Origin of the sequence: Mesorhizobium sp. WSM4311 (genome assembly GCF_002295115.1) — a bacterium.
GTDB lineage: Bacteria > Pseudomonadota > Alphaproteobacteria > Rhizobiales > Rhizobiaceae > Mesorhizobium.
The window spans coordinates 330529-557017 of the sequence record NZ_NSFV01000003.1; the positions used below are offsets into that span (position 1 = coordinate 330529).

Here is a 226489-nt window from a genome sequence, read left to right on the forward strand (position 1 = left end):
GCTCGCGCCAGCCCGAGAGATTAAGCACGGTTTCGCGCAGCGTCTTCGAGGGGATGGTGCCGGTGTGTACGGAGACCCCGCCGAGGCGCCGGCCGCGGTCGACCACCAGCACCGATTTGCCGAGCTTGGCCGATTGCACGGCGGCGCGGCGGCCGGAGGGGCCGCTGCCGATGACCAGCATGTCATAGTCCATAGTGCCCCGTCCCTCTGCCCCTGAGCGCATTTGTTGCGCCGCAGCAAGCTAATGCCATCCGCCCGGCAAATTCAACCGATTCGGATCGTGTCCTGTGTCGCTCGCGCCTTGCGCCCCCCGACGGGATCCCGACCTTGATTCCTACACAGGCCTTCACCATTTCATTGGCGTGCGGCCCGCACCCTATGTTGGGCCTTGTTACGAGGAAATGACATGAACGCGCGCGTTCTTGACGGCGAAATCATCAACACCCGGCTTGACGATGTCCGGGCCTATGAAGGCGTGCGCACACGGCGCATCCTGGCCTTCGTGCTCGACTACATCATCGTTGCTCTGCTCACCATTCCCTTCGCCATACTGGTGTTCTTCCTCGGGCTTTTGACCCTCGGTCTCGGCTGGATGCTGTTCGGCGTCCTGGTGCCGGCCGTCGCCATCCTCTACATCTGGAACACGCTGGGCAGCGCCGACCAGGCGACCACGGGCATGAAGATGATGGGTATCCGCCTCGATCGTCTCGACGGGCGGCCGATCGACGGCCTGACCGCGGTCGTCCATTCCGTGCTGTTCTGGGCGGGCAACGTCATCCTGTCGCCGCTGGTCCTGCTGGTGACCTTGTTCTCCGACCGCAAGCGCACGCTGCACGACCTTTTGCTTGGCACGGTGGTCAGCCGCACCGACCGTTAAGGGCGTTTTTCGGGAGCGCTTCCGCCTTGTCGGCGCAAATGTGAAGGCGTTCGCATGCCTGCGCCTTCACAATCCTGTTGAATTTTTCGCTTTCCGCGCCAAAGGTAGAGCGACTCGAAGGAGCGTTTCCAAGACGTATATGACGCAGCATCCGACCCAGTCGCCGCAGTTCTTCCTGACAGCGCCGTCGCCGTGCCCCTATCTCGACGGCCAGTTCGAGCGCAAGGTGTTCACGCACCTGGTCGGCGACAAGGCGTCGGAGATGAACGACCTGTTGACGCAAGGCGGCTTCCGGCGCTCGCAGAACATCGCCTACCGGCCGGCCTGCGAGACCTGCCGCGCCTGCGTTTCGGTGCGCATCCTCGCCCAGGAATTCACCGCCAGCCGCAACATGAAGCGTGTGCTGCAGCACAATTCCGACCTCGTCGGCGCCATGCACAATGCCGAGCCCTCGACGGAACAATATTCGCTGTTCCGCAGCTATCTCGATGCCCGCCACCGTCGCGGCGGCATGTCCGACATGACGGTGCTCGACTATGCCATGATGGTCGAGGATACCCACGTCGACACCAAGGTGATCGAGTACCGGCGGCGTGGGCCCGACACCTTCATCACCGGCAAGGGTCAGGGCGAACTCATCGCGGTGGCGCTCACCGACAAAATGGCCGACGGCCTGTCGATGGTCTATTCCTACTTCAATCCCGATTTCGAGGAGCGTTCGCTCGGCACGTTCATGATCCTCGATCACATCGCCCGCGCCAGGGCGATGGGCCTGCCCCATGTCTACCTCGGCTACTGGGTCAACGGCTCGCGCAAGATGAATTATAAGATGCGCTTCATGCCGCAGGAGCATCTCGGCCCCAAGGGCTGGGAGCGCTACACCAACGAAGCGGTTTCACGCTGAGTTTTTCCACGATCAGCGCTTAAACAGTTTCAAGGCAGGGGATGCTGGTCTTTCAGCCGGTCGGCTAGAGAGAGTGCGCCATTGCACCGCTCAGCCCTCGGCCTGCATTTCATTACGAAAGTTCCTGCATGTCCTCTCACAGCGACCACCAGAAGGGCCTCTTGATAACCGCCATTGGCGGCCTGACACTGACCGTCGACATTCCGTTGATCCGCCTCGCCGATGGCGGCGCATGGACGATCCTCATGTTGCGCACCGGCACCACTTTCATGGCTGCCCTGGTCATCTGGGCAGTCTGGCGCTCGCTGCGCAAGAACGCGCCGCAACTCATTCCAGGCTGGACAGGACTCGTCGTCGCCGCGTTCTACGGGCTTGGCTCGATCGCCTTCATCACCGGCGTCTTCAATACCTCGACGGCCAATCTCGTCTTCATCCTGGCTTTCACCACCATGTTCTCCGCGCTGCTGTCATGGCTGTTCCTGAAGGAGCGGCCGCGGCCTGCGACGCTCGCCGCGCTGGCGCTGATGATCTTCGGCGTGGCCATCATCGTCGGCGATTCGATCGGCGCGGGACATCTCTTCGGCGACCTGATGGCGCTGTGTTCGGCCTTCTGCATCGCTTCGGCCATCACCATCTCGCACGCCAGCGGCAAGGACATGGGTTTCACGGCTCTGATCGGCGTCATCCTGCCGCTTATCGTTGCGGTGTTCATGGTCTCGAAGACCGGCTTTCACGTGAACGCGCCCTGGTGGATCATCTTCAACGGCGCCGTCATCATGCCGATCTCGTTCTTCTGCCTCGCCGCCGGGCCGAAATACATTTCGGGGCCGGAAGTGGCGATGTTCTATCTGCTCGAAACCGTGCTGGCGCCGGTCTGGGTGTGGATGATCTTTGCCGAGACACCGACCCGCAACAGTCTGATCGGTGGCGCGATCCTGATCGTCACGCTGGTCGCCCATTCGCTCTGGCAACTGCATGACGGCCGTAGGCAGCGGGGTGACCTTGCGGTGCACCATCCGGTCTGACTTGTAATTGATGTGCCGGCGCAAGTCGCGTTTCGGGATCAGGCGCTGGCTTTCTTCGCCACGCCGGGTTCCGGCAGGATTTCGATCTGCGGCGGCCCGCCTTCGATTTCGGCCGCCGAGTCGGCGGTCAACTCGTCGACCAGTTCCACCTCGCGCAGCCACTCGCGCCAGATGGCGACCAGCAGCGCCATCAGCACCGGGCCGATGAACAGGCCGAGGAACCCCATCGTCTTGACGCCGCCGATCAGGCCGAAAAAGGTCGGCAGGAAGGGCAGCTTTATCGGCCCGCCGACGAGCTTCGGGCGCAGTGTCTTGTCGACGATGAACAGTTCGACCGCGCCCCACAGGAACAGCGCCAGACCGGCCATGGGCGAGCCGCTGGCGGCCAGATAAATCGAGACAAGGGTGAAGGACAAAGGCGCCCCGCCGGGGATGAGCGCCATGACGCCGGTCAGGGCGCCAAGCGTCACCGGCGACGGCACGCCAGCCAGCCAGTAGGCGATGCCCAGCACCAGCCCCTCGCCGATGGCGATCACGGTCATGCCGGTCACCGTCGAGGAAATGGTCGCCGGGACGACTCGCGAAATCCGCTCCCATCGCGTCGGCAGGATGCGTTCGCCCAGGCGATCGACCTGGCCGGCAAAATGCTCGCCGTCGCGATAGGCGAAGAACAGGGCGATCATCATGAACAGCAGCGTCAGGAGCAGCCCAAACGCACTGCCGCCGGCGGCGAGCGCGCCGCGATAGATGCTGCCTATGTTTGCGCCGCTGATCAGCTGGATCAGTTCACCAATGCCGCCGGGATGACCAAAATTGGTCGTCCATTGCTCGTTCAGCCAGTCGCCTACGACAGGCATGGTCGCGATCCAGTGCGGCGTCACGGCCCCATGCCGATTGGTCTCGATCGCCCAGCCGACCCACTCGCGCACCTCGTTGATGGCGTAGGTGCCGGCGAGCGCGATCGGTATCACCAGGAAGGCGAGGATGAACAGGATGGCCAGAGTGGCGGCGATAGTGCGGTTGCCGCCGACACCAGCCAGCAGCCGCTGGTAAAGCGGCCAGCTGGCGAAAGCGATGACAAGTGCCGCCAGCACCGGGAACAGGAAACCGTGGAAGAAATAGACGCCGGCGGCGACGATCAGCACCAGCAGCCAGCGCGCCGCCGACAGCGGCGGAATGACGGCCGACCGCAGCGGCGTCGACAGGCCGAACAGGCGCTGCTGCCGTTCCGGTTTCTGGATCCTGGATTCTTTCAAACGCCCGTCTCTCCCAAACACCTTTCCCCGTTATGCACTGATATAGTGCAGCAATCGTGACGATACTCCAAATGCCCTAGAATCGGCCCCCTTGAGGGAGGTGGCCGGCAGGCCAGAGGGGTTGCCGCGCGTAAAGCGCCAGCGTTCTCTGCTCAAAGTATTAGGTCGCGTCCGGTCGAAGCCGGAGGCCGGTCCGGTCGAACCGACCCCTCTGTCGCCTTTGGCGACGTCTCCCCTCGAGGGGGAGAGCAAGCTACCCGAACTTGCCCGTCCTCGGGAAACCCTTCGGCACCATGCGGCCGGCCGATGCCCGGGCGCCGATCCATTCGGCCAGTTCCTCGCGCGACCTCGTGAAGGTGCGGTCGGCCGAATCCTGCCAGGACAGGCCCGTCTCCAAGCTGAACGGCTTGAGATCGAGCAGGCCGCCATCCTTGTATTTCTGCAGCCGCACGCCCTTGCCGCGGCCCATCTCGGGAATTTCCGAAAGCGCGAACACCAGCATTTTCCGGTTCTCGCCGACGATGGCGAGGTGATCGCCGGTGACCGGCACGCAACGCTTGGCCTCGTCCGGCGCCTTGACGTTCATCACTTGCTTGCCCTTGCGGGTGTTGGCGACCACTTCCTCCTCCGGCACGATGAAGCCATTGGCGTCATATGAGGCCAGCAGCAGCTTGCGCTTCGGATCGTGGACGAAGGCGGTGACGATGTCCTGGTCATTGTCCATGTCGACGATGATGCGGATCGGCTCGCCATGGCCGCGCCCGCCGGGCAGCCGGTCGGCGCCGATTGTGTAGAACTTGCCGCCGGTGGTGAAGACCAGCACCTTGTCGGTGGTCTGCGCGTGGAAGGCGAGCTTGAGGCTGTCGCCTTCCTTGAAGGTCAGCGTCGAAAGGTCGGCCAGATGCCCCTTCATCGCCCGCAGCCAGCCTTTTTCCGAAACCACCACGGTGACCGGCTCGCGCTCGATCATGGCGTGCGCGATGTCGGTCAGGTCGTGCTCGGGTGCATCGGCGAACTGGGTGCGGCGCTTGCCGAGTTCGGTCTCCGGGCCGAACTTGTCACGGATGTTGGTGACTTCCCACTTGATCGTCGACCATTGCTTGGCATCGGACGCCAGCAGCGCCTCGATCTGCTTCTTCTCGGCGCTCAGGCCATCGAATTCCTTGCGGATCTCGAATTCTTCCAGCTTGCGCAAGGCGCGCAGGCGCATGTTGAGGATGGCCTCGGCCTGGTTGTCGGTGAGCGACCAGCGGGCCATCATCACCTGCTTGGGCTCATCCTCCTCGCGGATGATCTTGATCACCTCGTCGATGTTGAGATAGGCGATCAGGTAGCCGGCAAGGATCTCCAGCCGTCTTTCGATCTCGCCCAGGCGATGTTTCGAGCGGCGGATCAGAACGTCGCGGCGGTGGTCGAGCCATTCCTGCAGCACGCCCTTCAGCGACAGCACGTTGGGCACCTTGCCGCGCGACAGCACATTCATGTTGAGGGGGAAACGGCTTTCAAGCTCGGTGAGTTTGAACAGCGATTCCATCAGGATGCCCGGATCGACGGAACGGCTCTTCGGTACCAGCACGACGCGGATATCCTCGGCGCTTTCGTCCCTGATGTCCTCGAGCAGCGGCAGTTTGCGGGCCATCAGCAGTTCGGCGATCTTCTCGATCAGTCGCGCCTTCTGCACGCCATAGGGGATTTCGGTGACGACAATGCTCCAGGTGCCCCTGCCCTGGTCCTCCTGGCTCCATTTCGAGCGCACACGAAAACCGCCGCGGCCGGTCTCGTAGGCCTCGAGAATGGAGGCGCGGCTGTCGATGATGATGCCGCCGGTCGGGAAATCCGGACCCTGGACGAAATCCATCAGCTTCGACACCGGCGCATCGCGATGCTCGATCAGGTGCAATGCGGCGTCGCAAAGCTCGGCCGCATTGTGCGGCGGGATCGATGTCGCCATGCCGACCGCGATGCCGGACGAGCCGTTTGCCAAGAGGTTCGGGAAGGCGCCGGGAAGCACCACCGGCTCCTCGTCCTCTTCATTGTAGGTCGGCCGATAGTCGACGGCATCCTCGGTGATGCCGGACAACAGTTCGGTCGCCACATCGGTCATGCGCGCTTCGGTGTAGCGCATGGCGGCGGCGTTATCGCCGTCGATGTTGCCGAAATTACCCTGCCCGTCGACCAAGGGATAGCGCATCGAAAAATCCTGCGCCAACCGCACCAGCGCGTCGTAGATCGACTGGTCGCCATGCGGGTGGAACTTACCCATCACCTCGCCGACGATACGTGCGCATTTGGCAAAACCCTGGTCGGGGTTGAGCCTGAGCAGCCGCATGGCGTGCATGATGCGGCGATGGACCGGCTTCAGCCCGTCGCGGACGTCGGGCAGCGCCCGGTGCATGATGGTCGACAGCGCATAGGCCAGATAGCGCTCTTCCAGCGCCTTCTTCAGATCGACCGGTTCAATGTGATCGCCACCGCCATCTTGAGGCGGCAAAAGCCTTTTTCCCATGGGCTGGAACTAGCCGAGCGGGCGATTCGCGGCAAGAGGCCGACAGATATACCCGCCATTCTGCAACATGAAACCGCATGCCTGGGGATGTCGACCAACATCAGCCTGTTACATCAGGCCTTTATGGCCAAGCGTGATGATATCGGGCAACCGGCTCTTCATGACAAATTCACCGGTTTGCGCCAAGACGGTGGGATCGAGTTTGCCTTTCACCGTGATTTTCGACCATGGTACCGGGACACGCCTTTTTCCCGTCCAGTTCGTCACGGAATGGTGATGGCGCGAAGAATTGAAAAACAATTTCAGGACACTCTCAGGGACCTTGCGATGACAATCAAACGCTCAACTCTCCGGAAATTCGCTCTTTCGACCTTCTTGTTCACACTGCCGCTGAATGCGGCCCTTGCCCAGGATGCCGCAGTTGCCGACCGGCTGAAGGCCGCGCTGGCTGCCCAGGGCGTCAACATCTCCTGGACTGGGGTGACCGGCGACAACACCAGCATGGTGCTGCAGGGCGTTGCGATCAAGCCGGCGGCGGAAAAGGAAGCCCTCACCATCGGCGACGTCAAACTCGAGAACGTGACCGCGGCCAACGGTGGCTTCGATATCGGCACCGTCTCGACCTCAGCCTTCGAGCACGCCAAGGACGGCGTCACCCTCAACCTCAGCCCCTTCGTCATCCATGACATGGTGGTTCCGGCCGATGGCGCCACCGGCCCGCTGGGCTCGCTGATGATGTACAAATCCGCCGAACTTGCCAACATGACGGTCAAGGTCGCCGACAAGACCGCCTTCTCGATGGACGGGCTTGCCATCCAGATCACGCCGCCCGCGGACGGCAAGGCGATGGAATTCACCGGCAATACGGAAAAATTCACGGCCGATCTCTCTTTGGTCGACGACCCCAAGTCCAAGGAAGTCATCGATGCGCTGGGCTACCAGAACATTTCGGGCAATCTCGCAATGGCTGGCACCTGGCAGCCCTCGGACGGCAAGATGGAACTGTCGAAATACGACATCTCCGTCGAGAATGCCGGCACGCTCGGCATGACCTTCGACCTCGGCGGCTACACGATCGACTTCATCAAGTCGCTGCAGGAAATGCAGAAGAAGATGGCCGCGCAGCCTGAAGGCGCTGACAATTCGGCGCAAGGTATGGCCATGCTCGGCCTGTTGCAGCAGCTGTCGTTCAACGGCGCCTCGATCCGTTTCGACGACGATTCGCTGACCGGCAAGGTGCTGGAATATGTCGGCAAGCAGCAAGGCATGTCGGCCAAGGACATCGCCAACCAGGCCAAGGCGATCGTGCCCTTCGGCATGGCGCAGCTCAACAATCCGGAACTGACGGCGCAGGTGACCGCGGCGGTCAGCAAATATCTCGACGACCCGAAGAGCCTCGAAATCTCGGCCGAGCCGCCGGCCTCGGTGCCGTTCGCGCTGATCATGGCCGGCGCCATGTCCAACCCGCTCGACCTGCCGAAGACGCTCGGCATCAGCGTCAAGGCGAACGAAGACTGATCGAACGGCCTCAGAATACAAAAATAGCCCGGCATCGCTGCCGGGCTATTTTTTTGGATTATCGAGTCGAAAGAATCGGTTCTGGCGGGTTTTTAAAGTACTGCCCGAACCTCGCCATCAGGCGTCCTTCCTGGTCGGGGCGACACGCAGTGCCAGTTCGCGAAGCTGCTGCGGGCTTGCTTCCGACGGCGCGCTCATCAACAGGTCGTAGGCCTGCTGGTTCATCGGGAACATGGTGATCTCGCGCAGGTTCTTGGCACCGACCAGCAGCATGACGACGCGGTCGACGCCGGCCGCCATGCCGCCATGCGGCGGCGCGCCATACTGGAAGGCGCGGTAGAGGCCGCCGAAGCGCTCCTCGACGGTGGCACGGTCCAGTCCGACCGTCTCGAAAGCCTTGACCATGGTTTCGGGCAGATGGTTACGGATGCCGCCTGATGCAATCTCGAAACCGTTGCAGACCATGTCGTACTGGAAGGCCTTGATGCCGAGCAGGTCCTCGCCGTTCAGCGCATCGATACCGCCCTGCGGCATCGAGAACGGGTTGTGGGCGAAGTCGATCTTCTTCTCCTCCTCGTTCCATTCGAAGAACGGGAAGTCGACGATCCAGCACAATTCGAAGCGCTCGCGGTCGACGAGATTCAGTTCCTCACCGGCGCGCGTGCGGGCCGCACCAGCGAAAGAAACGAACTTCTTGGGATCACCGGCAACGAAGAAGGCGGCATCGCCGTCGGCAAGGCCGAGCTGCTGGCGGATCGCCTCGGTGCGCTCCTCGCCGATGTTCTTGGCAAGCGGACCGGCGCCTTCGAGCTTGTCGCCCTCCTTGCGCCAGAAGATGTAGCCCAGCCCCGGCTGGCCCTCGCCTTGCGCCCAGGAGTTCATGCGGTCGCAGAAGGCGCGGCTGCCGCCGGTCTTGGCCGGAATGCCCCACACCTCGGCCTTCGGGTCGTTGGCCAGGATGTTGGCGAACACCTTGAAGCCGGAATCGCGGAAATGATCGGAGACGGCCCGCATTTCGATCGGGTTGCGCAGGTCTGGCTTGTCGGAGCCGTATTTGCGCATAGCGACATCGTAGGGAATGCGCTGGAACTTCTGCGTCACCGGCTTGCCGTTGGCGAAGGTCTCGAAGACGCCCCGCATCACTGGTTCCATGGTCGACAGCACGTCGTCCTGTTCGACAAAGCTCATTTCCAGGTCGAGCTGGTAGAATTCGCCCGGCAGACGGTCGGCGCGCGGGTCCTCGTCGCGGAAGCACGGCGCGATCTGGAAATAGCGGTCGAAGCCCGACACCATGATCAGCTGCTTGTACTGCTGCGGCGCCTGCGGCAGCGCGTAGAACGTGCCAGGATGGATGCGCGACGGCACCAGGAAGTCGCGCGCCCCCTCGGGCGATGAAGCCGTCAGGATCGGCGTCGAGAATTCGGTGAAGCCGACATCGTTCATGCGCTTGCGCATCTCGGCGATGATTTTTGTGCGCGCCACGATGTTCTTGTGCAGCGTGTCGCGGCGCAGGTCGAGGAAGCGGTACTTCAGCCTGATGTCCTCGGGATAGTCCGGCTCGCCGAACACCGGCAGCGGCAATTCCTTGGCCGCCGACAGCACCTCGATCTCGCGGGCGAAGATTTCGATCTCGCCGGTCGGCAGGTTGGCGTTGGTGGTCTCGGGCAAGCGCGCCTTGACCTCGCCGTCGACGCGGATGACCCACTCGCCGCGCACGGTCTCGGCGACCTTGAAGGCCGGCGAATCGGGATCGGCGACGATCTGGGTCAGGCCATAGTGGTCGCGCAGGTCGATGAACAGCAGGCCGCCATGGTCGCGCACGCGATGCACCCAGCCCGACAGGCGAACGGAAGAGCCGACGTCGCTCTTTCTCAACTGGGCACAGGTATGGCTGCGGTAACGGTGCATTGTCATTGGTAAAGTCCGGGGTGCTGGGTGGCAGGCCAAAGCATCGAAGCCCGGCCCAAAATTTGCGCGAAAAGCGCATGGGAGGCCGGATTTGTCAAGGCAAGGAGACGTTGGGCCGTATCCAGGTTCGACCGTCAGGGCTCAAGTCTTTGCCGGCCTCCACGCATTGCCGCTGGACGTGTTTCCTGAGACAACGCCTCTATCAAGCGATCTGGTATGAAGCGACCTGGAGACGCCCAGTGCCAAAACGCACTCTCCCGCCGGGCATTGGGCCACACAATGGCCGCGAGCTGGAACTGATGCTTCAGGGCGACAAGCCAATGGCTCTGTTCGCGGCGGAACCGGGCATGGACGCCGAAGATGTTGGTGAGGCCGTCGCACATGCTGCATCGCAGAAACTGCTGAATTCCAGCATGGATTGAACGACTGCGTCCCAAGCCGGGATGAATTCGCCATGGAATGCAACGGCCTGCCCCCTCAATGCCGGCCTAGATTTGCCGCTGGCATTGACGAGGGTAATGGTTCAAGAAGGGATCACCGATACGTGATCGCCTTTTCATGTCCTCCATCCGCCCGCTGATCCCGCTTCTTCTCGCCGCAGCCATCCTGCTCGGCGGCAATGGGCTGCAAAGCACGCTGATCGCACTGCGCGGCGCGCAGGAGGGGTTTTCCGCTTCCTCCATCGGCCTGATGGGCACCTTCTATTTCGCCGGCTTCCTGCTCGGCTGCCTGGCCATTACCCGCATCATGAAGGCGGTCGGCCATATCAGGGCGTTTTCGGCACTGGCCGCCATTGCATCGGTCGGCACTCTGCTGCTGGTTCTGGTGCTCGATCCTGTGATGTGGTGCGCCGTGCGCTTTGCCGGCGGCTTCTGCTTCGCCGGACTGTTCACGATCGTCGAAAGCTGGCTGAATTCCGGCGTCACCAACAAGGATCGCGCGCGGGTGCTGGCGATCTACCGGATGGTCGACACCGGCTCGGTGACATCGGCCCAGTTCCTGATCCCGGTCTTCGGCGCCGGCGGCTTCACCATCTTCGCCATCATGTCGATCATGATAACGCTGTCGCTGGTGCCGGTCTCGCTCGGCGACCGCTCCAACCCGACACCGCCGGAGGAGGTCAAGCTCGACCTGGCGCGCGTCTGGCGCATTTCGCCGCTCGGCTGCTTCGGCTGCATCGCCGTCGGCGTCACCAACAGCGCATTTCGCACGCTGTCGCCGGTCTATGCCGAACAGATCGGCATGTCGGTCGCCGATGTCGTCACCTTCGTCAGCGTCGGCATTTTCGGCGGCGCCATCATCCAGTATCCGCTCGGCTACCTCTCCGACCGCTGGGACCGGCGCCGGGTGCTGTTGCTGACGACCTGCTGCGCGATGCTTTCAGCCCTGGCGCTGGTGTTCATCGCCGGCAGCAATCCCCTGCTCAACTTCATCATCATCTTCATCTTCGGCTGTTTCGCCATGCCACTCTATTCGCTGTCGGCGGCGCATTCCAACGACCGCGCCGGCACGGGCGAGTTCGTGCTGATCAATGCGGCGCTGATGCTGTTCTACTCGTTCGGCGCCATCGGCGGCCCTTTCGCCGCCTCGACAGTGATGCAGCATTTCGGGCCGAGCGCGCTGTTCGTGTTCAGCGCCACCGTCTATGCGATCTTCATCGCCGTCATCCTCTACCGCATGCAGGCACGCTCCGGCGTGCCCGTGGGCAAGCGCAGCCGCTTCATCGCGCTGTTGCGCACGTCGACCGTTTTCGCGCGGCTGGCCAGGCGCAATGGCGATGCCGATGGCCCGGGAAGCGCATGATGGCGGCGCCAAAGCTTGACGAAAGCCTTCCCGGCTGAAATCTAGGATGACCTTACTCCTGCCAAAAGCGATTTGATGCACGTCATCACCACACAGAAAGAACTCGAGACCGTTCTCGCCGCTTTCGAAAAGTCGGATTTCGTTACCGTCGACACCGAGTTCATCCGCGAAACGACCTTCTGGCCGATCCTGTGCCTGATCCAGATGGCGGCGCCCGGCGTCACCGCGCTGATCGACCCGCTGTCGCCCGACATCAACCTCGCCCCGTTCTTCCGGCTGATGGCCAACGAGGCCGTGGTCAAGGTCTTCCATGCGGCGCGCCAGGACATCGAAATCATCGTCCATCTCGGCGATCTCGTGCCGCACCCGGTGTTCGACACGCAGGTCGCGGCCATGGTCTGCGGCTTCGGCGACAGCGTTTCCTACGATCAGCTCGTGCAGCGCATCACCGGCGCGCGGCTCGACAAGTCGTCGCGCTTCACCGACTGGCGCCACCGGCCGCTGTCCGAGAAGCAGCTCGATTACGCGCTCGCCGACGTCACCCATCTGATCGAGGTCTATCAGCATTTGAGCGCCGAACTGGCGCGGGAGAACCGTGCCCACTGGCTGAACGAAGAGATGGACGTCCTGACCTCGCGCGAGACCTACGATCCGCATCCCGAAGACGCCTGGAAGCGGCTGAAGATGCGGCTGCGCAAGCCGCAGGAACTGGCGATCGTGCAAGCCGTGGCGGCATGGCGCGAACGTGAGGCGCGCGAGCGCGACGTGCCGCGCGGCCGCGTGCTCAAGGACGACGCTATCTACGAGGTGGCGCAGCAGGCGCCGCGCGACACGGCCGCCCTCGCCAAGCTGCGCACGACGCCCAAGGGCTGGGAGCGCTCCTCGACGGCGACGGCCCTGCTTGGGGCGGTCAATACCGCGCTGGCCTTGCCCAAGGAGCAGATGCCGAAACTGCCGAAGAATTTCCAGCCGCCGGAAGGCTCGAGCGCCGCCGCGGAATTGTTGAAAGTGCTGCTCAGGATCGTCGCCGAAAAGCAGGGCGTGGCCTCGAAGGTGCTGGCCTCCAGCGACGACATCGACCGCATCGCCGCCGAAGGCGAGGACGCCGATGTGCCGGCACTGCAGGGCTGGCGGCGCGCCGTGTTCGGCGAAGCGGCGCTGAAGCTGGTGCGCGGCGAGATCGGGATAAAGTTCGACAAGCGTAAAATAGCGGTGTTCGACCTCTAGAGGCTTTCTAGCCGATGCGTTCGGATCAGGACGAGAACCGGCGATACGAAGCGATCGACGCATTGCGTGCGATTGCCGTGATGCTGGTTCTGATCTTCCACTATACGTCCCGCTTTCCCGCCGACTACATCGGGTTCGACCACCAGATGACGCTGCCATGGCAAGGGATAGTTGGCGTCTTTCTCTTTTTCATTATCAGCGGCTACTGCATCGCGATGACAGCAGAGCGGTCTGGAACCGTGTGGATGTTCTGGCTGCAGAGATTTACGCGGCTGGAGCCCGCGCTCATCGCCTGTATCTCGATCACGCTTGTCGTGGTTGCGGCTCTGGGTCTTCCGGGTAGGGAGGTTTCAGCGCTCGACGGACTGAAAAACGCAAGCTGGGTAACCCTGTTCGCTCCAACGCCGCTTGTCGACGGCGCCTACTGGTCACTGCTTGCGGAAGCAAAATTCTACTTCGTGTTCGGCCTCATCTTCTATCTCTGGCCAAATCGCGTTCTCGTCCTTTTCACCGGCTTTACCGTTCTGGGCGCAATTGCACAGTTTTCAGGGTTGTGGAGAGACCATCAGGCTCTGATTTACCCCTTCAAGGGCGTCGCCATGCCGTATTTTCTGTTCCCCTACAGCCTCTTCTTCTTGATGGGCATCGCGGCGAGGCGATCGACCCGAACTGTGCAGACGGTCGTGACAGCCGGATGCCTGGTGGTTGTTGTCAAGCTGTGGGGCGGTTCAGCATTCAGTGCCTGGGTGATCGCGCTTTCAATTCTTGGGGTCATCGGCGTCCAGCTGCGCGATATCAAGATCTGGCGAAGCGTGAGTTACATCGGCTTGATCAGCTATCCTCTGTATCTTCTGCACCAGAATGTCGGTGTCGCGATCATACGATGGCTGGCTCCGTGGATCGCCTCCCCGTATCTTCGGATCGGCATAGCGTTCTGCACCGTGGTCGCCCTTGCAGCATTCGTCGCGTGGGCGGTCGAGCATAGATTTCGGCGGAGGATCGAAATCCATGCGGCGCGCTTGATGTCGAGGGCCGCAACCCCCGCATGACCCTGCCTCAGACGATGTCGAGCAAATGCAGCGCAAACCAGATCCAGGCCAGCGCCAACACCACCGCACCGGCGAAGAAAGAGCGGCTGCGCAGCCGCAGATTGTTGCTGGTCAGGTGAACCCAGGCATGAAAATAACGCGTCAGGACGAAAATCCACGCCAGCGCCAAGGTCAGATAGTTGACCCCGTTGGTGACGTGGAGCGTCAGGCACAGCACATAGAAAAGCACCGGCAGTTCGAACTGATTGCAGAGATTGGCGGCAACGGTGATGCTGGACGCCGGCTCGGTCGAGCGGGCCTTGTACTGTCCGACCTCGGCCTCACCTGATCTGATTGCGCCATTTCTGCGGCGCCCCAATACGCCGTAGACGATGTAGACCAGAGCCACATGCGCCAGAACGGGCCAGAAGATCGTCGTCTGGTTCATGGATATTTCCCCTGCTCTGTCCGGCTTCAGGCCTGGCGTCTTTGGCCCACCAGCCAGAAAGCGGCGATGACGACCACCGGGATGGCGAGAAGCGCGAATTTGGTGACGATCAGAGCAGAAGCGAAAGACAGTGAATCCGGGTTGGCCGACAGGAAATCGGACAGAAGCCGCGCCACGGCGATGTTCTGGGCATAGTCGGCCAGCGTGTAGGGCAGCACCAGAACCAGGGCGAAGATCGACTGCACCTGCCCGGGAAGCTCGCGGAAGTTCTGCAGGCGCCGGCCGCTGGCCAGGACCAGGCTCACCAAGGTCAGCGACAGCAGCGCCGGGAACAACAGATCGAAGGTCAGATAGTGCCAGACCAGAATGATCTCGCCGCCGCGCCGTCCGAGCGCCGTCAGCCAGGCCATGCCTTCGTCGGGCGTGAAGCCGAAATAGCGCATGTCGAGCGACGGCAGGCCGCCGCTCAACTGGCGGAAATAGAAGAATTCCATCACCGTCATGGCGATGAAAACCGCCGCCGACAGGAAACACAGTGCGGCCGCGTGGCGTGGCAGCCGCAGGACCGTCGCGGTCAGGCTCCGCCCGAGCCCGTATTGTTCAGGCTCCGCCGGGATAGTTCGGGCTTTCGCGGGTAATCGTGACGTCATGGGCGTGGCTTTCACGAAGTCCGGCGTTGGATATGCGCACAAAAGTGGCGCGCTCGCGGAAATCGGCAAGGTCGCGGCCACCGACATAACCCATAGCGGCTTTTAGCCCGCCCGCAAGCTGGTGCAGCACGCCAGACACAGGTCCTTTGTATGGAACCTGGCCCTCAATGCCTTCCGGGACCAGTTTGAGGGTATCGCGCACCTCGGCCTGGAAGTAGCGATCGGCCGAGCCGCGCGCCATGGCGCCGACCGAACCCATGCCGCGATAGGCCTTGAAGGAGCGACCCTGGTGCAGATAGACCTCGCCCGGGCTCTCATCGGTTCCGGCCAGCAGCGAGCCGATCATGGCGGCACTGGCGCCGGCGGCGAGCGCCTTGGCGAGATCGCCGGAATATTTGATGCCGCCGTCGGCAATCACCGAGACGCCCGACTTATGCGCCGTCTCGACGGCGGACATGATGGCTGAAAGCTGCGGCACGCCGACACCGGCGACAATGCGGGTGGTGCAGATGGAGCCCGGGCCGATGCCGACCTTGACGGCGTCGGCGCCGGCGTCGATCAGCGCCTGCGTGCCTTCGGCGGTGGCGACGTTGCCGGCCAGGATGCGCACCGAGTTGGAGAGTTTCTTGGCGCGCGTGACCGCGTCGAGTACGCGCTGCGAATGGCCATGCGCGGTGTCGATGACCAGAAGATCGACCCCGGCGTCGATCAGGCGCTCGGCGCGCTCGAAGCCATCGTCGCCGACGCTGGTGGCGGCCGCCGCGCGCAGGCGGCCCTGCGCATCCTTGGTGGCGTGCGGGTTGAGCTGCGACTTCTCGATGTCCTTGACGGTGATCAGGCCGACGCAATTGCCCTGCTTGTCGACGACGACGAGTTTTTCGATGCGGTGCTGGTGCAGAAGCCGCTTTGCTTCGTCCGAGTCGACATTCTCCTTGACCGTGATCAGGTTCTCGCGGGTCATCAACTCATAGACCTTCTGCGCCGGGTCGGAGGCAAAGCGCACGTCGCGGTTGGTCAGGATGCCGACCAGCCTGCCGGTCTTGTGGCCGCCAGTGCCGCCATTCTCGACCACCGGAATGCCCGAGATCGAATAGGTTCGCATCAGCGACAGCGCATCGGCGAGCGTGGCGTCCGGACCGATGGTGACCGGATTGACCACCATGCCGGATTCGAATTTCTTCACCTGCCGCACCTGCTCGGCCTGTTCGGCCGGCGAGAAATTGCGGTGGATGACGCCGATGCCGCCGGCCTGGGCCATGGCGATGGCAAGACGCGCCTCGGTGACGGTGTCCATCGCGGCGGAGAGGATCGGCACGTTGAGATCGATGTCGCCCGCGATGCGGGTGCGGACATCGGTTTCGCCGGGCATGACCTCGGAGTGACCCGGCTGCAAAAGCACGTCGTCAAAGGTCAGCGCCAGTGCGCCTGTGGACGTTTCGATGATTTTTGCCATGGCCAGCCCTTTAGAATGCGGAAAAAGCGCTGGACCGGAATGGACAGCGCCGACTCTCATCTTCCCTTTCAGGATTGGCGCTGGCTGGTAACACGTCGCGACGCGGATGAAAAGCCGATCGTTGCATTGCACAACAGCCACCCACGGTTGCGGTCGCACAAAAGTGACAGCAATTTAACACGACATGGGTGTCTAGCCATGATAACCGCCCCCTGTATCGGTTCGCCCCCGGCCGAAGAGAAAATTTGAAACGGTCACGCTCGTGAATCGCACCATTCCGCTGATCCTGGCGGTCGCACTTTTCATGGAAAACATGGATTCGACCGTCATAGCGACATCGCTGCCGGCGATCGCCGTCGACATCCACACCAGCCCGATCGCGCTCAAGCTGGCACTGACGGCCTATCTGGTGTCGCTGGCGATCTTCATTCCCATCAGCGGCTGGATGGCCGACCGCTTCAGCGCCAAGAACATTTTTCGCGCCGCGATTGCGGTGTTTATCGTCGGTTCGGTCGCCTGCGCCTTGTCCGGTTCGCTGCCGGCCTTCGTGGTGTCGCGCTTCCTGCAAGGCATTGGCGGCGCCATGATGACGCCGGTCGGGCGCCTGGTGCTGGTGCGGGCCACGCCCAAGAGCGACCTGGTCGCCGCCATGTCGTGGCTGACCGTTCCCGCGCTGGTCGGACCGCTTGTCGGCCCGCCGATCGGCGGCTTCATCACCACCTACTTCACCTGGCACTGGATCTTCCTGATCAATGTGCCGATCGGCCTGGTCGGCATCTGGCTGGCGACGCGCTTCCTGCCGGAAACCGAATCGATGGAGACGCCGCCGCTCGATTTCATCGGCTTCGTGCTGAGCGGGCTTGCGGCATCCGGCGTGGTCTTCGGCCTGTCGGTGGTCAGCCTGCCCTATCTGCCGCCTGCGACCGGATTCATCACCGTGGGGGTCGGGCTGCTGTCGGGCGCACTCTACCTCATGCATGCGCGGCACGCCAAAAATCCACTGCTGGCGCTCGAACTGTTCCGCAACCAGGTGTTCCGCTCATCGGTGCTTGGCGGCTCGCTGTTTCGCATCGGCATCGGAGCAGTGCCGTTCCTGCTGCCGCTGATGTTCCAGATCGGTTTCGGGCTGACGCCGTTCCAGTCCGGCATGATCACCTTTGTCTCGGCGGTCGGCGCCATCGGCATGAAATTCGTCACCGCACTGATTTTTCGCCTCGCCGGATTCCGCCGCGTGCTGATCGTCGGCTCGCTGGTCGCCGCCGCATCGATCGCCATCTACGGCCTTTTCACCCCGGAAACGCCTTACGCACTGATGTTGGCCATATTGCTGGTCGGCGGCTTCATCCGCTCGATGTTTTTCACCGGGGTCAACGCGCTCTCCTATGCCGAAGTGTCGGCCGAAGACACCAGCAAGGCAACGCCGATTACGGCGGTGTTCCAGCAGCTGTCGATCGCGCTTGGCGTGGCGCTGGCCGGCGGCATCCTGGAAGTCTCGACCTCGATCCATGGCGGCCCGCTGACGCTGGGCGATTTCCACATCGCCTTCTTCATCGTGGCGGCCGTATCGGCGGCGGCGTCGCTGTTATTCATGCGGCTGGCGCCCGATGCCGGCAATGCCGTCTCCGGCCATGGCCGGCTGACGACGCCCAAGACGCTGGAACCGGCGAGATCGTCGGGCGAGTGAGGGCCAGCTCAGCGGTCAGCGTCCCCCGGCCCTTCGCTATGGCTCCGGGCGCTCGAGTCCTTCGGAACGTCCACTGGACGTTCCGATCCGCCTGATGGCGGAACGGACTCTCGCCCTTTGAAGTCCTTTGCCAACAGATAAAGCTCGACCGATTCATCGCGCGAGGCCGGCGGCTTGACGTGGTGGACGGAGCGGAAATTCTTCTTGAGCATGGACAGCAGTTCGTTCTCGGCGCCGCCCTGAAAAGTCTTGGCGAGGAAATGGCCGCCCGGCTTCAGGACGGACAGCGCGAAATCGGCCGCCACTTCGCACAGATGCATGGTGCGGATGTGGTCGGTGCGCTTGTGGCCGGTGGTTGGTGCCGCCATGTCGGACAGCACGACATCCGGGTTCCCACCCAACGCCTCGGCGAGCTTGCGCGGCGCATCCGCATCCAGGAAATCCATCAAAAGCACCGGTGCGCCGGGCACGGCATCCATTTCCAGATAGTCGATGCCGACGACATGCGGATTTTCCGCCGTCGATTTCGTGCGCGCGGCCGCGACCTGGCACCAGCCGCCGGGGGCGGCACCGAGGTCGATCACCTTCATGCCGGGCTTCAGCAAATGGTGCTTGTCGTCGATCTCGATCAGCTTGTAGGCCGCGCGCGAGCGATAGCCGTCAGCCTTCGAGCGCTGGACATAGGGATCGTTGATGTGGCGCTGCAGCCAGCGCCGCGACGATTCCTTCAGGCCGCTCTTTTTCTTGATCCGCGTCTTCAGCACGCGAATGCCGGCCGATCCTGGATTTTCCGGTTTCTTGGTCATTGACGGCCACGCCCATCGTTGCGCCAGACGCCGTCATCGGCCATCAGCTCGCTCAATATGCCTTCGCGCAGGCCGCGGTCAGCGACGCGCAGACGCTCCGAAGGCCAGACGGCGCGGATCGCTTCGAGAATGGCACAGCCGGCCAGCACCAGATCGGCGCGGTCGGCGCCAATGCAAGGGTTGGCGCAGCGCTGCTGGAAATCCCAGCCGACCAGTCGCTCCACCATGCGGTCGACGCTGTCGCGGTCCATCCACAGCCCGTCAACCCGACGACGGTCGTAACGCTCGAGATCGAGGTGGACGCCGGCCAACGTCGTCACCGTGCCGGACGTGCCCAGCAGATGGAAATTCGGGTTGGCCTTGAGGTGGCTCAGCCGGTCGCGGCCGTCGAAGCTCGCCAAACGGCCGGCGACGTCGTCGACCATCGCGTCGAAGATCTCGCGCGTCACGGTACGGCCACCAAAGCGCTCGGCCAGTGAGACGACGCCGACCGGCAGCGACGTCCACGAGACGATATGATTGGCGAGCCGCGGCGAACGGCGGCCAGTGAGATCGATCAGCGCGATCTCCGAAGAGCCGCCGCCGATGTCGAACAGGACGACGCCCTGCGTGTCGCGCTCGACCAGCGAGCCGCAGCCGGAAACCGCCAGCCGCGCCTCGGTCTGGCGGTCGATGATCTCGAGCTTCAGGCCGGCCTCGCGCTCGACGCGTTCGAGGAATTCGACGCCGTTCTCCGCCGAGCGGCAGGCTTCGGTGGCAATCAGCCTAGCCTTCCTGATCTTGCGGCCGCGCAATTTGTCGCCGCAGATCTTCAGCGCCTCGACGGCGCGATCCATCGCCGGCTGGCCGAGGCGGCCATTGGCGGTGAGCCCCTCGCCCAGCCTGACGATGCGTGAGAAGGCGTCGATGACGCGGAACTGGCCATGCCGTGTGGGAACGGCGACCAGCAGCCGGCAATTGTTGGTGCCGAGGTCAAGGGCCGCGAAGACCGGCAGCTCATGCACCGGCGGCCGGCGCGTGCCCTGTTCGGGGCGTGGCGCGGGAGCGGTGGGGGAGACTGCCGGCGCCGTCGGCAGCTTCGCTTCCAAAGCCGGAACAGCCTGGCCTGGCACCGGCGCTCGATTGCCCTGCGTTTCGTCGCGCGCAAAAACCTTGCGCCCGCGCCTTCGCTTGCGCCGCTTCTTGGGCTTGCCCTTCTGGTGATGGGTCGCGTCACCCGCCTGCCCACCGGCGGAGCGCGGTTCCGTCGGGCGGCGTTTCTGCCAACCGGCTGTCCCCGAGCCCGATGGCCCTGGGGAAGCGCTGGACGCGCCCACCTCCGACGCGCCTGCGCCGGTGTCGCGGTCTTCCACTGTCGTTCCTTCCGGCGCCGCGCGAACCGGTGAAGGACGCAGCAGGCGCTTTGGCATGTTTCAAGTTGCCGCCAGACTAACAGTGCCGTGGCCGATCACCAAGAGCCGCATGCCGAATTTTGCCGGCTGGGCGCGGACGGCCTTTTTAAGCTACCGCGTAATGTACCGGCAAGGCTGGATTGGTAGCGCGGATGCCGGCGAGGACAATGCTGGTCGAAGCCGATGCGTTATCCCCGCCGTTTGCGCCGCCTCGGTGCGAGCAGATCTTGCCGGCGGCCAGCGCGACGAGTGTTCGCGGTTGAATAGCCGGCTTCGATGAGGCATTTCTGAAATGAATGGAAGTCACCGGGCAGCCGGCCTCCCACCATCAAGCGAAAAGGACGCGGGCACGCAGCGCATGGCAGTCAGGCAATGAACTGGAAACGCTATTTCTGGCCGGTCGTCGGCATCGCCGCGGTGATCTTCTCGCTGCTGCTGCTCTGGCATGAACTGCGCGGTATTTCGCTCGACGATGTCTGGGATGGGCTCGCCGCCATCCCAACCCGCGGCTGGGTGCTGGCGGCGCTGAGTTCCGTCATCGCCTATGCCGCGCTCGCCGGCTACGACCACATCGCACTGCTGCATATCGGCAAGCGTGTGTCGTGGCTGTTCGTGACCCTTTGCTCCTTCACCACCTATGCGCTGTCGCACAATATCGGCGGATCGGTGTTTTCGGGCGCCGTCATCCGCTACCGCGCCTATGGCACCAGGGGGCTGACCGGTCAGGATGTCGGCGTGCTGGTGGCGATCTGCTGGATCACCTTCGTGCTGTCGACGATTCTCGCCTCCGGCCTCGTGCTGGTGTTCGAGCCTCAGATCATCGATCGCTTCTCTGGCATCGCCCATCATGGCCTGTCGGAAGCGGCGGGCATCGCGATGCTGCTCCTCGTCGCCGCCTACATCTTCGGCAGCTGGCTGCATTTGCGCCCGTTGAAGATCGCCAGATTCCAACTGCACTATCCGGCACTGCCGATCGTCGCCAGGCAATTGCTGATCGGCCCGATCGAACTGATTGCCGCCGCGGCGATCATCTTCTTCGCCCTGCCCGAGGCGCACAATCCCGGCTATTTCGTCGTGCTCGGCGTCTTCCTCGTCTCCTTCTCGGTCGCCCAGATCTCGCACGCGCCGGGCGGCCTTGGCGTGTTCGAGGTGGTGTTCCTCACCGGGCTTTCCGACATGGAGCCGGTCGGCGTGCTGGCGGCGCTGCTGGTGTTCCGGCTGTTTTACCTGATCATCCCGCTGATTCTGGGCCTGGGCGTGGTGCTGTTCTTCGAGCGTTCGCAGTTCAGCCGGACGGAGAGCTGAGGCGCGGATTGGATTTTGTGCCCGCCCCCGCGCACCTGAACCCCGGCGTATGAAACCCAGCTGTCAAAACGTAGCGATTGAACCGCAGAGCAGGCTTGACTATTTTCCGCTGGTGGCTACAAGGCAGCGCTCAAGCGGCTCAGCCGTTCGGCCCGCGCGGTTCATACCGCGCCTGCTGGGGAATAGGTTAACGGTAGACCCACGGACTCTGACTCCGTTAGTCCTGGTTCGAATCCAGGTTCCCCAGCCATATATCTTTAGGTCCGTTCCTGGCACGTGGATTACGGTTTTTACCGGAGGCATGGGTAACACTCTTGGCCCGAACGGGTTTGGAGTGGTTCGAGCCTGCATGCATCATCATCGAAGCCAGATACGGTCCTCAACCTGTTTGATGCCGATCTCGAAGCCGATCGTTCGCGGAAGTGCTTCGCCAGCACGCCTTTGATGCGCTCTGCCGACCAGGTCCATGGCGCGCGCCGCCACGATCAGCGCCTTCGTGGAATCGAAGCCGCCCGACGCGCCCATGATTGCGTGCTCGAGGTTGGTGGCCGAAAGCCGCGTCGCCAGACCCTGGACTTGGATGTGATTGGCTTTGTCCCAATCTTCCTGGCCCCGTTTAGCTGGTTTCCTGGCACTTTGGTACGTTTCCTAGGCTTTGCCGCCTTCATATTCGTAACTTGCTGACAGAACCGTCTGCGCGCCTGCCAACTACTTTTGACACAGATCAACGTCCGGTCGCCGCATTCGGGCGAAGTTAAGTCTGGCTGATTGGATCGACGAATGCAAAACACCGATTTCATTGACGCAGGCAGTACCGAGTTGATCCCCCCGAAGGACCGTTCGGTGAGCCGAATGCTCGTGCCGAGTTTACCCGAGCCTACTCCTCTGCAACCTGTCGCTTCCGCCGTGAGACCGCGCCGCCGGCTTTGGCTTGGGTTGGCGCTGGGTTTAGCCGCGGCCGCGGCCGCGGCAGGCGGATATTGGTGGCAGCATGCCGAGCCTGGACTTCCAGCAGGCATCGCCTTCGGCAACGGCCGGGTCGAGGCCGACGAGATCGACATCGCAGCCAAGTTCGGCGGCCGCATCGCCGCGCTCCTTGCCGACGAGGGCGACGGCGTCCGCGCCGGCCAGGTAGTCGCTCGGATGGATACGCAAGACCTCGAAACGTCGCTCCACAAGGCCGAGGCACAGATGCTCGGAGCGAGCCGCATGCTCGACGAGGCGAGCGCCAGCGTCGAGCAGCAGAAGGCACAGGTGAAGCTCGCTGAGCAGCAGCTCGCCCGCGCAATCTACCTTGCCGACAAAGGCTATGCGACGACCGAGATCCTCGACCAGCGCCACCAACAGATGGACGCCGCCAACGCTGCATTTACGGCAGCCAACGCGCGTGTCGGCGAGGCCGAACAGACACTGGCTGCGGCCAACCACGATGTCGACCTCTATCACATCAACATCGCTGACAATTCGCTCGTCGCGCCGCGCGCTGGTCGCATCCAATATCGCCTCGCGAATGTCGGCGAGGTGATCGGCGCCGGCGGCAAGGTCTTGACCATGCTCGACACCGGCTATGTCTATATGGATGTCTTCTTGCCCACGGCAGAAGCCGGTCGCGCGATGATGGGCAGCGACGCCCGTGTGGTGCTCGACGCCAGGCCTGATGCACCAATCCCGGCCAAGGTAGTCTTCGTCTCCGACCAAGCACAATTCACGCCGAAGGCGGTAGAGACCAAGGCGGAACGCGACAAGTTGATGTTTCGGGTCCGCGTGCGGGTGGACGCCGACTATCTGCGCGCCCACTCGGCAGAGGTGGGCTCCGGTCTTCCAGGCTTGGCTTATGTTCGACTCGATCCGGGCACGGAATGGCCGATTTCGCTTGCAGGCCGGACCGATGAACAGTCCCGATGATCCCGTCATAGCCGTCGACGGGCTATCGCACCGCTATGGCCGGACACTGGCGCTTGACAATGTGACGCTCGTCCTTTCGGCCGGCGCACTCGTCGGGCTGATCGGCCCGGACGGCGTCGGGAAATCGACGCTGCTCGGCCTCATCGCCGGTGCAAAGCGCATCCAGAGCGGCTGTGTGGCGGTGCTTGGCGGCGATATGGCGGACCGCGGCCACCGCGTCGCCGCTTGCCCGCGCATCGCGTATATGCCGCAAGGCCTCGGCAAGAATCTTTATCCCGATCTCAGCGTGCGGGAGAACATCGACTTTTTCGGCCGCCTATTCAGCCAGCCGGCACTCGAGCGCCATCGACGTATCGACGCCCTTCTCGAAGCGACCGGCCTCGCCCCTTTTCCCAACCGTCCGGCCAAGAAGCTCTCCGGCGGCATGCGGCAAAAGCTCGGCCTCTGCTGCGCCCTCGTCCACGACCCAGATCTCCTCATCCTCGATGAGCCGACCACCGGCGTCGACCCTTTGTCGCGCAGGCAGTTCTGGGAACTGATCGAGCGCATGCGCACCGCACGCCCTGGCATGAGCGTGGTTGTCGCCACCGCATATATGGAGGAGGCAGAGCGCTTCGACGAAATCATCGCCATGAATGCCGGCCGCATCCTCGCGATAGGCTCGCCGGCCGAGTTGAAGGCGCGCACAGGACAGCCTAACCTGGAAGAAAGCTTCATCGCGCTCCTGCCCGAGGCAGTCCGCGCCAGGCGGCGGACGCTCTCCGTCCCACCGCGTCCCTCCGGCGAGCGCGAGGCGGCGATAGTCGCCCGCAACCTGACCCGGCGCTTCAGCGACTTCGTCGCTGTCGACGGCGTGAACTTCACCATCGAGCGCGGCGAGATTTTCGGCTTCCTCGGTTCGAACGGCTGCGGCAAGACCACGACGATGAAGATGCTGACCGGGCTGCTGCCAGCTTCCAGTGGCACGGCTTGGCTGTTCGGGCAACCGATCGACGGCACCGACATGCGCCTGCGCGGACGCGTCGGATACATGTCGCAATCCTTCTCGCTCTACACGGAGCTCACCGTGCGGCAGAACCTCGACCTGCACGCACGGCTCTTCCACCTGCCCGCCAACAAGGCGCGTGTCCGCATTGCGGAACTGGTCGAGCGCTTCGGCCTAGGACCCCATATCGATCAGCGGGCAGCGCAGTTGCCTCTTGGCATCCGCCAGAGACTCTCGCTTGCTGTCGCAGTGGTTCATGAGCCGGAACTCCTTATTCTCGACGAGCCAACCTCGGGGGTCGACCCACTCGCTCGTGACGGCTTCTGGGAACTTCTCGTCGATCTGTCGCGCCGTCACGGTGTCACCATCTTCGTCTCCACCCATTTCATGAACGAAGCGGCGCGCTGCGATCGTCTCGCGCTCATGCAAGCGGGGCGTGTGCTGGCCACCGGAACGCCTGCCGAACTGGTCACCGCCACGAGTGCGGCCAATCTCGAGGACGCCTTCGTCGCCTATCTTGAAGCCGGTGAAAGAGAAACGCCCCGGCCCTCGCCGGCCCGCCAGGCAGTCGCCCCCACCGTTGGCCCGGTGCGCGCTACGCCACGGCGGGGCTTCAGCCTCGGGCGGCTCCTCGCCTATTCGCTACGCGAAGCGCTGGAGGTGTGGCGGGATCCTGTCCGGCTCGGCTTCGCACTCCTCGGCACGGCCTTCCTCATGATTGTGTTTGGGCTCGGCATCAACACCGACGTCAACCAACTGAGCTTCGCCGCGCTAGATCGCGACAACACGCCGGAGAGCCGCACCTATCTGCAAGAGTTCCGCGGCTCGCCTTATTTCACCGAGAAATCGGTGCTCGCCGACTACAGCGACCTGGAAAATCGCCTGAGGAGCGGCATTGTGACGGTGGCCATCGAAGTGCCACCCGGTTTCGGCCGCGACGTGCGGCGAGGGACTTCCGCCGAGATTGGCGCCTGGGTGGACGGCGCGATGCCGTTCCGAGCCGAGACCGCGCGGGCCTATGTGAGCGGCGTACATCAGCAATACCTGACCGATCTGGCGCGTCTGCAGCCGAACGGCCCGTCAGCGGCGGCTCCGGCCAGCATCGAGACGCGCTTCCGCTATAACCAGGACTTCGACAGCATCTACGCGATGGTTCCCGGCACCATCGCCATGCTGCTTGCCTTCATCCCGGCTATCCTCATGGCCGTGGGCGTGGTGCGCGAGAAGGAGCTCGGCTCGATCACCAACCTCTATGTAACGCCGGTCCGTCGCCTGGAATTCCTGCTCGGCAAGCAACTCCCCTATGTGGTGGTCGCCTTCGTCAGCTTCTTGAGTCTGCTTGCCATGGCGATCTTCCTGTTCGGCGTGCCGCTCAAGGGCAGCCTGCTCGCGTTGCTGGTCGGCGCGGTCCTCTATGTGACCGCCATGACCGGGTACGGATTGGTGATCTCGACCTTCACCAACACCCAGATCGCTGCCATCTTCGCCACCGGCATCATGACTTCTCTACCGGCCGTGCAGTTCTCAGGCATGCTGACGCCCGTCTCCTCCCTGGCGGGTTTTCCGGCCTTCATGGCCCACACGTTCCCGGCGATGTATTTCCTGCGCATCTCGGTTGGCACCTTCACCAAGGCGCTGGGCTTCCAAGAGCTTGCCGGAAACCTGCTGGCACTTGCGGTCTTCATCCCGCTTCTCACCTTGATCAGCCTGGCATTCCTCCGCCAGCAGGAGAGGTGACGTGACCCAGCACATGGCGAACATCTTCTGGCTCGGCGTCAAGGAGTTGCGGAGCTTCTCGCGCGATTTCGTACTCTTCGGCTTCGTCGTCTACTCCTTCTCGTTGGCGGTCTATACGCAGGCTGAGAGTCCCGCACAGGAGATCCACAACACTGCCGTCGCTATCGTCGACGAGGACCACTCGGTCCTCTCGCGCTCGATCGCCACGGCTCTGCTGCCGCCCTATTTCAGCCGTCCAACCGAGGTAGCAGCCGGCAAGGTTGACGAGCTGATGGGCGCCGCCCGCAGTACGTTTGTCCTCGACATCCCGCCCTATTTCGAGCGCGACGTCATGGCAGGGCGCCGGCCGGCTATCCAGGTCAACGTCGACGCCACCGCTATGATGCAAGCCGGCATCGGCGCTGGTTATCTGCAGCAGATCATCGCCGGCGAAATCGCTCATGCCAAACCGTTACGATACGACCCGGCAAATCTCGCTGTCCGCGTCGCCTTCAATCCCAACCTCACCACGCAACTTTTCAATGCCGTCATGGCCATCATCGGCAATGTCAACATGCTAGCCATCATACTTGCGGGCGCTGCAATCATCCGCGAGCGTGAACACGGCACCCTGGAGCATCTGCTGATCATGCCGCTTACGCCTCTCGAGATCGCAGCTGCCAAGGTGTGGGCGAACGGCCTGGTAATCACCGTCGCGGTCGGCCTGTCGCTTTGGCTGGTGATAGAGACATTGCTCGGAATTCGGATCGTCGGATCCATTCCGCTATTCATGGCAGGCGTCATGCTCTATTTGTTCTTTGCTACCGCCATCGGTATCTTCCTGGGCACGGTCGCCCGCTCAATGCCGCAGCTAGGGCTCCTGTTCATCCTGATCGCCCTGCCGATGAACATCCTCTCCGGTGGCAATACGCCGCTCGACAGCATGCCAGCATTCCTGCGGGCGGTGATGCAGTTGTCACCATCGACCCATTTCGTCAGCTTCGCCCAGGCAATCCTCTATCGCGGTGCTGGTTTTGACGTCGTGTGGCCGCAATTTGCCGTTGTTGGCCTGGTCGGCGGCGGATTCTTTGCCCTGTCCGTCATGCGTTTCCGCAAGATCAGTGCCATGGTGATGTGAGTAACCGCGCAGTCTCCATGCCATACTCCTCAGTTGAGGTCAGTTGAGGGACGGGCACGTGCGGACGTGCTGATCAAGCTTGCCCCATAGCGCCTCCTGATATCCCGATCTCAGCCATGAGCACGCGCAATTCGGCCGGAGGTGCAAGGCAGAAAGTTCGAAAAGCTTCCAAGAACCCCAGCCAAGTTTATTCATAATTTCAATCAGCAGCTTACACAGAACTTTATGTCCTGATGCAGGCCATTCCAGGTCACCCGTTCAGGTGGTGAGCGCGGCTGTGGTCGACCTTCGCGATATATAAAAGCAATTGCTAATATATTGAAAAGGTGACAGCATCGGGCTCCGCGTCGCGTATGGGAGGATGCCATGGCCGATGGTGGAATAAATGTCACCAAACTTGAATCCAAATCTCACGACAACCCGGATGAGGTTCGCTCGCCCGACAAGACACGTGTCGAGGTGGTGCGGCTTCCAGGCTTTACGCTCGGGCGGCTCAACATGGAGCCGGGATGGAAATGGTCCGAATGCGTGAAGCCGGTCGTCAAGACGGATAGCTGTCAGGTATCGCATGTCGGCTACGTCGTTTCCGGAACCATCACCGTCAAGATGAACGACGGGACCCAGAAGACGTTAACGAAGGGTACTTCCTATACGATCCCGCCCGGCCACGACGCCTGGGTGGAAGGCAACGAACGCTTCGTCTGCATCGAGGTCATGAGCGCCGAGCAATACGCCAAGCCGGCGTAGGGCAAACTGCTGGGCTGCTGGCTAAAAGGTTTCTCGTCGGGCGGCGAGGCTGCTGTCGCGACATGAATATGGTTGCAGCTCCGCCCGTCGGCCGCAGGCAGAAGACAAATCCTTTCGTTTCTCGAAAACGGAAGGATTTGGCGAACCTCCCTTGCCGGATACTGTCGTGGTTGCACGCCGGTCGCCTCATGCCTTCCACATGGTCGATCGAAGAACAGCCTGCATATGCTCTGCGAGGTCGAGTTCGCCGCGCGCCTCTATCTCCAAAAGATATCGGGCCTTGGCCAGGCGATCGCCTTCCTCAACCGCGGCATGGCCGCAGATGGCGAGCAGCGCCCTCTCCTCCTCCCGGCTGGCCCTGTCGGAGTCGCCGCCTAAGTCGTGCAGCGCCTTGCCGAACGCCGCGTATGCCGCCCTGTGCGCCTCGATCAGCTCTCGCAGTCTATCGGACGGTTCCTGGTCTTGGCCCGGCGACCCTGTGCCGCGTGCGGTTGCCGCAACCGTCGAGGCGACGACTGCGCTGCCGGAGTGGAAAAGCAAGGCGCGGCGGTTGATCCTGGACGTGGCGAACTCTCCCATTTGCTTCGATCGCCATGCGATCGATGACATGACACCATCTGACTGTAACACGACGGTTTGCATATTCTTGTCAGGATGGAAGGTTCGAGGCAGCCGACAGCAAGCGGCGCGTCACTCTTTAGGCGGCTCGAGGAAGGTGATATTTCCCGAGTGAAAAAGATTGATGGTGGCAGGTGCGTTCCAATGGCTAAGCTGCCTGAAGTTCTGCACGAGGCCGGATAATGGTCCCCGACACCGAGTTCATTCACGAAAGCATCAGCCAAGGCTGCGTGACGCTTGCCAATGGCGAATTCCTCATCGACAGGCTGGTGAAATATGTCGGCAACGGAAGGATCCGTTGGCATGTCGAGTTTCGTGGGCATCGCGTCGAGTTCACGACCGGCCAGCTCAAGAAGCAACCGACCTTCCGAAGGAAGATACTCGAACAGGCCGGCGTACTGCCGCCCCAGCGTGCCGGGGCGGATTACAGGCGATGGGCCATCGAGTTGAGGAAGAAGGCCGTCGAACTGCCTTGGCGGGACAGGCCGGTCGATGCCGGTTTCTCCATCGACAGCCTTGTCAGTCTTGGAGGCGATCGCTGGACGATCGACTATCAAGGCAAGGTCATCAAGTTCACGACGACCAAACTGCGCAGGCAAACCAGTTTCCGCAAACGCATGCTGGCCAAGGCCAAGGTGCTGCCGCCGCAACTGGATCCGGTCGCCTATCGGAAGTGGGTGGACTGGCTGATTCGAAACGCCATGGAGGCCGCACCGCAGGCCCGAGATACTTTGATGAGCGAGAAAAGTTGGCTCGACGACCTGCCGGAGCTGGCCGGCTGGCAAAACGAAGGGCCGCACGACGGGACCAATTAAGGGCGGCGCGCCACCTACAGTCCCCGTATCGTCACCCAAACCGCGCAGGGGCACGCCGACAGAACAGGTTGACGCGTGTTGGTGGGGCGGCCTTAAGACCAGCACGGTCTGAGGGCGGTACGGTGACGCATCGGTCTGCAAAACCGACGTAATGGGTTCAATTCCCATTCAGAGCTCCATTTTTAACAGCCGCCCACGCTGGCACTAGCAGGGCGGCTTTTTTGTCAGAGACGCCAGCCCTACCCCTCTTAAACAGCGGCGGTGCAACCATGGCGTTTGCAATGCTTGGAGGCACACATTGATGGCGAAGGAATCCAGGCGCGGCTGGCTCACCGTGGCGACGCGGGTCCTCCGCGAACTCGAAGATCGGAGCGACAATCGTTCGGAAACAGGCCAAACGCCCCTCCAAAACACCCTTTTGTTGCGCCGTCGCAACATACTTTGGGAAAAGTGTGCGCCTCGACCCTGCAATTGCCTTCCGTAAGGGAACTCCTGTGATACTGATACACAGAGCTAGGATTAGGCATAGCTCCATGCGGGGACAGGCCATGAAATACCTTTTGGCAGCAGCATTTTTGGGCGCCACCCTTACTTCGGCCATGGCGGCAGATGTTGTGAACGAGCTTCCGGTCGCTTCCACGTACGATTGGACAGGCGCCTATATCGGCGGCCAGATCGGTTACGCGTGGGGCAAGGACCATATCCAGGACGAGAACATCGCCAGCGGCGATTCAGATTATTCGGATAGCTTCAGGCTCCGTGGGGTCACCGGCGGTATTTTTGCCGGCTACAATATGCAATGGGGCAATATCGTCGGCGGCGTCGAAGGCGATATCGAGGCCTCCGGAATTGTCGGCCACAACCCGGACTGGCCGTTCGGAAGTGACGACAATACCCATGTCGATGCCCAGGGTTCGTTGCGCGGGCGCCTGGGCTATGCCTTTGACAACTGGCTACCCTATGTCACCGGCGGTTTGGCGCTGGGAGACATTCATACGAAGTTCGAAGACGGGCCGGCAACGGATTCCAAGTCTACCATCAAGGCCGGCTGGACGGTCGGCGCGGGTCTCGCTTACGCTTTCAACAAGAACTGGGTCGGCCAGGCCGAATATCGCTATACAGATTTCGGCAAGGTTACGACTGCAACCGATAACACTGACTCGGGTTGGGAAGAGCACGAACACCTCAAGACCAACGAGGTCCGAATCGGGATCGCCTATAAATTCTGATTTGCAGATCCTGTTTTTCAGGTCACCCGCTCAGCAGTTCCAAATATCGGTGCGTGTTCCGTACAGTGGTGCCACGATATATAGTGGTGCCATATAGGGTGATGCGGATATGCGGGTTAAAATAGCCAAACTGCAAGTTAGTCTGGATTGTGCTGAAGGTCAGAAAGCATTGGGCACACCGACTGCGCTTGTCTGACGAAGACAATGAGTCAGACGAGCCGGGAAATGGACCGCTTCAACCTTGGCACCTATCGCCGCCCGATCTCCACCCGCTCGACTGAGACCCAGCGCTGGTTCGATATCGGGCTGAACTGGTGCTACGGCTTCAACCATGAGGAAGGCATCAAGTGCTTTGAGAAGGCCTTGGAGACCGATCCCGGCTGCGCGATGGTGCATTGGGGCATCGCCTATGCCGCCGGGCCTTTCTACAATCTGACCTGGAAGGAACATGGTGAGGTCGAGGTCAACAGCGCGACCAGGCGCTGCTTCCAGCATGTCCGGCTTGCGCGTGCACACGCGGCCGGCGCCAGCGATGTCGAACGGCGATTGATCGAGGCGCTGGCCTCTCGCTTCCAGAAGCCGCACGAGGTCAGCCCGCAGGAATTCGAACGATGGGATGATGCCTATGCCGCCGCGATGCGGCGGGTCTACCAGGATTTTCCCGACGACCATGATGTGATGGCGCTGCTGGTCGAGGCGCTGATGATGCGCACGGTGCGGCGGCTGTGGAACCTCAAGACCGGCGAGCCGGCGCCGAATTCGGACGTGCTTGAAGCGCTGGAGGTTTGCGAGCGGTCGATCCGGCTTGCCGACGAGGCAGGCGCGGCGCAACATCCGGCGATCCTGCACCTGCACATCCATCTCCTGGAAATGTCCACCATGCCGGAGCGCGGCCTGCGCTCGGCCGGCCGGCTCGGCGAAATGTGTCCCGATGCCGGGCACATGAACCACATGCCGGGGCATATCTACGTGCTGTGCGGCGACTATGAGAAGGCGAGGATCGCCAGCGAAAAGGCGGTCCGCGCCAATGACCTCTATCTCGCCTATGCGGACGAGCCGACCTATTACCTGCTCGGCTGCTGCCACGACCTGCATCTGATGATGTTCACCTGCATGTTCCTTGGCCAGTACCGGCCGGCGCTGTGGGCCGCCGACAAGGTGCGCAGCCTGGTGACGCGAGACGTGGTCGCCATCCTGGACCGGCCCAAACTGACGCAAACGGTGGAGGGCTACCATGCGATGAAATCGCACGTGCAGGTGCGCTTCGGCCGCTGGCAGGAGATCATCGACGAACCGGCGGTCGAAGAGCCCGGCCTCTATGTGCTGACTGCGGCCATGCAGCATTACGCCAAGGGCGTCGCGCATGCGACGCTGAGGCAATTCACGGAAGCCGAGCGCGAGCGCGACCGGTTCCACCGGCATATGGAGACCATTCCGGTCGAACGGCGTTTCCTCAGCAACCCGACCCGCGCCTCGCTCGCTGTCGGTGTCGCCTTGCTCGACGGCGAGCTTGCCTACCACAAGGGCCGACACGAGGAGGCCTACGCCCATTTGCGCCAGGCGGTCGAGCTGGATGACAACCTCTCCTACACCGAGCCGTGGGCGTGGATGCACCCTCCCCGCCATGCGCTGGCGGCCTTGCTTCTCGACCGGGGCCACATGCAAGAGGCCGAGCGGGTCTATCGCGACGATCTCGGCATCAGCGGCAAGGTGCAGCGCTGCGCCCAGCACCCGGACAATGTCTGGGCGCTGCATGGGTTGGTTGAATGTTTGAGGCGGCGTGGCGAGAGCGAGGAGCTGCCGGCCCTGCAGGCAAGGCTCGCCACGGCGCTGGCCAAGGCGGATGTGGCGATCAGCTCGTCATGCCTGTGCCGGACGAGCGTGCAGCGCGGTTGTTGTCACTGAGATTCCGATCTGAGGATGTTTCTTCAGAAGATCTTCAGGCGATGGAAGCCCGAGCCGCCACAGCACGGACCGGGCAGCGCGGCGGCATCAGCCGATCAGGTCAGGCTGAAGGAACGGCTTTCCTCAATTAGTGCGGAGCAGTCGATCTCATCATGAAATTGGGCGCATGCATCAGGTGCAAGCCAGGAAGCGTAAGACCGAAGCCGTTTGAGCCTGGCTGTTTTCTCGAGCCGCGCCAGGCGCTCATCTTCGGCTGGTAGGGTATGAGGCGGCCTTTTGTTCCTCTCGGCGGGATCTTGCATATCGACTGTCCTCGGTCGGAGCCTACAAAGAGGCCCGCTTAATGAGGGAGTTGGCCCACTCACCGGAAGATAGGATCACCTGTTGCTCGGGGGGCCGCTCTCCACCTGGGCTCGATGCCACCACAGGCGCGGACGAAAGTCGCCATCCATTTTGATGACGCTGCCGCGAAGGTGTCGGACTCGGCAGCTGTAGCCCTCATGTGATGGCGCCGTCCGCTACGAGAATATCCGCGCCAGTTCGTCGATGCTTGCGCCTTCCTTGACCTGGCGCAGCTCGACATAGCTGACCGCGGCGGCGATCGACAGCACCATGGAGACCACGGTCTGCACCAGCGCGGCGCCCAGCTGCGCGAGAATCCCGCCAAACAGGACGAAAACCAGCAATATCCCCCACTGGATGACCATCGCGATGATCATCAATATGAGAAACAGGCCAAACAGCGACCAGCGGTTGCCCTTGGTCAGGGCACGGCTGCGCGACATCGAGCCGAAAACGCCCCGCCGCTCCTGAATCAGGACCGGCACCGACATCGACCATCCGAGCCACAAGATGATGCCGGGCACAATCAGGGCCAGCATGGCAAGGACCGAGCCAAAGGCGACGAGGAAGCCAATCGCCAGCGTCGGCAGCAGGAAGCGGATCGCAATCTGAATGCAGTCGCCGAAGGAGGGCCGCCTGCCGTTCAGGTCCTCGATCGTCGCCCGGACCAGTGACGACTGAAGCAGCATGGTGAAAACGAAGGAAACCAGCCCGGCGACGAGGCTGAGGTAGGAATTGCGAAACATCGCATGGGGATCCGCCATCGCGCCCGGATCGCCATGCAACATCGCGTCGACCTGAGGCTGGGTCCACAACCGGACAAGCAGCGTCGGCGCGCCGGCGAACAACGCGGCAAGGCCAAGGCAAAGCCCGATGTTGCGGCCGATGACGGCAAAGGTGTTGTTGAACACCCTGCCGATCTCGAATCGGCCGGGTTGTCCCAATGTCGCAGTGGTCATGATATTCCCCCGAGCCGCCGCAACATCCAAACAACCAACCTCGAAAGTAAATCTGGCAAGATTAAAAGGCTTCGTCCAGTGGCCTTGCAATTGTCCAGGCGTATTGCCAGTGTCGGCACCAAACCGCAGGTGCAGAGGGGCGAGCGGGTGACAGTCGCACAGCCGCAGGACGCCGAATGGCTGGCAAAGATACACAAGCAGTTGCTTGCGGACGATTCCATCCAGTTTGACCTGCCGACGCTGGTGCAGCCCGAGCCGCCGGAATGGCTGCGGCCTTTCCTGGAAGCATTGGCGAAGATCGGCCCTTACATGATCTACCTGTTCTGGGGCGCGGTGATCGTCGGCGTCGCGGTCATCGCGCTTCTCGTTGCCCTGGAGGCCAAGGGCGTGGCATGGCGCCTGCCGTGGCGGCGCGCCCGCAAGCAGGCAGAGGCGGAAGAGGCATGGCGCCCGGATGTTGGTGCCGCGCAGATCCTGCTGTCCGAGGCCGACGCGCTCGCCGCGCGCGGCGACTATGACGAAGCGGTGCATCTTCTGCTTCGCCGCAGCGTCGCCGACATTGCAGGGCGGCTGCCCGACTTTCTGCGCCCGTCGCTCACCTCGCGCGACATCGCCAGCGCCACATCGTTGCCGGCGCGGGCACGCAGCCCCTTCAGCGAGATCGCGCGCATCGTCGAGGCAGCGCTGTTTGCCCGCCGGCCGGTCGGAGCCGATGGCTGGCAGCAGGCGCGCGGCGCCTATGAACGCTTCGCCTTCAGGGATGCCTGGACATGAGCGCGCCGGCGGTCGAGGCCGCGCAGGAACCGTTCAACCGCAAAACCCTGTTCTGGGGCATTTTTGCCAGCCTGCTGGCGGCGGCGGGATTTTTCCTGCTGTCGACCTACGCGCCGGACTTTCGCCAGCCGGAAGGGGGCGGCACGCCGCTGTCCAAGGGCGGCTCCGGCTATGCCGGGCTCGTCGAATGGCTGAAACTCGCCAATGGACAGGCGCCACCGATGGCGCGCAGCGAGGAAGCGCTCAGCTTCGGCTTGGCGTCCGAATTCCTGCTGATCGTCACCATCGCGCCAAACAGCGACCCGGGCGCGCTGGCAAGAATCATCAAGCTTCGCTCGGGCAAGGCCACGCTGTTCGTGTTGCCCAAATGGATCACCTTGCCGTTGCAGGACCATGAAGGCTGGGAGATGAAGCTCGAACGACTGCCCGATACCGTCGTCAATGACTGGCTCGGGCGCATCGCCAAGGCCAAGCTTGGCGAAGGCAAGAGTTCGGTCGGGCAGATCGACGTCGCCGGCCGCATGGTCGCCGCGCCGGAAGACCTGCAATGGGTCGCGGACGATCACCCCTTGATCGCGGCGGGCAATGGCAAGGCCGTTCTCACGGAGCTCGACGAAGGGCCGTTCTACATCCTGACCGACCCCGATCTTATCAACAACGCGGCGTTGAAGGATCCGCAAAAGGCGGCGGCGGCACTCGACATCATCGCCATGCTGGAGCCCGGCAAGGGCGCGGTGATGTTCGACCTGACGCTGCATGGCGTCGGGCAGAAATACGATCTTGCCAAGCTTTTGGTCGAGCCGCCCTTCCTGGCGCTGACGCTGTCGGTGCTGGCGGCGGCGGCCCTCGCCTTCCTGCATGGGCTCGGCCGGTTCGGGCCGCCGCGCACCGAGGCCCGGGCGATTGCCTTCGGCAAGCGGGCGCTGGTCGACAGCACGGCGATGCTCTTGAAGCGCGCCGGGCGGCTCGGGGAGCTCGGCGATCGGTATGCGGCGCTGATGCGGGCGCGTGCCGGCGCATTGCTCGGCGCGCCGCAAGGCTTGCCGGGCGAAGCGCTCGACCGCTGGCTCGATTCTCGCGACCGAAGCGAAACGCAGGGCTTCAGCCGTCGCTTCAAGGCCGCGAGCGAAGCCGGGAATCTGGCGCAAATGCATCAAGCAGCGGAAGCGCTGCATGACTGGACGACAAGGAGGCTCGGTGAACGTCGATGATGTGAAGGCCCTGGCGACCGCGATCAGGGAAGAAGTGGCGAAAGCAATCACCGGGCAGCGCGACACGGTCGATCTGATGCTGACGGCATTGTTCGCCGGCGGTCACATATTGCTCGAAGGCCCGCCGGGAACCGCCAAGACCATGACCGCGCGATGCTTCGCGCAAGCGCTTGGCGTCGCCTATGGCCGCATCCAGTTCACGCCCGACCTGATGCCTGGCGATATCGTCGGCTCCAACATCTACAATTTCCAGAGCGGGCAGTTCACGCTGACGCGCGGGCCGATCTTCTGCGACCTTTTGCTTGCCGACGAGATCAACCGCACGCCGCCGAAGACGCAGGCCGCCCTTCTGGAGGCCATGCAGGAACACGCCGTCACTTTCGACGGCACCACGCATGCGCTCAGCCAGAACTTCATGGTGGTGGCCACGCAGAACCCGATCGAGCATCAGGGCGTCTACCCCCTGCCCGAGGCACAGCTCGACCGCTTCCTGTTCAAGCATCGGGTGAGCTATCCCGATCTCAAGGAGGAACGGGCCATCATCGTCCATCATGGCGGCGGCACCGCCTCGCACGATATTGCGCAATACGGCATCAACGCGCAGACGGACCGCAAGACGCTGGAAACAGCACTTGCCACGGTTGGTGACGTGACGCTGGTCGACGATGTCGTCGGCTATATAGCGGCCCTGGTGCGCCGCACGCGCGAAAGCCCGGACCTTGAGGTCGGCGCCAGCCCGCGGGCGGGCGCCATGTTAGCCCGGGCCGCACGCGCCAGGGCGGCACTCGACGGCCGCGCCTATGTCATCCCCGACGACGTCAAGGCGCTCGCCATACCAGCGCTGCGCCACCGCGTCATCCTGTCGCCGGCGGCGCAGATCGATGGGCGGCTGGTCGAGCAGATCGTTTCCGACCTGGTCGACCAGACGGAGGCGCCGCGTTGATCTACCCGACCGGCAGAGCGGTGTGGGCTGCGGCGGCGGGGGCGATCCCTGCCTTCCTCATCGCGCTTGCGCTGCCACATGTCTGGTACCTGGGCCTGCTGTGGATCTGTGTGCTGCTTGCATTTCTCGCGGTCGACGCGGCGGCCGGGCGTGGGCGTGCCTCGCTCAGCGCCAGTCTCTCGGCGCCACCGCAGGTCGGCGTCGGCGGGCGCTTTACCGTGCATGTCGCGGCCAGCCTCGGCCAGCAGGCGCGCGTGCTGCAAGCGCGTGTCGGCCACGATCAGCGTGTGGAGCCGGTCGGCCACACAGGCGGCGCGTTGCCGGCGAACGGCGGCACGCTCGATCTCGAATTCACGGCGCGCAGGCGCGGCATTGCCAGTTTCGACCGGGTCTGGCTGCGCTGGAACGGCCCGTTCGGGCTGACCTGGAACCAGGTCGTGCTGCCGATGGACCGCAAGGTGGCGGTACTGCCCGACGTCAGCAGCGCGCGCGACGAGGCGATCACCTTGCTGCAGCGCTCCGCGCTGGCCGACGGCCACGCGCAGAGGCGAGCCGGCCAGGGCCGCGAGTTCGAGGCGCTGAAGGACTATCAGCCAGGCATGGGCCGGCGGATGATCGACTGGAAGCGCAGCGCCCGCCACGGCAAGCTTCTGGCGCGTGAGTTCAGGATCGAGGAGAACAACAACATCGTGCTGGCGATCGACAGCGGCCGGCTGATGTGCGAGCCGGTCGACGGCGTGCCGAAAGTCGACCGGGCGGTGACGGCGGCACTTCTGTCGGCCTTCATTGCGCTCAAGGGCGGCGACCTCGTCAGCCTGTTCTCCTTCGATGCCACGCCCCGCGTCTCGAGCGGCGCGGTGCGCGGCTCGCCGAGTTTCACGATGATCCAGAAGCGAGCGGCCGAGATCGACTATTCCGGCGCGGAGACCAATTTCACGCTGGCGCTGACGACATTGGCGGCAAAGCTCGACCGGCGCTCGCTGGTCATCGTCTTCACCGATTTCGTCGATCCTATCAGCGCCGATCTGATGCTGCGCACCGTCGGCCGGCTGACCGAGCGGCATCTGGTGCTGTTCATGCTGATGAAGGATGTCGAACTGGAGACGCTGGCCGACATGCCGCCCGCGAAACCCGAGGATGTGGCCCGCGCGGTCACTGCGGGCGGCCTGCTTCGGGAGCGCCAAGTGGTGATCGGGCGGCTGCGGCTGCTGGGCGCCCATGTGATCGAGGCCGACCATCAGCGGCTCGGTCCGGCCTTGGTCGAGCGCTATATCCAGCTCAAGGAGGAGAACCTCCTATGACGCTGCCCGCCGGCACCGATGCCGTACGCCAGTCGCTGGCAAGCTTCCGCCAGGAGCGCGAGGCCGACTGGAAGGCGTTCGAGGCGCTGCTGGCCCGCGTCGAAAGACGCGCGCCGCGCACGCTTTCGGAAGACGAGTTGCTGTCGCTGCCCCTGCTCTACCGTTCGGCGCTGTCCTCGCTCTCGGTGGCCCGCGCGACGTCGCTCGACAGCGCGCTGATCGCCTATCTGGAGGCGCTCAGCCTGCGCGGCTATTTCTATCTCTATGGCGCGCGACGAAGTTTGAGGGAGCGCGTCGGCGATTTCTTCCTGCGTGACTGGCCGGCGGCGATCCGCGATCTGTGGCGCGAGACCTGGGTGTCGGTCGCACTGACGGTGATCGGCGCCATTGCCGGCTACTGGCTGGTGGCCTCCGACAAACGCTGGTACGACGCCATCATCGCACCCAGCCTTGCCGGCGGGCGCAATCCGGATTCGTCGACCGAAGTGCTGCGCAGCGTGCTCTACGATGGCGGGAGCAGCCATTTCCTGTCCGGCTTTGCCGCCTATCTGTTCACCCACAACACGCAGGTGGCGATCCTGGCCTTTGCTCTCGGCTTCGCCTTCGCGGTGCCGAGCGTTCTGATCATCCTGATGAACGGATGCATGCTGGGCGCGCTGTTCCAGGTCTATGCGGCCAAGGGGCTGGGCTTGGAGCTTGGCGGTTGGCTGTCGATCCACGGCACGACGGAGCTGTTCGCCATTGCGCTGGCGGGCGCGGCCGGCATGCGCATCGGCACGCGCATCGCCTTCCCCGGCGAACTGACCCGGATGGCTGCCGCCGCCCAGGCCGGGCGGGTGGCGGCGACCGTGATGGTCGGCGTGATGATGATGCTTCTGTTTGCCGGCCTGCTCGAAGGCATCGGCCGGCAGACGATCACCAGCGATGCGACGCGCTACGCCATTGGCGGCGGCATGCTGACGTTGTGGATCGCCTATTTCTACCTGTTCCGGATGGTGCGACATGGCAACGGCTAGGAACCCTGCCGAGCTGACAAGGCCACTGATCACGCCGGAAGGCGTCGACCTCAGGATCAAGCTGGCGGACGCCGGTACGCGGGCTTCGGCCTTCCTGCTCGATGTGGTGATCATCGTCGCGGCCGCTGTTGCGGTCACCCTCGTCGTCATCTTCGGCCTCGGCGGCCTTGGCGTGAAGGAGGCGGAGCCGCTCTTCATCGTCTGGATCATCTTCATCTTCCTGCTGCGCAACGTCTATTTCATCACCTTCGAGGCGGGCCGGCGGGCCGCGACGCCCGGCAAGCGGATCGTCGGCGTGCGGGTCGCCTCGCGCAGCGGCGCGGGTTTCACCATCGACCAGGTGATCGCGCGCAACCTGATGCGCGAGATCGAGGTTTTCCTGCCGCTGTCGATCATCGCCGCGCGCGGCGGCGCCGGCGTAGCCGACACGCTGTCGACGATTTTCGGCCTGGTGTGGTCGCTGCTGTTCTCGCTGTTTCTACTGTTCAACCACGACCGGCTGCGCATTGGCGACCTGCTTGCCGGAACCTGGGTGGTGGAGACGCCGAAATTCAAGCTGGTCGAGGACCTTTCGCAGCGAAAGGATCCGGTCGCCAGGCGCTTCCCTTTCAGCCCGGCGCAGCTCGACGCCTATGGCATCGCCGAATTGCACAAGCTGGAAGAAGTGCTGCGCCGCGACGATTATTCTGCAATGAAAGCTGTGGCGGAAACGATCGGCCGCAAGATCGGCGCGAGGATCGAGCCGATCGATTCGAAGGCCTTTTTGACCGCCTACTACGGTGATCTGAGGGCGCATCTCGAGCGCAAGCTGCTGCTCGGCAACCGCAAGGCGGACAAGTATGCGCGGTAGCAACCTACAGCCTGCGGGACTGCCATGAACACATCGCCATCCGACCTCGAACTCCAGGAAATGGAGGCCCGGGCGGCCATGGCCCAGCCCGGACCGTGGAAGTCATGGATCGAAGGCCGGGATTTTCTAAGCGGATCGAATTTCATTCAAATCGGGGCAGGAGCTGGCCGAGGCGAAGATATCGAGCTGAGCGGCGCTACTGTCGCCGACCAGGATTTCATAGCAGCCGCACGCCAGGACATCCCTCGCCTTGTGGCCGAAGTCCGCAGACTTCGCGGAATCCTCGATCGTCAGGAATAAGGAGGCAGCGAGGCCTGCCCTACCTCAGCCACTTCTCATAGTCGGCCACCAGCAGGTGCACCGGGGCGACATCTTCGTCGATGTTGGAGAAGCGGCCGATCGGCTCGCGGAAAACATTGTCGGTGAGATCGTCGTTGACGGTCGACACCTCACCGATCAGCACATCCTTGCCCTCGGCCCAGAAGGCATGCCAGACGCCCGGCAGCAGCGTGACGCTCTGGCCCGGGTCGAGCTTCAGCAGGCCGCCAGCCGGCAGCCGGTGGATGGTTCCATCGACGGGCACCGACACCTCGGCCTTGAGATCAATGCCGCCGTCGCGGTCGTGCATGAACAGTTCCAGCACCAGCTTGCCGCCGCCACGGTTGATGATGTCCTCGGCCTTGATGTTGTGGCGGTGCATGGGCGACAGCTGGTCCTTGCGCGAGATCATGATCTTCTCGGCATAGAGCATGCCCATGCCCTTCTTCATGTCCTCGTAGCGGCCGTTGCGCACGGTGAACAGGAACAGGCCGAGCTCGTTGAATTTTTCCTGGCCGTAATCCGTGATGTCCCAGCCGAGTCGCGAGGTATAGATCGCCGAGGAATCGACCTGGCGCGCCTTCATCTCCTCGGGCGACCAATAGGCGAAGGGCGGCATGATATAGCCGAACGAGCGGATGAAGGCGTCGGCTTCGCGGATGACGTCGTTGATGGCGGAGCGTTTCATGATCGTGACCCTTCGTGTGGATTTTTTAGACAAATCGCATAGCCGAACGCCGCTGCGGTGTCGATCCATCTCGCCGTGCCCGCGCCTGCGCTACTCGCGGATGGCCCAGCGGTCCGGTCCGCTGGCCGCATGACATCAAGCACTTTCAGGCTCATAAACCCTGCGAATTCTCACAGGGATAGAAGATGCCGACCGTCCACGATCTCGATACGCCGTCGATCCTGATCGACGCCGCTCGCGCCGAAGCCAACATTGCCCGCGCACAGGCCCACGCCGACAGGAACGGACTGAAGCTGCGGCCGCATATCAAGACGCACAAGCTGCCCTATTGGGCGAAGAAGCAGGTCGCGGCGGGTGCCGTCGGCATAACCTGCCAGAAGATCGGCGAGGCCGAGGTGATGGCCGATGCCGGGCTGTCCGATATTTTTCTACCCTACAACATCCTCGGCCGCGCCAAGCTGGAACGGCTGAAGGCGCTGCACGGCCGCGTAACTCTGTCGGTCACTTCCGACAGCATGGAAACGCTGGAAGGGCTGGCGGCCACTTTCACCGATTCCGGCCATCCTCTCCAGGTTCTGGTCGAATGCGACACCGGCATGGGCCGCTGCGGCGTGCAAACGGCTGATGGGGCGGTTGCGCTGGCAAGGCTGATCGACAAGGCCGATGGCCTCGCCTTCGGCGGGCTGATGACCTATCCAGCCGCTGGCCGCGCGGCCGAGGCCGAAGCCTGGCTTGCGAAAGCCAAGCAGGTGCTGGCCGCTTCAGGCCTCGCTTGCGAACGCATCTCCAGCGGCGGCACCCCGGACATGTGGCGCTCCAGCGATGCATCGGTCGTCACCGAATATCGTCCTGGCACCTACATCTATCTCGACCGCTACCAGGTCGCCAAAGGCGTGGGCACCTTGAGCGATTGCGCGCTGACGGTGCTGTCGACAGTGGTCAGCCACCCGACGGCAACCCGCGCCATCCTCGATGCCGGCAGCAAGGCGCTGTCCAGTGACACGCTGGGGCTGAAAGATTTTGGCGAGCTCCTCGGCGCTCCCGACGCAAGGGTCACCGGGCTCAGCGAAGAACATGGCACCGTCACGCTTTCCGGCGACGCGAAGCTGCGCATCGGCGAGCGTGTGCGCGTGGTGCCCGACCATTGCTGCGTCGTCACCAATCTGTTCAACGAGGTCAACCTGATCGACGGCGAGCAGGTGCTCGAAACGTTGCCGGTGGCAGCGCGCGGGCTGATGGCCTGACCGCCTACGGTCCAGTGACAGGTGGGTTTCAGGCCGGTTGCCGCTCCGCCTGCCGAGCCGCTACCCGCCGCATGGCGATCACCCGGCGGCGGCGGATTTCGGTGCGCATCGCCATCAGGTGCAGCGTGAAGAACAACGCCGTGAACCCGACGGCCATGACCAGCAGCGGCCAGAGCAGGCTGGGGTCGATGGTCGGGCCGCCGAGGCGGAACACCGAGGCCGGCTGGTGCAGCGTGTTCCACCAGTCGACCGAGAATTTGATGATCGGGATGTTGATGAAGCCGACCAGCGTGATGATGGCAGCGGCCCACGCGGCGCGGCTGGCGTCGTCGAGCGCACGGGTCAGCGCGATGATGCCGAGATACATCAGGAACAGCACGAAGACCGAGGTCAGGCGCGCGTCCCAGACCCACCAGGTGCCCCACATCGGCTTGCCCCAGATCGAACCGGTAATCAGCGCCAGTGCGGTGAAGACGGCGCCGATGGGGGCCGCCGATTTCAGCGCGACATCGGCCAGCGGATGCCGCCAGACCAGCGTGCCAAGGGCTGAGACCGCCATCAGCGAGTAACACATCATGGCGAGCCAGGCGAAGGGCACATGGATGTACATGATGCGCACGGTAATGCCTTGCTGGAAGTCCTCGGGCGCGGCGAAACTCATATAAAGCCCGACGGCAAGGATGAGCGCGGCGATCGTCGCCAGCCATGGCACGACCTTGTCGGCCAGCCCAACGAAGCGCGTCGGGTTGGCAAGGCCCATCCAGCCGCTCAGGCGTGAAGTCGTGTCGCTCATGCGGCTTTACATAAACCGCCGGCGCGATTGGGGCAATCGAGCGGCGGTGTCGCAGGCTTGGTTACCCCCTTGTTGGGAGGGTCGCTGCGAAGCAGTGGGGCGGCACTGCCCCACCGGGACCTTCGGTCCGACCTCCCCACAAGGGGAGGTAAAGAACAATGATCACGCTGCCTCGCCCTGCACTGAGCGGCTGAGGCGGCGGACTTCCTCGTCGTTGAGCAGGCCGCCGGCGCGCAGCAGGCTGGCAAAGCGGCCGTTGCGCAGCGACAGTTCGGCGAAGCCACCCATTTCGACCACCCTGCCCTTGTCCATGAACACGACCAGATCGGCGTCGCGAACAGTGGTCAGGCGGTGGGCGATGATGAAGGTGGTGCGGTCGCGCCGCAATTCGTCGATCGCTTCCTTGACGCGGTCCTCGGTCTCGACGTCGAGCGCGCTGGTCGCCTCGTCGAGCACCAGGATCGGGGCGTCCTTCAGCACGGCGCGAGCGATGGCGATGCGCTGGCGCTCACCGCCCGACAGCTGGCCGCCACGTTCGCCGACCACCGTGTCGTAGCCATTGCTCTTGGCCAGGATGAAGTCCTGCGCGGCAGCCGCGACGGCCGCGGCATGGATCTCGTCATTGCTGGCTTCGGCACGGCCGACGCGAATGTTGTCCTCGATCGAGCGGTTGAGCAGTCCGGCATCCTGGAACACGGTGGCGATCGAATGGCGCAGCGACTTGCGGGTCACGGTGCGGGTATCGATGCCGTCGATCAGGATGCGGCCGCTGGACGGCGAGAAGACGCGCTGCAGCAAATTGATCAGCGTGGTCTTGCCGGCACCCGTCGGTCCGACAATGGCGACGGTCTGGCCGGCCTGAACCTCGAAGGATACGTCGCTGACGCCCTGTCCCGAATTGGCGAACTCGAAGCAGACATCCTCGAAGCGGACATGGCCGGTGACATTGGTGAGATCGCGCAGGCCATCCGGCTCGGCGGCATCGGCGGCCGAGTCCTCGAGCTTGTAGAACTCCTCGAGTTTGGCGCGAGCCTCCGAAATCTGGTTGGCGAAAGCCGACATCTGGTCGAGCCGCGAGATCAGCAGCGTGGCGAAGCCGGTGAAGGCGATGACATCACCGACGCGCAGCTGGCCATGGGTCACCAGATAGGCGCCGATCAGAAGCACCACCATCATCGAGATGGTCGACGAGAGGCGATTGAGCGCATTGGCGATGGCCCACCAGTCGAGCACTGGGTTCTGGGCGTCGAGCAGGTTCTTGACATAGCGGCGCAGAGTCTCGGCCTCATGGCCAAGGCGGTTGTAGCTCTGGAGAACGGCGACGTTGCTCACGGAGTCCGTCACATGGGCGAACACCTTGTGATAATGGCGCTCCACGGCGGCCTGGCCCCCCTTGGTGCGCTTCATCACCAGACGGCCGATGCCGACATAGAGCACGCCAAGCGCGAGCAGCACCATCGACATACGCACATCCATGCTGAGCGCCGTCGGCACGAGCAGGACGAGCGCGACAGCCGTGGACAGATGCTGGCGCATGAATTCGAGCCACAGGCTGAACAGCGTCTCAACGGCACGCAGCAACGTGTGCAGGGCGTTGGACGTGCCGCGCTGATGATGCCAGGCGAGCGGCATGGTGATGACGCGCTCGAACGACTGGCACAGCACTTCGCTACGCCGGGCGTGAGCAAAGCGGTCGGCGCCGCGCGCCACCAGGACGAAAGCGATGACGTTGAAGGCGCCCAAACCGGCCCATACGGCAAGCGTGGAGAATACCGACCCATGCGCGGAGATGGCATCGATCACCCGGCCAAACATGATCGGCTCCAGGATGGCGATGGCGGCAAGTGCGACATTGGCGCCGCAAATCAGCGCGACGCGCCTCTTGTCGGCGGCCAGATAGCCCAGCGCTCTCCAATAGATCTGCAGAAGTGACACTTCAGCTACTCCGCCAATTCTCTACTGTGCTCAATGCGGTATTGTGCACTGCACCATTGCTTGACACGTAACGGTTGACGCGTCGCAAAACAATGCCCGTCTATCGCTTCCGTTCCCATTTAGCGAACAAAAGATGACGACGATGCGAAATCTGACGTGATCACCTAACGGTTTGAGATAAAAGGTGAAATGTCAGCCTTGCGGCAAAATCATGGCAGTGGCCGAGCGCTGCCACATTTTTAATCACGGCAGGCTTGCATGAAGTGTCAGGCGACGCCTGGCGGACCCTGGCGGACGCCGTCAGCGACCGCACGCAAGTAAACATTCGCGGCATCGCGCGTCCCGAAGGACGCGCGATCTATCGACCTAAGACGTTGATTTTACGCCGGTATCTTGACCACGACCTCAGTCTGGGTGCCGGCTTTCGGTTCGAAGGAGGCGGACTTTGTTTTCGAACCATCGACTTCGAGCGAGATCGTCTTGGTTTTTTTGTCGCGAACGACGTGAACCTTGATCTCGGCGCCCAGCATCTTGAGGGAAGCCTGGTAGCCATCCCAATGGCTGGGCAGTTTCGGCCGAAACGTGATCTGCTTGCCGCGCCGTTCGATGCCGAGGATGCCTTCGACCGCTGCCCGATAGAGCCAGCCCGCCGAGCCGGTGTACCAGGTCCAGCCGCCGCGCCCGCCCTTGTCGTCTCCGGCATAGATATCGGCGGCCACCACGTAGGGTTCGACGCGGTATTGCTCGGCCGAGGCCTCGTCGGAGGCGTGGTTGACCGGATTCAGCATCGAGAAGCAGCGATAGGCTTCGTCGGTTTGCCCCATCTCGGCCAGCGCGATGACGAACCACGTCGCCGCATGCGTGTACTGGCCGCCATTCTCGCGCACGCCGGGCGGATAGCTCTTGATGTAGCCGGGGTCCTTCTGCGTCTTCGAGAAGGGTGGCGTGAACAGTTTGACGATCTTGAGCTTGTCGTCGACGAGCAGGCTGGTCGCCTGCTGCATCGCCGTCGTCGACCGCGCCGGGTCGCCCTCGCCTGAAAGCACGCTCCAGGACTGGGCGATGGAATCGATCCTGCACTCTTCGGAGGTGCGCGATCCCAAGGACGTGCCGTCGTCAAAACTGCCGCGCCGGTACCACTCGCCGTCCCATGCCGTGCTCTCGAGCGCCCGCTTCAGCGCCTCGGCATGCTTTGCCCAGGCCTGGGCGCGCTTGTTGTCGCCCTCGCCCTTGGCGACGGCGGTGAAGTCGCCCAGCGTCTTCAGCAGGAACCAGCCCAGCCACACGCTCTCGCCCTTGCCGTGCTCGCCGACACGGTTCATGCCGTCGTTCCAGTCACCGCCAAGGATCAGCGGCAGGCCGGCAGGACTGCTGCGCTTGATGGCCAGGTCGAGCGCGCGCGCGCAATGGTCGTAAAGCGACACCGTCTTCTTCGAGATTTCGGGAGTGAAGAAGGCGTCATGCTCGCCCTCCCCCAGCGCCTGCCCGTCGATGAAGGGCAGTTGCTCCTTGAGGATGGCGGCGTCGCCGGTCACGGTGAGATAGCGCGCCGTGGCGTGGGCCAGCCAGACCACGTCGTCGGAAATCAATGTGCGCACGCCGGCCCCGGTGCGCGGCAGCCACCAATGCTGCACGTCGCCTTCAGGGAACTGCCGCCGCGCGGCGTTGAGGATCTGATCGCGCGCCAGTGTCGGATCATGCGCCAGCAGCGCCAGCGTGTCCTGCAACTGGTCGCGAAAGCCGAAGGCGCCGCTTGCCTGGTAGAAGGCCGAGCGGGCGCGGATGCGGCAGGCAAGGCTCTGATAGGGCAGCCAGTGATTGACCATGGCATCGAGCGCCTTGTCCGGCGTCTCGACCTGAATGGTGTCGAGGAAACCGCGCCACTCGCGCTCATTGTCGGCCAGACGCTGATCGAAATCCTTGCCCCGATGCGTCTGCACCAGCGCGCTTGCCTGCGCCGGGGTGTCGGCATCGCCGAGCAGCCAGAGCAGCGTGACGTCGCCGCCGGCCGGGATCTCGACGTCGCGGGCGATCGCCGCGCAGGGATCGTCGCCAGCCTCGACACGGCCCGACAGGGCCGCGCCGGTCAGCACAGCCTGCGGCAGTTCGCTGGACCCGTGCCGGCCGAGGAACTCCGACCGATCCGATGTCACCGAATGGACAGCGGCGTCGGCGGCCAGGAAGGCGACGCGCTCGCTGAAATCGAGCCCATAGGGGTTTTGCGCCAGCAATGCGCCGGTCGCCCCGTCGCGGGATGAGACGATGGTGGCGGCCGTCCGCGACCGATGTCCGCCAAGCACCCATTCGGCATACGCATAGACGCGCAGCCGCGCCGGCACCGGGCCAGAATTCTGGATGCGCAGCCGCGTGATCTTCACTGGATCGACGGGGTCGACCACATGGGTCAGGTCCATCGATAGCGGCCCGCGCTTCGAGCGGAAGGTGGAGAAGCCCTGGCCATGCCAGGCCTCGTAGGTCATCGAGGGATCGCGCACCACCGCAGCGATCGGCGAGAACGCCCTGCCGCTGGCCTGATCGTAGATATAGATACCCTCGCCCGGCCGGTTCGAGACCGGATCGTTGGACCACGGCGTCAACTGGTAGTCGCGGCTGTTGCGGCTCCAGGTGAAGGCTGCCCCCTCGGCCGACGTATGGAAGCCGAACGAGGCGTTGGAGACGACATTGATCCAGGGCTGCGGCGTGGTGCGTCGGCCGGCCAGGCGCACCACATAGTGACGTCCGTCGCCGTCGAAACCGCCAAAGCCATTCCATTGGCTGAGGCCAGAGCCATCGGCACTGACATCCGCCACGTTCTGCGGGGCAAAGGCATGCGCCGCCGGGATTTCGCGTGGAGCCGGCAATCCGATGGACGGCAGGCCGTCGCGCGCCTGCAAGGCAGCCGCCTCGGCCCGTTCGATCTGATCGAAGATGGTGCCGTTGCGCGTATGCAGCACCACCCGGGCGACGGCGAGCAACGTCTTGTAGGTGGTCTCTTCCATCAGGTCGCGGCGCACCGCGAAAATGTGCTGGCGGGGACCGAGTTCCTTGCCGCGCAGACGGCTGTTTTCGCACAGCGTCTCGACCGCGCGCTGCAGATCCTGGACATAGGACGAGGCCTGCTCGTTGACGACGACGAAGTCGATCATCATGCCGCGGGTGCGCATATATTCCTGGAAGCGCAGCGCCTGGGCGACGATCTCCAGATCGGCGACGTCGCCGATCCTGACCAGGAAGATCGGAAAATCGCCCGAAATGCTGGTCGGCCACAGGCTCGACTGCTTGCCGAGGCCCGAAGCGATGGATTCGGCCGGCAAGCGCAGGAACGCGTCGGGATAGATCAGGTAGCGCGCCAGTTTCTGCACATTGGCGGCGTCGGTCAGGCTGAGGCCCATATGGCGCGTCTGCACCTGGCTGCGCGTCCAGGCCAGCATGGCCTGACGGGCAAAGCTCTCCTGATGGTCGAGACGGTTTATCGCCTCTTCCAGTTCGGTGCGGTTGGCCCCGACCACGGTCCAGAAGGTCAGGGATATCTTCTTGTTTGCGGGCACCCGCACCTGACGGCGCAGCGAGGCGATGGGATCGAGCGTAAAGCCGGAATGACCGCCAAGTCTGGCGCCCGGATCGAAAGCGGCGGCATCGACGATCGAGCGGCCACGGCCGATAAAGGCGCGCCTGTCGGTCTCGGCCTCGGCATCGCGCGCCGGACCCGACGGATCGGTGACGAAATGCACCAGGTTGATATCGGGCTCGCTGGTTTCGCGCTTGCGGCGCGTGGCGAAGATCGCTCCGTTGTTGGCGGCGATTTCAGTCTCCACGAACATCTTGGAGAAGGCCGGATGCGCGTAATCGGAAGCCTCCAAACCCAGCACCAGTTCGGCAAAGGACGTCACCTCGATGAAACGATCGGACGTGCTTTCATTGTAGAGCGTGATGCGACGGCCCTCGCCATTGCCTTCGGAAACGACGATGCATTCGACCTCGGAGCGCAACGTGCCGACCAATTTGACGAAGCTCGCCTTGTCGTCGGAGAACAGGGTCTGCACCTTCTCCTCGGCCGCGCGCTTTGGCTCCGCCGTTGCCGACCACCAGTCTCCAGTGCTGACGTCACGCAGGAAGATGTAGGAACCCAGACGATCCTCGACCGGGTCCGGCTGCCAGCGCGTAACGGAAAGGTCGCCCCAGCGGCTGTAGCCGGAGCCGGTTGCCGTCACCATCACCGAATAACGGCCGTTCGACATCACATTGGTCGAACGCAGCGCCCGCAGGGGATCCAGCACGATGCGCGTGTCGGGGCTCTCGGTTTCGGTCTCGTCCTTGGCGCGCTCGTCCGCTTCGGTCCTGACGGTCGCGGTCGGGATGTCGCGCGGCGCCCTTTCCTGCAGCAGGAGTTCAGCCGATTCGATGACCGGATCGCTGTGGAAACGGTCGCGCAGACGACCCTCGAAGATCGCGTCGGCGACCGCCGCGATCGACATGCCCGAATGGTGCGCATAGTAATTCAGCACGACCGCGTGGTTGGTACCTTCAGGCACGCGCTGCGGCGTGAAGTCGACGGCATCGTAAAAGCCATGCGGGCCAAGCGCACCGATGCCGCGCAGACGCGCGAGATTTTGCACGGCTTCGCGCGGGTTGAACTGCGCCGCCATTATGGTGGCGTAGGGCGCAATCACGGTGTTCTGGCCAAGACCGCGCTTCAGCCCAAGCCCGGGCACGCCGAAATTGGTGTACTGGTAGGTCAGTTCGCGGTCGCGGGCGTTGTAGGCCGCTTCCGAGATGCCCCAGGGCACGTTTTTCTGGCGACCATACTGGATCTGGCGCTTGATGATCAGCTTGCTGGTCTGGTTGAGGATCGAGCCCTGCGCCTCCTTCATCACCAGTGGCGGCATCAGATATTCGAACATCGAGCCCGACCAGGACATCAGCGCGCCCTGGAAGCCGATCTCGACGATCGGACGGCCGAGCCGGAACCAATGTTCGGTCGGCAGGTCACCCTTGGCGATGGCGAACAGGCTGGTCAACCGCGCCTCGGAGGCGAGAAGGTCGTAGCAGCTTTCGTCGAGCTGGTGTTCCTCGACCCGGTAGCCGATCGACAGCAACTTGCGTTCCGGCCGCATCAGGAAGGCGAATTCCATCTCGAAGGCGAAACGACGGGTGCGCTCACGCAAGGTCAGGAGTTTGGCGCGCAGCGCTTCGACGGCGTTGTCGTCGCTGTGGGCATCATGGACATGTGCCTCGCAAGTGGCTTCCAGCCTCGCCGCCCAGTCGACGATGATGTCGCTCTGGGCCGAGCCCGCCTCGGTGTGGATGGCGGTGGCCAGCTTGCGGATCTCGCCCGCCAGCACGGCGAGGTTGATGGTGCGGATCGAGGCCATTTCCGGCTGCGCCTTGATCGTCTCGACGGCGCGCCGCATGCCGTCCAGGCGATCGACGAGACGCTGGCGCAGAGGCCTGAGCTGACGGCGGTCGTCGGGCAACTCATCGAGGCTTTCGCTCAGGATGGTGACCGTGTCGAGAATGCCTTCGAAATCGCCCTGGAGGTGAACGGAAGGCGCTTCCGCCCATTCGGCACAGGCAGCCGCCACAGCCACCAGATGGCCGGCGAGATTGCCGCTGTCGACAGCCGAAATGTAGAGCGGGTAGAGCGGCTTCAGCGTCGTGGTGTCGTACCAGTTGAAGAGATGGCCGCGGTGGCGCGGCATGCTCTCTATGGTCGTCATGGTGGCGTCAATGCGGGTGATGGCATCCGACAGGCTGATCCAGCCGAAATCGCGCGCCGAGACCACCGACAGGAGATAGACGCCGACATTGGTCGGCGACGTGCGCGGCGCCACGACCGGGGCCGGGCTTTCCTGGAAATTGTCCGGCGGCAGATTGTGATGCTCCGCCGTGACGAAGCTTTCGAAATAGTGCCAGGTGCGCCGCGCAATAGTGCGCAGCGTGTGGATATCGGCCTGCGATATGCGCAGCCGGTCCTCGGTTTCGGCCGAGCGGCTGATCCAGCTGGCGATCGCCGGCGAGCCTATCCAGAACAGGGCGAAGAAGAAGGCGACGAAGGCGCCGGTGGAATCGGCCAGCACCGGAATGGCCAGGCCGACGAAGCCGATGATCACGGCGCCGTACATCATGCCGTAATAGGAGCCGACATCGTTGTCGCCGGCCTTGTGGGCCTGGGAAGCGGTGCGCCATTCCAGGAGATTCTGGCGGCTGACGAACAGCCGGTAGAGCGTGCGCACGATGGCGTCGCCCATCATCCAAGCGTTGTGCGCCATCAGCACGATCTTCAGGGCCACCATGGCGGTGCCGAAGGCGACATCGCGCGCCAGCGCCGAGAAATGGCCGCGCGGTGTCTGGTCGCCGCTCTTGGGCAGGATGGCGTTGACGACATCGAAGGTCGGCGCCATGAACAGGCTGAGGATCAGCAGTGCCTGCCATTGCGCGGCCTGTGTGAAGGGCAGCAGGGTCCAGCCGGCGATCGCCGCCATCACCCAGAAGGTCGGCGTCAGCGAGCGGCGCAGATTGTCGACCATCTTCCAGCGCGACAGGGCCGGAACACCGGAACGCGGATCGAGGATGAAGCCCAGCAGCTGCCAGTCGCCACGTGCCCAGCGATGGTGGCGCGAGGCGTCGACCGAGTAGCGAGTCGGATAGTCCTCGACCAGTTCGACGTCGGTGACCAGTGCCGCGCGCGCCAGCGCGCCTTCGAGTAGATCGTGGCTGAGGACGGTGTTTTCCTCGATGCGGCCTTGCAGCGCGGCTTCGAAGGCATCGACATGATAGAGGCCCTTGCCGGTGAAGGACCCATCGCTAAAGACATCCTGATAAAGGTCGGAGACGGCGAAGACATAGGGGTCCAGGCCGCGATTGGCCGAGAACACACGCTGGAAGAACGAGGCCTCGTCGCCTGATGTCAGCGAAGCGGTGATGCGCGGCTGCAGGATCGTGTAGCCGGCGGTGACGACGCGCCTGGCGGCGTCGAAATGCGGGCGGTTGAGCGGATGGCAGAGCTTGCCGACGAGGCTCGCCACCGCATCGCGCGTGGTGCGCGTGTCGGCGTCGAGCGTCATCACATGGACGACTTTTTCCGGCAGCGGCACGTCGAGCGGCAGGAAAGTCGTGTCGCTGTCGCCACGCAGCAAAAGGTCAAGCTCATGCAGCTTGCCACGCTTGCGCTCCCAACCCATCCAGGCCCCTTGAGCGGCGTTGAAGAGCCGGCGGCGATGCAGGATGTAGAAGCGCGGCGCGCCTTCCGTGGGATAGCGGGCGTTGAGACGGGCGATCTCGCCACGGGCATATTCGAGGATCTCGGTGTCGGCCGCATCGATCTCGATCTTGGAGTCGGGCCAGTCCGACAGCAGCGCGAAATGGATCTCGTCCACCAGATTGGCAAGGTAATGGACTTCGAGGTTGCGGATGTTTTCCTCGACATCGTCGCGCGAGCCGATGAGCGATGGCACAACCACCAGCGTGCGCGCCTCGGGCGGCACACCGTGCCTGTAGTCGTAGCCGATCAGGCGTGTCGGCTTGAGGAAGAGCGAGACAACCGTGTTGAAGAACGCCAGCGCGCCCTCGCTCGCCGGCACGGCAAACAGCGCCAGCATCAGGACGATCGAGGCCACCGAAAGGCCGAGATTGGCCAACGCGTTGCCGGTGACGACAAGAAGCAAGGCCGTCAGTGCGAAAACAGGCAGGACGATGCCCAACCATCCGGTCTTGGCGAAGGTCCGCTTGACCGTCTGGCTGATGGTGAGCCGATAGCCGATCGCTTTTTCCAGCTCCAGACGGCGCGGACCGACGAGGAAGAAGCCGACATCGGTATGCGCGGACGGAGCCGGAGCTGAATCGTCGCCATCGCCGGCCGATACGTGTTCGCTGGCGGCGTGTTCGCTAGCGGCCTGGCCGGCCAGTTCGATCGCCTTTTCGGCGACGCGGTATTCCGACAGGTTCGAGCGGCGGGCCAGTTCCTCGATCGCGGTGCGGTATTGGTCGCGCGAGAAGAAGTCGAGCGCGGCAAAATCGGTGCGCTCGCGCAGCACGGTGTCGATGCGGCTGACACCTTCGAACCATACCGTCCAGTCGACGTCGTTGATGAGGCGCAGGCCGCGGATGATGTTGCCGGTCGTCACATTGCCGCTGGACAGCGTGTGATGCTCGGAGATGATGATCTCCTCGGCATCGGAACCAGTCTTTTCGAGCTCGCCTTCCAGCCATTCCAGGGCCTTGCCGGCATTCTGCGAGCCATCGCGCAAGCGGTAGAGAAGCTGCGTGGCAAAGGTTGTGTCCTGCGCGTGAGTGCTGAAATTGGCCAGGATCGCCTGGCGGTCGGCACTCTCGTCGGTCGCCAGCACCTTGTCGGCCACATCGTTGGCGATCTGGCGCATCTGGCGGGTGCGATTGACCCTGACGGCCAGCCGGCGGAGATTTTCGATCAGCACGAAGCGCAAAAGCGACGGCAGCGCCCAGAGTTCACCGATCTTCAGCGGCTCGACCGACTGAAAACCCTGGACGATGGACTTGAACATGGTCGCCGAGACGGAACTGTCCGAATGCGCCACATAGGTCCAGGCCAGCGCCAGCGCGCGCGGCACGGTGCCGCCGTCAGGCAGTTTCAGCGTCGGCAGCTGACGATAGAAGCGGCGCGGCAGGTCGCGCTTGACCTGGAAAATGGTCTCCTCGACCAGATAGTTGTTATCGAGCAGCCATTGCGCGGCCGGGGTGATCGTTTCACCCTTGGCCTGCGCGGCATTGGTCGAACGATAGACTTCGAGGATCTTCTTGGCGCTGTCGCGGATGCGGGCCTGGAAATCGAAGGGGATCAGGCCGAACAGGTCGGCGAGATCGCCCTTTGCCAGGCTTTCGCCGAGCAGCCTCAGGCGCTCCTCCGGCAGGAATGTCGACCTTATCGGCTCTTCCGTGATGGCCGGGAAGCTCGCGCTTGTCTTCTCGATCTGGGCAGGATTCGTCTGAATATTCATTGAAAATTCCGTAAGCGGGCACTCAGCGGCGTCACCGCCACGGCAATGGCCCTAAAACCGGTTCAAATGCAATTGGTTGCATCAACCCCTATGCCGAAAGTTTGTTTCCGCACCACGACAGAGCGTCATCTTTCGACCAAACTCAAAGACGAGCGCCCCTCGCTCTCGTCAGGATCGATCGACGGAGAGGATTCGGGCTTTTTCGTGATCCCGGCGGGAGCTTACTCTATATTTCGCCGGCATTGCGATCATGTTTGGAAACAGGCGGTAACCGTTGGCGCGAAAGCGTCAGGCCGCGGTGGTTATCCGGACCACGAACAGCGTCGTATCCTGCGCCGGCTCAACCTTCAGGATGGGAGTTTCCGGCCCGATCAGCAGCGTGTCGAGCGGCCCGAGGCGAATTGACCCAGCCTCGGGGAAAGCAGCTTCGCCCTTGTGGCAAAGGATGAGGATCGAACCGGCCCGGGTCGCGATGTCCACAGGCCGTGAAATCGCCAAGCGCTCGACCGAATGCAGCGTGCGGCCGCGGCGCGTCATGACGTTGAGGTCGGTGATCGGGCCGGCGATCAGCGCGGCACTGGTCGGCAGGTCTGCTGGAAAGGCAAAAGGCGCGGAAGCCGGCGTCAGCCGCACCGCGGGCCGGCCGGCGACATCGAGCACGACGCCATCGCCTTCCAGCACCGACAGCGTGCGGTCTATGTCGGCAAAGCTGGAGAACGGCCCGCTGCCCTCGACGCGGGCCATCGACACGCGCCAGTCGAACTCGTCAAGGCCGGCGCCGTCGGGCGAGACAGCGATTTCGGTCGTCGTGCCGCCGCCGTTCTTCCACGGCATGACGCGGTAGTCGGCGGCACGAAGGATGCGCATGATTTCAGCCTATCAGCCGAGAATGCCGGGCAAATTGAGCTGGTGCTCCTTGGCGCACTCGATGGCGATGTCGTAGCCGGCATCGGCGTGGCGCATGACGCCGGTCGCCGGATCGTTCCACAGCACGCGCTCCAGGCGCCTGGCGGCGTCCTGCGTACCGTCGGCGACGATGACCATGCCGGCATGCTGGGAAAAACCCATGCCGACGCCGCCACCATGATGCAGCGACACCCAGGTGGCGCCCGACGCGGTGTTGAGCAGCGCATTGAGCAGCGGCCAGTCGGACACGGCGTCCGAGCCGTCCTTCATCGCCTCCGTCTCGCGGTTCGGTGAGGCGACCGAGCCGGAATCGAGGTGATCGCGGCCGATGACGACCGGCGCCTTGAGTTCGCCCTTGGCCACCATCTCGTTGAAGGCGAGGCCCAGCCGATGGCGGTCGCCGAGACCGACCCAGCAGATGCGCGCCGGCAGGCCCTGGAACGAGATGCGCTTGCGCGCCATGTCGAGCCAATTGTGCAGATGGGTGTTGCCCGGCGTGAGTTCGCGTACCTTGGCGTCGGTCTTGTAGATATCCTCGGGATCGCCGGAGAGCGCGGCCCAGCGGAACGGACCAATGCCGCGGCAGAACAGCGGGCGAATATAGGCCGGCACGAAGCCTGGGAAGGCAAAGGCGTTCTCAAACCCTTCTTCCTTGGCGACCTGCCGGATGTTGTTGCCGTAATCCAGCGTCGGCACGCCCGCGTTCCAGAACGCCACCATCGCCTCGACGTGTTCGCGCATGGACGCGCGAGCCGCCTTCTCGACCGCCTTCGGGTCGCTGACGCGCTTCTCGCGCCATTCGGCCATCGTCCAGCCCTTCGGCAGATAACCGTTGATGGGGTCGTGGGCCGAGGTCTGGTCGGTAACCATATCGGGGCGTATGCCGCGCCTGAACATTTCCGGCACGATCTCTGCCGCATTGCCGAGCAGGCCGACGGACTTCGCCTCGCCGGCCTTGGTCCAGCGCTCGATCATCTCCATTGCCTCGTCGAGCGTCTCGGCCCTCTCGTCGACATAGCGGGTGCGCAGGCGGAAATCGATGGAGTCCGGGTTGCACTCGATGGCCAGGCAGCAGGCGCCGGCCATGATGGCGGCCAGCGGCTGGGCGCCGCCCATGCCGCCGAGGCCGCCGGTCAGGATCCATTTGCCCTTGAGATTGCCGCCATAGTGCTGACGGCCGGCCTCGACGAAGGTCTCGTAGGTGCCCTGCACGATGCCCTGCGTGCCGATGTAGATCCACGAGCCGGCCGTCATCTGGCCGTACATCATCAGGCCCTTTTTATCGAGGTCGTTGAATTTATCCCAGGTCGCCCAGTGCGGCACCAGGTTGGAGTTGGCGATCAGCACGCGCGGCGCATCCGCGTGGGTGCGGAACACGCCGACCGGCTTGCCCGACTGCACCAGCAGCGTCTCTTCCTCGCCAAGCGTCTTCAGCGAGGCGACGATGCGGTCGAAATCGTTCCAGGTGCGTGCCGCGCGGCCGATGCCGCCATAGACGACCAGTTCGTTGGGGTTCTCGGCGACATCGGGGTCGAGATTGTTCATCAGCATGCGCAGCGGCGCTTCGGTCGTCCAATAGCGGGCGTTGAGCTTGTCGCCGCGCGGCGCTCGCACTTCGCGGATGTTGTGGCGAGGGTTGTTCATCATTGTCCCTTTCAGCAAGACGGGCGACGCGTCAGCGCCTTGCCCAGTCGATCGCGGTTTCGAGGATGGTCTTCAGCGTCGCTCGGATCGGCGCTGCATAGGTGGGGTCATAAGGGACCGGCCAGTTCTCCGGCGACCCCTTCTGCGACGGCTCGCGCATGTAGCCACGGTTGGAGAGCTCCATCTGCAGCGCATGAACACCGTTCTGCGGCTGGCCGAAGCCGCGGGTGATCGAGCCGCCCTTGAAGCGGCCGTTGACCACCCAGGTCTCGCCGGTCGCGGCGAGGATGGCGGCGACCTTGTCCTGAAGAACGGGATCGGTGCTCTTGCCGTCATTGGTGCCGAGATTGAAGACCGGCAGCGTGCCTTCGAACAGGCGCGGCAGCACCGAGCGGATCGAATGGCAGTCGTAGAGCACGATCTTTTCATGCATGCCGCGCAGGCGTTCGATCTCGGCCTGCAAGGCGGCATGATAGGGCTTGAAATAGCTCTCGCGACGCTGATCAATCTCGGATGGGGTCGGTTCCTCGCCCATGCGATAAAGCGGATCGCCGTCAAATGTGTCGGTCGGGCAAAGCGTGGTCGTGGTCTGCCCGGGATAAAGCGAAACGCCTGACGGGTCGCGATTGACGTCGATCACGGTGCGCGAAATGGCGGTGTGCACGACGGTTGCGCCGAGGTCGTTGGCGAAGTCATAGAGCTTGTCGATCCACCAGTCGCAATCGCGGCGGCCGAGCCAGGGCGACACCAGCCGGGGTTCGAGGCCAGCGAGGTCGATGCCAGTGTGCGGGATCGACACCAGCAGCGGTGCTGTGCCTCGGCTGACGGTGAGCCAGGGTGTGGCGGCCATCACGCCGTTCCCGCAATCGACGGCAGCGCCACCGCGCCGGCAGCCCTGACGGTCGCGCCGCTGCGCACCATGGCGATTGCCTTTTCCATATCGGGGTGGAAGTGGCGGTCATTGTCGAGATGCGGCACTTCGGCCCGGACCAGCTTGCGCACCGCTTCCAGCGCAGCGCTCGACGCCAGCGGCTGGTGGAAATCGCAGCCTTGCGCGGCGGCCAGCAATTCGATGCCGATCACCGCGGTGGCGTTCTCGACCATGCCGATCAGCCGGCGCGCGCCGTGCGCGGCCATCGAGACGTGGTCTTCCTGGTTGGCCGAGGTCGGGATCGAATCGACGCTGGCCGGATAGGCCTTCTGCTTGTTTTCCGAAACGAGTGCGGCCGCCGTCACCTGCGGGATCATGAAGCCGGAGTTGAGGCCGGGCTTGGGCGTCAGGAAGGCCGGCATGCCGGACAGCGCCGGATCGACCAGCATGGCGATGCGGCGTTCCGACAGCGAGCCGATCTCGCAGACGGCCAACGCGATCATGTCAGCGGCGAAAGCCACCGGCTCAGCGTGGAAATTGCCGCCGGAGAGCGCCGTGTCATCCTCGGCGAAGATCAGCGGATTGTCGGTCACGCCATTGGCTTCGGTGCCGAGCGTATCGGCAGCCTTGCGCAACACGTCGAGGGCGGCGCCCATGACCTGCGGCTGGCAGCGCAGGCAATAGGGATCCTGCACGCGCTCGTCACCGACACGGTGCGATTCGCGGATGACACTGCCGGCCATCAGATTGCGCAGCGCCTCCGCCGTCTCGATCTGACCTCGATGCTTGCGCAGTAGATGAATGCGCGGATCGAAAGGCGCATCGGAACCCTTGGCGGCATCGGTCGACAGCGCGCCGGCAACCAGCGCCGACTGGTAGAGCACTTCGGCTTCGAACAAAGCGGCGAGCGCGTAGGCGGTCGAAAACTGCGTGCCGTTGAGCAGCGCCAAGCCTTCCTTGGCGCCCAGCGTCACGGGCTCGAGGCCGTGCGAGACGAAGGCGACCTTGGCCGGGAACCGGCCATGCGGGGTAAAGCATTCGCCGACGCCGATCATCACCGCCGTCATGTGCGACAGCGGTGCGAGATCGCCGGACGCGCCGACGGAGCCTTGCGCCGGCACCACCGGGATGACGTCGTTGGCGAGCATCGCTTCCAGCAAATTGATGGTTTCGGGGCGCACGCCGGAGGCGCCCTGCGCCAGGCTGGCAAGTTTCAGCGCCATCATCAGCCGGGCAATTGCAACCGGCATCGGCTCGCCGACGCCGGCGGCGTGCGACAGCACGATGTTGCGCTGCAAGGTCTCGAGGTCGCCGGCGGGAATGCGCACGCTGGCCAATTTGCCGAAGCCGGTGTTGATGCCGTAGACCGGCTCCCCTTTGGCGACGATCCTGGCGACAGCCTCGGCGCTCGCCTTGATTTTTGGACGACAGGCCTCATCCAGCTTCGGCACGGCGCCACGGTAGATAGCGCGCCAGTCGGCCAGCGTCGCATTGCCGGGCTTCAGGGTCAGTTCGGTCATTGTCCTCTCCAGATGCGGGCATGCAGCGGGTTGAAGCCCATGCGGTAAACGAGTTCGGCGGGGCGCTCGATGTCCCAGATCGCCAGGTCGGCGGATTTGCCGGATTCCAGCGTGCCGGCCTTGTCGAGAAGGCCAAGCGCCCGCGCGGCCTCGCGGGTGACGCCGGCAAGGCATTCATCGACGGTCAAGCCAAAGAGCGTTGCCGCCATATTCATGGTGAGCAACAGCGAGGTGAGCGGCGAAGTACCGGGATTGCTGTCCGTCGCCACCGCCATCTTCACGCCATGGCGGCGGAACAGCTCGACAGGCGGCTTCTTGGTCTCGCGGATGAAGTAATAGGCGCCAGGCAGGATCGTCGCCACCGTGCCGGCCTTCGCCATCGCGGCAGCGCCTGCCTCGTCGGTGTATTCGAGATGATCCGCCGACAATGCACCATAGCTGGCGGCAAGCGCGGCGCCGTGCAGATTCGAAAGCTGGTCGGCATGGAGTTTCACCGGCAGCCCAAGCGCTTTCGCCTTGTCGAAGACGCGCGCCATCTGCTCCGGCGAAAAGGCGATGCCCTCGCAAAAACCATCGACGGCATCGGCAAGTTTCTCAGCGGCGACGTCCGGCAGGATCGTGCCGGCGACGAGATCGATGAAGGCGTCCTTGCCACCATGGGCTTCGGGCGGCAGCGCGTGCGCGGCAAGGCACGTCGTGCGGACGGTGACGGGGCGCTCATTGGCTAGCCGGCGGGCGGCACGCAATGACTTCTTCTCATTGTCGAGATCGAGGCCGTAGCCCGATTTGACCTCGACCGTCGTGACACCTTCGGCCATCAGCGCATCGAGGCGCGGCAGCGTCTGGGCAACGAGCTCATCCTCGCTTGCCTCGCGCAGCGACTTGACCGAAGACACAATGCCGCCGCCGGCGCGGGCGACTTCCTCATAGGTGGCACCTGCCAGCCGCATCTCGAATTCGTTGGCACGGTTGCCGGCATAGACAAGATGCGTGTGGCAATCGATCAGGCCCGGCGTGATCCAGCGGCCCTCGCAATCGACGGTCTCGGCGCCCTGCCCCGCCGAAGCCGGCATGTCCGCTTCGGCGCCCGCATAAACAATGAGACCATCGCGCGCGGCGATCGCGCCTTTCTCGACAATGCCGAGAACAGCCACACCGTCGGCCATGGTCGCCAGGCGCGCATTGCGCCAGACACGAAGGCCGCTCTTCCCGTTTGCTCCACCCATCATCTTTTCCATTTGAAAGGATGACGATTATGTATATACATATTGGAACGCGACGCAAGTGGTCTCGTCGCCCGGGCATGCAGATTTGGAGACAGACGTGACGGTGATCTTTGCGGAACAGGCGCTGCTGCCGAAGGGCTGGCAAGGCAATGTCAGGATCACGCTCGATGGCGGCCGCATCGCCTCTGTCGAAGCGACCGCCATTCCGCAGGCCGGCGACGAGCGCTGCGCCATTCTCGTGCCCGGCATGCCCAATCTGCACAGCCACGCCTTCCAGCGCGGCATGGCCGGCCTGGCTGAGCTTCGCGGCCCCTCCGCCGACAGTTTCTGGAGCTGGCGCGAGGTTATGTACCGCTTCGCGCTGTCGATGACGCCCGATCAGGTCGAGGCGGTCGCCGCGCAGCTCTATGTCGAGATGCTGGAGGCCGGTTTTTCCCGCGTCGGCGAATTTCACTATCTGCACCACGACCGCGACGGAAACCCTTACGCCAATCTTGCCGAGATGGCCGAGCGCATCGCCGCCGCCGCCGGCGAAACGGGCATCGGCCTGACGCTGCTGCCGGTGTTTTACGCGCACTCCTCTTTCGGCGGAGCGGCTCCGAACGAAGGCCAAAGGCGATTCATCAACGATGTGAATCGGTTCTCCCGGCTTGTTGAGAAGTCCAGCGAATCGGTTCGCGCGTTGAATCAGGCTGTCGTTGGCGTCGCCCCGCATAGTCTGCGCGCCGCCACACCGGAGGAATTGACCCAAGTTGCTGCTTTGGCGCCGAATGGGCCGATCCACATCCACGTCGCCGAACAGGTGAAGGAGGTCGAGGACTGCCTCGCCTGGTCCGGCGCGCGCCCGGTCGAATTCCTGCTGGCCAAAGCCGAGGTCGACCAGCGCTGGTGCCTGATCCACGCCACGCATATGACCGATGCGGAGACGATCGCCTTGGCCAAGAGCGGCGCCATCGCCGGCCTTTGCCCGATCACCGAGGCCAATCTCGGCGACGGCACGTTTGCCGCACCGCTTTTCAGGGAGCACGGCGGCCGCTTCGGTATCGGCTCCGATTCCAACGTGCTGATCGGCCTGCCGGATGAGCTGAGGCAGCTCGAATATTCGCAGCGCCTCGCCCACCGCGCCCGCAATGTGCTGGCCGTGGCCGGTGGTTCGACCGGGCGGGCGCTGTTCGATGCCGCGCTCGATGGCGGCAGCGTTGCGCTCGGTGCCGGCGCCTCGCAGATCGCCATTGGCGGTCCGGCCGATTTCGTCTCACTCGACGCCGGCCATCCTTCGCTGGCCGGCAAGACCGGCGACGCCATCCTCGATGCCTGGATCTTCGCCAATGGCAGCACGATCGATTGCGTCTGGGTGCACGGCAAGAAGCAGGTCAGCGGCGGCAGTCATGCCAAGCGCTCGGCAATCGCCGAGCGATTCCGCAAAGTCATGACCGACCTGTCGCAGAATTGAAGCAGGACGTTTGATGAGCTTGATCGAGACAGACGATGTTGACGGCGCAGAGAGCATCTCGCTGCATCAGCGCATCCTGTCCGACATCAGGGAAAAGATCCTGTCGGGCGCCTGGGCGCCCGGACATCGCATCCCGTTCGAGCACGAACTGACGACCGAGTACAATTGCTCGCGCATGACCGTGAACAAGGCGCTGTCGCAGCTGGCCAAGGCCGGGCTGATCGAACGCCGCCGCCGCTCGGGCAGCTTCGTCCGCCGGCCGCAGTCGCAGGCAGCGGTGCTGGAACTGCACGACATCAGGATCGAGGTCGAAGCGCTTGGCCTGCCCTATCGCTACGAGCGGCTGGAACAGCTGAAGCGCCGCAGCAACGCGGAGGACAGAGCGCTGCTCGGGCTATCCGCCGCAGGGTCGGTGCTATGGGTCGAAGGCCTGCATTTTGCCGGCGAACGGCCATTCGCGCTCGAGCAGCGCCTGATCAATCTTTCCGCGGTGCCGGAAGCCGGGGACGAAGAGTTTCTGGAGATCGCCGCCGGCCCCTGGCTGATCGGCCGCGTACCATGGAGCGAGGCCGAGCACCGCATCCGTTCCATGGCCGCCGATGAGGCTATCGCCGACGCGCTCGACATCGATCCGCGCGCGCCTTGCCTGGTGGTCGAGCGCCGCACCTGGAGTGCTGAACGCCCGGTTACGCATGTGCGGTTTATCTATCCGGCGGAAAGTCACACGCTGGTGGCAAGATTCACGCCATCGCAGGGGTAAGCACCTCTTACCCTCCCCTTGTGGCGAGGGTCGCTGCGAAGCAGCGGGGTGGGGGCGGCGCCAGCCCCCCACCCGGACCTGCGGTCCGACCTCCCCATAAGGGGGAGGTAGAAGGCCGGCCGTGCCTTAAATCGCCGCCGTAACGATAATCTCGACCAGATATTCCGGACCGGCGAGCTTGGCTTCGCCGGTGGCGCGGGCGGGGGTGTGGCCCTGCGGCACCCACTTGTCCCATTCAGAATTCATTTCTGCGAAGGTACCCATGTCGGCCAGCCAGATGATCGCCTGGACGATCTTGGTCTTGTCGGTTCCGGCCTTGGCCAGCAATTCGTCGATGGTCATCAGGATGTCGCGGGTCTGCGAGGCGACGTTGCCTCCGGGCTCGCCGACCTGGCCGGCCAGATAGACGGTGTTGCCGTGGATGACAATCTGGCTCATGCGCGGGCCAACATCGATGCGACGAATGCTCATGGGAGGTTCCTTCCTGTTACGGGTTGCGACTGTTTAGAGTTGCGGTTCGCTTGGGGCAAGGCCGCCGGCGCCAAATCCCCTTGGACCAGTGCGCAAAGGACTCACGGCAAGTTGAGCCGCCGGTCGCAATTCCGCCCGATTGGCTTGTTGACTAATGTAATAACATCACATATCCAGTCGGCCCTTGCCCGCGGCCGGACTTCGCTGCTCCACGGAACGACATGACCCAGACCTGCCTGACATTCCGTGACCTGACGCTGGGCTATAACAGCCACCCGGCGATCCACCATCTCGACGGCACGATCCGCAAGGGCTCACTGACCGCCGTTGTCGGCGCCAACGGCTCCGGCAAGTCGACGCTGATGAAGGGCATTGTCGGCGTGCTGAAGCCGATGGCCGGCGAGGTTGTTCGCGCGCCAGGCGTGCGCGCCGCCTACCTGCCGCAGCAATCGGAACTGGACCGCTCCTTCCCGGCGCGCGTCGTCGACCTGGTCTCGCTCGGTCTCTGGCCGAAGCGCGGCATGCTCGGCCGCTACACATCAGAGGATCGCGCGGCGGTCAGCCAGGCGCTGATGGCCGTCGGTCTCGGCGGCTTCGAAAAGCGGCCGATCGACACGCTGTCAGGCGGCCAGCTGCAGCGCACGCTGTTCGCGCGGGTCTTGCTGCAGGACGCCGACCTCATCCTGCTCGACGAGCCGTTCAATGCCGTCGATGCCAAGACGGTCGGCGACCTGATTGCCCTGATCAAGCGCTGGCATGGCGAGGAACGCACCATCATGGTCGTCGTCCATGATCTCGATCTGGTGCGGCAGAATTTTCCCGAGACCTTGCTGCTTGCCCGCCAGCCGATCGCCTGGGGCGAAACGCGCGAGACGCTGAAGCCGGAAAACCTGCTGCGCGCCCGTCGCTTCCATGAGGCCTGGGAGGAGAACGCGCCCTGGTGCGAACCCGACGAGCATGGTCATGACCATGACCATGGCCATGATCATCATGGCCACGATCACGACCATCACCATGGCGCCGGTCCGAGGGCTGCCTGATGGACGCGCTCTACGGTCTGTTCATCGCACCGTTCGCCGATTTCGGTTTCATGCAGCGGGCGCTGTTCGGCTCGCTGATGCTGTCGCTCGGCGCCTGCCCGATCGGCGTCTTCCTGATGCTGCGGCGCATGAGCCTGTCGGGCGACGCCATGGCACACGCCATCCTGCCGGGTGCGGCGGCCGGCTTCCTGTTCTACGGGCTGGAAATCCTGCCGATGACCATTGGTGGCCTGATCGCCGGCATCATCGTCGCGCTCGGCGCCGGTGCCGTCTCGCGCTTCACCATCCAGCGCGAGGACGCTTCGATGGCGGCCTTCTACCTGATTTCTCTGGCCATCGGCGTGCTGATGGTGTCGATCCGCGGCTCCAGCGTCGATCTCATGCATGTGCTGTTCGGCACGGTGCTGGCGCTCAACAACGAGGCGCTGACGCTGATCGGCGGCATCGTCGCGGTGACGCTGGTCAGCCTCGCCATCTTCTGGCGGGCGCTGGTCGCCGAATGCCTCGATCCGCTGTTCCTGCGGTCGGTCAGCCGGATGGGCAGCCCGGTGCACTTCATCTTCCTTGGTCTGGTCGTGCTCAACCTCGTCGGCGGCTTCCAGGCGCTCGGCACGCTTCTGTCGGTCGGGCTGATGATGCTGCCGGCAGCCGCCGCCCGCTTCTGGACCGTGCGCGTCGAGCCGATGTGCGTGCTGGCCGTGCTGATCGGCTTTGCCTCCTGCGTCGCCGGACTGCTTCTGTCCTATCACGCCTCGCTGCCGTCCGGCCCGGCCATCATCCTGTCGGCCGGCGTCGTCTACTTCGCCTCGATCCTGTTCGGCACGCGCGGCATTCTGCGCGCCCGCATCATCCATCACCGTCACAGAACGGCCTGATCCCCGCCCCTCGAAAGGAGTCCCCCGCCTATGCTGAGATCCATCCGTGCCGCCCTGGTGATGAGCGTTATAACATTAACTGCCTTTGGCGCATCGTCGGCTTTCGCGGCGCCGCTGAAAGTAGTCGCCAGCTTCACCGTCATTGCCGATTTCGCCAGGAATGTCGGTGGCGACCGCGTCGACATCACCACCATCGTCGGGCCGGATGGCGACGCCCATGTCTATGAGCCGAGCCCGGCCGACGCGGTGGCCATGGCCAAGGCCGATGTCGTTCTGGTCAACGGCCTGCATTTCGAGGGCTTTTTGCAACGGCTGGTCGATGCCAGCGCCACCAAGGCCTCGATCGTCACCTTGACCAAGGGCGTGACGCCAATCGACTTCAAGCCTGAATTCGCCGACGCCGATGCGGCCGAAGGTGCCGGCACCGGGGGCGGCAAGACGGTGACCGACCCGCACGCCTTCCAGTCGATCGCCAATGCCAAGATCTATGTGAAGAACATCGCCGAGGCCTTCTGCGCGGCCGACAGCGAGGGCTGCGTCAGCTACCAGACCAATGCCGCCGCCTACACCAAGAAGCTCGACGCGCTGGAAGGCGAAGTGAAGGCGGCGATCCAGTCGATCCCGGAGGCCAAGCGCGTCGTCATCTCCTCGCATGACGCCTTCGGCTATTTCGAACACGAATACGGCCTGACCTTCCTCGCCCCGCAAGGCATTTCGACCGATTCCGAACCGTCGGCCGCCGATGTCGCCAAGCTGGCCGAGCAGGTCAAGCAGCACAAGGCGGCGGCGATCTTCGTCGAAAACATCACCAACCCGCGCCTGATCGAACAGATCGCCAGCGAAACCGGCATCAAGGTGGGCGGCACGCTTTATTCGGATGCGCTGTCACAGCCTGATGGCCCGGGTTCGACCTATATCGACATGATGCACAACAACATCCGTCAGATCAAAGGTGCCATCCTCGGCAGCTGAGGAGCGCCGTTCTCCGAAAGGCAAAGGCGGTCTCTGCCTTTTTCGGCCCAGGACTTCCGGCTCGACCTGTGGCGCGGTCTGCCCGATCCGTTCCAGGACTGGACGGCTTGAGTTGGAATCTTCGCCGGAAACGTCTATCTCTGCAGAACGATTTCCGCTGGCGGATTGCCGGCTACGTCGGGGAGTGGCAAGACTCCCCGCAAATCAGATTGCGAGGATGCTGCGATGGAATACCGTGAAATCAGCGACGACTATTCGGTCTCTGGCCAGATCCAGCCCGAAGATGTCGCTGCCATCAAGGAAGCCGGTTTCAAGGCCGTCATCTGCAACCGGCCGGATGACGAGCAGCCCGGCCAGCCTTCGGCCAAAAGCATCGGATCGGCGGTCGAAGCCGCCGGTCTCGCTTTCCGCTACATCCCGGTGATCAGCGGCCAGATCACGAAAGAGAATGTCGAGGACCAGGCCGAGGCGCTGGACGAATTGGAAGGTCCGGTGTTCGCCTATTGCCGCTCCGGCGCGCGTTGCACGAATCTGTACGGGCTGATCCAGCAGTCGAAGGGCTAAATCGGCAGCGCGCCGGTCTCCTTCAGCGTCTCCAGCACGATCGCCGTCTTCACATGCTGCACGGATTCGTGCGGCAAGAGCACGCCGTTGACGAACTCCGACAGCGATTTCAGGTCGGGTGTCACCACCTTCAGTATGTAGTCCATCTCGCCGGTCAGCGCGTGCGCCTCCTGCACTTGCGGCAGCCGCGCCACCAATTCGCCGAAGCGTCGCGCATTGTCGCGGTTGTGGGTGGCCAGGGTCACCGAGATGACGTTGACCAGCGAGAAGCCGAGCTTGTCGCGGTCGAGCACTGCCCGATAACCCTTGATGAAGCCGTCCTCTTCGAGCCGCTGTCGGCGGCGCGAGCATTGCGAGGCCGACAGATTTACCCGCTCCGAGAGATCGTTGTTGGTCAATCGCGCATCGCCCTGCAGCAGCGCCATTATCTTGCGGTCAAATTGGTCAATGCGCGTCTCATCCATGGTTTTGTCTCTCAACATGCATGCTTCACGCATGAGATCATCATTTCAAGCGTTTGAATGCAAGCACCATGCGCCCGGCTCCGCGCTATGATGGCTTCAGATGGCCTTTTCAGGCCAAGCCAGCTTTGGAGGAATGCCATGGGTCCCTTCCCGCACGACGCCCCGCCCGCCAAAATCAGCAAGGACAATCCTGCCGGCACCGATGGTTTCGAGTTCGTCGAATTTGCGCATCCGGAGCCGCGGAAGCTCGCCGAACTGTTCACCCGCATGGGCTATGTGGCGGTGGCCAGGCATCGTACCAAGAACATCACCGTCTGGCGCCAGGGCGACATCAACTATGTCGTCAACGCCGAGCCCGGCTCGCATGCGATGAAGTTCGCCGACAAGCACGGCCCGTGTGCCGCCTCGATGGCCTGGCGCGTGGTCGATGCCAAGCATGCGTTCGATCATGCCGTCTCGAAGGGCGCCACGCCTTACGAAGGCGCCGATAAGGCGCTCGACGTGCCGGCAATCGTCGGCATTGGCGGCTCGCTGCTCTATTTCATCGACGCCTATGGCAAGAAAGGCTCGGCTTACGACGCCGAATTCGAATGGCTCGGCGCGCGCGATCCGCGGCCGCAAGGCGTAGGCTTCTATTATCTCGACCACCTGACCCACAATGTCTATCGCGGCCAGATGGACAAGTGGTGGGATTTCTACCGCGAACTGTTCGGCTTCAAGCAGATCCATTTCTTCGACATTGACGGCAAGATCACCGGCCTGGTCAGCCGCGCCATCACCTCGCCCTGCGGCAAGATCCGCATTCCGCTCAACGAATCCAAGGACGAGACCAGCCAGATCGCCGAGTATCTGAAGAAGTACAATGGCGAGGGCATACAGCACATTGCGGTCGGCACCGACGAGATCTATGCCGCCACCGACAAGCTGGCCGCCAACGGGCTGAAATTCATGCCGGGCCCGCCGGAGACCTATTACGACATGTCCTATGCCAGGGTGAATGGCCATGACGAGCCGATCGAGCGGATGAAGAAACACGGCATCCTGATCGACGGCGAAGGTGTGGTCGATGGCGGCATGACCAAGATCCTGCTGCAGATCTTTTCCAAAACCGTGATCGGCCCGATCTTCTTCGAGTTCATCCAACGCAAGGGCGACGAAGGCTTTGGCGAGGGCAATTTCCGCGCTTTGTTCGAATCGATCGAGCAGGACCAGATCAAGCGCGGCGTGATCAAGGTGGATGGCAAGGCGGCCTGAAATCTCAAGCTCGTTTGCGGCTCGATCGGCTTTGATTTAAGTTCCGATCGTAAGAGGTCGAGCCGAGAACGTCTCCATAACCGAAGCCAGGGCTAGACTGCCGGAACTCGTGAGGCGCGCGAAGGCCGGCGAGGAGATCGTGATCACCCGACGCGGCAAGCCGGTAGCGCGTCTCCTCCCGCCTCCGGTGAGGGCGTGCCTTCTGCCACGCATCGGCACCAGTTCAGCCGTTGATGGGCCGACTATTTAAGATGAAAATTGGCGACTAAAGTCCCAGCCGCTCAACCTCCGCCTTCCTCAGCTTCAAATCATAATCGAGCAAAAACTCGTCCAGTTGCGGTGGCACAACCGATGTGCCGGACAGCATGGCGTGCACCTGGCCGCGGTGGTGGATGTCGTGCAGGAAGACATGGGCGAGGATGTCGCCGATCCTTTCAGGGATCATACCGTCCTCGCGCCGGTCGGTGACGACACGGCGATCGAGATCGGCTTCCGACAGGCCATCGCAGAAGGCGATCAGCCGCCGGTCCGCGGCCACCTGAGCGGCAAACAGCGGCTGCGGTTCGTCGAAGGGCGCAAAATCATCATGGGCTGCGGCGCCGACGCCGCCCTCTTCGAGAAAATCGAGATAGAGATAATCGACCGCGAGGATGTGGTTGAGCGTTGCCTTGATCGACGGGAAAAAGCTGGTGCGTTCGGCCTCGAACTCACCCGGCTTGAGCGCGAGCACGGCGCGATAGAGCCGGTCGTTCGACCACAGATTGTTGCCGGCCATGCGGCGCAGATGATCCAGAAGATTCACCGCTGAAACCTCCGTATCCCCTATCCCTGGTATTTCTCGACCTTCTGCTCGATGGCGCCGAAGATCGAATGGCCCGTACTGTCCTTCATCTCGATGCGCACGGTGTCACCAAAGCGCAGGAATGGCGTCCTGGGTTCGCCATTCTCAATGGTCTCGATCATGCGCAGTTCGGCGACGCAGGAATAGCCGGCGCCACCGGCCGAGACAGGCTTGCCCGGCCCGCCGTCGAGCTTGTTGGAAACCGTGCCCGAGCCGATGATGGTGCCTGATACCAGCGGCCTTGTGCGGGCGGCATGGACGATCAGCGCCGGAAAATCGAAGGTCATGTCGACGCCGGCATTGGCGCGGCCGAACGGCTTGCCATTGAGGTCGGCAAGCAGCGGCAGGCTGACCTTGCCGCCGTCCCAGGCGTCGCCCAGCTCATCCGGCGTCACCGCGACCGGCGAAAAAGCCGAGGAGGGTTTTGATTGGAAAAAGCCGAACCCCTTGGCCAGTTCCGGGCCGGTGAGCGCGCGCAACGTGACATCATTGACCAACATGACCAGCCGGATCGCGGCACGCGCTTCATCAAGGCTTGTGCCCATCGGCACATCGTCGACGATGACGGCGACCTCCGCCTCCATGTCGATGCCGAAGGCTTCGTCGGCCATGCGGATCGGATCGCGCGGCGCAATGAAGGAGTCCGAGCCGCCCTGGTAGATCAGCGGGTCGGTCCAGAAGCTCGCCGGCATCTCGACGCCACGCGCTTTGCGCACCAGTTCGACATGGTTCACATAGGCGGACCCGTCGGCCCATTGATAGGCGCGCGGCAACGGCGAATGCGCGTCGTGCTCGTGAAAGCGGGCTGACGGCACCGCATTGTTCTCCAGCGATTCCGCGATTGTCGATAGGTGCGGCGCGATCCGGCGCCAATCGTCGAGTGCCGCCTGCAGCGTGCGCGCCAGGAAGGAGGCGTCGGTGTACTGCGTCAGGTCGCGCGAGACGACGACGAGTTTCCCGTCGCGCGTCCCGTCCTTCAATGTGGCAAGCTTCATGCGGTTTCCTCTCCTTGTGCAGCTTTCACACTGCTTAGTTTCTTTGTCTTGCGCATGATCTCCAGCGAAAACCGGTTTCCACTTTTCGGGATCATGCTAGCGCCACAACAAGGCCGTCGCGGGCGATCGTCAAGTCGCCGGCCCATGTTTTCCTGACAGCAGCAAGCCAATCGGCCTCGACGATCTCGGGGTCGTCGGCGGGAATGAGGTGGTTGAGCACCAGCCTCTTCACGCCGGCATCGCTGGCGATGCGCCCTGCCTCCCCGGCAAAGCTGTGGCTGGCGAGCAGATGTTCCTTGAGCCGAGCGCCATTACCCGTTCTGGCAACCAGCCGCTCGATGCCCTCCTCCAGCATGGCTTCATGGACGAGAATATCGGCATCCTTGGCGAAATCGGCGAGCGGTGGGAAGAAAGCCGTATCGGCGGAGAACACCACGCTTTTGCCGCCTTGGTCGAAGCGCAGGGCAAAGCAGTCAGTCACCGGCGGATGATCGACGCGAAGCGCTGAAACCTTCAGGCCGAGTTGGTCGAGCACATGGCCCTCGGCGAATTCGCTGACCGAAACCAGTTCGCGAATATCAGGCCGGCCCTCATCGACGATGCGGATTTCGATATCGAACTCTATCGCCTGACAGAAGCGCCGCCAGTAATGGCCGGTGCCGGGCGGGCCGAACACGTCGACCGGTGTCGCCAGCCCCGCCGTCCAGGCGGTGTGGACCAGCGGCCCGAGTTCCAGCACGTGGTCGGAATGCAGATGGGTGATGAAGATCAAGTCGAGCGCCTTAAGGCTGATCCCGGCATCGACCAGACCGCGCGTCACGCCGAGCCCGCAATCGACGACGATGGTCCGCCCACCGATCTCAAGCAGCGATGAGCTCGGCCACGGTCCGCCCGGCCGCAGCGCCGGGCCGCCCTTCGAGCCCAGCAGCACCAGCCGGTCCGGCATTGGCTTGCCGCTCAAGACCAGTCGCCCTCGGGCGTGCCATTGAAGCGCTTCTTCAAGTCGGCCCAGCAGTCGATGTAATTGTCCTGCCGGGTTTCCAGTTCGGCGCCGTAGCGGGTCAGCATCTGCGGGAAACGTGTCTCGAACATGAAGGCCATTGTGTTGTCGAGCTTGACCGGTTTCAACTCCGCGCGCGAGGCCTTTTCGAAGCCAGGCGCATCCGGGCCATGGGCCAGCATCAGATTGTGCAGGCTGATGCCGCCCGGAACGAAGCCTTCCTCCTTGGCATCGTACTGGCCGTGGATCAGCCCCATGAACTCGCTCATGATGTTGCGGTGATACCAGGGCGGACGGAACGTATCTTCCGCCACCAGCCAACGCGGCGGGAAGATGACGAAGTCGATGTTGGCGGTGCCTTCCTCGCCGCTCGGCGCCGTCAGCACGGTGAAGATCGATGGATCGGGGTGATCGAACAGGATGGCGCCGACCGGCGAAAACGTCGCCAGATCATATTTGTAGGGCGCGTAGTTGCCATGCCAGGCGACGACGTCGAGCGGCGAATGACCGATCTCGGTGACGTGGAAATTGCCGCACCATTTCACGATCAGCCGGCACGGCGTTTCCTTCTCCTCGAACCAGGCGCAGGGCGTCTTGAAGTCGCGCGGGTTGGCCAGGCAATTGGCGCCGATCGGGCCGCGGTCGGGCAAGGTCAGCTTGGCGCCGTAGTTTTCGCAGACATAGCCGCGCACTTCAGCATCGACCAGTTCGACCTTGAAGACGAGGCCGCGCGGCAGCACGGCGATCTCGCCGGGCCGAAGCTCGATGACACCCATTTCGGTGATCAGACGCAAGGCACCGACCTGCGGGACAACCAGCAACTCGCCATCGGCGTTGAAGAAATGATCGTCGACCATCGATGTGTTGGCGACATAGACATGGGCCGCCATGCCGGTCTGCCCGAGCACGTCGCCGGCCGTGGTGATGCTACGCATGCCCTTGATGAAATCGGTCGGCTCCTTCGGCATCGGCACCGGGTTCCAGCGATACTGGCCAAGCGCCAGTTCGTGATCGCCGACATTCGGCGCTGTCTTCCACAGGGGATAGGTCGCCGCCTTGAAACGGCCGGTGTGCTTGACGCTCGGCCGGATGCGATAGAGCCATGAGCGCTCATTGGTGCCGCGCGGGGCGGTAAAGGGCGAGCCGGAAAGCTGCTCGGCATAGAGGCCGTAGGCCGGCCGCTGCGGAGAGTTCCGGCCTTGCGGCAGTGAGCCGGGCAAAGTCTCGGTCTCAAAATCGTTGCCGAAACCCGGCATGTAGGAAAAGGCCATCCGATCCTCCCTGATCTCGGCTCCAAGCTTCACAAAGCCAAGTCTGCCGGTGATATTGACCAAACTGGTTTCATTTGTAACCATCGAAAATGTAACTATCAACGGCCACGGCACGTCATGGAACCCGACATTCTCGAGCTGGAAAGCTTCCTGCCCTACCGTCTCTACCGGCTTGCCGATGCCGTCAGCCGCGAATTCTCCAGGATTTACCGGGATCGCCACGGCCTGACGCGACCGGAGTGGCGCACGCTTTCAGGCCTCGGCCAGCGCGGCACGATGACCGCGACCGAGCTCGGCGAGCAGTCGGCCATGCATAAGACCAAGGTCTCGCGCGCGGTGGCCGAGCTCGAGCGGCGGCGCTGGCTGACGCGCACGCCTGACGAAAATGATCGCCGGGTCGAGCACCTTGCACTGACCAAAGCGGGGCTTGCCGCCTACCGCGAGATGGTGCCGCTGGCGATAGCGTTCGAGCGGGAGTTGCTGGGTCGACTGGGTGCAGAGGAACGTGCGGCCATTGTGAGCGGCGTGACGGCGCTGGAGGCAAAGTTGACCCCCGAGCAAGGCATAGGCCCACGCCGGGCATCGCCTGTCGATCAATCTTAGAACTAGATTCCAACGTTGGTCGGCAATGCCCCTAGCTTGAAATAGGCGCGCTCCGCTTCGATCATGCCCAGTACATGGCTTCGGAACCGCACCGGGTCGTCAACGACAGCTAGGAGCGACCGCACCTTCGAAGCCGCGTGTCTTCGAACGCTTTTAAACAGCCGACTTGCCGATTCAAAGTCACCAGCCAAGCCTGCCGCTACCCCGGCGTGGAAAGCTGCCCATTCGCCGTACGCGCCCGGTCGCAATTCATTCAAGAGGATCGTCGCAGTCGCCTGCACAGAAGGAAACGTCAGTCGGTGAAACTGATCGATTTCGACTGCCTTCTTGGCCATGTGATCGACCGCGAGCAGAAACTGTGCCGGGCTCTGGAACTGAGCGAAGTCTCCAATGCGCTCAGCGCGATCGAAGGTAAGTGTTTCTGGGAGCGAACCCCAGAGCCAGTGAACGGCTACGTTCAGGTAAGAGCCTTTCGACCAAGAGCTGGGTTGGAACTCGACTACGCTTAGCCAGAAGCCACGGTCAGCCATCCAGATCCGTGACTGACCCTTTCGCCGAAATCCGGCGGGCTGCAATACGGTCTTTGCCTGCGAGGCGATGATACGTCCGTGCTCGTTTTCCGCCATATTGGCCCCCCACAAGCAACCGGCTTAGCGCCTACCAATCCATCACCACCTTGCCCGAACTGCCGCTCCTCATCGCATCGAAGCCCGTCTGGAAATCGTCAATGCCGATGCGGTGGGTGATCAGGCCAGTCACGTCGAGCGGCCCCTGGACCAGTGCGATCATCTTGTACCAGGTCTCGAACATTTCGCGGCCATAGATGCCTTTGAGATGCAGCATCTTGAAGATGACCTTGTTCCAGTCGATCTCGAAGCCGGTCGGCGCGATTCCGAGAATGGCTATCTTGCCGCCATTGTTCATGGTGTCGATCATGTCGCGGAAGGCGGGGGCAGCGCCCGACATTTCCAGGCCGATGTCAAAGCCCTCGGTCATGCCGAGGGCCGGCATGACGTCGCGCAGCTTTTCCTTCGAGGCGTCGACGACATGCTGGACGCCGAGCTTTTTCGCCAGCGCCAGGCGCACCGGGTTGATGTCGGTGATGACTACTTTTCGCGCGCCCACGCATTGGGCGACGAGCGCGCCCATGATGCCGATCGGCCCCGCGCCGGTGACCAGCACATCCTCGCCGACAAGATCGAAGGACAGTGCCGTATGCACCGCATTGCCCAGGGGGTCGAAGATCGCCGCGATCTCGTCCGGCACGTCGTCGGGGATCGGCACGACATTGTGCTGCGGGATCGCCAGATATTCGCCGAAGGCGCCGGGACGATTGACGCCGACGCCGAGCGTGTTGCGGCACAGATGCCCTCGCCCCGCGCGGCAGTTGCGGCAGTGGCCGCAGACGATGTGGCCCTCGCCCGAGACGCGCTGGCCGACCTTGTATTCGGTGACCGCGGCGCCGAAATCCGCCACCGTGCCGACAAACTCATGGCCGGTCACCATCGGCACCGGCACTGTCTTCTGTGCCCACTGGTCCCAATTGTAGATATGCACGTCGGTGCCGCAGATCGCCGTCTTCTTCACTTTGATCAGCACGTCGTTGGGGCCGATCTCCGGCACCGGCACCTCTTCCATCCAGATGCCTGGTTCGGCCTTGGCCTTTACCAGCGCCTTCATCATGTTCGACATTCTTTTGTCCCTTGAATCTCTTGATCCGGAATCGCTTTTCGGCGCTGGCCGCTCACGAAATCACGCCCAGCTCCCTGCCGACCGCGCCGAAGGCCTCGACCGCCCTGTCGATATCGGCACTGGAATGCGCCGCCGACATCTGCGTGCGGATACGCGCCTGGCCTTTCGGCACCACCGGGAAGGAAAAGCCGATGACATAGATGCCGCGCTTCAGCATGCGCGCCGCCATCTCCTGCGCCAGCGTCGCATCGCCCAGCATCACCGGAATGATAGGATGGTCGGCCCCGGCGAGCGTGAAGCCGAGTTTGCCCATCTGCGACCTGAACCGCGCCGCATTGGCATAGAGGCGCTCGCGCAAGGCGTCGCCATTGCGGATCAGCTCGAACACCTTGATCGAGGCGCCGGCGATCGCCGGCATCAGCGTGTTGGAGAACAGATAGGGTCGCGAGCGCTGGCGCAGCCAGTCGACCACTTGCCTCTTGCCCGAGGTGTAGCCGCCCGAAGCGCCGCCGAGCGCCTTGCCCAGCGTACCGGTGATGATGTCCACCCTGCCCTCGACGCCGCAATGCTCAGCCGAGCCGCGGCCTTGTCTGCCGACGAAGCCGACAGCGTGGCTGTCGTCGACCATGACCATCGCATCGTATTTGTCGGCGAGGTCGCAGACGCCCTTCAGGTTGGCGATGATGCCGTCCATCGAAAACACGCCATCGGTGGCGATCAGCCTAAAGCGGCAATCCCTGGCTTCCTTCAGCCGCGCCTCGAGATCGGCCATGTCGTTGTTGGCATAACGGAAACGCTTGGCCTTCGACAGCCGGACGCCATCGATGATCGAGGCATGGTTCAGCGCATCCGAGATGATCGCGTCTTCCTCGCCAAGCAGCGTCTCGAACAAGCCACCATTGGCGTCGAAGCAGGAGCCATAGAGGATGGTGTCTTCCAGGCCAAGGAAGGATGAGATCGTCGCTTCGAGCTCCTTGTGTTCCACCTGCGTGCCGCAGATGAAGCGCACCGACGCCATACCGTAGCCATAGCGATCCAGAGCCTGCGCGGCCGCCTTTCGCAGGTCGGCGCTATCGGCGAGGCCGAGATAGTTGTTGGCGCAGAAGTTCAGCACCTTCTCGCCGCCGACCTCGATCTGGGCCGACTGCATCGAGGAAATCACCCGCTCGGGCTTGTAGAGGCCGGCCGATTTGAGCCCGGCAAGCTCGCTGTCGATATGGGAGAGAAATGCTGCGGTCATGATCGGGCCTCGTTTGACGTGGCCAGACTGTCGTCCGGCCCGCGCAAAAAATCCATCGCAAAAGCGACCGGATGGGGTGGCCGGGCAGCATCGGATGAGACGCACGGGTACAGCCCAGGCCACCAGTTGGGAACACTCGCGCCAACCAATGTTCAAATGCGGGCCGGCGGCGAAAGGAGCCGATAACCATTTCGCGATCTTTCCGCATCTTCCCCTTGCCGTCAGGCTGTCGGTTTCCAGTCCTGTTAACGTTTGCGGCTCAATGGTGGTCATACAGGAATCCGTTGGCAAAAGGGCCGCCCCCGAACATGTCGCAGCAGCCGGTGCAAACCGTTTCAGGCAAGCTCATATTGCTGATCAAGGCGGGCTATTGGCTGGCGCTGCTGATCATTGCGGCCATGGTGGCGGCGTCCTTCGTCTTGCTGCAGCAGACGATGGCCACGCAGCAGCACAACAACACCTTGCTCGACATTGTCGGCACGCAGAAGACCTTGTCGCAGCGCATCGTCTTCCTGGCCGGTGCAACCGGTGCCGCCTCGCGCGACAAGCGGCCGGCATTGGTCAGCGCACTGAAGCAGGCCACCGCCGAGTTCGAGACCAATTACGATCTGCTGCTCGAGCAGACCGGTGCGGATCCGCAATCGCCGGCCAAGTTCGATGCGAAGTCGATCGAGAGCGTGCTTTTCGCCAAACCCTTCCATCTCGATTATTTCTCGGTCGGGCTGATCGCCAATGGCGACCGCCTGATCTCAGCCCTTGAATCGCAACTCAATCTCGACAATGACGGCTACAAAGGCAGCGCAGAACGCGTCAACCTCGATGCCTCGGTCGCCAACGCCACCTTGTCGGGCTATGCCGCGCTCGGACAGCGCATCAGCGCCGATGCCGACGAGCGCTCCGAAAAGCTGCTCGCGCTCCACCGCACATTGTTCTACGCCACCCTCGGCGTCATCCTGCTGGTGGCGCTGTTCATCTTCAGGCCGATGTCCAACGCGATCCTGCGCAAGACACGTGAACTGGTCGATGCGCGCAATTCGATGGCCTTCATCGCGGTCCATGACGGCCTGACCGGCCTGCACAACCGCACCTTCCTGACCGATCATTTCGACACGCTGATCAAGGGCGCGCACCGCCGGCGCGAACGGCTGGCGGTGGTCCAGCTCGACCTCGACCGCTTCAAGCAGATCAACGATACGCTCGGCCACGCCGCCGGCGACTATGTCCTGGTCGTCACAGCCCAGCGCATGCGCGATTCCTGCCGGGCGTCGGATCTGTGCGCGCGGCTCGGTGGTGACGAATTCGTGATGATCCTCAACGGAGCGGGCAGCACCGAGGACATCAACATGCTAGCGCGGCGCATCCTGGCGCATATCAACGAACCGATCGTCTTCCAGGGCACCACCATCCTTCCGGGCGCCAGCGGCGGCATCGCCGTCTATCCGATCGACGCCGACAACGCGCAGGACCTGCTCGTCCATGCCGATCTGGCGCTATACTCCGCCAAGAAAATGGGCGGCGGCAACTTCTCGTTCTTCTCGGAGGAGTTGCGCCGTGAGCTCGACTACCGCAAGCAGCTCGAACACGACATCAAGGTCGCCATCTCCGAGCGGGCATTCCAGGTTTATTTCCAGCCGCAGGTTTCCTTGACCGACGGCACGATCAGCGGCATCGAGGCCCTGGTGCGATGGAACCATCACGAGCGCGGCATGATCTCGCCGGGCGAATTCATTCCGGTCGCCGAGAAATGCGGCTTCATGCCGGAGATCGGCCGCATCGTCATCAGCAAGGCGATCAACGAAGCCGCCGAATGGAACCGCGCCGGGATTGCCTTCGGACGGCTTGCCGTCAATGTCTCGGGCACCGAGCTGCGCGAGCACGATTTCGATGCGTTTCTGTTCGAGACGCTGGAAAAGGCCGGACTGCCGCCGCAGAAACTGTCGCTGGAAATCGTCGAATCCGTCATTCTCGACGATGAGAAGACAGGCATCGCGGCGAAACTGCGTCACATCAGGGCAGCCGGCGTCCACCTGGAACTCGATGATTTCGGCACCGGCTATGCGTCGCTCAGCCACGTCAATCCCAATGAGATCGACCGGCTCAAGATCGATCGCCGCTTCGTCCAGAATATCCATGAGAATGGCGACAACTCGAAGATCGTGCGCGCCATCACCGAGCTTGCCCGGGGGCTGGGCATCTCCATCGTCGCCGAGGGTGCTGAAACCGAGGCCGAACTCGACTCGCTGATGGCGATCGGCTGCGACCAGGTACAGGGCTATTCCATCGCCTTTCCGATGCCGCAGGACAAGGCGCTGGAATGGCTGACCGCCCGCATGCCGAAGAAGGCCAAACTGCGGGTCTTGCAGGGCAGCCTGGCGTAACTGCCCGCCTTGACAATCAGCCGCCGAAATGGCGGCCTGCGGCAAGTGCAACCGGATCGCTGGAGCTTATGACATTCTTTCGGTTTGTCCTGGCGGCCATTCTGATGTCCGCGCTGCCGGCCCATGGGGCGGACCGCATCATCTATCTCACCTTCGACGACGGCCCGCTGAACGGCACCAGCAACATCCTCGACGTGCTGCAGGCACAGCAGGTTCCGGCAACACTGTTCATGGTCGGCATGCATGCCGAGGCCAGTGCGTCCACCAAGGCGCTGGTGCGGCGCGCCAAGGCGATGCCGCTGGTGACGATCGGCAACCACAGCTACAGCCACGCCTATAATCACTACCGGCACTTCTATGGCGATACGGAAGGGGTGGTTGCAGACATGCTCATGGCGAATGCCGTGCTGGGCCTGAAGCCTGCGGTGCATGCACGACTGCCGGGGCGCGATGTGTTCCGGCTGCCCTCTATGTCAAAGGACGACAACTCGCTCGGACCCGCGCAAGCCGGCCGCGAGGACCCCGACTACGAGTTCGTCGCCGCTTCCGGCTTCTATCTGTATGGCTGGGATCATGAATGGGTGCACAAGGACAACGGCGAGCCGGTGCAGAGCGTCGATCATCTGGTCAGCGAGATCGATCATCTGTTCGGCTATGGCCACTTCGACAAGCCCGGCAGGCTGATCCTCTTGATGCATGACGAGATGTTCCAGGACGGCTTTGACGGCAAGACGAAGCTTACCGACCTGGTCACCGCGCTGAAGCTGCGCCATTACGCCTTCGGAGCGATCCCGAATTATGACAACTGAGCCGATGGTCCGGTATTCCTAGCTTTCGACATTGTCGCGTAGCGCCGCCAGTACCTGCGCAAACTCCGCCAGGCGCTCGTCGGGCAGCCCTGTGCGAAGCCGCCTGTCGAAGGCAAGCGCGGCCTGCCGCAACGTCTCGAACAGCGCTTCTCCCGCTTGCGTCAGTTCGACCTGATGGACCCGGCGGTTGACGGGATCGCGTCGGCGAGTCAGCAGGCCCTGCGCTTCCATCGCATTGAGGTGGTGGGTCAGCGTCGCCCCCTGGATGCCGATCATGCCGGCAAGTTCGCGCTGATTGGCGAGCTCGCTCGACTTGACCGACAGCAGCGTGAGCCAGACCGGCAAGGTGCCGCCCGCTTCGACCAAAGCGGCGTCGAAGGCCTGGGCGACAAGTTTGGCCGTGCGGCCGAGGTTCATGCCGATTGGCGGGCGTTCAAAGGGCGTCATTGCCGGACACTAGACGGTGTTTTTCCCAGATGGAACTGACTCCCGCTTTATACATTGACATCTAACTGTTAGATATCTAATTGTTAGATACCCCCCACAGATGAGAGGAGAGCCGTCATGGAATATGTCTACATCGTCGTCATCGGTCTTCACGTCATGACAGGGGTGTTCTGGGCCGGCACCACCATCACGCTTGCCCGCGATCCCGAGATCAAGGCGGAACGCTTCATCCAGCCGCAGATGGGCGCGGCCGGCATGGTTTTCCTGACCGGGGCGCTGCTGTGGTATTTCTTCCATGGCGCTTATTTCGGCTCGATGGAAATGGTGCTGGCGCTGGGTATCCTGGCCGCTTTCGCCGCCGCCGGCGTGCTCGGCGCCATGGTCAGGGCGCCCAGCCGGCGGCTTGCCGGCGCCAATGCGGAAATCGAAACGCAACTGCGGGCCAGAATGGCCCTGGGCGAACGCATCGCTGCGTGGCTGCTGGTGGTCACGGTGCTGTGCATGGCGATCGCCAGGATGGTCTGAGCACCGTCCACGCCAAAAAGCTCCGAGATCGCACGTTGCCCGGCGATGAGCCAGTGACGTGCGGGCGCGCGGCCAGGCCGGCATACATGGGCTCTCGTATGCAGGTCCGACCGCGCGCCACCAACACCACAAATTGCGCCAGCCCGAGCTGGCCTTGCATCAGAACCGCAAGCCGAACCTGATGCCGTCATAGATGGCGGCGTGAATGTTACGCGAAGCGACCGCATCGCCGATGCGCAACAGCACGAAGCCTGCTTCGGGGTTGCGTGCTGGGAAAATGTCGCCGCCGGCGACCAGACGTTCATAGTCGATCGCGCCGCCATTCTTCGAAAGCGGCTTCAGGCTGAGGTAAAGATCGTCGAGCGGCGCCGTGCCATGCTCGACCACCACCTGGTCGACCCTGCGTTCCCCGCGCCAACCATCGGCAAAGTCCGAAGCGAGTTCGGCGACCAGTTGGTTGCCCTCGCGCCGCACCGAGCGCAGGCGCGTGTTGATGGTGATGGTGACGCCTTTCTCCTGGAAAGCGCGCATATACGGCACGTGGTTCATGCCGCCCATTTCGGGGGCGAAGAAACGCTCCGGCGAGACCAGCTCCAGCCTCGCACCGCTGTTGGCGATCAGCTCGGCCGCCCCCATGCCCTGATGGCCGCCATTGTCGTCAAAGAGCAGAACGTTTTCGGCCGGCTTGACGCTGCCGGCCATGATGTCCCAGCTCGACGTGACGAGATTGTCGCCGCTCGTCAACGGCGGGTTCTGCGGCAGGCCGCCGGTGGCGACGACCACAACATCGGGCGCCAGTGCCAGAACATCGTCCTTTTCCGCCCAGGTGTCGTAGCGGATCTCGACGCCGAGCCGATCGAGTTCGGCCAGCCGCCAGTCGATGATGCCGATCAGCTCCTTGCGGCGCGGATTCTGCGTTGCCAGACGGACCTGGCCACCCGCTTGCGAGGATGCCTCCAGGATCGTGACCTGGTGGCCGCGCTCGGCTGCGACACGCGCCGCCTCCAGTCCGCCGGCCCCAGCACCGACGACGACCACTTTCCGCTTCGGCCCTTCGGTCTTGACGATGATGTGCGGAATCTCGGCCTCGCGGCCGGTCGCCGCGTTGTGAACGCAGAGCGCCTCGCCGCCTTCGTAGATGCGATCCAGACAATAGGTGGCGCCGACACAGGGGCGGATCTCGTGCTCGCGGCCTTCCATCACCTTCCTGATGATGTGCGGATCGGCAATATGCGCACGGGTCATGCCGACCATGTCGAGCTTGCCGGTAGCGATCGCATGGCGCGCGGTGGCGACATCGGAGATGCGCGCCGCATGAAAGGTCGGGAACTTTGTCGCGGCCCTCACCTCGCCGGCAAAATCGAGATGCGGCGAAGACCGCATGCCGGTCACCGGAATAACCTTGGTCAATGCCGCGTCGCTCTCGATCGAACCGCGGATGATGTTGAGGAAATCGACCTTGCCGGAGCCGGCCAGCCGCCTGGCGATCTCGACGCCTTCCTCCTTCGACAGGCCTTGCGGAAAATCCTCGTCGGCGACCATGCGGATGCCGACGACGAACTTTTCGCCGACTGCCGCGCGCACCGCATCCAGCACCATGTTGGTGAAGCGCAGGCGATTGTCGAGCGAGCCGCCATACTCGTCATCGCGATGATTGGTGGCCGGCGACCAGAAGCCATCCATCAAGTGGCCGTAGGCCTCGAACTCTATGCCGTCGAGGCCGGCGGCCTGACAGCGCTGCGCAGCCGACGCATAGTCGGCAACGATGCGTTCGATGTCCCAGTCCTCGATGGTTTTTGGGAAAGCGCGGTGCGCCGGCTCGCGCACCGGCGAGGCCGAGAGCACCGGCAGCCAGTCGGCCTTGTTCCAGCCGGTTCGGCGGCCAAGATGGGTGATCTGGATCATCACCTTGCAGTCATGCTCGTGGCAGGCATCGGCGAGTTCGGCCAGCCACGGCACGATGCGGTCATCATAGACATGCAGATTGCCGAAGGCCGCTGGACTGTCGCGCGAAACGATGGCCGAGCCGGCGGTCATGGTCAGCGCCATGCCACCCCTGGCCTTCTCGGCATGGTAGAGCCGATAGCGTTGTTTCGGCATACCGTCCTCGGAATAGGCCGGCTCGTGGCTGGTCGACATCACCCGGTTCTTCAGCGTCAAATGCTTGAGCTGGTAGGGCTGAAGAAGCGGGTCGTTGCTGGTCATCGTCTTCCTGCGGTTTCAAATTGCGCTGGAGCAGGTGCTGCAGCATTCCCTAATTTAAGCATCGGATTCGTCTGAAAACCGCTGCGCACGTTTCGGTCCGATGCTAATGAGCGGAAAATTCGAAGGAACCCTGCCCATGATCGATACCAAAACCCTTACCCAGCTCGGCGCGCACGTCGAGACGCCACAGAGCCCCGAAGCAGCGGTCCTGGAAACCGTGCCGTTTTCGCGCGGCGACGGCCCGCCGGCGATCGTGCGCTTCACCTGCCCGGAGTTCACCTCGCTGTGCCCGGTGACCGGCCAGCCGGATTTCGCCCATATCGTCATCGACTACGCACCCGATGCGGCTTTGGTGGAATCGAAGTCGCTGAAGCTGTTCATGACCTCGTTTCGCAACCACGGTGCCTTCCATGAGGATTGTACCGTCATGATCGGCCGCCGCATCGTGGCAGCAACCAAGCCGCTGTGGTTGCGCATAGGCGGCTATTGGTATCCGCGCGGCGGCATTCCGATCGACGTTTTCTGGCAGACCGGCGCTCCACCTGAAGGCGCCTGGCTGCCGGACACGGGCGTCGCCCCCTATCGCGGGCGCGGCTGAGCCCCTCATTCGCACTGATATTGGCTGAGCGCCCATTCTCCGGTCACCGACAGAAGATCGGAAATCTTCCAGTCACCGGCTACCTTCTTGAGCTTCCATTCGAGACGGTGCTGGTGACCTTCGACAACGAACGCGACGACCACCTTGGCCTCGTCGTCGTTGACGGCCTCGACCGAACGCAGACTCCGGTCGACGGCGAGCTTGTCGTAGTCGGCGTTGTCGAGTGCCATGTTGGGGTCGAGGCATTCGCCCTCACCCGAAGCGCGCAGCGCGTCACTCTTGTCGAGCACGGTTTTCGCTGGATCGATGAAGTTCTTGCGTTGGGCTGGATCGAGTTCCAGCCCGGGATGTTCGTAAAAGGGCTTCACCACTGCCGTCGGCGATCCCGGCAGAACGGGCGCCGCCGGCGGCAACTCGACCGGCTTTTCCTGCGGCGCCGGCGTTGCGGCAGGAGGCGTAGCGGTGCTGTCTGGAGGCTGGCCGCCGGCGGACGGCGCGTTCGGCGGCGGTGAGCCTAACAGACCTTGAGCGGCGGCGGCGCAGGTCAAAACGCACACGATCACCAGGGCCATAAGACGGGCCATCGCATCACTCCAGGCTTCGAAAGGTCATGCGTTCAGGCCGGCGGAATGTCCAGCCTTTGGTCGTCGAAACCTAGTCACAAAGATGCAGAATTTGAGGAAGCCAACAAGCACTTCGAGGCGAACGGTTCGCGCGGCTGCCCGCGCCAACCGTTCAAGAACAATCGTTTCAGCGGAACTATCGGCAGATCATCGGCGAATCATCGGCAACGCAAACGACGCCAATGCCTGCCGGCACCAAGAAACCTACAGCCATGTCTGGCTGGCGGGTTTGCGTATATTGTGCCAGTACCCTTGCAGGTTCCGTCAACAAGGAAGACCGTCTCTTGAACTATCTAGACGCCTTGGGGCTAACCCATGAAACGCTTCGGCCGGCCAACTATTGCGAGATCGGCTGCAGACTGGGCTATAGCCTGGCTCTGTCAAGAGTTCCGGCCATAGGCATAGATCCCGACTACGAGATCAAGGTCGCGTTGACCGCCCCCACGCGGTTGTTCAACACCACCAGCGACAGTTTCTTCGCACGCGACGACGTGGCGCAAATTCTCGGGGCACCCATCGATTTGGCGTTCATCGACGGGTTGCATCTTGTCGAATTCGCACTGCGCGATTTCATGAATCTGGAGAAGCATGCCAGCCCAGACAGCGTCATTGTCATTAATGACCTGCTGCCGCAGCACATGGATTACGCGTCACGGCAACGCAATACAACGATCTGGACTGGCGATGTCTATCGCCTGATACCTATTCTTCGCCACTACCGGCCCGATCTGGACATTCGGGTTTATGATGTCGACATGAAGGGTTTCGGCCTGGTGACCCGGCTCGATCCGTCGTCGGACGTGCTCACCGCCAACTATGGCGCCATCGAAGCCGACATACTGGCTGGGAAGTGGTCATTTCCTAGCGTCGCAGCCATCCGCGACCACATGCAACCACGCGCCACGGATCTGTTGGCTAACGATCTTGGGATCATCGCGGCACTGCGCGCGACCAAGGCTTCGATGCAATCGGACCGGCGCGTGGTGCCAGCATTGTCGCAGCGCAGGCCGCGCCTCTCGGTCATCATCTGTGCCTACGAGATGGCGCGCGAGGCACCCCGCACGATCCTGTCCGCGACCGCTCCCTATCAGAAGGGACTGAGGTCGGATGAATACGAAGTCATCGTCGTCGACAACGGCTCAAGCACGCCGCTCACATACGAAAATCTGCCACCAAATGCGCAAATCGTAAGAGCACCAGACCCCAGGCAATCCCCGGTGTTTGCTCTGAATTGGGCTGCGCGCGAAATCGCCAAGGGGGAGATTTTGTTGTTTGCCATCGATGGTGCCCGCATATTCTCCGAACGACTGATCGATGAGAGTGTAAAAGCTCATGGCAGGATGGAGGATGCCTTTGTGTTCTCGCTGTCCTGGCACATTGGTCCCAAGGTGCAGATGCAGTCGGTGCCGGAAGGATATGGGGCGGAGATCGAAGATGGATTGATCCGTGCCGTGCGCTGGCCCGACGAGTCGGACGGGCTGTTCGGGATTTCGGTATTTGCCGGCTCCTCAAGCAGTGGTTTCTTCGGCGGCATCACGGAAAGCAATTCTTTCTCGATAAGCCGCACATTGTTCGACCGACATGGCGGCTTCGACGAACGTTTCACGTCCCCAGGCGGCGGCTTGGCAAATCTCGAGATATTTCGTCGCTACGTGACGCGCCCTGACGCGCGCAATGTCTGCCTGCTCAGCGAGGGGACGTTTCACCAGGTCCATGATTCCGTGGCGACCTCGGGCAAAAACAGGTGGGAGGCTTTTGCCAGCGAATACGAGGCAATCTTTGGCGGTCCCTATCTCAGGCCTTCATATCATTGCTTTTATCAGGGAAAGCCGCGCGCCGGTATGGTTCCATTTATCCTGCAATCGCTTCAGGGTTGATTGCCGGTCGCCGGCGAAACGCGATCGATCGGGTTTCAAGATGTTGCTTGCGGCCAGGCAGCCTGAAGGCTGCCAGCGCGGCGCCATGCAACACCGACACCGCGTGGCTAGCTGAAGCACGCCCAAAGTCCGTGGAAAGCTTGGTCTTCAGGTCTTACTGCATTCCACCGGACAGCGAGCACGGCCCGGTGGAATGGTGTGTCATGCAACAGAGCGCTTATTGCAGCGGTGCGCCTCCAGGTCCAGGGAATGCCGTCAGCGGCGTGCCATCCGAGACATTTCCGGAAATCATGTTGTTCTTGAAAGACTGCACCACACCCGATCCGCTAGAGCCGACACCGGTCACGTTGGCGAACACGGTCGATCCGCCAAGAGTGACGATCGAACTGCCGGCGCCGCTGGCAGCCGCACCATTGGCATTCACGCCCACGCCGGCATTGGACGACACCGTCGTATTTGTTACCGTGGCGCGGACCTGGGAGGCTGCGGCAACCGTCTTCACGGTCACGCCGTTGCCGCCGTTCCCGCTGACCAGGCTCGCTGTCAACGCCATATTTATGGCCAGGGTGTCACCCGTGCCATCGACGGTGATGCCGGCGCCGTTGTTTGTGACCTCCGTTCGCGTGAACGCAGCATTTATCCCAACGGCGCCAGTCGTCTTGATCAGGATGCCATTCGTGGCTGCCTCGGATATCCGGGTATTGCTGATATAGATTTCGGTGGGTCCGTTCGGCGCGACTTCCACGCCCTGGCCAGTGACCCGCTGGATGATCGAATCCTCGATATGCAGTTGGCCCTGACCAAGGAAGCGTACGCCATTTAGGCCTGTGCCTACGCCATCGATATCCAGCCCCCTGAGATGCACAACGCTTCCAGCCGGAGCGTTGACAATGACACCATTGGTTCCGGCGGAGAGAACCCCGCCTTCCGTATAGACACAGTCGATCGTAATCGACTTGGTGATTGTCACCGTACCGAAGCCACCGGGATCGAGGCAGTTGATCTCCCCGCTGACGGCCGTCTTCGAGATCGCGCCGGCAAAGGTCTTGCAAGGCGCCGTGCGGCTGCACGGATTGGCGTCGTCGCCGACGCCGGAAACCCAGGTCCGGGTCGCTTGAGCGGAAGCCGGCGTGGCGATCACCGCCATCGCCAAGGCGAGAAACAGCGAAGATAATAGGTAGCCTAGAATTTTCATGATCATTCCCCCTAAATGGAACAAGAGATTCGTTCACAACCAAGCGGAGGAAGTCTAGCGCTTCGCCTCGTCAAAAGCAACGTGATGTCAAAACCGGATCGCTGATTTGAATTTCTCGTGCGCGTGGCGATCCGCCAAGCTACGCAACCGCCATCATGCCATTGTTACATCGCCTTCACACTACATTCGAAGTGCTTGGCGTTCCACGAAATTTAGAAAGCTTCGCGCGTCGGGGATGCCGAGTGGCGACACGAAACCGTCGATTCGACACCCCGGCCGGAACGGCCAAGGCCCATGGCATCACTCCGGATCTTGGCCCGCCATGCATTCGAGCTGGCTCAGCGTCCAGTCGCTGGTCTTCGAAGCAATGTCCGATACCTTCCACTTGCCGTCGACCTTCTTCAATGACCAGTGCATTTCGCGTTGCGAATCGTCACCGTCCGAAAACAGCTTGAAGCTTGCCACCACTTGTGCCGTGTCGCCATCCACCGTCTCGGACAATTTCAGGGTCTTGGAGACCGTCTTCTGATCGAAATCCTGCGCATCAAGACCGGGGTCGAAGTCGATGCAGGCGACCTGGTCGGGATTCTTCTTGGTCGCCTGGTCATTGAGATCGAACAGTTTCGTCACCGGCACGGTGAAGCGATCCCGGTATTGTGCATCGGCCTCGAATTTGACCGCCGGAACATAGAAGAACTTCACGGCGTCCGACGCCGGTCCGGCGAAGGCGGCCGCGGGTAAGGCTATCGCGAGGGCGGCAAGGAGCACTGTCCGTCTCATGCAGAATCTCCGGCTTTTGATGGCTTGACGCAATCAATACCACGCATCCTGCATACCGGCTTTTTTGCCGCTCATGAAGCCCCTGCCCGGCCTCCTTTCAGCCGTCGAGCCAAACGTTCTGGAGGTCCATCTCGAAGGTCTGGTGGACGCCGTAGTTCTTCACCTTCTTGCTGGTGTGGCTGTAGAGCTTCTGCCAGAACGGCTGGATGATGACTCCGGAGTCCTGCAGGATCTGCTCGACATCCTTCATTACCTCCTTGCGCTTGGCGACGTCGATCAGCGAGAGCGCCTGTTTGAGCTTGGCGTCGAAATCGGGATTGGAATAGGCCGACTCATTCCACGCCTCGCCGCTGCGATAACCCAGCGCCAGCACCTGGACGCCGAGCGGACGCATGTACCAGATGGTCATCGAATAAGGATATTTCGTCCAGTCGTTCCAGAAGGTCGACCCCGGCAGCACCGTGCGCTTCACCTTGATGCCGGCATCGCGCAATTGACCGGCGATCGCGTCGCCGGTGTTCTTCTGCCAATCGTCCTCGATGGTGATCAGTTCGTGCTCGAAGTCGGCCTGACCGGCTTCCGCCATCAGTTTCTTGGCACCGGCGGCGTCACGTTCCTTTTTTGGCAGGGGATAATATTCCGGATGGATCGGGCTGACATGATGGTTCTCGCCGACCGTGCCGCGCCCGGCATAGCCGAGCTGCAAGACGGCATTGTTGTCGACGGCCATCTGCAGAGCGTTGCGCACCCGCTTGTCGTCATAGGGCTTGTGCGTGATGTTGGTGCGGGCAACTAGTGTCGTTGCCGTCGCAACCTCGGATTTCTGCAGGCCCATCTTGTCGAGAATGTCGATGAAATCGGCCGGGCTCTCGAAATTGAGGTCGATCTCGCCGGAATCGAAAGCGTTCACCGTGGCATTGAAGTCGGTGCCGTAGTCGACGAATTCGACGCCGTCGAGAGGCGCCTCGCCACCCCACCATTTGCCGTTCTCGCGGCGCTTCACCACCGCCTTCTGGCCGACATCGTAAGAGACGAGTTCGAACGGACCCGTGCCGATCGGCTTCTTGACCGGATCGGCGCCGTCGGCATCGAAGTTGCGGTGGACGACGAGCGCGGGATAATCGGTGAAGTTCGGGATCAGCGAAATGTCGGGTTCGCTAAGCTTCAGCTTGACGGTGTGGTCGTCGACCTTGGTGATCGCGCCGTCCCTCGCCTTGCCGGTTTTTGCGTCGATCAGCGCGCCGACGCGTGCGGCCATCGAATTGCCGGCGACGCCTTTCTCGCACCAGCGCGCCAGATTGTGGGCGACGTCATCGGCATTGAAGGCATCGCCATTGTTCCAGGTGATGTCCTTGCGCACATGCAGGACATATTCGGTGGCGTCGTCGTTGATATCCCAGCTTTCGAGCAGCACCGGCTCGAAGGTGAATTGCCTGGTGTAGCGCACCAGCGGCTCCAGCCAGCTGCGCGAAATGTTGGCCAGTTCCACCCAGTCGTAGGTGCGCGGGTCCTTCTGCGCCTTGACCGACATCGAGACGCGCAGCGTGCCGCCCTTCTTCGGCTCCTCGGCCTGGGCCTGTGGCGGCGCGGCAAGACCGATCATGCCATAGGCAAGAGCCGTCGACGCACCGAAGGTGCTTGCCAGCGCCAGGAACTCACGCCGGTCCATGCGGCCGGCACGCGCCTCCTGCGCCATGGCCTCGATAGCGCTGGGGACGCGATCGCCGTTGCTTGTGAAAAGTGTCATTTTCTTCCTCCCTTATGGTCCCCGTCGGATCTTCGCCCTTTGCGTCAACTCACCGTATCCGGCAGCTTCTCCTCGCGCCGCGCGATCAAATCCCTGAGACCCTCGGCAATACCCTCGTCGAGCTTCGGTTCCTCGTAATCGGCGAGCATGTTGCGCGCCTTCTCGCGGCCGCGCGTGTCGTGGTCCTTCGCCCCTTCGGCATTCCATTGTTCGTAGGAGTTGAAATCCATGATCGAGGGCATGAAGAAGGCGGACTCGAAATGTTCGAGCGTGTGCTGGGTGCCGAGGAAATGGCCCTGCGGCCCAACCTCGCGGATCGCAGCCATGGCCTCCTTGAAATCGTCGAAGGACACCCCCCCGGCGTATTTGTACCAGCCGACAAGCTGCTCGCAGTCCGTCGCGAATTTCGAATAGCCGCAAGTCAGGCCGGCTTCCAGCCAGCCGGCGGAATGCCAGATGTAGTTGGCGCCGGACAGGATGGCGGCATGCATGAGCATGTTCGATTCGTAACCCGCCTGAGCGTCGTTCAGCTTCGAGCCGACATGGAATCCCGAGGTGCGCCACGGCAGCCGGTATTTCCGCGCCAGCGCGCCCATCAGATACATCATCTGGGCGGCCTCCGGGGTGCCGCCCATCGGCGCGCCGGTCTTCATGTCGACCGTGACCATGAATTGGCCGTAGATTTGCGGCGAGCCTGGGCGGATGAGCTGGGTCAGCGCCACGCCGGCAAGCGCCTCGGCGTTGACCTGCGCCACCGCGCCGACGGCAGAAGCCGAGGTCGAAGCGCCGCACAGCGCGAAAGGCGCCAGGATCAGCGGCTGGTTGTGGCTCGCGTAGACCCGCATGGCGTCGATCATGGTGGCGTCCCATACCAGCGGCGAATTGCAGTTGGTGATTGCCACCAGCACAGGGTTGTCGCGTACGAACGCCTCGCCAAAGACGATGCCGGCCATCGCCATCGTGTCCTCGGCGCGCTCCTTCGACGTCACGATGCCCATGAACGGCTTGTCGGAATGCTTCAGCGCCGAGTGGATGATGTGCAGATGCCGTTTCGGCACCGCGATTTCCATCGGCTCGCAGATCACCGAGCTCGAGGAATGCAGCGCCGGCGCCATGTAGGCCATTTTGTGGAAATTGTTGAGGTCGGCGAGCGTGCCATAGCGCCTGACATTGTCGAGGTCGCGGACGTAGGGCGCGCCATACATCGGCACGAAAATCGAGTTCTTGCCGCCGACGCGCACGGTGCGCTCGGGGTTGCGTGCATTGAGCGTGAACTCCGACGGAACCTTCGAGACGAGCTCCATCAGCAGCGCGCGGTCGATGCGGACACGCGTCTCCCTGACGTCGGCACCGACCGCCTTCCAGAGTTCGATCGCGCCGTCGTCGCGGAATTCGCAGCCCACCTCCTCGAGGATCTTGAGCGATTCCTCGTGGATCAGTTCCACCGCCTCGTTAGGCACGATCTCATAGACGGGGATGTTGCGAACCAAGGTCGGAAAGGAAGCGATCGGCGCGCTTCTGAGCGCCTTGCGGCCAACACGGCCACCGCCGCGGCGGTGGGTCTGTTCGGTCAATTCGACGGCCGGTACGTTCATGGAGCCTCCTTCTTCCCGCCACCACGTTAGCGACCCGAAATATGGCTGTGACGCTGGAAAATCCTGATCTTCTGTATAAGCTGTGCTTATGCGAAGCCTGCGCCACCTCCTGCCCTCCGCCGGCAGCCTGATCGTCTTCGAGGCGGCCGGCCGGCTGTCGAGCTTCACCGCCGCCGGGCGCGAGCTCGGCATGACGCAGGCAGCCGTCTCCTACGCGGTGCGGGGGCTGGAAGAGCAGCTCGGCGCCAAGCTGTTCCAGCGCCGCCACCGACAAGTCAGCCTGACCGAAGCCGGCGAACGCTTCCACGCCGATGTCTCGCTGGGGCTGTCGCATATCCGCAAGTCGGCCGAGGATCTGCGCCTGCAGGCGACCGGCGGCCACGTGACGCTCGCCGCATCGACCGCCTTCGGCTCGTTCTGGATGATGCCGCGCCTGCAGCAGTTCCGTGACGAATTGCCGGGCATCGACCTGCGCATCCAGACCGCCGACCGCGACCTCGACATCATCGCCGAAGGCATCCCGCTCGCCGTGCGCGGCGGCGAGCCCCGGGACTGGCCGGACTACCATTCGTTGCCGCTTGCCGATGAGGAGATCTTCCCCGTCGCCGGCACCAGCTACCTGGCCAAGTTCGGCATGCCGAAGACCGTCGGGGAATTGGCCAAGCACCGTCTCATCCATCTGGAGGAGCCGTATCGCGAGGCGGCGAGTTGGGACGAATGGTTCCAGTCGGCCGGCGGCAGCCTCGGCGACGCCGCGCGCGGCCTGCGCATCAATGATTATGGCCTGGTCATCCAGGGCGTGATGGAGGGGCAAGGCATCGCGCTCGGCTGGCGGCACCTTGCCGAGCGGCTGCTGGCGACGGGACTTCTGGTGCAGGTGACGGACCACGTGCTCAAGACCGGCAAGGCGTTCTACGTCGTGTGGCCGAAGAACCGGGAGCTCAGCGACAATGCCCGCAAGGTAAGGGACTGGCTGGCGGCGCAGGCATAAAGCCGTTTCACCGTTCCACCGCAGTTCGCCCTCGCCCGCACGACACGAATCCTCCTATACTGTCGCCATGCCCATTCGCCAGCTTTCCGAAACGATGATCAACCAGATCGCCGCCGGCGAAGTCATCGAGCGTCCGGCGAGCGTGGTCAAGGAACTGGTCGAGAATGCGCTCGATGCTGGCGCATCACGCATCGAAATCGTCACCTCAGGTGGCGGGCTGAACCTGATCCGCGTCACTGATGACGGTTCCGGCATCCCCGAGCCGGAGCTTTCGCTGGCGATCGCGCGCCACTGCACCTCCAAACTCGCCGAGGATATCAACGACATCCGCTCGCTCGGCTTTCGCGGCGAGGCGCTGCCGTCGATCGGCTCGGTATCGCGGCTGTCGATCCGCTCGCGCACGGCTTTGGGCGACAGCGCCGCCGAGATCGGCATAGAGGGCGGCCGCGTGCTGCCCGTCAGACCGGCGGCAGCCAACCGCGGCACAACCGTCGAGGTGCGCGACCTGTTCTTCGCCACGCCGGCGCGGCTCAAATTCATGAAGGGCGAGCGGGCTGAAAGCTCGGCGACCAGCGATGTGGTCAAGCGCATCGCCATCGCCTTCCCGGCCGTGCGGTTCACGCTGGCGGGTTCCGACCGCTCGACGCTGGAATTGCCGGCGACCGACGACAGTCCGGAAGGCAGCCTGCGCCGCGTCGCCCAGGTGATGGGAGCCGAATTTCCCGACAATTCCATCGCCATCGACGCGATGCGCGAAGGCGTGCACCTGACCGGCCATGTGTCGATCCCGTCCTTCACCCGCGCCAACGCGCTGCAGCAATATGCCTATGTCAACGGCAGGCCGGTGCGCGACAAGCTGATCGCCGGCGCCATCCGCGGCGCCTTCGCCGATGTGCTGCCGCGTGACCGCCACGCGGTGACGGTGCTGTTTCTTACGCTCGATCCGGCCATCGTCGACGTCAATGTCCACCCGGCCAAGGCCGATGTGCGCTTCCGCGATCCGGGCCTGGTGCGCGGGCTGATCGTCGGCGCCATCCGCCAGGCCCTGGCCGATGCCGGCATCCGCTCGGCCACGACGGGAGCCGCGGGCATGGTGGCGGCGTTCCGGCCCGGTGCCGCGCCTTACAATCATGGCGGCCCGGCCAATGGCCATCGCAGCTACGAAGCGGCCTACCGCGCTTCCGGCTCCACCGGTTTCGATCCCTCGCGCTCGCCGCAGCGGCCGCTCGACATGCAATTCGCGGGTGCGGGTTTCGAAGGCGCAGGCGCAAGGAATGGCGGGTTTGGTGAACCCGGCCAGGCGGCGTTTGATACCGGCCCGCTCGCCAGCGCCGATGCGCGCGCCGGACAGAGCGAGGCGGCCGATACGCTGCTTGGCACGGTGCTCGGTGCGGCGCGCGCCCAGGTGCACGAAAACTACATCGTTGCCCAGACCAGGGATTCGCTCGTCATCGTCGACCAGCACGCGGCGCATGAGCGGCTGGTCTATGAAGCCTTGAAGAACGCGCTGCACTCGCGACCCGTCCCCTCGCAGATGCTGCTCCTGCCGGAGATCATCGATCTGCCGGAAGAGGACGCCGAGCGGCTCGCCATGCATTCCGAAACGCTCGCCCGCTTCGGTCTCGGCATCGAGCGTTTCGGCCCGGGCGCTGTTGCCGTGCGCGAGACGCCGTCGATGCTGGGCGAAACCAATGTCCGGCAATTGGTGCGCGACCTCGCCGACGAGATCGCCGACAACGACACGGTCGATACACTCACGGAAAGGCTGGACAAGATCGCCGCCACCATGGCCTGCCACGGCTCGGTGCGTTCCGGCCGGCTGCTCAAGGCCGAGGAGATGAACGCGCTGCTGCGCCAGATGGAAGCGACGCCGGGATCCGGCACCTGCAACCATGGCCGCCCGACCTATATCGAGCTGAAGCTCGCCGATATCGAGCGGCTGTTCGGGCGGCGGTAGGTGGATGCTCGCCGCAGTGCTTTCTCTTCGGTCGTTTACGAATTCAAACTTCGTCCAGAGGTTCGAACTTCTCACGGACGAATTTTCCTTCGACTCTAAAAAAGGCAGTTCCGAAAGGAGCTTCTAAGCAGGACGCTATAAGCGGGTCGTAATTCGCAATTGTATTGACATCGTACAAGCCAAAATTATTTGGGTTATCGGTGTACTCGTCAGATTCATCACCGGCGAAAAAGCGCCAACCGCTGTCGGCCGGATGATCTGGCGTTTCGCGGTAGAGATAGCCGACTTGCGCGCCGTCCACGGTGATCCGGTCAGCAGCAATACAGCTGCCGTAGCCAATCGCGATCGGGCGAAACGTCGATGCGTCCCGAAAAAACGTCTTCGGCATTCTCAACTCGCTGCTGCGCCCGTATCTCTAGTCAGCTGAGTACCCCGCCAACAGTCAAGTACCGCTCGCATCACCTCTTCAAATTCACCACGATGACACCGCCGAGCGCCAGCGCGCCGCCGAGGATGCCGAGCAGTGTCGGCACTTCGCCCAGCCAGAAGAAGCCGATCAGGGCAGACATCGGCGAAACCAGGTAGAGGAAGTTCGAGGCGCGCGCTGCCGGCAGGCGCGATAAGGCCGTCGCCCAGGCGGCATAGGCGATCAGGCTCGGCACGATGCCGAGAAAGATCACGGCGCCGAGGCCGGCGGTGTTGGCGACGGCTGCCTGCGCAAAGCCGCTCGGCAGAAAGGGGGACAGGCAAAGCGCTCCGAGCACCATGTTGGAGGCCGAGATGGTCAACGGGTGATGGCGGGCAAATAGCGGCTTCTGGACGATGGTGTTGACGGCCGAACAGAGCGCGGAGCCAAGCACGAGCAGTGCGCCAGCATTGAAATGCAAGCCTTGTCCGTCTGCCATTGCTATGACGCCGATGCCGGCGAAGGATATCGCCGTGCCAGCCCAGGCCCACCTTGAAAAGCGTTCGCCCAGAAGCGCCATCGCCATGATGGCGGTGAAGATCGGGCTGACATTGATGATGAAGCCGGCGGCTCCAGCCGAGACGGTCAGCTCGCCGAAATTGAGCATGGCGGTGTAGAGCGCGACGAAAATTGCCCCGCCAAAGACGAGGCGCCACACCTCGTCGAGCCTGGGCAGCGCCGGACGCTTGACTGCAAGGAAGATCGCCGCCGGCACCGCGGCGATGGCAAAGCGCAGGGAGCCCAGTTCCAGCGGCCCGAAGGCGGCAAGGCCGGCGCGGATGGCCGGAAAAGCAGAGGCCCAGCCGACCACCGTCAGCGCCACGGCGATGGCGGCCGTGGTGTCCATCCGCTGTGTCTGATTCAACGTGCCCGTCATCGCGCTCATCTCACCGTCCTCATGCTGTTCCCGTCCTGGAGGCCACAAAACGCCTTTTCCCGCCTGTTGACAAACGACCAAATCGAGGATCACCTGTGACTATGGATCACAGCTCAGACACAATGGTGCCGCTCGAAACCCTGCGTGCCTTCGACGCGGCGGCACGAACCGGCAGTTTTTCCGCGGCCGCCGAAAAGCTCAACATCACCCACGGGGCCATCAGCCGTCAGATCGCCAAGCTCGAGGACTGGCTGGGCCTGAAAGTGTTCGATCGCGGCGCGCGCGGCGTGACGCTGACGATCGAAGGCAACCGGCTGCATCTGCGCACGTCGGAGGCTTTCGCGCTGATTTCGAGCCATTCCGACCGCTGGGTCGAGCCGCGCGGCACGGCGGTGGTGCGGCTGACCTCGATCCCCTCGGTGAGCGGGCTGTGGCTGATGCCGCGCATGGCCGCGCTGGAGAACAATCCTTCCAAGCTGCGCATCGTGCTCGACGTCGACATCCGCCAGGCCGACCTTGCCGATGAAGGCATCGATCTGTCGATCCGCTGCGGCCGTGGAGTCATTCCGGGCCGTGTTTCGGTGCAGCTGTTCGAGGAACATGTCTTCCCTGTCGCATCGACCGAGCTGGCACGGGACATCGGGCGCGGCGACCCGGCCCGGCTGCTTAAATTTCCGCTGATCAACGATTCCGACGCCTCCGGCTGGCGTGCCTGGTTCGCCGCGCAAGGCATGGACTATCGCCCGCGCCCGCAGGATCGCCGCTTCGAGGACTACAACCTGGTGCTCGATGCCGCAGCCTATGGGCTCGGCATCGCGCTGGCGCGTCCGCCGCTAACCGGACATCAGCTGCAGTCTGGCCGCATCACCGCGGTCGACGAGCGTACCGCGCTCAACCCGGTTTCCTATTGGCTCGACCGGCCGCTGGGACGGCCGCGCACGGCGGCGGCCGACCTTGCCCGCCGCATCGCGCGGCAGGCCGGATTGGCGCCGGACAAGATCGAGGCGTTCATCGAAGCGGAGCGATAGGTCTCCCGGCCTATCTTCGATTCGTTCAGCGAAGCAGCAGCAGAACGAATCCGAACATCATTGTTGCCAGCAAACCGGTCATGATCGAAACAAAGCCGATTCTCACCAGCAGGCCCTCGGGATTGGGTACGGCGGCGGCGTGAGATTGATTGGCTGGCCTTCGCCGTCCCGACGACATCCCCATGGCGGCGTTTTGCGGCACCGGAACCTGCGACGGGATAAACGACAACAAGGACACCCCGGCAGCCCTGGCGGGCGCGTTGTCATTGGCCGTTGCCGAAGGCGGCACGGCGCCGCGCTGCGTTTCGGCTTCGGGCGCTGTTCTCCTCGCCAGTACCGTTGCCAACACCGCCTCGTCCCGTGTGTCGAGCTGGGCCTGATAGGCCTCGACGATGCCGGAAGAAGCAATCTGCTGCGATTTGACGGCCATCGGCGCCGCCGGCATCGCCAGCAAAGCGGGCGCCGTGCGTTGCGCGAACAAAGAGGGCGCGGCGGGCTGGACCAGTTCCCTGACCAGCGCCGTCCTGACCGGATCGGCCTTCGCCGACGGCACGGGTTGCGGCGTCATCGCCTCCTTGAGCAAGGAAGCCAGGCGGGCGGAAGAAATATCCATCATGCCCCCGATAAAAGCGCTTTTCGCACCTGTCCTAGTGCCTCAGCATTGTCCGAGGCTTGTCGCAAGCTTGACCCGGCCGCGGATTTGTGGCGATGAAATCTGTATGACACTTGGCACCACCGCATGATGAACCGTTTCGAAGGCCCGGGCGGCAAGGAAGCCCGCATCCGCTATCTCGATGGCGATTTCCAGGTCACCAGTCCCGGCTCGTTCGTGCGCTGTGCGGTGACCGGGGAAAACATCCCCCTGGACGAGCTGAAATACTGGAGCGTCGCCAGGCAGGAGCCCTACGTCAATGCCACCGCTTCGCTGCGCCGCGAAATCGAGATGCATCCGGAGCTGCGCAAGCGTAGCTAGCTTCTCAGCCTGCGCTGCCGCCAGGCATCGAGCGTTTCCTCGATGATGCGCTCGGGCACATGGTCGAGCTCGAAAACCGTGTCGATTTCCAGCACCTCGAGCCTGTCGAGAAAGTCCTGCGAGGCGCCGTGGCGCAACCGGGCGGCGTCCTTGGCCGTGGTGATGAGCCCCAGCCCTTCGGCGCGCGCCGTCACCGCCAGTTCGCCGAGTTCGTCCTCGGCGTAGAAATGATGGTCCGGAAAGGGTTTTGAGAGGACCACCTCACCGCCGGCCTCGCGCACCGTGTCGAAGAATTTGTCGGGATGGCCGATGCCGGCGAAGGCCAGGAACCGCTTGCCGGCAAGCCCGGTCTTGCTGCGGGGCTCCGTGTGCGCCTCGAAGATTGGCCGGCCGGCACGCGCCGCCTGGCGCACCACGGCATCGGCGGCGGTGCCCTCGCCCATCTTCAACAGCCCGCTGGTGAAGACCAGTTGGTCAACGATCTTTGCCCTGAGCGGGCCGCCCGGAATGACGCGGCCATTGCCGATGCCGTAGCGGGCGTCGACGACGATCAGCGCATAGTCGATATGGATGCGCGCGCTCTGAAAGCCATCATCCATGATCAGGAAATCGCAGCCATGCTTTGCCAAGAGCAGCCGGGCGCCGGCGGCGCGGTTCGGCGTCACCGCGACCGGGGCGTGTTCGGCCAGCAGCAGCGGCTCGTCGCCGACATGCTTGGCGGCATCGTGATTGATATCGACGACATGCGGTTCGGCGAACGAACCGCCATGGCCGCGCGACAGGAAGCCGGGCTTCAGCCGCATGCGCTTGGCCTGTTGGGCGAGCGCGATGGCGACCGGTGTCTTGCCGGTGCCGCCAACGGTGAAATTGCCGACGCACAGGACCGGTGCCTCGATCTTCTCACGCCTGGCCCGCCGCATGCCGCGGCCGGCAACGAGCGCATAGACGGCCGACAGCGGCGACAGCGCCAGGACTTTCCAGTCCGGCTCTTCCCACCAGAATGGTGGTGCTTCGGAGGCCACGCTAGCGCCCGTTGGCGCCCTTCAGGCGCGACTTGACGACCAGCGGCTGGATATAGGGTTCGAGCGATTTCAGCGTGCGCGCCAGCGCGCCGCGCATCTCGTCGACGGTCGCCACACCGGCCGCCATCATCTCATGGCGCGCCACTTCGTTGGTCAAAAGGAAGTTGACGGCCCCGGCCAGCATGTCGCGATCGCGCACCAGCTTGGCGCCGCCGCTGTCGATCAGGCGCTGATAGGCCTCGCGGAAATTCTGCACATTGCGGCCGGCCAGAACCGCTGTGTCGAGCATGGCCGGCTCGAGCGGATTCTGCCCGCCCTCGGAGGTCAGCGAGCGGCCGACGAAAGCGATTTCGGTCAACCGGAGATAGAGCCCCATCTCGCCGATCGTGTCGCCGAGCAGGATATCGGTGTCGGGCCCGATACGGTCGCCCTTGCTGCGGCGCGCGACCTTCAGCCCCATGCCGGAAATCTGCGCGGCAAGGTTTTCGGCGCGATCAGGATGGCGCGGAACGACGATCGTCAACAGACCATGGTGACGCTTGTGCAGCATCGCATGGACTTCCGCCGCCACCACTTCCTCGCCGTCATGGGTCGAGATCGCCGCCCAGGTCGGGCGGCCGCCGACCTGCCGCTGCAAGCCGGCCAGCACCCGTTCGTCGACGGGCGGCGGGTTGGTGTCGACCTTGAGGTTGCCCGACACCGTGACCGGCCGGGCGCCAAGCACGCGAAAACGCTCGCCGTCGACATCGGACTGGGCAACGACATGGGCGAGATTCTCGAACAGCGCCTCGGCGATGTTGGCGCGCTTCTTCCACGAGGTGAAAGAGCGGTCGGACAGCCTGCCATTGACCAGCACCTGCGGCACGTGGCGCGCGCCAAGCTCGAGGATGGTCATCGGCCAGATCTCGGATTCAGCGATGATCGCAAGGTCCGGCTGCCAGTGATCGAGGAACCGGCTGACCGCCGGCTTGAGGTCGAGCGGCACATATTGGTGGATGATGCGGTCGCCGAGCCGCTCGTCGGCGACCTGGGCCGATGTCACCGTGCCGGTCGTCAGCACGATGTTGACGCCATAATCGAGAATGCTCTCGACCAGCGGCACCACGGCCAGGGTCTCGCCGACGCTCGCGGCGTGGATCCAGATCACGGGCCCTTCGGGGCGCGGGCGGCCGGCGACGCCATAGCGCTCGCGGCGACGGTGGCGGTCTTCCTTGCCGCGCGAGGTGCGCCAGGCGACATAGGGCCCGACCAGCGGATAGGCCGCGGCACCGGCGAAACGGTATGCGGTCAGCATGGCGCGCGCCCAGCGACCGCTCATCGCCGGCCATCCACGAGACGATAAGCCTCTGCCGTCGCGGCATTGAGCGCGGTGGTGATTTCCTGGCGCTTGCGCTCCATTTCGGCGTCATCGGCGTCGGCCGCGACAAAGATCGGCGCGCCGATGGTCACGGCGGACCGGCCGAAAGGCAGGTTGATGGTGGTCTTGTCCCAGCTCTTTTCCAGCACCTTGCGGCGGCTGGTGGCGATGGCGACAGGCAGCAGCGGCCGGCCCGAAAGGCGCGCCAGGAGAACGATACCGAGCCCTGCGTCGCGCGGCGTGCCATGCGGAATGTCTGCGATCATGGCGACGTTCTTGCCGGCGGTGAGCGACTTTTTGAGGGCAATCAGGGCCTTGGCGCCACCCTTGTCGAGATGGCGGGCATTGTCGCGCCCGCCGGACCCGCGCACCGCCTCGATGCCGAATTTCTCCAGCATCAGCGCGTTGAGCTCGGCATCGGCGCTGCGCGACACCATGGCGACCAGCGGCTTGCGCTTGGGGTAGTAGGCCGGCGTCAAAAGATGCTGGCCGTGCCACAGGGCGATGATGCCGGGCTCGAATTCGGCATAGGCGCCGCCCGCAAAGCGCGCCGATCCGGCGACCAGGGGGCTGGTCAGGCGAACCAGCCGTACGAACTGCGCGAGCAGGCTGGCAATGGCGTTCTTGACGAATCGTGACTGCGCGAGCGGTTCGCGCACCTTGCGCCAGAACGTTTTGGTCGCGCGGCTGCCGCCCCTGCGAGTCGGCGCGGTGTCGCTGGCTGGCCCTTTCGCCAGGTCATGCTCCATCGAAGTCAACCGGCAGCCTTGTTGTCGGGGTCAAGCAGACGGTGCAGATGAACGACGAAATAACGCATATGGGCATTGTCCACGCTGGCTTGCGCCTTGGCCTTCCACGCCGTGTGCGCGGATTGATAATCGGGATAGATACCGACAATGTCGAGCCCGTCGAGATCGCGGAACTCGGTGCTCCCAAGCTTCTTCAGTTCGCCGCCGAACACCAGATGCAAAAGCTGTTTCTTCCCGTCTTCCGCGGTCATGTCGGTCCTTCACATATTGTGAGTTTGTGACAGGTCTAGACCAAAGCCGCCGACTTTGGAACCTGCGAATGTGCTTTCACGCATCCAGCCCGGCGATGACATCGACGAGCACCCCCAGCAATTCTCCGCTGCCGGCGGCGAGCGCGCCGTGACGGGTCACCTCGCCGGCATAGAGCGGCGCGCGGCCAAGCGGGTCGAGCAACAGCCCGCCGGCCTCGCGCAGGATGAGATCGGCGGCGGCGATGTCCCAGTCATGCGCATTCGGCTTGACGAAGGTGGCGTCGAGCGCGCCGTTGGCGATCATCGCCAGGCGGTAGGCGAGCGAAGGGCTGTAGGGCGCGCGCACCAGCCGCTTCTGCCAGCCGGCCGGCACCAGCTCGATCAGCTGCTTCAATCCTGAAATCTCGGCCTTGTCGCCAAGCGTGCGCACGCCAATGCGCTTGCCGTTGCGGAACGCGCCCTGGCCGGGCAGCGCCCAGTAGGTCTCGTCCATCGCCGGGCATTCGAGCACGCCGGCAAGCGTGCGGCCCGCTTCGACCACGGCGACGCTGACGCACCAGGTGCGCTGTCCCTCGAGGAAGCCGCGCGTGCCGTCGATCGGATCGACGACGAAGGTGCGGCGCGCCGAAAGCCGCGCTGGATCGTCGACCGTCTCTTCCGACAGCCAGCCATAGTCCGGCCGCGCCGCCAGCAGCGTGCGGCGCAGATAGGCGTCCGCGGCATGATCCGCTTCGCTGACCGGCGAGGTGCCGCCCTTCATCCAGACTTGTGGGCTGTTGCCGAAGTACTGCATGGCGATCAGACCCGCCTCGCGGGCGGCGTCGCGCAGCAACGGCAGATCGCCAATGGCGCCGGAAGAGGCAGCGGTCAGTTCAGGCTCCGGCAAGGGTCATGCCTTCGATCAGGAGCGTCGGCGCGGCGGTGCCGAAATTGCGGTCGAGGTCATCAGCCGGCACCATGTTGAGGAACATGGTCTTCAGGTTCGAGGCAATGGTGACTTCGGCGACCGGATAGGAAAGTTCGCCGTTCTCGATCCAGAAACCCGAGGCGCCGCGGCTGTATTCGCCGGTCACCATGTCGACGCCCTGGCCGAACACTTCGATGACATAGAAGCCGCTCTTGAGCGACTTGATCAAATCCTCCGGCGAGCGTTCGCCCGGTTCGATGGCGAGATTGGTGGAGGATGGCGACACGGAGGAGCCGCTGCGCGATCCGCGGCCGTTGGTGATCAATCCCAGTTCCCGCGCGGCCGAGGTCGACAGGAACCAGTGGTTGAGCACACCCTTTTCGACCATGAGAAGCTTTTCGCCCTCGACGCCCTCGCCATCGAACGGGCGCGAGGCCTGGCCACGCGGCCTGAGCGGGTCGTCGGTGACGGTGATGGCGGACGCGGCCACCTGCTTGCCCATCATGTCGCGCAGGAACGAGGTCTTGCGCGCGACGGACGCGCCGTTGATGGCGCCGGCAAGATGGCCGGCGATGCCGCGCGCGACGCGCGGGTCGAACACCACGTCGACCGGCCCGGTCGCCGCCTTGCGCGCGCCGATGCGGCGCACGGCGCGTTCGCCGGCCTTGCGGCCGATATCCTCCGGCGCATCGAGATCGGCAAAGTGCTGGCGCGAGGAGAATTCATAGTCGCGCTCCATGCCGGTGCCCTCGCCGGCGATGACGCTGGCGGAGCGCGAGAAGCGCGAGCCGACATAGTGGCCGATGAAGCCGTGCGAGGTGGCCAGCACGATACCGCCCAGCCCGGCACTGGCGCCGCTGCCGGCCGAATTGGTCACACCCTTGACGGCAAGTGCCGCCGCTTCGGACGCAAGGGCTGCTTCCTTCAACTGGTCGGCCGACACGTCGGTGGCGTCGAACAGGTCGAGATCGCGTGTCTGTTTGGCCAGCAGCGCGGGATCGGCGAGACCCTGATAGGGATCCTCGGGCGAGACTTTCGCCATGGCAACTGCGCGCTCGGCGAGCATCGCCGGATCGGATGCGGCAGTGGCCGAGACGCTCGCCACTTTCCGGCCGACGAAGACGCGCAGCGAGACATCCTCGGCCTCCGACGATTCGGTCGCCTCGACCTTGCCGAGCCGAACCGACACACCGGTGGAGCGGCCGCGCACAGCGACCGCGTCGGCGGCATCGGCGCCGGCCTTCTTGGCGGCCTCGACCAGCGCCGCGACGCGGTCGGTCAGTTTTTTAGCGTCTGATGTGTCGGCCATGCCTGTGATCCTGCTTGTCGCGGCCAGCTTGCGGCCGCGCCCACCCATCTATTGTTCCGGTCCGGCTTGTGCAATGGCATAGGCTTCAATCAAAATGCATCACTACATGGTTCCCATCGCGAACCCTGTGACGCAAAAACAGGCCGCAGCCCGCACGGAGCATCCTTCATGACGCCTTTCCATCTCGCCTTCCCGGTCCGTGATCTCGATGAAACCCGCACTTTCTATGGCGAAGTGCTGGGCTGCGCGATCGGCCGCTCGTCGGCGACCTGGGTGGACTTCGATCTTTACGGCCACCAGATGTCGGCGCATTTGCGGCCGCAGGCCGCGCAAGCCGCCAGCGACGGCAAGGTCGACGGCATTCTGGTGCCGATCCCGCATTTCGGCGCCGTGCTGCTGATGGATGACTGGCAGCGCCTGGCGACCCGGCTGGAAGCGCGCGACGACATAGACTGGCTGGAACGGCCGATGGTCCGCTTCAAGGGCGAGCCCGGCGAACAAGCGACGCTGTTCATCCGCGATCCCTCCGGCAACGCCCTGGAATTCAAGGGTTTCCGCTCGCTGGAGCAGGTTTTCGCGCACTAAGACGGGGCACCACGAGGCCTGTGGCTCAAGAGCCGGCGACCGGCGTCCAGATCACGTCCTCTATTTTCTGCGCGCCAGTGGCCAGCATAGCCAGCCGGTCGAAGCCGAGCGCGATGCCGCTGGCTTGCGGCATGATGGCAAGGGCGGCGAGAAAATCCTCGTCCAGAGGATAACGCTCGCCATAGATGCGCTCTTTCTCGTCCATTTCGAGCATGAAGCGCCGGCGCTGCTCCTCGACATCGGTCAGTTCGCCAAAGCCGTTGGCGAGTTCGACGCCGCAGCAATAGAGCTCGAAGCGCTCGGCGACGCGCGGGTCGCACGGGCTTGGCCGGGCAAGCGCCGCCTCGGCGACCGGATATTCGCAAAGAATGGTGGCGCGGCCAAGGCCGAGATTGGGCTCGATCTTTTCCACCATCACCCGGCTGAACAGGTCGGCCCAGCTATCGTCGGGCGCCGTGCGCAGGCCTGCCCGAACCAGCGCGGCGTAGAGCGCGTCCCGGTCGGTGCCGCCATCGGCGGCGACCGTGGCCAGCAGATCGATGCCGGCATGGCGCAAGAAGGCATCCGCCACCGTCAGCCGTTCCGGCTCACCGAACGGATCGCACTCGCGGCCCCGGAAGGAAAAGCGCGTGGCCCCTGCCCTCGTCGCGGCCAGCGCCAGCAGGTCGGCGCAATCGCGCATCAGGCTCTCATAGGTCTCGCCCACCCGGTACCATTCGAGCATGGTGAATTCGGGATGGTGCAAGGGGCCGCGCTCGCGATTGCGCCAGACGGCGCCGAGGCTGAAAATCCTGTTCTCGCCGGCGGCGAGCAGCTTCTTGCAGGCGAATTCCGGCGAGGTGTGGAGATAGAGTGGCGCGCGCGCGCCATCCGGCCCGACCGCTTCCGTGGCGAAAGCCGCCAGATGCGCCTCGTTGCCGGGCGAGACCTGCAGCGCTGCCGTTTCCACCTCGACAAAATCGTGACGAGCGAACCACTCGCGCAAGGCTGACGTGAGCCCATTGCGCAGCATCAGGCGCGGGCGGCGGTCGGCGTGGACATGCGGCGTCCACCAGGGCGAAGCGGCGGTCATGGGCGATTTGAAGGCGTGCCGAGGCACCTGGGGGGCTGGCGGTTCGCGCCAAGATGCGCTAGGCCCCCATCCAGCGCCGCACAAGCCGGCAAACGCCCACTAACTCTCGCAGGATTTAAAACCGTGGTGAAAGTCATCGCCAGTTCGCTCCGCAAAGGCAATGTCGTCGACAAGGACGGCAAGCTTTATGTGATCCTCTTTGCCGAAAACATCCACCCAGGCAAGGGCACGCCCGTGACGCAGCTCGACATGCGCCGCATCGGCGACGGGGTGAAGGTTTCGGAGCGCTACCGCACCACCGAGCAGGTGGAGCGCGCCTATGTCGAGGAGCGCGAGCACACCTTCCTCTACGCCGACGGCGAAGGTTTTCACTTCATGAACCCGGAAACCTACGACCAGGTGGCGGTGAGCGAAGCCGTGGTCGGCGACGCGGCACCCTATCTGCAGGAAGGCATGCCGGTGCAGGTTTCCCAGTTCAACGGCATCGCGATTTCCCTGGTCCTGCCGCAGCGCGCCACTTTCGAAGTGGTCGAGACCGAGCCGACGACCAAGGGCCAGACGGCATCGTCCTCCTACAAGCCCGCCGTGCTTTCCAACGGCGTGCGCACCGCAGTGCCGCCGCACATCGCGCCCGGCACCCGCGTGGTGGTGATGACGGCCGATGGGTCCTATGTGGAGCGGGCGAAGGACTGAGGGGGACTCTCCACTCTGCCAGCCCCAGGCCGGAAACTACTCGTCACCTCACTGCTTGAAGCAGTGCTCGCGGTGCCATTGCAGGAAATGAGGATGCGGGCGTTCGAGCTGTCGGCGAGGCGGAAGCGCGCGGCGGGTCTTGTTTATGAACCCTTGCACGCTCTCGAGGTCATTGACCTGCCGCGAGATCAGGATTTCCAGATCGTCGGAGAGGCTGATCAATCCACGATCGAACATCCAATGCGCCGTACCTGATAGTGCGAGCCCATTGTTGACGACATCGGGCCCGTTCGCTTCGACGGGTCTAATATGTGCCGCGGCAACTTCCGCCCGACCACCGCCATTTATCAATTTGAGTCCCGTGATCGCGCAACGCTCGTCATAAGCGCGCAAGACGATGCGACGGAAAATGCGGTCCCGCACGATTCGCGATCCGATGTAACTTATGCGGTCGCGGCTGTGCTCAAACTGGAACGGGGCTTCTTCATCCCGAAACCCGGATGAAATGCCGATCTCATCGACGCGCGGCAGCAGTGGCTCACGGGCGTCAAGGCCCAGATCGAGGATGCGGTTGAAGTCGCTCGGGCTGACCGGTCGGACGGCCGATTGAGCGCGACCAGAAATCCGTCCTTGGTCGTTAAGCAAACCTCGCTCAGCGAGCCCGTCCATCCCATTGAATGGAACGGGATTGGCGAAATCGAGGTATGATCCCGGCTCGATCAAAGCGAGATACATACCAGGCGCCACGGGATCAGGGATAACCTGCTGGACTTTCGCCAGGGCGAAATAGCCACGAGTATCTTCTACCTTGCTAGGTTCATAGTAGATGATCCAATCGCCGACACATGCTTCCACACGGCGCAGATACTGGCTGGGGAACTGATATCGCTCAGCGGGGCTGTCATCGTAGATCGAATCAGAGCGGTGGACGAATACCCCGAATCCCATGATCTTCCTGCAGCTTTGGGAATATCGGCTGAGATGTAGCACCAAAATTCGACTTTGGAGCCTGGTTTAGGCTAGGGAAACTCCTTCTGTGACAAACCACCCGCGATTTTTCCAGAGCCTGTAGCAAACGCCCCATGCGGTTCGTCCTTTGAGCGAAGAGGAGAACGCCATGAGAAAACTCATCGTCACCGAATTTATCAGCGTCGACGGCATTGCCGAGGTCGAAAAACTGCCTGGCGTGACCTGGAACGACGAGATGAACAGGTTCAAGGAGGATGAACTTGCCGACAGCGGCGCGATGCTTCTGGGGCGCACGACCTATGGGATCTTTGCCGGCTCATGGCCCAAGGAAACCGGGGATTTTGCCGACCGGTTCAACGCGCTGCCGAAATACGTCGCCTCGACCAGCCTGAAGGCGCTCGACTGGAAACCGGCCGAATTGCTCACAGGCTCGCTGCCGGACGCGGTGAGGACGCTGAAGCAAGGCAGCGGCGGCAACATCTATGTGCATGGCAGCCTCAGCGTGGCGCAGGACTTGCTGCGCCACGGGCTGGTCGACCGCGTCAGGCTGCTCAGCTATCCCGGCGCTGTCGGCCAGGGCAAGCCGCTGTTCCCGCCGGGCGAACAAGTGCCGCTCGAGCTGATTTCGGCCACGCCCTTCAGCAACGGCGTTGTTGCGCTGGAGTATGCGCCGGTGACGGCGAAGTCATAGCGGGCTTTCCAGGCTGGATGACACAGAATTCGACACAGGACTGCCAATTGCGGCGTCCCGTCACTCAACCGGCCTTCTTCCCTCGCCCCCCCTTGATGGCAGCGCCATTGCGCGCCTCAACCACCCTCGCCACTTCGCGCTTCAGCTGATCCTTGATGTCCGCCGTCTCGTTCATCAGGGCGTCGATCTTCAGGAAATCGAGCACGCGGTATTTCGAGACCGCTGGGCGGACCAGGATGTCGGGCTGGCACTGTTTCAGCTTGTTGGCGATGATCGACTGCATCATCAGCTGGGTGGCGCCGAACATCAGGTCGACGGAGGTGGGATGCTTGCGGTCGGCTTCTTCCGGCGCGCCGACCACGTCGACGCCGATGATGATGTCGGCGTCGTTCTCGATGAGATCGAACGGCACGGGGTTGTAGATGCCGCCGTCGATCAGCAGCCTGCCGTCGCGCGTCACCGGGCGGAACACGGCGGGGATGGCGGCCGAGGCGGCCAGGGCTGAGTGCAGATCGCCTTCATCGAACACGGCGAGCTTGTGGCCGAAATAATCGGTCGCGGTCACCTTCAGCGGGATTTTCAGCTCGGCGAAGGTTTCGGGAATGGACTCGGGCAGGAACGCCTTCAGGATGCGCTCGACATTGAACTGGCTGACCCGGATGCCATTCTGCATGGCCTCCGCGATCGTGCCAGGCCGCGCGCGCCACATGCGGCTCGCCACTTCGGCGCGGCGGCCGAGGATCGAGCGGGCATAGTCGTGGATCTCCTTGCCGGTCATGCCCGCGGCCATGCCGGCGCCCATGATGGCGCCGATCGACGAGCCGGCGATCGCCACCGGCTTGATGCCGAGTTCGTCCAGCGCCTCGATGACATGGATATGCGCCAGGCCGCGCGCGCCGCCGCCGCCAAAAGCTATGCCGAAAGTTGGGCTCATCCCTTGCCGGCTCCGGCCAGCGGCGGCCCGACCACCATGATGGTCGGCTCGGCCGTCAGCAGCTTTTTGGCCGCCGCCTTGACCTGGTCGAGCGTCACCGCGTTGATGTAACCGGCACGGCGCTGCATGTAGTCGATGCCGAGATCGTCGAGCTGCAATTCGACTAGCGTCGCGGCGATGGAACTCGAAGAGTCCAGATTGGTGATGGCATAAGCGCCGATCAAATATTTCTTGGTCGCCGCCAGTTCAGCCTCGGTCGGACCATCCTCAGCCAACCGCCTGGCGACATCGCGCACGATGCCGAGCGTCTCGGCCGCGCGGTCGGAGCGCGTGCCGGTGGTGACGATCAGCGCATTGGCATGGTCCTGGTTTACCAGCGAGGAATTGACGCTGTAGGCCAGCCCGCGCTTTTCGCGCACCTCCTCGAACAGGCGCGAGGTGAAGGTGCCGCCGCCAAGAATCTCGTTCATCAGCACGGCGGGGAAGAAATCCGCCGACTTGCGCTTCACGCCCGGCCAGGCGAGCTGCAGCGAGGTCTGCGGCAGGTCGTAATTGACCTCGACGCGCTGCGCCAGCTTCGGCTCGACATCGGCGACCGGGGCGAGCGCCTGGGTCTGCGGCAGGTCGCCGAACACCATGTCCAGCTTCTTCTTCAGCGTCTGCGCGTCGATGGCACCGACCACGGCGACATGCAGGCCGCCGCGCGCGAACACCGCCTTGTGCAGGGCCTTCAGATCGGCCTGCGTGATGGCGGCGATGCTCTGCCTGGTGCCCTGGTCGGAGCGCGAATAGGGATGGTCGCCATAGATGGCGCGCGCCCATTTGTTCTGCGCCACGGTGTCGGGATCGTTCTCGTTGGCGATGATGCCGGACAGGATCTGGGCGCGGATGCGGTCGATTGGCGCCTGGTCGAAGCGCGGCTCGTTGACCGCCAGCCGCAACAGATCGAAGGCCTCGTCGCGCTGTTCGGCCAGCATGCGCATGGAGCCATAGACGCCGTCGCGGGTCTCTTCGAAGCTCATCTCGGCGCCGGCATCGTCGAGCCTGACCTGGAAGGCTTCCGAATCGAGGGGGCCGGCGCCCTCGTCGAACAGGCCGGTCATCAGATTGGCGAGGCCCTCCTTGCCCACCGGATCCTGCGTCGAACCGCCGCCGAAGACGAAACGGACGGCGACGATCGGTACGGAATAATCCTCGACCAGCCAGGCGGTGATGCCTTTAGAGGAGGTCACCTGCTGGATGTCCATGGCGCGGGCGGCCAGTGCGGGCAGGATCAGGAAGAGGATGGAGAGGAAGAGGGTTGCGAGGGCGTGCAGGGCCTTCCCCTCTCCCCTTGTGGAAGAAGGTGGATAGGCGCGCAGCGCCGAGACGGTTGAGGGGTCGGTGAAGGATCGCCGTTCCTGCCAAGCTGGAACACCCCTCATCCGACCTCGCTTCGCGAGGCCACCGCCCTGGGGCGAGCCACGGGTCTCACCCGGGCCTTCGGACCGCACGAGGGGAGGGACAGAGACGCGGTGCTGGTTCGTCATCATCAATTCCCCGCCTGTTGCTGCGGCAAGAGATAGCCGGTCGTCGAACGGGACAACACCAGATAGCGCGCGGCGACGGCCTTGACCTCGTCCGCCGTTACCTTGCGGATGCGGTCCGGCCATTGCTGGACATCCTGCACATTGCCGCCGGTGGCCAGCGTCGAGCCATAGATTTCGGCCATGGAGTCCTGCTTGTCGCGGGCAAAGACCATCGACCTGATGTAGCGGTCCTTGGCCTTTTCCAGCTCATCCGGCGTGACGCCGCCGCTGGCGACGCGCGCCACCTCCGCATCGACCGCGGCCTCGACGTCGGCCAGCCTGGCGTCGCCGCGCGGCGCGCCATAGACGGTGAGATTGGTGTCGTCGAGCATGGTGCCCTGGAAATACGCGCCGGCATTGGAAGCGATGCCTTGCTTGACCACCAGCGCCTGGTAGAGCCGACTGCGGTTGCCGCCGCCGAGGATCTCGGCCAGGAGGTCGAGCGCCTCGGCCTCGCCCGGCCTGGCGGTGTGATAGGACGGCACCACCCATTGCGTCGAGAAACTCGGCACGCTGACGCGGGCGTCGGTGAGCGTGACCGTGCGCTTTGTGTTCTGCTCCGGCTCGACCGGGCGGATGCGCGGCGGCAGGTCGGGCCCGCGCGCCACCTTGCCATAGGTCTTTTCGGCCAGCGCCTTGACCGTCTCCGGCTCGACATCGCCGGCCACGATCAGCACCGCGTTGTTGGGCCGGTAGTATTTGTCATAGAAAGCGACGGCGTCGGTACGGTTGAGCTGCTCCATCTCCTGCATCCAGCCGATGACCGGAATGCGATAGGGCTGGTTCTGCCACAGCGTGGCATCGACTTCCTCGTCGAGCACGGCCTGCGGATTGTTGTCGATGCGCGAGCGGCGCTCCTCGAGGATCACATCGCGCTCGGTCTTGATGACGTCATCGGTGAGGATGAGGTTGCGCATGCGGTCGGCCTCGAAGCCCATCATCTGCTCGAGCGCCGAGGGCGCCACCGTCTCGTGGAAAGCGGTGTAGTCGTAGGAGGTGAAGGCGTTGTTGGAGCCGCCAATGTCGGAGACGGCGCGGTCGAACTCGCCGGCGGCGTGATTTGTCGTCGCCTTGAACATCAGATGTTCGAAGAAATGGGCGATGCCGGATTTGCCGGGCGGCTCGTCGGCGCTGCCGATCTTGTACCAGACCATATGGGTAACGATCGGCGCGCGATGGTCGGGAATGACGACCACCTCCATGCCGTTGTCGAGCAGGAAATCCGTCACCTTGAACTCGGCCGGCTTCGTGTTGGGCGGCGCGGCGGTGTCGGCCAGCGTCGGGGCGGTGAGCGTGAAGGCCAGCGAGGTTGCCAGCAGTGTCGTCCGCAGCCATTCAGCCCTGGATGTCATCAATGGCTCCGGTTTTCTCTTCAAGACGATAGGCAAGGTGCTTGCGACAAGCAAAGTGAATTGTTGTTGCCGGCAAAGGCGGCGGCAAAGAGGCCACCGATGAACGCAGGCGATCAGGCGGCTTCGATGAAGCGGATGATGGTTTCGCCGTAGTTGCGCTCGTCCAGCACCGAAAAGTCGGGGCCTGGCTCGAAGGGAACCGCCGCCGCCTCCTCGACCACGCAGAGCGCGCCGGGGCGCAGCCAGCCGCCGGCTTTCGCCGATTGCAGGGCGCGCTCGCCCAGCCCCTTGCCGTAGGGCGGATCGGCGAAGACCAGGCCGAACGGCGCCAGCGTGCCCGCCTCGCCAAGGCCGGTGGCGTCGCGGCGAAAGATCTTGGTGCGCCCGGTCAGGCCGAAGGCCTCGACATTGTCGCGGATCAGGCCGCGGCCTTCGGCCGATTCCTCGATGAAGACGCCGTAGGACGCGCCGCGCGACAACGCCTCCAGACCAAGCGCGCCGGTGCCGGCGAACAGATCCAGCACGCGCGCGCCGTCCAGCTGTTCGGCAAAGCGATGCGCCAGCACATTGAAGACGGCCTCGCGGGTGCGGTCGGTCGTCGGACGGATGGCGCTACCGCGGGGCGTCGCCAGCGGGCGCCCACGAAACTCACCGCCAACGATCCTCATCTTGTGCGGGGACCCTTGGGGCCGCCACGCGGCCGTTCACCGCCAGCCGGACGCTCGCCACGCGGCTTGCCGAAAGGCTTTGCGCCGCCCGGTTTGCCAGCAGGCTTGCCATAGGCCGGCTTGAACGAGGCCTTGCGCGCCTTGGCCTCCGCCGCCTTTGCGGCGTCGGCTTCCGCCCTGCCCTTGCCGATCGGCCGGGCTCCTGGCGCCATCCAGACATTGGCCTTGCGCTGGCCGGGCGGCTCGATCGGCCGCTGCTCGCGCTCGGATTTCTTACCGCCAAAACCACCACGCGGCTTGTCGCCAAAACTGCCACGTGGCTTGTCGCCGAAGCCGCCGCGTTCGGGCCGGGGTCCGCGTTCGCCGAAGCTCTTTTCCGGCCGCTCGCCTCTGTCGGGACTGGTCGACAGTTTGCCCAATGCCTCGTCGCGGCTGCCTTCCCGGCGCTTGCGATTCTTGATCAGCCCGCCCTCGCCGATCGGCCGCCGCTCGCCGTCGCGCGTGAATTTCGGCCGCTCGGGTTCCGCTTCGCGAACTTCGGTGCGCCGCACCGGCTTGTTGGAGAAGGGTTTTGCTATCTCGGCGTCGAAGTTGGCGCCGGATTCCTCCACCAGGCGCTCGCCCAGCTGATCGCGCAGCACCCGGCCCTTGATCTCCAGCACGTGGCCCTCGGGGAGATCCTCGAGCTGGAACGGGCCATAGGAAATGCGGATCAGCCGGGTCACGTCGAGGCCGAGCGCGCCGAGGATGTTCTTCACTTCGCGGTTCTTGCCTTCGCGCAGGCCGATCGTCAGCCAGGCATTGGAGCCCTGCTCGCGGTCGAGGCTGGCTTCGATGGCACCGTAGAAGACGCCGTCGACGGCAATGCCTTCGCGCAGGCCCGCAAGCGCGCTTTCCTCGACCTTGCCGTGGACGCGCACGCGGTAGCGGCGCAGCCAGCCTGTGGCCGGCAGTTCGAGCACGCGCGACAGGCCGCCATCATTGGTGAGCAGCAGCAGGCCTTCGGTGTTGATATCGAGGCGGCCAATGGTCATCAGCCGCGGCAATTCGGCCGGCAGCACGTCGAAGACGGTCTTGCGGCCTTCGGGATCACGGTTGGTGGTGACGACGCCGGCCGGCTTGTGGAACAGGAACAGGCGCGTGCGCTCGATCGGCGGGATCTCCATGCCGTCGAGATGGATGATGTCGCCTGGCATGACGTTGAAGGCCGGCGAAGTCAGGGCGCGGCCGTTGACCTTGACGCGGCCGGCGGCGATCAACTCCTCGGCGTCACGGCGCGAGGCAAGCCCGGCGCGCGCCAGCCGTTTGGCGATGCGTTCGCCGGCCTCTTCCGTGGCCTCCGTCAGACGCGGGCGCGGCTTGAAGCCGGCCGATGCCCCTTGGGGCCGATCGCTGAAATCACGCTTGGGGCGGTCACCGCCAAAGTCGCGCTTGGGACGGTCGGCAAAGTCGCGCTTCGGGCGATCGCCGAAATCACGCTTGGGACGGTCGAAACGCTTTTCGCCGCCCTCCGCCGACGCGGCAACCGGACGGTCGCCGCGCGGCGCATAGGGTTTGCGCGGCCCTTCGCGCTTTTCATACGGCTTGCGTTCGCCTTCGGCTGCCATTGGCCTGTCGCCACGCGGCGCATAGGGTTTGCGTGGCCCTTCGCGCTTCTCATACGGCTTGCGTTCGCCTTCGGCTGCCATTGGCCTGTCGCCACGCGGCGCGTAGGGCTTGCGTGGCCCTTCGCGCTTCTCATAGGGCTTGCCCGCGGCGCGTGGCCCCTTGCTGAATGGCTTGTCGCCGCCCTTGAAGTCGCGCTTCGGCCGTTCGCCCTCGGCGGCCATCGGCCGATCGCCGCGCGGCGCATAGGGTTTCTTGGCGCCGAAGGATGGCTTCCTGTCGCCTCGCGGAGCCGCAGGTTTCTTGCCCGGGCCTTTTTGGCGCGGAGATTTCTTGTCGTTGTCGTCCATGTGGCCTTTGTCCGTTTGCGCTGCTACAGCGTGGCGCATCCTTTCGGGCGCGCAACGAACGCTGTAGCACTTTGATTTGGCGCATGATCTTTTCCGAAAATCGAGTCCGATTTTCGGGTTGATGCGCTCCATAACAGGATCACGCCTGAGTGGCGAGGAGATAATCGGAATGGAAACCGCGTGAAGCGGCCGGATTTCATGGCGGTGGCGCTCAAGGAGGCCGAGGCGGCAGCCTTGCGTGGCGAAGTGCCGGTCGGCGCCGTCATCGCCAACGGCGGCACGGTCGTTGCGAAAGCCGGCAACCGCACCCGCGAGCTTGCCGACCCGACGGCGCATGCCGAGATGCTTGTCATTCGCGAAGCCTGCGGGAAACTCTCAAGCGAGCGGCTGACCGGCCACGATCTCTATGTGACGCTGGAACCTTGCGCCATGTGCGCCGGCGCCATCTCCTTCGCCAGGCTACGCCGTGTCTACTTCGGCGCCGCCGACGAAAAGGGCGGCGCGGTGGTCAATGGAGTACGCTTCTTCGCCTCGCCGACCTGCCACCACACGCCCGACATCTATCCGGGCATGGGCGAGACGGAGGCTGCGCTGCTGCTGAAGGATTTTTTCAAGGAACGTCGCGACTGAACCGCGATGTGCCGCCCGAAAGGGCAGCGCGGGCGTTCTTACAGGGACGGCAACCAGTCGAACCAGCCGGACTTCTTGCCTTCCGCCTCCTTCTTCAGGCGGCGTTCCTTCTTGTATTCGTCCTCGCCGAGTTCGTTCTGCGGCGCCGTGCCGGCCGCGACGCGATAGGCCAATGGCGGCTCGCTCAGATATCTGCGGGTGTTGGGGTCGCCCTGCTTGCTCGCGGCAAGACGACGCTGGATCTCGGCGGCGCGGCCCTTGTCGGAATCAGCGGGTGTCCAGGCCGGCGGGTGGCTGGAGCCTGAATCCGCCATCGCCTTCTTGACCGAGGCCGGATCGGTCTGCACGTCGTCGACGACCTCAGCCTGATAGCCCGGATCATTTTGATGGGCGGTGGCGTCGGCGCGCAGGCGCGCGCGGCGCTGTTCAGGCGATTCGGGCCATTCGGCGCTTGCCGTCTGGATGCTTTCCTGCGGTGCGGGCAGCGCTTCCTTCTGTCCGGGAGCGGGCTTCACCAAGGTGGGGCGCGGCTTGTAGTCGATCGGATCCTTGCGCTTCGGCGCGAAGGAAACGGCGCCCGAGAGATCGCCGGCCAGCTGTTCGGCAGCGGTCTTGTCGGTGCCATAGGTCGGAGAGCCCATGCAGCCGGATAGAGCGAGGCCCGATGCGACAAACGGCGCCAGCAGCGCAAGGCGCGCCTTATATCTCTCGGTCATGCCAAAAAGTCCCACTCTAGACAGCCTCTCGATCGCCACCGGTCCTGTGACCGGTCCCCATCGTCCAAGCACTTGCGACGGAAATCCGGCGACAATTTGTCTTCCGGAGTTTCGCGTGTTTACCTCAACCGCTCTTTAAGGGCAACGCACGGGCGGATTTGCACCGCCCGGCGTGGCATTTGTGCACTGTTGATCGGGTGCACGTCGTTTCCCAGAACCGCGGCACGCTCTTCGGCGACGTCGACCTAAACCCGACCGAGCGCCTTCAGCTCATGCAGAACGGCGGCATCTCGTGCGGAGACATCGGGAAATGCGGGATCCTGCCCGACATCGGCCGTGTAACGCCAGGAACGCGCGCATTTGGTGAGGCCGCGGTCCTCGGCTTTCTCGACCACTACGGCGACGCCCTTGACATCGTCGAGGGTGAAGGCGCCTTCAGGCGCCTGGCCATGGGCAATGACGAGGTCGCTGGTGATCGCCATCTCGGCCATGTCGACGTCCGATATCGCCGCTTCGAGCGCTGCGTCGTTGATGGTGACGACCGGCACCGCTTCCAGCGAGGAGCCGATCACCTTCTGGGCACGCGCGATCTCGAGCGCGCCGGTGACGACGCGGCGCACCTGCCGCACCTTGCGCCACTTTTCCGCCAGCGCTTCGTTCTTCCAATCCGCCGGGATTTCCGGGAACTGGTCCAGATGCAGCGAAACGGCATCGGGATGACGGTCGAGCCAGGCCTCTTCCATGGTGAAGGGCAGCATCGGCGCCAGCCATTTCACCAGGCAGTCGAAAAGATGGCGCACCACCTGCACCGAGGCCTTGCGCTTCACGCTCGACGGTGCGTCGCAGTAGAGCGCGTCCTTGCGGATGTCGAAATAGAAGGCCGACAGCTCGACCACCATGAAATCGACGAGCGCGCGGGTGATGCGCTTGAACTCGAAGGCGTCGTAGCCCTGGCGCACCACCTCGTCGAGCTCGGCCAGCCGATGCAGCATCAGCCGTTCCAGCTCCGGCATCGCTTCCAGCGGTACGGTCTCGCCATCGTCATGCGCGAGCGTGCCCAGCATCCAGCGGATGGTGTTGCGCAGCTTGCGGTAGGCGTCGATATTGGTCTGCAGCACGTTCTTGCCGAGCCGCTGGTCTTCCCAATAATCCGTCGTCACCACCCACAGGCGCAGGATATCGGCACCGGATTGCTTGATGACGTCCTGCGGCACCACCGTGTTGCCGAGCGATTTCGACATCTTGCGTCCGTCCTCATCCATGGTGAAGCCATGGGTGACGACGGTGTCGTAAGGCGCCCTGCCCCTGGTGCCGCAGCTTTCGAGCAGCGAGGAGTGGAACCAGCCGCGATGCTGGTCGGACCCTTCGAGATAGACGTCGGCCGGCCATTTCAGGTCTGGGCGATCCTCCAGCGTAAAGACATGCGTCGAGCCCGAATCGAACCAGACGTCGAGGATGTCCATCACCTGCTTCCATTTGGACGCATCGTGGTTGCCGAGGAAGCGTTCCTTGGCGCCGGCGGCGAACCAGGCGTCGGCGCCCTCTTCCTCGAAGGCGTCCATGATGCGCTGGTTGACCGCCGCGTCCTTCAGCACGTTGCCGTCCTCATCGGCGAAAACGGCGATCGGCACGCCCCAGGCGCGCTGACGCGACAACACCCAGTCGGGGCGCTCCTCGATCATGGCGCGGATGCGGTTCTGGCCGGCAGCCGGCACAAAGCGCGTGTCGTCGATGGCCTTCAGGGCGCGGCTGCGCAGTGTCGTGCCGTCGCCGAGGTCCTTGTCCATGTAGACGAACCATTGCGGCGTGTTGCGGAAGATCACCGGCTTCTTCGACCGCCAGGAATGCGGGTAGCTGTGCTTCAGGCGGCCGCGCGCGAAGAGCGCGTTGCGCTTGATCAGCTCGTCGATGACAGCCTGGTTGGCGTTGCCCTTCTTGCCATTGTCGTCAATGACACGCGCGGCTCCACCCTCGCGATCCGGGCCGAAGCCTGGCGCGTCCCTGGTGAAGAAGCCGGCATCGTCGACCGTGAAGGGGATCACCGTGTCGATGCCACGTGCCCGCAGCTGCGGCGCGGCGTCCATCCAGGCGTCAAAATCCTCGCGGCCATGGCCAGGCGCGGTGTGGACGAAGCCGGTGCCGGCATCGTCGGTCACATGATCGCCCGCAACCATCGGCACGGGGAACTCGTAACCGCCACCGAGACCCTTGAATGGGTGTGAAAGCACTAGGTTTCCAAGTTGTTCGGTGCTGACGCCGTGAAGGCGCTTCAAGGTGACCTTTGCCTTGGCCTGGCTTTCCTCGGCCAGCGCGTCGGCGAAGATCAGCTTCTCACCCGGCTGCGGGCCAAAGGCATTCTCGGCCGCCGTCACTTCATAGAGCCCGTAGGCGACGCGCGGCGAATAGCTGACGGCGCGGTTGCCCGGGATGGTCCACGGCGTCGTCGTCCAGATGACGACATGGGCGTCCAGCAAATCCAGCGACCGCCCGCTCAGGTCCGGATTGAGTTCCGCCGGCTGCCCGTCCACGATATTGGCGACGACAAGATTGGCGACCGGAAACTTCGCCCAGATCGTGTCTGACTCATAATCCTGGTACTCGATTTCGGCCTCGGCCAATGCGGTGCGCTCGACGACGCTCCACATCACCGGCTTCGAGCCGCGATAGAGCTGACCCGACATGGCGAATTTCAGCAATTCGCCGGCGATGCGCGACTCGGCATGGAAAGCCATCGTCGTATAGGGATTCTTGAAGTCGCCGATGACGCCAAGCCGCTGGAACTCACCGCCCTGCACCGTGATCCAGTGCGCCGCGAACTCACGGCATTCCTTGCGGAACTCGTTGACCGGCACCTCGTCCTTGTTCTTGCCCTTGGCGCGATACTGCTCCTCGATCTTCCACTCGATCGGCAGGCCGTGGCAGTCCCAGCCAGGCACATAGTTCGAATCGTAGCCGCGCATCTGGAACGAGCGGGTGATGACGTCCTTGAGGATCTTGTTCAGCGCATGGCCGATATGGATATTGCCGTTGGCGTAGGGCGGACCGTCATGCAGCACATATTTCGTACGGCCGGCGGCACTCTCGCGCAGCTTGGCGTAGAGGTCCATGTCCTGCCAGCGCTTGACCAGCACCGGCTCCTTCTCGGGCAAGCCGGCGCGCATCGGGAAATCCGTCTGCGGCAAATAAAGCGTCTTGGAATAGTCGATCGTTTCAACAGTGTCGGTCATTGATCTGCCATCTGCGTAGCCCGTCGGCACAAAGCCCGGGCGTTGAGGTCTTTGATTGGCGCATATCGTTTTCCCAAAACCGGATCCCACCTTTGGGCGATATGCGTCGATGTTCTGAAAAAGCGCGAGGGCGCGCGCGAAACTCCCGGCGGTTCCGGCGGCGCTCAGGCCACCCGGAACACCGGGCCAGTAATTCGTATCGCGATCGCGAAAAGGCGCGAAAAGCTCATCATGGCGTGGCTTTTAGCGGAGATGGACGCAGGAATAAAGCGTCTCGTTCAATTCGCCTACATCTTGAAGTCGAAGCGATAGGTGGTCGACACACCGACCATGAACTGGTTGCGGTCGCCGCGCTCCCTGACCAGGCTGGAATCGGCTGCCGGCCCCTCCAGGCGCGAATATTCGCCGAACAGGCTGGCGGTCATCGGATCGGTCACCTTCCAGGTCACCGCGCCGCCGAGGCCGACGGATTTCAGTCCGCCACCGGGATTGTACTGGCTCAGGCCGGAGGCCACCGCCTCCTGCGCATTGACGCCATAGTAGGCGTCGAAATAGTTCGCCGAAGCAAAGGACACGCGCGGGCCGCCCGAAATCCTGACGGTTGGCGTCACATCGTAGAAAGCGTCGGCGGCGATATCGGCGACAAAGCCGTTATGGGCACGGATGCCGTGGCGCAATTCGGCGCGCGCGCGCATCCAGTCCGTCGGATAGAATTCGAAGAAGCCGCCGACTTCGCCGCCCCAGCGCACCGGATCGAGACCCTTGAGCTCGTCGGCATCGCTGTCATCGCGCGAGAACAGGAACTTGCCGGTCAGGCCGGCGCGAACGCCGCCATCATCGACCAGCGCCAGCGAAATATTGTCGTTGCGCGAGGTGAAGCGAGCCTGGGGACCGGCCTTGCCCAGGGAGATGATGGGCTGGGCGCTGAGCATGTATTTCTTGCCGCCCTCGAAATTCGGCGCGACCATGCCCGTGGCGCCAACCGTCAGGTACCAGTCGCCGGACAGCCAGCCGAAAGGGCCGTCGCCGGCCTCGGCCGCGGAAGCGCCCAGCAAGGAGGCGGTCAGAAGCAGCGGAATCGCCCGGACAATACGCATCGATACCCCATACGCGAAACACGCCGGAACAAACACCCGGCATCGCTCAAGCCATGGCGCCAGTTCGGTAAAATTTGACTTAACATCGGTAACAGTTGAGTCGGCCAACTTAGTGTCCGGCCGCGCCGGATCAGGCGCGGCGCGGCGCGGTCGGCAGGTCCAGCAGCCCTCTCACGGCCTTGCTGCCCTTGCCGGCAGTGCGCGCCGATCCGTCGTCACCCACCTCCACCGTTGCACCGTTGGCAAAGCTTAGCGACCAGCCGTCGCCCTTGGCGTTACGGCGGCGGTCGGTAAGCTCGATGCCGGCAGCGGTGACAAGGGCGACGATCCCGTCAGCGTTCATCGTTTTCCTACGGACACGGGCCTTCAATTGAGGTCGAGCCCGGCGGTAAGATCGCCGAGCTGCGGTTCGCCGTGCCCGGCGACGGCCCGGTCGCGAACCACGATGCCGTGCAGCACCGGCAGTTCGAAGCGCTCGGTGATGAAGCGCAGGATCGAAGTCGTGTCATAGGGCGTCTGATCGACATAGCCGTGCTTGGCGAAGGGCGAAACGATGATGGCGGGGACGCGTGTGCCCGGCCCCCAGCGGTCGCCCTTGGGCGGAGGGACGTGATCCCAGATGCCGCCATTCTCGTCATAGGTGACGACGACCAGCATATGCGGCCATTGCGGGCTTTTCTCCAGATGGGCGACGACGTCGGCGACATGGCGATCTCCAGCCTCGATGTCGGCATAGCCGGAATGCTCGTTGAGATTGCCCTGCGGCTTGTAGAAGGAGACCTGTGGCAGGGCGCCGTCGTCGATCGCCTGGATGAAGCTAACGCCGCCCAGCCCACCGTCGCGCAAATGTTCGCGCCTGGCTTCGGTGCCCGGCGCGTAATTGGCATAATAGTTGAACGGTTGGTGGTGATACTGGAAATTCGGAACCGGCGAGTTGTTGCCGTGGTCGAGCGTGTACTGCCAGGCGCCCGAATACCATGCCCAGGTGATGTGCTTGAGGCTAAGCATGTCGCCGATGGTCGGCTCCGTCTGGGGCGGCAGCGTGGTGGGCTTGGCCGGATCCGCGAGGAGCGGATCGCCGCCAGGCGTCGGATCGTTGCCGCTTGGTTGGTAAGGCGGCTGCATCGTGTTCACTGCGTGGAAGTCCGGCGTCAGATTGCCATCGGAGACAAATTTCGGAATGCCGTCGCGCGCCGATTTCGGCGAATTGTCGGCGATCTTCAGCGCTGTGCCGCTCTCATCCGTCACCGAAATCGACGGTTTGGCCGGGCTCTTGTCGGCATCGGCGTAGTAGGGCGCGCAAGCGCAGATCAGCCATTGGTGGTTGAAAAACGAGCCGCCGAACCCACCCATGAAGAAATGATCGGCCAGCACGTATTTCTGCGCGATCGCCCACATGTCGGTCTTGGAAGCGTCCCAGTTGCTCATCGGCATGGCGCCTGAATCGGCCCAGGCAACGAACATGTCGTTCTTGCCGCCGTTGATCTGCATCTGGTTCTGGTAGTAGCGATGCCAGAGATCGTGCGTTGTGACGCTGAGCGGCACGTTGAAACCCTTCGCGTCGTTCACGGTGAACGGCGCGTTTGGAAGGTGCTCGGTCATCGCCTGCGTCACCGGCGGCGTGACGCCCTTGGCGGTCAGCCCGTCCCACACCGGCGGCAGTTCGGACAGCACCGAGCCGTCACGGTCGCGCTGCTGCAAGCTTTCCTGGCTGGCTTTGTCGATGCCTTCGGCACCGGGAAAATGGCCATAGAGATTGTCGAAGGCGCGGTTCTCGGCGAAGATGACGACCACCGTTTCTATCTTGGTGATGCCATCCGGCGGATCGCCGGGCTGCGCTGCGAATGCGGAAGCCGCATTGGCAGCGAACAGGGCGAGAGTTGAGGAAAACAGGGCGAGCCCATGGGATCGCTTCATTGTCACACCTCCCTGAGGCAAAGCGGGATGACACCAGCTTCGCCGCGCGTTTGCAATAGCCACCGCGCTGGACGGGTAGTGCCATTGGGATTACCTTCCTTCAACCGCAGGATGCGCGGCCAGATGTGGAGGGAGATGTATCATGACCTTGCACGGCGATACTCTGAAGAAAGCGATCGGCCAGACGCGGGAAAAATGGGGATGGTTTGTCGGCCTGGGCGTGGTGCTGCTGATCCTCGGCGGCATTGCTTTCGGCAATCTGTTCATCGCCACCGTGGCTTCCGTCTATGTCGTCGGCTGGCTGATGCTGGTGGCCGGCATCATCGAGATCATGCATGCTTTCGGGGTCAAGACCTGGAGCCGCTTCTTCTACTGGCTGCTCAGCGGGCTGCTTTACGCGGTCGCCGGATTTTTCGCCTTCGACAATCCGCTGCTGGCCTCGGCGGTGCTGACCTTCCTGCTGGCCGTCGCGCTCGTCGCCTCCGGCGCGCTGCGAGCCTGGGTCGGCTACAGCCACCGTCCGGAACAGGGTTGGGGCTGGATCGTCGCGGCAGGCCTCATCAGCGTGCTTGCCGGCCTGATCATCGCCATGGGTTGGCCGGTCAACAGCCTGTGGGTGCTCGGACTGTTCCTGGCGATCGACCTGATCTTCCAGGGCTGGACCTTCATCGCGGTCGGCCTGGCGCTGAAAAAGTAGAGTCTTGCCGAGCATGATCTCTGGGCAAGCGGAAACCGTTTGTCCGATAAAACCGGTATCCGCTTTTCGGGATCATGCCTTAGAACGCAATGGCCGCGTCGAGCTGTGAAAGCGGCTTGACGCCGGCAAGCAGCGCCCGGGCCTCGGCTTCATCGCGCTTCATCTGCACCACCAATGCATCGAGGCCGTCGAATTTGATCTCGCTGCGCAGGAAGCCGAAGAATGAGACCTCGCAGGTCTCGCCGTAGAGATCGCCGGAAAAATCGAAGACGAAGGTTTCCAGAAGCGGTGCGCCATTGTCGTCGACGGTCGGGCGGCGGCCGAAGCTGGCGACGCCGTCATGCAGCGTGCCGTCGGCGCGGCGGAAGCGGACGGCATAAATCCCTTCCTTCAGGGTCGCTTCCGGTGAAAGCCTCATATTGGCGGTGGGAAAGCCCAGCGTGCGGCCGAGTTGCTGCCCGCCGATCACTTCGGCCTCGACCGTGAAGCGATAGCCGAGCAGACCGGCGGCCTCGACTACCTCGCCCTCGCAGAGCAGGGCCCGGATCCGGCTCGACGAAACCACCTCGGCGCCCTCGTCGCGAAAAGCGTCGACCAGCGTGACGCCAAAGCCATGGCGTTCGCCGGCTGCCATCAGATAGGCCGGTCCGCCCTGGCGGTCCTTGCCGAAATGGAAATCGAAACCAGTCACGGCGTGGGTGATGCCGAGCGTCCTCTCCAGCACGTCGGTGACGAAAGCTTCCGCCGACAGCGAAGCGAAGTCGCGCGTGAACGGCTGCTCGACGAGCGCGGCAAAACCCAGCAAGGACAAGAGCCGCGCCTTCATCGGCGGCGGCGTCAGCACGAACAGCGGCATGTCGGGCCTGAACACCTTTCGCGGGTGCGGTTCGAAGCTCAGCACCAAGGCCGGCACATCACGCCGCAGAGCCTCGGCCAACGCCCGTTCGAGCACCGCTTGATGACCACGGTGGACGCCATCGAAATTGCCGATCGCGACAACGCCGCCACGCAGATCGGCGGGCAGCGGCGCGGTCGCGGTGAGATGCTGGAAGCCTACCATCGCCACCTACTGCAGTCTGACCATGACGGCCACCGGACGATAGCCGTGCCGCTCCAGAAAGAGCCCGAGCTTGGCCGGATCCGGCCGGGATGCATTGCCATAGTCGCGGGCGTGGATGCCGCCGGAGACATAGAGAACGTCGAAACCATTGTCGGCCGCGCCCTTCACATCGGTCATCATCCCGTCGCCGATGGCCAATACCCGAGAACGCTCGACCGGCCGGCCAAGCACCTCGGCCACCTCCTTCATCGCCAGGTCGTAGATCGGCGCATAGGGCTTTCCCGCAATCAGCGTACGGCCGCCGAGCTGGGCATAGTCGCGCGCCAGCGCGCCGGCGCACCAGATGATGCGTTCGCCGCGCTCCACCATGATATCGGGATTGGCGCAGATGAATGGCAGGTTCCTGGCACGCAATCGCCGCAGAAGGTCGATATAATCCTGAGGCTTCTCGACCTCGTCATCGAACAGCCCGGTGCATACGACGCCGGTGGCCTCGAATTCCTCGACGAGGTCGACATCGAGGCCGTCATAGAGGGTCAGATCGCGGTCGGCGCCGATATGGAAGATCTTGCGAGGGCCTTCCGCGATCAGGTCGCGGGTCACGTCGCCCGAGGTCACCACACGGTCGTAAGCTGACGGCGGAACGCCGATCACACTCATCTGGGCCACGACATCGGCGCTGCGGCGGGGCGAATTGGTGATGAGAACAACGGGAATGCCGGCTGCCCTTGCCCTGGCCAGCGCCACCGCGGCCGCCGGGAAATGCCATTCGCCATTGTGCACCACGCCCCAGACATCGCAAAGAATTGCCGAATAGGCTTTTGAGACGTCTTCGAGCGAGCCGACGATGTCAGGCGAATCCGCCATGCCGTTTCCTTCAATATGGGCGTTGCGAGTGCCGCGGCCGACGGTTCGCCGCAGCGGTTTCGAATTATCCGAACCGATCCATGCTGTCACCAGCTTTCACCTGGAGATCGACGCGAAGGCGCCCCTATGCGCGCAAACGGCGCTATCTGTTGGCGCCCGAGCCACCACTGGACAGCGTTTGGTTAACGCGCGTTGAAAGGGCGGCTCGACCTGGCAGGTATTACGGCAACGTGAAATTTAACGATTTATGACACGATCCCCACCGATTATCGATTTGGTGGGGGAATTTTGAAGCAATGATCCGGAGATTCGGAAGCGATCGGCGTGGCAATTACGCGCTCATGACCGTCGTCGCCATGGTACCGCTCATGGGTGGCCTGGCAATCGGCGTCGACTATACGGAAATGACGCGGCAGCGACAAACCACCTTGAACGCGCTGGACGCTGCCGGCGTCGCCACTGCCCAGCAGATCGTTGCCGGCGCCAGCGATGCCGATGCCAAGGCCTACGCCAAGAATTTCTTCGAAGCCAATCTCGCACATGTCGATCCGGCCAACACCATGCTGGCCGTGACGCTGCCCAACAATAATACCGGCGGCGGCACCTTGAAGCTCTGTAGCACCTTGACCTACAAGCCCTACTTCCTGCCAACGGCAAAAATGCTGATAGGCGGAAGCGCCGCCAACAGCGACATCAGCTTCGATGCCTGCTCGGAAGTCCGCCTGAAGAATACGCTGGAAGTATCGCTGGTGCTCGACAATTCCGGCTCGATGACGGAACTCGGCCACGGGTCCAACAAGGTGCGGTTCGATCTCCTCAAGAGTGCCGCGAAGCAGCTGGTCGACCAGTTGGCCGGCCAGGCGCAGATGATGAAGCAGGTTACCAAACCGGTCCAGTTCAGCCTGGTTCCCTTCGCCGCCTCGGTCAATGTCGGCTCGGGCAATGCCTCGGCGGCATGGATGGACACGACCGGCATCTCGCCGATCCATCATGAGAATTTCGACTGGACGACCATGAGCTCTTCCTATTCGTCCGCCAAATATGCCCAGAACATCGCCGGCGTCTGGTATGCGAAAGGCAATGGTTGGGACGCAACCCAGAAAGACCTGCCGTTGACACGGTTTTCGCTCTACAAGCAGATGAAACGGGTTTCGGCGTGCAGTTCGAAGAACTGGGACGGCAGTTGCGCTTCGAACGCGACATATACCTATGACACCGTCGCCAACTGGGGCGGTTGCGTCGAGTCCCGTCCCTACCCCTACAATATCCAGGATACGCCAGCTTCGACCGGAACGCCCGCAACCCTGTTCGTGCCGATGTTCGCACCTGATGAAACCGACCTCACCGACACCAGCAGCCGTCCCGCCAACAACAATTGGCGTACCGACACCACGCCCGGCAACAGCACCAGCGCGGAACGTCAGCGCTACATGCCGAAATATTTCGCCTCTCCGGGCAACACGGTTACGCCGGCCTATGGCATGGATGCCGGCCCCAATACGAGCTGCAGCACCACGGCGATCACGCCGCTGACCGATGTTTCCACGACAGCCGGCGCGACGTCGGTGAAGGCGGCTGTGGACGCCATGGCCGCCGACGGCGCCACCAATGTGCCGGAAGGCATGGCCTGGGGCTGGCGAACCCTTTCCAGCACCGCTCCCTTCACCGATGGGCGGCCCGAGACGGAACGAGGCAACGACAAGGTTCTGATCGTCCTAACCGATGGTGCGAACACCTATTACACACCAACTTCGGTGACGGCCCAGACCTACTCAGGAACCAATTGGGCCTATGGCGGCAACGACCTGGCGGGCAGCAAAGCGATCTATTCGTCGCTCGGCTATATCTTGCCTTTCAGCAGCGGTTACACATATGGCCGGCTGTTCCTCGGTACCAGCAGCAGCATAAGCAAGACAGACTATTCCAATTCGAACTACAGCAAGGCGATGAACGAGCATTTCACCACGCTTTGCAACAACGCAAAGACGGCTGGCGTCATGGTCATGACGATCGCGCTCGACCTGGATTCTAGCAATACGGCGGAAAAAACACAGATGGATGCGCTGAAGGCCTGTTCGTCGGATTCCCGCTTCAGCAAGGATCCGACCGATCCGAGCAAGCCGATGAAACTGTTCTGGAATTCGACCGGAGCGACACTCTCCGACGATTTCAAGGCGATCGGCAACGAACTGTCCAACCTGCGCATCGTCAGCTGATCGCCAGGCCGCGAACGCCCTCCCCGACGGGCGTTCGCCTTAGATCGGATCGGGGCCGCAGGCCTGCATTGGTTAGCGGTTGGTGAAGCGCCGACCAAGCAATAGAGCGGTTTCCCAAATCCGTCCTTCAGCGTTTTGTGAAAAGCTGGCGTCAATCGAGAATCCGCAGGCGGGGGCCGCTGCAAGTCATGCATGAACTTTGGCGTCAGTTCCGCCGCGACAGGCGCGGCAACTATGCTCTTATGACTGTTGTGGCGATGGTGCCGCTGATGGGTGGCCTGGCGATCGCGGTCGACTTCACGGAAATGAACCGCGAAAAGCAGATGGTGACGAATGCGCTCGACGCCGCCAACTTCGCTACGGCGCGCCGGCTGACGGAAGGCGCGACCGATGACCAGCTGAGAGCCTATGCGCTCGACTTCTTCAATGCCAATCTGAACGATATCGATCCGGCCAGCGCGACGCTCAACGTCACCTTGCCCAGCAACACCAGCGGCGGCGGCCTGCTCACTATGACGGCGCAGCTGGCCTACAAGCCCTATTTCTATCCTGCCTTCGCCCAGCTCGTCGGCAAATCGGCAACCGATGCGAACCAGAAGATCAACTTCAGCGTCACCTCTCAGGTCAGGCTGAAGAACACGCTGGAAGTTGCCCTGGTGCTCGACAATTCCGGATCGATGACCACGCTCGGCACGGGCTCGGGGCAAAAGCGCATCGACCTTCTCAAGACCGCGGCCAAACAACTGGTCGACACGCTGGCCCAACAGGCGGTCATGATCAAGCAGGTCGACAAGCCGGTGCAGTTCGGCCTCGTGCCCTTTGCCGCTTCGGTCAATGTCGGCCCCGCCAATGGCAACGCCTCGTGGATGGACACGGAGGGCCTGTCGCCGGTGTCGAACGAGAATTTCGACTGGTCGACCCTGAACGCGGCCAACAAATATGCCCAGCAGACCAACGGCATCTGGTACAAACGTGGCACCGGCTGGGGCAGCGAGGAAGGGCAGATGCTGACCCGGTTTTCACTCTACCGGGACATGAAGGTCGTCACCAACCACGAGCGTGTCGTCAACAGCAAGCGGGTGGTTTGCGACGAGTACAATTCGAACAACACCTGCAAACGCAGCCACGACGAATATGACTACATCGATTCCTACGGTCCGTTCGCCAGCTGGCAAGGCTGCGTGGAGGCCCGGCCCTATCCCTACAATGTCAACGACGCTTCGCCGTCCGGCGGCTCGGCCAACACAGGCATAGGTGTCGGCGATCCGGCAACGATGTTCGTGCCGATGTTCGCTCCGGACGAACCCGGCAACCACTGGAAGCTCACGCAGGATCCCGACGAGGCCGCCCCGGTGACCTACGGCTCGGTGAACAGCTGGTGGAACGACGATCCTACGAGCAGCACCGGTCAAGCGCGGCTGCGAAACATGGCCAAATATTTCCAGCCGCGGCCGATCGATGCGCCGGCGCTGCCCGCCGGCAACGGCCCGAACTACAGCTGCACCACCAATCCGATCACACCACTGACCGATGTGAGCGTCGCCGATGGGGCCACCGCGATCAAGGCGGCTATCGACCTGATGCAGCCGAATGGCGGCACCAATGTTCCCGAGGGCATGGCGTGGGGCTGGCGGGTGGTCTCAAGCGGCGAACCGTTCACGCAAGGGCGCCAGGAAACGGAAAAAGGCAATGACAAGGTGGTGATCGTGCTGACCGACGGCGCCAACACCTACTACACGCCGTCCTCGCTTGGCTATTCGGACCCCGCCGACTCGAAATCGACCTATGCGTCCTACGGCTATCTCAACCCCGGCTACAACGGCACCTCGGTCGGCCGCATGTTCATGGGCACGTCGGGCGCCATCGGTCAGTTCGACTATTCGAACGGCAACTACACCAATGCGCTCAACGAGCAGATGGCAACGCTTTGCAACAACGCCAAGGCGGCCAACATCATGGTGATGACGGTAGCGCTCGACCTGTCGACGACCAAGGCCAGCGACAAGCTGGCGATCGATGCGCTGAAATCCTGCTCGTCGGACTCGCGCTTCCGCAAGGACCCGACGGATCCGAGCAAACCGGCGAAGCTGTTCTGGAATGCGACCGGCGCCAGCCTGTCGAACGACTTCAAGGAAATCGGCAACGAACTGTCTAACCTGCGGGTGGTCGGCTAAGGCGCCGCGTCGAACGGCGCTTTGGGTCCTTCTTCATGCATGTCGTTGTCCCGAAACCGGAGGCACTTGAAACGACATGCAGCAACCGCTTCTCTGGCGTAACGCCTGATGCCGGCAAGCCCTTGCGGGCGCCTGCCGTGACAGGCAGATATTGGCTGCTCGCGGGATGGCACATCGATCGCGGGCGTGCTTGGGGACGAACAATGCCGGATACCGCCAACCATATCGCCTTCGCGCTGGTCTGCCTCGGCATGGTGCTGACGCCAGGCCCGAACATGATCTACCTGATCTCGCGCTCGCTGTCGCAAGGGCCGAAGGCTGGACTGATCTCGCTTGGCGGGGTCGCGGTCGGTTTCCTGTTCTATGTGCTGTCGGCGGCGTTCGGCATCACCGCGCTGCTGCTCGCCGTGCCCTATGCCTACGACGCGCTGCGCTTTGCCGGCGTGCTCTATCTCCTGTGGCTTGCCTGGCAAGCGGTGAAGCCGGGCGGACGTTCCCCGTTCCAGGTGCGCGATCTGCCGAAAGACCGGCCGCGCAAGCTGTTCGCCATGGGGCTGATGACCAATCTGCTCAACCCCAAGGTGGCCGTTCTCTATCTGTCGCTGCTGCCGCAATTCATCAGCATCGGCAAAGGCCATGTGCTGTCGCAGCTATTGGTTCTGGGCGCGACGCAGATCTCAATCAGCCTGACCGTCAATGCCATCATCGCGGTGACGGCCGGTTCGATCGCCACCTTCCTTGCCGGACGGCCATTGTGGCTGGTCATCCAGCGTTGGATGATGGGAGGCGTGCTGACGGCGCTGGCGTTGAAGATGGCGACCGACGCACAGCGCTGATATCCAGGCGCCGGGCCTCGTTCCTAGCCGCTGAAGGCTTTTTTCAAAAAAGCACGAACGTCGTTTATGGATCGATCGGCCGCGGCCGCGTTGTACTCCACCCGATGGCCGTAGGCCGCGGTTCCGACCTTGAACTCCGGGGCATCAAATGCATGGCGAGCCCCCTCGTAGACGTTCAGAAGGACCGGGCTTCCCTTGCCGTTGCGCCGAGCCATCATCTCTCGGCACTTCTCGGCGGGGCTGAAATCGTCAAGCTCACCGGCCAGAATCAAGGTCGGGACCGCCATGTCGCCATTTGCTACGGAACAATTTGGATAGTAGGCAATCGCCGCCTTGAATTTGCGTTCCGCCAGCCGCTCGGCGCCACCAAGTTGCACGGCCTCGAGCGTTGCTATCCCGCCAGCGGAGAATCCCAGCAAGGCTATACGCCGCGGATCGACAAAACTGTGTTTCGACAGGAACTCCTCGGCCCCGTAGGCATCGTAGACACGATCAGCAAGCACGCCGCGATCACACGTCTCGTGAATGCCGCGCGTGCTGAAACTGTCGACAACGAGTACGACGTAACCCCAGGAGGACAGTCGGTCAGGCCAAGTTTGCCTGTCATTCGAGAGCACACCCGCGCAGCCGTGGAGAAGTACTATCGCAGGAAACGGTCCATTACCCTGAGGTTGCGTCAAATACCCCCTAAGCGGCGTGCCGGGAACAGCTTCCAGGACCTTGCCGCTTGCCTGGGCATTGCGCACCTGAAAAGGCGTTGGCGTTATCGCGGCACTTTCAAATTGCACCATCTGGCTGGCATCCGCATGCGCGGCGTTGTGCCCTGCGGTGCCGAAGCAGGCCAGCCAAACGATTCTTTTCACAAGCCCCAGCATCTTGCGTGCCATCGGCAGACTCCGGCCATTGGGTGCCAGCGACGCCCTTGGCCGACGTTACAGACTTGGGCGTCCGCCTGGTTGCCGGAGATATGGTTTCCTACATCGGCCGGCGGATCGGCCGGATCTGCGCCGGCTCGACTACCTTGCGGTAGAGGTGCCAGGTGGCATGGCCCAGGATCGGCATAACCACGGCCAGACCGGCAAACAGCGGGATGGAGCCGATCACCAGAAGCACGGCAACCAGCAGGCCCCACAGCGCCATCTGCAACGGGTTTGCCATCACCGCCCGGGCCGAGGTTTCGATTGCCGAGACGGCACCGACATCACGGTCGAGCAGCAACGGGAAAGCGATCACCGTCGTGGCCAGCACCACCACGGCAAAGACAAACCCGGCCGCATTGCCAAGCAGTATCAGGGTCCAGCCCTTGCCCGTCGTCAGCACGTCGCGGACAAAGGCGCCGATCGAGGCCGGCGGCTGGTCGCCGAACAGGCCGGTGTAGATCGATTGCGCGGTGTACAGCCACAATAGAAACAGCGCAAACAGCATGACGCCGATGACCGCGATCGACGGCAATGCCGGCGAACGGCGCACATCCAGCGCATGGCGCCAATTCGTGTTCATGCCGAGTTCGCGCCGGCGGCTGATTTCGTAGAGCCCGATCGCGGCGAAGGGCCCGACCAGGGCAAAGCCCGACATCAGGGGATAGACCAGCTGAATGGCGTTGGAACCCGAGCTCCACTGGGTAAGGATCAGGCCGACGATCGGGTAGATCAAACACAGGAACACGTAGTGGGACGGTTTTGCCCAGAAATCCCCGGCGCCGAGCCTGAGCGCGTCCCAGAGATCCGCCGTGGTGATGCGGCGCACCGCGGGCTGCACATGCATCCCGTGGGCGTCCGCCATGACATGAAAGCCGGCCATAACCATCCTCCCGTGTGTCGGGGGCGGTCACCGCCGTGATGGCCGCCCGCAGCTGCCACTAGTAGATGTGGCAGCATAGCCGATTTGCCAGGGGTTGTCGCCGAATCGATGATCTTGGTCGGGTCCTCACGGGATTGTCATCGCCTGCCGGCAAAAGCCGGGCGCGCGGAACCTACTGCCGCGCGTTGAAGACCGCCTCGATATGATGGCCGTCCGGATCGACGACGAAGGCGGCATAATAATGCGGACCGTAATCAGGCCGCAGGCCCGAGCAAGTGCCGCCGCATGAAATTGCGCGATGCTTTGACGATCCGGGGCGGCGAAGGCCAGATGAAAACCCCGACCAGGCGGGCGCTGCCCTTTCGGGCGAAGTTTTATCGCCAGCTTGTCGCCGCCGCCAGGAATCCCGTAGCCCACCGCCTGGTCGGGCTCGCCGGGCCTCAAATCATCCCAGACCCTGACATAGCCGAATGGCGTCAGCACGGCGTCGTAGAAGGCCGCCGAGCGCTCGATGTTGGAGACGCCGAAAGAGACGTGGTGCAGCATGTCCTGGAAAATCCTCGTCCTTGGCTGCTGTCGACCGCTTCGTTTGTGCCGGCAGCCAGTGCTCAATTCACGGAACGTGTTCAACCAGACGGCCGAACATCCGGAAATCATGGTGCCCTTGAGGGCCACGTTTGGCGAGCCGCCTCGCCTCATTTTAGAACCCATGCATTTTAGTAATTGCTTAAATTACTCTTAGATATCCCGAGCGTATCACCTGGGCATTGCAAACCTTGGCGGCGGACGATGTTCACATTGAGAGGCTTCTGGCTTTCGAAGCGCGGCAACTTTGCCATGGCGACAGCCATAGCGATGCTGCCGATAATGGTTGTGGTGGCCGGCGCGATCGATCTGACAGGCACGAGTGACGACGCCGCGCAATTGCAAAACTCGCTGGACGCGGCTGGACTTGCCGTCGGCACGAAGTACCTGCCCAGCATGGCCGCAAGTGATGTTGAGGCACTTGGGTCGACATTCTTTGCGGCCAATTTGAGCCTCGCCGACCAGCAGGAATACGCAGACAGCGTCTCGGCTTTTTCGGCAACCGCCAGCGGCGATCCGAGCGCCTATTACATCTCGCTTTCATCCAGCATCAACCGTCCGAGCTTCATCAATGGCGCGACCCCGTGGCCAGCTCACCGCTCGGCCACGGTCAAGATGAATCCCGGTGCGCAGGCCTGCGTTCTGGCGCTCGATCCACATGCGTCGGCCGCGGTAAGCCTACAGGGCTCGACCGATGTCTCCATGAGCAGTTGCGTCATCGCGGCAAACTCGGATGCGTCCGATGCTGTCAGCAGGGGCGGTTCCGCGCAGATTTCGGCGGGCTGCGTCTCGACCGTCGGCGGCACTTACGGGCTTTCGCCGCCCAGCGCCAATCTCACCTGCGGAGCCCCGCTCGAACATCAATATGCATCTTTCGATCCTCTGGCGGACGTTGTTCCTCCCCCTTACACATTGTGCCTGCCGGTCCCGAACGGCAGAACCTATACGCTGTCGCCTGGAACCTATTGCGACAAGACGTTGTCGGGAAACATCACGCTCAATCCGGGCGTCTACATCTTCCGAGGCGTCACCCTAAAACCCGGCGGCAATGGCAGCCTGACCGGTCAGGGCGTGACCTTATTCCTCGTGGAGGGCTCACAGATCATCATAAATGCCAATGAACAGGTGAACCTGTCCCCGCCCACCAGCGGTCCCTACGCCGGCATCACCATTTTCGAGAACCGCGGCAACACCTCGGCCCTGACGCTGAATGGCGGTGCAAATTCCGCGATCAGCGGGTTCGTCTATGCGCCGGACGCGGCGATATCCTTTGTCGGCAACTCGGATATGAGCGGTCAGGGCGATTGTCTGAGGCTTGTTGGCTCCACCGTGCAGATGACCGGAAACTCATCCATCAAAACCGACTGCACCGCCGTGTTTGGAAATCGCGAGATGTATGCCAGCCGCCTCATCACGCTTGTGAAATGAGAGGCCAACCTGCATTTCCATCTCGGATTTTACGGCCCTGCCCGGCAAAAGCCATGATCGCCATTATGTCAGGTGGGCATGATAATCGCGAAAACTGCAAACTCCCCAATCCCGCATCCGAACTGGCGCACGTTGCTCAAGGTCGCCGGCCTTGCAGCCATTGCCGCGCTTTCCGCCTGCAGCACCGTCTCTGTACCGACGGGCGAAGGTGCCGGCGTCTCTTCCTCCGCCACGGCTACTCTGTCGGGCTTGCGCGCCTCAGCCGGGCTCGGCCCGCTGACGCCGGACGCCCAGCTCGAACAGGCGGCGCTGCAGCAGGCCGGCTATATGGCGTCGCGCGAGCGCATGAGCCACACCACGGGCTGGGGCAAGGATTTCGCATCGCGGATGAAGGACAATGGCGTGCGGGGCGCTGCGGCCGAGAACATCGCCGAAGGCCGCTTCGACCAGCAAAAACTGTTCGACATCTGGATGCATTCGCAGGGCCACCGGCGCAACATGCTCGATCAGGATTTCAGCCGCTTCGGGCTCGCCTATGTCCGCGACGGACGTGATCCCAACCTGCGCTATTGGTCGCTGGTGCTCGGCAGGTAGCGTCTTGCCAAGGCCGCTTCGGCTATTTCGCCAGCACCAACCGGCACGCCAATCCCAGTCCATCTAGACGGCAGGCGGACCGCCCGCCCACGGCTCAGTCCATATGCGCTGCAGGCGCGCCGCCGGCCGGACCAGCCTTTGGCTTGCGCAGCAGGAAGACGAACGGGATGGCGGCCAGCGTCATCACCATCAGTATTTTGAAGTCATTGACGTAGGAGATCATCATCGCCTGGAGATTGACCATGCGATCGACCTCCGACAGTGCCATCAGATCGCCGCCCGCGGCGGCCGGCGAGACGGCCCAGAGATTGGGATTGAACGGACTGATGAAGGCCGAAAGCTCGGCGTGGTTGATTTGCGTGTTGCGCACCAAGAGCACCGTCACGACCGAGACGCCGATCGACGAGCCGAGATTGCGCACCAGGCTGAAGAGCGCGGTTGCGTCGGTGCGGTAGCGCGCGTCGAGCGTGGCGAAGGCGACCGTCGACAGCGGCACGAACACCATTCCCATGCCCAGGCCCTGGATCACGCCGGAGCTGATGATAAGCCAGTTATCCATCTGCGGGGTGAAGCTCGCCATGGTGTAGAGCGACTGCGCGGTCAGCAGAAAACCGATGACGACGAGAATCCTGGCGTCGATCTTTCCCATGATGCGCCCGACGACGAGCATCGAGATCATCGTGCCGATACCGCGCGGACCGATGACGATGCCGATGGTGATGGTCGGATAGCCGAAGATGGTCGACAGCATCGGTGGCAGCAGCGACATCGAGGCCAGGATGAGCACACCCATGACGAAGATGAACGCCAGCCCGGTCACGAAATTCTGGTCGAGGAAAATCTTCGGATCGATGAAAGGATGCTCCGCGGTCATCGTGTGAATGATGAACACCCAGAAGCCGGTGATGGCCAAGCCGAGTTCGATCCATATCTCGACCGAGGAAAACCAGTCGACCTCGCCGCCGCGATCCAGCATCAGCTGCAGCGCGCCGACGCCGAGCGATATCATGGCGAAGCCGAAGAAGTCGAAGCTGCGCACCCGCCGGGCAATGGCCGGTAGATAGGCCGCCATGCCAAGGAAGGCGACGATGCCGACCGGCAGGTTGATGAAGAACACCCAGCGCCAGTTGAAATTCTCGGTCAGCCAGCCGCCCAGAGTCGGGCCCAGGATCGGCCCCAGCATGATGCCGGCGCCCCAGATCGCCATTGCCTGGCCGTGGCGCTCCTTGGGATTGATGTCGAGCAGGAATGTCTGCGACAGCGGTACGATGGCGGCGCCGAACACGCCTTGCATCAGCCGGAACAGCACAATGGTTTCAAGGCTCCATGCCAGGCCGCACAGCATGGAGAAGATGGTGAAGCCGACCACCGCCGTCAGGAACAATTCCTTGCGGCCGAAGCGGTCGGCCAGCCAGCTGGTGACCGGCGTCATGATGGCTGCGGCGACGATATAGGAGGTCAGCACCCAGTTGATGTTGTCCGGGGAGGCGCCGAGGTCGCCTGTCATGGTCGGCAGCGCGACATTGGCGATGGTGGTGTCGAGCGCCTGCATGATCGTCGCCAGCATGAGCGCAACCGTGATCAGGCCGCGATGCGGCACTTCTCGAAATGGCTCTGGCGTGCTCATGATGCGGAACTTCCAGCAGGTAACAAAACCGTGTACACAGGGGTTTCCGGGCGGCAAAAGCCTTCCGTTGAGAGACCTTCATCGCGGTGGGACGCGATTATCGATGTGGGGGTTACATCGACCGAAAGTCTCTGATGAGCGGATGCCTGCCGCCCGGAAACACGAGGACCGAAGGGTCCGTGTCGAAGAATTCAGATTTCAGCCAGGCCGCGACGCGGCTTGAACCGACGCTGATCCTTCTCACTCCTCCCCTCAGACCAATCCTTGGCTGTCCGCTTCACCTGCCTGGCGCCGTGGACTTCCGCCGACTTACTGCACGACCTCGCCAGCCGTGGCGTGGCCGAATATGGCGGGAAAGCCGCGGGCAACGCCGGTATCGACGGTGACCGAGGCGCTCATGCCGGTCCGCAGCGCCATCTTGGCGTCGGGATCGGTCAGTTCCAGTCGCACCGGGATGCGTTGCGTGACCTTGACCCAGTTGCCGGTGGCGTTCTGGGCTGGCAGCAGCGAGAATTCTGCCCCCGTTCCCGCACCGATCGCCTTGACCGTCGCCTCGAACGTCTTGCCCGGATAGGTATCGACGACGATCTCAGCCTTCTGGCCCGGCTTCATGTTGGTGAGCTGGGTTTCCTTGAAATTGGCATCGATCCAGGTGTCGTTGGTCTCGACCAGCGAAAACAGCGGCGTGCCGGAGCCGACGAACTGGCCGACCTTGAAGGACGAGGCCTGGGAGATGACGCCATCGGCGGGCGCCTTCACCGTGGTCCGCGCCAGGTCGTAGGCGGCCTTGTCGCGCGCGGCGAGCGCGGCCATCACGGTCGGATGCTTGTCGGTTTCGATATCGGGGTTGCCGCCGAGCGCGGCCTTGGCGCTGATGATGCCCTGCTGGGCGACGGCGACCTGCTGCTTTGCCTTGTCGAGGTCGTTGCGTGCCTCGTCCAGAGACGATTTGGCGTTGATGCCCTTCTGCGCGAGATCGGCGGCGCGGTCATACTGCGACTGGGCGTAGTCGACCTCGCTGCCGGCGGACTTCTCCTGTGCCATCGACTGGCTGTATGCGGCGCGCAGCTGCTCGACATTGAGGCGCGCGGCGGCAACCGCGGCGTCGGCCTGGGCAAGCGCGATCCGGTAAGGCTCGGGATCGATGGTGAACAGAAGGTCGCCCTGCTTGACCATCTGATGGTCTGATATGGCAACCTGGACGATGCGGCCAGCCGTGTCCGAGGCGATCGACACCTTGGCCTGCTGCAGATTGGCGTTCTCCGTCCCCTGATAGCGGCCGCCGGTCACCCAGACATAACCACCACCGATGACCAGCGCCGCCGGCAAGACAAGCATCAGGAGGAAGCGGCCCATGCGGCGCTTCTTCTTCGTCGCCGGAACCGGCCCCGCGGGCGGAGCTACCGCGACGGGAGCGGCGGCCGGCTGGGCCGGGGCTTCCATCTCGACCTTGGCGGCGTTTTCGTCGACTTTGGCTACCGCGTTCATGCTGCTGCGCCTTTCGTAGGCTCGATTTTTTCCGAGGTATCGCCGTCGGCGAGGTTCTGCGCCATCGCATCGAGCGCCCTGATCAGGACGCGACGGTCCTCCGGCGAAACGCCGACGAGCGATTCCTCATAGACTTCGCCGGCCAGGCTCTTGACCTCGGCATAGGCGGCGCTCGCCTTGGCCGTCGGAAAGATCATGCGTACGCGGCGGTCGGCGGCGTCGGCGCGGCGCTCGATCCAGCCGCCCTCCTCCATCCGGTCGACGAGGCGCGAGACGCTGATCGGCTCGATTTCGAGCAACTCCGCGAGCCGGGCCTGGGTAACGCCCTCTTCCTTGGCGACGCGCACCATCAGGCGCCATTGCGCCGACGACAGGCCGAGCCCGCTGGCACGCGTCTCGAAACGCTTGCGCATCAGGCGCTGCACGTCGTGGATCAAAAATCCCAATCTGTCGATGCCGTCGGAAACCATGAGCGGTATATATAATAAGCGTGCTTACTATTCAAGCGCCACGTCGTTCAAAAGCCGGCAAATATGCATGCCCACCGTGAGCGTCGACGATTGGTCGACGCCTCAGCAACCGATGCGCGGCAGCCGGGCAGCGAGAGTCGCTGTTTTGGGCGCTGCAGCCGCTGGTCGCACATGACATATTGATGTACAGCCGCAGGTCAGGATCGGGGGATCGACGCCATGCCGACGCTTTACGCGCTCAAGCCGGCTTTCCAGGGAAGACTGCGGCCGTTGGTCAACCAGCTGGCGGCGAACGGCGTCACCGCAAACAGCATCACCATCCTGGCGGCCCTGATGTCGATCGTGGCTGGAGCGGCCATCGCGACCCTGCACGAATGGCGCTGGCTGCTGCTACTCATTCCCGTGGTGCTGTTCGTGCGCATGGCGCTCAATGCGGTGGATGGCATGCTGGCACGCGAACATGGCCAGGCTTCGACGCTCGGCATGTATCTGAACGAGATTTGCGATGTCGTTTCGGACCTGGCACTCACCTTGCCTTTCGCGGCCTTTGCGCAGTTCAGCGCATGGGGCGTCATCGCCTTTGCCATCGCCGCGGTGCTGGCCGAGTTCGCCGGCGTGCTCGGCATCGCCGCCGGGATCGGACGCAACTATGCCGGTCCGTTCGGCAAGAGCGACAGGGCGCTGGCGCTGGGCGTGGTGGCGGTCCTGTGCGCTGCCGGGCTGTGGCCGGTATCCATCGCGCCTTTTGTGTTTCCGGCCATGGCAACGCTTTCGCTGCTGACCGCCATAAACCGGATACGCGCCGGTCTTATTGGCAGCGCCAGCTGAGCACCGGGGGCTCGCAATGCCGCCAGAGGGGAAGACGATGATGCACGGACCAATTGCAGCGGTTGCGGAGAGCCCTGGGCGGCAGGCACAAGAGCGTGTCTTCCACAGCCATGACGGAACGGAAATCTTCTACCGGTTCTGGCCGGCGGCCTCCGCCGACGCCAAGGGCGCGGTGGTGCTCTTCCATCGCGGCCATGAACATGGCGGCCGCATGGCCCATCTCGTCGACGAACTGCAGATGCCGGATCATGCCTTCTATGCCTGGGATGCCCGCGGCAATGGCCGTTCGTCCGGCGAACGCGGCTATGCTCCGTCCTTCTCGGCGCTGGTGCGCGACATCGACTGCTTCATGCGCGAGATCGCCGCCAGGGATGGCTTCGCCACGCAGGACATCGCGCTGATCGCGCAGTCCTTCGGCGCCGTGCTTGCCGCCGCCTGGGTGCACGACTATGCGCCGAAACTGCGCGCCATGGTGCTGGCCTCGCCGGCCTTTTCGGTCAAGCTCTACGTGCCCTTCGCCAAGGAGGGCATCGCGCTCTGGCAAAAGCTCAAGGGCCGTTTTTTCGTCAACTCCTACGTCAAGGCGAAATTCCTGACCCACGATCCCGTGCGCATCGCCTCCTTCGAGAGCGATCCACTGATCACGCGGCCGATCGCCTCCAACATCCTGGTCGAACTCTACCAGCATGCCGCCCGCATCGTTTCGGACGCCCGCGCCATCACCGTGCCGACGCAACTTCTGCTTTCGGGAAGTGACTGGGTGGTGCGCCACGCCCCGCAGCACGAATTCTTCGTCAATCTCGGTAGCCGGACCAAGGAGCGCCACGTGCTGCCGGGTTTCTTCCACGACACGCTGGGGGAGCGCGACCGGGCGCAGGCCCTCGACCTGATCCGGCCGTTCCTGGCCAGGCAGTTCACGGCGCGCGATGCACCGGTTGACCTGAAGCAGGCTGACATCGCCGGCTACACGCGCGACGAGGCCGACAAGCTTGCATCGCCACTGGATCTGTTGTCGCCCAGGGGCTTCTATTGGGCATTCAGCCGCGCCTCCATCCGCATGGGCGCCTGGGTCTCGTCGGGCATGAAGGCCGGCGTCACCACCGGCTTCGATTCCGGCTCAACGCTGGACTATGTCTACGAGAACAACGCGCGAGGGCTGACGCCGCTTGGCCGCTTCGTGGACCGCATCTTCCTGGAGGCCATCGGCTGGCGCGGCATCCGTCAGCGCAAGCTGCATCTGGAAGAACTGATCGGCACCGCGCTGTCGACACTCAAGGCCGCCGGCCGCGCCGCCCACATTCTCGACATCGCCGCCGGCCACGGCCGCTATGTTCTCGATGCGATCGTGAAGAGCCCCGACCAGCCGGCAAGCGTGCGCCTGCAGGATTATTCCGACCTAAATGTCGGGCTTGGCCGCAAGCTGATCGCCGAGCGGCAATTGCCGGCCAGCATCTCGTTCCAGCGCGCCGACGCTTTCGATGCCGACATGCTCGCCGCTATCGATCCGGCGCCGGACCTCGCCATCGTTTCGGGCCTTTACGAACTGTTCTCCGACAATGCCATGATCGCGCGCTCGCTTGGCGGACTGGCCCGCGCCATGCAGCGGGGCAGCCTGCTCATCTACACCAACCAGCCCTGGCATCCGCAGCTCGAGATGATCGCGCGCAGCCTGACGTCCCATCGCGGCGGACAGGCATGGGTCATGCGCCGGCGCACGCAAGGCGAAATGGACCAGCTCGTCGAAGCCGCCGGTTTCGAGAAGCTCGACCAGCGCATCGACCAATGGGGCATCTTCACCGTCTCGGTCGCACGGCGCCTGTAGGACCAGCCGAGGCATGCCGACTAACCCCGACGCTTCGCAACCCGCAGCCATCCTCGCCGCCGAACCCTATGGCCGTGTGGTCGTCAGGGCTGCATTGTGGCTGGCGTTCCTGGCGCCGTTCTTCTACCTGACCTATGGCTTCGCCAACTGGCTGGCGTCGCGGCGCGACGATGTCGGCAGCATCGTGTTCTCCTGGGAACACAGCATCCCGTTCGTCGCCTGGACCATCCTGCCCTACTGGTCGATCAACCTGTTCTACGGCCTGTCGCTGCTGCTTAACGACAACCGGCAAGGGGTCGACCGCCTGGCCGGCCGCTATCTCACAGCGCAACTCGTCGCCGTCACCTGCTTCATCCTGTTCCCGCTGACCGCGACGTTCGTGCGGCCGGAAACGACCGGCCTGCCGGGCTTCATGTTTGCCGTGCTTGGCGGCTTCGACAAACCGTTCAACCAGGCGCCCTCGCTGCACATCGCCCTGCTGGTGATCATCTGGGACCATTGGCGCCACCGGCTCGGTCGCCTTCTCCTGCCGCTCTGGCACGGCTGGTGCTTCCTGATCGGTGCCTCGGTGCTGACGACGTGGCAGCATCATTTCATCGACATCCCGACTGGTGCGCTGCTCGGTCTTTTCGCGCTCTGGCTGTTTCCGCGCAACGGCGAATTGCCGTTTTCAGATGCCCGGCTGACCAACGATGGGAAAGCCCGCCGGCTGGCACTGTTCTATGCACTGGGCGCCGTCCTTGCGCTGGCTGCCGCCGCGTTCGGCGCGCTCTTTTCAGCCGTCGCGCTCTTCCTGCTTTGGCCAGCCTTGGCGCTGGCCATCGTCGCGCTTGCCTATGCCGGGGCCGGCCCGAAAGTGTTCCAGAAATCCGCGGATGGCAGCATCACGCTCGCAAGCCGCATCCTGCTCTTGCCGTACCGACTTGGCGCCAGAATAAACATTCGGGCCTGGACGCGTAATCTTGCTCCGCAGGTGGCGGTTGCCGACGGCGTCTTTCTCGGGCGTTTTCCCACGGCAAGCGAGGCCAACGGCTTCGGCACGGTCATCGACCTCGCCGCCGAACTTGAAAGGCCGGCGGGAGCGACTTGCCGCTGGATCGCCTTTCCGATGGTCGACCTGTTGCCGCCGCCGTTGATGATGCAGCAGCAGGCAGCCGGCGCGCTGGAGAAAGCGCGCCGCGACGGCACGGTGCTTGTCTGCTGCGCGCTCGGTTTCCAGCGCAGCGCCGGCGTCGTTGCCGAATGGCTGGTGGCGAGCGGCAGGGCCAGGACACCGGCCCTGGCCCGCGAGATGCTGAGCGACGCCGGCCGGCCGGTCCATCTTGTCGGGGCAACGGAGCGGGCGGCATCATGACCGGCAATGCCTATCAGCAAAGCACCGATCGCTTCGCCCACCTGTTGATGCGGCAGGCCGCGTGGCCGGCCGCACTCGTTCTGGCCGCGAACATGCTGGCGCCCTTGGCCGCCCGGGCGCGCGGCGCCTTCGAGACCTTGCCCGCGGCCGTGGCGCTGTCGCTCGCTGCCGTCAGCGCGGTTGCGGTGCTGGCGCTGTCGGCCCTGCTGGCATTCGACGCGCTGCTGTTCCGGCTGATGGCCAGCCATGACGACGAGGCTTCCGCCGGCGCCGCGGTGGATGACATGTTGGCGCGCATGCGCCTGAAGCCGCTGCCGCCTTCCGCACGTTCGCTCGACGAACGCATGGCCGGCACGCGCCGGCTGCTGACCAGGCAACGCATAGCCCTTGGCCTGTTCGTGGCGATGCTTCTGGCGGCCGGATTTTGGGCGCCGCGATGAACAAGCTCTCGCTCAAGACCTTCACCCTGCTGCAGACGGCGACCTCCGTCGGCCTCTCGGCGCTTGCCTGGGTGGTGACCGGGGTGCGTCCGATCTGGAATGGCAGTCTGCCGTCGGACAAGCAGCGCATCTATTTCGCCAACCACACGAGCCATGGCGACTTCATCCTTTTGTCGGCGTGCCTCAACGAAAAGGAGCGCGCGATCACCCATGCCGTGGCTGCCGGCGAATATTGGGGAAAATCGCGGCTGCGCCGCTTCATCGCCGAAGACATGCTGTCGTCCGTGCTCATCAACCGGCAATGGACGAAGCCCGAGGAAAACCCGATCGAGATCATGCTGTCGGTTCTCGACCAGGGCCATTCGCTCATCCTGTTTCCCGAGGGCACCCGCAACATGACCGACGAGCCGCTGCTGCCTTTCCGCTCCGGGCTCTACAATTTGTCGATGGCACGGCCGCAGGTCGAGTTGATCCCGTGCTGGATCGAGAACATGTCGCGCGTGCTGCCCAAGGGCCAGTTCCTGCCGGTCCCGCTTTTATGCCGCGTCGTCTTCGGCGCGCCGGTGGCGATTGCCCCCGGCGAAGAGCGGCGCGCCTTTCTCGAGCGAGCCCACGCCACGCTTCTGGCGCTCAACCCGCGTCCCGAACGAGACGATTGATGCGCCACGACATCTCCATCCTGATCATCGGCCTGCTGGCGGTGCTGACGACCGCCAGCATCGTGGCCGCGATACTTTCGGCACGGGCGCCGAAGCCACTCAGCTCGACTCTGGTCAATCTCACCCAGCGTATCAATGCCTGGTGGGTGATGGTCGCACTGATGACGGTCGCCTTCTTCTTCGGCCGGTACGGCCTGACCATCCTGTTCGCGCTGATTTCCTTCGCCTCCCTGCGCGAATTCGTGACGCTGACGCACACGAGCCGGAGCGACCATTGGGTGCTGCTCGGCATGTTCGGTATCATCATCCCGTTTCAGTACTGGCTGGTCTGGACCGCCTGGTACGGGCTCTTCGTCATCTTCATTCCGGTCTATTGCTTCCTGCTGATGCCGGCCATCACCGCGTTGCATGGCGACACCGAACGCTTTCTCGAGCGGATCGCCGCGCAGCAATGGGCGGTGATGATCTCCGTCTATTGCGTCAGCCATGTTCCAGCGCTGCTGACGCTCGATGTGCCGGGCTTCGAAGGCCGCAATTTGTTGCTGATCGCCTTCCTGGTCATCGTCGTGCAAGGCAGCGACGTGCTGCAATACATCTTCGGCAAGCTGTTCGGAAAACACCGGTTTTCGCCGACCGTATCGCCGTCGAAAACCTGGGAGGGCCTGATCGGTGGAGTGGTGTCGGCGAGCCTGCTCGGCGCTCTTCTGTCGTTCGTGACGCCATTCACGCCCCTGCAGGCGGCGTGTGTCGCCTTCGTCGTCTGTTCGATGGGGTTTCTGGGTGGGCTGGTCGCCTCGGCCATCAAGCGCGACCAGGGCGTCAAGGACTGGGGCCATCTGATAGAAGGCCATGGCGGCATGATGGACCGTACCGACAGCCTGATCTTCGCTGCCCCCATCTTCTTTCACATCGTGCGCTATTTCTGGACGGTCTGAGACGGCAAGCTCTGGCCTCTTTGTTTTAACGCAATTCCGGACGGAAAACCGCTTCACACTTTTCCTGAAATTGCTCTTGCGGTCAGAGCCGGTTTCTCACGACCAGCGTGACGACGAAGAAGGCGCCGAGCGAGCTGGTGATGATGCCGATCGGCAGTTCCTGCGGCGGCAGCAGGGTTCGCGCCAGAAGATCGCTTGCCAGCAACAGCACCGCCCCGAACAGCGCACAGCTGGCGATCAGGCGCAGATGCAAGGGACCGGCCAGCGGCCGCGAGAGATGCGGGATCATAAGCCCGACAAAGCCGATGACGCCGGCGACCGAGACGAGAATTGCCGTCGAAAAGGCGGCGACGAGAAACGTCGTCCTGCGCATCCGCGCCACCGGCACGCCAAGGCTTTCGGCGGCACTTTCACCCGCCAGGAAAGCGTCCAGCCTGCGGTGGTTCCACAGCCCGTAGGCTGCAATCGTGCCGGCGCCCAAGGCGCCCAGCCAGACATTGTCCCAGCGCGCCAGCCCGAGCCCGCCCATCGTCCAGAACAGCACCGAATGGGCGGCGCGCTGGTCGCCGGCAAAAACCAGATAGTTGGTCAAGGCCGTGAACAGGAAGGAGACGGCAAGGCCGGCGAGGATCAGCCGTTCGGGTCCCTGCCCCCTCACCCGCGCGACCAGCAGCAGGACGATGCAGGCGGCCAGTATGCCGCCGGTGAAGGCAGCGACCGGCAAGGTCCAGATGCCGAAAGTGTCACCAAAGACGGTGATGACGGAAACGGCACCGGCCGCCGCCCCCGACGACAGGCCGAACAGGAAGGGATCGGCAAGATCGTTGCGGGTCACCGTCTGCAGCAACGCGCCTGTTATGCCGAGGCCGCCGCCGACACACACCGCCAGGATCGTGCGCGGCAGCCTGAGATCGACGACGATCTTGCCGACCGGGCCAGACACCTGGTGTTCGTTCAATCCGACGGCCTGGCCAAGCGAGGCGATGACGTCGGTGAGTGGGATCAGCGTCGAACCATAGGCGATCGACAGCAGCACGAGGCCGACGATCGCCATCGTGCCCGCCACCATCGCTAGCGCGAATGCCTTGTGTCCCGAAAGCGCGCCGGATTTATGCCCAGGGGCAACAAGCATCAGAACGCTTCCGGATGCATCGCCCTGGCGATCTTGCCGATCGCCTCGATGTTTGCCGGCCCGGGCGTCAGTTCGGCATAGCGCAGCGCCACGAAGCGCTCGTTCTTGACCGCGTCCGTCTCCTTCATCGCCGGGTGCGCCTTCAAGAAATCGAGCAGTTTCTTGTAGCCGCCGCCATCCTGGTAATCGAGCAGGATGAGGAACTGCGGATTGCGCGACGCCACGGTTTCCCAGTCCGTGTTGCCCCAGCTGGTGTCCATGTCGGCCATGATGTTGTCGCCACCCGCCGCCGTGATCATGGCGCTCGGAATGGCGAATTTGCCTGCGGTGAACGGCTTGTCCTCGCCTGAGTCATAAAGGAATACCCGCGTCCCCTTTCGGTCGCCAACCTTGGCGATGATTTCCGCGAGTTGCGCCTTCCAGCCGGAGACAAGCTTCTCAGCGTCCGCGTCCTTGCCGAATATCTTGCCCAGCTTTTCGACGTCGCCATAGAGCAGGTCCATCGAGGCGGCCGAGCGGTTCTTGTCGAGATGGACGCAGCTTTCGGTCAGCACCAGCGTCTTGATGCCGTGCGAGGCGAGCGTGTCGGGCGTCACGTCGCCACCCGGCTTCATGCCATAGTACCAGCCGGCGAAGAAGAAATCGGGCTCGACGGCGACGAGGTTTTCGAGCGTCGGGTATTTGGGCGCCAGTTCCGGGATGGAACCCTGCTCGGCCTTGAACTCGGGGCCGACCTTGTACCATCCGGTGATGCCGGTCAGGCCGACGATCGACGGCTGCAGCTTCAGCGCGAAGGCCATTTCGGCCATGTTGAGATCATGGATGACGGCGCGCTTGGGTGGCGCGTCGAAGGTCAGCGGCTTGCCGCAGCTGTCGACGGTGACCGGGAAGGCGAAGGCTGCCGGGCCCAGCAGCAAGAAGACGAGCGACAGGGCGAGGCGTTTCACGGATTTTGCTCCTTGGCTGAACAGTGTAGGATGAGGGATGGGCTCGATCAGGAAGGCGGCGCGGCGCGGTTCGGAACATCGAACACCATGAGTTCGCGGTCTTCGGTCGGATGGCGCAGGCGAAACACGTCGACGCCGAAAATCTCGCGGATCAGCTTTTGCGTCAGCGCTTCGCGGGGTGCCGCCAGCGCATGCAGCCGCGCCTCGTTCATCACCGCGACCCTGGTGGCGAAGGGCGCCACCAGAGCCAGATCGTGCAGCACGGCGATCACCGTCATGCCGAAGCCGGCCACGAGCTCGAGCAGCTCGCCGCGGGCGCGCGGATCGAGATGGTTGGTCGGCTCGTCGAGGAACAGCACTTTCGGTTGCTGCGCGATGGCGCGCGCCAGTTGGGCGCGCTGGCGTTCGCCGCCCGACAGCGAGCCGATGGTGCGGCCAAGCAGCGGCAACAGGCCGGTCCGGCGCAACGCGTCGACGACGATGTCGCGCTCCTCGCTCCTTCGTCTCAGGCCGGCATGCGGGACGCGGCCGAGCTCGACATAGTCGATCACCGCCAGCCGCGGGTCCGGCTGGTCGGTCTGGCCGACGACGGCGATATGCAGGGCCCGCTCGGCGGTCGCGATACGGTCCAGGCGGCGCCCGCCAAGCTTCACCTCGCCCGCACTTGGCCTGAGCATGCCCGACAGCATGCGCAGCAGCGTGGTCTTGCCGGCGCCATTGGGGCCGATGATGGCAAGGCGATCGCCCGAGGCCACCGACAGGCTGACGGTGTGGACCAGATGCCGGCCATTGACCATGGCGCTGAGGTCGCGCGCTTCGAGGAGTGGCATTGTCATCGGCTGTTGCCCGGAAACTTGGCCGGCCCGGGAATGCGGGCCAGTGTCTTGCCGGCCAGTCGCGGCGGACGTTGTCCGGAATTGCACCAGCCGTCGGCGAGCGAGGCGTAAAGTCGGGCAAATCGCAGGAGATCGCCGGCGTCGGCCTCGGCGTCGATGGAGCCGAAGAGATAGGAGGCCTTGCCCGGCGCCTGGAAGGCCACCGTCAGCGGCCGCGCGCAGCCCGCCATGCATTCGACGCCTTCGACCGTGAAGCCATGCGCCACGGCGGGTTCATGGCAGGCTGCGAGCCGGGAGCGCAAATCGACGCACAGGCTTTCGCCCGACCTGATGCCGGTCGGACGTCGCGGCAAAGCGTGCACACGATGATACGATGATCGATGGCGCCGTCCAACTTTCCGTCACTTTCAAAACTGGCGACGGAAGGATGTTGGCGAGCCGGCCGACAAGACCGACGTCCACGCCTCCTCCCGGCACACCCCGTCCGGTCAACTCAGTTGATGGCAGGTCTCCTGGCTCGCGGGTCTCGGCGCAATCCAGCCTTCCCAGCCTTGCCGGCCAGTGGCATGTCGGATCTTGCTCACCGCTTACAGTTGCGGGGGCAGCCACGGCCTCGACCTTTTGAGGTCTCACCGTGTTCCCTTTTCACCCCTTGCCTTTCGGCGCGGGGACCATCACGCACCCACCGTAGATTTCCGTCGATCGCATCGCAATGAGTTTTTTGCGACGCCGTCGCCACATGCTCCATATGTAATAACATTACGTTTGAAGCGATGTTTCGCGGCGATGTCAACCCCTGTCGTCGCGCAATGCGGCTTCGGCGCGGCTGCGGTTATTCAGCCGCGAGCGGTCACCAGGCAGCAGGCATGACACCTGGCCGCGGTCGCCGAGGAACCGGCCTATAGCTTTCTGAAAAAGCCTGACAGAATATTCGGACCCGCTTCGCCCGGCCGCAGTCTGATCCCGTCTTCAAAGCAATTCAGCGTCACGCATTCGAAGCCGTAATGCGCGAGGAGCGCCACCAGCGAGTCACGGTCGAAATGGTGCACGTGCTCGTTGGGCAGACGCATGCGCCACGCCCGGAACCACGCTTCGCCGTCGGCGCCGAGTTCACGCCAGCGGCAGTAAGGGACGGCGATGGCCAGGTGGCGGGTCTGAAGGCGGGCGAGGAAACCCAGATCCGGAATGTGCTCGAGCACGTCGAACATGGCGACGAGATCCCACGAGCCGGCGAGCGCCTCGTCCCAATCGACAAAGCGGACGCCCTCGGGCAGCGGAAATCTGGTGATGTCGCAGCCGGCACAGTCGGCAACCCCGGTAATTTTGGCGGCCTCGACAAAGGTGCCGGTGCCATAGCCAATCTCCAGCACGGACCGCGGTAGTTCACCGGTGATCCCCAGCACCCAGCCAAGCCGCTGATAGCCGAGCTTGATGGTCCGGTCGCTCAGATCCTCGTAGTAGGAAATGTACTGCTTGTCGTATTTGATCGGTGTGACGTCGATCTGGTGAATCACGCCAAACCGGTCGGCCTCGTAATTATCCAGCATTCGCGCCCCCTTGGGATTACGGATCCTTACATGACGGGGTTAAACGCAAAGTAAGCGACTGGGGTGGCGGGCCGAAGCTGGCACGAGCACGACCAGATCTAGCAATAGCAAAAAAGCAAGGCCCCGCGCGGGGCCCTGCTGTCTCAACCTCAGCGCCGAGCTCTAATCACCCCTCACTTCCCCATCAGCTGCTTGGCATTCTCCGCCGTGATCGCCGTCGTCTCGACCGTTACCGTCGGCTCCACCGAGGTCGAGCAGTCGAGCAGGATCTTCTTCGACATCTCGATCGCTTCCTTCGCACCCGTCGGGTAGGTGAAGGTTGCCGCCCAGTCGCCCTTGGCGACGGCCTCGATGCCGCCGGCCGGTCCAGGCAGGCCGTCGGTGCCGATGATCTTGACGTCCTTGCCGGCTCCCTTGGCGGCAAGCAGCGCGCCGGCCGCCATCATGTCGTTGGAGGCATAGAGCACCTTGATGTCGGGATGCGCCTGCAGCATGGCGGCAAAGGCGGTCTGGGCTTTGTCCGGCACCCAGTCGGCGGCCTGCTCGGCGACGACCTGGATCTTGGCATTCCCCTTGACGCCGTCCTTGAAGCCGTTCAGCCGCTCCACCGCCGGCGTCGAGCTCGGCAAGCCTTCCAGCACCGCCGCCTCGCCGCCATCCGGCAGCAAGGTCTTGGCGGTGTATTTGCCGGCCTCGAGCGCAATCTTGTAATTGTCGCCGCCGATGAAGGCGGTGTAGTCCTTGCCGGGATCGCCGACCGTCTTGCGGTCGAGCTCGATGACCGGGATGCCGGCATCCATGGCGCGCTTCACCGCCGGCGTCAGCGGCGCCGCCTCGAAGGGCGAGATCAGCAGCAGATCGACTTTCTGGGTGATGAAATTGTCGACCTGCGAGGTCTGCGTGTTGACGTTGCCGGCGCCGTCGGCGATCTGCAGCGTGAAGCCCGGCACGGCCTTGGCCGCCGCCGTCAGTTCGTCATTGACATGCTGGCGATAGGGTTCGGCGTTGTTGGCCTGCGAGAAGCCGATGATGAACTGGCCGTCCTTGGCGCAGGCCTTGACCATCGGGTCGGCGGCCTGGGCGGCTCCTGCAATGCACAGGCCCGCGCCTGCCAGAAGCACGGCATGAAGCGTGTTCCTCGTTCCTTGTCTTGTGGTTTTCATACTCGCTCTCCTCCTCGTCGGGCCGGGGGGCCAGACCTTGGTTTGACTTCGACTTTGTTGCCGCCTTCCTCCTAACGACCCAACCCCTCGCGGCGGCGAACGAGGGATTGAAGCACCGCCGCCAGCACGATGATCGCGGCGGTCGCGAGCAACTGCATGGCGGGCGTGATGTTGTTCAGCTGCAGGATGTTGGCGAGCGCGCCGAGCATGATGGTGCCGGCAACGGTGCCGACCATCGAGCCGGCGCCGCCAAACAGGCTTGTGCCGCCGATGACCACGGCGGCGATCGCGGTGAGCTCGTAGCCCATGCCGTCATTGGCGCTGCCGAAATTGAACTGGCCGGCATGGACGATGCCGGCAAGGGCCGAGGCAAAACCGGTGATGGCATAGACCGAGATCTTCACCGTCGAAACGGGCACGCCCGAAATTCGCGCCGCGCGCTCATTGCCGCCAACGGCAAAGACATAGCGGCCGAAGCGCGTCGTGTTGAGCACGATCGTTGCGATCGCGGCAAAGACGATAAAGACGATGGTGGCGACCGGCACGGTGTTGTTGAACAACCGCTCGCCGAGGATCGCGAACACCGGCGGTGCCAGGCCCGGTCCGTCGCCATAGGAAATGTTGATGTACTGGTTGCCCGAGACGACCAGCGCCAGGCCGCGCGCCGCCTGCAGGCCGGCGAGCGTGACGATGAACGGCTCCAGCCGGAAGCGGGTGGAGATGGTGCCCTGGATGGCGCCGAAGACGATGCCCATGATAAGCACGGCGAGGATGGTGGGAATGAGCCCGAAGCCACCCGAGATCATCATCGACGCGGTGACGACGCTGGACAGCCCGAGCACCGCGCCAACCGACAGGTCGATGCCGGCGGTGATGATGACGAAGGTCATGCCGATGGCGATGATGCCGGTCTCCGAGACGGCGCGCACGATGTTGGCGATGTTGTCGGGATCGAGGAACAGGATCTGGCCGTGCCGGCGCGGCGAGAAGATGATGCCGCCGATCGCCACCACCACCAGGCCGATCAGGCTCTGGAAGCGCACCACAAGGGCGAGCGGATCGCGATGCTTTGGCGCTGCCGCCGGCACAGCCGGGCTCGCTGCCACCGAAATCTTCTGTTCAGACATCAGGCCTCCCTGCCATTTGCCGCGTCAAGCACTGTGTGCTCGTCGACGCCGCCGATGAATTCCGCCACGTTGCGCCCCTGGCGCAGCACCACGATCCGGTCGCACAGGCCGATGAGCTCCGGCATCTCGCTGGACGCGACCAATATGCCGAGCCCCTGCGCCGCCAACTGCCTCAGCCGCGCGTAGATCTCGCCCTTGGCGCCGACATCGACGCCGCGAGTCGGCTCGTCGAGCAGCAGCAGCCGGGGATTGCCGAGGATCTCCTTGGCCAGCACCACCTTCTGCTGATTGCCGCCGGAAAGCGCGCCGACGGCGATGTCGGGATTCTTCGGCCTGATATCGAACTGGCCGAAGGACTGCTTTACCGCATCCGCCTGGCGGCGCTGCGACATCAGGCCGAGGGGCGAGATGCGGCGGATCACCGACATCACCAGGTTGAGGCCCACCGCCATTCTGAGCATCAGCCCGCTGCCGCGCCGGTCGTCGGTGACGAAGGCGATGCCGGCCGCGCGGGCCGCCCTGATCGAATCCAGCCTTACAGGCCGGCCATCGATGGCGACCTCGCCTTCCCAACGGCCGGACAGGCCGGTGCCATAGAGCGCGCTGAGCAGTTCGGTGCGCCCAGCCCCCATGATGCCGGCCAACCCGACGATCTCGCCCGCCTTGACGTCGAGCGAGACGCCGCTCGGCGGCTGCCAGCCGGCGCTTTCATGGGCGAGCCTGAAGCTGGCATCGCGCAAGCTGAGCAGCGTCTTGCCGGCCTTCGTCGACCGCTCGGGATAAAGCTCATCCAGCGGCCGGCCGACCAGAAGCCGGACCAGTTCGGCCTGCGGCGCGTGCGGCTCGGTGACGCCGGCGACGCGACCGTCGCGCATGACCGTCACCCGGTCGGCGATCTGCGGTACCTCCTCTAGGCGATGCGAGATGTAGACGATGCCGACGCCGCTGGCGGCGAGCTTGCGCATGATGTCGAACAGCCTGTCGACCTCACCTACCGTGAGTGCCGCCGTCGGCTCGTCCATGATCAGCACGCGCGAGGCGTAGGACAGCGCCTTGACGATCGCCACGACCTGGCGCTGGCCGATCGACAGGTTCGCCACCATGCTGGCCGGATCGATGGCCAATTCGATGGCTTCGAGACGCTTGCGCGCTTCGCTGCGCATTGCCGGCACGTCGAGGAAACCACCCGGCCGCATCAACTCGCGGCCAAGGAAAAGGTTGGCGGCGACGTCGAGCGTCGGCACCAGGTCGAGTTCCTGGAAGATCGTGGCGATGCCGGCCGCCTGCGCCTCGCGCGGGTTGTTGAAGGCTACCTGCTTGCCGTCGATGTGGATGGTGCCCTCGTCCGGCGTGTAGACGCCTGACAACAGGTTCATCAGCGTCGATTTGCCGGCGCCGTTTTCGCCAAGCAGGGCATGGATCTCGCCCGCCTTGAGGTCGAAGTCGACGCCGCGCAGCGCCTGGACGCCGCCGAAGCGCTTGACCGCGCCGGTGACGGAAAGCAGCGGCGCGCTCATGCCGACCTCATGGGGCTGATCTCATGGGAGGCCGGCCTCGCGCAGGACTCTCGCACCTGCAGCGCCGCCCGCAGCCGCACCGCCTGCGGCTCCAGGTCGGTCGATGCGATGCGAGCGCACAGCAGGGCTGCCGCCTGCCGTCCGATCTCGGTGCAGGGTTGCGCGACCAGTGTCAGCCGCGGCTCGAAGCAATCGGCCCATTCGAAGTCGTCGAAGCCGGCGAGCGAGAGGTCGCCGGGGATGCAGAGCCCCCTCTCGCGGATGGCGCGAACTGCCCCGATGGTCGTCATGTTGTTGCCCGTGACCAGTGCGGTGGGCGGCGACGGCAGAGACAGGATCGCATGGGTCGATGCGGTCGCGCTCGCCGTGTCGACATTCTCCGGCGAGACATAGTGCGGCAGGCATTCAAGTCCATTGGCGACCAGCGAGGCGCGAAAGGCCTCGACGCGTTCGCGCGTCGTCGCCAGGCCCGGCTGGCCGGCGATATAGCCGATGCGCTTGTGGCCGAAGGCGGCGACATGGTCGATCAGCGCGCGCATCGATGACTGGTTCTCGACGCCGATCTGGTCGAAGCGCTCGTCGGCGAAACGGTCGATGAGCACGCAGGGCAGCTTCTTCTCGGCCAGGTAATCGATAGCGCGCTGCGGCGCGCCCGACGGCGCCAGGATGACACCGTCGACGCGACGCTGGTGGAACGCGCGCACCACCGAAAGCTCGCGGTCGGGGTCCTCCTGCGTGTCGGAGAGGAAGACCATGAGGCCGAGGCGCGCGCATTCGGCCTCCACCGCGCAGATGATGTCGGTGAAATAAGGGTTGGAAATCGCCGAGATCGCCAGGCCGACGCTGTTGGTCGAGGCCACTTTCAGTGACCGCGCCAGCTCGTTGGGCTGGTAGCCCATCGCGGCGATCGCGTCATTGATGAGCCGCGCCTTCTCCGGCGAGACAAAGCGGGTGCGGTTGATGACATGCGAGACGGTCGAAACCGATACGCCGGCGCGGCGCGCGACCTCAGCCATTGTCGGCATGGCGGCTCAAATGGAGTGCTGGCAAGCGCTCCTCCCTGATGATGCGTTCCAGTCCGCTCTCATTGGCTTTGGCGGATTTCGGCAGAGCATATTGTCATCGAAACGTTTGCGCAATCGATTCGATGACTTTGTTCGACGAAATTCGCGCGCTGCGCAATTTCGATCAAATTGCCACGGAAGAAAGCGGCAAGATGGTCCGACCCAATGCGAGAAGCCCATGAACCCGACCGAGAAAGCGCTGTGGTTTGTCGAAAGCCATCTGCCGGAGGCGATTTCGCTCGACGACGTCGCTCAAAGCAGCGGTGTATCGCGCTTTCATGTGACGCGCGCCTTCGGTGCCGCCACCGGCCGCTCTGTCATGGGCTATATGCGCGCGCGCCGGCTGACTGAGGCGGCACGCAGGCTCGCCGACGGGGCGCCCGACATCCTCTCGGTGGCGCTCGATGCCGGCTACAACTCGCATGAGGCCTTCACCCGGGCCTTCCGCGACCAGTTCGGCACGACGCCGGAACTGGTGCGAGCGCAAGGCTCGACAAAGACCCTCGACCTCGTGGAGCCGATCCTGATGGACCAGTCCTTTCTTGCCAAGCTCGAACCGCCACGCTTCGAGACCAGCCGGCCGTTCCTCATCGCGGGGCTCGGCGAGCGCTACAGCTGCGAGACCAGCGCCGCCATTCCGATGCAATGGCAACGCTTCAGCCCCTTTATCGGCAACATTCCGGGCGAGACCGGTGACTTCGCCTATGGCGTCTGCGTCAACGGCGACGATGCCGGCAATTTCGACTACATCGCCGGCGTCGAGGTCTCGGACTTTTCCGACCTTCCCGGGGAATTCAGCCGCGTGCGCATACCGGCTCAGAAATATGCGGTGTTTTCGCATCGCGAGCACATTTCGACCATCCGCCGCACCGTCAACACGATCTGGAACAAATGGCTGCCGACCTCCGGACACGAAATAGCGGACGCGCCGGAATTCGAACGCTATGGCCCGGAGTTCGATCCGCGCAGCGGCAATGGCGGACTGGAGATCTGGATACCGATCAAGGGTTGATCGGCGCTATAATTCCAAATCCCATGTCTGCCCGACCAGATCCTTGCCGAAGGAATGGTGGCGCTCTTCGTCGATCAGCTTGAAGCCCGCCGCCTGATAGATGCGGCGCGCCGAGCCCAGTATATCGTTGGTCCAAAGCGTCAGCGTCTTGTAACCTTTGGCTCGCGCGAAGGCGATGCACTCGTCGACCAAGCGCCCGCCGATGCCAAGGCCGCGTGCCGAAGGCTCGACATAAAGCAATCTGAGCTTCGCCACCTCGGGCGACTTGCGCACGACGAAGACCGAACCGACGACCTCGCCATCGCGCTCGGCGATCCAGCTGCGCTCCCATTTCGGGTCGAAGGATTTGACGAAGGCCGCGAGGATTTCGGCGACCAGCGCCTCGTAGGTTTCGTCCCAGCCATAATCCTGCGCGTAGAGCATCCCTTGCCGGCGGGTGATCCAGCCGATGTCGCCGATCTGCAGCGGCCGCAGCAGATAGGGAATTTTCGGCTCTGCGCTTTCGTCCAGCAGTGCCTGGATAGTCCGCATGGACTTCACCAGCCGGTCCTGTTCCGAAACAGGCAGCCGATCGAGCAAGGCCGCGACCTGGTCATGCGAATCCTTGTTCAACGGCGCAAATGCATTCCTGCCCGCCGGCGTCAGCGCAATCGAGGATTGCCTGGCATCCGAAACCAGCGTCGACCTGGAGATGAGGTCATGGCGTTCGAACTTCTTCAGCAAACGGCTGACATAGCCGGCGTCGAGACCGAGATCGCGCCCAAGGTCGGTCGCGGTCAAACCGTCGCGGTGCGCCAGCTCGTAAAGCACGCGCGCCTCGGTCAGTGAGAAGGCGCTTTTCAGCAACCCTTCGTCGAGCAGGCCGATCTGGCGGGTGTAGAAGCGGTTGAAAGCCCGCACCGCATCGATCAGCTGCTTGTTCGGCGCTTCGTTCTTGGGGTGATGGTGAATCGTCATGGTCATCTCCTGCCTTCACAGGATCAACCATTTACTTGACTTAGTCAACTATATCGACCTACCCGACGCGATCACATCATCGGCAACACCGGCCAACGATCAACGATCCTGCCCTGGGAAAGCACCGCGATCGGCCCGAATTGCTGCAGCACGGCCTCGCTCTGCGTCGGCCGCAGGAACGCGTAGTCGCCTGGTTTGGCGACGCTATCGGCAGGCAGGCCCATGAATTGCTGGTTGGAAGACAGGCCGAGCAGGCGATTCGTCCTCATGCCCTCGGGAAAGACCGGTTCGGCCATCCATTTGCCGCCATAGAGATAGCAGCCCTTGCGGGGGAACCGGCCGAGCGCCTGCAGCAGGCGGGAAACAGCCGGCGGACCCGGCAGCATCGGCTCGGCCATCTTCAGGATCGGCGTCGCGATGAAGGCCGCCGGCTGGAAACCGTCGAGGCCAGGCGTGTCGAAATCGCTGGGCAGCACGAAGGCCGACCCCATCGACACTTCATTGGCAATGCCGCCGTGATGCAGCAGCGCGGTCTTGCTGCCGCCAATGTTCAGGATGCGGCGCCCGTCCGGGCCGAGGCGCGCCACGAAAGCGGCGGCCCGCTCCGAAGCCTGCGCCAACGCCTTGGCCGGCCCGCCGAACAGGCCGGGAATATGCGGCGCGTGCGCCTCATAGGCCATGACGCCTTCGCAGCGCAGTCGTTTGTGGGCCGCCATGGCGCTTAACGCTTTCGACAAGGCCTCCGGGTTGGCGAAGCCGCCGCGATGCAGCCCGACATCGATCTCGAAGGCGATGCGCAGTTCGATATCGAGTTCGATCGCGAGAGCGCCGTATTCCGCCAGTCTTTCGTCACTGTCGATCAGCCAGCAGACGCGCGACCAGTCGGCGCCACCCTTCACCAGTGCCGCCCTGGCCGCCCCGATCGGCATCGGCTTGCCGAACAGGAGACCCGCATCCGGAAACGCCTCCAGCACCGCCTCACTGATCGGTGGATGAAAGGTCATGAAGCGGCCGGTTCCGAGCGTCTTGCCGATATGCGCAAGCAGCGGCAGGCAAGCGAGCGACTTGTCGACCAGCCGCACGGCAAGACTCGGGTCAAGCCTGGCTTTGACCAGCGCAATGTTGCCATCCAGCCGGTCGAGGTCGAGCAGCAGGCAGGGCTGGAAGATGCCGGCGGTCTTCAGTGCTTCGGAGAGCGCGGCAAAGTAGGCACTCATCGTTCGATGCCAAAAGGACTGGGTTCGATGCCAAAAGGACTGGGTTCAATGCCGAACAGCCCTGCCATGTAGGGCGAGACGAATCGGTTTTGCGGATCGATGTCGCGGCGAACCGCCATGGCGTCGTCCCAACGGGGATAGAGCTTCTTGAAATCCGCCGCCTTCAGGCCGTGCATCTTGCCCCAATGCGGCCGGCCGCCATACCTGCGGAAGATCGGCTCGGCCGCCTGCATGAAGGGCAACGGATCGCTCGCCGCGTCGTGGTGGACGGCGATCGAACAGGTCGGCCTGTTGTAGAAGGGCGAGAGCCAGAACCGATCAGCCGCGACGCTGCGCACCTCCATTGGGAAATAGACTTCGGGAAAGTGCTTTTCGGTGAGCGCGATGATCTCGGCGAGCGCCTTCGGCCCCTCCTCGAAGGGAAGGTGATATTCCATCTCGTTGAACTTGGTCTGGCGGTCGCTGGCATAGACGTTGAGCCAGTCCTGCACATAATCCTCGGCCGGCACTTTCGCGACGGCACCGAGGATCAGGCGGCGGCGCAGTGACGGCAGCCAGGCGAGCCCGGTGCGCAACCGGCGCAGTGTGCGCAAGGAGCCTTCGTCATCGTCGGTCGGGCGCGTGGTGGTCGCCTCGGTGCTGAAGTCGCTGGCGATGAACTGCGCGTAGCCGGAAAACGGAATGTAGTAGAATTCGGCCGAGCGGTGCGCGGTCATCATCTTTTCGAAATCGCGCAGCATGTCACCGATCGGCAGCACCCATTTGCGGCGGCGCAGCCGGTAGGTCGCGATGTTGTTCAGCGTCACTTCGCTCAGGACACCGAAGGCACCCAGCGCGACGCCGATGGCGTGGATCATGTCCTGATCCCCTGCCCTGGTGAAGTCGCGGACCTTGCCAAGCCCGTCGACGATCTGCACCGTCTCCAATTGCGTGTGATAGGCGCCGAGCGTCGGCCCCGAGCCGTGGGTGGCGGTTCCCAGCGCGCCGCCGATTGCCTGGCGGTCGATGTCGCCCATATTGGGCAGGCCCTGGCCGATGCCTTGCAGGATGTGCATCAGCGAGCCGAGCCGCGTCCCTGCCTTCACGCGTGCCTGATGCTTTTCAGCGTCATGCGAGACCAGCCCTTCCAGCTTATCCAGAGACAGGATCGTGCCCTCGGATTTCACCAGTGGGGTGAAGGAGTGACCGGCACCGACGACACGGACCGGGCCGGGTGCGTTGCGAACGAGGTCACCAACTTCGCCGGCATCGGCGGGGCTGGCGATCAGCCGCGGCGCGGCAGTGACAAAACCGGACCAGTTGCTCCAGATGTTCGACATGGCGCTCACGCAACAACCCGGCGACGCCGCGCCACGAGGATGAACAGGCCGAGCAACAGCACACTGGCCAAGGCACTGCCGGCAGCGAATTCCGGAACCGGGCGGAAATCCTTGCCGTCGATGAGCAGCGACGCCGCAACCGGCCCGATCGCCAGGCCGAAGAGCTGCGCGGCCGGCACCAGGAGCACGGCGGTGCGGGTGTCATCGGCCGTGATCGCCAGGCGGATCTGGTAGGGCACGATGAACAGGAGAATGAAACCCATGACCAGGGCGGCGACCCAGAAGGTGGTGAGGCCAGGTCCGCTGGCCAGCACGAGCGAGGCGACAAGCGCGACAGTGCCAATGAGTGCGATGGCAACCCGATAATCGATGCGCGCCTCGAACACGGTCGCCGTCATCGCGCCCAGGACCTGAACCGCCAGGCTGGCCGAGACGATCAGGCCGACTGTGCGGCCGTCAATGCCGAATTGGGCGCCAACCGGTTCCAGAAACGCCCAGACCGAGCCGAAGAACATGAAATAACAGAAGACGCACAACAGGGCGGTAATCGAAGGAATCGTCAGCACATTGGCGAGGTTCTCGTCCTTGGGCAGAATGGCGTAATCGGTGGGGACGACGAAGGCGACGATGAGCGACAGGACGCAGACGACCGCGAGAATGAGGAAGCCGCCGGCCGATCCGGCGGCCGGGATGACATAGAGCGCCAGCAGCAGGGCAAGCGCGCATTGCGCCAGCGTCTGCATGGTGACGAAAAAGCCGCCGATGCGTTCGGCGCGCCGCGAACGGGCGATCAGCTCGGTGGCGACCGCGACAAGCCCGCCTTCGGCAAGGCCGGCCAAGGCGCGTGCCGCCATCAATGCATTGGCCCCGGCGGCATAGGCCGTCCAGACATTCGCCAGCGCCAGCAGGAGCAGCAGCACCGCACTTTTCCAGCGCATGTTGCGGGCCGAGAGCGCCATCGCGACGGTCGCCGAACCGACGGCGATGGCGATCATCTCGGCGGTGGCGACCAGCGCCAGTTCGTCGCCGCTGACATGGCCCTCCGTGTAGAGAGCGCCGAGCAGCACTGGCTGCAGGCCGAGAATGAGCAGGCCGACCGAGCCGATCCACAGCGCCGAGGCAAGCTGCCCGCTGGTCGGATTGCCGACCAGCCAGTCGCCGCTTCCGGCATGCGCGTCACCAGATGCCAAAGCCGCCTCCCAACGTCCCTTGTCGCACGGCAAAAAAGCTGACAATCTGTCAGTATTTTAGAAACTGATACTTGATCATATTTTTTGTCAACCAGAATTTGGCAATTCGTGCGAAAGACCGGTGTATGGTGGAAGCAAGGCGAACAGCGACCGAACCGAGGCGCAAGCCCAAGCAGGAGCGCAGCCGCGAGCGCATCGATGCCATCTTGTCGACGACCATGCGGCTGATCGGCGAGAAGGGCATCGACGCCGTCACCATGAAGGAAGTCGGCGCGTTGGCGGGCGGACCAATCGCCACCGTCTATCACTACTTCCCCAACAAGTCGGCGATCCTGGCGATGCTCTATGAGCGGTTTTCGGAGGTGAGCCGCGCGCGATTGACTGATATCCTCGCCGATGTCCGCGAAGCCAAGGACGTCATCGCCGCCGCCGACCGGTTGCTTGACGACTACCTCGGCCGCGTCGCCGGCGATCCGGCCATCCAGGACCTGCAGAACGCCATCCAGGCCGACAAGGCGCTGAAGAATCTCGACATCGCCGAAACCCGGCATCAGGCCAGGATGTTCTGCGACCATGTCACCACCTTGATCGAGCCGGGCAAGCATGAGCAGTTCGAACGCATGGTCCTGTTGATCTTCCAGCTCGCCGGTGGCGTGGTGCGCCTGGCGCTCGCGCAGGGCCAGCCGGAAGGCCGCCGGACCATCGAGGATTACCGGTCGATCATCCACACGCAGTTGCGGTTGTTTCTCTAAGCCGCAATCCGTGGAAAAAATTACCGCCTTTCGAGGCTGCCGCGCGCCTTGACTCTCGCAGGTCGGCGGCCTATTTCAACGCCACGTTAGCACTCGCCCTTGGTGAGTGCTAACTATATGTCCGGCTTCGCCGGACGGAGGAACTGTTTCTCACCGTTCTCATTCGAGGAAGAAAAAATGGCAAAGTCGAAGTTCCGCCCGCTTCATGACCGCGTGGTCGTTCGCCGGGTCGAATCCGAATCCAAGACCGCCGGCGGGATCATCATCCCGGATACGGCCAAGGAAAAGCCGCAGGAAGGCGAGATCATCGCCGTCGGCTCCGGCGCGCGCGACGAAAGCGGCAAGCTGGTCCCCCTGGACGTCAAGGCTGGCGACCGCATCCTGTTCGGCAAGTGGTCGGGCACCGAAGTCAAGCTCAATGGCGAAGACCTTCTGATCATGAAGGAATCCGACATCATGGGCATCATCGGCTGATCATCGGCCTCACCGTCAACTGAATTCCGGGCTTTATCGCAAGCCCCTGCCAGGAGCTAAAAATGGCTGCTAAAGACGTAAAATTCTCCCGTGATGCCCGTGAGCGCATGCTGCGTGGCGTCAACATCCTCGCCGATGCGGTGAAGGTCACGCTCGGCCCCAAGGGCCGCAACGTCGTCATCGACAAGTCGTTCGGCGCCCCGCGCATCACCAAGGACGGCGTCACCGTCGCCAAGGAAATCGAGCTTGAGGACAAGTTCGAGAACATGGGCGCGCAGATGGTCCGCGAAGTTGCTTCGAAGACCAACGACATCGCCGGCGACGGCACCACGACCGCGACGGTTCTGGCGCAGTCGATCGTCCAGGAAGGCCACAAGTCGGTTGCCGCCGGCATGAACCCGATGGACCTGAAGCGCGGCATCGACCTGGCCGTCACCGAGGTCGTCGCGGCGCTCGGCAAGGCCGCCAAGAAGATCAAGACCTCCGAGGAAGTCGCCCAGGTCGGCACCATCTCGGCCAATGGCGACGAGTCGGTCGGCAAGATGATCGCGGAAGCGATGCAGAAGGTCGGCAACGAAGGCGTCATCACCGTCGAGGAAGCCAAGACCGCCGAGACCGAACTTGAAGTCGTCGAAGGCATGCAGTTCGACCGCGGCTATCTCTCGCCCTACTTCGTCACCAACGCCGACAAGATGGTCGCTGATCTCGAGGACGCCTACATCCTCCTCCACGAGAAGAAGCTCTCCAACCTGCAGGCAATGCTGCCGGTTCTCGAAGCCGTCGTGCAGACCTCCAAGCCGCTGCTCATCATCTCGGAAGACGTCGAAGGCGAGGCCCTGGCCACGCTGGTCGTCAACAAGCTGCGTGGCGGCCTGAAGATCGCCGCCGTCAAGGCTCCGGGCTTCGGTGATCGGCGCAAGGCCATGCTGGAAGACATCGCCATCCTCACCGGTGGCCAGGTCATCTCGGAAGACCTCGGCATCAAGCTTGAGAATGTCGGCCTCAACATGCTCGGCCGCGCCAAGAAGGTGTCGATCTCCAAGGAGAACACCACCATCGTCGACGGCGCCGGCAAGAAGGCCGAGATCCAGGGTCGCGTTGCCCAGATCAAGCAGCAGATCGAAGAGACCACTTCGGACTACGACAAGGAGAAGCTGCAGGAACGTCTCGCCAAGCTGGCGGGCGGCGTTGCGGTGATCCGCGTCGGCGGTGCGACGGAAGTCGAAGTCAAGGAAAAGAAGGACCGCGTTGACGATGCGCTGAACGCGACCCGCGCGGCCGTGGAAGAAGGCATCGTTGCCGGCGGTGGCGTGGCCCTGCTGCGCGCTTCGGCCAACATCAAGGCTGCCGGCGCCAATGCCGACCAGGCCGCTGGCATCAACATCGTGCGTCGCGCTCTGCAGGCTCCGGCCCGCCAGATCGCCTCTAACGCCGGTGCGGAAGCCTCGATCGTTGCCGGCAAGATCCTTGAGAACAAGGGCGCGACCTTCGGCTACAACGCCCAGACCGGCGAATATGGCGACATGATCGCCATGGGTATCGTCGATCCGGTCAAGGTTGTCCGCACGGCTCTCCAGGACGCGGCCTCGGTCGCCGGCCTGCTCGTCACCACCGAAGCCATGATCGCGGAGGCTCCGAAGAAGGAGTCGGCTGGCGGCGGCATGCCTGGCGGCATGGGCGGCGGCGGCATGGGCGGCATGGGCGGCATGGACTTCTAAGAAGTCCATAAAGCACGCCCATGAACTACATTGCTCGAGCCCGCAAGCGGGCTCGAGTGGCGGCATGGACTTCTAATCCAAGCCACCTGGCTTATGCATACGAAAGGGCGGCAGCGATGCCGCCCTTTTTCATTGCCTCCTGCAACGGTAGCGACCATCGAGGTCTGCACCACTCGACGGGGCACTCGTCCTTTCTTGAGCAGTTTTCCAGCAAAATCAGAGGTTTCGACTAAGCTTTGACGGCGCTAGGTGAATTTGTCAGACAATATTTTTTAACACATTCGCGATTACTAAAGGGCGGGAGCATGGCGAGGTTGCTCCGCGTACGGCGTGTCGGGTAACCATCGATGCAATTTTTCCGGCGATTTTTGCGAAACCGCGACGGCAACGTGCTGATCATCTCGGCACTGGTGATGCCGGTCCTGATCGGCATGGCCGCCCTGGTGACCGAATATGGCGCAGCCCTCGTCGAGCGCGCCGACAATCAGCGCGTGGCCGACCTGTCAGCCTATGCGGGCGCCCTCGCCTACAATGTGAACAAGTCCACCTCGCAGATGACTGCCACCGCGGTTGGCGTCGCGGTGCTCAACGGCGTTCCCGCCGCCAATGTACAGGTGAGCCTGGTCGCCTCCCCGAAAACGACCGGCGTCAACGCGGTTTCGGTGTCGATCAACACCTACAGGACGCTGTTCCTGGCACGCGTCCTGAACGATCGCCAGCAATTGCAGATCTATGCCAATTCGGTGGCCGAGCTTGGTGCGCAGCCGCAAACGCCCGGATGCATGCTCGCGCTCGACGGCACGCAGACCGGCCTGACGCTGAGCGGCGGTACCTCGATCTCGGCGCAGAAATGCACCGTCTCTTCCAACAACACGGTGACCGTCCCCTGCGGCACCAGCATTTCGGCGCTCGGCGTCAACTACAATTCCGCCGCTGCCCCGAGCCAGCCTTGCAACGGCATCACCGGCCCAGGCGGGGCGACCGCGGTGATCACCAAGAAATCCACCCCCGACCCGCTGGCCGGCAATGCCGCGGTCACGGCCGCCGTGGCCCGTATTGCAACGGTTGCGGCGCTTTCGACGACAGCCGCGCCAACAGCGCCAACCACTCCCAACGGCAACAACATCGACTTCGGCTGGAACACAGGCCCCACCCAAGGCCAGGCAAACGCGCTCGGCTGCACCGCCAGCTGGGCATCGTCGTCATCGACCTGGACGCTGGACTGCGGCGGCAAAACCACGGTCAACCTGGGCACCGTCACCATCGGCGGCGGCATCAACCTCAACTTCGCCACAAGCGGCGCGGCAACGACAGTTTACAATATCGCCGGCGATCTCACGACCAGTGCCACCACCAATTTCGGGCCAGGCACCTACAACTTCGCCAAGACCCTCACCACGGCCGGAACCACGACGTTCGGGGCCGGCACCTACAATTTCGGCAAGCAGGTGACCGCCGCCGGCACAACGACCTTTGGCGCCGGCACGTTCAACTTCGCCAAGGGGCTGACCACCGGCTACGGCACCACCACCTTCGGCGCCGGCACCTTCAAGATCGGCCGCAGCGACACTGCCTGCAACGGCTCGGGACAGGTCAGCATCTGCAACGCGTCCGCCTTGACCTTTGGTGGACCGAGCACTTTCGAGCTCCCCGGCGGCTATACCAACACCGGAACGCTCACCTTCGGCTCGGGCACGACCAATTCCTACAAGATCGGGCCAGGCAGCAATGGCGACGCGATCACGCTCGGCGGCGGTTCGACAACGATCATGGCCGATGCGACGGGCGCCAGCAGCGTTTTCCAGGTCGTCGGCAATGTGAACGGCGGCGGCGGCGGCAGCTGCTTTGTGGTCCCGGTCGCGGCGCAGCACGACATCGCCGGCAACTTCATTGGCTCGGGCGCCATTTTGCTCGGCGCCGGCGTCTACACCGTGGACGGCTATTTCGCGCTGGGCGGCAATGGCGGCGGCAGCGCCAACTGCAACGGCAGCACGATCAGCGTCAGCGGCGCCAATGTGACGCTTGTCCTGTCAGGCAAGGCCAAATCCAGTTCGGGAAGTTGTAACGGCTATGTTTTCTGCGTGGCCGCCGGCTATAGCAACATCGCGCTCACCGCACCCCAGTCGGGAGCGACGGCGAAGCTGGCGGTGATCGGCCCCACGGGCAGTTCCAACACCGGCGGCGCGACCTTCGCCGAAGGCGGCTCCAACGCCCAGATATCGGGCGCATTCTATTTTCCCTATGGCCCGATCATCATGAATGGCGGCTCGAGCGTGCTGGGATCGAACACCGACCCGAGCAAGTGCCTGCAGATGATCGGCTCACGCATCACGCTATCGGGCGGCACCACAGCCGCATCGGAATGCATCGCGGCCTCGAGTGCCGGTGGCAGCAGCAAGGTGAGCCTCGTGCAATGAGCAAGCAGTCACGCCTCGGCCACGCCAGCCGGCGTTTCGCGTTCACAGACTTCCTGCGGCGCCAGAAAACCGGCGTGTCGGCGGTCGAGTTCGCTTTGGTCAGCCCCGTGCTGCTGGTCATCCTGGCCGGAACCGTCGACATAGGCGGCTCATTGAAGGCCAAATTCGAACTGAGCTCGGCGGTTTCGGCTGGTTCGAACTATGCGCTGCTCAATGGCGACAAGGTCAATTCCACCGGCGGCGGCGCGCTGGCCGGCAACATTGCGACGGTGGTCACCAGCGGTCTGAGCGGCAATGGCGGCAGCATTCAGGTCGTCATCAACAACGGTGCGGCACTTGCCTACAATGCCACCACATCCACGGCCACCCAGAGCGGCACGGTCGCCAATGCCGATCTCTGCTATTGCCCGGGCAGTTCCGGGGCCGTGGCCTGGAGCACCCCGATGGCATGCGGCAGCATCTGCAGTGGCGGCGGCATTGCGGGGAAATTCGTAACGATCACGGCCAGCAAGCCCTATACGCCGCTTTTCGGCGGCTTCGGCATCGTCAGCAACGGCAACATCACGGTCAAGTCGGTGGCGCAGCCGCAATGAGCCGCCGCCGATCCTTCCTGCGCGACAGATCCGGTGCCAACGCCGTCGAGTTCGCCTTGCTGTCAGTGCCGTTGCTGCTCGTGCTGATGGGCACGTTCGAGTTCGGCCGCATGTACTGGGCCCAGCATGTGCTGAATGAAATCGCCGCGGCAGGGGCGCGTTGCGTCGGCGTGCTGCAGAGCGGATGCGCGCAGAACGGCGTCTACGATGCCGCCAGCGCCATCAGCTATATCAGCAGTCGGGCGGCAACCGACGGCATCGTGCTCAGCAACGCCAACATCACCGTCAGCAACAACACCACCTGCTCGGGCCTGTCCGGCTTTTCGAGCGTCCAGGTTTCCTACAAATTCACGACCGTGCTGCCGGCCTTCCTGACGTCGCTGGCTAACGGCCCGAACCTCAGCGCCAGCGCCTGCTTCCCGAACCAGGGGGCTTGACTTCAGACACCGGCCTCCGCGCGTCGCTGAACCTCGCCGGCAAGCACCGCGGCTTCGATCAGCGCCGCGACCTCGTCCGCCACCGCCTGTAGCGGGGCGCGGTCCCGGGTGGCGCGGGCGATCACCATCAGCCCTTCCAGCGACGATTCGACCAGCAGCGCCAGAGCGTGGGCGCGGCCTTCGGGCACTCCGGCCCTGACGAAGGCCTCACGCAACAGCCCTATCCACTGCTCGAAGGCCGCGCGGCACAAATCCGCCAGCTCCGGCACGTCGGTCGGTGAGTCCAGCACGACGGGCGCGATCGGACAGCCGAGCGAAAACTGGTTGTCTTCCAGCATGCGCCCCACCGCCTGGTAGATATGATGGACCGCCACCGCCGGATCCCTTTCGGCGGCCAGCGCTTCGCCCAGTCTCGCCGTCACCCCGGCAACGCTGTCACGCGTCACCTCGATCACCAGTTGGTCCTTGCCGCCCGGAAAATGGAAGTAAAGCGAACCGCGCGGCGCGCCGCTGGCGCTCAATATGTCGTTGAGCGATGTGCCGTGATAGCCGCGTTGCCGGAGCAGCAGCGCGGTCGTGTCGAGTATGCGGGTGCGGGTGTCGTTCGCCATGTCAACCTCTGTCAGCAGCAATCATTATAGGCCTTGCGCAGAATATGACAATCGGTCTACATAATATGTAGATCAGTCTACATATCGGAGGCAACAGCATACGCAGCTATCGTCTTGAAGGGTCGGGCGGGACAGAATGCCTGGTGATGCGGGACGAGTCACAGCCTCAGCCAAAACCGCATGAGATCGTGGTGCGTGTCCGTGCCGCCTCGCTCAACCGCCGCGACACGATGATCCTCAACGGCACCTATCCGCTGCAGCCGCGCCAGGGTGTCGTTCCATTGAGCGACGGGGCTGGCGACGTTGTCGCCATCGGCGATGCCGTCACCCGCTTCGCCGTCGGTGACCGTGTCACCGGCAGCTATTTCGCCCGCTGGATCGACGGCCGCATCAACGCCGGTCTCATCGACCAGCTCGGTTGCACGCTGGACGGCATGCTGGCGGAATACGCGGTTCTCGACGAACAATGGGCGGCGCGCCTGCCCGATCATCTCGAATGGCGTGAGGCGGCGACGCTGACCTGCGCCGGCGTGACCGCCTGGAACGCGGTGACGAGTGCCGGAATTCCAAAGCCAGGCCAATGGGTTCTAGTCATCGGTTCAGGCGGCGTCTCGCTCTTTGCGCTGCAGTTCGCCAAGCTGCTCGGCTGCCGCGTCGCCGCCGTCACCTCGCGCGCAGAGAAGGCCGACAGGCTACGGATGCTGGGCGCCGATCTTGTGATCTCGACGTCGGACATGCTCGAATGGGGTGCGGCCGTCCGCGACCAGACCGGCGGCATCGATCTCGTCGTCGAGACCGGTGGCCCGGCGACCTTCGCGCAGTCGCTGATCGCCAGCACGCTTTACGGACACATCGTGCTGCTCACGCTGCAGGATGCGAAAGGCGGATCGATCCAGATCCCGGCGGCAGTCTACCAGCGCAGCCTCGCCACCATCAGCCGCCTCTTCGTCGGCAACCGGAGCAATCTCGAAGCCATGCTGCGCGCTGTTTCGCAGCACCGCCTGTCGCCCGTCATCGACAAGGTCTTTGCCTTCAGCGAGGCCCGCAATGCCTATCGCTATTTCCAGCAGGGCGACGTCTTCGGAAAAGTGGTCGTCGACGGCGCCTGACCCATCGATGCCTCAAACCAAAGGAGAACGACAATGACAATTCGCGAAGCCTCGGCGAGGTGGCAAGGGACGCTGAAAGAGGGTTCGGGCAAGGTGAAGCTCGGCAGCGGGGTCTTCGAAGGCGCCTATTCCTTCCCGTCGCGTTTCGAAAACGGTCCGGGCACCAACCCGGAAGAGCTGATCGCCGCGGCGCATGCCGGCTGCTTTTCCATGGCCCTGAGCGCCATACTGGGCACAGCCCACCACATACCGACAAGCATCAGCACCGTCGCCAAGGTGCATCTCGGCGCAGCCGCCGCGGGACCGACGATCACCCGCATCGAGCTTGAGACGCAAGCCGAGATTCCGGGGCTTGCTCCGGATGAATTCCAGAACCTCGCGGAGAGGGCGAAAACGACATGCCTCGTTTCGCGCGCCCTGGCCGGCGTGGCCTCCATCACGCTCAAGGCCGAGCTCCTCGCAACCACCACCACGGCACACTGACATCAGGAGCACGAGATGAAACAGGACAGCATTATCACTCTCAACCCAGACGACCGCTCCGGACAGACGGCCGAGATCATGCGGCGCTTCAACGACGTGTTCCAGCTGCACGACCCGTCCGCACTTCCCGAACTGATTGCCGAAGAATGCGTCATCGAAAACACCGTGCCGGCGCCTGATGGCGCGCGTCATGCGGGGCGGCAAGCATGCGTCCAGCTGTGGTCGGCGATCGCCACCCAGCCAGGCACGCGCTTCGACCTCGAGGAGACCCTTGTCGCCGGCGACCGGGCGACCATCCGCTGGCGCTATTGGATGGCCGACGGTAACTCCGTCCGTGGCGTCAATCTCATGCGTGTAGAGGGCGGACGCATCGTCGAGGCGATGGGCTATGTGAAGGGATAGCCGGTCGCCGCTACCGGTCAGCCAATGCCAGCTTGGCGCCGAGCATGACAAACGCACCGGCGAAGGTTCGGCGCATCCAGGTCAGCACCATCGGCCGCGAGGCGACATGGCGGCGGATCGAAGCGGCGAAGATGCCGTAGCCGACGAAAACCACGAAGGTCAAAAGCATGAAGACGGAGCTGAGCTCCAGCATCTTCGACAGCGCATTGGGCTCGGTGGTGCTGACGAACTGCGGCAGGAAGGCGAAGAAGAAGATCGACAGTTTCGGGTTGAGCACGTTGACGAGGATGCCGGTGGCAATCACCTTGCCGGCCGAGCGCGGCGCGACATTATCCTCGACACTGAGGCCGCCCTTCTCCTTCAGCGTGTTCCAGGCCATGTAGATGAGATAGGCGACGCCGAGATATTTCAGCGTCTCGAAGGCGACCGCGCTGGTGTGCAGCAGCGCCGCAAGGCCGGTGATGGCAGCGGCCATATGCGGGATGATGCCGAGCGTGCAGCCGAAGGCGGCAATGATCGAAGCCCGCGCACCGCGCGAAAGTCCCGCACTCAGCGTGTAGAGAACACCGGTGCCGGGCGAGGCAACGACGATCAGCGACGTCAACAGAAACTCGATGCTCATGATTTCCTCCACGGCCCTGCCCGGCAAGGAAGCTATCGGGTGGCGCAAGTCGAGGCAAGCGACGGCGATTGGTGTTTTCCTTGCGCCGCAAAGCGGGGGATGGAACTACCCCACCGCCAGCCCGTGCGCGGCCCTTGCCATCAGGCACTCCTCGTCGCCAGGCATGCAGGCACGGCAGACATCCGGGCGCGTTTCATAGATGCCGCAAGCGGTCGACTTGCCGACTTCGCCGGTCAGGGCCGAACAGCGCACGCCCTCGCAGCGCATGCCGGACAGGTCGAGGGCAACATATTTTTCAGGAATGCGTTCGAGCTGCGCGTCATCCTCGGTGGAGAAACGCGGCCACTCGGCCGAATAGGAACAGCATGCGCCGCAGCTCTGGCAGTCAAAGAGCAGCGCGGCGTCACGTTGTGAGGAAAGGCTTGCGGCAGCGGCCAGGGCGAGCAGCCCCGGCCCGGCAGGATTGCGATCGGCGTCCCGCGGCAAGGTGCTATTTCTTCTTGCCTGTCTTGCGCGCCGGCGCTTCGACCGGTGACTTGAACAGATCGGTCGCGGGGTCGGCAGCTTCGCTGGCCTTCGCGGCGGCCGGCTTGGCGGGCTTTGCTGCGGGAGCCGGCGCCGCCGGCTGGTCCTTGGCGGAGAATTTTATGGCCATGTCAGTCCTCGTCGGCGAAACGCGATGATGGGGCGCGTGGATTGCGCAAGCGGCCGATCAGCGCCGAAACCGCCGTGATGTTCATTTCCTCTGGCGACCAGTTCCTGGCTTCCGCGATGTGATGCGGCGCCAGTTCGCGATGGGTGCTGCCGCTATAGGCGGCATCCTGATAGGTGACCCGCTCCAGGGTCTTCTTGTCCTCGCGAACGTATTCTATCAGGTAGTTCGGGGCTTCGGCGCGGCCGCGCACGCCGACGCGCACCTGGGCATCGCCATGGGCGCGCTTGCAGCGCTCGAGTTTTTCCAGCACGCGCCGGACATATTCGACCGGCTTGTCCAGGGTTTCGACCATGTCGGCGATGGTCGCATCGGCCGCGATCGGCGTTGGCGGTACGCGCTTGGTGGCCATCAGCGTTTTCCGGCTCTTTTCGGGCGCGCCGCAAGTGCGGCGGCCGCCGCCATCTCTTCGGCTTCCTTTTCCAGGCGCAGCTCGCGCAAGCGGGCCGTCTTGGCTTCCCGCGCCTCGCTGACGGCGTCGCGCTCGGATAGGATGCGGTTGAGCGACATCGACTGGGTTTGCGTCTTGCTGAACAGCGACACCGCCGGTTCGGCGGCGGTCTTCGAATGGTCGGTCAAAATCTTTCTCCTGTCAGGAGCCTAGTGCCGGTAGGGCGAGACCGGGTCGTCGGTCGGGACCACGCACAAAGCAACACGGCATCGGGGCAATACGGCGGCGGATTCAAATTGCCAAGCCGTCCCTTAGCACGTTCAGCCCGATGCGCAGCGCATTTTCGGCGGCAGCAGGCGTAATATGAAAAAGGCCAGGCACCGCCTGACCTTCCCTGGGGAGTACCGCGCATCCAGTGACATCCGGAAGGATGCACAGGGCTGGATCCGCAGGAAACGCTCCTCTCATGCGCATGATGCGCCTTGGAAACTCAGGTTTCCAGGGCCACGCGTCGGAATTCGCCCTGCACCGGTGCCAGTACATCCGTGGTCACCGGGAGGGCTGAATTCGTTCTTCAGGCCGCCTTCAACTGGTCGGCGGACATCTTGCCCGACTTGTTGTCGCGGACCATCTCGTAGCCAAGCTTCTGGCCCTCGACGATGTCGCGCATGCCGGCGCGCTCTACGGCCGAGATGTGGACGAAAACGTCGGCCGAGCCGTCGTCAGGCTGAATAAAACCAAAACCTTTGGTGGCGTTGAACCATTTAACTGTGCCGGTGCTCATAAACGAACCCTTTCCATGGCAAATATTCGTTAATCGCGGTGCGACTGCACAGCGATTTTTGTCTCGATTTTTGATGGGGAAGTTCGTCAAAGGCGCGCATGCGTGCGCGGATAACAAAAGTCGGTCAAACAAATATCGACATAGTTCTTTTAGACTGCTTTTGCCGCCGAGTCAATTTCTGGTTTTCCAAAAGCCCGGCTTCAATTTCAGGTTGTCACGCGAATAGAGCCTCAACCGATGAACGGCAGAAAGGCCAGGCTCCTCCCAAAAAAATCACACCACCTCCGGAACCAATCCCCTGCCAGCGCATTTCATTGGGGTCAGCAGTTTCAGAGAGCGATCTCAGGAGTGCTGACAAAAGGACGCCTCCCGCACAATAACCGGTGCGAGGGGCGTTCCTATTTGTGTCAGGCCCTCTCCCGGATCACGGTGGCGGCCGAGCGGGGCTCGCACGCTGGAGGCGCTGTGGCCAGAGCCGGACCGTTAGCTTTCGGTGTCGCCCTACATGATCGTGCTGATCATCGGCAGGATCTCGTAGCGGAAGCCGCGGCCTGACCTTGCCACTGGATCGCCATCGGTTATCGCCTTTGCGTCGGCCTCGCTGCCGGCACGCAGGATCAGCAGGCCCCAAGGACCGGCCGGATCGGCGACCGGGCCAGCCAAGATCATGGTGCCCTCGCGCAGCTTGGCGCGCAGGTAGTCGGCATGCCGGCTCATCAGCTCCCTTTCCTCGTCCGTCATGGTAAAGGCGAAGTCCGGCCGCGGCGGGATCAGCCGGCAATGGAAGATCCTTGTCGTCGCAGCTTCACGTGGTGCTTCGTTGCTGGCCATCGGTCCTCCTCCAGGAGCGAAACCTGATTGCTGTCCGTCGTTCGGTCTATTCGTCCGGCCCCGGCTCCGGCCATGGCTCTTTCGCCGCCTCCGCATACCAGTGCCGCATCGCCGGCATTGCCAGCACGGCGTCGACATAGGCCCTGGTCTCGGGCGCGAGCTCGCCGCCATAGGTGTCGAAGCGGGTGACGACCGGTGCATACATGGCATCGGCCGCGGTGAAATGGCCAAACAGGAACGGACCGCCCTTGCCGTATTTCTCGCGGCATTCGCGCCATAGCGCCTCGATGCGTGCCCGCTGCACCTCCCCTTCGGCGTCGAGCGGCTTGTGCCCCTTCGGCCGCCGCAAATTCATCGGCCAGCCATAGCGCACCTCGCGAAAACCGGAATGCATCTCGGTCGCCGCCGCGCGCGCCAAGGCACGGGCGCCGATACCGGTCGGCCAGAGCTTTTTCTCGGGAAACAGGTCAGCGAGATACTCAAGAATGGCAAGGGTTTCCCAGACGATCCTGCTCCCTCCCTGCAACGGCTTGTGATTCAGGACGGGCACCTGACCGGTCGGCGACACTTTCGCCAGATTGGCAAAGGTCTCGGGCGTACGCAGCCGCACAAAACCTTCCTCGAATGGTATCTCCAGATGCCTCATCGCCACCCATGGCCGGAGCGACCACGAGGAGAAGCATTTGTTGCCGATGTAGAGCGTGAACTCCGCCATTTTTCTCTCCATGCGCGCGGTGCGTCCGCGCAACCTATCCCGCCAGCCTTGCCACCGGAAGCGGGTCGCGCAGTCATCCTATTCCGCAACAGCGCCTGGATTTTAATCGACGGCGGCCCGTTTGTTCGCGGCGGACGAATTCCCCCGAATTCAAACTTCCAGGAGATGCGGAACATGGTGAACAAGGATCAGGTCGCCGTCTGGCCAAGCAGGTCAAGGGCGCGGTCAAACAGGCCGCCGGCAAGGCGACCGGCAACCGACGGACCCAGGCCGAGGGCATGGCCGACAAGGTCGCCGGCAAGGTGCAGAAGGCCTATGGCGACGTGAAGGACAAAGTCAGGAAGGCACTCGGATCCCGCATCGAGACATGTCGTGGCAATCGGAAAGGCGGCCGCAAGGGCCGCCTTTTTCAAGTGCTCCAGCCCTTGCTGAAAGCGTTGGTGAAGGTGACCTCGCCATGGTCGTCGGTCGCCTCGCCCAGCGCCACGTCCATGCCATCGCTGGTCACCCGGGCCACGGCGAACCCTCCCATATAAGCGGCCTTCGGCTTGAACAGGTCGAGCCCGTCACGGTGGTAGATCAGCGGGGTGTCATGCTGATGGCCGTGGAAGATGCCGACGACATTGTAGCCCTTCAGCGCCGCCAGCAGCGCCTGTCTGTCGGCCTCGCCCCACCAGTGCGGCGCACCGGCGCCGTCATCGTCATAGGTGCGCTTGGCAGGATCCCACCGCTCCGTCGAAAAAATGTCCCAGCCATAGTGCTGGAACAGGATGACGGGGCGGCCATCCGCCGCGTAGGTCGCGAGATCCTGCTTGAGCCAAGGCAGGCTCGAATCGGCGCCATGACCGATGTCGCCGGTGAAACGATGCGTCTGGACAAGGTGCAGGCCGCCCCAGTCCCATGAATAGCAGTCGGTGTCGACATCGTAGCTGGTGGCCGGCACAGGTGGTTTGAAGAACACGCCGGGGCGGTGGTTGACCTCGACGTAGTCGCGCAGTTCACGCCGGTACCAATCGACATGATGCGGCGGACCGTTCTGGTCGAGATCATGATTGCCGAGCCCGACATAGACCGGCATGTGGACACGATCCGGGCCAACGCCTTGGCTATAGCGCTGGCTGAACTGCAGCAGCTGCGTGCCCTCGCTCGGCTGGGTGATCTGGCCGCCGCCATCGTCGGTAATGTCGCCGCCGACGACAAGACCGAGCGGCATGCCGATCCGGTTGCCGGCCGAACGCAAGCCGGTGGCGACGCCGTTGATCTCGGCCGGCCAGTGCTTGTCATTGATGGCATTCAGCGCCGCGACATTGCGCAGCAGCGCGACGTCGGTCTTGCCCTCCTGCCGGCAGTTGGGGCTGAGGCCGCTCGCCATCCGGCAGGCATGGACATCGGCGATGAACAGGAAGGTGGCATCGATGGGCTGGATGCGCTGTCCGGTCTGTCCGAGCGCCGGGCGTGAAAGCGCGCCGGCCGCGACAAGACCCGCGGCCTGCATCAGAAAGCTGCGTCGTGAAAGCAATTGTGGCGCCCAGTGATTCATCATCGGCGGAATTTCAGCACAGGCGACGTCCGTCCGTCCAGTTTCGGCAATACCGTCACTGCCTTGACCATCGACATCGCCATGAACGTCTGTCAATTTCTACCTGCACTTGTATTCGCACGAAACGGAGGAGCGTCATGAAGCGCGCGCTTATCGGCATGGCATTGGCGGTTCTGCTGCCGGCGAGTGTTGCGTTTGCCGGTCCATGCGTCGATGCGAAGTCCGCGAAAAACGGGTTCATTCTGGCGAGGCCAGGCATCCAAAGCGAGTTTCGGCCCGCCGCGGGCGGGATGATCTCCGTCGCCAACAGCTATGAGTCGCAATCACCGCAAAAGCAGTTTCTGTATGCCGGCCTGATCGAGGTTTTTCGCGACAGCAACACCGGCCGGCTGGCAATGATCCCGTTTTCCGACCTGCGAAAACTGTTTCCGCTAAAGGCGGGAACCAAGAGCACGATCGAGTTCGTCGAGCTGTCGCCGGACAAGCAGCCGAGGGCCACCAAGACGCTGATCCTGGTCGTCAAGGGCAAGGAAACCTTCAGCCTCGGCGGCTGCAAATACAACGTCCTGGCGGTCAAGGAGACCTTCAAGAACGGAGCCGGCGAGACGCTCGACACGTTCACCGCGCTCTATGCGCCCGATCTGCAAGCCTCCCTTGCCCGACGCTATGATGAAGGCACCAGCGCGGAATCGGTCAACGGCTACGAGACGATCAAGCCGCTGGCCGAGTAGAGGTCCATGGCGCGCAGGAAGCCTTTGGACGGGTCTGATCAAAAGCGGCTTGGACGGAAGTTCGCAAGCAGCGGATGCTCAATGCCGCCGGCGATCTCGCCGGCAAGCAACTCGCCCGCGATCAGGCCAAGCGTTGCGCCGCTATGGCTGAAGGCAACATAATACCCCTGGATGTCCTTCAACTGGCCGAAGACCGGCTCGCCGTCTCCGGGGTTCGGCTTGGGTCCGACACCGTAGCTTTGCAGTTCCAACTTTGGATGTCCCTCGATGACATTCGAGGCCTCGTTGAGAAGCCCCTGAATGGTCGAAGCCTTTGCGCTATAGGTGCCGTCCGAATTGACCACCACCTCTTCTTCAGACCAGGCGGAATCGAGCGCGAGGGCTCCGTCGCGGAATTGCTCATCCGGCGATTGAAGGGAGATCCGCGACGGGCCGAAAGGCTCATTTTGCCAACATCGATCTTCGAGCGCGGCTCGGTTGGTCCGCCCCCGAACGCCATCATCAAGCGCGCCTAGCTGCGGCTCAGGCTTGGCCGAGTGCCGCCAGACAGTCGCGCAGCATGGTCGCGTCCTGCGCCGTCTTGGCCATCGACATGGCGCCGGAATAGCTGGCGACGGCAAGTGCCGCAAAATGCTGGGGATCGGTGCCTTGCTCCCCGCCCTCCTGCTGGTCGGCTCTGATCTTGTCGGCGATCGCCTGGCGCCATGCCGCAAAGATGCCGGCAAGGGCAGTTCGAAAATCCGGATCGGCGAGCGACAGTTCATGCGCCAGATTGTTGAGCGGGCAGCCGCGCACGAAACCCTGCTGTTCCAGTTCCGCCGCGACAGCCTCGAACACAGCCCGCACTCCTTCGCGTGCCGAAACCGCTGCCACTACCGGCGCGATCCATGTCGCCTCGACCGCTGCCGCCACACGCTCTTCGATCACCGCCAGGGCCAGCGCCTTCTTGGTCGGGAAGTGATGATGCAATGCGCCGCCGCTGACCCCTGCCGCTGTCATGAGATCGCCGAAGCTGGTCGCGTGATAGCCGCGCGCCTGGAACGCGACCTCGGCGACGTCGAGCACTTTGCAGCGCATGCCCTCGGGGTCGTTGACGCGCTTTCGTGGCCTTGGGCCAGATCGAATGGTCGTCTCTGCTGACATAGTCAGAGAATAGCATGTTGACAAAACAGGACAACCGGTTTGTTTATAAACAGGATGATCACCCTGTTTTTTGGAGACTTCCGATGAACCTGCCCCTGAACGCCGCTCCGCAGGCTGCAATGCTTGCCTCGCCCGTCGTCGAATTGCGGCAGTACACGTTGAGGCCCGGGCAGCGCGAAACATTGATTGCCCTGTTTGACCGCGAGTTCATCGAAAGCCAGGAGGCGGCTGGAATGACCATCATCGGCCAGTTCCGCGATCTGGACCGTCCGGACATGTTCGTCTGGCTGCGCGGCTTCGACAGCATGGACACACGCAAGGAGGCGCTGGCCGCCTTCTACGACGGCACGATCTGGGCGGCGCACCGCGACGCGGCCAATGCGACGATGATCGATTCGGACGATGTGCTGCTGCTGAAGCCGGCATGGCCGAGCGCCGGCTTCGACCTGTCAGGACTTCAGCGGCCGCTTTCTGCCGAGCACGAAAACTCCAGCAATGAGAACCGTTTGGGCGGTATTGTTGACGTCCGAATTCACCACTTGCGATCAGGAGCTGAGGCCGAATTCGCCAGTCGGTTCGCGGCGGAGGCGGCGCCCTTGATGAAGGCGCCCGGCGTGCGCCTCCTCGCCGCCTTTGTCACCGAACATGCCGAAAACAGTTTTCCGCGGCTGCCGGTGCGGGCCAGCGAGAACGTCTTCGTTTCCGTCGCCCGGTTCGACAGCGCCGAGGCGCATGCAAGCCAGGAAGCCGCCCTCGCCGCCGCGCCGGCATGGCAGCGCTTTTTGCGGGCAGTTCAGCTTGATCTGACCAAACCAACCGAGACCTTGCGGCTGTCGCCCACGTCGCGATCCCTGGTTGGGCGCTAGGCGTCGAATGCCCCGGTGATGGCCCGCGCGACAAAGGCCGGGTCCTCCCAATGCGGATTGTGGCCGCACGCCTCGGCACGCACGAGGCGTGCCTCCGACAGGCAACGCGACAGCGCCTGTTGGTGCTCATCGCCGAACAGCGGGTCGCACGCGCCGGCGATGATCAGTGTTTGGGTTCGCACTCCCTGTGCCGCAGTTGTCAGGTCGGCGCGGCGGATCTCGTCCACGATGGCGCGCCAGCGCGCCGCGGGCATGGCCGATGCGTCTTTCGCCAGGCAGGCGAGAAACGGCTGGGGCACGCCGGGCCGGCAGTCATGCCACCAGTCATAGAACGGGTCGGTCGGCGATATCGGATCGCGCAGAGCCTGCACCCCCGCGACCAGGGGATGATCCGATGCGAAATCGGGTTTCAACGTGCCGGCCATCACCACCATTCCGGCGATGAGGTCGTTGTGCCGCGCAGCCAAGGCGACGGCCGCCATGGCGCCCAGCGAATGGCCGACCACAACGGGCCGATCGAGGTGCAAATGCCGGATCAGGCCCGCAATGTCATCGGCAAAGTCGGCGATGCCGAAGCCCTTGCCCGCCGGCGAGGCGCCATGGCCGCGCAGGTCGGGCATGATCAGCCGGCGGCCGGCCAGATGCGGCGCCAAGAGCGAAAAGCTGCGGCTGGTGTCGGTGAAGCCGTGCACAAGAACCAGCGCCGGTTCGGCGCCTGACATCTCGACATAGGCCATCTCGAGGCCGCCGCAATTGATGAATTGCTTGCGGCCGGCCCAGGCATTCTGCTCCGCCCAGGGATCCGAGGCCGCTTCCAGCGTGACCGATGTCAAAGGCCGAGTTTCTCCTTGACGGCTGCAAGGCCGGGCTTGCCGTCGAAGGTGGTGACGCCGGCGAGCCAGGCGTCGAGGCGGCTCTTGTTCGCCGTGATCGCCTTCAGCGCCCCGCCCTCCGGCTTCATGCCGTCATTGATGAGATAGCCCATGCCGACATTCTCGAAATCGATGTCGAAGGCGAGATTCCTGAGGAACTGCGCTACATTGGGGCATTGCTGCAGATAGCCCTTGCGGACCTGCGTCGTCACCGTTGCCGCGCCAAAATTCGGACCGAAGAACTTGTCGCCGCCAGTCAGATATTTGAAATCGTACATGGTGTTCATCGGATGCGGGGCCCAGCCCTGGAAGACGATGAACTGCTTTTCCTTGATCTCATAGCCGACCTCGGAAAGCATTCCGGCCTCGCTCGACTCGACCACGTGCCAGCCATCAAGACCGAGCGACGGGTCGGCGATGGCATCCATCATCAACTGGTTGGAACCGGGCTCGATGCCGTACATCTTCTTGCCGAACTTGTCGGCGAATTTGTGCAGGTCGGCAAAATCCTTGACGCCGGCATCCCAGACATAGGTCGGAACGGCGAAGGTGTATTTGGCGCCTTCGAGATTGACGCGGACATTCCCGACCGAGCCATCCTTCTTGTAGGGTTCGTAATAGGTGACCATGGCGGGGTCCCAATAGCCGAGGAACAAGTCCAGGTCGTTGTTCTTCATGCCTTCGTAGATGACGTTGATGCCCAGCACCGAGCTTTGCGGCTGGTAGCCGAGCGCATCGAGCAGGACGTTGGCGACGCCGGTGGTGAAGGCAAGATCGTTCCAGCCCGGTTCGGCCATGCGGACCGCCCTGCACTGCTCAGCCTCGGCCGCCTGAGCCGTATGAACGCCCAACATCAGGGCTGCAAGACAGATGCCATTTGCAAGCATGCGGACCATTTCGATTCTCCTCGTCATCACGGTCGCCATCGTTGTATTGACCAATTGGTCTTTTTATTGTCCCACTGGTCAATTGTTGATCTGAGCGGACGAAAATGTCAACATGGATTCGCAACGCCTGGATGGAAGCCGTGAAACTCAAGCGCCTCAGCGACATACGCCGCAAGGAGTTGCGGCAGGCTGCCTTCGCGGTGCTGGAGCGCGAAGGCATTGCGGGTGCTACTCTGGAAAAGGTGGCCGCCCACGCCGGCGCCTCCAAGGGCATCGTGCTGCACTATTTCCGCAACAAGCAGGAATTGTTCGAGCATGCGATGCGGGAGGCCAACGCCGTGCTGCGCGACGCCGTCGTCGCCCGGCTTCGCCAGGCGCGCACGCCGATGGAGCGGCTCGACGCGGTGATCGACGGCAATTTCGAGCAACATCTGTTCCTGCCGCCGCTTTGCCATGCCTGGCTTTCGCTGTGCGCCGAGGTGCCGCGCGACGAGAAGCTGGCGCGTATCCAGAAGGTGCTGCACGCGCGCATGCGTTCGAACCTGTTGTCCGGCCTGCACGGCCTTGCCTCGCCCGGCGATGCCGGCGACATCGCGCTTGGCGTCACCGCGCTGATCGACGGGCTTTGGCTGCGGCTCGGCCTGGAACCAGGCAGCGTCTCGCGCGAACAGGCGATCCGCCAGGTCAAGGATTTCGTTGCCGCGCGCCTGGCCATGCACCAACCTGCAACCGTCGGCGCGTAGACTTGCCCTGGCCTGCCAGCTGGGCGCACTGTCCCATCCGAGCATCGGCAACCTGCGAAGTTCATACCGTGGGATAGACCGGCTGCTTGACCAGGGCCGCGACTATGCAGTGCTCTGGCATTGGCCAAGGCGACCTCGGAGTGCCCAATGAGACTTCTGGACAAGCGCACGCTGGTGACCGGCGGCTCGGACGGCATCGGCCTGGCAATCGCCGAGGCGTTCCTGCGCGAGGGCGCCGATGTCCTGATCGCCGGCCGCGACGCCGGCAAGCTCGACGCCGCGCGTCGGAAGCTGACAGCTCTCGGCTCGCCCGGCGCGGTGGAGACGCTATCCGCAGATCTTGCCGCCAGCTCCGGCATCGCAACTGTTGTCGAACACGTGAAAGGGACCGGCCAGCCGCTCGACGTTCTCGTCAACAATGCCGCTGTCGCCTACCTCCTGCCGTTCGAGAGCGTCAGCGAGGCGCAGTTCCAGCACTCCTTCGCGCTCAATGTGACGGCGCCGTTCTTCCTCACCCAGGGGCTGCTGCCGCATTTCGGCGCCGGTGCATCAATCATCAACATCTCTTCCTATTTCGCCAGCAAGATGATCCCGAAGCGGCCATCGAGCCTCTATTCCCTGTCCAAGGGCGCGTTGAACTCGCTGAGCAAATCGCTGGCCTTCGAGCTCGGCCCGCGCGGCATCCGCGTCAACGCCATCGCGCCTGGCACGGTCGACACCGCCATGCGGCGCAGGACCGTCGACAACCTGCCAGCGGAGGCAAAGGCCGAGCTGAAGGCCTATGTCGAACGCAGCTATCCGCTGGGCCGCATCGGCCGCCCGAACGACCTCGCCGGGATGGCGGTTTACCTCGCCAGCGCCGAGGCGGCCTGGACGAGCGGCGGGATCTTCGCGATCGACGGCGGGTATACGGTGGGGTGAGATGCGCCCTTTCCCTTCTCCGGCAAGGGGAGATGGGAGATGCGCCCATCTTCAACCGATTTGCATCCGGCCCACCCGCAATCTCCGCTTGAAGCCATTTGTGCAACGCGATACGCCGTTGCCGACTTCGACAAGGAGAGACCCGTGACCGCTGCAAAGACCAGAACCGAAACCGATACGTTCGGCCCCATCGAGGTTGCCGCCGACCGTTATTGGGGCGCGCAGGCGCAGCGTTCCCTGGGCAATTTCAAGATCGGCTGGGAAAAGCAGCCGGCATCGATCGTGCGCGCGCTGGGCATCGTCAAGCGGGCGGCGGCGGAAGCAAATATGGAGTTGAAGCGGCTCGATCCGGCGATCGGCAAGTCGATCATCGCGGCCGCGCAAGAGGTTATCGACGGCAAGCTCAACGACCATTTCCCACTGGTTGTCTGGCAAACCGGCTCGGGCACGCAGTCCAACATGAACGCCAATGAGGTGATCTCCAATCGGGCGATCGAGATGCTGGGCGGCGCCATGGGCTCGAAGAAGCCGGTGCATCCCAACGACCACGTCAATATGAGCCAGTCGTCGAACGACACCTATCCGACGGCCATGCACATCGCCTGCGCCGAGCGCATCGTGCACGATTTGCTGCCGGCTCTGAAGCACCTGCACAAGGCGCTGGACGCCAAGGCCCGGGCCTTCAACCACATCATCAAGATCGGCCGCACCCACACGCAGGACGCCACGCCGCTGACGCTGGGCCAGGAATTTTCCGGCTATGCCGCGCAGGTCGCCTCCTCGATCAAGCGCATCGAAATGACACTGCCCGGCCTGCAGGAACTGGCGCAAGGCGGCACCGCCGTCGGCACCGGCCTCAACGCACCGGTCGGCTTCGCCGAGCGGGTGGCCGATCGCATCGCCGCCATCACCGGCATCGCCTTCGTCACCGCGCCGAACAAGTTCGAGGCGCTCGCGGCACATGATTCCATGGTGTTCTCGCACGGCGCCATCAACGCGGCGGCGGCAGCACTCTTCAAGATCGCCAACGACATCCGCTTCCTCGGCTCAGGCCCGCGCTCGGGCCTTGGCGAATTGTCGCTGCCGGAAAACGAACCCGGCTCGTCGATCATGCCGGGCAAGGTCAATCCGACGCAGTGCGAGGCGATGACGCAGGTCTGCGTGCAGGTGTTCGGCAACAATGCGGCGCTGACCTTCGCCGGCAGCCAGGGCCATTTCGAGCTCAATGTCTACAATCCGCTGATGGCCTACAACTTCCTGCAGTCGGTGCAGTTGCTTGCCGATGCGTCGGTCTCCTTCACCGACAATTGCGTCGTCGGCATCGAGGCCCGTGAGGACAACATCAAGGCGGCGCTCGACCGCTCGCTGATGCTGGTGACGGCGCTTGCGCCCACCATCGGTTACGACAACGCCGCCAAGATCGCCAAGACGGCGCACAAGAACGGCACCACGCTACGCGAGGAAGCGCTGGCCACCGGGCTGGTCAGCGAGGCCGATTATGACCGGCTGGTGCGGCCGGAGGACATGACGCATCCGGGGTAAGGTGCTTTTCGGCGGGAGAATTTGCTCCCGCCTCCGCATCACCCGACACGAATTTCGCGCCTTTTCGCCGTTCACGGAAATGTATAGCCTGTGAACAATGTGTCGCCGCATCGGCGGCTTTGGTGAACAGTCGCTATCGTCTATCTGAGGGTCATTCAACCCATTCGGAGAGACACCATGTCCATCAACACTTCCGCCGCCGGCGCCGGCACCGCGTCCAACAGCTCTGTCACCATCCTGCTCGGCCGCATCCTGCTCGCGGTCATTTTCCTGCTTTCCGGTTTCGGCAAGCTCACCGCCATTTCTGGCACTGCTGCCTACTTTGGCGGCCTCGGCCTGCCCGTTCCGACCGTAACGGCTGTGGTCGTCGGCTTGATTGAACTACTCGGCGGCCTCGCCATCCTCGTCGGTTTCCAGACCCGTGTCGCCGCCTGGGTGCTCGCGATCTTCACCGTCGCCACCGGGCTGGTCGCCCATACCGGCTGGGCCGACCAGATGCAGATGATCCAGTTCCTCAAGAACCTCGCCATCACCGGCGGCTTCCTGCTGCTGGCTTCATCGGGCGCCGGCGCCTATTCGATCGACGCCAAGCGCGGCTGAACCTCCCTCCCAGGCCTCGACAGAAGCGGCGCGGAATTTTCCGCGCCGCTTTTTCGTTGTCCGGAATAGCCGGTCCGGTTTCGGCGGAGGCCTCACAGGCGTAGACTTCGAGGCAGCCGGCTCGAGCCCAAAAGGGCGCCGGCAAGGGAGGTGGCCATGACCCGCGATGCATTGCTTCTGGTTTCGCGACTGCTGTTTGCCGTGCTGTTCGTACCATCCGGCTTCCAGGCGCTCGCCAACATTGCCGGCACATCCGATTATTTTGCCGGCCTCGGCCTGCCGCTGCCGACGCTCGCCGCCTGGGGCACGGGTCTGTTCGAGTTGGTCGCCGGCTTGCTGATCCTCATCGGCTTTCAGACCCGGATCGTGGCGCTGCTCTTGGCGGCCTTCTGCGTCGTTGCCGGCTTCATCGGCCATCACGGCCAAGGGGCCGGCGATGCGACACTCGCCTTCCTTCACCAGCAGATGCTGATGAAGGACATTGCCATATCAGGCGGCTTCCTGGCGCTGGCGATGGCCGGTGCCGGCGCTTGGTCGGCCGACGGTCGCGGTTTCGCTATCGGTGCGGACGTAACCTGAGCCTCGGTCAGCAGAACGCCCTATTTGACCGACACGCTCGGTCCACCCTCCACGGCCAGCACGAGCCTGCGGTTGGTGATCCGCGCCAGCTGCGCTAGGCGGCCGGCCGGCCGCTCGCCGTAGAGATCTGAGAGCGATGCCGGCAGCACCAGCGCCAGCACGCCGTTGGCGCGTTGCTCCCATTTCAGCCTGGGCATGATGCCGGGCATCGAGGCCGTCAGCAGGTAGACCACCCGCATCATCGCCGCCAGCACGCGAGCCCGCTCGAGATAGCGCGGCGTAGCCAGCGCCTTGATTTCAGGTGCGATGGATTCGTTGAAGATGCCGTCGTGACGATAGGCGTTGGCCAAAGCCAGGAAGGCACGGCCGGGATGGTCGACGCCGAAGAAAGAGGCGTGCGCGATGATGTTGAGCGATTGCCTGCCGCGATATTCCGGGTGCGCGCGCCAGCCGATGTCGGCCAGCAATGCGGCGGCGTGGCGGTAGCGCGCCTCGTCCTCGGTCTCGTCGATACCGAAGGCGGCGAAGGATTTGGCAGTCCAGTCGACCAATTCATGCGCATGGGTGACCGAGCGCGAGCGCAAACGGGCGAGTTCCTCGGACGCCGAGATCAACGGATCGGCCTTCTGCTCGGCCTCGTCGAGCAGCGAATAGAGAAAACCTTCGCGCACGCCGAGCGCCGAGACGATGATCTTCGACGGCTGCATCGCCGCCATGATCTCCTGCAGCACTATGGCGCCATAGGGCAGCAGCGAGCGGCGGTTCTTCGAGACGCCCTCGATCCCCTTGACCTTCTCGATCTCGGCTTTGGCCACCTGTTTGAGAAAATTCGTCGCGCTGTCGGCCGACATCTCGTAGTGGTGCATGACGCCAAGCGGGTAGTTGGTCATCTCCATGTGCAGGCGGGCGAGGTTTCGCCAGGTGCCGCCGACGGCGTAGAAGGGCCGGCCCTGCCCGCCTTTCAACAGCTTGGCGCGCGCCAGTTCGTCGCGCGCGATCTTCTGTGCCTGGGCAAGCGAGTTCTTCGCCATGTCCTGCAGGCGCAGGCCACCGAGCGGCAGCGTGATGCCGTCGCCGATCGCCTCGCCATTGACGTCGACCAGTTCGAGACTGCCGCCGCCCAGATCGCCGGCGATGCCATTGGCCGGGTGGAAACCGGAGATGACGCCGAGGGCCGAATAATAGGCCTCCTGGCGCCCGCTGATCACGCGGATCTCGGTCTTGAGGACCTCTTCGGCGCGATGGATGAAATCCGGACCGTTGACCGCCTCGCGCGCCGCGGCGGTGGCCAGGACATAAATATGCTCGGCGCCAGCCTGATCGGACAGCGCGCGAAAGCGGCGGAACTCTTCCATCGAGCGGGTCACCGCCTCGGGGTCGAGCTTTCCGGTCGAAACGATGCCGCGGCCAAGACCGGCGAGCATCTTTTCGTTGAACAGCATGGTCGGCGAGCGCGCCAGCCCTTCATAGACGACGAGGCGAATCGAATTCGACCCGATGTCGATGATGGATAGCGGTCGGCGGTCCTGCAGCCGGCCCTGGGAATCAGACAGCATCAGGTGGACGCTGCAGCGTTCTTCTTGCGGCGCTTGAACTGCGCAATGCGCTTGGGCGCATGCGACTTCAGCGCGTCACCCCGTCCCGACAGGCTCGGATTGGTCATGAAATATTCCTGCGCGTTGAACGGTTCCTCGCCCTCTTCCAGCACCACGCGCCGGGAGGTTCCATCAGCCAATACGTCGAAACTTTGCTGATTGTCCATGATGTTGCCCAGCATGATCTGGCCCAAAACCTGTTCATGCACAGTTGGATTGATGATCGGCACCATGGTCTCGACGCGACGGTCGAGATTGCGCGGCATCAGGTCGGCGGAGGAGATGTAGACGATCGCCTCGTCCGAGGGCAGGCCATAGCCATTGCCAAAGCAATAGATACGGCTGTGTTCAAGGAAGCGGCCGACGATCGACTTGACCCTGATGTTTTCCGACAGGCCCGGCACCTGCGGCCGCAGACAGCATATGCCGCGCACGACGAGGTCGATCTCGACCCCGGCGCGGCTGGCATCATAGAGCGCGTCGATGATGATCGGGTCGACCAGCGCGTTCATCTTCATCCAGATGCGCGCCGGCTTTCCCTCCAGCGCATGCGCGACTTCGTCGGAAATGTGCTGCAGGATGCGGTTGCGCAGCGTGAATGGCGAGATAGCCAGCCGCATTTCGGCGGTCGGCTCGGCATAACCGGTGATGAAATTGAACAGCTGGGCGACGTCGCGGGCGATCGTCGGATCGGTGGTGAAGAAGGACAGGTCGGTGTAGATGCGCGCGGTGACCGGATGGTAGTTGCCGGTGCCCAGATGCACGTAGTTGCGCAGCTTGCCATCCTCGCGCCGCACCACCAGCGACATTTTCGCGTGGGTCTTCAACTCGAGGAACCCGAACACGACCTGCACGCCGGCGCGCTCGAGGTCGCGCGCCCATCGGATGTTGGCCTCCTCGTCGAAACGCGCCTTAAGCTCGACCAACGCGGTCACCGACTTGCCGGCTTCGGCCGCGTCGACCAGCGCGCGCACGATCGGGCTGTCGTTGGAGGTTCGGTAAAGCGTCTGCTTGATCGCCACCACTTCCGGATCGGCCATCGCCTGGCGCAGGAACTGCACAACGACGTCGAAGGATTCGTAGGGGTGGTGGACGATGATGTCCTTCTCGCGGATAGCGGCAAAGCAGTCGCCGCCATGCTCGCGGATACGCTCAGGAAAGCGCGGATTGTAGGGGGTGAACTTCAGGTCGTCGCGGGGGACGGAGACGATCTCGGAGATCTGGCTGAGCGCCAGCGGACCGGTCAGCACGCTGATGCGGCTGGACGAGACGCCGAGCTCACCGGCCACGAAATCGCGCAGTTCAGCAGGCATCAGCCTGTCGAACTCGATGCGGATCACCGAGCCGCGGCGGCGGCGCTTCAGCGCCGTCTCGAACAGGCGCACCAGATCTTCCGATTCCTCCTCGACCTCGATATCGCTGTCGCGGATGATGCGGAATGTGCCGGAACCCTTGACCTCATAACCCGGAAACAGCTTGCCGATATAGAGACCGACCGCCTCCTCAAGCGGGATGAAGCGGACATGGTGCTTGCGATCGGGAAGCCGGATGAAGCGCTTCAGCGCCACCGGCAGACGCAGGAGCGCGCTCATCTCCTCGCCATTCTTGCGGTGGCGCAGCTGCAGCGCCATCGAGAAGCCGAGATTGGGAATGAACGGGAACGGATGCGCCGGGTCGATCGACAGCGGGGTAAGCACCGGAAACACTTGGTCCTGGAAATGCTCTTCCAGCCAGACCTTCTCGTCCTTGGTCAGCGCATCGCGCGTGATGCTCTCAATGCCTTCCTTGTTGAGCAGCACGGTAAGCGCCGAAAGGCTCTTCTGCTGGTCTTCCTGCAGCCGCTCGACCTCGCGCAGCAGCTGTTCGAGCTGCTGTTCGGGGGTGCGGCCGTCAGGGCTTTTCAGCGTAATGCCTTCGCGCACCTGGCCGGCGAGGCCGGCGACACGCACCATGAAGAATTCATCGAGATTGGCGGCGGAGATCGACAGGAAGCGGACGCGTTCCAGCAGCGGATGGTGGGTGTTCAGCGATTCCTCGAGAACGCGGCGATTGAATTGGAGCCAGGAAAACTCACGGTTGACGAAGCGATCCGGGTTGCCGCCCTCTGAATTGGCCACCTCGACATTGACGAATTCGCTCTGCACCGGCTTCAGTTCGTTCATTGTCCCTGCCCACAACCGTTCCCTTGGAGCGCCGCCAGACGACGATGAACGCTCAAACATGCCTTCGTGAAGCGTGATCAGTCGCGGAATCGCTTGGCATCCGCGGTCACACGCTTAACCGGCTCAACTTATCCTCTGACAGGCTTTTGCGACAGTTTCATTTCATCGATCTTGCAAAGAGACCTGTTATGATCCAGATGCATGCGAGATTGCGTTAAGGAGACGACGATGGCAGGCGGTTCCATTCCCCATTTCCAGAACGATGCCGGCCATCCGGCGATCGACATCGGGGTCAAGGAATTCATGTGCACGGGCGCCAATCCGCCTTTCGACCACCCGCATGTGTTTCTCGACATGGGCGACGACAATGAAAAAGTCTGCCCCTATTGCTCGACGCTTTACCGCTATTCGCCGAAGCTGAAGGCAACGGAAACGCTGCCGGCAGGCTGCCTTTACATCGACCAGGCCGCTTGATTCTTTCCCGACGGACCTGATGGACGACCAGCGCTCCCGGCAAATCGTCATCGCCGGAGCGGGCGTCGCAGGGCTGACTGCCGCACTTGCTTTTGCCAAACGCGGCTATCGCGTGCAGGTGTTCGAGCAGGCACCGCGCCTGGAAGCCGTAGGCGCCGGCCTCCAACTTTCTCCCAACGCCACACGCATCCTGCGTGACCTCAGCGTGCTCGACCGGCTGCTGCCGGCGACGGTGCGGCCAGAGGCCGTGGTGCTGAGGGATGCCAGAACGTTACGCCAATTGGCGCGCGTGCCGTTGGGACAATCAGGTGAAAGCCGCTGGGGCGCTCCCTATCTCGTCGCCCATCGCGCCGACCTGCAGACTGCGCTGATGGCGTGTGTGGCAGAGATGCCTGATGTCCATCTCACGCTCGGGGCGCGCGTCGAAAAAATTGCGACTGGCGGCCATGGTGTCACGGCGACCGTCGAGATCGGCGGCAAGACGGCAGAGGAACGGGGCTCCTTGCTGGTCGGCGCCGATGGCGTCTGGTCGTCGGTGCGCGCGCTTGTCGATGCAAAAAGGATGGCATCGCCAAGAAGCCGTTTTTCGGGAGAGCTGGCCTGGCGCACCACCGTTGCGGCCGACAGCAGCGCCGGGCAAGCCTTTGCCTCGATCGGCGCGGCCGATTGCGTCACGACTTTCCTGCATCCGGGTTTCCATATGGTCGCCTATCCCGTCAGCAAGGGCGACGCCTTCAATCTCGTCGCCTTCACCAAAGGCGAGCGCATCGCCGAGGGCTGGTCCGGCCGTGCAGACCCCGGCATCCTGTCTGCCGCCATGCGCGGCACCGCGCCAGGACTCGTCAAGCTGGTGGAAATGGCCGGCCCATGGTTGACCTGGCCGCTGCACACCGTGGAGCAGAAGCAGCCCTGGACAATGCCAACCGGCATTGCGCTGATCGGCGATGCCGCGCATGCGATGACGCCGTTCGCCGCGCAGGGCGCGGCAATGGCAATCGAGGATGCCGCGACGCTTGCCACGCTGGTCGCCGACTTTCGCGCCGATCCGCGCCAAAGCCTCACCATCTGGGAAAATCTCCGGCGACCGCGCGTGGAGAAGGTCCTTAAGCGTGGCGCGCTCAACCGGCTTGCCTGGCACGCCCGAGGCCCGGTGGCGCTGGCCCGCAACCTCGTGCTGGCGACGCGGCCGGCGGAGAAGCTCGCTGCCGACCTCGACTGGCTTTATGGTTGGGAGGAACCGAAGGTCGTCAGGCGGTAGGTGTCGAGGCAATAGAACCGGATAGCTTTGGCGCCAGCGCCAGATCTTGGAACCATCGCGGAGTCTCAATTGTACAGCCGCATCGACCATCCCAGCGACACCGGCAGCGGGTTCCACCAGCCGGTGCGCAGGCCGGCGGTACGCAACGCTGCGGCGGTCCAGGTGTTGCAGCCGACCACCGCATTGAAATGGCCGTTCGCCTCATAGAAGCGGTCGAAGCTGGAGTAGGCCGCATTCTCGATAACGATCGGGCCGCCAGGCCCCTGCTGAAAACTGGCTTCGATGAAATCGAGCAGCGCCGCGAACTGATCATCACCAATGTCGAAGCCGGCAACATCGGGATGCGGTTCGACGATAGCGCCAGCGACATCCACATGCATGACCGAGGCGTCGAGGGTCAGCGCCTTCATCACCGGAACGGCCTTGAGCTCGGACCATGTCGGTGTTTCCAGATAGAAGGCGCGGCCGCCCCAACCGAAGACGATGTAGCGCACTTCCGGCGCATCGGACGGCAGCCCGGCGTCTGCCAGGAAGTGGAAGCGCTTGCGTATGGCGGCGTCCGCCGGAATGGCGATATCGGTATGGATCGGGTTCTTCAGCACCAGTATATGCCGCGTGCCCTCGCCCGCCGACGCCGCCGGCCAGAGCGGGCGCGGCACCAGCGTGCCGAGGGTCGCCGCAAGCACGATCGCGGCCAGCACCATGAAGAGGAAACGCAGAACTTTTCTCATCGATGACGCCCCGCCGCCAACCGCATCAGCCGATCCACAAGCAAAGAGCCCGGCCGCATTGCGGCCGGGCTCTTGCGCTCGGTGTGGAACCGCTCAGTGCAGGATCTGACTGAGGAACAGTTTCGTGCGCTCGTGGCGCGGGTGGTCGAAGAACTCGGCCGGCGTGTTCTGCTCGACGATCTGGCCCTGATCCATGAAGATCACGCGGTTGGCGACTTTCCGCGCAAAGCCCATCTCGTGGGTGACGCACAGCATGGTCATGCCTTCCTCGGCCAGACCAACCATCGTCTCCAGCACTTCCTTGATCATTTCCGGGTCGAGCGCCGAGGTCGGCTCATCGAACAGCATGATGCGCGGGTTCATGCACAGCGAACGCGCGATGGCCACGCGCTGCTGCTGGCCGCCGGACAGCTGGCCGGGATATTTGTTGGCCTGTTCCGGGATCTTGACCCGCTTGAGGAAGTGCATGGCGATTTCCTCGGCCTGCTTCTTCGGTGTCTTGCGCACCCAGATCGGCGCCAGCGTGCAGTTCTCCAGGATGGTCAAGTGGGGGAACAGGTTGAAGTGCTGGAACACCATGCCGACCTCGCGGCGCACCTCGTCGATCTTCTTCAGATCGTTGGTCAGTTCCTTGCCGTCGACGATGATCTTGCCCTTCTGATGCTCTTCCAGCCGGTTGATGCAGCGGATCATCGTCGATTTGCCGGAACCCGACGGGCCGCAGATGACGATGCGCTCGCCGCGCATCACCTTGAGGTTGATATCCTTCAGCACATGGAACTCGCCGTACCATTTGTGCATGGCGATGATGTCGATGGCGACATCGGTGGTCGAGATGTGCATCTTGGCGGCGTTGACCTTGATCTCTTCGGCGCTGACGGCGTTTTCGGTGGCCATGACAGGGTCCCCTTATTCTTTTGTTAGCGTTTGTGGCCGGTGTCGAGCCGGCGTTCAGTGTACATTGAATAGCGCGACATGCCGAAGCAAAACAGCCAGAAGACGAAGGCGGCGAACACCAGGCCGGACCTGGCCGTTTGCGGCGTCGCCCAGTTGGCGTCCGAGAAGTTCTGCTTGACGACGCCAAGCAGGTCGAACATCGAGATGATGAGGACCAGGCTGGTGTCCTTGAACATGCCGATGAAGGTGTTGACGATGCCGGGAATGACCAGCTTCAGCGCCTGCGGCAGTACGATCAGCCCCATCTTCTGCCAATAGCCGAGCCCGAGTGAATCGGCGCCTTCATATTGGCCTTTGGGGATCGCCTGCAGGCCGCCACGCACGACTTCAGCCATATAGGCTGCGGCAAACAGCGACACGCCGATCAGTGCCCGCAGGAACTTGTCGAAAGTGACGCCCGCGGGCAGGAACAGCGGCAGCATGACACTGACGAAGAACAGGACGGTGATCAGCGGGATGCCACGCACCGTTTCGATGAAGATCACGCACAGCGTCTTGATGATCGGCATTTTCGAACGCCGGCCGAGCGCCAGCACTGTGCCCAGCGGCAACGACACGGCAATGCCGACGAAGGACAGGCTGAGTGTGACCAGCAGGCCGCCCCAGCGCGAGGTCTCGACATGCGGCAGGCCGAACACGCCGCCAATCAGCAGGAAGAACGAGACGATCGGCAGCACCAGGAAGAGCAGGATGGCATTCAGCCCCTTGCGCGGCACACGCGGGATCAGCATCGGCACCAGCAGAACCACGAACAGGATGGCAACCAGGATCGGCCGCCAGCGCTCCTCGATCGGATAGGTACCGAACATGAACTGGCCGAACTTGGCGTTGACGAATGCCCAGCAGGCGCCCGTCCAGCCCTCCGGCTGAATGCCGCCCTGTGCGGCAGTCGCACAGACCGTGCGGTCCGGCCCGGTCCACACGGCATTGATGAACGCCCAGTTGATGACTTGCGGCAGGACCCAGGCAACGATCGCGATGCCAAGGATGGTCAGGATGGTGTCGCCGACCGTGCCGACCAGGTTCTTGCGCACCCAGGCCACTGGGCCGCGCACACTTGTCGGCGCAGGCTGCGCCAAGGCCATTTCGGTGCGCACCCAGGACATATCGTGTTCCTGCATGGCTCTACCTTTCCACCAGCGCCATTCTGGCGTTGACCACGTTCATGACGGCTGAGGTCACCAGGCTAAGTATAAGATAGGCGATCATCATGATCAGCACACCTTCGACCGCCTGTCCCGTCTGGTTGAGGACCGTGCCGGCGGTCGCCGTCAGGTCCGGATAACCGATGGCGATCGCCAGCGAGGAGTTCTTGGTCAGGTTGAGATACTGGCTGGTCAGCGGCGGGATGACGATACGCATGGCCTGCGGCACGACAACCAGCCGCAAGATCGACCCGGACCGCAGCCCAAGTGCCGCCGCCGCCTCGGTCTGGCCCTTGCTCACGCCCCTGATGCCGGCGCGCACGATTTCGGCGATGAAGGCCGCCGTGTAGCAGGACAGCGCCAGATAAAGCGACAGGAACTCCGGCTTGACCTGAAAGCCGCCGGTAAGATTGAAGGTCGATTGTTTGGGAAGATCAAAGCTCAGCGGAAAGCCGCTCAGCACATAGGCGAGCAATGGCAGGCCGATGATCAGCGCCACCGAGGTCCAGAGCACCGGAAACTGCTGGCCTGTCGCCATCTGCCGCTGGCGCGCCGTGCGGGCGACGAACCAGGCCATGGCAATACCGACAAGCAGGGCGACCACGATCAGCCAGGAGCCCTCGCCCCAGACCGGGCGGGGAAAGTAGAAGCCACGCTGGTTAAGGAAGGAGCCGAAGGGCAGATGGTAGCTGTCACGCGGCGCCGGCAGCACGGCGAGCACGCCGGAATACCAGAAGAAGATGACCAGCAGCGGCGGGATGTTGCGGAATATCTCCACATAGACCGTGCAGATCTTCTGGATCAGCCAGTTCTGCGACAGGCGGCCGATACCGATGACGAAGCCGATGATTGTGGCGGTGATGATGCCGGCCACGGCGACGATGATGGTGTTGATCAGGCCGACGACGATGGCGCGGCCATAGGTCGAGTCCGACGTATAGGCGATCGGCGTATCCGAAATGTCGAATCCGGCGCGTCCCCTGAGGAAGCCGAAGCCGGAGGCGATGTGCAGGCGCTGCAGATTGTCGATGACGTTCTGCACGATCCACCAGACGGAACCGAACAGGACGATGACGACCAGCGTCTGGAAGAAGAGACTGCGTATCTTCGGGTCATTGATGAAGGAAGCCCTGCTGGACTCCTCGCGAAGAACTTCCTGCGATGCCATGTGCCCGTCCCCTGAAAAGAGAAACCGGAAGGCAGATATCTGCCTTCCGGATCACATTTCGGTCAGCGGATCGGCGGAGCGTATTGCAGGCCGCCCTTGGTCCACAGCGCATTGATGCCGCGCGCGATCTTGAGCGGGCTGCCCGAGCCGACATTGCGATCGAACATTTCACCGTAATTGCCGACGGCCTTGACGATATTGACGACCCAGTCATTGGAGACGCCGAGATCGGTGCCGATCTTGGTGTCGGCTTCCTGGCCGAGAACGCGCTTGATCTCCGGGCTGGCCGAGTTCTTCATCTCATCGACATTGGCCTTTGTGATGCCGAGTTCCTCCGCGTCAAGCAGCGCGAAATAGGTCCACTTGACGATGTGGTACCACTGGTCGTCGCCTTGGCGCACCGCCGGTCCGAGCGGCTCCTTGGAGATGATCTCGGGTAGCACGACGTGATCGGCCGGCGAGCCCAGCGTCAGGCGGATGCCGTAAAGGCCCGACTGGTCCGTGGTGTAGACATCGCAGCGGCCGGCGTCATAGGCGGCGTTGACCTCTTCGAGCTTCTCGAAGACGACCGGATTGTACTCCATCTTGTTCGCCTTGAAGTAGTCGGCGAGGTTGAGCTCGGTGGTGGTGCCGCTCTGCACGCACACGGCCGCGCCCGAGAGCTGGAGCGCCGAATTGACGCCCGGCAGCTTCTTGGCGTTGATCATGAAGCCCTGGCCGTCATAGTAGGTCGTGCCGATAAAATTCAGGCCAAGCGCCGTGTCGCGATTGATGGTCCAGGTAGTGTTGCGCGACAGGATGTCGACCTCGCCGGACTGCAGCGCGGTGAAGCGCTCCTTGGCGCTGAGCGGGGTGAACTTGACCTTGGTGCCGTCACCGAAGACGGCGGCCGCGACAGCGCGGCAGAAATCCGCGTCGATGCCCTGCCAGTCACCCTTGTCGTCGGGCGCCGAGAAACCGGCCAGACCCGTCGAGACACCGCATTGGATGAAGCCCTTCGCCTTGACGGTGTCGAGCGTCGTCGCCGACGCTGCCGACGCCATAAACCCGAGCGTAGCGGCGCCAAGGATGCCGATAGCAATATGTTTCATGACCCACAGACCCTTTTCTGTTTTCAGGCAAAACCTGATCTTTTTTCCCGTGTGAACGCAGTTCCCATTCCAGCCCATTCCCGGAATCCCGCATCGTAACCGACGCGCCGCCTCCCATTCACGAACAGCATCGAAGGCGATAATTCCTGTGAGGTCAAGGGAAATGACCGAATCCGAACGTCTTTGAAAATCGATTGCCTGAAATGCCCGAATTGCAGACAAACGCGCCCGCATTTTAGTCACGGCGCGAATAAAGTCGGCAAAGCGCATTCAACGCAAATGCGGGCCAGCGGCGAAATCCATAACTGGCGCCAGCTTGGCGTCCCTGATCTGGATGCCGGATGAATTGGCATGGCCGAAGACTGTCATCGGACCTGCGCCGTCAAAGCGCACGGGACATCAACCACACGCCGGCCGCCACCATCAGCGCGCCGGAAATGCGCGAGATCAACGGCCCGCTCGTGGCCGTCTTTTCCAGGAGAACGAGGATGGCGATACCGGCGATCCACAGGATGTTCATGACGCCGCCGACGAACAGCAAGGCCATCAGCGCCCAGCAGCAGCCCAGACAATAGAGGCCGTGATCGACGCCTAGCCGAATCGCACCGAGCGGCGCGGAACGGAACCCGCCATGGCTCATCAGGAACCCGATCGGCCCCTGGCATTGGCGCAAGCAGGAGCTCTTGATCGGCGTCCATTGATAGAGGCCGGCGGCGATCAGGACGAGGCCACCGAGGATCGTGCTGTCGGTTGCCATCGAGGGGTCGAGCAGGGCCAGCCGGCCGAGCAGCCATTGCGCGCCGGTCGCGGCGATGCTGAAGACGATCCAGACGGTGAGATAGCCGGTAAAAAACCATCCGGTCGAAGCGATGGGGCGGCCAGCCGCCTGCGCCTTGCGGCCGATGCCAGCATAGAGCAGCAGCAGCGGCGCGACCGAAGGCGTCATCATGCCGACCATCATCACCGCCCACATCGTGAAAATGAAAGCGAAATCGGCGAGTGTCCAGGCTCGGAAGCCAGGCGCCACGGCGGCGCCCACATCCATTCCAGCCATGTCCATATTCGACATGTCCATTGCGGCCATATCGCCGCTTGCTCCGGCCGGCATCGGGGATTCGGGCATGGCCATGTCGATGGCAAGCCACAGCACATAGGCCCAGGCGAGCACCGCAATCACGACGAGCGCGGCCATCACGACCGTGCGGTCGCGCCGCAGCACCGCCTCCAAGGCCCTGTCGCCCATTGGATCAGCTCAATGGACGACGCCGCTCTGCGTGAGATGCAGATTGGCAAAATGACTGTGCGTATCGGCCACCCCGAACTTGATCGGGCCTGTCGCCTTGGTCCAGCCGCGCCCGATCTCGGCCATTGCGTATTCGAGGCCGTGCGGCAGGTCGATGCGTGCCCGATGCTCGGCGCCGGTGACCGGATTCTTGATCGGCTCGCCATGACCGTCGGCTACGCCCTCGACATGCAGCCGTCCGGTTCGCGCGTCGACGTCGACCTCGAACTCGATCGGGGCAAAGATCGGGTCATGGAATTTCTCCAGCGTGGTCGAGAAGAACTCGAATATTGTCGCGCCTGGTTCGGTGTCCTGCCCGCCCAGTATGCGAAGCAGCGCTTCACGCTGGGCCTCGCTCGCCCTCTCGTCGACAACCACCGCTGCTTCGCCGCCGCCCTGATGGATGGCGCCGGGCCAGCGGAAAATCCCGACGAGCCGCAATCCATCGAGTTTGGTGGCTCCGTGATGGCCGCTCTCGATTTCGATGCCGGCAACCGCCTGACAGAAGCCGTGTGTGGGCATGGCGTTGAACTGGCATGGGCAGCCATAGGCGCAATTGCAGTTGACGAATTCGCGCGCCTTCATCGTCCATTTGACGTTGGGCATGGCATTCCTCCCCTTGCGGCGCTCTGTGAGCGCGATACCCGGACCGGGGGATCAGGAGGAACCCTGCCAAAACCATCCGGCAGCATCTGATCGAGGCAATCCGGTGATTAATATTAGAGACTTATTATATATGTTTCGCAGCCGTCTACAATAGGTTGACCGAGGGACGATCGGCTCCGCCGACAATCACTTCCGCACACCTTGCCGAGCCCGTTTCAGGACCCCGCAGCTATGCCGTTCAGGTGGAGAATTGGCATATTCGAAGTCTATCCCTGGCGGATGGTGGGCTGTTGCGCGGTCCAAGCCGCCGCACTATGGCTAGCGCCTTGTCAAACAGGCGAAGACGAAGAATGGCTAAGGACGGCAACGAACAGGGTTCCGGCAAAATGGGCATCAACACGCGGTTGGCCCATTCGGGCAACAACCCGCACGACTATTTCGGCTTCGTCAATCCGCCTGTCGTGCACGCCTCGACCGTGCTGTTCCGCAACGCCGCCGCAATGGTTGGCCGCAGCCAGAAATACACCTACGGCACGCGCGGCACGCCGACGACGGACGCCCTTGCCCAGGCCATCGATGCGCTGGAGGGATCCGCCGGCACGATCGTGGTGCCGTCGGGCCTTGCGGCGGTGACTATTCCGCTGCTCGCCTTCGTGTCGGCCGGCGATCACCTGCTGATCGTCGACAGCGTCTACCATCCGACCCGTAATTTCGCCGACACGATGCTGAAGCGGCTCGGCGTCGAGGTGGAGTATTATGATCCTCGTATCGGCGCTGGCATCGCCGCCCTGATCAAGCCCAACACCAAGGTGGTGTTCACGGAATCGCCAGCCTCCAACACGTTCGAGGTGCAGGACATCCCGGCGATCGCCAAGGCGGCGCACGCGGCTGGCGCTATCGTGATGATGGACAACACCTGGGCAACGCCGCTTTATTTCCGGCCGCTCGACCACGGCGTCGACATCTCCATTCACGCGGCGACGAAGTACCCGGCCGGCCATTCCGACGTGCTGCTGGGCACGGTCTCGGCCAATGAAAGCCACTGGAAACAGCTCTATGAGAGCTTCTGCACGCTCGGCTGCTGCGCGGGTCCCGACGATGTCTACCAGGTGCTGCGCGGCTTGCGCACCATGGGCGTGCGCCTGGAGCATCACCAGCGCAGCGCGCTTGCCATCGCGTCGTGGCTCGAAGGCCAGAAGGGCGTGGCGCGCGTGTTCCACCCTGCCCTTCCCAGCCACCCGGACCACGCTCTATGGAAGCGCGACTTTTGCGGTTCGAGCGGCATCTTTTCCATCGTGCTCGCCGGCGGCGGCCAGAAGGAGCAGCACGCTTTCCTCGACGCGCTGCAGATCTTCGGCCTCGGCTATTCCTGGGGCGGCTATGAGAGCCTTGCGGTGCCAGTCTGGCTCGACGACCGCGTCGTTGCAAAAGGCCCCTATGAAGGCCCGTTGATCCGCCTGCAGATCGGCCTCGAGGATGTAGACGACCTGAAAGCCGACATTTTGCGCGGTCTGGCCGCAGCGACGGCCTAACCAGCGCGCACGGGCTGACTGCCGGACAGAATCAGCAGACGGCCGCGAGGCCTTGGCGCTGATAACAAAGCGCGAGCCGCTCGCGGCATCCCATTGCTGCGCGTCACGCAATATTATTCTCTCGGGCCGCTGCTTTCGGGATTTGTTTGACTTTCAAATCCATGGGTTCGGTCGCATTGCGTGCTGCACTGGTACCCTCGTCCAATCCCATTGGTCCCAACCCTGTCATGGCCTTTCGTCTTTTTGTCCCCATCCTTGCCGGCGCGACGCTGCGAGAGCGGCTGCTGGCCTGTATCGGCGCCACGATCGGCATCGCGCTGACCGGCGTGATCAGCGGGCTGGCAATGGGCGGCGGCCCGCATGTGGCCCTGCTGGTGGCACCGATGGGCGCCTCCGCCGTGCTTCTCTTCGCCGTGCCCGCCAGCCCTTTGGCGCAGCCCTGGTCGATCATCGGCGGCAACTCCATATCGGCGCTGGTGGGTGTGACGGTGGCGCATTTCATCCATGATCCGGTCATGGCCTCGGGCCTCGCCGTGGCGCTCGCCATCGCGGCCATGTCGTTCACGCGCTGCCTGCATCCGCCCGGTGGCGCGGCGGCTCTGACGGCGGTGCTCGGCGGGCCGGCCGTAGTCAGCGCCGGCTTCCTGTTTCCGTTCGTGCCGGTGGCCCTGAATTCGATCATCCTGGTCACGCTCGGCCTGCTTTTCCACAGGCTGGCGCGGCGCAACTACCCGCATGTCGCTGCTTCCCCAGCCAACAGCCATGGGACGGCCGATCCGCCGGCGCGGCAGCGCGTCGGCTTCCGGCCCGAGGATATCGACGCGGCGCTGACCACGCTCGACGAAACCTTCGACATCGACCGCAACGACCTCGAACGGCTCCTGAGGCAAGTCGAGCTGCAGGCCATGGTGCGCTCACACCGGACGCTGCTTTGCCAGGACATCATGTCCCGCGACGTGGTTTCGGTGCCCGAGCAGGCCACCGCCGAGGAGGCGCGCCAGCAACTGCTCGATCACAACATCCGCACCTTGCCGGTGGTCGACGCGGATGGCCGGCTGGTTGGCGCTGTCGGCCTGCGCGAGCTGACGAAGACGACCGATGCGGTGAAGAGCGTGATGTCGAAGGCCGGCACCGCTTCGCCCGAGACACCGGCGATGAGCCTGCTTCCCGTACTGACCGACGGCCGCAGCCACGCCGTGGTCATCGTCGACGGTGAGCGGCGCATCCTCGGCCTGATCACCCAGACCGACCTGCTGACGGCGGCAGCGCGCGTGCAGGCCGCAGACAAAGGACTGGCGGCGGCTTAGAGCAACTCCAGGAAAAGTGTGTGCGGTTTTCGGAAAAGCGCGCAGCGCTTTCCCTTGCGAATTGCGTCAACACAAAGAGTTGGAGCAGTTGGCCGTTTCCGTGAAACGGTGAACTGATCTAGAATAGCGGAGCCAGGTTGCCGAAATCCGGGAACCTTTTTCCGGCGGGCGCATCGAACGTGCAGTCAAGCGTCTGTTCGGGGAGATCCGGTCGCGATGAGCAAGCTCGCAATACCCGTCAAAATGCCCGGGGTGGCCGAGGCTCTTTCCGGCGACATGCTGCTTGTACAGCGAGCCCTGGCGCGCGATGCGGGCGCCTTCCGCACCATCATCAAGACATACAACCAGCAGCTCTACCGCATCGCGCGCGGCATACTGCGCAACGACGCCGAAGCCGAGGACGTCGTCCAGGAGGCTTATGTCCACGCCTTCGCCAATCTGGCGACATTTCGCGGCGACTCTTCGCTTGCCACCTGGCTGTCGCGCATCGTCATCAACGAAGCACTCGGCCGCCTGCGCAAGAGGCGCCGCACCGTGGCGATGCCCGAAAATCCGGAAGCGCAAATCATCCGCTTTCCCCTCAACCCCAGCGACGACCCGGAGCGGACGATGGCGCAGCGGCAGATTCTCGCACTTGTCGAGCGGGCGACCGACAGCCTGCCCGACATCTACCGCATGGTCTTCGTGGCCCGTGTCATCGAGGGCCTGAGCATGGAGGAAACCGCCGATCTGCTGGGCGTGCGGCCGGAGACCGTCAAGACAAGGCTGCACCGGGCGCGTAGCCTGTTGCGCAAGGCGCTGGACGACGAGATCGGCCCGGTCCTGCTCGACGCCTTCCCCTTCGCCGGCCGCCGCTGCGAGCGTTTGACCAAGGCCGTTATGGGACGGCTGGGCTTCGAATGATCCCGTCGCGATTTTGCGGGAACGTTTCTCCCGGCCGCGCATCCAATCGGCGTCAACTGGAAATGTAAGCCCGGCGCTTCCTCGCGGCCGGGCGAAGGAGGATGCCATGTTCACCCGATATACCGCCGCCCTTGCCGCCGTGCTTTTCGTCAGCGCTGCTCCGTTCGCGCAGGCCGCCGACAAGCCGACCGACCCGCAGATCGCCCATATCGCCTACACGGCCGGCGTCCTCGACATCGAGGCGGCCAAGCAGGCGATCAAGACATCGAAGAACAAGGAGGTCGTCGCGTTCGCCAAGGACATGGAGCGCGACCATGAGGCGGTGAACAAGCAGGCGCTCGACCTGGTCAAGAAGCTCAAGGTGAAGCCCGAGGACAACGCCACCAGCCAGGCGCTGACCAAGGCGGCGGAAGAAGAACGCGCCAAGCTCGCCAAGCTGAAGGGCGCGGCTTTCGACAAGGCCTATATCGAGAATGAAGTCGCCTATCACAAGCAGGTCAACGGCGCGCTCGAAACGCTGCTCATCCCTGCGGCCAGCAATGCCGAGTTGAAGAGCCTGCTCGAGACCGGCCTCAAGATCTTCCAGGGGCATGAGCAGCACGCCGAACATGTCGCCGGCATGCTGAAATGAAGGCGGGCGTCTTGATCCATCTGCCATGGCTGGCCGCTCTGGCGCTTATGACGGCGCCGGCGGCGGCCGCAACCATAGAGGTCACCATCGACAAGCTCGTCTTCTCCCCGGCAACCGTCGAGGCGAAGGTCGGCGACACGGTCGAGTGGGTGAACAAGGATGTGGTTGCCCACACGGCCACCGTCAAGGGCGGCTGGGAGGTGATGATCCCGCCGAAGAAATCGGCGAGCCTGACACTGAAGGCGGCTGGAGCGATCGACTATTTCTGCCGCTTCCACCCCAACATGAGGGGCCATATGAACGTGGCGCCGTGATGCCTTCGCGGGCTGGCGGTGCACAGCCGCCAGCGTGCAGGCCTCGCAGGCTTTCACGAGTGAGAAATCCTCGCTGCGGACGAACCGCGCCAGCACTTCGCCGATCGGCAGCAGAAGCGCCTCGGGCGAGCGCCACTTGCCACCGCCTACGAATGGTCGAGCCGCAGCGAGGCGCGCCTTGCTTCGTCCGGCCTTGTGATGTGTGTCCAGGTGCCGTCGTAGCTGGGCTTGCGCCGCTCGATCCAGGCGGCAAGGCCTTCCCTGAGATCGGCGGTCGGCGCCATGCGGGCGAACTGCTCGGCCTCGACCAACAGCCCTTCGGCGATGCTGAGGTTGATGCCGCGCGCCACCGCAGTGAGAATGCTGGCGAGCGCTGCCGGCGAATGCGTGGCGATGCGGCGGGCAAGATCGTGCGCTGCCGGCATCAGCTCGGCATGCGGCACAATCTTGTTGACGAGGCCGAGTTCGGCCGCTCGTTCAGCCGAAAAGGTTGCGCCCGTCAAAAGCAGTTCAAGCGCGCGCTTGCGCCCGGCAAGCCGCGGAAGGCGCTGCGTGCCGCCGAAGGTCGGGGGCATTGCGAGGTTGATCTCCGGCTTGGCGAACAGGGCGCGGTCGCTGGCGATGGCCAGCGGCACGGCCTCGGTGATCTCGCAGCCTCCGCCGAAGGCAATCCCGTTGACGGCGGCGATGATGGGTTTGCGGAAGGCTTCAAGCCTTGCCGTCAGTCGCTGGCCGCGCAGGACGAAGTCGCGCAGCGCCACATCCGTGCCTGCGGCGACACTCAATGAGAATTCGCCGATATCGCCGCCGGCGGAGAAGGCGCGTTCGCCGGCACCGGTCAGGATGACGGCGCGGACCGCATTGTCGGCCTCTATCGTGTCGAGGATCGCTAGCAGGCGATCGATCAGGGCGTAGTTCAGCGCATTGAGCTTTTCCGGGCGGTTGAGGGTGAGGACGCTTACCCCGTCGCGGGTCTCGTTCAGGACAAGATCGGCCATTGTTCTTCCTTTCCAGATACCACGGAAAGGGATCACTCTTTCGATTGCGTGTATATTCACTAGTCGGTATACATGGCTCATGCCCGAAGTCGCCAGCCCGACCCGCAAACGCATCGTCGATGCCGCGACGAAGCTGTTCTATGCCGAGGGAATCGGCCGCGTCAGCGTCGACGCCGTCGCGGAAAAGGCCGGCCTCACCAAGCGGACGCTTTACTACCACTTCAAGAGCAAGGACGACCTGATCGCCGCCTATCTGGACGGGCGGGACCAGCCCAATCTGCGGCAGATGGCCGGCTGGTTCGATGCCGCGGAAGGCGGCGCGGACCGCAAGGCCGAGGCGATCTTCAGCAATCTGGCGCGGGCTGCGCGCCACCCGAAATGGAAGGGATGCGGTTTCCTGCGCACGGCCGCGGAACTCGCTTCGATGCCCGGCCATCCGGCGATCAAGGTCGGATCACGCCACAAGTCGAATTTCGAGGCATGGCTGGCCGGCGCGTTGTCGGACCACGGCGTCGAGGAACCACAGGCGGCGGCGCGCGAGATCGTGCTTTTGATCGATGGCTCCTTTTCGATCATGCTGGTCCACCGCAATCCCGATTACATCGAGGCGGCAGGACGAGCAGCGGCGACGCTTGTCCGGGTCAGATCGCGGAACAAGGACTGAACCAGCCGTGGCTTGGAACGCAGCCGGCAAGCATGGTATCGCAATGCCAGGGAGGCGGTGATGCGTATCATCTTTCGATGTGATCCAACGTTGATCGAGCATTTGCCGCGCCCGATCCCGGCGCGCGGCGCTCTGCCGGAATGGCTGCGCGCCATGCCCGCCACCGCCTATTCGGCGATCCACGGCCGCGACATTCGCACGCTCAAGCAATGCCCACCCGTTGTCGATGCGATGACCTATGGCTTCATGGTCCTGCTGCCGTGCGACGTCGTCGTCGACAAGGGCACCTTTTCGTGGGACTGGCAAATTCCAGAACCGGTCACGCAGAACCACCCCAGAGCGCCATTGAGCTTCCACACACCGGGGCAGCTCGCCGGCAGCCCGTTTGCTACGCCCGGCCAAGCCGCCCTCAAATTCAACAGCTTCTGGACCATCGAGGTCGAGGAAGGCTGGTCGCTGTTCGCGACGCATCCGGTCAATCGCGAGGATCTTCCTTTCAGGCTGGTGACTGGGCTGGTGGATTCCGACCGGTTCAGCGATGGCGGCATCAATTTCCCGGCGGTCTGGACGGAACCTGGGTTCTCCGGCGTGCTCGGGAAAGGAACCCCGGTCGCACAGTGCTTTGCGGTTCCGCGGGCGACGCCGCAGCTGGAATACGAGGTGTTCGACGAAGAACGGCAGGCGTCTTATGCGCGCACCGTCGGTAATGTCCTGTCAACGCCGGGTGTCTACCGCAAGCGGTTCCGCGCCCGGCGGGGGCGCTCCACTGGCGAGTAAGCGACGCAGTGCTTCCTCATCGAGCCACAGCCGACCACTCGGCGCCGATGTAAGCGCCATGGCGATGACGCCGAACGTGGATGGGCGCAGACGATAGGCCGTTGAATACGCCAGCATCGCCCCATCCAGATCACCAGTTTCCTGCAAGACGACGCCCAGATTGACGGCAGCCTCCGGGGTATCGGGGCTCATCTCCAGCACGCGTCGATAGGCCTGGGCAGCGGCGCCGAACTTGCGCATGTCCTGACGCACCAACCCGAGATCAAACCAGGCAGAAGGATGCCCGCCGCCAGCGACGGCGCGTTCGAGCAAGTCCTCTGCCTCAACAGACGCGCCGCGTTGCCAGGCAAGGCGCCCGAGGCGCGCCGCAGCCTCCTCGGATTTCGGATCCCATTGCAAGACGAGTGTCCACCATTCGCCCGCGGCCAAAGCATTGCCTGCCTGATCAAGGGTACGTGCCCGCTCGATCAGTATTTCCGCCTGTGATGACAGCTTTGCCGCGCGATCCAGCTGTTGCAACGCTGCCTCGAACCGGCCGTCGGCCCGAGCAATCCTGCATGCCAGAATCAAAGCGGGCACATTGTCCGCATGAGCGGCCAGGCTCGTCTCGATGCGCGTGCGAGCTCCCGACAAATCCGCCCTGGCGAACAGGATCGCCGCCAGAAGATGGCAAAGAGCCGGATCGTTCGGGCGTTGCTTCAGGCCTAACTCGCACAGCTGCATTGCCTGGCCATGATTGCCGGAATTGAAAGCAGCCACCGCACGTCGGATCAGATCGCCACTTTCGACTTGATTCGTATCCGTCACCGCTTTTACCACTCCGGTTAGAACCCGAAGGCCAGCCATGCCGTGCCGGCGACGAGAGTGATCAGCGTCAGCGGCAGGCCGACCTTGAAGAAGGCACCGAACGACAAGGGCGTGCCGGCAGCCTTGGACTGCTCGGCGACGATCAGGTTGGCGACCGAGCCGAGCAGCGTGAAATTGCCGGCGAGCGTTGAACTCATCGCCACCACCAGCCAGGCCCGTTCGGGGTTTTCCAGCCCAGGTATGAACGGCCGCAGCGCCAGCACCGCCGGAACATTGCTCATGATGTTGGAGAGCACCGCGGTGAAGCTGGACAGGCGCCAGACATCGTCGAGGCCGAGATTCTTGGCCGAGGCGATGAGATCCGGCGTCAGCAACGTCCTTTCGGCGCCGGCGACCACCACGAACAAACCGGCGAACATGAACAGCAGCGGGCCATCGATCTCACGGTAGATGCGGTCCGGCTTGATGGCGCGGGTGAGCAGGAGAATGGCTCCGCCGATCAACGCCGCCTTGGCAACGGGGACGCCGGCGAAGAAGGCGATGGCCAGCCCGATGCAGACGATCACGGCTTTCAGCACCTGCCCGCGATGCATCCGGCCGCGCGAGACATGCGGCGTCAATTCAGCGGTGCGGGTGAATTCGGCGCGATAGACGATGCGCACGATGACGATGACCGCGACGAGACCGAACAGGGCGACCGGCGCGAGTGCCGCCGAAAAAGCGGGATAGGAAATGCCCGACAGCGCGCCGATGACCATGTTCTGAGGATTGCCGGTGATGGTGGCGACGCTGCCGCAGTTCGAGGCGGTGGCGGTGGCGATCAGATAGGGGATCGGGTTGCGATTGATGACGCGTGTGACGTGGACGACGATCGGCGCCATGACCAGGCAGATGGCATCGTTGACCAGGAAGGCCGACAGCACGCCGGTCAGCAGCGTCACCATCACCAGGAGCATGAAGGGCGCGTGCGCGTGTTCGATGGCGATGGCGCCCAGGCCACGAAAGGCGCCAGAGACCTTCAGATGCGCCACCACGATCATCATGCCGAGCAGAAGCGTGATCGTGTCGAAATTGATGGCGCGGTAGGCGTCCTCCATGCTGATCGCGCCAACGGCGATCATCGCGGCGCCGCCAAGCAGCGCGATGCCTGCCCGGTCAAGACGCAAACCGGGGATGCGGCCGATGGCGACGCCGGCATAGGTCAGGACCAGGATCAGCAGTGCCGCCGCGCCCATCAACGTCATTGGTAAGAAGCCCTGCTCGATCTGGTGGCGCCGATGCGTCCGCCTGGTGGTTCTTTTGCATGTCAACTTTAGCGATGTCGAGATTGACGACAAACGGGGCGGTACCGCTAACGCCGATAGAAATCCAGCCGCTGTTGCAATGCCTGCGGCGAAAACAGTCGCTCGACGGTCTGCCGCGCTTTGTGGCCCATGTCAGCCCGCAGCGCCGGATCGGCCTTGAGCTCGGCCAGGATGCGCGCCGCCTGTTGCGTCGACTCGAACAGAAAACCGTTTTCGCCATGGCTGATATAGTCGGCATAGCCGCCATGCGCATGGCAGACCACGGGCAAACCGCAGGCCATCGCCTCGAACACCACGCGGCCGAATGTCTCCACATGCGAGCCGGTGCGATAGTAGAAGGCGTCGAGCGTCGGCAAGAACTGCTCGGCGGCAAACTGGCCCTGCGGCAGGAGTTCGAGTTGCGGATGCGGCGCGAGCCTGTCCTTCAGCGGCATGCCGCCCTGGATCCGTACCGCAACGCCATCGGCCAGCAAGGCCTCGTAGAGCGCCACATCGTCGGCATGATGCTTGTCCGCCGTGTCGCGGCTCAGCCGCCCCACCGTGAACGGGCCGTCCGGCCTTGCCGGTCGTGGTGAAAAACGCCCGATATCGATCGGCGACGGATGCACGACGCCTTCGACCTGCAGCATGCGCTTCTGGAATTCCGAGATCAGCACCAATTCGGCGCCGGGCCAGCCCAGCAGGCGCGGCATGCCGGTCGTCAGCCCGATGATCTTCGGGTGAAAGGTGTTGAAGACGTAGATCAGCCGGCGTGGCCGCCGGATCAGGTAAGGCCAGATTTTGTTGCGCCAATGCGCGCCGAGGAAGACATAGGTGCCGCCGTCCGGCACCTCGCGCTTTGTCAGCGACACGCGGCGAATCGGAAATTGCCGCATCAGTTCGTCGGACACGCGCGAAGAGGTTGCCCAAAGACACACCTGCTGGTCGGCACTCAACAGCCGATACAGGTCCAGGGTTTCGCGTTCGCTGCCGCCAAACGGGTTCTGAAAGCCGTTGAACAAATGGATCATGATCGCCGCGCTTGCCTGGCCCGGGCCATCCCGCCGCTCGTTCGCCCGGCACCGAAACAGGTCGTGACTGCGCCGGTGGCCCGGAAGACCGAGGAGATCAAGAAAGCAGAAATGTCTCTGGCGACGCCCAATGCATCACCTTAGCCGGAGGAAGCACACCGGCAAGACGGCGTCAAGGAAGCGGCGACCTCAGCCTTCACGCGCAGCAAGGCTGCGGTCAATGCATCGTGGCGGCGCCGGACTGAGACACCAGGGCGGCTTCCGCCGGGTCGAAACTGACCTGATCGCGGCCATTCGACTTGGCGGCATAGAGCCGTCTGTCTGCGGCGGAAAATATCGCCTCGTAAGTCGTCGGCCCGATGAAGCTGGTGCCGCCGATACTGACGGAAAGCGGACAGGCGCGGCCGCCAGGCGAAAAGTCCATTTCGCGAATTCGCCGGCGGATGCCTTCGGCAACCAGCCAGGATTGCGAGGGGTCGACACCGGGAAGAAACACGCCAAACTCCTCGCCGCCGATGCGGCCGACGATATCGCTGCCGCGCAGCTGTCCCTTGATCGCCTGCGCGATGAGCTTGAGCGCCTGGTCGCCACAGTCATGGCCGAGGCGGTCGTTGATAGACTTGAAGTGGTCGGCATCGATGATCAGCAGCGCGCCGGAACGGGTCTGTTCCTGCTTGCGGGTCTCCTCCAGATAGGCCTCGACCAGCATCGAGAAGGCGCCGCGATTCAGCACGGCCGTCAGACTGTCGGTGGCGGCGATGACGCTGAGGTCGCGCTGAGCTATCGCCAGCTGGCGAATCTTCCACATGAGAAAAAACAGAAACGACCCGCCCAGCACCAGGGGCAGCATGAGATCCGTCATTTGCGCGCGCCAGACAGCCTCGGGCGAGAGATAAGGGAAATTGAAGGAATCGACGAAAAACGCCACGGCAATGAAGAATACCGTGCCGGCGGCGGTGACAGCGATCACCCTGCCCCAGCTGGTCGACGACAGGTCGAACTTCATCCCATTCCACTCCGTTAGCCGTCGCTACTATGACGCGCCAACGCAAACAAATTGATAAGACTTTCCCTTCAATTCGAGATCAGGGAGCCGGAGCATGCTCGCCCAAATGGACCGCCGTGCCCCGGCGGTGAACGCAAGCCCGCCGACTAAATTTCGCGCGATGCGGGGAATTCAGAACGTCGATGGTTCGGCGCCGGTCCACTTGCTTCGACAACGAAGGATGCCGCGATCAGGTCGTCGGCATCCAGTTGTAGGGACCCGTCGCCCGCCCCCATGATGGCCGCGACCTTGTGGAAGGTCTTCATCTCATGATCGGAAATTTCGGCATCCTGCATTCTGGCTCTGAGTTGAGCGATACGCCGCCCCAGGGCGGGGGACGTTCCAATTTCACGTTTCGACATGGCCTCGTTTTCTCCTCCCCCAACCCGCGCTTGTTTTGTCCCGCCCGTTCGCCGGCCCGCACATTGCCTTTTATGAGGCTCCGCGAATACAAGGCCCCGAACGCCTGATGTAGGCTAAGGTTCCAACTTCGGCGGATCACGAAATAATTCCGGGTCGCCCACGCAGCTCTGCTCTATTGGCCCGCCGTCAGCACCAGCGTCGTAATAGAGTTGCGCGCCTCAACCCGCTCCAGACACCGACCCGGAATGTTCGGCCACCTCGCGGCGGCGCATTTGTTGTCGGTGACGGCAACGGGTTCGCTGCGCCGTGCGTCGGCGGCTTGGGTCGCCGTCGATGTGAAAAGAACCGTCTGCGTTATCAGAGCGGAGAAAACGGCAACCTGGAACAGCACTGCGGCGAAGGCGATCTTCTTGAGCATGCGATGCAACGCGCGGGCAAGCGTCAGGTTCCCGCAGGTCATTTCTTACAGCGAGCCTGCACCGTGCCGGCGCGGCAGAAAGCGAACCGACACGCCTTCAACAAGAAGGAAATAACCTCGTAAACTCATTGATTTATTGGCGATCCCGACAGGATTCGAACCTGTGACCATCGGCTTAGAAGGCCCAAAGCCAACCGCGCAGTTCTGCGGTTTCTGGCCTCACCGCCTGTAAACCGGGCCCGGCGAAACATTAAGAAATCCCGGCCTACTGTAAACGGTCATGATCACACGCCCCGCCCTCCTCCTCGCCGCTGCGGCACCTTTCATTCCGCTGTCAGCGGCCGCTGCGCCGCTGGTAGGAATTCCATCCGTCATTGACGGCGACACAATTGAAATTCACGGGCAGCGAATTCGCCTCAACGGCATCGACGCACCTGAGAGTGCGCAGCTCTGCCTAGACGCCGCCGGCAAGAAATACCGTTGCGGGCAAAAAGCGTCTCTCGCCCTCGCGGATTTCCTCGAGGCGCATCGCCCGACGTCTTGCATCGAGGTCGACCGCGATCAGTTCAGACGCATGGTGGCTGTCTGCACGGCAGGAGGCGTCGATATCGGCGAATGGATGGTCAGGAAGGGCTATGCGGTCGACTGGCCGAGATACAGCGCTGGCTTCTATGCCAAGGCTGAGACTGACGCCAGGAAAGCAAAGCGCGGCCTATGGGCAGGATCGTTCGACAGGCCTTGGGAATGGCGCAAGCAGATGACGGTTCAATAGGCTGTTCGCGCCCGGTCATAAGAGCGGCCGATCACCCTCTGATGCTCGTCGAGAGATAGGCTGGCCTGTCATCTTTTGCCCATTTCCCTAGGCTAGGCTGTTTTCACGGCGGGCTTTGGAGGAGGTCGATCTCATGACGACAAGCCTTGCCGGCACCCTGAAAAACCGCGGCAAACAGGTGGCCAAACGCCTGCTCGGCTATGATTCCCGAAACTGGCTGCGTATCCGCCAGATCGAAGCATTCACCGTCTTTTTGGAAGCCGGCAACCGCAAGGCCTCCGACGTCATCGAGATCTCGCCGGGCTGGAACCGCTATTGGCGAGCGATGTGCCCGAACTATCGCTCGGTCGATTTCCCGGCCTTCGACATCTGCAAGGAGCGCACCGAGGAACAATATTCGATCGTCATAGCCGACCAGGTGCTGGAACATGTCCAGCGGCCGCTGGCGGCGGCCCAGAACATCCATGCCATGACCCGGCCTGGCGGCTGGGCGATGGTGGCGACACCTTTTCTGTTCCGGGTCCATGCCCGGCCGCACGACTACAACAGGTGGACGCCCGCCGGCCTCAAGCAGCTGATGGTCGAGGGCGGTTTTGCCGAAGCCAACGTCAAGGTCCATGGCTGGGGCAACAAGGCTTGCGCCCGGGCTCACATCGGAGGCCCGGTACGCGCCTACGGTCTTTGGCGGGACCTCAGCAACGACGAGGAATACCCGCTAATGGTCTGGGCCTTCGCAAAGAAGGAGCCAGCGGTGCCTCAATAATTGCCGTTGTAGTAGCGGTCGTCGCAGGGCGCGGTGTAGATGCGGCCGTAGCGGTCCTGGTAGCGGCACATTTCCTCGCCGCGGCGCTGCGGGGTGGTGGCCGAGCCGACGACGGCGCCGAGCAGCGCGCCGCTGGCCGCGCCGATGACCGTGCTCTTGGTGTTACCACCGATCGCCTGGCCGACGAGAGCGCCGCCGGCGCCGCCGACCAGGGCACCGGTGGTGGCCCGCTGCTGGCCTTCGGTCTGCGACTGGCAGCCGGCAAGTGCCGCGGTCATCAGCACGGCGGCTATGGCTTTCTGAAAGGTCATGTGAAGTCTCCCTTAAACGTCTGAAATCCCTATCGATCGTCCCGTGCGGCCGCATTGCGGCGGAACAGGGGCGCACACGCTCACGAAGTGAGTCAGGGTTTCCCATGAGTTGAAAGCCATGGTTTCCAAAGCGCAAAGCTAGGAGCGAACGCTTCGATTTAATCTTGACTGGAATTGCCATTCGCTGCCCGCTAGAATTGACATTCGTCCGATGGTGCAAGGCGATGGGTAAGGTTGCTGCGGCGCGCGAACCTCCTAAGGAGCGGCGAAGGGTGCGCGCGGCTCAATACGTACGAATGTCCACCGAGCACCAGACTTATTCCCTTGAGAATCAGAAAGATGCTATCCGCGGTTATGCCGAGGTCATGGGGTACGACATCGTCGCCACCTATGAAGACCCCGGCCGTAGCGGGCTGCACATAGAAGGCCGGCCCGGCCTCAAGAAGCTGCTGTTCGACATTGAAAACGGACTCGCCGATTACGAGACGGTCGTCGTCTACGACGTGAGCAGATGGGGCCGGTTCCAAAGCATCGATGAAAGCGCTTCCTACGAATATCGATGTCAGATAGCGGGTGTGCGGATGGAGTTTTGCGCCGAGCAATTCGCGAACGATGGCACCGTCGGATCCGATGTGCTGAAGGCCATAAAGCGTAGCATGGCTGCAGAGTACAGCAGGATGTTGTCACAGCGGGTCTTTTTGGGCCAGGTGAGGATGGCCCGCATGGGCTTCCACGTGGGCGGGATCCAGGGACTCGGACTAAGGCGCCTGATGGTGGACCAGTTCGGACAACCCAAACTCATCCTCGCCCGCTATGAACACAAGAACTTCCAGACAGACCGTGTGGTCATCGTACCGGGGCCACCGGAAGAGATTGCCACTGTTCGATTGATCTTTCGCCTATTCGTCAGGTCACGCAAAAACGAACCTCAAATCGCAAAATATCTGAATGACCGGGGGATCCTGAACGACTTCGGAAGGCCTTGGAAGAGCTATAGCGTGCGCCGTGTCCTGACCAATGAGAAATATATCGGCAACAACGTCTGGAATAGACGCTGCACCAAGCTGAAAACCAAAGTTGCGTACAATCCCCCGGACCAATGGGTCAGGGCGGACAACGCCTTTGAGCCTATCATCAGCCGCCAATTATTCGACAAAGCACAGCAAATCTTGAAATCGCTTTATCTTCACATGAGCGATGAAGAGATGCTTGCAGCCCTACGAAACCTCTACAAACAGCATGGGAAACTGTCGTGGGACATCATCAACGCAGAGCCCGGATGCCCTTCGGCCTATCGCTATAGCGCGCATTTCGGAGGTCTGCTCGGAGCATACAAGCTGATCGGTTGCCTGCCGCCCAGAAAGTCTCATTTCATCGAGATTGACAGGCGCCTCACGGCTATCCGCCATCGCGTTATGGAAGACCTGCTCGTCGCGGTCGACAAGGCAGGCGGCCGCGCTTCCCAGGCCCCTGAAACGGAGATCATCTGCATCAATGGCGAGTTGACCGTAGCGCTCGCAATTGCAAGGTGTCGTGTTACGCATTGTGCCTATCCCCGCTGGTCTTCGAGGGCCGTGCGAGAGGCCATGGCGGATATCTTCGTCTTGATCCGCATGCAGCCGGGCAATCTGATCATTCGCGATTACCTGATCGCTCCGATGCATGAAATCGTGGGGTTCAAAGGAGATTTCCATGTCAACAATGGAATGAAGCTGGATGCGTTTGTTTTCCGATCGCTTGATCCGCTCGTTGCGCTGGCCGAGCGAACATTCGTCGGGAATACCACATGACGGTGCGCCACACGGTTTTAGGCTTGGAAGCCGCCGACCGCCTTTTGCAGAATAACCGCACAAGGCACGCTGCGCTTTTGGAAAAGATGCACGAGCCCACCAGGTGGTTCACCGGTCCCTGGCTGTGCAAAACCTATCAAGCTGAATGCCAAAGAACGCGTGGCATGATCGCAGAAGCTATTATCTCTCGGCATCTTCTGGAGACGATCACCGAGGTATTTCGATATCCAATCAAACAGGAATCGTTCCGTCGCCTGCTATCGGCCGAAAGCCTGGCCTCTGTGCCGAAGGCCCTGACCGAAGGGCCTACTTTGAACCTGCTCGCGGAGAGTTCCACGCCAAGGCCCTTGGTCAATGGAGTTTCTCCCGAGGTGACCGAGCTTTTGCAGGATTGGAATGTGCCGCCACAGGTCTTCGCGTCCTTGCGCAAGATGGTTCCGGAAAGGCAGCTCAAAGCGGCAAAGCTCATGATCGCCCTGAAGAGAGTGAGCTTCCACTATGCGCAACTCCTCGCAACGCTTACTCCGGCGTCGCATTTGGTCGATCCCTCCAGGCCGAGGAAGAAGTTTGTCGGGGTGACAGCCGACGAACTGGCTATCATGGAAGCTGATTTTGATTTGCTGAACGATCAATTTCTCTTCTGCGCCAGCCTTCGTGGCACCTGGGCGCTGGAGTTGATCGCGGCAAGGCTCTATCTCGACCGGCTAATGGAAAACGCGAGGGTCGTCAGACACCTTGCGCGGGATTTCCCGGAGCAGCTCGCAAGATTCCAAACGATACTGGACATTCCAACGGGTCAGGAAGCTTTGCCGAGCCAACCAGTCAAAACCGGACCAAGGCGCACGCATTTTGTCTTCTGAGGTGGCGGCTTCGGGTCGCAAGCGCTCGGCCATAACCCTCAGTTTCGCGGTATGCTGTGTATCTCCATCCAAACCGGCGCCGCGGTCGTCCATGTAGCGGACCTCGTCTTCCTTGGTGTCAAAGGTGTCCACGATGGTGCTGCCATCGACGACCAGGCTCGCTGATAGGCGGATCGGACTGTGAGGCGTTCGCTAGCCACGGAACCGTTCCGTGTACCAGATGATCTTGCCGCCAACCTTCATCGGCTTGTGGATCATCAGCTTCTTGGGAAGGTGCTCGGGATGCACCTCGAGCAGCGTGATCTGGATATCGGGCTTGCAGCGGTTGCAGTCGAACTTCAGCTTCAGCGGATCGACGCCGCCGCCATAGACCATCATCAGGTCAGCGGAACGGCAGTAGCGGACGTTGCCACAGCTGCATTCCGCCTTGACGAGCATATTGTGCCGGGTCGCCTTGCCCAGGGTGTCGATCGGGTCGTGCGCCATACTGATAAAAAGAGGAACAAATTCCTCACCGGTCAAGAGGCACTTGACTCTTTTGTTCTCATTTCGTTCACTGTCAGCACGGAAGGAGGATTTCCTACACAACGAGGCAAAGGAACTGAGATGAAGGCATGTGCGGACGCTACACCCGATATCTGACATGGTCGGAAATCCACCGGCTCTACCGGTTGACGGCCCCGGCGGAAATCGGTCGCAACGATGAGCCGCGCTACAACATCGCGCCGACAGAGGTCGTGCCTTTCATCACCGCCGGCGATAACGGCAGCCACCGATTGCGCGAGGGGCGCTGGTGGCTCGTCCCGTTCTGGGCAAAGGAGATGCCCAAGGCGGCCATGTTCAACGCCAGGATTGAAGGCATCGACACTGCGCCGGCCTTCAGGGACGCCTTCAAGTCAAAGCGCTGCTTGATCCCCGCGGATGGCTTCTACGAATGGACAATCTCGCCGGCCGACGGCAAGAAGGATCCTTGGCACATCTACCTGCCGGGCCACGCGCCTTTTTCGTTTGCCGGGCTCTGGGCGTACAACTCAAATCTCGACGTCACCAGCTGCACCATCATTACCGAGCCGGCCGGCGAGCCGATGAAGAACCTGCACGACCGTCAGCCGGTCATCCTCGACCAGGCCTATTACGACGCATGGCTCGACCCGGCGACGCCGAAGGAATACCTGAAAGACATTCTCAGCCACGATATCGGCAGTCAGTTGCAATTCAACCGTGTCGGGCGCGACGTCAATTCGACCGTCATCAACAAGCAACCGAACGACCACCCCGCCCTAGTCGGACCGATCAATCCGCTATGAGTGACGAACCGATCAAGCTTGCCGATGGCATGACGGCGGCGCCGCGGCAAAGTGGACGGATCGAAAATCATGTCTGCGAGTTTGACGAGTGCGGGAAGCGCGCGCCGTTCGGATTCGCAAAGCCGAGGAAGCCATCGCACTGGTTCTGCTTCGGGCATCGCGAACACGGCGACAGGTATTTGGCGGGGGCAAGATGATTAGTCGACCAAGAGAAGCGGACGAGTATCCAGACCGAGTCATCGACTGCCAGGAGGCAATGGAGCCCGGCTTCCAAGCCATCGTCGATTGCATGCTGGAGGCCGGATGGTCGCGCGGCGAAACTCTGCGGTCATTGAAGCGGCTGATCGCGGCGGACAACATGACCCAGAAAGAGAACGCTAGGACGGAAACACAGCTTGCCATTGCTCGGGCCATGATACGTGCGGGCAAGCCGTTTTAGGATAGGGTCCGGGAACCGCCGCCAGACATGACCCTGACAGCCCGGCAGCGCGCCGCCAATATATCGCAAGGAGCGGCGCGCCGAGGTCACAAAGATGCGGCTCAGCAGCGTTGGGCCGCTAAGAAATAAGTCGCTCAAACTCACGCAATACATTCAGGTGGTCGGCATTCCGCAATGGGGCGATCGAAAAGAACACGTTCGAATCCATCGGATGATTTGCTCGTCTTTCGATGCGGAAGGGGTCTGGGGCAGGCCCTTGAAGCAGACCGATGAAACTCAGGCCGATGCCGCGATAGCTGTCGCCTGGGCCTCCATAACTTGCGATGCAACCACCGATAAGACCTCCAATAGCGTTAATCCGGCTGAATAGCGCATCGTAATTTCCGTCCATTTCGAATTCGATAGCGCTGCTATAAATACGAAAATCCGGCGTCTCTTCAAATTTGACACCGAAACGAATTGCTGCGCTTACTAGATCTTCTAGGAAAGCGTCACAGACGTCTGTCCCACCACCCTTGCAATAAACTTTAACGCCACTTTCTAATATTTCCACATCCACAAGATTGCCGTCAAACATTCCTTGTAAGAATTTTACACCAGCCTTGTAGTCAAAATCACCTAAACGTGTTGGAGATTCAAGGAACCCATAACGCTCGTTAAGAGCTCTAACTAAGTTACCCCCGTAAAATTTGGCGCTCGACGGAGATGCTACATTAATAGCTCTTACGGCCGTTGACTGGAGTATTCCGATAAGTTTCATTGTACTAATTGGTTCCGTTCGTTTTGTCTGTAAAGGGACAATGGATTATGCGTACGCAATGGGCCTTCCACCGCATTGGTCTGCTTGCGATCAAGAGCTGTCTTATTGCTAGGAGACGGCGGAGACTGATCCAGTGCAATTGAACTTTTAGTGCCGAGGATGAAGGCCGAGCTGGAAAAGCCCGGTACCGACATTGCTTCGGGGCTGGTATCTTCAGTCTCCCGCATGAATTTAGGCCAGCTGACAAACCGAATTTGAAGGGCGACGTCAAAAGCCTCGGCAATCTCAAGCAAGGTTTTTGTGTTCCAGTTTCCGTAGGATTCACTCTCTAGTCTTGCGATCGCGCTTTGCGGTTTTCCCGCCTTGGTGCCGAGATCCGCTTGTGACCAATCTCGCTCGTCACGAAGAGCCTTAATTTGGTGTATGACCCATCCTGTTACCATCTCCCTCAGATAGCCATGCCGATATTCTGTGATCGATAGTTTCTTGAGCCGTTTTGCGCTAACCATCGTAGTCAATCGCCTTCTCTGGTGATTCAACAATTTCTTTCATTCGCCTGATCGCCGTTGCCAAAATGCCGGGAGGCTTAAGCCTATCGTTGTGTTCGATGGCAAACCCGACGAATGTCAATTCGTCCCTTCCTGGGCCCATAAAGAATAGCGGCCGGTGCGCAATGCCGCCGCTCTCAAATTTAACTTCCCATACACCATCACAATCATTCAGATTGTGCGCGTAGTGATGCGGCCAAGTTCGCCTGTCTTTCATAAAATTGAGTCGCGAATCGAATTTTTCGGCGGCCCTAGATGCGATCGCCATCCAATCATCAATTACCGATTCGCCGGCGCGAACCTCGTATCCTTTGATTTTCCAGCGCAAAACAGTCCTATATCATTTTTGTGATATTGCAAATACGAATCGCATTTTGGTCCCATATCATATTTGTTATACGCGCGCCCCATTTTTGCGGCTAAAGTAATCGATTGCGGTAACAAACTGAGACATTATCGGCTGTAGCGCCGGCCCTTTCCGGGCGCATAATCGCGTATTGAGTCCTTGCCGGAAAATGACAACGGCAAAGCCTAAAGATCACCTAGCCGCAGCTATCATGGCCTGTTGTAGCATCGGCACGTGATTCCTCCCAGAAATCCTGGAGCGAAGCGTGCCTTAGATCCTCTTCGCCGCGCAAGTGCTTCACACGGCCGATGATGCCGGGCTTCACCCATTGCGTCGCCGGCCGCTTCATGCCCTTTGGCGCCGGGCCGGCATGCTCCTGAACGCGCTTCCATAGGCGCTCTCGAATGGCCCGGCTGGAATTGATGAAGGCTGAACCGACATAGCGGCCGGTCGCCCGATCGGCCATCAGGGCGAAGGCCGGCTTGCCGGCCTCACGCTCGACGCCCAGCAGCTCGTATTCCTCGACCGTATAGCATTTCGCCTTCAGCCAGTTCGTTGACGGGCCGCTGCGGTATTTGCTGTCGCGGCGCTTCGACACCATCCCCTCGAGGCCGCTCTGTTCGAGCAGATGAAAGATCGCCTTGGCTTCGCCTGGCAGCGCCTCGCTGAACTGGATCCGGCCGCCAGGCTCGATCATGCTGGTCAGGATCTCGCGCCGCTCCTCGAGCGGCATGTCGCGCAAATCGTGGCCATTGAGATGCAGCAGATCGAAGGCGACGAAATAAAGGTCATGCTGGCGACGCGTGATCGCCTTGCGCAACTCACCGAAGTCCGACAGACCTGCTTCGTTGAGCACAATGATCTCGCCGTCGACGATAGCGCTTTCAGCGCCGAGGCTCTTCGCCTCCCGCACAAGGTCGCGATATTTGGCCGTCCAGTCATGGCCGTTGCGGGTGTAGATGCGGGTCCCGTCGTCGTCGATGATCAGCTGTGAGCGGTAGCCGTCGAACTTGACTTCGTGAATCCAGCCCTCGCCTTCCGGTGGCTGGTCGACCAGGGTCGGCATTAAGGGCGCGACGAACTTCAAACGCATGCACAGAACTCGGCCAGACCGCCATTAAATAAGATTCAGCTAAAATAGTTCCGGGACTTTTGCCGGCGGCGGCGTGTTCGGTCGAGAACCATCTCCGACCATCGGTAGTGCATCAGCCTAAAGCTTGAACTATGGGCCCTTAGCGACGCGCAGCTTTGAGAGAGCCCGCCACAAATCCGCCTCTTCCAGTGTCCCGTCGTCAAAAACTTGGAAGACTTCCAAAGCCAGGTATTCCCGTTGCTCCCGATCTTTCTTGGCTAGGCGGCGTTCATCACACAGTCCGTCAAACACCCGCTGGAGCATGTCCAGATCAGCGGGGCAATAGACACCACTGCAGCGCGATAACGACATGGCCCGGCTCCCCTAAGCGAGCCTTGTAAGGATTATCTCACATAGCCGGTTTTGGTGCGAAGAGATTCGCGAACCTGAAAGAGATTAATTTAGCTCCCGCTAATCCTTGACGCCCATCGGATGCCGCACCAGAATCATTGCATGGCACGGGGCAGCATCAAGGTCGGCGACGAGGTGGCGATAATGGCGACGGTGCTTAAGCGCGTCACCGAAGACCGCGTAAGCGTTTCGATCCCCAGCTACAATTTTCCCCATTCGATTATCGATCCGGCCACTAAGTTGGTGAAGGGTCAGCAGATTGAACTAACCGGCGACGTTAGGCGGATCGACGGTGACAAGGTCACGGTCGCGCTGGGGACAATGGTTACCGTTGATCTGGACAAGGTGCGTCTGGTTCAGAGCCACGTCCCGCCCAAGAGGAAAACCGCGCTGATCGATGAACCGGGTTGACGCTCTATGACCAAGCTTTCAGACCTTGGGCCGCCTATACCCGGCAAGCGACACGGCAGCGAACCGGCACGAGAGGAAGACCATTTCTACCCCTGTCCATATTGCGGGCAGAAGGTTGACCAGCGCGACCTGCGACAGGTGTTCTGGCACGAGGAGCCGGGGCACCAGGCACTGGAGCCGGAAGAAAGCGCCAAGGTCATACTCCTCCCTCGACAATCACCAAAATAAAACCCAGCCACCACCATTGAGGCAGTGACGGGCTCTTGATTGTCCGCTCCGCAAATTGCCCGCCGCTCCATTCACGGCAGCGGCGGGCGCCCCTTGGTATGGGACTGCTTGGGCGTTGGTGGCCCAAGCAGAGATGGAAGGTGCAATTTCGATGCCAATGGGATCTGTGCCGCTATGACACGGAACGGCACAGCACACAGATTTCGGGTAAATTCCGCCGAAATTTACCAGAACAACGGTCATACCTTGCACAAATAATAACTTTAGGAGATGCTGATCTTAAGCCTTGGGAGGGCTGGGGATATGAACAGAAATATGCTGATGGCACTAGTTGCCATTGCGCCGCTGTGCGGCTGTCAAACAAGCAATCAAGCCGACTACATGCAAATAGGCTACGGGCCTAGTTTCGACGTCGCCCATGCTCAGTGCGAAATGCAAAAAGGGTCGGTTGACCAAGGCTATATTGCAATCGGATCGCCCGGCTTCGTTGCGGGGGCCGGAATCGGCAATGCGCTTGGCAACTTGGCTGCCGAAGATCAATACATGAAGAACTGCCTCATCCTAAGTGGGTGGAAGCGCGCGCCGCACGGACAGGGCGCCGCTGCTGCGTCAGCCGTAGCCGCTGGTGCGCGACCGACACCATATGGGATACAGCGCGCGCCGGGCAGTTGGATCAACACGGCGCTTCTCGACTGGTCTGATGCGAACAACAAATGTGTCACCGGTGACAAGGCCGCATGCGGCACTCGAGCGAAACTTGCGGCTCGACTTAGGGCGGCTGGTGTCAACCCGGCGCCGGTCTGATGTCCCAGATTGCCCATCGCGGAATGTTGCTTTGTCTGGGCGCCGTGCTTGCGGTCAGTGGCTGCGGCGCGGACTACCTTAACCACTACGACACCGTGACGCTCGCCGCCGGCGACGCCAACCAAGCCAACACCCTTGCCCAGACCGTCGACCCGTTCAATCCAAACAGTCAAAATACGCACATCGAGGGTGACGGTCAGCGGATCGCCGGTGTCGTCCAGCGATATCGTGGTGTGACGCCTAAGTTGGGAGGGGTGCCGAACACCGGCGTCGATCTCGACTGCGCCGGCGGGAAAGGAAACAATCCGGTGGTCCCGCCGAACACCCCCATCTCCGGGCCGGACGTGAATGGCCTTGATCGCAATCACGACGGCATCGCCTGCAACAGTCACTGAGAAATGGGCAGCCGGCGACATATAGCGGACAACGAGTACAACCGCCGGCGTTATCGTTACAGGCGACCGCCGAACCGCGAACCCTGGTGGCTGACCATTCTGGCGGCCTCCGCCATCATAGGCGGCATCCTCGCGATCGAGAAAGGCCCCGAGTTCACCAGCTGCAACATCAAGGGCAATATTAGCTACAACACTGGTGAGAAAATCTATCACGTCCCCGGCCAGGAATACTATTCGGAAACCCGCATCAGCATGCTGAAAGGCGAACGCTGGTTTTGCTCCGAAGCCGAGGCGATTGCCGCCGGCTGGCGAAAGGCTCGTCGGTAAAACGCTGAGTATCGCGGGGCGGAACGAATTTCATTCTTTCATTACCCGCCCCGCAACACCCGCCAGATGTCGGCCCAATAGGCCGTGACTAGTGATGCCAACGCTGCCGCTGCCATACCCGTCACCCCCAAAGCACCAAGGCCCATCAGCTTCCAACGCGTCACCTCGGCTGTCACTTCCTTGACGCTGGTCATGTCGGCGTTGAGCTTGCTGACCGCGCTTTCGGTGGCACTCACGCGCTCAACCAGCTCATCGGTCTTGGCGTACATTTTCGACCGGCTGGTGGCGGCCCGTTGCTCCGACTGCTCGTAGCTCAGGGCTGCCCTGGCATCGCTGTCCTTGATGTCGCGGCGGATTTCCGTGATGTCCCGCTGCATGTCCTGCGTGGCTTGCAGCAGGCCGCCGATCATCATTTCCAAGCTTTTCGTTCCCGATGTCGGCATCAGCCCCGCCCCTCGAAGCTAGCGCCAGCAGCCGCGTCGCTGGCCGTTGCGGTCGTTGCCCAGCACTCGCTCATAGCCGGGCCGGTCGGCGCCGATCAGCGCCACGGTGCCGGCTGGGCTAAGGCTTGCTTTCAGGAAGCCCGCGCAGCTGGTCGCAGGCGTCGACTGGCATGCCACTCCCGCGCAGGCCAGAAACACACAGATCATAGTCAGACATGCCAGCGAGCTTCGCATTGTCGCCCTTCCTTTCGAGTTCGGCTTTGAGGTCGGCCGCCGCGACTTCGGCGACGCGGCGGGAATATCCGGAGCTGTCGCCACGGCCGCGGCCGACCAGGTAGGCGATCGGCACCGCGGCAATGAGCGCGGCGAGCGCGACGAGCTTCCACATCTTCAGGGTGAGCGAGACAAGCTCGCCCGCCGCAACCAGGGCACCCATCATCGGCGCGCTCCGGTCTGGAAGGCCTCGACGCCCTTGGCCTCGCCATGCCGGGCAACGAAGTAGAGACCGCCGGCGACGGCAGCGATCGTCAGCATCCAGACCCACCCAGGCACGTCGCCGGCGGCTTCCTTCACCGGCTGGATATAGCCGCTGGCCGCGCCTAGATTGCCGATGACGCCGTCGAAGAAGCTGCCTCCCAGCGCCGCGACGCCGGTGAAGAATGCGCCAACCTTGGCAAGCCAGTTCGTGCGCACTTCCGGAACCTTCTCCCGCACCACGTCGGGCGTGGCGTCGGTGCGCGCCGGCGCCAGTACGCGCGGCTTTGCCTTCTGCAGGGCGAGCAGCAGATCGTCGTCTATGCCGTCGCCGGCCGGCAAGCCGTTCTCGGCGCGGAAGGCACGGACGGCCGTCGCGGTCATCGTGCCGGTCTTGCCGTCGACGCCGCCGACCTCGGTATAGCCGAGATCCTTCAGCTGCTGCTGAACGCGGGTCACCGTCGCCTCGTCGACCTTGACGACGGTCGGCACATCTGCCGGCGCAGGCGCAGGATCCGCCGTAACGGCGGGAGATGCCGCCTTGACCTTATCGAGCACTGCCTCGACCCGATCCGGCGCGACCAAAGCACCATTGAGGCCGTCGCCGGTATAGAAGGACTGGCCACGCTTCAATTGACGGTGCGCGCCCTTGCAAGGCGCCAGAACCGGGAAGGAAGCCCATTCCTGTGCCAGGCGCTTGCCGAACTCGGTCCGGCTGATCTTGCCGGCCAGGAACGCCTCATAACCACGGCGCTTCAGAAGCTGGTAAGCAAGGCGGTCCTGAAAGTCCGCCGAAAACAACTCGCTGCCGGACAGATGCATTTCCGGGACGAGGCCGAGCAGAGTATCGCGCATGAACTGCGCGGCGCCGGCGGCCGACGATGCCGCGCCGGAGATCTTCCAATTGGCCTTGATCCAAGCCTTGCTCGACCAGTTCTTTTGGGCGGCGATGACCTGGTTGAGCGTCATGGCCGTAAGAGGCCTAGTCAGGTGGCCCTGTCGGTTGCCGAAAATCGTGACGTAGCAGGCCGGAATCGGACTGCCAGCGTCGGTCTCATAAATAAAGGCGAGCAGCATCGCCGCTCCGGCAGGAACGCTTTTATCCATGGTCTTTTCCTTTCGGGTGATGTTTGGCTATGGTTGCCGGCCCCGAAGGAGGCCGACGAGATGGCGAGGGATAATGATGAACTGCCGCATCAAATCCGGCTGGACCTCAGCGGGCCCGCCGCCGACAATGATGGGCCAATGGGAGACGTGACCTATCTCAACATGCCTTGGGGGAAGGCCAGCGCCAGCATCCAGACCAAGGCCTTGCGGTCATCCGAGATCAACACCTATGACGGCGGCCGGCTAGCGCTTGTGATGGCGTCTGGGTTGTGCTTAAGAGCGGCGATCAGGGCGATGCTGATGTGGTGCGCGAGGCGTTACGGAAGGCGGACTAGGCTGGCTTTCCAAGTGCCATTTCGCTATTACCGGCCTCCTTAAACAACCAAGCGAAGTTCATCCTGAACAATAGAGAGCGTTTCCTCGCTGGGATTGCGGTGGCCTTGGTCATGGCGCTGTTCTTCGTTGCGGTGAGCCAACGTGATAGCCACGACGTCATCAGCAAGGACGGCCAGTGGCAATACTACATCCGCAATTCGTATATGCAGGATGATGGTGTTTATCTCAACGACGGCAGTGCTGTTACCGACACCGTAATGGCAAGATGGACCAGCTCCGGTTGGGAGTACCGAAAAATGACCCCGGAAGAAGCTGACCGCCTCCCCACTATAACAGGGGAGACTCGGGAGTGACTTTAAGGGACATGCAAGTGTCTAAGGCCTAGCGCTGGCGGCGGCCGTCAAATCTTCCCACATAATCAGCCAGTATATCGGGAGGAGCGCGATGTTTCAGGAGGCGGGGGAGCGCCCGAAGCCAGCGGCTGTCCCCTATCAATGACCGAGGGGCGGAACCTTGGATTTAAATACCGCTATAGGAACGAGAACTCGATCTCCTGCAGTCGACTTCGGCTCCAAAACGTCGGATGGAATTACGAACGCATAACGGTTGAAAGCCTGATTGAACGCCGCTTCCGGCATTGCCGGAAAAATCTTTCGGAAGAACGATAGTTGCGGTGCCGTGAGCGTGTGATTAATAGCAGGCACGCCGGCTCCAGAGAAGAGGGCGCCGTAGATACCAGGGAGCACGGCCCATCCGTTAGGATTCGCTTTTGCCTGTTCGCGCAAGGACGCTAGGAAGCGCGTTTCCGGGATGTCGAAAATCGGATATGCCTGCTGAAACGGATTATATGTGCCGAAGGTAATCGCACCTGAAATATAAGCGGAACATAGCAATATCCGCCCGCTAATCCTATCAAGCTCCCTGAGGTAAACGAAAAATGCGAATCCAAAGGCAAATGGGACAAGTGAAACCCACTCAAAGTATCCTCTCTTTATGGCTTGTAAAATCGTCACCTCTTTGATTGGGAACAAATAAGTAACGCCAATCTTGGAGATTGCCCATCCTGCTGCCACAGACACAAAAAACAAAATAACCCTTCTTTTTGTAATGTGAAACTTGCAGCGCGATGCAGTAATAATCAAGGATATTGTCAGGAGTAACCCAAATCCCCAGGCCATCCTACCGGGTTGAACCTTATTCCAAAGGAATACCTCGCCAATACGCGAAGACACCGGAAAGGCCATCCACGCAAACATCAAAAGCAATCCGGCGCACACCACAGAAAACGAGAAGATGTTGCTTTTCAATGTTTCAGTCAGCGACCGATAGTCGACAAAGCAAATAACAGTCAGAGGTAGGAGGGTGGAAACAACCGCAACGTCACACTCATTGGTTTTCATAAGAGGAAAGAAGCCGGCTGTGGTAAAAAACGGAAACACATAGGCGAGCAACTTCATCGCCGCGACGCCGCCGCCTGAAACATCGCGCTGCCCCGGATAGACTGTCCCCTGCATTACCGGGATCAGATCGCCGAAGTACAAAACAAAACTGATGCCAAGGCAGGCGGCTGCCAAGATCGCGACGGCAATATTGGCCGGGGTGATCATATCGCGTCGAAAAGCAAGGAGTAGCACCGCAAGTGAAAATGCGGTCGGGATCAAGAATGGGGGGTAGACGAGACCGAATACCCAGACGGCGGACATCCAGAACAGAAGCGGCAATTTCAGCCATGGGCGGATCGGGAGCAGGAATGCTATCAGCGGCCAGGGAGCGAATGCAAATGGCGGTGCATTCGATGTCCACCACACCTGCACCATATGGGAACAAAGAAGGCAGCCGGCGCCGAACGCCGCGAACCACAAATCGGCTCCAAGTTGCCTTAGGAGGATCGTGTATCCGACCAGGAACGCGACCCAGAGCACAGCGAAATAAAGGGAGTAGGCATAGGCTGGGGGCAAGATCCAGAAGCCCCAGAGCTGTGGCTTGAAGACCAGAGACCAATCCAGAATAGGCAGAGCCCAGAACCCTTTCAGGGACTCATGATAAGGGGAAATCTGGTTGATGGTTGAAAAGCCGCCGCGGACCGCAGTTTGAAACAGTGGCGTCAGGACGATCCATTCATCTGACCTGACAGGGCGAGCTGTCAGAAACAAAGGTCTTGCATCGGCCAAGCCAAGATAATGAAGACCCATTGCATAGTGCGACGGCGTAAGCGCCAACGCAACATAGACGGCTGCGATCACTAGAAGTGCAATCAAAAGTACCTTGGCGGTGCGTTCCTCGATCCAGCCGAGAACCAGCCGGCCCCGATTTCCATCCACCATGCCATTCGTTGCAAGCGTGTTGTTCATGAAGCGGCGATCCAAACACCGACACAGATAAGCGCCGCACCAAAAAATACATTCGAGCCCAGCGGCTCCCCGAGAAGGAAGTGGGCCGCAACCGGCACAATCACAAATCCGAACGCCATGAACAGATAAGCCTGACTCAGCGGAATCGTCCTCAATGCGATGATCCAAGCAAGCGTCGATCCTCCGTAGAGCGCGACCGCACTTGCGAAAAACATCAGGGTGCCCGTGTTTAGCAGGATATCCGACAGGCTGTGTATACGCCCGCTGACGACCTTGAAGATGATCTGGCCGGCTGCGAGGGCGCACACGCAGAATGCCACAAGCACATAGGAAAATATGTTGCTCATACCTTTATGTTGACCGCATAGATCAGATTAAGATCGATGGATGGCACTCGCGCAGGCCACCAATATTCTTCACGGCGATCAAAATAATATCGAATGAATGCCACCAGATTGGAGATGGCGTTCACGTGCTCACGCGCCATAACATAGTCGTAAGCCAGTCCGTTCTGTCTTGCCTTCTGCCTGGGGCCGAAGTTCCTCCCCAATCGCCACATCATCCCCGGGTCGCATGGCAAAACCAACGAGAGCGTTGCACCGGGCCTGAGCACCCGAACCCACTCGCGCAAAACCTCCTGCGGCCTGTAGAGATGTTCCAGAACATGTGCAGCAATCAGGCGATCAAAGCTGGCATCAGCAAACGAAAGCGCCGTCGCATCCTGCGCGAGAACGGTCACATTTCCTTGCCGGCTTGCTGAACCGACGTTCTGGAGCATATCGGCGCTAAAGTCAGTCAACACATACTCATTGAATCGGTGCCTAACCGAATGAAGATGGAAACCAGACCCGGCGCCCACCTCAATAACTCTCTCAAACGTGACATTCGAATCGAAAGGCTTTTCAACCAACTCATGGCTACGGCGCATCACGTAACCTGCCAGTCCGCTTCCATAATTTGCGTCCTCGTACTGACCTGCATAGGCGCCCGACCAAAGATCAGGCGGATCATCCTTCATTCTCAAGGGAGCCTCGTCAGCTGCTGGATGGGGATTCGAGGCACAGCGCTATAGTCGTACCCGAGAAAGGAGACGAGGAACTGGACGCCAATAATGATCGGAAGAGCTCCGACCATAACGGTACCTGCCGTAGCTGCCTGTCCGCTCTCGGCAGAGGCATACCAACCGATGCCGCCATATAGAAGGCCAAACACAAGCAGTACGCACCCGAAAACAAGATTGACGGATGCGATACTGAAGTCTCTAAGAAAATATGAATACAATATTCTTTTAATTATATTCCTACAATGCTTCAACGAAAACTCTACAAGGACGCTACCGATCTTTAGATTGCTGTTTTCTTCTCCGTACTGGGCTGTCATCGGCACATCCACGACAACCGATCTCGCCAAATAAAGATGATAAAGCATGTCCGATTCAAAAAAGAACCGCCTGTTTATTTTATGCAGCGGCAATATTTCCAGGCACGACTTATGAATGGCCGTAAACCCATTGGTCGGATCGAAAACCTGCCAATAGCCGCTCGAAAGCTTTGTCAGGAACGACAGCGCAAGATTTCCGAACAACCGCGCACGCGGCATCGCGCTCGCATCGTGAGGATTAAAGAAGCGGTTTCCCTTACTATAGTCCGCAACACCGTTCACGATCGGGGCGATCAAAGTCCGGATTAGAGCGGGGTCCATCTGGCCATCACTGTCGAGCTTCACGACAATATCGGCATCCAGGCCCAGAGCGTGCCGATAACCCGTAATCAGCGCGCCTCCAACCCCCTGATTTTCTTCATGATAGAGGACGATAACCCGATCGTCGCTCACCGACTTAGCGACGTAGTCTCCAGTCATTTCAGGGCATTTGTCATCCACGACGACTATGTTGCTGACCTCGGGCCCAATTTTGTCAATAACTCCCAGCACCTGCCCTTTGCTTCTGTAGCACGGCAGAATCACGGCCAACCTGCTATTGACTAACATACTCTATGCCCTGACAAGCTGAACGCCGATGTTCGGATAGGTTCATCGACGCCGTGACCATTTAGTTGCAGCCCCTCTTCAACACAACTAACCAGCCTTGGCAATCCAGGAACAGCGCGACAGCGCGGAGAAATGACCGGAGCGGCTGTGCTCCTGTCCGCCGACTTTGCGAACATCGTGCCGGTGTCGGCAGGCGATAGTCTGTCGGTGCGTTTTTGGGAGAGAACCGCACCGATTTATCAGGCCTTTGTCAGTAGTATGCTGTGATATCTAAGCTGCACTGGTGGGTAGCCGCCGCGCCTGTCGCGGAGTTCACCACCCGCACCGACAGGCTTGCGCCAGCCGCCACGGCTACCATGTTCAGGGTATCAGCCCCGACAAGGACCGCCGCCCCGGTTACGCATGTAAGGATCGTCGCTACGCCGTTCACCATCAGCGTATAGGTGTAGGACTGTCCAGCGCCAGGCACCACGCTAGCCAGACACCGCAGGTTCTTGGCAACGCCAGCGTAGGGGATCGTGATCGCCGACGAGAGCGCGGCCGCCGCAGCGTAGGAGCCGAGGTAGGCTGTCGCAGCCGCCGCCACCGTGCCGCCGACAGAGGTCAGCGCGAGCATGGTCTTGACGCCGCTGGTACGCTTGGGAGACGACAGGCCATATGCGGCCCTTGCGCATGCGTGCGCGATCTTGGTGCGCGCACTTCGGGTTTCGTGAATGTTGTCCAGAACGTTGAGGTCGACGCGGTTTTGATCCGCGTTCCATGTCAGGTATCGGGCGATCGTCGGCCCAAGTATCTTGCCCGCGTCAACGATCGCCACAGCCTTGCCAGCGTCCCGGTATGTAGCGACCACGCGGCGGATGACCTCACGATAGACCGGCACGGCCGAGCTACCACCCGAGTTTTGCCCCAAGCCGCCGTAGGTCACCGCGTTGGCGCGATCGTAGAACGCCGGAGTAAGAAGGACCGTCACCTTTGCTCCGGCGATAAGCGCCTGATCGAGCATCAGGGCGAAGTTGGTGGCGAAGGTTGAAGACGCCGTGCCGACCTGTGTGTCGTTGGTACCGAGACCAATGAACACGTCCGTATAGCCGGTCATGACTTGCGCCAGGATGGCCGTAAGCTGATCGGCAAGGGTAGCGCCAGCCAGCGCAATATTCTTGCTGCTCTCCCATTGCGTGCCCATCGAGCCCTGCATGACGCGCGCGATGTCACGCGGCCAGCCGATCATTATGTCGTCCATCTTGCTATCGCCGACGAACAGCGCGCGGACAGGACGCGGAGCCAGCCGCGTCGGGTTGCGGGTCTTGATGATGTTCTGAAAGTTGGACACTTGCGCGCCCGCCGCAGGGCGGTAAACGCCGGGACCGATGTACAGCGCAGGCTTAGCCAGTTCGCCACTGGCGATGATCACGCCATTCATACCAATGGCGTACTTGGTCGGTGTCAGCATATCGACGGTCATCGACGCCTTGGTGAGCGTGTACCCGGCTTCCGTCTGCGCCGCGAGGCCATCGCCGAAAGAGAACACAGAGGTTTCCGTGAAGGTAGCGGCGGCGGTAAGCTTCTTATGGACCATGTCGCCGCCGACAGCCGCATAGACAGCGTGATAGCCGCCCTCATAGGCCAGCACGACATACCCGGTATCCGCGGCATTGTAGCCGCAAACCCATGAGTATTGGCACCCCGGCTCGGGCACGATCCCGGCAAAGATCAGAGTGGTAAGGTCCGCCGTCGACCAGTCGATGTTAATGAGGTTGGTGGCCTTGGAGATGCCGGTTGCCGTCGCCGAGGTGGTGTTGCCGTTCGGCCAGGCAAATTTCAACATCGTGGCGGTGTTCATGTCCACCACGGTCGGTTCGTCATAAGCCACGTCGCCATCGGTGAGGAAGTCGAACTTGTCCACCGGCTCGGCGTGATGCTGGAAGGTGGTCAGAAGCGCTGTGCTGTTGAACAGTAGTTCGCCTGTCCCGACTACGGTCACGGCGGGGTCGTTGGCAACTTTCTGGGCTTGCGTCCTGTCGTTGTAGACGTTCGGACCAGTGAACGTCGGGTTGGCTGTAGCATCGATCGGGACGCCGGTGAAGTCGCTGGTTGTCGCGAAGTAGAAAACACCAGTGACCTTCTTGACCATGACCAGGCGTTCACCATGGGTGAGCGCGGCCTTTGCCGCGACCCAAGCCGCATCGTTGTTCGTAGCCCCATCATCGACAAACCCGAATTCGGTGGAGAATCTTCCCGTTGCCGCCTTGTCGACAGATGCGGCGGCCAGCTCGGCCCTCGTCGCCGCAGCTTCCGCCGCTGCCTGAATCGCCGCGCTGACCTGGTCCGTCAGCAGACGGAACGTCGCACCGGATTTGTATCCAGCGATAACCATGCCAGCGACGAGGCCGCCAGCGACGACGTTGGCGCCGGAGCTGGTCTTGATGGTCAGCGGCGTGCCCCCGTTGAAGGCGACCGTCACGGGCAAGGCGGTGTTGGCCTCGAAGACACTGAAGACGATCAGCGCACCGCCGTCAGCGGCAGGCACCGGAATGCTTGATGTCGCCACGATGGCATTCGGCGATCCGGCGCCGGCATCCGATGCCATGATGAAGGAATAAGGCAGATCGGCGACGCGCGTCCACGATCCGGTCCCAGACGCGCCGATCTTGCGATAGATGCCATTGTTGGCGACTGTGGCATCGCCCAGCACCCACGCTATCGAGTTGGAATCGTGCAGCAGATC

The 226489-nt window shown here is 62.9% G+C and carries 218 protein-coding genes, 2 tRNA genes, 3 pseudogenes and 1 riboswitch (2 of these 224 running past the window's edge); of the genes and pseudogenes, 99 read left to right on the forward strand and 124 right to left on the reverse strand.

Translation table 11 applies throughout. The features are described 5' to 3' along the window. Positions 1-193, reverse strand: partial view of a Si-specific NAD(P)(+) transhydrogenase gene (gene sthA / locus CK226_RS08925; RefSeq protein ID WP_095791613.1) — the start only. It extends 1193 nt beyond the left edge of the window; the window shows 193 of its 1386 coding nt (coding positions 1-193); its start codon is at positions 191-193; its stop codon lies beyond the left edge, outside the window. Between the two features lie 213 nt (positions 194-406). Between sthA and CK226_RS08930 the strand changes: the two genes are divergently transcribed. The 3 genes from CK226_RS08930 to CK226_RS08940 all read left to right on the forward strand — a co-directional run bounded on the left by CK226_RS08930 (position 407) and on the right by CK226_RS08940 (position 2806). Further along, complete coding sequence (locus tag CK226_RS08930) at positions 407-877, forward strand: RDD family protein (RefSeq protein WP_095788425.1); 471 nt, start codon at positions 407-409, stop codon at positions 875-877. 139 nt (positions 878-1016) lie between these two features. Next, complete coding sequence (locus CK226_RS08935; RefSeq protein WP_019857587.1) at positions 1017-1781, forward strand: arginyltransferase; 765 nt, start codon at positions 1017-1019, stop codon at positions 1779-1781. 128 nt (positions 1782-1909) lie between these two features. Beyond that, positions 1910-2806, forward strand: coding sequence for a DMT family transporter (locus tag CK226_RS08940; RefSeq protein ID WP_095791614.1), 897 nt, complete (start codon positions 1910-1912; stop codon positions 2804-2806). A gap of 38 nt (positions 2807-2844) precedes the next feature. Here the strand turns inward: CK226_RS08940 and CK226_RS08945 are convergent, their stop codons facing one another. Beyond that, complete coding sequence (locus CK226_RS08945) at positions 2845-4062, reverse strand: AI-2E family transporter (protein WP_095770461.1); 1218 nt, start codon at positions 4060-4062, stop codon at positions 2845-2847. 253 nt (positions 4063-4315) lie between these two features. Continuing rightward, entirely contained in the window at positions 4316-6568 is a 2253-nt protein-coding gene (gene parC / locus CK226_RS08950; protein ID WP_095770462.1) for a DNA topoisomerase IV subunit A, read from the reverse strand. A 327-nt stretch (positions 6569-6895) separates the two neighbouring features. On the opposite strand from parC, the gene CK226_RS08960 reads away from it, so the two are divergent. Then, a complete protein-coding gene (locus tag CK226_RS08960) occupies positions 6896-8086 on the forward strand; it encodes a hypothetical protein (RefSeq protein WP_095770464.1) in 1191 nt (396 codons plus the stop codon). 117 nt (positions 8087-8203) lie between these two features. On the opposite strand, the gene aspS is transcribed toward CK226_RS08960, so the two are convergent. Further along, on the reverse strand, positions 8204-9994 hold the full coding sequence (gene aspS / locus CK226_RS08965; RefSeq protein WP_179301022.1) for an aspartate--tRNA ligase: 1791 nt from the start codon (positions 9992-9994) through the stop codon (positions 8204-8206). Between the two features lie 239 nt (positions 9995-10233). Here aspS and CK226_RS08970 point away from each other — a divergent pair, with 239 nt between their 5' ends. From CK226_RS08970 to CK226_RS08985, 4 genes are all read left to right on the forward strand, one after another. Beyond that, the gene (locus CK226_RS08970; protein WP_245437697.1) at positions 10234-10416 is read left to right on the forward strand and encodes a hypothetical protein; all 183 of its coding nucleotides are present in this window, start codon (positions 10234-10236) and stop codon (positions 10414-10416) included. A gap of 136 nt (positions 10417-10552) precedes the next feature. Further along, positions 10553-11797 (forward strand): MFS transporter, encoded by a 1245-nt coding sequence (locus tag CK226_RS08975; protein WP_095791617.1) that lies wholly within the window; start codon positions 10553-10555, stop codon positions 11795-11797. A gap of 75 nt (positions 11798-11872) precedes the next feature. Beyond that, complete coding sequence (gene rnd / locus CK226_RS08980; RefSeq protein WP_095770467.1) at positions 11873-13024, forward strand: ribonuclease D; 1152 nt, start codon at positions 11873-11875, stop codon at positions 13022-13024. A gap of 14 nt (positions 13025-13038) precedes the next feature. Beyond that, positions 13039-14073 carry an acyltransferase gene (locus CK226_RS08985; protein WP_095788419.1) on the forward strand — a complete coding sequence of 345 codons (1035 nt, stop codon included), beginning with the start codon at positions 13039-13041 and terminating at the stop codon, positions 14071-14073. 7 nt (positions 14074-14080) lie between these two features. Here CK226_RS08985 and CK226_RS08990 read toward each other — a convergent pair whose 3' ends face one another. Genes CK226_RS08990 through guaB form a run of 3 tightly spaced genes read right to left on the reverse strand, consistent with a single transcriptional unit; the run spans position 14081 to position 16603 of the window. Continuing rightward, positions 14081-14500 carry an MAPEG family protein gene (locus tag CK226_RS08990; RefSeq protein WP_095770469.1) on the reverse strand — a complete coding sequence of 140 codons (420 nt, stop codon included), beginning with the start codon at positions 14498-14500 and terminating at the stop codon, positions 14081-14083. Positions 14501-14526: 26 nt separating this feature from the next. Continuing rightward, positions 14527-15150 (reverse strand): hypothetical protein, encoded by a 624-nt coding sequence (locus CK226_RS08995; protein ID WP_095770470.1) that lies wholly within the window; start codon positions 15148-15150, stop codon positions 14527-14529. After that, positions 15101-16603 (reverse strand): IMP dehydrogenase, encoded by a 1503-nt coding sequence (guaB, locus tag CK226_RS09000; RefSeq protein WP_095791618.1) that lies wholly within the window; start codon positions 16601-16603, stop codon positions 15101-15103. The genes CK226_RS08995 and guaB overlap by 50 nt, the downstream gene beginning before the upstream one ends. Before the next feature lie 262 nt (positions 16604-16865). Between guaB and CK226_RS09005 the strand changes: the two genes are divergently transcribed. Beyond that, positions 16866-18287: an MFS transporter gene (locus CK226_RS09005; protein ID WP_095791619.1), complete on the forward strand. Its 1422-nt coding sequence runs from the start codon at positions 16866-16868 to the stop codon at positions 18285-18287. A gap of 8 nt (positions 18288-18295) precedes the next feature. On the opposite strand, the gene CK226_RS09010 is transcribed toward CK226_RS09005, so the two are convergent. Then, positions 18296-19093 (reverse strand): RlmE family RNA methyltransferase, encoded by a 798-nt coding sequence (locus tag CK226_RS09010; protein ID WP_095788417.1) that lies wholly within the window; start codon positions 19091-19093, stop codon positions 18296-18298. Next, positions 19090-20445, reverse strand: a complete 1356-nt coding sequence (locus CK226_RS09015; protein WP_095791846.1) for a Ppx/GppA phosphatase family protein — start codon at positions 20443-20445, stop codon at positions 19090-19092. The genes CK226_RS09010 and CK226_RS09015 overlap by 4 nt, the downstream gene beginning before the upstream one ends. Positions 20446-20856: 411 nt before the next feature. Between CK226_RS09015 and CK226_RS09020 the strand changes: the two genes are divergently transcribed. Both CK226_RS09020 and CK226_RS09025 read left to right on the forward strand, forming a co-directional pair. Then, positions 20857-21789 (forward strand): lysylphosphatidylglycerol synthase domain-containing protein, encoded by a 933-nt coding sequence (locus tag CK226_RS09020; protein ID WP_095770473.1) that lies wholly within the window; start codon positions 20857-20859, stop codon positions 21787-21789. 176 nt (positions 21790-21965) lie between these two features. After that, positions 21966-22039, forward strand: a tRNA-Gln gene (locus tag CK226_RS09025). Positions 22040-22146: 107 nt separating this feature from the next. On the opposite strand, the gene CK226_RS34820 is transcribed toward CK226_RS09025, so the two are convergent. Then, a complete protein-coding gene (locus tag CK226_RS34820; protein WP_179301001.1) occupies positions 22147-22314 on the reverse strand; it encodes a hypothetical protein in 168 nt (55 codons plus the stop codon). A gap of 255 nt (positions 22315-22569) precedes the next feature. Here CK226_RS34820 and CK226_RS09030 point away from each other — a divergent pair, with 255 nt between their 5' ends. The 4 genes from CK226_RS09030 (at position 22570) to CK226_RS09045 (ending at position 28280) form a co-directional block, all read left to right on the forward strand. Next, the gene (locus CK226_RS09030) at positions 22570-23694 is read left to right on the forward strand and encodes an HlyD family efflux transporter periplasmic adaptor subunit (protein ID WP_245437698.1); all 1125 of its coding nucleotides are present in this window, start codon (positions 22570-22572) and stop codon (positions 23692-23694) included. Beyond that, positions 23678-26416: a ribosome-associated ATPase/putative transporter RbbA gene (gene rbbA / locus CK226_RS09035; RefSeq protein ID WP_095791620.1), complete on the forward strand. Its 2739-nt coding sequence runs from the start codon at positions 23678-23680 to the stop codon at positions 26414-26416. The genes CK226_RS09030 and rbbA overlap by 17 nt, the downstream gene beginning before the upstream one ends. 13 nt (positions 26417-26429) lie before the next feature. Continuing rightward, a complete protein-coding gene (locus CK226_RS09040) occupies positions 26430-27533 on the forward strand; it encodes an ABC transporter permease (protein ID WP_095791621.1) in 1104 nt (367 codons plus the stop codon). Between the two features lie 366 nt (positions 27534-27899). Next, positions 27900-28280, forward strand: coding sequence for a cupin domain-containing protein (locus tag CK226_RS09045; RefSeq protein ID WP_095770476.1), 381 nt, complete (start codon positions 27900-27902; stop codon positions 28278-28280). Between the two features lie 186 nt (positions 28281-28466). Here CK226_RS09045 and CK226_RS09050 read toward each other — a convergent pair whose 3' ends face one another. Further along, positions 28467-28922, reverse strand: coding sequence for a hypothetical protein (locus CK226_RS09050; RefSeq protein WP_245437699.1), 456 nt, complete (start codon positions 28920-28922; stop codon positions 28467-28469). Between the two features lie 158 nt (positions 28923-29080). On the opposite strand from CK226_RS09050, the gene CK226_RS09055 reads away from it, so the two are divergent. From CK226_RS09055 to CK226_RS09070, 4 genes are all read left to right on the forward strand, one after another. Further along, complete coding sequence (locus tag CK226_RS09055; RefSeq protein WP_095791622.1) at positions 29081-29713, forward strand: hypothetical protein; 633 nt, start codon at positions 29081-29083, stop codon at positions 29711-29713. Between the two features lie 105 nt (positions 29714-29818). Then, positions 29819-29892: transfer RNA gene (locus CK226_RS09060), tRNA-Cys, on the forward strand. A gap of 369 nt (positions 29893-30261) precedes the next feature. Further along, complete coding sequence (locus tag CK226_RS09065) at positions 30262-30942, forward strand: outer membrane protein (RefSeq protein WP_179295929.1); 681 nt, start codon at positions 30262-30264, stop codon at positions 30940-30942. Between the two features lie 225 nt (positions 30943-31167). Further along, positions 31168-32847, forward strand: coding sequence for a hypothetical protein (locus tag CK226_RS09070; RefSeq protein WP_095791623.1), 1680 nt, complete (start codon positions 31168-31170; stop codon positions 32845-32847). A gap of 518 nt (positions 32848-33365) precedes the next feature. On the opposite strand, the gene CK226_RS09080 is transcribed toward CK226_RS09070, so the two are convergent. After that, the gene (locus tag CK226_RS09080) at positions 33366-34148 is read right to left on the reverse strand and encodes a hypothetical protein (RefSeq protein WP_095770482.1); all 783 of its coding nucleotides are present in this window, start codon (positions 34146-34148) and stop codon (positions 33366-33368) included. A 90-nt stretch (positions 34149-34238) separates the two neighbouring features. Here CK226_RS09080 and CK226_RS09085 point away from each other — a divergent pair, with 90 nt between their 5' ends. Genes CK226_RS09085 through CK226_RS09115 form a run of 7 tightly spaced genes read left to right on the forward strand, consistent with a single transcriptional unit; the run spans position 34239 to position 40543 of the window. Then, a complete protein-coding gene (locus CK226_RS09085; RefSeq protein WP_095788467.1) occupies positions 34239-34922 on the forward strand; it encodes a DUF4129 domain-containing protein in 684 nt (227 codons plus the stop codon). Beyond that, complete coding sequence (locus CK226_RS09090; RefSeq protein ID WP_095791624.1) at positions 34919-36133, forward strand: DUF4350 domain-containing protein; 1215 nt, start codon at positions 34919-34921, stop codon at positions 36131-36133. The genes CK226_RS09085 and CK226_RS09090 overlap by 4 nt, the downstream gene beginning before the upstream one ends. Then, complete coding sequence (locus CK226_RS09095; protein ID WP_095791625.1) at positions 36120-37076, forward strand: MoxR family ATPase; 957 nt, start codon at positions 36120-36122, stop codon at positions 37074-37076. The genes CK226_RS09090 and CK226_RS09095 overlap by 14 nt, the downstream gene beginning before the upstream one ends. Then, the gene (locus CK226_RS09100; protein ID WP_095791626.1) at positions 37073-38377 is read left to right on the forward strand and encodes a DUF58 domain-containing protein; all 1305 of its coding nucleotides are present in this window, start codon (positions 37073-37075) and stop codon (positions 38375-38377) included. Before CK226_RS09095 ends, CK226_RS09100 begins: the two co-directional genes overlap by 4 nt. Further along, positions 38374-39393 (forward strand): stage II sporulation protein M, encoded by a 1020-nt coding sequence (locus CK226_RS09105; RefSeq protein ID WP_095791627.1) that lies wholly within the window; start codon positions 38374-38376, stop codon positions 39391-39393. The genes CK226_RS09100 and CK226_RS09105 overlap by 4 nt, the downstream gene beginning before the upstream one ends. Continuing rightward, positions 39380-40243: an RDD family protein gene (locus CK226_RS09110; protein WP_095791628.1), complete on the forward strand. Its 864-nt coding sequence runs from the start codon at positions 39380-39382 to the stop codon at positions 40241-40243. The genes CK226_RS09105 and CK226_RS09110 overlap by 14 nt, the downstream gene beginning before the upstream one ends. A 24-nt stretch (positions 40244-40267) precedes the next feature. Then, positions 40268-40543 (forward strand): hypothetical protein, encoded by a 276-nt coding sequence (locus tag CK226_RS09115; protein WP_179295927.1) that lies wholly within the window; start codon positions 40268-40270, stop codon positions 40541-40543. 19 nt (positions 40544-40562) lie between these two features. On the opposite strand, the gene CK226_RS09120 is transcribed toward CK226_RS09115, so the two are convergent. Next, positions 40563-41249, reverse strand: coding sequence for a D-lyxose/D-mannose family sugar isomerase (locus CK226_RS09120; protein WP_095791629.1), 687 nt, complete (start codon positions 41247-41249; stop codon positions 40563-40565). A gap of 185 nt (positions 41250-41434) precedes the next feature. On the opposite strand from CK226_RS09120, the gene CK226_RS09125 reads away from it, so the two are divergent. Beyond that, the gene (locus CK226_RS09125) at positions 41435-42493 is read left to right on the forward strand and encodes a D-TA family PLP-dependent enzyme (RefSeq protein ID WP_095791630.1); all 1059 of its coding nucleotides are present in this window, start codon (positions 41435-41437) and stop codon (positions 42491-42493) included. 28 nt (positions 42494-42521) lie between these two features. On the opposite strand, the gene CK226_RS09130 is transcribed toward CK226_RS09125, so the two are convergent. The 8 genes from CK226_RS09130 to hutI all read right to left on the reverse strand — a co-directional run bounded on the left by CK226_RS09130 (position 42522) and on the right by hutI (position 60360). Further along, a complete protein-coding gene (locus tag CK226_RS09130; protein WP_095791631.1) occupies positions 42522-43286 on the reverse strand; it encodes a heme ABC transporter permease in 765 nt (254 codons plus the stop codon). A gap of 162 nt (positions 43287-43448) precedes the next feature. Beyond that, positions 43449-45221, reverse strand: a complete 1773-nt coding sequence (locus CK226_RS09135; RefSeq protein WP_095770491.1) for a glucan ABC transporter ATP-binding protein/ permease — start codon at positions 45219-45221, stop codon at positions 43449-43451. Positions 45222-45601: 380 nt separating this feature from the next. After that, entirely contained in the window at positions 45602-54193 is an 8592-nt protein-coding gene (locus tag CK226_RS09140) for a glucoamylase family protein (protein ID WP_095791632.1), read from the reverse strand. A 288-nt stretch (positions 54194-54481) separates the two neighbouring features. Next, positions 54482-55060, reverse strand: coding sequence for a HutD family protein (locus CK226_RS09145; RefSeq protein ID WP_095791633.1), 579 nt, complete (start codon positions 55058-55060; stop codon positions 54482-54484). 12 nt (positions 55061-55072) lie between these two features. Continuing rightward, positions 55073-56746, reverse strand: coding sequence for a urocanate hydratase (gene hutU, locus CK226_RS09150; RefSeq protein ID WP_179301002.1), 1674 nt, complete (start codon positions 56744-56746; stop codon positions 55073-55075). Positions 56747-56774: 28 nt separating this feature from the next. Then, positions 56775-57593 carry an N-formylglutamate deformylase gene (hutG, locus tag CK226_RS09155; RefSeq protein ID WP_095791634.1) on the reverse strand — a complete coding sequence of 273 codons (819 nt, stop codon included), beginning with the start codon at positions 57591-57593 and terminating at the stop codon, positions 56775-56777. Next, positions 57593-59134, reverse strand: a complete 1542-nt coding sequence (gene hutH / locus CK226_RS09160; protein ID WP_095791635.1) for a histidine ammonia-lyase — start codon at positions 59132-59134, stop codon at positions 57593-57595. The genes hutG and hutH overlap by 1 nt, the downstream gene beginning before the upstream one ends. Then, positions 59131-60360 (reverse strand): imidazolonepropionase, encoded by a 1230-nt coding sequence (gene hutI, locus CK226_RS09165; RefSeq protein ID WP_179301003.1) that lies wholly within the window; start codon positions 60358-60360, stop codon positions 59131-59133. The genes hutH and hutI overlap by 4 nt, the downstream gene beginning before the upstream one ends. A gap of 97 nt (positions 60361-60457) precedes the next feature. Here hutI and CK226_RS09170 point away from each other — a divergent pair, with 97 nt between their 5' ends. Further along, positions 60458-61813 (forward strand): formimidoylglutamate deiminase, encoded by a 1356-nt coding sequence (locus tag CK226_RS09170; protein ID WP_095791636.1) that lies wholly within the window; start codon positions 60458-60460, stop codon positions 61811-61813. A 13-nt stretch (positions 61814-61826) separates the two neighbouring features. Continuing rightward, positions 61827-62573 (forward strand): histidine utilization repressor, encoded by a 747-nt coding sequence (gene hutC, locus CK226_RS09175; RefSeq protein WP_095788398.1) that lies wholly within the window; start codon positions 61827-61829, stop codon positions 62571-62573. A gap of 126 nt (positions 62574-62699) precedes the next feature. On the opposite strand, the gene CK226_RS09180 is transcribed toward hutC, so the two are convergent. Next, positions 62700-63044, reverse strand: coding sequence for a RidA family protein (locus CK226_RS09180; protein ID WP_095770498.1), 345 nt, complete (start codon positions 63042-63044; stop codon positions 62700-62702). A gap of 221 nt (positions 63045-63265) precedes the next feature. On the opposite strand from CK226_RS09180, the gene aztA reads away from it, so the two are divergent. From aztA to CK226_RS09200, 4 genes are all read left to right on the forward strand, one after another. Then, positions 63266-64084: a zinc ABC transporter ATP-binding protein AztA gene (gene aztA, locus CK226_RS09185; protein ID WP_095791637.1), complete on the forward strand. Its 819-nt coding sequence runs from the start codon at positions 63266-63268 to the stop codon at positions 64082-64084. Next, positions 64084-64959: a zinc ABC transporter permease AztB gene (gene aztB / locus CK226_RS09190; protein ID WP_095770500.1), complete on the forward strand. Its 876-nt coding sequence runs from the start codon at positions 64084-64086 to the stop codon at positions 64957-64959. Before aztA ends, aztB begins: the two co-directional genes overlap by 1 nt. Before the next feature lie 30 nt (positions 64960-64989). Then, entirely contained in the window at positions 64990-65931 is a 942-nt protein-coding gene (gene aztC / locus CK226_RS09195; protein ID WP_095791638.1) for a zinc ABC transporter substrate-binding protein AztC, read from the forward strand. Between the two features lie 225 nt (positions 65932-66156). Then, complete coding sequence (locus CK226_RS09200) at positions 66157-66495, forward strand: TIGR01244 family sulfur transferase (RefSeq protein ID WP_095788395.1); 339 nt, start codon at positions 66157-66159, stop codon at positions 66493-66495. Here the strand turns inward: CK226_RS09200 and CK226_RS09205 are convergent. After that, positions 66492-66959: an Lrp/AsnC family transcriptional regulator gene (locus CK226_RS09205; protein WP_095791639.1), complete on the reverse strand. Its 468-nt coding sequence runs from the start codon at positions 66957-66959 to the stop codon at positions 66492-66494. The two genes, CK226_RS09200 and CK226_RS09205, sit on opposite strands and share 4 nt — an antisense overlap. A 138-nt stretch (positions 66960-67097) precedes the next feature. Here CK226_RS09205 and hppD point away from each other — a divergent pair, with 138 nt between their 5' ends. Both hppD and CK226_RS09215 read left to right on the forward strand, forming a co-directional pair. Then, the gene (gene hppD, locus CK226_RS09210; protein WP_095791640.1) at positions 67098-68213 is read left to right on the forward strand and encodes a 4-hydroxyphenylpyruvate dioxygenase; all 1116 of its coding nucleotides are present in this window, start codon (positions 67098-67100) and stop codon (positions 68211-68213) included. Between the two features lie 76 nt (positions 68214-68289). After that, the gene (locus CK226_RS09215) at positions 68290-68463 is read left to right on the forward strand and encodes a type II toxin-antitoxin system prevent-host-death family antitoxin (RefSeq protein ID WP_280951023.1); all 174 of its coding nucleotides are present in this window, start codon (positions 68290-68292) and stop codon (positions 68461-68463) included. Between the two features lie 15 nt (positions 68464-68478). Here the strand turns inward: CK226_RS09215 and CK226_RS09220 are convergent, their stop codons facing one another. From CK226_RS09220 to hmgA, 4 genes are all read right to left on the reverse strand, one after another. Continuing rightward, positions 68479-69015 (reverse strand): DinB family protein, encoded by a 537-nt coding sequence (locus tag CK226_RS09220; RefSeq protein WP_095770505.1) that lies wholly within the window; start codon positions 69013-69015, stop codon positions 68479-68481. A 20-nt stretch (positions 69016-69035) separates the two neighbouring features. Continuing rightward, entirely contained in the window at positions 69036-70049 is a 1014-nt protein-coding gene (locus CK226_RS09225) for a fumarylacetoacetate hydrolase family protein (protein ID WP_095791642.1), read from the reverse strand. A gap of 91 nt (positions 70050-70140) precedes the next feature. Next, a complete protein-coding gene (locus tag CK226_RS09230) occupies positions 70141-70995 on the reverse strand; it encodes an MBL fold metallo-hydrolase (RefSeq protein WP_179301023.1) in 855 nt (284 codons plus the stop codon). A gap of 11 nt (positions 70996-71006) precedes the next feature. After that, complete coding sequence (hmgA, locus tag CK226_RS09235) at positions 71007-72320, reverse strand: homogentisate 1,2-dioxygenase (protein WP_095770907.1); 1314 nt, start codon at positions 72318-72320, stop codon at positions 71007-71009. 117 nt (positions 72321-72437) lie between these two features. Here hmgA and CK226_RS09240 point away from each other — a divergent pair, with 117 nt between their 5' ends. Continuing rightward, the gene (locus tag CK226_RS09240) at positions 72438-72923 is read left to right on the forward strand and encodes a MarR family transcriptional regulator (protein ID WP_095788392.1); all 486 of its coding nucleotides are present in this window, start codon (positions 72438-72440) and stop codon (positions 72921-72923) included. Positions 72924-72925: 2 nt separating this feature from the next. Here CK226_RS09240 and CK226_RS09245 read toward each other — a convergent pair whose 3' ends face one another. The 3 genes from CK226_RS09245 to CK226_RS09255 are packed head-to-tail and all read right to left on the reverse strand — an operon-like array spanning position 72926 to position 75855. Next, positions 72926-73549, reverse strand: a complete 624-nt coding sequence (locus CK226_RS09245) for a DUF4304 domain-containing protein (RefSeq protein ID WP_095791644.1) — start codon at positions 73547-73549, stop codon at positions 72926-72928. Positions 73550-73580: 31 nt separating this feature from the next. Next, positions 73581-74615: an L-threonine 3-dehydrogenase gene (gene tdh, locus CK226_RS09250; RefSeq protein WP_095770509.1), complete on the reverse strand. Its 1035-nt coding sequence runs from the start codon at positions 74613-74615 to the stop codon at positions 73581-73583. A gap of 52 nt (positions 74616-74667) precedes the next feature. Continuing rightward, positions 74668-75855: a glycine C-acetyltransferase gene (locus CK226_RS09255; protein WP_095791645.1), complete on the reverse strand. Its 1188-nt coding sequence runs from the start codon at positions 75853-75855 to the stop codon at positions 74668-74670. Positions 75856-76163: 308 nt separating this feature from the next. Between CK226_RS09255 and CK226_RS09260 the strand changes: the two genes are divergently transcribed. Together CK226_RS09260 and CK226_RS09265 are read left to right on the forward strand one after the other, a co-directional pair. Then, positions 76164-78233 (forward strand): EAL domain-containing protein, encoded by a 2070-nt coding sequence (locus tag CK226_RS09260; protein ID WP_095770511.1) that lies wholly within the window; start codon positions 76164-76166, stop codon positions 78231-78233. A 104-nt stretch (positions 78234-78337) separates the two neighbouring features. Further along, a complete protein-coding gene (locus tag CK226_RS09265; protein ID WP_245317978.1) occupies positions 78338-79042 on the forward strand; it encodes a polysaccharide deacetylase family protein in 705 nt (234 codons plus the stop codon). Positions 79043-79060: 18 nt separating this feature from the next. On the opposite strand, the gene CK226_RS09270 is transcribed toward CK226_RS09265, so the two are convergent. After that, on the reverse strand, positions 79061-79489 hold the full coding sequence (locus CK226_RS09270; RefSeq protein WP_095788389.1) for a MarR family winged helix-turn-helix transcriptional regulator: 429 nt from the start codon (positions 79487-79489) through the stop codon (positions 79061-79063). Positions 79490-79606: 117 nt separating this feature from the next. Here CK226_RS09270 and CK226_RS09275 point away from each other — a divergent pair, with 117 nt between their 5' ends. Then, positions 79607-80014: a hypothetical protein gene (locus CK226_RS09275; RefSeq protein ID WP_095788388.1), complete on the forward strand. Its 408-nt coding sequence runs from the start codon at positions 79607-79609 to the stop codon at positions 80012-80014. 159 nt (positions 80015-80173) lie between these two features. On the opposite strand, the gene CK226_RS09280 is transcribed toward CK226_RS09275, so the two are convergent. Further along, complete coding sequence (locus CK226_RS09280) at positions 80174-82219, reverse strand: NADH:flavin oxidoreductase (protein ID WP_095788387.1); 2046 nt, start codon at positions 82217-82219, stop codon at positions 80174-80176. Between the two features lie 136 nt (positions 82220-82355). Between CK226_RS09280 and queF the strand changes: the two genes are divergently transcribed. Further along, on the forward strand, positions 82356-82817 hold the full coding sequence (gene queF, locus CK226_RS09285) for a preQ(1) synthase (protein WP_010915503.1): 462 nt from the start codon (positions 82356-82358) through the stop codon (positions 82815-82817). Between the two features lie 5 nt (positions 82818-82822). Here the strand turns inward: queF and CK226_RS09290 are convergent, their stop codons facing one another. Continuing rightward, on the reverse strand, positions 82823-83401 hold the full coding sequence (locus tag CK226_RS09290; RefSeq protein WP_095791646.1) for a hypothetical protein: 579 nt from the start codon (positions 83399-83401) through the stop codon (positions 82823-82825). A gap of 323 nt (positions 83402-83724) precedes the next feature. On the opposite strand from CK226_RS09290, the gene CK226_RS09295 reads away from it, so the two are divergent. Continuing rightward, positions 83725-85317, forward strand: a complete 1593-nt coding sequence (locus CK226_RS09295) for a class I SAM-dependent methyltransferase (protein ID WP_179301004.1) — start codon at positions 83725-83727, stop codon at positions 85315-85317. Between the two features lie 217 nt (positions 85318-85534). On the opposite strand, the gene CK226_RS09300 is transcribed toward CK226_RS09295, so the two are convergent. The 4 genes from CK226_RS09300 to CK226_RS09315 all read right to left on the reverse strand — a co-directional run bounded on the left by CK226_RS09300 (position 85535) and on the right by CK226_RS09315 (position 90634). Next, positions 85535-86518, reverse strand: a complete 984-nt coding sequence (locus tag CK226_RS09300; protein ID WP_179301005.1) for a right-handed parallel beta-helix repeat-containing protein — start codon at positions 86516-86518, stop codon at positions 85535-85537. Positions 86519-86812: 294 nt separating this feature from the next. Continuing rightward, on the reverse strand, positions 86813-87292 hold the full coding sequence (locus CK226_RS09305; RefSeq protein WP_095788384.1) for a DUF3828 domain-containing protein: 480 nt from the start codon (positions 87290-87292) through the stop codon (positions 86813-86815). A 97-nt stretch (positions 87293-87389) separates the two neighbouring features. After that, complete coding sequence (locus tag CK226_RS09310) at positions 87390-89039, reverse strand: ABC transporter substrate-binding protein (RefSeq protein ID WP_095791649.1); 1650 nt, start codon at positions 89037-89039, stop codon at positions 87390-87392. A 44-nt stretch (positions 89040-89083) separates the two neighbouring features. Next, positions 89084-90634, reverse strand: coding sequence for a trimethylamine methyltransferase family protein (locus tag CK226_RS09315; protein WP_095791650.1), 1551 nt, complete (start codon positions 90632-90634; stop codon positions 89084-89086). An 88-nt stretch (positions 90635-90722) separates the two neighbouring features. Here CK226_RS09315 and CK226_RS09320 point away from each other — a divergent pair, with 88 nt between their 5' ends. Together CK226_RS09320 and mutL are read left to right on the forward strand one after the other, a co-directional pair. After that, positions 90723-91625, forward strand: coding sequence for a LysR substrate-binding domain-containing protein (locus CK226_RS09320; protein ID WP_095791651.1), 903 nt, complete (start codon positions 90723-90725; stop codon positions 91623-91625). A gap of 67 nt (positions 91626-91692) precedes the next feature. Beyond that, on the forward strand, positions 91693-93582 hold the full coding sequence (mutL, locus tag CK226_RS09325) for a DNA mismatch repair endonuclease MutL (RefSeq protein WP_095791652.1): 1890 nt from the start codon (positions 91693-91695) through the stop codon (positions 93580-93582). Positions 93583-93625: 43 nt separating this feature from the next. On the opposite strand, the gene CK226_RS09330 is transcribed toward mutL, so the two are convergent. Both CK226_RS09330 and CK226_RS09335 read right to left on the reverse strand, forming a co-directional pair. Further along, positions 93626-93970 (reverse strand): DUF2185 domain-containing protein, encoded by a 345-nt coding sequence (locus CK226_RS09330; RefSeq protein ID WP_095770523.1) that lies wholly within the window; start codon positions 93968-93970, stop codon positions 93626-93628. A gap of 70 nt (positions 93971-94040) precedes the next feature. After that, a complete protein-coding gene (locus CK226_RS09335; protein ID WP_095788379.1) occupies positions 94041-94934 on the reverse strand; it encodes a DMT family transporter in 894 nt (297 codons plus the stop codon). A 92-nt stretch (positions 94935-95026) separates the two neighbouring features. Here CK226_RS09335 and CK226_RS09340 point away from each other — a divergent pair, with 92 nt between their 5' ends. Beyond that, positions 95027-95953 carry a LysR family transcriptional regulator gene (locus CK226_RS09340; protein ID WP_095770525.1) on the forward strand — a complete coding sequence of 309 codons (927 nt, stop codon included), beginning with the start codon at positions 95027-95029 and terminating at the stop codon, positions 95951-95953. A 25-nt stretch (positions 95954-95978) separates the two neighbouring features. Here the strand turns inward: CK226_RS09340 and CK226_RS09345 are convergent, their stop codons facing one another. Further along, the gene (locus CK226_RS09345) at positions 95979-96536 is read right to left on the reverse strand and encodes a hypothetical protein (RefSeq protein ID WP_245317981.1); all 558 of its coding nucleotides are present in this window, start codon (positions 96534-96536) and stop codon (positions 95979-95981) included. Between the two features lie 156 nt (positions 96537-96692). On the opposite strand from CK226_RS09345, the gene CK226_RS09350 reads away from it, so the two are divergent. Continuing rightward, on the forward strand, positions 96693-96926 hold the full coding sequence (locus tag CK226_RS09350) for a DUF2093 domain-containing protein (protein WP_095770527.1): 234 nt from the start codon (positions 96693-96695) through the stop codon (positions 96924-96926). Here the strand turns inward: CK226_RS09350 and lpxK are convergent. The 6 genes from lpxK to CK226_RS09380 all read right to left on the reverse strand — a co-directional run bounded on the left by lpxK (position 96923) and on the right by CK226_RS09380 (position 102521). After that, positions 96923-97948, reverse strand: coding sequence for a tetraacyldisaccharide 4'-kinase (gene lpxK, locus CK226_RS09355; RefSeq protein ID WP_095770528.1), 1026 nt, complete (start codon positions 97946-97948; stop codon positions 96923-96925). The two genes, CK226_RS09350 and lpxK, sit on opposite strands and share 4 nt — an antisense overlap. 1 nt (position 97949) lies before the next feature. Beyond that, a complete protein-coding gene (waaA, locus tag CK226_RS09360) occupies positions 97950-99266 on the reverse strand; it encodes a lipid IV(A) 3-deoxy-D-manno-octulosonic acid transferase (RefSeq protein WP_095791653.1) in 1317 nt (438 codons plus the stop codon). Then, positions 99263-100054, reverse strand: a complete 792-nt coding sequence (locus CK226_RS09365) for a lysophospholipid acyltransferase family protein (RefSeq protein WP_095770530.1) — start codon at positions 100052-100054, stop codon at positions 99263-99265. Before CK226_RS09365 ends, waaA begins: the two co-directional genes overlap by 4 nt. 5 nt (positions 100055-100059) lie before the next feature. Beyond that, complete coding sequence (locus tag CK226_RS09370; RefSeq protein WP_095770531.1) at positions 100060-100305, reverse strand: DUF4170 domain-containing protein; 246 nt, start codon at positions 100303-100305, stop codon at positions 100060-100062. 76 nt (positions 100306-100381) lie between these two features. Beyond that, entirely contained in the window at positions 100382-101191 is an 810-nt protein-coding gene (locus CK226_RS09375; protein ID WP_095791654.1) for a 3'(2'),5'-bisphosphate nucleotidase CysQ, read from the reverse strand. After that, positions 101178-102521 (reverse strand): TldD/PmbA family protein, encoded by a 1344-nt coding sequence (locus CK226_RS09380; protein ID WP_095791850.1) that lies wholly within the window; start codon positions 102519-102521, stop codon positions 101178-101180. The genes CK226_RS09375 and CK226_RS09380 overlap by 14 nt, the downstream gene beginning before the upstream one ends. Before the next feature lie 168 nt (positions 102522-102689). On the opposite strand from CK226_RS09380, the gene CK226_RS09385 reads away from it, so the two are divergent. After that, positions 102690-103106 carry a VOC family protein gene (locus CK226_RS09385; protein WP_027042200.1) on the forward strand — a complete coding sequence of 139 codons (417 nt, stop codon included), beginning with the start codon at positions 102690-102692 and terminating at the stop codon, positions 103104-103106. A gap of 25 nt (positions 103107-103131) precedes the next feature. Here CK226_RS09385 and epmA read toward each other — a convergent pair whose 3' ends face one another. Further along, positions 103132-104178 carry an EF-P lysine aminoacylase EpmA gene (epmA, locus tag CK226_RS09390; protein ID WP_095791655.1) on the reverse strand — a complete coding sequence of 349 codons (1047 nt, stop codon included), beginning with the start codon at positions 104176-104178 and terminating at the stop codon, positions 103132-103134. 123 nt (positions 104179-104301) lie between these two features. Here epmA and efp point away from each other — a divergent pair, with 123 nt between their 5' ends. Next, complete coding sequence (gene efp / locus CK226_RS09395) at positions 104302-104871, forward strand: elongation factor P (protein ID WP_010915481.1); 570 nt, start codon at positions 104302-104304, stop codon at positions 104869-104871. A gap of 48 nt (positions 104872-104919) precedes the next feature. Here efp and CK226_RS09400 read toward each other — a convergent pair whose 3' ends face one another. Beyond that, on the reverse strand, positions 104920-105819 hold the full coding sequence (locus CK226_RS09400; protein ID WP_095788375.1) for an HNH endonuclease: 900 nt from the start codon (positions 105817-105819) through the stop codon (positions 104920-104922). Positions 105820-105988: 169 nt separating this feature from the next. Here CK226_RS09400 and CK226_RS09405 point away from each other — a divergent pair, with 169 nt between their 5' ends. Beyond that, positions 105989-106531 carry a dihydrofolate reductase family protein gene (locus CK226_RS09405; RefSeq protein ID WP_095791656.1) on the forward strand — a complete coding sequence of 181 codons (543 nt, stop codon included), beginning with the start codon at positions 105989-105991 and terminating at the stop codon, positions 106529-106531. Positions 106532-106595: 64 nt separating this feature from the next. Here CK226_RS09405 and CK226_RS09410 read toward each other — a convergent pair whose 3' ends face one another. The 5 genes from CK226_RS09410 to CK226_RS09430 form a co-directional block, all read right to left on the reverse strand. Further along, the gene (locus CK226_RS09410) at positions 106596-107465 is read right to left on the reverse strand and encodes a patatin-like phospholipase family protein (RefSeq protein WP_095791657.1); all 870 of its coding nucleotides are present in this window, start codon (positions 107463-107465) and stop codon (positions 106596-106598) included. Then, positions 107462-108889, reverse strand: a complete 1428-nt coding sequence (locus CK226_RS09415) for a pitrilysin family protein (RefSeq protein ID WP_095791658.1) — start codon at positions 108887-108889, stop codon at positions 107462-107464. Before CK226_RS09415 ends, CK226_RS09410 begins: the two co-directional genes overlap by 4 nt. Positions 108890-108996: 107 nt before the next feature. Beyond that, positions 108997-110385 (reverse strand): pitrilysin family protein, encoded by a 1389-nt coding sequence (locus tag CK226_RS09420; protein WP_095791659.1) that lies wholly within the window; start codon positions 110383-110385, stop codon positions 108997-108999. A 113-nt stretch (positions 110386-110498) separates the two neighbouring features. Further along, entirely contained in the window at positions 110499-111053 is a 555-nt protein-coding gene (rsmD, locus tag CK226_RS09425; RefSeq protein WP_095770540.1) for a 16S rRNA (guanine(966)-N(2))-methyltransferase RsmD, read from the reverse strand. Continuing rightward, positions 111050-113008, reverse strand: a complete 1959-nt coding sequence (locus tag CK226_RS09430) for a pseudouridine synthase (RefSeq protein WP_095791660.1) — start codon at positions 113006-113008, stop codon at positions 111050-111052. The genes rsmD and CK226_RS09430 overlap by 4 nt, the downstream gene beginning before the upstream one ends. 180 nt (positions 113009-113188) lie before the next feature. Here CK226_RS09430 and CK226_RS09435 point away from each other — a divergent pair, with 180 nt between their 5' ends. Next, positions 113189-113638 carry a nucleoside deaminase gene (locus CK226_RS09435; RefSeq protein ID WP_095770541.1) on the forward strand — a complete coding sequence of 150 codons (450 nt, stop codon included), beginning with the start codon at positions 113189-113191 and terminating at the stop codon, positions 113636-113638. A 38-nt stretch (positions 113639-113676) separates the two neighbouring features. Here the strand turns inward: CK226_RS09435 and CK226_RS09440 are convergent, their stop codons facing one another. The 5 genes from CK226_RS09440 to CK226_RS09460 form a co-directional block, all read right to left on the reverse strand. Beyond that, on the reverse strand, positions 113677-114354 hold the full coding sequence (locus CK226_RS09440) for a hypothetical protein (RefSeq protein ID WP_095791661.1): 678 nt from the start codon (positions 114352-114354) through the stop codon (positions 113677-113679). A 245-nt stretch (positions 114355-114599) separates the two neighbouring features. Continuing rightward, a complete protein-coding gene (gene ileS / locus CK226_RS09445; protein ID WP_095791662.1) occupies positions 114600-117581 on the reverse strand; it encodes an isoleucine--tRNA ligase in 2982 nt (993 codons plus the stop codon). A 287-nt stretch (positions 117582-117868) separates the two neighbouring features. Continuing rightward, positions 117869-118678 (reverse strand): MipA/OmpV family protein, encoded by an 810-nt coding sequence (locus CK226_RS09450; RefSeq protein ID WP_095770544.1) that lies wholly within the window; start codon positions 118676-118678, stop codon positions 117869-117871. A 130-nt stretch (positions 118679-118808) separates the two neighbouring features. Then, complete coding sequence (locus tag CK226_RS09455) at positions 118809-119021, reverse strand: hypothetical protein (RefSeq protein ID WP_095791663.1); 213 nt, start codon at positions 119019-119021, stop codon at positions 118809-118811. 23 nt (positions 119022-119044) lie between these two features. Then, on the reverse strand, positions 119045-120595 hold the full coding sequence (locus CK226_RS09460) for an acid phosphatase (RefSeq protein WP_245437701.1): 1551 nt from the start codon (positions 120593-120595) through the stop codon (positions 119045-119047). Between the two features lie 142 nt (positions 120596-120737). On the opposite strand from CK226_RS09460, the gene CK226_RS09465 reads away from it, so the two are divergent. Then, positions 120738-121292 carry an HdeD family acid-resistance protein gene (locus tag CK226_RS09465; protein ID WP_095770547.1) on the forward strand — a complete coding sequence of 185 codons (555 nt, stop codon included), beginning with the start codon at positions 120738-120740 and terminating at the stop codon, positions 121290-121292. 79 nt (positions 121293-121371) lie between these two features. Here the strand turns inward: CK226_RS09465 and CK226_RS09470 are convergent, their stop codons facing one another. Together CK226_RS09470 and CK226_RS09475 are read right to left on the reverse strand one after the other, a co-directional pair. After that, the gene (locus tag CK226_RS09470; RefSeq protein ID WP_095770912.1) at positions 121372-122352 is read right to left on the reverse strand and encodes a bifunctional riboflavin kinase/FAD synthetase; all 981 of its coding nucleotides are present in this window, start codon (positions 122350-122352) and stop codon (positions 121372-121374) included. A gap of 6 nt (positions 122353-122358) precedes the next feature. Continuing rightward, a complete protein-coding gene (locus CK226_RS09475; protein WP_095791851.1) occupies positions 122359-123219 on the reverse strand; it encodes a TIGR01459 family HAD-type hydrolase in 861 nt (286 codons plus the stop codon). A gap of 296 nt (positions 123220-123515) precedes the next feature. On the opposite strand from CK226_RS09475, the gene CK226_RS09480 reads away from it, so the two are divergent. From CK226_RS09480 to CK226_RS09490, 3 genes are all read left to right on the forward strand, one after another. Next, positions 123516-125435, forward strand: coding sequence for a TadE/TadG family type IV pilus assembly protein (locus tag CK226_RS09480; RefSeq protein ID WP_095791665.1), 1920 nt, complete (start codon positions 123516-123518; stop codon positions 125433-125435). Between the two features lie 188 nt (positions 125436-125623). Continuing rightward, positions 125624-127609, forward strand: a complete 1986-nt coding sequence (locus CK226_RS09485) for a TadE/TadG family type IV pilus assembly protein (RefSeq protein WP_179296317.1) — start codon at positions 125624-125626, stop codon at positions 127607-127609. Positions 127610-127812: 203 nt separating this feature from the next. Beyond that, positions 127813-128445, forward strand: coding sequence for a LysE family translocator (locus CK226_RS09490; protein WP_032929773.1), 633 nt, complete (start codon positions 127813-127815; stop codon positions 128443-128445). Between the two features lie 23 nt (positions 128446-128468). On the opposite strand, the gene CK226_RS09495 is transcribed toward CK226_RS09490, so the two are convergent. From CK226_RS09495 to CK226_RS09505, 3 genes and pseudogenes are all read right to left on the reverse strand, one after another. Continuing rightward, positions 128469-129332, reverse strand: coding sequence for a dienelactone hydrolase family protein (locus CK226_RS09495; protein WP_245437702.1), 864 nt, complete (start codon positions 129330-129332; stop codon positions 128469-128471). 88 nt (positions 129333-129420) lie between these two features. Beyond that, positions 129421-130245, reverse strand: coding sequence for a DUF2189 domain-containing protein (locus CK226_RS09500; RefSeq protein ID WP_095770552.1), 825 nt, complete (start codon positions 130243-130245; stop codon positions 129421-129423). 172 nt (positions 130246-130417) lie between these two features. Continuing rightward, positions 130418-130791 (reverse strand): annotated as a pseudogene (locus CK226_RS09505) (VOC family protein). Between the two features lie 243 nt (positions 130792-131034). Here CK226_RS09505 and CK226_RS09510 point away from each other — a divergent pair. Together CK226_RS09510 and CK226_RS09515 are read left to right on the forward strand one after the other, a co-directional pair. Then, a complete protein-coding gene (locus CK226_RS09510) occupies positions 131035-132258 on the forward strand; it encodes a TadE/TadG family type IV pilus assembly protein (RefSeq protein ID WP_095791667.1) in 1224 nt (407 codons plus the stop codon). A gap of 78 nt (positions 132259-132336) precedes the next feature. Beyond that, positions 132337-132852, forward strand: coding sequence for a CAP domain-containing protein (locus tag CK226_RS09515; protein WP_095788364.1), 516 nt, complete (start codon positions 132337-132339; stop codon positions 132850-132852). Between the two features lie 94 nt (positions 132853-132946). Here CK226_RS09515 and CK226_RS09520 read toward each other — a convergent pair whose 3' ends face one another. The 3 genes from CK226_RS09520 to CK226_RS09530 all read right to left on the reverse strand — a co-directional run bounded on the left by CK226_RS09520 (position 132947) and on the right by CK226_RS09530 (position 136437). Continuing rightward, positions 132947-134479, reverse strand: coding sequence for a DHA2 family efflux MFS transporter permease subunit (locus CK226_RS09520; RefSeq protein ID WP_095791668.1), 1533 nt, complete (start codon positions 134477-134479; stop codon positions 132947-132949). 309 nt (positions 134480-134788) lie between these two features. Then, positions 134789-135967: an HlyD family secretion protein gene (locus CK226_RS09525; RefSeq protein WP_095791669.1), complete on the reverse strand. Its 1179-nt coding sequence runs from the start codon at positions 135965-135967 to the stop codon at positions 134789-134791. Continuing rightward, positions 135964-136437 carry a MarR family transcriptional regulator gene (locus tag CK226_RS09530; RefSeq protein WP_095770558.1) on the reverse strand — a complete coding sequence of 158 codons (474 nt, stop codon included), beginning with the start codon at positions 136435-136437 and terminating at the stop codon, positions 135964-135966. Before CK226_RS09530 ends, CK226_RS09525 begins: the two co-directional genes overlap by 4 nt. 219 nt (positions 136438-136656) lie before the next feature. Here CK226_RS09530 and CK226_RS09535 point away from each other — a divergent pair, with 219 nt between their 5' ends. Genes CK226_RS09535 through CK226_RS09560 form a run of 6 tightly spaced genes read left to right on the forward strand, consistent with a single transcriptional unit; the run spans position 136657 to position 142475 of the window. Then, positions 136657-137265 (forward strand): CDP-alcohol phosphatidyltransferase family protein, encoded by a 609-nt coding sequence (locus tag CK226_RS09535; RefSeq protein ID WP_095770559.1) that lies wholly within the window; start codon positions 136657-136659, stop codon positions 137263-137265. A 40-nt stretch (positions 137266-137305) separates the two neighbouring features. Further along, the gene (locus CK226_RS09540; protein WP_179296340.1) at positions 137306-139087 is read left to right on the forward strand and encodes a bifunctional alpha/beta hydrolase/class I SAM-dependent methyltransferase; all 1782 of its coding nucleotides are present in this window, start codon (positions 137306-137308) and stop codon (positions 139085-139087) included. A 13-nt stretch (positions 139088-139100) separates the two neighbouring features. Then, positions 139101-140441, forward strand: coding sequence for a phosphatase PAP2/dual specificity phosphatase family protein (locus CK226_RS09545; RefSeq protein WP_095791670.1), 1341 nt, complete (start codon positions 139101-139103; stop codon positions 140439-140441). Then, positions 140438-140881 carry a hypothetical protein gene (locus CK226_RS09550; RefSeq protein WP_095788359.1) on the forward strand — a complete coding sequence of 148 codons (444 nt, stop codon included), beginning with the start codon at positions 140438-140440 and terminating at the stop codon, positions 140879-140881. The genes CK226_RS09545 and CK226_RS09550 overlap by 4 nt, the downstream gene beginning before the upstream one ends. After that, positions 140878-141540, forward strand: a complete 663-nt coding sequence (locus tag CK226_RS09555) for a lysophospholipid acyltransferase family protein (protein ID WP_095770563.1) — start codon at positions 140878-140880, stop codon at positions 141538-141540. The genes CK226_RS09550 and CK226_RS09555 overlap by 4 nt, the downstream gene beginning before the upstream one ends. Continuing rightward, complete coding sequence (locus tag CK226_RS09560; RefSeq protein ID WP_095770564.1) at positions 141540-142475, forward strand: phosphatidate cytidylyltransferase; 936 nt, start codon at positions 141540-141542, stop codon at positions 142473-142475. Before CK226_RS09555 ends, CK226_RS09560 begins: the two co-directional genes overlap by 1 nt. Before the next feature lie 82 nt (positions 142476-142557). On the opposite strand, the gene CK226_RS09565 is transcribed toward CK226_RS09560, so the two are convergent. From CK226_RS09565 to CK226_RS09605, 9 genes are all read right to left on the reverse strand, one after another. Beyond that, positions 142558-143607, reverse strand: coding sequence for an iron ABC transporter permease (locus tag CK226_RS09565; protein ID WP_179301006.1), 1050 nt, complete (start codon positions 143605-143607; stop codon positions 142558-142560). Continuing rightward, entirely contained in the window at positions 143607-144554 is a 948-nt protein-coding gene (locus tag CK226_RS09570) for an ABC transporter substrate-binding protein (RefSeq protein WP_095791672.1), read from the reverse strand. Before CK226_RS09570 ends, CK226_RS09565 begins: the two co-directional genes overlap by 1 nt. Positions 144555-144601: 47 nt before the next feature. Continuing rightward, positions 144602-145390, reverse strand: a complete 789-nt coding sequence (locus CK226_RS09575; RefSeq protein WP_095791673.1) for an ABC transporter ATP-binding protein — start codon at positions 145388-145390, stop codon at positions 144602-144604. Then, on the reverse strand, positions 145387-145743 hold the full coding sequence (locus CK226_RS09580; protein ID WP_245437703.1) for a DUF1636 family protein: 357 nt from the start codon (positions 145741-145743) through the stop codon (positions 145387-145389). Before CK226_RS09580 ends, CK226_RS09575 begins: the two co-directional genes overlap by 4 nt. Before the next feature lie 131 nt (positions 145744-145874). Continuing rightward, positions 145875-146081, reverse strand: a riboswitch (cobalamin riboswitch). 208 nt (positions 146082-146289) lie between these two features. Then, the gene (locus tag CK226_RS09585) at positions 146290-146937 is read right to left on the reverse strand and encodes a class I SAM-dependent methyltransferase (RefSeq protein ID WP_095791674.1); all 648 of its coding nucleotides are present in this window, start codon (positions 146935-146937) and stop codon (positions 146290-146292) included. A 173-nt stretch (positions 146938-147110) separates the two neighbouring features. Beyond that, positions 147111-148100: a substrate-binding domain-containing protein gene (locus CK226_RS09590; protein ID WP_095788353.1), complete on the reverse strand. Its 990-nt coding sequence runs from the start codon at positions 148098-148100 to the stop codon at positions 147111-147113. A 71-nt stretch (positions 148101-148171) separates the two neighbouring features. Beyond that, the gene (locus tag CK226_RS09595; RefSeq protein ID WP_095791675.1) at positions 148172-149227 is read right to left on the reverse strand and encodes an ABC transporter permease; all 1056 of its coding nucleotides are present in this window, start codon (positions 149225-149227) and stop codon (positions 148172-148174) included. Beyond that, positions 149227-150744 (reverse strand): sugar ABC transporter ATP-binding protein, encoded by a 1518-nt coding sequence (locus CK226_RS09600; RefSeq protein ID WP_095770572.1) that lies wholly within the window; start codon positions 150742-150744, stop codon positions 149227-149229. Before CK226_RS09600 ends, CK226_RS09595 begins: the two co-directional genes overlap by 1 nt. Continuing rightward, complete coding sequence (locus CK226_RS09605; protein ID WP_095791676.1) at positions 150741-151769, reverse strand: LacI family DNA-binding transcriptional regulator; 1029 nt, start codon at positions 151767-151769, stop codon at positions 150741-150743. The genes CK226_RS09600 and CK226_RS09605 overlap by 4 nt, the downstream gene beginning before the upstream one ends. A 217-nt stretch (positions 151770-151986) precedes the next feature. On the opposite strand from CK226_RS09605, the gene CK226_RS09610 reads away from it, so the two are divergent. Continuing rightward, entirely contained in the window at positions 151987-152820 is an 834-nt protein-coding gene (locus tag CK226_RS09610) for an AraC family transcriptional regulator (protein ID WP_095791677.1), read from the forward strand. Positions 152821-152826: 6 nt separating this feature from the next. Here CK226_RS09610 and CK226_RS09615 read toward each other — a convergent pair whose 3' ends face one another. The 4 genes from CK226_RS09615 to CK226_RS09630 form a co-directional block, all read right to left on the reverse strand. Beyond that, a complete protein-coding gene (locus CK226_RS09615) occupies positions 152827-153777 on the reverse strand; it encodes a bifunctional helix-turn-helix transcriptional regulator/GNAT family N-acetyltransferase (protein WP_095791852.1) in 951 nt (316 codons plus the stop codon). 71 nt (positions 153778-153848) lie between these two features. Then, positions 153849-154994, reverse strand: coding sequence for an alanine racemase (locus CK226_RS09620; protein ID WP_095791678.1), 1146 nt, complete (start codon positions 154992-154994; stop codon positions 153849-153851). Beyond that, on the reverse strand, positions 154991-156313 hold the full coding sequence (locus tag CK226_RS09625) for a D-arabinono-1,4-lactone oxidase (protein ID WP_095791853.1): 1323 nt from the start codon (positions 156311-156313) through the stop codon (positions 154991-154993). The genes CK226_RS09620 and CK226_RS09625 overlap by 4 nt, the downstream gene beginning before the upstream one ends. A gap of 5 nt (positions 156314-156318) precedes the next feature. Continuing rightward, positions 156319-157503, reverse strand: coding sequence for an MFS transporter (locus tag CK226_RS09630; protein ID WP_095791679.1), 1185 nt, complete (start codon positions 157501-157503; stop codon positions 156319-156321). 125 nt (positions 157504-157628) lie between these two features. On the opposite strand from CK226_RS09630, the gene CK226_RS09635 reads away from it, so the two are divergent. The 6 genes from CK226_RS09635 to CK226_RS09660 all read left to right on the forward strand — a co-directional run bounded on the left by CK226_RS09635 (position 157629) and on the right by CK226_RS09660 (position 163894). After that, a complete protein-coding gene (locus CK226_RS09635) occupies positions 157629-158255 on the forward strand; it encodes a TetR/AcrR family transcriptional regulator (protein WP_095770578.1) in 627 nt (208 codons plus the stop codon). Positions 158256-158432: 177 nt separating this feature from the next. After that, positions 158433-158729, forward strand: a complete 297-nt coding sequence (groES, locus tag CK226_RS09640) for a co-chaperone GroES (RefSeq protein WP_010915433.1) — start codon at positions 158433-158435, stop codon at positions 158727-158729. 62 nt (positions 158730-158791) lie between these two features. Beyond that, positions 158792-160447: a chaperonin GroEL gene (gene groL, locus CK226_RS09645; RefSeq protein WP_095770579.1), complete on the forward strand. Its 1656-nt coding sequence runs from the start codon at positions 158792-158794 to the stop codon at positions 160445-160447. 368 nt (positions 160448-160815) lie between these two features. Further along, entirely contained in the window at positions 160816-162864 is a 2049-nt protein-coding gene (locus tag CK226_RS09650; RefSeq protein ID WP_095791680.1) for a pilus assembly protein TadG-related protein, read from the forward strand. After that, positions 162861-163457: a TadE/TadG family type IV pilus assembly protein gene (locus CK226_RS09655; RefSeq protein ID WP_095791681.1), complete on the forward strand. Its 597-nt coding sequence runs from the start codon at positions 162861-162863 to the stop codon at positions 163455-163457. Before CK226_RS09650 ends, CK226_RS09655 begins: the two co-directional genes overlap by 4 nt. Continuing rightward, positions 163454-163894, forward strand: coding sequence for a TadE/TadG family type IV pilus assembly protein (locus CK226_RS09660; protein WP_095791682.1), 441 nt, complete (start codon positions 163454-163456; stop codon positions 163892-163894). The genes CK226_RS09655 and CK226_RS09660 overlap by 4 nt, the downstream gene beginning before the upstream one ends. Before the next feature lie 2 nt (positions 163895-163896). Here CK226_RS09660 and CK226_RS09665 read toward each other — a convergent pair whose 3' ends face one another. Further along, a complete protein-coding gene (locus tag CK226_RS09665) occupies positions 163897-164505 on the reverse strand; it encodes a TetR/AcrR family transcriptional regulator (RefSeq protein ID WP_095791683.1) in 609 nt (202 codons plus the stop codon). Between the two features lie 146 nt (positions 164506-164651). Between CK226_RS09665 and CK226_RS09670 the strand changes: the two genes are divergently transcribed. The 3 genes from CK226_RS09670 to CK226_RS09680 are packed head-to-tail and all read left to right on the forward strand — an operon-like array spanning position 164652 to position 166499. Then, positions 164652-165614 carry an NAD(P)-dependent alcohol dehydrogenase gene (locus tag CK226_RS09670; protein ID WP_245437704.1) on the forward strand — a complete coding sequence of 321 codons (963 nt, stop codon included), beginning with the start codon at positions 164652-164654 and terminating at the stop codon, positions 165612-165614. A gap of 33 nt (positions 165615-165647) precedes the next feature. After that, positions 165648-166097: an OsmC family protein gene (locus CK226_RS09675; RefSeq protein ID WP_095770584.1), complete on the forward strand. Its 450-nt coding sequence runs from the start codon at positions 165648-165650 to the stop codon at positions 166095-166097. Between the two features lie 15 nt (positions 166098-166112). Beyond that, a complete protein-coding gene (locus CK226_RS09680) occupies positions 166113-166499 on the forward strand; it encodes a nuclear transport factor 2 family protein (RefSeq protein WP_095791685.1) in 387 nt (128 codons plus the stop codon). Between the two features lie 10 nt (positions 166500-166509). Here CK226_RS09680 and CK226_RS09685 read toward each other — a convergent pair whose 3' ends face one another. The 8 genes from CK226_RS09685 to CK226_RS09720 form a co-directional block, all read right to left on the reverse strand. Further along, complete coding sequence (locus CK226_RS09685; RefSeq protein ID WP_095770916.1) at positions 166510-167121, reverse strand: LysE family translocator; 612 nt, start codon at positions 167119-167121, stop codon at positions 166510-166512. 105 nt (positions 167122-167226) lie between these two features. After that, positions 167227-167559, reverse strand: a complete 333-nt coding sequence (locus tag CK226_RS09690; RefSeq protein WP_179301027.1) for a YkgJ family cysteine cluster protein — start codon at positions 167557-167559, stop codon at positions 167227-167229. A gap of 52 nt (positions 167560-167611) precedes the next feature. Beyond that, a complete protein-coding gene (locus CK226_RS34825) occupies positions 167612-167776 on the reverse strand; it encodes a hypothetical protein (protein ID WP_095791687.1) in 165 nt (54 codons plus the stop codon). A 1-nt stretch (position 167777) separates the two neighbouring features. Further along, on the reverse strand, positions 167778-168185 hold the full coding sequence (locus tag CK226_RS09700; protein WP_010915422.1) for a hypothetical protein: 408 nt from the start codon (positions 168183-168185) through the stop codon (positions 167778-167780). Next, entirely contained in the window at positions 168185-168412 is a 228-nt protein-coding gene (locus CK226_RS09705; protein WP_095791688.1) for a hypothetical protein, read from the reverse strand. Before CK226_RS09705 ends, CK226_RS09700 begins: the two co-directional genes overlap by 1 nt. Before the next feature lie 386 nt (positions 168413-168798). Next, complete coding sequence (locus CK226_RS09710; RefSeq protein WP_010915421.1) at positions 168799-169008, reverse strand: cold-shock protein; 210 nt, start codon at positions 169006-169008, stop codon at positions 168799-168801. 501 nt (positions 169009-169509) lie between these two features. Continuing rightward, entirely contained in the window at positions 169510-169839 is a 330-nt protein-coding gene (locus CK226_RS09715) for a YciI family protein (RefSeq protein ID WP_245437705.1), read from the reverse strand. Positions 169840-169885: 46 nt separating this feature from the next. Beyond that, complete coding sequence (locus tag CK226_RS09720; protein ID WP_179295919.1) at positions 169886-170554, reverse strand: glutathione S-transferase family protein; 669 nt, start codon at positions 170552-170554, stop codon at positions 169886-169888. 165 nt (positions 170555-170719) lie between these two features. Here CK226_RS09720 and CK226_RS34830 point away from each other — a divergent pair. Further along, positions 170720-170901, forward strand: a pseudogene (locus CK226_RS34830) (CsbD family protein); the annotation flags it as partial. Between the two features lie 62 nt (positions 170902-170963). On the opposite strand, the gene CK226_RS09730 reads toward CK226_RS34830, so the two are convergent. Then, complete coding sequence (locus CK226_RS09730; RefSeq protein WP_095791689.1) at positions 170964-172097, reverse strand: metallophosphoesterase; 1134 nt, start codon at positions 172095-172097, stop codon at positions 170964-170966. A gap of 134 nt (positions 172098-172231) precedes the next feature. Here CK226_RS09730 and CK226_RS09735 point away from each other — a divergent pair, with 134 nt between their 5' ends. Then, positions 172232-172825 carry a hypothetical protein gene (locus tag CK226_RS09735; protein ID WP_095791690.1) on the forward strand — a complete coding sequence of 198 codons (594 nt, stop codon included), beginning with the start codon at positions 172232-172234 and terminating at the stop codon, positions 172823-172825. Positions 172826-172863: 38 nt separating this feature from the next. On the opposite strand, the pseudogene CK226_RS09740 reads toward CK226_RS09735, so the two are convergent. Further along, positions 172864-173214: pseudogene (locus tag CK226_RS09740) on the reverse strand (D-amino-acid oxidase); the annotation flags it as partial. A 133-nt stretch (positions 173215-173347) separates the two neighbouring features. After that, positions 173348-173902: a TetR/AcrR family transcriptional regulator gene (locus tag CK226_RS09750; RefSeq protein WP_179301007.1), complete on the reverse strand. Its 555-nt coding sequence runs from the start codon at positions 173900-173902 to the stop codon at positions 173348-173350. A 149-nt stretch (positions 173903-174051) separates the two neighbouring features. Here CK226_RS09750 and CK226_RS09755 point away from each other — a divergent pair, with 149 nt between their 5' ends. Beyond that, on the forward strand, positions 174052-174834 hold the full coding sequence (locus CK226_RS09755; protein ID WP_095791692.1) for an NIPSNAP family protein: 783 nt from the start codon (positions 174052-174054) through the stop codon (positions 174832-174834). Here CK226_RS09755 and CK226_RS09760 read toward each other — a convergent pair. After that, positions 174831-175667 carry an alpha/beta hydrolase gene (locus CK226_RS09760; protein ID WP_245437706.1) on the reverse strand — a complete coding sequence of 279 codons (837 nt, stop codon included), beginning with the start codon at positions 175665-175667 and terminating at the stop codon, positions 174831-174833. The genes CK226_RS09755 and CK226_RS09760 overlap by 4 nt on opposite strands. Next, positions 175664-176602 carry a choline ABC transporter substrate-binding protein gene (gene choX / locus CK226_RS09765; protein ID WP_095791855.1) on the reverse strand — a complete coding sequence of 313 codons (939 nt, stop codon included), beginning with the start codon at positions 176600-176602 and terminating at the stop codon, positions 175664-175666. Before choX ends, CK226_RS09760 begins: the two co-directional genes overlap by 4 nt. A gap of 95 nt (positions 176603-176697) precedes the next feature. On the opposite strand from choX, the gene betI reads away from it, so the two are divergent. The 5 genes from betI to CK226_RS09790 all read left to right on the forward strand — a co-directional run bounded on the left by betI (position 176698) and on the right by CK226_RS09790 (position 180978). Continuing rightward, complete coding sequence (gene betI / locus CK226_RS09770) at positions 176698-177336, forward strand: transcriptional regulator BetI (protein WP_095791693.1); 639 nt, start codon at positions 176698-176700, stop codon at positions 177334-177336. Positions 177337-177483: 147 nt separating this feature from the next. After that, the gene (locus tag CK226_RS09775; RefSeq protein ID WP_095788336.1) at positions 177484-178257 is read left to right on the forward strand and encodes an SDR family oxidoreductase; all 774 of its coding nucleotides are present in this window, start codon (positions 177484-177486) and stop codon (positions 178255-178257) included. 144 nt (positions 178258-178401) lie between these two features. Further along, a complete protein-coding gene (gene fumC, locus CK226_RS09780; protein ID WP_095770919.1) occupies positions 178402-179799 on the forward strand; it encodes a class II fumarate hydratase in 1398 nt (465 codons plus the stop codon). Between the two features lie 177 nt (positions 179800-179976). Further along, positions 179977-180399, forward strand: a complete 423-nt coding sequence (locus CK226_RS09785) for a DoxX family protein (protein WP_032929736.1) — start codon at positions 179977-179979, stop codon at positions 180397-180399. A 156-nt stretch (positions 180400-180555) separates the two neighbouring features. Further along, positions 180556-180978: a DoxX family protein gene (locus CK226_RS09790; protein WP_095791694.1), complete on the forward strand. Its 423-nt coding sequence runs from the start codon at positions 180556-180558 to the stop codon at positions 180976-180978. A 20-nt stretch (positions 180979-180998) separates the two neighbouring features. Here CK226_RS09790 and ppx read toward each other — a convergent pair whose 3' ends face one another. Then, on the reverse strand, positions 180999-182534 hold the full coding sequence (gene ppx, locus CK226_RS09795; protein ID WP_095791695.1) for an exopolyphosphatase: 1536 nt from the start codon (positions 182532-182534) through the stop codon (positions 180999-181001). Beyond that, complete coding sequence (locus tag CK226_RS09800) at positions 182534-184735, reverse strand: RNA degradosome polyphosphate kinase (RefSeq protein ID WP_095770600.1); 2202 nt, start codon at positions 184733-184735, stop codon at positions 182534-182536. The genes ppx and CK226_RS09800 overlap by 1 nt, the downstream gene beginning before the upstream one ends. Before the next feature lie 228 nt (positions 184736-184963). Here CK226_RS09800 and CK226_RS09805 point away from each other — a divergent pair, with 228 nt between their 5' ends. Both CK226_RS09805 and CK226_RS09810 read left to right on the forward strand, forming a co-directional pair. After that, entirely contained in the window at positions 184964-185209 is a 246-nt protein-coding gene (locus CK226_RS09805) for a zinc-finger domain-containing protein (RefSeq protein ID WP_015318409.1), read from the forward strand. A gap of 19 nt (positions 185210-185228) precedes the next feature. After that, positions 185229-186467, forward strand: coding sequence for an FAD-dependent monooxygenase (locus tag CK226_RS09810; protein ID WP_095791696.1), 1239 nt, complete (start codon positions 185229-185231; stop codon positions 186465-186467). 65 nt (positions 186468-186532) lie between these two features. Here the strand turns inward: CK226_RS09810 and CK226_RS09815 are convergent, their stop codons facing one another. The 7 genes from CK226_RS09815 to CK226_RS09845 form a co-directional block, all read right to left on the reverse strand. Beyond that, on the reverse strand, positions 186533-187198 hold the full coding sequence (locus tag CK226_RS09815) for a TIGR02117 family protein (RefSeq protein ID WP_095791697.1): 666 nt from the start codon (positions 187196-187198) through the stop codon (positions 186533-186535). A 93-nt stretch (positions 187199-187291) separates the two neighbouring features. Further along, entirely contained in the window at positions 187292-188095 is an 804-nt protein-coding gene (locus CK226_RS09820; RefSeq protein WP_010915400.1) for an amino acid ABC transporter ATP-binding protein, read from the reverse strand. A gap of 23 nt (positions 188096-188118) precedes the next feature. After that, positions 188119-189276, reverse strand: a complete 1158-nt coding sequence (locus CK226_RS09825; protein WP_095770603.1) for an amino acid ABC transporter permease — start codon at positions 189274-189276, stop codon at positions 188119-188121. A gap of 4 nt (positions 189277-189280) precedes the next feature. Then, entirely contained in the window at positions 189281-190468 is a 1188-nt protein-coding gene (locus CK226_RS09830; protein WP_095791698.1) for an amino acid ABC transporter permease, read from the reverse strand. Positions 190469-190530: 62 nt separating this feature from the next. Next, on the reverse strand, positions 190531-191559 hold the full coding sequence (locus tag CK226_RS09835) for an amino acid ABC transporter substrate-binding protein (RefSeq protein WP_095770605.1): 1029 nt from the start codon (positions 191557-191559) through the stop codon (positions 190531-190533). A 382-nt stretch (positions 191560-191941) separates the two neighbouring features. After that, positions 191942-192802, reverse strand: a complete 861-nt coding sequence (locus tag CK226_RS09840; protein WP_095770606.1) for a DUF2182 domain-containing protein — start codon at positions 192800-192802, stop codon at positions 191942-191944. A 9-nt stretch (positions 192803-192811) separates the two neighbouring features. Then, positions 192812-193447, reverse strand: a complete 636-nt coding sequence (locus CK226_RS09845) for a DUF1326 domain-containing protein (protein ID WP_095788328.1) — start codon at positions 193445-193447, stop codon at positions 192812-192814. Between the two features lie 350 nt (positions 193448-193797). Between CK226_RS09845 and CK226_RS09850 the strand changes: the two genes are divergently transcribed. From CK226_RS09850 to CK226_RS09870, 5 genes are all read left to right on the forward strand, one after another. Then, positions 193798-194979, forward strand: a complete 1182-nt coding sequence (locus CK226_RS09850) for a cystathionine beta-lyase (RefSeq protein ID WP_095791699.1) — start codon at positions 193798-193800, stop codon at positions 194977-194979. Between the two features lie 227 nt (positions 194980-195206). Then, positions 195207-196286, forward strand: a complete 1080-nt coding sequence (locus tag CK226_RS09855; protein ID WP_095791700.1) for an HPP family protein — start codon at positions 195207-195209, stop codon at positions 196284-196286. 216 nt (positions 196287-196502) lie between these two features. Beyond that, the gene (locus CK226_RS09860; protein WP_179301008.1) at positions 196503-197189 is read left to right on the forward strand and encodes an RNA polymerase sigma factor; all 687 of its coding nucleotides are present in this window, start codon (positions 196503-196505) and stop codon (positions 197187-197189) included. 106 nt (positions 197190-197295) lie between these two features. Continuing rightward, on the forward strand, positions 197296-197820 hold the full coding sequence (locus CK226_RS09865; protein WP_095791701.1) for a DUF4142 domain-containing protein: 525 nt from the start codon (positions 197296-197298) through the stop codon (positions 197818-197820). Further along, on the forward strand, positions 197817-198134 hold the full coding sequence (locus tag CK226_RS09870; protein WP_095791702.1) for a cupredoxin family copper-binding protein: 318 nt from the start codon (positions 197817-197819) through the stop codon (positions 198132-198134). The genes CK226_RS09865 and CK226_RS09870 overlap by 4 nt, the downstream gene beginning before the upstream one ends. 146 nt (positions 198135-198280) lie before the next feature. On the opposite strand, the gene CK226_RS09880 is transcribed toward CK226_RS09870, so the two are convergent. Beyond that, the gene (locus tag CK226_RS09880) at positions 198281-199132 is read right to left on the reverse strand and encodes a crotonase/enoyl-CoA hydratase family protein (RefSeq protein ID WP_095791703.1); all 852 of its coding nucleotides are present in this window, start codon (positions 199130-199132) and stop codon (positions 198281-198283) included. Positions 199133-199211: 79 nt separating this feature from the next. Between CK226_RS09880 and CK226_RS09885 the strand changes: the two genes are divergently transcribed. Together CK226_RS09885 and CK226_RS09890 are read left to right on the forward strand one after the other, a co-directional pair. Beyond that, positions 199212-199796: a TetR/AcrR family transcriptional regulator gene (locus tag CK226_RS09885; protein WP_095791704.1), complete on the forward strand. Its 585-nt coding sequence runs from the start codon at positions 199212-199214 to the stop codon at positions 199794-199796. Positions 199797-199856: 60 nt separating this feature from the next. After that, positions 199857-200573, forward strand: coding sequence for a hypothetical protein (locus tag CK226_RS09890; RefSeq protein WP_095791705.1), 717 nt, complete (start codon positions 199857-199859; stop codon positions 200571-200573). On the opposite strand, the gene CK226_RS09895 is transcribed toward CK226_RS09890, so the two are convergent. The 6 genes from CK226_RS09895 to CK226_RS09920 all read right to left on the reverse strand — a co-directional run bounded on the left by CK226_RS09895 (position 200511) and on the right by CK226_RS09920 (position 205520). Then, positions 200511-201380, reverse strand: coding sequence for a tetratricopeptide repeat protein (locus tag CK226_RS09895; protein ID WP_095791857.1), 870 nt, complete (start codon positions 201378-201380; stop codon positions 200511-200513). The two genes, CK226_RS09890 and CK226_RS09895, sit on opposite strands and share 63 nt — an antisense overlap. Positions 201381-201397: 17 nt before the next feature. Further along, entirely contained in the window at positions 201398-202624 is a 1227-nt protein-coding gene (locus CK226_RS09900) for an anion transporter (RefSeq protein ID WP_095770615.1), read from the reverse strand. A 107-nt stretch (positions 202625-202731) separates the two neighbouring features. Further along, positions 202732-203694, reverse strand: coding sequence for a glycosyltransferase family 4 protein (locus CK226_RS09905; protein ID WP_095770616.1), 963 nt, complete (start codon positions 203692-203694; stop codon positions 202732-202734). A 217-nt stretch (positions 203695-203911) separates the two neighbouring features. Further along, positions 203912-204700, reverse strand: coding sequence for a GGDEF domain-containing protein (locus tag CK226_RS09910; RefSeq protein WP_095791706.1), 789 nt, complete (start codon positions 204698-204700; stop codon positions 203912-203914). 146 nt (positions 204701-204846) lie between these two features. Further along, on the reverse strand, positions 204847-205101 hold the full coding sequence (locus CK226_RS09915; protein ID WP_095770618.1) for a hypothetical protein: 255 nt from the start codon (positions 205099-205101) through the stop codon (positions 204847-204849). 173 nt (positions 205102-205274) lie between these two features. Further along, positions 205275-205520 carry a hypothetical protein gene (locus tag CK226_RS09920; RefSeq protein ID WP_245437707.1) on the reverse strand — a complete coding sequence of 82 codons (246 nt, stop codon included), beginning with the start codon at positions 205518-205520 and terminating at the stop codon, positions 205275-205277. A 280-nt stretch (positions 205521-205800) separates the two neighbouring features. On the opposite strand from CK226_RS09920, the gene CK226_RS09930 reads away from it, so the two are divergent. Both CK226_RS09930 and CK226_RS09935 read left to right on the forward strand, forming a co-directional pair. Continuing rightward, a complete protein-coding gene (locus CK226_RS09930) occupies positions 205801-206292 on the forward strand; it encodes a thermonuclease family protein (protein WP_095791708.1) in 492 nt (163 codons plus the stop codon). 133 nt (positions 206293-206425) lie between these two features. Continuing rightward, positions 206426-207055, forward strand: coding sequence for a methyltransferase domain-containing protein (locus CK226_RS09935; protein ID WP_095791858.1), 630 nt, complete (start codon positions 206426-206428; stop codon positions 207053-207055). Here CK226_RS09935 and CK226_RS09940 read toward each other — a convergent pair. Continuing rightward, the gene (locus tag CK226_RS09940) at positions 207049-207366 is read right to left on the reverse strand and encodes a YMGG-like glycine zipper-containing protein (RefSeq protein ID WP_095774507.1); all 318 of its coding nucleotides are present in this window, start codon (positions 207364-207366) and stop codon (positions 207049-207051) included. The genes CK226_RS09935 and CK226_RS09940 overlap by 7 nt on opposite strands. A 224-nt stretch (positions 207367-207590) precedes the next feature. Between CK226_RS09940 and CK226_RS09945 the strand changes: the two genes are divergently transcribed. Continuing rightward, the gene (locus CK226_RS09945) at positions 207591-209156 is read left to right on the forward strand and encodes a recombinase family protein (protein WP_095791709.1); all 1566 of its coding nucleotides are present in this window, start codon (positions 207591-207593) and stop codon (positions 209154-209156) included. Then, positions 209153-210016: a plasmid partitioning protein RepB C-terminal domain-containing protein gene (locus CK226_RS09950; RefSeq protein WP_095791710.1), complete on the forward strand. Its 864-nt coding sequence runs from the start codon at positions 209153-209155 to the stop codon at positions 210014-210016. The genes CK226_RS09945 and CK226_RS09950 overlap by 4 nt, the downstream gene beginning before the upstream one ends. Positions 210017-210208: 192 nt before the next feature. On the opposite strand, the gene CK226_RS09955 is transcribed toward CK226_RS09950, so the two are convergent. Beyond that, positions 210209-210538 (reverse strand): hypothetical protein, encoded by a 330-nt coding sequence (locus tag CK226_RS09955; protein ID WP_245437708.1) that lies wholly within the window; start codon positions 210536-210538, stop codon positions 210209-210211. A 92-nt stretch (positions 210539-210630) separates the two neighbouring features. Between CK226_RS09955 and CK226_RS09960 the strand changes: the two genes are divergently transcribed. Together CK226_RS09960 and CK226_RS09970 are read left to right on the forward strand one after the other, a co-directional pair. Beyond that, a complete protein-coding gene (locus tag CK226_RS09960) occupies positions 210631-211323 on the forward strand; it encodes an SOS response-associated peptidase (RefSeq protein ID WP_095791712.1) in 693 nt (230 codons plus the stop codon). Between the two features lie 193 nt (positions 211324-211516). Next, positions 211517-211762 (forward strand): hypothetical protein, encoded by a 246-nt coding sequence (locus tag CK226_RS09970; protein WP_095791714.1) that lies wholly within the window; start codon positions 211517-211519, stop codon positions 211760-211762. A gap of 118 nt (positions 211763-211880) precedes the next feature. Here the strand turns inward: CK226_RS09970 and CK226_RS09975 are convergent, their stop codons facing one another. The 5 genes from CK226_RS09975 to CK226_RS34840 form a co-directional block, all read right to left on the reverse strand. Next, positions 211881-212522 (reverse strand): hypothetical protein, encoded by a 642-nt coding sequence (locus CK226_RS09975; RefSeq protein ID WP_142887623.1) that lies wholly within the window; start codon positions 212520-212522, stop codon positions 211881-211883. After that, the gene (locus CK226_RS09980) at positions 212519-213031 is read right to left on the reverse strand and encodes a helix-turn-helix transcriptional regulator (RefSeq protein ID WP_095791716.1); all 513 of its coding nucleotides are present in this window, start codon (positions 213029-213031) and stop codon (positions 212519-212521) included. Before CK226_RS09980 ends, CK226_RS09975 begins: the two co-directional genes overlap by 4 nt. Then, the gene (locus CK226_RS09985) at positions 213024-213398 is read right to left on the reverse strand and encodes a hypothetical protein (RefSeq protein ID WP_095791717.1); all 375 of its coding nucleotides are present in this window, start codon (positions 213396-213398) and stop codon (positions 213024-213026) included. Before CK226_RS09985 ends, CK226_RS09980 begins: the two co-directional genes overlap by 8 nt. 214 nt (positions 213399-213612) lie before the next feature. Continuing rightward, the gene (locus tag CK226_RS09990; RefSeq protein ID WP_095791718.1) at positions 213613-214509 is read right to left on the reverse strand and encodes an ATP-dependent DNA ligase; all 897 of its coding nucleotides are present in this window, start codon (positions 214507-214509) and stop codon (positions 213613-213615) included. Positions 214510-214638: 129 nt separating this feature from the next. Further along, positions 214639-214860: an RNA-binding protein gene (locus tag CK226_RS34840; RefSeq protein ID WP_179301009.1), complete on the reverse strand. Its 222-nt coding sequence runs from the start codon at positions 214858-214860 to the stop codon at positions 214639-214641. Positions 214861-215001: 141 nt separating this feature from the next. Between CK226_RS34840 and CK226_RS10000 the strand changes: the two genes are divergently transcribed. From CK226_RS10000 to CK226_RS10020, 4 genes are all read left to right on the forward strand, one after another. Continuing rightward, positions 215002-215310: a hypothetical protein gene (locus CK226_RS10000; RefSeq protein WP_179301010.1), complete on the forward strand. Its 309-nt coding sequence runs from the start codon at positions 215002-215004 to the stop codon at positions 215308-215310. Between the two features lie 531 nt (positions 215311-215841). After that, entirely contained in the window at positions 215842-216342 is a 501-nt protein-coding gene (locus CK226_RS10010) for a hypothetical protein (RefSeq protein WP_142887624.1), read from the forward strand. Then, positions 216342-216737, forward strand: coding sequence for a calcium-binding protein (locus tag CK226_RS10015; RefSeq protein ID WP_095791721.1), 396 nt, complete (start codon positions 216342-216344; stop codon positions 216735-216737). The genes CK226_RS10010 and CK226_RS10015 overlap by 1 nt, the downstream gene beginning before the upstream one ends. A 3-nt stretch (positions 216738-216740) precedes the next feature. Further along, positions 216741-217064 carry a hypothetical protein gene (locus CK226_RS10020; RefSeq protein WP_245437710.1) on the forward strand — a complete coding sequence of 108 codons (324 nt, stop codon included), beginning with the start codon at positions 216741-216743 and terminating at the stop codon, positions 217062-217064. Positions 217065-217105: 41 nt separating this feature from the next. Here CK226_RS10020 and CK226_RS10025 read toward each other — a convergent pair whose 3' ends face one another. The 3 genes from CK226_RS10025 to CK226_RS10035 form a co-directional block, all read right to left on the reverse strand. Continuing rightward, positions 217106-217477, reverse strand: a complete 372-nt coding sequence (locus tag CK226_RS10025) for a DUF1515 family protein (RefSeq protein ID WP_245437725.1) — start codon at positions 217475-217477, stop codon at positions 217106-217108. A gap of 148 nt (positions 217478-217625) precedes the next feature. After that, positions 217626-217946, reverse strand: coding sequence for a hypothetical protein (locus CK226_RS10030; protein WP_142887625.1), 321 nt, complete (start codon positions 217944-217946; stop codon positions 217626-217628). Next, positions 217943-219088, reverse strand: a complete 1146-nt coding sequence (locus tag CK226_RS10035) for a peptidoglycan-binding protein (RefSeq protein ID WP_142887626.1) — start codon at positions 219086-219088, stop codon at positions 217943-217945. The genes CK226_RS10030 and CK226_RS10035 overlap by 4 nt, the downstream gene beginning before the upstream one ends. Before the next feature lie 446 nt (positions 219089-219534). Between CK226_RS10035 and CK226_RS10045 the strand changes: the two genes are divergently transcribed. Next, complete coding sequence (locus CK226_RS10045) at positions 219535-219777, forward strand: hypothetical protein (RefSeq protein ID WP_095791726.1); 243 nt, start codon at positions 219535-219537, stop codon at positions 219775-219777. A gap of 138 nt (positions 219778-219915) precedes the next feature. Here the strand turns inward: CK226_RS10045 and CK226_RS10050 are convergent, their stop codons facing one another. From CK226_RS10050 to CK226_RS10070, 5 genes are all read right to left on the reverse strand, one after another. Next, positions 219916-221775 carry a hypothetical protein gene (locus CK226_RS10050; RefSeq protein ID WP_095791727.1) on the reverse strand — a complete coding sequence of 620 codons (1860 nt, stop codon included), beginning with the start codon at positions 221773-221775 and terminating at the stop codon, positions 219916-219918. Then, on the reverse strand, positions 221772-222122 hold the full coding sequence (locus tag CK226_RS10055) for a 4-amino-4-deoxy-L-arabinose-phospho-UDP flippase (RefSeq protein ID WP_095791728.1): 351 nt from the start codon (positions 222120-222122) through the stop codon (positions 221772-221774). Before CK226_RS10055 ends, CK226_RS10050 begins: the two co-directional genes overlap by 4 nt. Next, positions 222119-222793 (reverse strand): class I SAM-dependent methyltransferase, encoded by a 675-nt coding sequence (locus CK226_RS10060; protein WP_095791729.1) that lies wholly within the window; start codon positions 222791-222793, stop codon positions 222119-222121. The genes CK226_RS10055 and CK226_RS10060 overlap by 4 nt, the downstream gene beginning before the upstream one ends. Before the next feature lie 2 nt (positions 222794-222795). Then, entirely contained in the window at positions 222796-223764 is a 969-nt protein-coding gene (locus CK226_RS10065; RefSeq protein ID WP_095791730.1) for a glycosyltransferase family 2 protein, read from the reverse strand. A gap of 250 nt (positions 223765-224014) precedes the next feature. Then, positions 224015-226489, reverse strand: the 3' portion of a protein-coding gene (locus tag CK226_RS10070) for an SGNH/GDSL hydrolase family protein (RefSeq protein ID WP_095791731.1). It continues 165 nt past the right edge of the window; only the last 2475 of its 2640 coding nucleotides appear in the window; its start codon lies beyond the right edge, outside the window; it ends in the stop codon at positions 224015-224017.

Bases quoted from the DNA above. Each gene is read 5' to 3' on its own strand.
- CK226_RS09110 (WP_095791628.1), top strand. From the start codon at position 39,380: ATGGCAACGGCTAGGAACCCTGCCGAGCTGACAAGGCCACTGATCACG.
- CK226_RS09270 (WP_095788389.1), bottom strand. From the start codon at position 79,489: ATGACGCCCTTTGAACGCCCGCCAATCGGCATGAACCTCGGCCGCACG.
- CK226_RS09140 (WP_095791632.1), bottom strand. From the start codon at position 54,193: ATGAATATTCAGACGAATCCTGCCCAGATCGAGAAGACAAGCGCGAGC.
- CK226_RS09130 (WP_095791631.1), bottom strand. From the start codon at position 43,286: ATGAGCGACACGACTTCACGCCTGAGCGGCTGGATGGGCCTTGCCAAC.
- CK226_RS09430 (WP_095791660.1), bottom strand. From the start codon at position 113,008: ATGGACGACAACGACAAGAAATCTCCGCGCCAAAAAGGCCCGGGCAAG.
- CK226_RS10020 (WP_245437710.1), top strand. From the start codon at position 216,741: ATGGGCAGCCGGCGACATATAGCGGACAACGAGTACAACCGCCGGCGT.
- CK226_RS09455 (WP_095791663.1), bottom strand. From the start codon at position 119,021: ATGAACGCTGACGGGATCGTCGCCCTTGTCACCGCTGCCGGCATCGAG.
- CK226_RS09410 (WP_095791657.1), bottom strand. From the start codon at position 107,465: ATGAGCCCAACTTTCGGCATAGCTTTTGGCGGCGGCGGCGCGCGCGGC.
- CK226_RS08990 (WP_095770469.1), bottom strand. From the start codon at position 14,500: ATGAACCAGACGACGATCTTCTGGCCCGTTCTGGCGCATGTGGCTCTG.
- CK226_RS09470 (WP_095770912.1), bottom strand. From the start codon at position 122,352: ATGGTAGGCTTCCAGCATCTCACCGCGACCGCGCCGCTGCCCGCCGAT.
- CK226_RS09815 (WP_095791697.1), bottom strand. From the start codon at position 187,198: ATGAGAAAAGTTCTGCGTTTCCTCTTCATGGTGCTGGCCGCGATCGTG.
- CK226_RS09825 (WP_095770603.1), bottom strand. From the start codon at position 189,276: ATGCAGGAACACGATATGTCCTGGGTGCGCACCGAAATGGCCTTGGCG.
- CK226_RS09930 (WP_095791708.1), top strand. From the start codon at position 205,801: ATGATCACACGCCCCGCCCTCCTCCTCGCCGCTGCGGCACCTTTCATT.
- CK226_RS09915 (WP_095770618.1), bottom strand. From the start codon at position 205,101: ATGTCGAAACGTGAAATTGGAACGTCCCCCGCCCTGGGGCGGCGTATC.
- CK226_RS09820 (WP_010915400.1), bottom strand. From the start codon at position 188,095: ATGGCCACCGAAAACGCCGTCAGCGCCGAAGAGATCAAGGTCAACGCC.
- CK226_RS09405 (WP_095791656.1), top strand. From the start codon at position 105,989: ATGAGAAAACTCATCGTCACCGAATTTATCAGCGTCGACGGCATTGCC.
- CK226_RS10060 (WP_095791729.1), bottom strand. From the start codon at position 222,793: ATGAAGGATGATCCGCCTGATCTTTGGTCGGGCGCCTATGCAGGTCAG.
- rnd (WP_095770467.1), top strand. From the start codon at position 11,873: ATGCACGTCATCACCACACAGAAAGAACTCGAGACCGTTCTCGCCGCT.
- CK226_RS09055 (WP_095791622.1), top strand. From the start codon at position 29,081: ATGGTCCCCGACACCGAGTTCATTCACGAAAGCATCAGCCAAGGCTGC.
- CK226_RS09090 (WP_095791624.1), top strand. From the start codon at position 34,919: ATGAGCGCGCCGGCGGTCGAGGCCGCGCAGGAACCGTTCAACCGCAAA.
- CK226_RS09440 (WP_095791661.1), bottom strand. From the start codon at position 114,354: ATGACCGAGAGATATAAGGCGCGCCTTGCGCTGCTGGCGCCGTTTGTC.
- aspS (WP_179301022.1), bottom strand. From the start codon at position 9,994: ATGCACCGTTACCGCAGCCATACCTGTGCCCAGTTGAGAAAGAGCGAC.
- CK226_RS09655 (WP_095791681.1), top strand. From the start codon at position 162,861: ATGAGCAAGCAGTCACGCCTCGGCCACGCCAGCCGGCGTTTCGCGTTC.
- CK226_RS09755 (WP_095791692.1), top strand. From the start codon at position 174,052: ATGAACCTGCCCCTGAACGCCGCTCCGCAGGCTGCAATGCTTGCCTCG.
- epmA (WP_095791655.1), bottom strand. From the start codon at position 104,178: ATGACCGCCGCTTCGCCCTGGTGGACGCCGCATGTCCACGCCGACCGC.
- CK226_RS09200 (WP_095788395.1), top strand. From the start codon at position 66,157: ATGGAATACCGTGAAATCAGCGACGACTATTCGGTCTCTGGCCAGATC.
- CK226_RS09290 (WP_095791646.1), bottom strand. From the start codon at position 83,401: ATGGCCCGTCTTATGGCCCTGGTGATCGTGTGCGTTTTGACCTGCGCC.
- CK226_RS09205 (WP_095791639.1), bottom strand. From the start codon at position 66,959: ATGGATGAGACGCGCATTGACCAATTTGACCGCAAGATAATGGCGCTG.
- CK226_RS09255 (WP_095791645.1), bottom strand. From the start codon at position 75,855: ATGACCGCAGCATTTCTCTCCCATATCGACAGCGAGCTTGCCGGGCTC.
- CK226_RS09625 (WP_095791853.1), bottom strand. From the start codon at position 156,313: ATGTCGAACATCTGGAGCAACTGGTCCGGTTTTGTCACTGCCGCGCCG.
- CK226_RS09550 (WP_095788359.1), top strand. From the start codon at position 140,438: ATGACCGGCAATGCCTATCAGCAAAGCACCGATCGCTTCGCCCACCTG.
- CK226_RS34825 (WP_095791687.1), bottom strand. From the start codon at position 167,776: ATGGCCATAAAATTCTCCGCCAAGGACCAGCCGGCGGCGCCGGCTCCC.
- CK226_RS09885 (WP_095791704.1), top strand. From the start codon at position 199,212: ATGCCCGAAGTCGCCAGCCCGACCCGCAAACGCATCGTCGATGCCGCG.
- CK226_RS08985 (WP_095788419.1), top strand. From the start codon at position 13,039: ATGCGTTCGGATCAGGACGAGAACCGGCGATACGAAGCGATCGACGCA.
- betI (WP_095791693.1), top strand. From the start codon at position 176,698: ATGTCAACATGGATTCGCAACGCCTGGATGGAAGCCGTGAAACTCAAG.
- groL (WP_095770579.1), top strand. From the start codon at position 158,792: ATGGCTGCTAAAGACGTAAAATTCTCCCGTGATGCCCGTGAGCGCATG.
- CK226_RS09835 (WP_095770605.1), bottom strand. From the start codon at position 191,559: ATGAAACATATTGCTATCGGCATCCTTGGCGCCGCTACGCTCGGGTTT.
- CK226_RS09790 (WP_095791694.1), top strand. From the start codon at position 180,556: ATGACCCGCGATGCATTGCTTCTGGTTTCGCGACTGCTGTTTGCCGTG.
- CK226_RS09030 (WP_245437698.1), top strand. From the start codon at position 22,570: ATGCAAAACACCGATTTCATTGACGCAGGCAGTACCGAGTTGATCCCC.
- CK226_RS09800 (WP_095770600.1), bottom strand. From the start codon at position 184,735: ATGAACGAACTGAAGCCGGTGCAGAGCGAATTCGTCAATGTCGAGGTG.
- CK226_RS09670 (WP_245437704.1), top strand. From the start codon at position 164,652: ATGCGGGACGAGTCACAGCCTCAGCCAAAACCGCATGAGATCGTGGTG.
- CK226_RS09305 (WP_095788384.1), bottom strand. From the start codon at position 87,292: ATGAGACGGACAGTGCTCCTTGCCGCCCTCGCGATAGCCTTACCCGCG.
- hutU (WP_179301002.1), bottom strand. From the start codon at position 56,746: ATGATGAACAACCCTCGCCACAACATCCGCGAAGTGCGAGCGCCGCGC.
- CK226_RS09310 (WP_095791649.1), bottom strand. From the start codon at position 89,039: ATGACACTTTTCACAAGCAACGGCGATCGCGTCCCCAGCGCTATCGAG.
- CK226_RS09735 (WP_095791690.1), top strand. From the start codon at position 172,232: ATGAAGCGCGCGCTTATCGGCATGGCATTGGCGGTTCTGCTGCCGGCG.
- CK226_RS09240 (WP_095788392.1), top strand. From the start codon at position 72,438: ATGGAACCCGACATTCTCGAGCTGGAAAGCTTCCTGCCCTACCGTCTC.
- CK226_RS09315 (WP_095791650.1), bottom strand. From the start codon at position 90,634: ATGAACGTACCGGCCGTCGAATTGACCGAACAGACCCACCGCCGCGGC.
- CK226_RS09775 (WP_095788336.1), top strand. From the start codon at position 177,484: ATGAGACTTCTGGACAAGCGCACGCTGGTGACCGGCGGCTCGGACGGC.
- CK226_RS09620 (WP_095791678.1), bottom strand. From the start codon at position 154,994: ATGAGTGCCTACTTTGCCGCGCTCTCCGAAGCACTGAAGACCGCCGGC.
- CK226_RS10030 (WP_142887625.1), bottom strand. From the start codon at position 217,946: ATGATGGGTGCCCTGGTTGCGGCGGGCGAGCTTGTCTCGCTCACCCTG.
- CK226_RS10050 (WP_095791727.1), bottom strand. From the start codon at position 221,775: ATGAACAACACGCTTGCAACGAATGGCATGGTGGATGGAAATCGGGGC.
- CK226_RS09615 (WP_095791852.1), bottom strand. From the start codon at position 153,777: ATGACGATTCACCATCACCCCAAGAACGAAGCGCCGAACAAGCAGCTG.
- CK226_RS09040 (WP_095791621.1), top strand. From the start codon at position 26,430: ATGGCGAACATCTTCTGGCTCGGCGTCAAGGAGTTGCGGAGCTTCTCG.
- aztA (WP_095791637.1), top strand. From the start codon at position 63,266: ATGACCCAGACCTGCCTGACATTCCGTGACCTGACGCTGGGCTATAAC.
- CK226_RS09605 (WP_095791676.1), bottom strand. From the start codon at position 151,769: ATGCCGACAATGGCTGAGGTCGCGCGCCGCGCCGGCGTATCGGTTTCG.
- CK226_RS09860 (WP_179301008.1), top strand. From the start codon at position 196,503: ATGAGCAAGCTCGCAATACCCGTCAAAATGCCCGGGGTGGCCGAGGCT.
- CK226_RS09905 (WP_095770616.1), bottom strand. From the start codon at position 203,694: ATGATCCATTTGTTCAACGGCTTTCAGAACCCGTTTGGCGGCAGCGAA.
- CK226_RS08995 (WP_095770470.1), bottom strand. From the start codon at position 15,150: ATGACGTCACGATTACCCGCGAAAGCCCGAACTATCCCGGCGGAGCCT.
- CK226_RS09300 (WP_179301005.1), bottom strand. From the start codon at position 86,518: ATGATCATGAAAATTCTAGGCTACCTATTATCTTCGCTGTTTCTCGCC.
- CK226_RS09555 (WP_095770563.1), top strand. From the start codon at position 140,878: ATGAACAAGCTCTCGCTCAAGACCTTCACCCTGCTGCAGACGGCGACC.
- CK226_RS09335 (WP_095788379.1), bottom strand. From the start codon at position 94,934: ATGAGCGCGATGACGGGCACGTTGAATCAGACACAGCGGATGGACACC.
- queF (WP_010915503.1), top strand. From the start codon at position 82,356: ATGATCGATACCAAAACCCTTACCCAGCTCGGCGCGCACGTCGAGACG.
- CK226_RS09980 (WP_095791716.1), bottom strand. From the start codon at position 213,031: ATGGTTAGCGCAAAACGGCTCAAGAAACTATCGATCACAGAATATCGG.
- CK226_RS09070 (WP_095791623.1), top strand. From the start codon at position 31,168: ATGGACCGCTTCAACCTTGGCACCTATCGCCGCCCGATCTCCACCCGC.
- CK226_RS08975 (WP_095791617.1), top strand. From the start codon at position 10,553: ATGTCCTCCATCCGCCCGCTGATCCCGCTTCTTCTCGCCGCAGCCATC.
- CK226_RS09420 (WP_095791659.1), bottom strand. From the start codon at position 110,385: ATGACATCCAGGGCTGAATGGCTGCGGACGACACTGCTGGCAACCTCG.
- CK226_RS09845 (WP_095788328.1), bottom strand. From the start codon at position 193,447: ATGCCCAACGTCAAATGGACGATGAAGGCGCGCGAATTCGTCAACTGC.
- CK226_RS09945 (WP_095791709.1), top strand. From the start codon at position 207,591: ATGGGTAAGGTTGCTGCGGCGCGCGAACCTCCTAAGGAGCGGCGAAGG.
- CK226_RS09460 (WP_245437701.1), bottom strand. From the start codon at position 120,595: ATGAAGCGATCCCATGGGCTCGCCCTGTTTTCCTCAACTCTCGCCCTG.
- CK226_RS10035 (WP_142887626.1), bottom strand. From the start codon at position 219,088: ATGGATAAAAGCGTTCCTGCCGGAGCGGCGATGCTGCTCGCCTTTATT.
- CK226_RS10045 (WP_095791726.1), top strand. From the start codon at position 219,535: ATGGCGCTGTTCTTCGTTGCGGTGAGCCAACGTGATAGCCACGACGTC.
- waaA (WP_095791653.1), bottom strand. From the start codon at position 99,266: ATGAGCGGTCGCTGGGCGCGCGCCATGCTGACCGCATACCGTTTCGCC.
- CK226_RS09535 (WP_095770559.1), top strand. From the start codon at position 136,657: ATGCCGACGCTTTACGCGCTCAAGCCGGCTTTCCAGGGAAGACTGCGG.
- CK226_RS09960 (WP_095791712.1), top strand. From the start codon at position 210,631: ATGTGCGGACGCTACACCCGATATCTGACATGGTCGGAAATCCACCGG.
- CK226_RS09665 (WP_095791683.1), bottom strand. From the start codon at position 164,505: ATGGCGAACGACACCCGCACCCGCATACTCGACACGACCGCGCTGCTG.
- CK226_RS09065 (WP_179295929.1), top strand. From the start codon at position 30,262: ATGAAATACCTTTTGGCAGCAGCATTTTTGGGCGCCACCCTTACTTCG.
- CK226_RS09680 (WP_095791685.1), top strand. From the start codon at position 166,113: ATGAAACAGGACAGCATTATCACTCTCAACCCAGACGACCGCTCCGGA.
- CK226_RS10025 (WP_245437725.1), bottom strand. From the start codon at position 217,477: ATGATGATCGGCGGCCTGCTGCAAGCCACGCAGGACATGCAGCGGGAC.
- CK226_RS09990 (WP_095791718.1), bottom strand. From the start codon at position 214,509: ATGCGTTTGAAGTTCGTCGCGCCCTTAATGCCGACCCTGGTCGACCAG.
- CK226_RS08930 (WP_095788425.1), top strand. From the start codon at position 407: ATGAACGCGCGCGTTCTTGACGGCGAAATCATCAACACCCGGCTTGAC.
- CK226_RS09730 (WP_095791689.1), bottom strand. From the start codon at position 172,097: ATGATGAATCACTGGGCGCCACAATTGCTTTCACGACGCAGCTTTCTG.
- ppx (WP_095791695.1), bottom strand. From the start codon at position 182,534: ATGCTGTCTGATTCCCAGGGCCGGCTGCAGGACCGCCGACCGCTATCC.
- guaB (WP_095791618.1), bottom strand. From the start codon at position 16,603: ATGGCAAAAATCATCGAAACGTCCACAGGCGCACTGGCGCTGACCTTT.
- CK226_RS09855 (WP_095791700.1), top strand. From the start codon at position 195,207: ATGGCCTTTCGTCTTTTTGTCCCCATCCTTGCCGGCGCGACGCTGCGA.
- CK226_RS09495 (WP_245437702.1), bottom strand. From the start codon at position 129,332: ATGGCACGCAAGATGCTGGGGCTTGTGAAAAGAATCGTTTGGCTGGCC.
- CK226_RS09610 (WP_095791677.1), top strand. From the start codon at position 151,987: ATGAACCCGACCGAGAAAGCGCTGTGGTTTGTCGAAAGCCATCTGCCG.
- CK226_RS09750 (WP_179301007.1), bottom strand. From the start codon at position 173,902: ATGCGCTGCAAAGTGCTCGACGTCGCCGAGGTCGCGTTCCAGGCGCGC.
- CK226_RS09720 (WP_179295919.1), bottom strand. From the start codon at position 170,554: ATGGCGGAGTTCACGCTCTACATCGGCAACAAATGCTTCTCCTCGTGG.
- CK226_RS09560 (WP_095770564.1), top strand. From the start codon at position 141,540: ATGCGCCACGACATCTCCATCCTGATCATCGGCCTGCTGGCGGTGCTG.
- CK226_RS09975 (WP_142887623.1), bottom strand. From the start codon at position 212,522: ATGAAACTTATCGGAATACTCCAGTCAACGGCCGTAAGAGCTATTAAT.
- CK226_RS09575 (WP_095791673.1), bottom strand. From the start codon at position 145,390: ATGACAATGCCACTCCTCGAAGCGCGCGACCTCAGCGCCATGGTCAAT.
- CK226_RS09260 (WP_095770511.1), top strand. From the start codon at position 76,164: ATGTCGCAGCAGCCGGTGCAAACCGTTTCAGGCAAGCTCATATTGCTG.
- CK226_RS09920 (WP_245437707.1), bottom strand. From the start codon at position 205,520: ATGCTCAAGAAGATCGCCTTCGCCGCAGTGCTGTTCCAGGTTGCCGTT.
- CK226_RS09385 (WP_027042200.1), top strand. From the start codon at position 102,690: ATGACGCCTTTCCATCTCGCCTTCCCGGTCCGTGATCTCGATGAAACC.
- CK226_RS09340 (WP_095770525.1), top strand. From the start codon at position 95,027: ATGGATCACAGCTCAGACACAATGGTGCCGCTCGAAACCCTGCGTGCC.
- CK226_RS09950 (WP_095791710.1), top strand. From the start codon at position 209,153: ATGACGGTGCGCCACACGGTTTTAGGCTTGGAAGCCGCCGACCGCCTT.
- CK226_RS09900 (WP_095770615.1), bottom strand. From the start codon at position 202,624: ATGACGTTGATGGGCGCGGCGGCACTGCTGATCCTGGTCCTGACCTAT.
- CK226_RS09350 (WP_095770527.1), top strand. From the start codon at position 96,693: ATGATGAACCGTTTCGAAGGCCCGGGCGGCAAGGAAGCCCGCATCCGC.
- CK226_RS09125 (WP_095791630.1), top strand. From the start codon at position 41,435: ATGCCGACCGTCCACGATCTCGATACGCCGTCGATCCTGATCGACGCC.
- CK226_RS09485 (WP_179296317.1), top strand. From the start codon at position 125,624: ATGCATGAACTTTGGCGTCAGTTCCGCCGCGACAGGCGCGGCAACTAT.
- choX (WP_095791855.1), bottom strand. From the start codon at position 176,602: ATGGTCCGCATGCTTGCAAATGGCATCTGTCTTGCAGCCCTGATGTTG.
- CK226_RS08935 (WP_019857587.1), top strand. From the start codon at position 1,017: ATGACGCAGCATCCGACCCAGTCGCCGCAGTTCTTCCTGACAGCGCCG.
- CK226_RS09545 (WP_095791670.1), top strand. From the start codon at position 139,101: ATGCCGACTAACCCCGACGCTTCGCAACCCGCAGCCATCCTCGCCGCC.
- CK226_RS09785 (WP_032929736.1), top strand. From the start codon at position 179,977: ATGTCCATCAACACTTCCGCCGCCGGCGCCGGCACCGCGTCCAACAGC.
- CK226_RS09520 (WP_095791668.1), bottom strand. From the start codon at position 134,479: ATGAGCACGCCAGAGCCATTTCGAGAAGTGCCGCATCGCGGCCTGATC.
- CK226_RS09805 (WP_015318409.1), top strand. From the start codon at position 184,964: ATGGCAGGCGGTTCCATTCCCCATTTCCAGAACGATGCCGGCCATCCG.
- aztB (WP_095770500.1), top strand. From the start codon at position 64,084: ATGGACGCGCTCTACGGTCTGTTCATCGCACCGTTCGCCGATTTCGGT.
- CK226_RS09115 (WP_179295927.1), top strand. From the start codon at position 40,268: ATGAACACATCGCCATCCGACCTCGAACTCCAGGAAATGGAGGCCCGG.
- CK226_RS09400 (WP_095788375.1), bottom strand. From the start codon at position 105,819: ATGGGATTCGGGGTATTCGTCCACCGCTCTGATTCGATCTACGATGAC.
- CK226_RS09450 (WP_095770544.1), bottom strand. From the start codon at position 118,678: ATGCGTATTGTCCGGGCGATTCCGCTGCTTCTGACCGCCTCCTTGCTG.
- CK226_RS09275 (WP_095788388.1), top strand. From the start codon at position 79,607: ATGGAATATGTCTACATCGTCGTCATCGGTCTTCACGTCATGACAGGG.
- CK226_RS10010 (WP_142887624.1), top strand. From the start codon at position 215,842: ATGAACAGAAATATGCTGATGGCACTAGTTGCCATTGCGCCGCTGTGC.
- CK226_RS09890 (WP_095791705.1), top strand. From the start codon at position 199,857: ATGCGTATCATCTTTCGATGTGATCCAACGTTGATCGAGCATTTGCCG.
- tdh (WP_095770509.1), bottom strand. From the start codon at position 74,615: ATGTCGAACATGATGAAGGCGCTGGTAAAGGCCAAGGCCGAACCAGGC.
- CK226_RS09280 (WP_095788387.1), bottom strand. From the start codon at position 82,219: ATGACCAGCAACGACCCGCTTCTTCAGCCCTACCAGCTCAAGCATTTG.
- CK226_RS09145 (WP_095791633.1), bottom strand. From the start codon at position 55,060: ATGCGCATCCTTCGTGCCGCCGACTACCGCGTCATGCCGTGGAAGAAC.
- hmgA (WP_095770907.1), bottom strand. From the start codon at position 72,320: ATGGCCTTTTCCTACATGCCGGGTTTCGGCAACGATTTTGAGACCGAG.
- CK226_RS10015 (WP_095791721.1), top strand. From the start codon at position 216,342: ATGTCCCAGATTGCCCATCGCGGAATGTTGCTTTGTCTGGGCGCCGTG.
- CK226_RS09490 (WP_032929773.1), top strand. From the start codon at position 127,813: ATGCCGGATACCGCCAACCATATCGCCTTCGCGCTGGTCTGCCTCGGC.
- hutI (WP_179301003.1), bottom strand. From the start codon at position 60,360: ATGGGTGGAGCAAACGGGAAGAGCGGCCTTCGTGTCTGGCGCAATGCG.
- CK226_RS09465 (WP_095770547.1), top strand. From the start codon at position 120,738: ATGACCTTGCACGGCGATACTCTGAAGAAAGCGATCGGCCAGACGCGG.
- CK226_RS09010 (WP_095788417.1), bottom strand. From the start codon at position 19,093: ATGACCAAGAAACCGGAAAATCCAGGATCGGCCGGCATTCGCGTGCTG.
- hutG (WP_095791634.1), bottom strand. From the start codon at position 57,593: ATGGCCGCCACACCCTGGCTCACCGTCAGCCGAGGCACAGCACCGCTG.
- CK226_RS09080 (WP_095770482.1), bottom strand. From the start codon at position 34,148: ATGACCACTGCGACATTGGGACAACCCGGCCGATTCGAGATCGGCAGG.
- CK226_RS09475 (WP_095791851.1), bottom strand. From the start codon at position 123,219: ATGGCGGATTCGCCTGACATCGTCGGCTCGCTCGAAGACGTCTCAAAA.
- CK226_RS09635 (WP_095770578.1), top strand. From the start codon at position 157,629: ATGGTGGAAGCAAGGCGAACAGCGACCGAACCGAGGCGCAAGCCCAAG.
- CK226_RS09365 (WP_095770530.1), bottom strand. From the start codon at position 100,054: ATGGAGCATGACCTGGCGAAAGGGCCAGCCAGCGACACCGCGCCGACT.
- CK226_RS09225 (WP_095791642.1), bottom strand. From the start codon at position 70,049: ATGAAGCTTGCCACATTGAAGGACGGGACGCGCGACGGGAAACTCGTC.
- CK226_RS09590 (WP_095788353.1), bottom strand. From the start codon at position 148,100: ATGAAAACCACAAGACAAGGAACGAGGAACACGCTTCATGCCGTGCTT.
- CK226_RS09415 (WP_095791658.1), bottom strand. From the start codon at position 108,889: ATGAGGGGTGTTCCAGCTTGGCAGGAACGGCGATCCTTCACCGACCCC.
- rbbA (WP_095791620.1), top strand. From the start codon at position 23,678: ATGAACAGTCCCGATGATCCCGTCATAGCCGTCGACGGGCTATCGCAC.
- CK226_RS09540 (WP_179296340.1), top strand. From the start codon at position 137,306: ATGCACGGACCAATTGCAGCGGTTGCGGAGAGCCCTGGGCGGCAGGCA.
- CK226_RS09045 (WP_095770476.1), top strand. From the start codon at position 27,900: ATGGCCGATGGTGGAATAAATGTCACCAAACTTGAATCCAAATCTCAC.
- aztC (WP_095791638.1), top strand. From the start codon at position 64,990: ATGCTGAGATCCATCCGTGCCGCCCTGGTGATGAGCGTTATAACATTA.
- CK226_RS09940 (WP_095774507.1), bottom strand. From the start codon at position 207,366: ATGACCTTTCAGAAAGCCATAGCCGCCGTGCTGATGACCGCGGCACTT.
- hutH (WP_095791635.1), bottom strand. From the start codon at position 59,134: ATGACCGAACTGACCCTGAAGCCCGGCAATGCGACGCTGGCCGACTGG.
- CK226_RS09120 (WP_095791629.1), bottom strand. From the start codon at position 41,249: ATGAAACGCTCCGCCATCAACGACGTCATCCGCGAAGCCGACGCCTTC.
- CK226_RS09585 (WP_095791674.1), bottom strand. From the start codon at position 146,937: ATGCTGGATAATTACGAGGCCGACCGGTTTGGCGTGATTCACCAGATC.
- CK226_RS09105 (WP_095791627.1), top strand. From the start codon at position 38,374: ATGACGCTGCCCGCCGGCACCGATGCCGTACGCCAGTCGCTGGCAAGC.
- parC (WP_095770462.1), bottom strand. From the start codon at position 6,568: ATGGGAAAAAGGCTTTTGCCGCCTCAAGATGGCGGTGGCGATCACATT.
- CK226_RS09810 (WP_095791696.1), top strand. From the start codon at position 185,229: ATGGACGACCAGCGCTCCCGGCAAATCGTCATCGCCGGAGCGGGCGTC.
- CK226_RS09245 (WP_095791644.1), bottom strand. From the start codon at position 73,549: ATGGCGGAAAACGAGCACGGACGTATCATCGCCTCGCAGGCAAAGACC.
- CK226_RS09320 (WP_095791651.1), top strand. From the start codon at position 90,723: ATGCGAAGCCTGCGCCACCTCCTGCCCTCCGCCGGCAGCCTGATCGTC.
- CK226_RS34840 (WP_179301009.1), bottom strand. From the start codon at position 214,860: ATGTCGTTATCGCGCTGCAGTGGTGTCTATTGCCCCGCTGATCTGGAC.
- CK226_RS09700 (WP_010915422.1), bottom strand. From the start codon at position 168,185: ATGGCCACCAAGCGCGTACCGCCAACGCCGATCGCGGCCGATGCGACC.
- ileS (WP_095791662.1), bottom strand. From the start codon at position 117,581: ATGACCGACACTGTTGAAACGATCGACTATTCCAAGACGCTTTATTTG.
- CK226_RS09850 (WP_095791699.1), top strand. From the start codon at position 193,798: ATGGCTAAGGACGGCAACGAACAGGGTTCCGGCAAAATGGGCATCAAC.
- CK226_RS09865 (WP_095791701.1), top strand. From the start codon at position 197,296: ATGTTCACCCGATATACCGCCGCCCTTGCCGCCGTGCTTTTCGTCAGC.
- CK226_RS09380 (WP_095791850.1), bottom strand. From the start codon at position 102,521: ATGGCCGACACATCAGACGCTAAAAAACTGACCGACCGCGTCGCGGCG.
- CK226_RS10065 (WP_095791730.1), bottom strand. From the start codon at position 223,764: ATGTTAGTCAATAGCAGGTTGGCCGTGATTCTGCCGTGCTACAGAAGC.
- CK226_RS09675 (WP_095770584.1), top strand. From the start codon at position 165,648: ATGACAATTCGCGAAGCCTCGGCGAGGTGGCAAGGGACGCTGAAAGAG.
- CK226_RS09715 (WP_245437705.1), bottom strand. From the start codon at position 169,839: ATGGCCAGCAACGAAGCACCACGTGAAGCTGCGACGACAAGGATCTTC.
- CK226_RS09525 (WP_095791669.1), bottom strand. From the start codon at position 135,967: ATGAACGCGGTAGCCAAAGTCGACGAAAACGCCGCCAAGGTCGAGATG.
- CK226_RS09510 (WP_095791667.1), top strand. From the start codon at position 131,035: ATGTTCACATTGAGAGGCTTCTGGCTTTCGAAGCGCGGCAACTTTGCC.
- CK226_RS09685 (WP_095770916.1), bottom strand. From the start codon at position 167,121: ATGAGCATCGAGTTTCTGTTGACGTCGCTGATCGTCGTTGCCTCGCCC.
- CK226_RS09600 (WP_095770572.1), bottom strand. From the start codon at position 150,744: ATGAGCGCGCCGCTGCTTTCCGTCACCGGCGCGGTCAAGCGCTTCGGC.
- CK226_RS09265 (WP_245317978.1), top strand. From the start codon at position 78,338: ATGTCCGCGCTGCCGGCCCATGGGGCGGACCGCATCATCTATCTCACC.
- CK226_RS09480 (WP_095791665.1), top strand. From the start codon at position 123,516: ATGATCCGGAGATTCGGAAGCGATCGGCGTGGCAATTACGCGCTCATG.
- CK226_RS09180 (WP_095770498.1), bottom strand. From the start codon at position 63,044: ATGAGCATTCGTCGCATCGATGTTGGCCCGCGCATGAGCCAGATTGTC.
- CK226_RS09840 (WP_095770606.1), bottom strand. From the start codon at position 192,802: ATGGGCGACAGGGCCTTGGAGGCGGTGCTGCGGCGCGACCGCACGGTC.
- hutC (WP_095788398.1), top strand. From the start codon at position 61,827: ATGAGCTTGATCGAGACAGACGATGTTGACGGCGCAGAGAGCATCTCG.
- CK226_RS09330 (WP_095770523.1), bottom strand. From the start codon at position 93,970: ATGCCGAAGACGTTTTTTCGGGACGCATCGACGTTTCGCCCGATCGCG.
- CK226_RS09880 (WP_095791703.1), bottom strand. From the start codon at position 199,132: ATGGCCGATCTTGTCCTGAACGAGACCCGCGACGGGGTAAGCGTCCTC.
- CK226_RS09050 (WP_245437699.1), bottom strand. From the start codon at position 28,922: ATGCAAACCGTCGTGTTACAGTCAGATGGTGTCATGTCATCGATCGCA.
- CK226_RS09020 (WP_095770473.1), top strand. From the start codon at position 20,857: ATGAACTGGAAACGCTATTTCTGGCCGGTCGTCGGCATCGCCGCGGTG.
- CK226_RS08960 (WP_095770464.1), top strand. From the start codon at position 6,896: ATGACAATCAAACGCTCAACTCTCCGGAAATTCGCTCTTTCGACCTTC.
- CK226_RS09530 (WP_095770558.1), bottom strand. From the start codon at position 136,437: ATGGTTTCCGACGGCATCGACAGATTGGGATTTTTGATCCACGACGTG.
- CK226_RS10000 (WP_179301010.1), top strand. From the start codon at position 215,002: ATGGCACGGGGCAGCATCAAGGTCGGCGACGAGGTGGCGATAATGGCG.
- CK226_RS09565 (WP_179301006.1), bottom strand. From the start codon at position 143,607: ATGCTTGTTGCCCCTGGGCATAAATCCGGCGCGCTTTCGGGACACAAG.
- groES (WP_010915433.1), top strand. From the start codon at position 158,433: ATGGCAAAGTCGAAGTTCCGCCCGCTTCATGACCGCGTGGTCGTTCGC.
- CK226_RS09660 (WP_095791682.1), top strand. From the start codon at position 163,454: ATGAGCCGCCGCCGATCCTTCCTGCGCGACAGATCCGGTGCCAACGCC.
- CK226_RS09515 (WP_095788364.1), top strand. From the start codon at position 132,337: ATGATAATCGCGAAAACTGCAAACTCCCCAATCCCGCATCCGAACTGG.
- CK226_RS09370 (WP_095770531.1), bottom strand. From the start codon at position 100,305: ATGACCGCGGAAGACGGGAAGAAACAGCTTTTGCATCTGGTGTTCGGC.
- CK226_RS34820 (WP_179301001.1), bottom strand. From the start codon at position 22,314: ATGGGCGCGTCGGGCGGCTTCGATTCCACGAAGGCGCTGATCGTGGCG.
- CK226_RS08940 (WP_095791614.1), top strand. From the start codon at position 1,910: ATGTCCTCTCACAGCGACCACCAGAAGGGCCTCTTGATAACCGCCATT.
- hppD (WP_095791640.1), top strand. From the start codon at position 67,098: ATGGGTCCCTTCCCGCACGACGCCCCGCCCGCCAAAATCAGCAAGGAC.
- CK226_RS09595 (WP_095791675.1), bottom strand. From the start codon at position 149,227: ATGTCTGAACAGAAGATTTCGGTGGCAGCGAGCCCGGCTGTGCCGGCG.
- CK226_RS10055 (WP_095791728.1), bottom strand. From the start codon at position 222,122: ATGAGCAACATATTTTCCTATGTGCTTGTGGCATTCTGCGTGTGCGCC.
- CK226_RS09870 (WP_095791702.1), top strand. From the start codon at position 197,817: ATGAAGGCGGGCGTCTTGATCCATCTGCCATGGCTGGCCGCTCTGGCG.
- rsmD (WP_095770540.1), bottom strand. From the start codon at position 111,053: ATGAGGATCGTTGGCGGTGAGTTTCGTGGGCGCCCGCTGGCGACGCCC.
- CK226_RS09935 (WP_095791858.1), top strand. From the start codon at position 206,426: ATGACGACAAGCCTTGCCGGCACCCTGAAAAACCGCGGCAAACAGGTG.
- CK226_RS09230 (WP_179301023.1), bottom strand. From the start codon at position 70,995: ATGCCGGACCGGCTGGTGCTGCTGGGCTCGAAGGGCGGCCCGGCGCTG.
- CK226_RS09830 (WP_095791698.1), bottom strand. From the start codon at position 190,468: ATGGCATCGCAGGAAGTTCTTCGCGAGGAGTCCAGCAGGGCTTCCTTC.
- CK226_RS09970 (WP_095791714.1), top strand. From the start codon at position 211,517: ATGATTAGTCGACCAAGAGAAGCGGACGAGTATCCAGACCGAGTCATC.
- CK226_RS09910 (WP_095791706.1), bottom strand. From the start codon at position 204,700: ATGAAGTTCGACCTGTCGTCGACCAGCTGGGGCAGGGTGATCGCTGTC.
- CK226_RS09710 (WP_010915421.1), bottom strand. From the start codon at position 169,008: ATGAGCACCGGCACAGTTAAATGGTTCAACGCCACCAAAGGTTTTGGT.
- CK226_RS09500 (WP_095770552.1), bottom strand. From the start codon at position 130,245: ATGGCCGGCTTTCATGTCATGGCGGACGCCCACGGGATGCATGTGCAG.
- mutL (WP_095791652.1), top strand. From the start codon at position 91,693: ATGCCCATTCGCCAGCTTTCCGAAACGATGATCAACCAGATCGCCGCC.